The sequence below is a fragment of the Sphingomonas koreensis genome (genome assembly GCF_002797435.1).
Taxonomy (GTDB): Bacteria; Pseudomonadota; Alphaproteobacteria; order Sphingomonadales; family Sphingomonadaceae; genus Sphingomonas; species Sphingomonas koreensis.
This window is the reverse complement of the sequence record NZ_PGEN01000001.1, coordinates 2,910,301-3,140,986: the sequence shown is the minus strand read 5'-3', so window position 1 is coordinate 3,140,986 and position 230,686 is coordinate 2,910,301. Positions and strand designations below refer to the sequence as shown.

Sequence of the window (230,686 nt, the reverse complement as noted above, 5' to 3'; positions counted from 1 at the left end):
ACGGTCGTCGGGGTCGCTGCCTCGAAACCGGCGGTGCTGATGCGCGAGCCGGTGATGACGACTTCGGATGGTGCGGACTCAGCCTCTTCCGGCACATCCTGCGCGAACGCGGGGGCCGCGAAGGCGAGCGCGGCGCCGAGCGCTAAGGCGCTGCTGCGGAAGCGAATGTGACGATGGGGTCGGGGAGAAATCATGCGACGGTTCCCTCTATGCGTGGCGCCGCGAACGGACTCGCCATATGAGCCTTGCGCGCGGTGCGGCCTGACCTGGCCGACACCGGGCGTCGGGCCGAAACATCCGGCCCGATCAGGTTTCGAACGTGCCGGTGGCTTGCCGCCACCGGCGGGCAGTCACGGCTTCACCAGCCGGAAGAGCACGTGCGGCTGCGAGCCGAACGACAATTTGCGGTCGTCGGCAGGGCCGTAGAATTGCAGCCGTTCATAGGGCCCGCCCGCCCGCGCCCCCGTCACCTGTTCGTAGAGTTCGGGGCCGATCTGCTCCCAATAGGTCTTGCTGCCGCCGGCTTCGGTGACCAGGCCATGCTCCCCCTGTGCCGTGACCTTGATGTCGTAGGCCGGGTTGGGCGTCTCGCTATAGGTGCGCCGATTGGTGCGATAGGACCCGGCGGCGGGTGCGGCCTTGCCGGTCCAGCGCGGTGCGGGCGCGGCCGGGAAGACGCGACCGATGATCGCGTTCATCAGTTCGGTACGGCCGCCATAGCTGCCCTGGCCACCGGTAGTGGAGACGAAGAAGGCGAAGTTCGCTTCGGGCGCCAGGACCATATAGGAATGGAAGTCGGCGGTATTCCCGCCATGCCCGATCAGGCGAGGCCCTTGTTCGCGCAACACCATATAGCCATGCGCCATCGGCTGGAGCGAAGGCGCGTTGCGGGTCAGGCTGGTGCGCATCAGCCGCATCGTTTCAGGTTTCAGGATCCGGACATTGCCAAGCCGGCCGTCGCCCAGATGCGCGAGCATGAAACGGGCGAGGTCCGGGCCGCTCGCCGAGGCCGACCCCGCGGGCATGATGTTCGAGTAAAGTTCGAAGGGCTTGGCGACGAGTTTGCCATCGACCAGCTTGTAGCCGGTCGCCATGTTCGCGGCGCGCTCACCCGTCAACGGCTCGCGAAAGGTCGCGCTCGTCATGCCGAGCGGATCGAAGATGTGCCTGTCGATATAGTCTGCAAATGCCTCGCCCGAGACCCGCTGGACGATGTAGCCCGCGATCGCCGAGCCATAGTTTGAATAGGAGGTCTCGACGCCTGGCTCCCGCACGCGCGCGGGGATATTCTTCGGGTTCTTGAGGAAGGTGTCGAGCGGGATCAGGCCCGAAACCGACTCCGCGGTGATCCCGCCCAGGTCCTCGAAGCCGGGGGTGTGATCGAGCAGATGCCGGATCAGAATCGGACGGGTCCGGCCGTTCGCCGGGATGGTGAAATCGAGATATTTGTCGATCGGATCGTCGAGCTTCACCCTGCCCAGCTCGACCTGCTGCATCAGCGCCGTCCAGGTGAACAGCTTCGAGACCGACCCCGGACGGAACAGCGTCCGCTCGCCATCGACCGGGATGTTGCGCTCGATATCGGCATAGCCATAGCCGCGGGAGAATAGAATCTTGCCGTTCGCGACGACGGTGACGACCGCGCCGGCGATCTCGCGCGTCGCGATCTGCTGGGCCATCACGCCGTCGACGAATTCACCGAGACCGGCGAGCCTCGCCGGGTCGATCGAACTCCTCGCCGCCTGCGCCGGGTCAGTCTGCGCCATCGTTGAAACGGGCGCACCAAACAGGAGCGAAAGAACGATCGCCGTCCCCGCCAAGGATTTGGACCGCGCACTAAACCCGTAGTTCATCCGGCTCTCCCCATATCTCGCGCGGCTTTTACGCTCCGCATCGGGACTTTATTTTCCTATCAGATATTCTCAGATATGCAAATCTACTGCGGTCGCTTTGTAAAACATTGTATTTTCATAATTTATTAGAAAATCATTCATCCTTGCAATGTCGAGTTTCGCAGTGAATATTCCAATCGGAGAAAGAAGGTGAGGCCGGCTGGCGCGGTTCATACACTGACTAGCAACGCGCGCCAGAGTCTTAGGAGGGTTTTCCATGTCGAATCAGAAACTTCGTCTCGCGGTCTTCCCGTTGCTGCTCGCCGCTACCGGAGTCGCACACCCGCTGCAGGCACAGACCGGAGGCGAATCCGCCGCGCAGACCTATGACATCGTGATCGCCAATGGCCGGGTGATGGACCCCGAAAGCGGGCGCGATGAAGTCGCCAATGTCGGGATCAATGGCCGGAGCATCGCAACCATCAGCACCGCGAAGCTCAAGGGGCGCCGCACCATCGACGCGGCCAACCTGGTGGTCGCGCCCGGTTTCGTCGATCTCCACGCCCATGGGCAAAACCCGAAGGGCGAATATTATCAGGTCCTGGACGGCGTCACGACCGCGATCGATGCGGAGGGCGGCGCCATGCCGATCGCGCCCTTCCTGGCCGCGCTGTCGGGCAAGGCGCTCGTCAATTTCGGTGCGACCGCATCGCACCAGTGCGCGCGGCGGGAAGTGATCAGCAACGCGCCGTGTTCAGGCCATGGTGCGATCAATCCGGACGCCGGGTCGCGCGACCGCCGCGCCTATACCGCACCTGCGACACCCGAGCAGCAGCGCGCTATCGTTGCGGCGCTCGATCGCGAGGTCGCGGCCGGCGCACTGGGTTACGGCCTCGGCATCGAATATACGCCGGGTGCGGGCCGCAGCGAGATCTACGACATCTTCAAGGCCGCGGCGGCGACGCGCGCGCCGGTTTTCGTCCATGTCCGCAGCCGCCCGCTCGATCCTGCCCCCGGCGTGCCGATCGCGGTGGCACAGGAAGTGATCGCCAATGCCGCGGTGACAGGCGCTCCGCTCCAGATCGTCCACCTCCATTCGACCGGCCTGCGCGATACGCCGGTCCTGATCGACATGGTGAAGCGCGCGCGCCAGCGCGGGCTCGACATCACGTCCGAAGCCTATCCCTACACCGCGGGCAGCACATCGATCGGATCGGAATTCTTCCGGGATGGCTGGCAGGAGCGTTCGGGTATCAGCTTCGGCGATCTGCAATGGCCCGCGACCGGCGAGCGGCTGACCAAGGACAGTTTCGAACGCTATCGCCGAGAGCAGCCCAACGCCGCCGTCGTGGTCCATATGATCCCGGAAGACGTGGTCGATGCGATCATCGCCGAACCCGAAATCTCGATCGCATCGGACGGCATGCCGTGGGTCACCTCGGGCGAGCATCCGCGCGGCGCCGGCACCTATGGCCGGGTGCTCGGCCGCTATGTTCGCGAGCGCAAGACGCTGGGGCTGATGGCCGCGCTGCGCAAGATGGCGCTGATGCCGGCCCAGCGGCTAGAGGCCGTGTCGCCGCAAATGGCACGGAAAGGGCGCGTGAAGGTGGGCGCCGACGCGGACATCACCATCTTCGATCCCGCCACCGTCGCCGACGTGGCGACATTCGAGAAGCCGATGCAGGCGTCGGCCGGCATCCGCCATGTGCTCGTCAACGGCCAGCCCGTCGTGCGCGACGGCAAGCTGGTGGCAGGGATGTTCCCCGGCGAGGCGATCACCGGGGTCGCGAAGCGCTGAACCGCGCAGCGCGAACGCCATCTTGGGGGAAGGCGAGCCGCCTTCCCCCGCTTGGGATCAGATCCAGGTGTCGCCCAGCAGGCGCCGGAAGTTGCCGCCGAGAATGGCGGCGATGTTGGCGTCCGAATAGTTGCGGCGGATGAGCTCTTCGGTCAGGTCGTACATCTTCATCGGCTGGTCGAACCCGTCGGTGTCCAGCTTGTCGCGGAAGGCATAGCTTTCCTTGTAGCCGCCCTTCAGCATCTTGTACTGATCGGCGGGCATGTCGTCATAGCCGTTGAGATCGGCATCGGATCCGATGCCGACATGGTCGATCCCGATCAGCTTCACGACATGGTCGATGTGATTGACCATCTCGACGATCGTGGTTGGCTCCCTGGCGCTGACGAAATTGCGCACGCCGGTGATGCCCATCACACCCTGCTTCTTGCCCAGCGCCAGGATCGCCTCGTCGCGCTTCAGCCGGGGGTGATCGTTGAGCGCGCGGCAGTTGCTGTGCGTGATCGCGATCGGCTTGGTCGAGATGTCGATCGCGTCGAGCGTGGTCTTGTCGCCCGAGTGCGAGACGTCGACCAGCATGCCGACCTCGTTCATCGCCTTGATGATCGCCGCGCCATAGTCGCTGATGCCGCCATCCACCCGGTCGGTGCTGCCCGACCCCAGCCGGTTCTGGCTGTTATAGGTGAGCTGCGAACAGCGCTGGCCCAGCTGGTAGAAGGTCTTCACATCAGCGACGGTGTCGAAGTGATCCGAGTTCTGCAGACCCATGATCACCGCGCATTTGCCCTCCCGCTTGGCGCGATCGAGGTCGCTGGCAGGGCCGACCAGCGAGAAGACGTGCGAATTGCGGCCGACAAAGCCCTGCCAGCCGTTCATCCATTCGAGCACGCTGGCACGGGCGTCCTTTCCGCCGACACCGACGGCGTTGTGGAAGCCGGTGATGCCGCTGGCGCGGAATTCGGCGGCATCCTTCTCGCTCAGCGGCGCCGCGAAATAGTCGGGGCGGAAGTCGAGCTTGATCGGCGCCAGCATATCGATCACCAGCGACCGGCGCACCAGATCGATCGTCCGCTTCGAATAGGTCTTGGGTGAGGCCGCGTGGAGTCGATACTCCCCAAAGTTGATCATCGGGAAGCCCGCCGCCGTGGCAAGGGTCGCAGCACCGCAGCCAAGAACCCGGCGCCGGGAAATTCTCCTGTCCATTTGCATCTCCACTCCTCGATTCCTTTCCGCGCCGCACGGCATCTCGTCTGCCGGCGCCGCCGTTCGGGTGAGCAGGACAGGCCGGCCGTCCAGCGGAGCAAACCCCCATCCCTCCCCAGTGCGCTGCGAACTGCATCAGCGGATTGCGATCAGACGTCCGCCAAAGGCCTGAACGCCAAGGGCCCCGCACAGGCATTTGATGTCCTGTTTTGAAAATTGTCAAACTCAATTTGCTGATCAGAGAATGTCCGCATGAGTGCCATTCGCATCCTCCCTTTCGCGAAGCCCCCATGGTCCCTACGCCGTCTGTTGCCCCGCAAGCGCAGAAGCCAGCGCGGCCAACCGTCGCTTCGCCGGGGTTTCCCTCAAGTGGTCTGCAGGCCGACGCCACGGCTTTCGGAGCCATTCACGCCGCACATTGCTTCCGGGCCGGGCGTGCGCCCGCGCGGAAGAGGAGGAAGCTCAGCCCGGCCAGAATCCAGGCCCCTATACCTCCATAGGTCATGACGAGACCGAAGCCGGCGGACAGGGCCTGCTGGACCGCAGCACCGGGCACATCGGCCGCGAGCGCTTCGCCGTTGCCCGCGGCGATGGCCTCTGCAGCCGCCCGCAATTCGGAGAACGCGACCGGCCCGGAAGCAGCCCGTTGCAAGGCCGCGGCGATTCCATGGACGAGCAGGATGCCCATCACCGCGATGTTGACCGCCAATGTGACCAGCCGCGCGCTCATGTCGATGCCGGACGCCATCCCGGCCCGGCTCGGGGATACGGATGCGGTAGTGGTGTTGGTCACCGGCGTGTTGGTGATGCCGATCCCGATCCCGGCCAGCAACAGGCCCGGGAGCATCGTCAGCCAGCCCGGTTGCGCCGCCATGCTGCCGAGCTTCATCGCCATGAAGCCAAGTCCGATGGTGGCGAGACCCAACGGGATGACGACGCCGGCCCCATAACGGAGGGACATGCGCTCCCCCAAAGGCGGAAACACCAACGCTGGCAACGTATAAGCGAGCAGGCACAATCCGGCGCTGAACGGATCATATCCAAGACCGCTCTGAAGGTAGATCGGCAGATAGATCATGAACGGCCAGTAGCTGGTGTTCATCGCGATGCAGCCCAGGATCGCGCCGGAGAAACTGCGATTCCGGAACACGGAGAAGTCGAACATCGGATGCGCCTGCCGCCGTTCCGCAACCAGGAAGACGACGAAGCAGAATATTGTGGCGGCCGCGATCGCGACAGAGGCGGTCAGACCCAGTGCAGCACCCTGGGTGATGACATAGACGAGCCCGAACACCGCCAGCGACAGCGTCGCGATCCCGGCGACGTCAAGGCGCTTCGCCTCAGGATCGCGGGATTCGGTGATGGCGCTCGCGGCGATGGCCAGCGTCAGGACCGCGATCGGGGCATGGACGAGAAAGATCCATTCCCAGCCGGTCAGCGCAATGATCGCGCTCCCGACGAGCGGGCCGAAGCCAAGGCCGATGCCCGACACCACCCCCCAGGCCGCGAAGGCGCGGCTGCGGTCGCGCGCATCTTGGAACTGGTGCGAGAGGAGCGCGATCGAGCAGATCAGCATCGCCCCGCCCGCCAGCCCCTGAAGGAACCGCCCGGCGATCAGCAGCGCCATACTATCAGCAAGGCCGCAAAGCACGGAGGTGGCGCCAAAGGCCGCGACACTGATCATGAAGACACGCTTGCGGCCGAAGCGGTCCGCAAGCGTTCCGGTCGCCATCAGCACCGTGGTGCAGGCGAGCGTATAGGCGTTCATGACCCATTGAAGGCCCTGAAAGTCGCCATGAAGGGCCCGTTCCAGATTGGGCAGGATCACCGGCACGCTGGTGATCTCCAGCCCGAACATCAGCGCGCCGAGGCAGGTTGCAAGCAGGGCCAGCATGTTCTTGCTGGCTGGATGGCGGGACATGGGTGGCACCTTTCGCATGTGCGGGCGCGTCTGCCCGGGTGGTGCGCTATCTGGGAAAGGGACAACGATGACGGAAATGATTTTATTTTCTGGTATTCATTATCATCGATAATTAATCTGATGCCATGGACCTCGACCCCGTACTTCTGCGCGCCTTCGTGGCGGTCAGCGAAACAGGCGGGTTCACCCGTGCCGCGCGGCGGCTCAACCTCACCCAGCCGGCAGTCAGCCATCAAATCCGGCGGCTTGAGGAACAGGTCGGCAGGGCGCTGATCCGCCGCACGACGCGCCGCCTGATCCTGACCGACGATGGCGAGGACTTCCTGCTGCACGCCCGGCAGATCCTCGCCGGGCTCGACGCGCTTGCACAGCGCTTCCGCCCTTCCCCGGTGACGGGCGTCGTGCGGTTCGGGGCTCCCGAAGCGTTCATGGGCGAGCGGCTGCCCGCGCTGCTCTGCCGGTTCTCACGCGCCTTTCCGGCGGTACGGCTCGATGTGCATGTCAGCACCTATCTCGATCTCAGCACCATGATCGCGGCCGGAGATCTCGATCTTGCCGTCGTGCTCTCGACCGCCGGGGGCGAGAATGGCGGCGTTCCGTTGCGGCGCGCGGAGTTCGCCTGGGTCGCAGCGGACAATTTCCTGCTGCCCGCCGGCGCATCGCTCCCGCTCGCCTTCCACCCGCCAAATTGCATCAACCGGCTGGTGGGGGTGGCCGCGCTGGAGGCGACGCCGATCGACTGGCACATCGCCTTTACCTCGCCCAGCGAACAGGGTCTTCGCGCGGCGGTACGGTCGGGTCTCGCGGTCGCGGTGCTGATGCGCAGCGACGTCGAGCCCGGCCTGCGCCTGCTCGACGGCGACTATGGCCTTCCCGCGCTGCCCAGCGCGGACTTCGTGCTGATCCGCACCGGCGGCGCGACGTCCCCGGCGGCAAGCGCCTTCGGCCAGATGCTGGTGGAGATGGAAGCGCCCGAAGCGGACTCCGCCCTCTGATCCGGCGTCGCCCGGCTCACTCGGCCGTCGCGCCAGCCTCCACCCCAGGCTCGATCTTCACTGCAATACGCATCGGCAACAGCATCGCCTTGGGCGGTGAGCCAAGGTTGCGGCCGATCAGCGCGTCATGCAGGTCTGCATTGGCCTGAGCGTCAGCAAGCGGCGCAAAGCGCAAGCGCTCGACGCTGCCGTCGGGCTTCAGCCACAGGCTGATCTCGATTTCGGCCGGCGCGCCGTCCACCGCCCGCCGCTGGTTGAAATAGGCCCGTAGCCGCGCCGGTTTCTCGCCATCCTCCTGGAGCCAGCCGGAAACCGTGTGGGTCGAAGCCTCGGCATAGCGAACCCATTCAACCGGCGCTGCCGATGGGGCGATGCTCTGCGCATTCGCCCCACCCAGCATCGCGGCGAAACCCGCCGCGATGCTGGCGACACGCGCGGCCAGCACGCGGCGGGTTTCCTGTTTCATCGGCTCAGCGCGCGGCTGGAGCAGCGGGTGCGGCCGCCTGCGGCAGCCGCTCGCGCTCGAAGGTGATCGTCTGCACCTTGGCGTCGAGCGCCTTCACGACATCGGCTGTCAGATCGTTGCCGAAATTGCCGCCAAGCGCGACGTTGCGGTCGAACAGCAGCCCGCACTTCTTCTGGCCATAGACCTGAGCGATCACCGGCTGGGCATCGCTGGCGATCTGCGCGAGCACCTTGACGCGCGTCGCCTCGATCTCGCGGCTGTCATGCGCAGCCTTGCCCTGCAGCGCCTGCCAGCGCGCCGCAAGCGCTGTGCGGCGCTGCTTGTTCTGCGGGTTGTCGGGCTGGCCTTCCAGCGCCTTGGCTTCCGCCTCGAGCGGGGTGCGTTCGTCGTTGATTGCAGTCTGCGCCACGCGAGCGAGTTCCTGCAGACGCACCGTCGCGGCCTTGCCCACGGCGGCATTGGCATAGATCGCCTCGCGCGAGAGCAGACAGACGCCGGGAACCAGCGGCCCGCCGAGCGGCTGCTGCGGTGCCGGGGCCGCGGTCTGCGCGAGCGCAGGAGCGACCAGGGCAGCACTGAGAGGGAGAGCGATGAGAGAACGCAGGATCATGAATTCAACCTTCTTCCGAATGCGTGGTGTGGCCCTCACCCCGCGCTTGTGACGTTTCCACGACAGCCGGGCGTCCCGCACGCCGCGCCAGCAGCGCCGGAAACCGGTCGAGCGAGGCGAGGTGATAATGGACAAGCGCGAGCCACCCGTTGCGATGCCATTCGATAACCATTTCGTCCGGCAGCTGCGAGAGCTTCTCGATGTCGGCGATCCGGAAGCCGTCGAGCCCCAATGCGCGGCCATCGGGCAATTGCACGTCGGCACGCCGATCGACCAGCAGTTCGGCCGCAACCAGCGCATCGGCAAAGGCACGCGTCGCCGCCGCCTGAGCCTGGAACGCATCGCAAAAGGCGAGCGCCTGCCGGGTCAGCTCCGAAGGCTCGGCACCATCGAACAGCGCGACGCCCTCGCCGCCATCCTTGCGCACCCGCCCGGCGGCGACGTCGATCGCCAGCGCGAACCCTTCGGGGTTGATCGTGGGGATGAAGCCGAACGGATAGCGCCGGACATAGGCGGGAACATAGGCATCGGCCGCCCACGCGCCGCCGGTGACGAACAGATTCTCGCGCTCGACGCCCATCACGGCGATCGGGTGCGCGTCGCCGGCGGAGAAGACGATCGGATAGCTGTGCATCGCTTGCGCGATCTCGCCGGTGACGACCGGGACGAACGGGGTCTCTGCCGCAAAGGCGAAGTCCCCCTCGCCCAGCCGCCACGCCCCGTGCGCGACGGCGGAAAGCGGCTCGGGCGCCGTGTAGAACAAGGGCACCGGCCCCGCCGCTTCGGCGGGGGTCTGATCTTCGGACATGGTGTTCAATTCTCCAGTGGATTCGCGTCTCAGGGCTCGGCACCGAAGCCGAGCAGGCGGACGGTGACGATCACCGGCAGGTCGGCGCGTGCCGGCGGCCGGGCGCGCTCTGCGGCCTTGACCGCTTCGGCGACCACCGCGCTGCTGGCCGACGAAGCGGCGGTCAGCGCGCTGGTGTTGACCACCGGTGGCAACGGGATGCCGCGCGCCTCGCCCTCGACCTTGATGTTCGCGGCGTTGAGCACCTGAAGCGCGGCTAGGTTAACGTTGCCCGACACACGGATGCCCGCCTCGCCCGCATCGATCACGCCGACCGGCGCGATCAGATCGACGTCGCCCGCCGGAATCTCCGGGATCGGCGCCAGCGTGGCGATGCCCGCGCCGGTGTTCTGCGTCGGCGGCGAGAGCGTAACGATGCCGTAGCGGTCGTAGATGCGCCGCGGCGGCTGGAACACCGCGGTGCTCTTCGATCCGCGGCCGGCGTTGATGTCGCCCTCAGCCGACCAGATCAGCAGATCGCCGCCAAAGGTGGTGAATACACGGCTCTGGCCGAGCAGCACCGACCGGCGCGAATAGATGTCGATATCGCCCGAGCCCATGCTGAGCACGCCCGCCGTCGAGGGCGGCGCGATGCTGCCCACGCCGACCAGCGTCTGACCGCCCGCGACGAGCAATTCGACATTGCCGCCGAACAGCGTCCGCACGCCCGACCCGCCGAACATGGTGAGGTCGCCGGCATAGGAGATCGCCTTGCCGCTGGCATCCTTCTCCGGGAACAGCACCGCGATCGCATTGCGGCCGCGCAGATAGCTCGCGAAGCGCGGGCCCTCGGCATCGTTATACTCGCGCCCGCCCGCCTTCAGCTCGTCATAATAAACCTGGCGGACGAAGATGCCGCGTTCGACATCGGTCAGCTCGCTGTTGAAATAGTCGAGCGCACCCTTCGCGTCGGCCGCCTCATAGCCGAACCGGGCCTTGAGCCACTGGCGCAGTTCCGCGTCATAGGTCTTGGCGACCTTGCCCTCATTCTCCGGGTGCGCGAGTGGATATTCGGCGTTCGCGCGATTGGCCGGGTCTAGGTAGAGTTTGGCGAACGCGTCATAGTTCGGACCGCCCGCGCCCACCCCGGTCAGCACGGTGATCGCCGCGCCGCCATTTCGGGTTTCCGGGGTCAGGCCGAACAACGGCCCCATGCTGCTCAACCGGCCATTGTCGCCCTGATAGACGTGGCGCCCGGCCTCGACGATCAGGTTGCCGGGCCCGGCGACCGTCATGTTGGCGAAGACCACGTCGCGCCCGGCCGAAATCAGGGTGATGTCGCGCGGATCGTTATGGACCACCAGACCGGAGGTAAGGAACGGGCCGCCATAGATCTGCCCCACGCCGCGGCAGTCCACCGGACCCGAAATCCCGCACCCGAGCGCCAGCGGCGAACCCAGATTGACGATGTCGCGGCCGGCGCGGATCGTCGCCGATCCCGAGCTGATATAGATCGGGCTCAGCAGGCTCCAGTTGGTCATGCCGAACGAGAATTCGCGCACGTCGCCTTCGACCGCATAGAACAGCGCCGGCTTCTTGCGGCCTTCGATCAGGCGGCCGCTCGCGGTTTCGGACTGGAACGCGACGGCGCTGCCGACCGAGCCGTTGCCGGTGACCGTCGGAACCGGAGCGTCCGGGGTCCGCTGCGCCATGCCGCCCCAGACCGGGCGGAAGATGTTGGGCAGCAGGTCCCGGCTGTTCGACATGCCGGACATCGCGACCGGCATGCTCGTCACATAGTCGCCGACTCCTTCCTGCGAGAACTGCGCCATGCCGGTGATGGTGTGGCCCGCAAGGAACTCGACCTGCCCCTTGGGCGAGGGCGAGAGGACCAGCGCCGGGATGCCCGTGTTGCAGTCATTGCCGCAAAAGGCGCCGCTCCAGTCGATATTGCCGCCCGGTGCGGTGGCGGTGAGGATCGCCGGATACCAGTAGCGCAGGTCGCGCCGCGCCGCGTTCGACGTCGCCAGCGTCACCGGCGTGATTGTCCCACCGGCCGAATAGAGGTGGATCGCAGTATCGTCCTGCCACAGCGTGAAGCTGCTGCGCGCGAACAGCCCGTCGGTCCGCGACCAGACGCCGGCGGCATCGATCATGCCCAGGCTGGTACCCGCCTCGGTCATCTGGACGACCGAGCCGGGGTCGGCGACGCCCGACAAGATGAGCTTACCGCGCGTGGCGAGGGTAACCTTCGTGTCGCCCGGGGCAAGTGTGATCCAGCCGATCGAGCGCGCGGTGACGTCGATATCGCCGCGCAAATTGGTCAGCGTGCCGCCCAAGTCGGTGTCGGAGATCTGCCCCGGGGTCATCGGATTGAGCGCGCCGCCGATGCGGATCGTCATGTCGCCGCCGCCGGTCTGCACGACTTCGCCGCCGGTGACGAAACCCGCGACGCGGGTCACCTCCGTCACCCGGCCCGTCCCCGCGACCGCGAAGTCGAGCCCCGTGCTCGCCACCCGCGCCCGCAACGAGCCGCCGCTTGCGGTGTCGCCGAGCGGCGTGCTGAAATCGGTCAGCGTACCGGCATCGCCGCCCGCCGAAACGGTCAGATTGCCGCCGCCCAGGGTGCCGATCCCCGTGAAGCCGACCAGCAGCGGTGCGTTATGGCTGATGATCGAGTCGTTGTAGCTCGACGCATTGTTGGGGATGTAGCCGCCGAAATGGATCCACCATGCGGTGGGGGTATCCTGGCCGAGCTGAGCACCGCTACCTTCGGCGACGCCATAGCTGCCCTGGCGCCACAGCCAGTTGGCGATCGATCCGCTGCCCGGCCGCAGATAGGCGAAATCGCGCCCGGTCTGGTAGCCGATCAGCTCACCCTGCACCGCAAGGGTCAGGTCGCCGCCATGCTCGGGATACCAGGCCCGATAGTCGCGGATGCTGTCGGCATAGCCGTCGAACCCGGCGCCGATCCACGGGTTGGCGAGACCCTGCCCGCCCGACAGGATCGCGCGCGGCTGGTCGTAGACATTGTAGCCGTCCGGCGTTGTGCCGCCGATCATGTCCGACGGGGTGCCCGCGGTATAGACGCCGAACAGCGAATATTGCCGGTAGGAGCCGCCCGCGAGCAGATCGAGCGAACCGGTGCCGGTGCGCACGACGCTGAACGCCTGCACCGCGCGCATCCGGGTCAGCCAGTCGGGGGTGAAGCCGTCCGCCGTGGTCAGCCGCGGGTTGAGATAGTGGCGATCCGACAGGTTGAGGTCGCCCGTCTGGCCCGATGTGGCAAGGTCGGTGGCGGCACGCAGCGCGCGGCCGTCCGCAGACCCGATATCCGCGCCCGCGACGAAGCGCATCGACCAGGATTCCGAACCCTGTTTGAGCATCGGCGCGGTTGCCCAGATGCGGCCCTGCGTGCCGTCGGCCTGCACCGGCCGCATCTGCTCGCGCGGCGTTCCGGCGATCTGGACGTCGACCCCGGCGCCCAGCACCGTGCCTGCGGGCAAGGTGAGCGGCTGGGCGAGATAGACGTTCGCGACGTTGAACACGTTGAGCGGGGTGCCCGCGGGCACCTTGGTCGTCGTGACCCAATAGTTGGCCGGCATCGTCGAACCGGCGCCGAACCAGCTTCCCTGCGGCAGGCGCGCGGTCACGACCGCGCCAGTCTGGATGATCGGCGCAGCACCGGCTTCGAACTCGGCCTTGCTAGCCCAGATCGGCGCGGTGGCGGTCCATCCGGTCTGCGGAACCTGAGTGGTGGTCTCGAAGCCGAACGGGATCGCCACGCCCCGGCGGATCTGCGTGCCGTGCCGCACGACGATGCCGAAACCGAGGACGAAGCTCGAGTTCGGCCCGCCCGGGAATATGGTCGCGGTGCCCGTGGCGCTGCCGAGCAGCTCCATCGCGGACGGCAGCGTGACCGGCGCGGCGAGCAGCCCGGTGACCGCGGACGACAGCAAGGTCACGTCGCGCGGAATGACGTCGCCCGCGGCAAGCGTGATCATCGACGACAGGGTGACCGACGCGGGCAGCTTGACCCCCTTGGGCCAGGTCATTGCGCGCAGGCTGACCGCCCCGGGCATCGCGCTGCCCTCACCCAGAACCGTACCGGCGGGCAATTGGGTATCGGCGGCGATGATCGCGCCGCGCGCGATCACGCTGCCGTCGGGCAGCCTGATGTCCGCGCGTGCCACCCATTCACGGCCGAAGGTGAAGGCCGAAGCCAGGCGCGTCTCGGCGCCGAGCAACATGTTCGACTCCGCCGTGAAGCCGTTGACCGGCAGATCGTAGCCCAGCGCCACCGCGCCCGGGAACCGCGTTCCGTTACCCAGCGTCGCGACCGTCGGCAGGCGATAGTCCTGAACCCAGGCTTCGGTCGCGCCCTGGCTGCCCGGGTAGAGCACCCAGCCATTGTCGTCCGGGGTGCGCGCGGGCATGCCGAAGCCGTCGGTGATCGATCCGTTGATGTCGAGATCGCCCGCCGCGCGGATCAGCAGCGCACCGGCCTCGCCCGAGCCATAGCCGTCGCCGAACGGGTCGGCATAGTTGGCCGCCCGCTGGGTCTTGGCATTGAGGCTGGCGTAGCGGTGCCCGGCAAGGTTGAGGTCCCCGGATACGCGCAGATCGCCGCCGGGTGCGCTGACCAGCTCGACGCCGGGGCGCAGATGGAAGACATCGCCCAGCGCGCGCAGCCCCGCGATCCGGCCGAGCAGCGCACCATTGCCGATCGCGGCGTTGATGAACGCGTCGCTGTCCTGATGGATGCCGTCGAGCAGCGCCTGATCGATGATCCCGCCCGCGGGCTGATAGCTTCGGAAGGCGTTGACCGAAAGGCTGGCGGCGCCGCGGATGTTGAGCGCTCCTGCCGCGGCGATCGCGACGTCGTCGCCGCCGATGCGGCGCGCGTTGAGCTCGATCCGCCCGCGGCGGACACCGTCGGGCGAAGCGAGGTCGATGGTCGCCCCCTGCTGGAGCGCCAGCGTGCCCCCGGCGCTGGTCAGCTCGACCGTCGCGCGGTTCGATGCCTCGACCGGCGCGCCATAGGCATCGACCTGCAGCACCGTGCCGCGCGCGTCGAGCACCGCGCTGCCGGTCAGGGTGAGGTCGTTCTTCGCCGACAGGCGGATCGACCCCGGCTTGGCGCCGCTCGCATCGATACGGCCGGTGACGGTCAGGCTGCCGCCGTCGGCGGTGATGCTCACATTGCGCGCCTTCACCTCGTCGCCAATCACGAGGTCGCCGGTCCGGGTCAGGAAGCTGCGCGAATGGGTGACTCCGCCCTCGTTCAGCCGCGCATTTAGCGCCGCGAACCCGGCGATCTGGCCGGCACGGATGTCGACGCCGCCGGCACGCAGCTCGGGGTTCGGTCCCTGCCCGCCATTGCGCGCCTCGCCCTGGATCGTGCCGTCGAGCGCTGCCGTACCGTTGAGCGCGGTAACCTTGAGCAATCCGGCATGATTATAGTCGGCGCTGAGGTCGATCACCGCGCCCTTCGCCACCAGCACATCGCCGGTCGCACTTTCCAGCTCGACGTCGCCGCCCCAGCTGTAGCGGGTCTCGTCGAAGAATTTCGACGCCATCCCCGCCATGTCGATCCTGGCGCGATCACCCAGCGTCACGTCGCCGGCGCGCGCGGTCAGCTTGAGGCGGCCGCTCGGCAGCGCCACAAGCGTGTCGACCGCGACCGTGCTGCCGGTGAAGCCGATCTCCCCGCCCATCGGAACCTCGGGCCGCTTGGCCGGGGCCGTCCAGCCCTGCGGCGCGGCAAGCTTGATCGCCCCGCCCGCGACGAAGCCGACATTCGACCCGCCCTTGCCGGTCAACAACGGCGTGGTGATGTTGAGCGCGCCGCCGATACCGGGCTTGCCGGAGACTGCCTGCGATTCATAGACCGAGATCGTCCCGCGATCATTGGTCTCGATCCGTTGCGATGCGGTGAGATTGACCGTCGAGAAGCCGAGCGCGAGCCGGTTCATGTTGAGCGAAGAAATGCCCGAAAGCTTGTCCTGATAGCCGAGCACGATCCGGTCGGCGACGAGGTTGAGCGTGCCGTGGCCGGTGCCCGGCCCGCCCGCAATCGGCGCGCCCGGATTGGCTTCGACGACGACCGGCGACCAGCTTGGGCCGCTCGTCCCGTAGATGCCGTTCCACACCAGGGTCGCGGCGCTGACCGTCGCGGTGTCGTTCGCACTGCCATGGCCGTAGAGCGCCGGCGTGTTGAGCACGAGCTGAAGCGCCGAAGTCCCCGTGCTGCCGCGCGTATCGAGATTCACGGTGCCGTAGAAGTTGACCGAGTCATTCGCGGTGAGGATCAGCCGCTCCAGCGCGGGCGCGCCGGTGCTGCCGTCGCCGCGCATCAACCGTTCGAGTACGCTCTGGTTGAGCAGGATGCCGCTGGGCAGGATGCCGGCCTCGCCCGCCGCAGCGAGCGACTGGCTGGTGCCGATGTTCACGCTGCCGGTCGATAGCGAGAGATAGCGCGCACCATAGCGCACCTGCTCGCCCAGGCTGACCTGGCCGATGCTCGCGAACGCAAGCGTGCCTTCCGAATAGAGCGCTGCGCCGTCTTCGACGGTGATCACGCCGGTGGTGCCGGCGCCCGACGGCGCCTGAAGCTCCAGCAGGCCGTTGGAGACTGCGAGCATTGCCACCTGGTTGCTGACGATCTGGTAGCCGCTCGCCATGTCGAACGCGGGCTTGCCCTTGCCGATCGTGGAGAGCGTCGCACCCGCTTCGACGGTGATGTCCGAACGGCCGTCGGAGACCAGCATGATCTGCGCGCCCGACAGCGTCGCGCCTTCGCGCACCGTGATCCCGTTGAAACCGGTATGCGCGTAGAGGTCGCTGCCCGCGCGGATCCTCAGCTGGGCCGTGATCGTCGAGTTGCCATAGACCTGACGCTGGACCTCGCCGCCGATGATCATCAGGGTGGCGCCAACCGCGTTCAGATCGGATGCGTAGAGGCCCGCTGCGCCCTTGCTTGCGGTCATGCCGTCCGCCAGGATTTCGAGCGGCATCGCACCGGCCGAGCGGTAGTTGCCCGGGGTCACCGACAGCGACCCGCCGATCCCGCCTTCGGCCGCGGCGAACTTGCCGGTGCCCTTGAACGAGAAGAGCGGGCGGTCGCCGATATCCGCAACCGCGGGCAGCGCCAGCGTGAACTGCTTGCCGTCACGCGGCAGCACCGGCGGCGGGCGGTTGAACAGCGCACGATCGGGCAGGTCGGTCAGGAACTTCTCGAAGCTCGTCTCGACATATTGCGAATGGGTGCGCACCACATCCGCCGGGGTCAGGATGATGTCGACCGCCTGCGCCGAACGGGTGGCAAGGTTGGCGACGCCGGTATGGACACCCAGCGCAAGCGATCCGTCGGGGAGCTTGCTGAGCTGCCCGGCACCGGGCGCCGTCGCCCGCCCCATCTCGACGCGGTACGCGCCCTTCATCAGCGCGAACTCGGCGGGCAGCAGCATATAGGTGCCAGCCTTCAGCCCAGGCACGCCCTCCGGCACGATGATCTGCTGCCCGAATTCGGGCTGCGCATGGCCGTCGATCGCGCGCGGCGCAGCCGATCCCTGATAGTCGGGGACGATCGCATAGACCTTGTTGTCGGCGTGGCTGAACCCGGCATAGGCGGGGTTCACGTTGGCGAGTGCGGTCTTGAGGATGTCGACCGATCCACCGCGGCCCGGCGTGAAGCCGGCGCCGGTCGGTATGCCGCCACCCGACAGATCGAGCACCGCGCCCGCATCGGCCCGGAGCGAGCCGACCACGGTCACGCCCTGCCGGGCGGTCGTATCGCCGAGCTTGACCCCATTCAGCATCCAGCTGAGGCCGTCGGTCGTGCCGCCATAGGGGATAGTGAGCCCGGCGCCGCTGACCGAGGTGAGGCTGCCCGGAAGCAGGTTGACTTCGCTGGTCGTGACATACTGCCCCGACCAGCCGATCTGCCCCGGCATCGCCATCTCGGGGCCCGGCACATAGTCATCGCCGCCGACGCCCAGCGTGATCGAGCCTAGCGGCGCGACCAGCACGCCACCCTGGTTGATGATATCCGCACCGACGGTGAGCTGGCCATAGACCGACAGCGGGGCCGCGGGCTTGCTTCCGGCCAGCGTGTGGAAGCTGACCGTGCCGCCCTGCATCATCGTGTTGTAGATCGCGGTGTTGCCGGGCAGGCGGTAGGAATAGACGCCGGCATAGATTGCCGCGACGGCCCCCGTCGTCGGATAGATCTGCGCGGCGGTGAGCGAGATGTTGCTCATCGACCGCACCTCGCCGCCGGTCAGGCGGATGTCGCTGCGGCTGACGATGCTGATGTCCTTCGACGCCGCATAATCATAGTCGCGCTGCCCGCCGCCGATCAGCCCGATCGAGCCGTTCACGCCGAAACGGATGCCCGCCATGTCGATCAGGCCGCCGGTGATGGTGACGCTGCCATTGCCGGCCACGGGTCGGGTCTGCAGCGCGAGCTGGCCTTGATTCTGCGCGACGAGGGTATTCCCCCACATCGTCCCGCCGCCCGCGAAGTTCACATAGGCGGCCGACAGCTTGATATGGCCGTCGGGATCGAGGTTCGCGATCGATCCGAACAGCGTCAGGTTGCGGCCGAGGTTCAGCGAGACGTCGCCGTTGAACAGCACGACGTCGTCGCTCGCCAGCGACAGGCTGTCGAAGCCCCCCGCCTTGACGCGATCGGCGCCGATCCGCGCCTGGCCGACCAGATCGGCGACCCCCTCGTTCGCGGCGTTAGCCTGAGCGACGGTCTGCCCCGGCGTCCAGCACCCGGTGACGCAGCCGCCGAACTCGATCGCGTCGGACAGGACCGGCGAGTAGCTCGTATCGACGATCACCTTGCGCAGCTGGCGCATGAAATCGGGTACTTCGCGGCCGGTGCCAATGCCGCGGTCGGACACCAGCGGGGTCGTCAGCCGGATCGACAGCTCGCCACCCAGCGCGCCCGCGCCGCCCGCCCTGGCGCGCAGGTCTCCGTCGAGGAAGATGCCGAACTGCGAGTCGAACGCCAGCCTGCCGCCATCGGTCGCGAGCAGCAGGCCGTTGCGCTGCGCCGGCAGGCCCGAGCTCAGATAGTCGATCTCCGCACTCGCGCCCGAGGCGTCGAGCACCGCCCCCTCGCGCACCACGACATAGGCGGCGGTCATCTGGCGCGGGGTAGTCAGCGTCGAGCCGAAGGGCTGCTGGGGCTCGCCGCCGATATGGATCGATCCGCCCGCCGAGACGCTGGCATAGCGCAGCCCCCGTGCATCGACCGCGGTGAAGGCCCGGCCCGAAACGTCGATCATCGCGCCGGAATCGATCCACAGCGCGCGCGTCGGATCGTAGCGGATCGGCGTGTTGGACGGAACGTCGCGGCTCATATTCTCGAACAGAGTCGAGGTGAGCTCGACGCTGCCGCCGCGCGCCTCGGCCTTGCCCTGGAACAGGATCGATTCGGCCGCTGTCAGCTTGATCGACTGGCCGTCATCGACGCGCAGCACCGCGCCCTTGCCCACGCGGAGCTGGCCGAACAGCTGGCGATCGGTTAGCCGGTTGCCATAGCCGTCGCGCCCATCGCCATCGCCCAGGCCCGATGCTGCCAGAGTCAGGCTCGCGCCCTGGCGCTGGATGAAGCGGCCGTTCGCCGCATCCTCACGCATCATCGGCGCGGTCCACAGCTCCATCGCGTCGTCGAGCGCGGCGCCGCTCGCCACCTTGTGGCTGTCGCCGGTGATCCGGCGCACCGGCGCCATCACGTCGAGCTTGGTATTGTCGCCCACCCACAAATCGCCGCCGGCGCGAACGGTGTAGTTAGTGAAGCCCTTCTGGAAGAAATCCGCTTCGAGGTGCAGCGGTGTCGCGACCTTGAGATCGGCCTCGAAGGTCCAGCCACGCTTGAGCGTGGTCCCCGCCGCGAGCGTCAGGTCGTTGGCGAGCGGGGTACCCGCGGGGATGAAACGGGTGATCGGTGTCGGAAGCGGAACCTCGTTCCCGCCATAGATCGCGCTCAGATCAGGAATCGCCTGCCCCTTGGCGACCGACATATAGGCCAGCGCGAGATAGGTCCCCGCGGGCAGCGTCTGCCCGGGCCCGTACCAGTTGAAATCGGCGTCATAGGCCTCGCCGGTGTCGGGAACGACCCAGTCGGCGAGCAGCGTCCTATCGGTGAAATCGAGGAACAGGCTGTCGTCCGCGATGTCGCCGGTCAGCAGCTTGGTGACCTGATAGGAATATTCGAACGGCAGGCTCATCCCCGCCTTGAGCAGCAGATCCTCGCTGAGCTGCATGTCCATCGGCAACGGCTGTCCGGCGACCAGCAGGTTTCCGCCCGCGAATACCTGCGCGCCGATCGTCACCGGCCGCCCACCATTGTTGATGATCAGCGTGCCGCCCGCAAAATCGCCCGAGCCGTAGGAGCGGATCTCGCCGTCGAGGACCAGTTCGTTGGCGATCGGCCGCGGCGTGTTGCTCGCCGAGATCACGACGTCGCCACCGCGCGCGCCCAGGGTCTCGCCCTGCTCGAGGATGGCCCCGCCCGCGGACACGTCGATCAGGCTGTTCTTGCCCAGACGCGCCGATCCTTGGCTGCTGCTGATGAAGACGTCGCCGCCCTTGATGAACGCCAGGTCCCGGCGATCCCCGCCGGCCTTGAGGTTGACCCAAAGGCCGGTGGCATCGATCTTCACGCCCTGCGCCACATCGATCGGGGTCGGGATGATGTCGCAGACGGTGCTGCAATTGGCGATCACGCCCTCGATCGAGATGGTGCCGCTGCGCGCGGTAAGGTCGCCCGCGATCTTGGTATTCTCGGCGCGCAATGCGATGCTGCCGCCATGGGCGACGGCCAGGTCCGCATCGATCAGCAGGCTCTTGCCGCTGACCCGCAGCGCGCCGAGGCCCGCCTGATTGATCGATTCGGCCGAAAGCTGGACGTTGTTGACCAGATCGGGGGTCAGCGCGGTACCGGCATTCATCCCCGACGTGACATCGGTGCCGTTGCTGATCGTCACGTTCGAGCTGAACGGCTGGAAGCCGGAATTGGGCACGTGTGCCTCGAGCCGGTTGCCGACATAGAGACCGCCGGCCAGCGGGGTCACGTTCTGCGGCAGCTTGTACCCGTCGATCCGGTTCGCGTTGGTGCCGTTGAGCGTGCCCTGCGGATCGACGGCGATCGGCAGGTCGGGGCGGATCTGCGTCTGGCGGTCGCCCACGACCACATCGGCGCGGATCGTCCCCTCCATCAATACCGTCGGCATCGACAGCGAGATCGTACCGGCGTCGCGGCCGACGGTATAGCCATCCTCCCATCGCGCCGTCTGGGTGCGCGAGAACGGCGTCGTGAAGAGCTCGGTATAGCCTTCGCCCCAGCGTTCGTGACGGCGCATGAACGCAGCGCCGATCGACATCATCTTGACCCCGGCCGGGGCCTGGCCCGAGGCATAGAGCTTGCCGTCCGAGCCCATGAACAGGGTCGAGCGGACGGTGCCGGCCGCATAGTCGAGGCTGCCGCCCGAAATGTCGAGGATCGCGCCCTTCTGGATCACCAGCTGGCCGCTGTCGGGCGGGCGGACATTGGTCGCGCCGACGCCGCTCTGGAACGCGATGCTCCCGCCAACCGACGCCCATTCGCCGATCGAATGCGCGACGTTGCTCAGATGCCCGCCGACCTCGAGCAGGCCACCCGGCGTGTAATAGCGATCGCCATTGTGCCCGCCGGTGCCGCTCGGAAGCAGGATCAGGTCGCGGATATCGATCCACACGTCATTATGCTTGAGCCCCTCGACCTCGCGGTTGGCCGCGGAATCGCGCATCTCATAGGGCTGGACATTCACCTTGAGCGTGTTGGACTCCATGTCCATCGCCACGCCGCGCACGCCCGACACGTCGAGCACCGCGCCTTCGCCGACGAACGCCTTGGTCCGCGCCATCACCGCGATCTGCCCGCCTTGCGCGATCGTCTGCGACCCCGCCTCGAAGCTGGCGGTGCCGCCGGTCATGATCTCGACGCGCGAACGGTCGAGGCGGTCGGCCATCGTCAGGCCGAGATTGCCGTCGCCCTGATTGTTGAGGTTCCAGCTCAACGTCGTCTGCGGCGGGTTGGCGAGCGCGTCGCGCTGCGCGTTGGTGGCGGTATCCTTGCTGTCGAGTTCGGGCAGGATCAGCGTCAGGCTGTTCCCGGTCAGCGTGACGCTGGTGTCGCTCTTGTTGCTCGCGACGTTGGTCAACAGGTGGACCGTGCCGCGGGCATGGACGTTGGTCGTCGCCACTGCGACGCCGCCCTGCACGACATGCTCGCCCGCGATCGTGATATCGCCCTGCCGCGCTTCGATCACGCCGCTGTTGATCGCACGGCCGGCGGTGCTGTCGGCGCCGACCGTGACCTGCACCTCGTTGCCGCGCGTGGTCGATCGCTGGTTGGCGTCGGTGCCGTAGCCCGGCCGGATCAGGAAGCTGTCGCCCGCCGCGAGCAGGGTCTGGCCGCGATCGGTACGAATCGATCCGGCATTCTCGACCTTGCTGCCCAGCAGCATGACGAAGCCGCCCCCCTCGACCACGGATTTGGGTGCGGTCGTGACGATCCGCGCGCCTGCCTCGACCTTCACTTCACCCTTGGCCGCGGTGAAGCTCTCGACCACCGCGCTGGGCGGCGCGGAAGGCGAGTTCTGGGTGATGCGGGCATAGATGCCATAGTCGCGGAAATGCTGGTCGGTCATCGTCGCGGCCGCGGCGACGATGTTGCGCGCGTTGACCTGGCTCGCGCCGCCGAAGATCACCCCATTCTGGTTGAGGACATAGACCGAACCGTCGGCCTTGATCGTGCCCAGGATCTGCGACGGATCGGCGCTGTTGCCGACGACGCGGTTGAGCGTCACCCAGTTGCTGTTGCCGTGATGGTTGAACGTCAGGTCGGTCTCGCGCCCGACATTGAACGAATCCCAGTTTAGGATCGCCTTGTCCTGCGTCTGGTTGACGCTCACCGCGGTCCGCCCGTTGGAGCCCTGGCTTTGCACCGGGCCTTCGGCGCCGACCCACAGCTTGGGATCGAGCGCAATGCCGTTGGCGACCTTGAGCCCGCCATCGCCAAGGCCGTTGGGCACCGCGGACTGCGCCGCAAGGGCGGCCGCGCGCGCCGCCGCCTGTGCAGCATCCATCTGAGCGCGAACCCGTGTCGCATTCTCCAGCGTCGCGCGGGTGCGCTGCGCCGCCGCGCGCGCCGCGGCGTCGCGGCTCGCGGCGTTCTGCGCTGCCTGCGCGGCTGCGGTCGCCGGGTTTGCGGTCGTGCCGCGGCCGCCGAAATTCTGGGCGAGCGAGGTACCGGCCAGCACCAGGCTGCCGAGCGAGGCGCCAAGGAGCAGACGGTTGCGGAACGAGCGGTCGGTGCGGATCATCGTGCGGACTCCAGGGTGCGCGCCGGCCGGCAAGCGGTGGCGTCGAAAGCAGAAGGAACAGGACGCGGCAGGCGATCGGCACTGCGCATCGCGAAGGATGGAATCATGGCTGGCGGCCCATCGGAGTGACCGGAGCTGCGGCCGGACGCGCCGGCCGCGCCGAAACGCCGAGGTTGCTTCCCATGCGCAGCCGCGTGCCCGACAGGCTGGTCACGCCGACGCGTATGTCCGGCGAACCGGCGCGAACGGCTGAAAGGGTGCGGATCGCGTCGGCCTGCGCACGGGCGATCTTTGCCGCCCGCGCCGCTTGCCGCGCGGCGCATTCCAGATCGCCCGATCGCGTGCCGCCGACCTCGACGATGACACAGGGCGCTACCGGCGGCGACGGCGGCGACGCTTCCGGCTCCGGCACCTCGCGCTGCGTTGCCCCCGCCGGTAGCGGGAGCGCTGCAAGGCCCAGCATCATGAGCGCCGCTCCGGCCGTCCGGACCCGCCCCGAAGGGGCTCGAGGCGGGTCCGTCCGGCCGCGCGCACCGGCACAAAGGGCCGCCGGTACGGGCCGCGAGCCGGGGGAGCTGCCGTCCCCCTGCCCTGCGCTGGAATGAGCGAGCGGCGCCATGGCGATCAGAACCGCGTAGTCAGATCGATCATCAGGTGATCGACCGAGAGCGGCGGCCCGGCGATCTCGTCGGCCGAGAGCCAACGCACGCTCAACGCGGTGTTCTTCGCGAAGCCATAGGTGGCGCCCGCGAACCAGCCCTTCATGTTGGTGCCGCCAAGACCAAAATCGCTGTCCGCGATCGCGTCGAGCGTCGCATCGGATTCGACATGGCGGTAACCGGCTAGCAGGCTCCAGTCGCCGGCGCGGATGTCCTCGCTCAGGTTGCCGACGGCGAGCTGTGCCTGCCAGCCCTTGTCGCCGCCGTCATAGTTGCCGCCGGTCGTGCCGATCACCGGCGCGAAATTGTTGAGCGCGAGCGGCGCGATCTTCGCGCGGTCGAACCCCAGATTCTGGATGTAATCGCCGGTAACCCGCGCCGTGACACGATCGTTCAGCCCATATTCGATCTCGCCGCGCGCGCCGACGACGTGGAACTTGGAGGCAAGCCCGAAATACTGGACCTCGGGGCTGGCACCCGGTGCGACCGCGGGGTTGGGGATGACGTGTCGCAGCGGCTTGTTGGTGTTGCCGAACTGCTGGAACGCCGGCCGCATCGCGTCGGTGCTGCAGGCGTCCTGATCAAAGTTGCACGGCGCCGAGAGCTGTCCCTGCACGTTCTCGAACCGGTAGTAACCGCCGGCGATCCGCGCGCGGAAGCGGTCGCCCGATCGGAAGTCGAGGCCGATCTGCCCGGCCGCCAGATAGCGATCCTGGCTCGGATAGGCACCACCGAAGATGGTGCCCACGCCACTCGATCCGAAGTTGAATGCGGTGTTGAACAGCGGGAAGAAGCCGGCGGTGCCGAATACGCTCACGGTGTCGCCGAATTTCGCTTCGCCGGAGATCGCGACGCCGTCGAAATTCAGGTCCTCGTCGAACTGCATCGCGCTCGACCAGAAGGGGTTGCCGAACCTGCCGATGCTGACCTTGACGTCGTTTACCGGCGTCAGGGTCAGGTTCGCACGGTCAAGCCACAGCGCATATTTGCCGAACTCGCCATTCTGCCCGAGCGTCTGGTTGGTCGAAACGGGACCAGTGTCGTTACCAGTAGCAAGACGAACCTCCGCCCCCACCCAATCGTCGATCCGTACCTTGATACCGAGCCGCGCGCGCAGCCGCATCGCCCAGCGATTCTCGACCGTGTTCAGATAGGGCGGGCGGACAAAGCCGGGCGCGCCCTGATTGACCTGCAGCCCGGCGCCGGCGTTGATCGCGCGCCAGTTGACCAGATCCTGCGAATTGCCCTCGCCGAACAGCATCCCGTCGGCGCGTGCGCGGATATCCCCGAACAGGGTGATGCGCTTGGTCCATTCGGCGACCTCGCCCGGCTTCGCCCAACCTTCGGCCTCCGCCTTGGCGGTCATTTCGGTGCGGACCTGCTGCACGATCTGGTCGCGCACTACCTGCGGCACATAGGGGATGGTCTGGGTGCCGTCGGCGGAAACACCGCCCGCCGGAACCGGCGGCTGGGCGGGCTGAGCTGACGTGCTGGTCGTCGCCTCGGCGATCATCGCATCTGCCTCTTCGCGCGTGACCAGGCCCTTCTTGACCATGATCTCGAGCAGCTTGTTGGCATCCACCTGTTGCGCGAGCGTCGGCGAGGCGAGGAGCGAAGCGCCGGCCGCGCAGGCGAGCAGCGAAGACTTCAAGTGACGAAATTGAGCACGAAACATGGGATCATTCCCCTTGGAGCAATGGTGTTGGCGGGTTTGAGCGCAGGGCGCTCAGCTCCCACTCAGGGCGACGCGCAGGCTGGGCATTCCGGCCGGCGGTCGCTGTGACAGTTGGAATCCGGTCAGCAATTGGGCGATGCGTGCGTTGCGGCGCTCGTCGCCGCCGCGCAGCACCCGCACGCGGCTGATCCGTCCGTTGGCGTCGACCGCGATCTCGATCTCCTCGATGCGGTAGCGGCCGCGGTTCAGCTCGCGATCGGCCTGGGCGGCGCGGCGGATGTCACCGACCGCCATCTGGCCGTAAGCCGCGAAGGCGTTGCCCCCCCCGCTACCGCCCGGTCGGCCGCCGATCCGCATCCCGCCGCCATCCCCGGCCGCAAGGCCGTAGTTGGACGGGCCGGCCCCTTCCCGCGCGGTCAACGCGTTGTCGCCAGGCGCCGGGTCGGACTGGCTCGGCGCATCGGGAGTCGGCGGCGTCGGTGCCTCGACCGGCTGGTCGAGCGGCGGCGCGATCGTCGGTTCGGGCGGTACGATCTCCTTTTCCTGCGGCGGCGGAGGCGGCGGCGGTGGAGGCGGCGGCAAGATCACCTGCGTCGTCTTGTTCTCGTTGGGCCGCTCGGTGACGATCTGGGCGCTGAACAAGCTCCAGATCACGAACCCGGCGAGCGCGATCCCGCCGACAAGAGCGATGCGGCCCAGCGTGACCGGGGAGCGCTTGCGACGCCCCCCGCCCGGACCCCCGGGCAGAGCCAGGGCCGTCATCATTTGCCTCCGCCGGGCGGGCGGGTGGAGGCCATGCCGAGGCTCGGCACGCCGACCTTGGAACACAGGTCGAGCACCTGCATCACCTTGTCATACTGCACCGCCCGGTCGCCGCGCAGGATCACCGCCAGGTCCGGTGTCGAGGCGATCGAGGTTCGCAGTTCGCGCTCCAGTTCGGAAAGCGAGACCGGGATCGCGTCGATCGAGATGGTGCCGTCGTCGGCCACCGCGATCACGCGCGACTTCTGCGCCTCCAACGGCTTCGCGGACGAAGCGCTGGGAAGGTCGACCTTGATGCCCTGCACCGCCGCGGTGGTGAGCAGGATGAAGATGATGAGGAGCACGAGCATCACGTCGATCATCGGCGTGACGTTGATCTCGTTGTACGGCTTGTCCTCGTCGCCGATCTGGATCGCCATCGCTCAGACCCCCGCTCAGGCGGCCTGCGCGGCAGGAACGTCCTGCCACGTTTCGGCGATGCGCTTTTCCAGCTCGTCGGCGAAGATCTGGTTGCGCGCCGTGATCTTCTTCGACCGGACGAGCAGGCTGTTGTAGCCGAACATCGCCGGGATCGCGACGACGAGGCCCGCGACGGTCGCCAGCAGCGCGGCGGCGATACCCGGGGCGATCGCGTTGATGTTGACCTCACCGGCAGCGGCGACGCTGGCGAAGGTGATCATCACGCCCAGGACGGTCCCGGCAAGACCGATGAACGGACCGCCCGAGATCGAGTTGGTCAGCAGCCCCATCCGGTCGTGCAGCTTCTGGCCCTGGATCACCTGTTCCGCGTCGAGCGCGGAACGGATCGCGGCGATCGACTGCGCGCGGATTGCGAAGCGGCTGCCGGTGGAACGGCCCTCCTGGAGCCGCTCGGAAAGCTCGCGGCGGCCGACCTGATAGAGATCGCCCAGCGTCGAATGGACCGCGCCCACGCCGGGGTCGAACGAGGGCAGGCCGGTATGGTCGCCCGACCGCTTGGCCTGATTGCGATAGGCCTCGAGGAAGTCGTCGTTCGCGCGTTCGATCCGCGTGAACAGCATATGCTTGGACAGCATCACCCACAGGGCCAGCACCAGCATTACCGCGAGGATCGCGATCACCGCCCAGGCGTCCCAGGTCAGCGCCTTGAACAGGATACCGAAATAGCCGTGGCCGCCGCCGGTCTCGACCTGCTCGGCGGTGTCGAAGGTCAGCAGCCGCGCACCCTGCCCTTCGCTCGCCGAGGCAAGCTGGAACATCGACTGCGGCAGCGCCGCCTTGGCGACGCGGAACTCGTCGATCTCGCCGGCAAAGCCCCGACCGATCAGCGCATCGCCGGTCGCGGCGCCCAGTGCACCTTCCACTTCGCCAGCGGGCTGACCGTTAACGAACACATGCGTCTTCTTGCCGTCGTTGACCAGCGCGACATTCGCCCAGCTACCGCCGGCGAGCGCCGCGCCCGCCGAACGGGTACCGCCCTGGTCGATGAAGATCTGGCCGCCCTGCGCGATCAGGCTAACCGCGCCGGGCAGCGTGAACAGCGTGCCGTCCGAACCGGGCTTGACCCAGAAGCTTACCGACAGCGGACCGGCGCCGAATGCCGCGGCTGGGATGCTCAGCGGTGTCGTGCCGTCGAACACCAGGCTGTTGCCGATCAGGCCGCTTGCATTGCGGGTCGCCGCGCCGCCGCCCTGAACGCCGTTCGATGTCACGTCCTTCGCCGGGCCGCTGCCCTCGAAGTGATAGACCAGCGTGTAATCGGGGCCGAAGCTGCCGGCGGCGTCCTGCGCTGCGGCGGCCTGCTTGTTACCGTAATAGGCATAGATCGCGGCGGCCTGACCCGGCTGAAGGTTCTGGACGTCGACCCACACCAGCGCCTGCTGCGCCTGGGCGTTCCAGCTCTCGACATGGAATTTGAGCGGGGTGCGATCATCGCCTGCAACGAAGCGCAGGTCCGAACCGTCGGGTTTCGCGTCGGCGAAGTTGAAATTGCCCTGATGCAGCCGCACCAGCACCGGTGCTCGCGCTACCTCGCCGGTCACGCCCGCCGCGCTCGTGTTCAGGTTGATCCGCGTGCGATAGGCATGCTCGGCACCCCACCAGGCATGCGCGGGCGAGGCAAAGGCGGTCATTGCGGCAAGCGCGACCGCGCCCGCCACTGCGCCCCGACGGACGCGTTGGATCATCGACATTAGAATTCCCCCCAAATGCGGAAGCGTGCGAAGATGTCGCCGGTCTTGCTCTCCGGCCCGGAAATCAGCGGCGAGCCGACATCGAGCGCGCCGTTGAGGTATCGAAACAGCTTGATGCGGGCGCCCGCGCCCAGGCTCATCAACCGGAAGCGCTCGCTCTGGCCGCGCAGCGGCTCATGGATCCCGCCCCAGCCCATGTCCCAGAAGCTGTAGACCCTCAGTGAGTCGAGCGGCCCGCCGATCAGTTCGGCGGCATCAGGGGTGCGGAACTCGAGCTGATAGGCGAAGCCGTAATCGGCGAGCGTCTCGGACTCGTAATAGCCACGGACGCTCTGCATGCCGCCGATCGAGAAGCCCTCGTTCGAGATGAGTGGCGTCGCCGACCATTGCGCGTTGAACCGCGCATCGATCTGCGCGCCATCCAGCACATCCTGTGTGTGACCGGCATCAAGCTTGAAAGCGAAGAAGCTGTCGCGCGCCCGATAGCGTTTGTACTCGAACGCCGCCTTGTTATCGCCTAGCCCGCGAATCCCGAAGATGCCGGTGACGCTGAGGTCGCTCTTGCGCCCCTCCCCGGTCCAGTCACCGCGCCAGGACAGCGTCGCCGGGAAATACTCGATCGGTGCGCTGTCGGTGTCCGAACCGAGTTTCAGATCCTCGGCAAAGTCCTTCCAGTCGATGCCGACGGTCAAAGCGTGGTGGAAACCTTCCGATGCGCCGAGCGACTGGATCAGCCGGACGCCGAAGATGTTGCCCTTGCCGACCACGCTGGTACCGCCGATCACGGCGATGTCGCTGTCCGAATGGACGCCGTAGAGCATCAGCTGCGTGCCCTGGCCCAGCCGGGTCAGGTAGTTGCCCGAAAAGACGGTGCCATCATCGGTCCGGCGCGGCGCGGTCTGCGCGGTCAGCGACAGGCTGTCGCCGCGGCCCCACATATCGTCGTAGCGCAGCGTCGCCGAGGCGCGCAGATCGGTGGTCGCCGCCGAGCTGAAATTGTTGATCTCGACCGTGCCGTGCCAGGCCGAGCTTTCCTCGACCTTGAGCACCACATCGAGCGTGCCCGGCGCGACGCCGGCTTTCAACTCGGGCGTCACCCGCCGGGTCGGCTTCTGGTTCATCGCGATCACGTCGCGCTGGAACGCGGTGATGTTGGGCGTCTGCCCCGGCGTCAGCGACGGCGCCTGCGCGCGCACTGCGTCCGGGTTCTTCGTCCCCTCGACCACGACCGTACCGATCGCCTGCGGCTGCACTTCGAGCTGGAGAATGCCGCCGGTCACGCCCTGTTCGGGAATGAACACCGACACGGCGACATAGCCGGCATCCTCGAACGCCTTCTGAAGCGCGGCACGCGCAGCCTCGACATCGGCCTCGCTGCGGCCCGGCCCCATGAAGGGGTAGACCGCTCGCTCGACAGCGTCGGGTGGCAACAGCTTGTTGCCGCGTACCTGGAACGCCCGGATATCGAATGTCGCTGCGGACGGCGGAGCCACCGGCGCTACTGGCGCGGCATCCTGCGCCAAAGCCGGAGTCCCGTTCCCAATCGCGATCATCGTGGCGATCGCGAGGCCCGACGCCCTCCAACCATGGCCTACTACGGTCTTCAACCTAAAATCCCCCGCAACCTGACCCGAGCGCGGCACTGCTGCCGCTTCGGGTGAGCTCTGGCCTTTGGCGCGGGGCTGTGACGCATTTGCTGCAATGCGACATTCCCGCTGCCGGGGCGCCCTTAGGGAGATTCGGGAAAGCACCTCAAGCAAATTGAAGGCGAGATCGACGCAATCTTCTGATCAAGTTGCAATCTATGAAATAAATGTTTCAAGCGATGCAAACAACATCAAATGACTAGACCACAAACAGCCGCTGAATCCTCAGATTCAGCGGCAAATATTGCTGTAGAACTTATTACGGTATTTGCTATCTAATCCGATTCTATATGCACCCCATGTGGAAATCGAGCGTGATCCGCGCGAGTCTTGGTCGGCGTTTCGCCGAACACTCGCTGGTAAGCGCGCGCGAAGGCTGTGACGGATGCGAAACCCGCGGCATGCGCGATTGCGCTCACGGGTCGCGTCTCGCGCGCACTCGCCAGGCGCGTCCGCGCCTCGCTCAACCGAATCCGCTGCGCATAGCTGGCGACGGTCACCCCGACACAGTCGCGGAATCCCCGTTGCAGCGTAACCGGCGTGACTCCCACGCCGCGCGCAAGATCATCAAGATCCCATGCCCGCGACGGATCGGCGTCGAGCCGGCGCCGCGCCAGGCTGATCGATCGCGACGCCGGGCACGCCACATCGATCCCCTCGTGCGAGGCGAGCGCGGCAATCACGGCTTGAATGACAGCGCCAGCCTTCATGCTCTCGCAACCGCTGTTCCCGAGCGCAGCAAGACCTGCATCGGCCTGGAAGACGAAGACGGCACGTGCCAGCCGCCGAGCCCCGCCATGAACCTCGCTCGCCCAGGCCTGAGCTGCGTTGCGGGGCAGGGAAAGCCGAACCACGCGCCCCGCCGCCTGACACGTGCACATGACCGGGTCGAGGTGCGCATTCAGGATTGCCTGACCCGCGGACACGCGCACGCCCACGTCCACGCCGTCGATCGCGAAACAGGCCGCGCCCTCGATCATGACCGCCAATCCGATGCGCTTCGCGCTGGCTTGCAGCTCGATCCGCTCACCCGCAACAACACTAGCGCAGGTCACGGTCATTTCGACGTCGCAAAGCAAAGCCGGAACCCGCGACGAAACGATATCACCGGCGTCGTCGATAGGCCGCAACGCCGCCCGTTCCACATCAATTCTCGCCGCGCAGCTCGCTCGCATGAACCGTCCTCCATCTGCTGGACAGCCGATGCGAGCCGATCGCGAACGACTTTCTTGCGTGCGCGCAGATGTCATGAAGCAGCCTTAGGGACCTCGCTCATGAAGAGCAGGACCTCCCTCTCCTCCGCCCCGGGTGCAGCGATCGCATGAAACCGGACCCGGTCGAGCGCATCGTTTCACTGGCGCTGGCAACGCTTATCCCGGCGGCTGCCGGCGTGGCGTTGTTATGGACGCTACCGCCCGGCGACGGCGGCCGCGGCGGCAAACGCGAAGGCCGCAACGGCGTGCTGGTCGTCGAGATGCTCCCGCTCCAACCGGTCTCCGCGACACTCGCTGCGGGTGCCCCGCCACCGTCCGGGGCAAGCGAGGCACGCCCCTGGCCGCAGCGGCATCCGGCCGGCAGCACCATACTCGGCATGCCGCAACCGGCCGGCGGATCGAGCCCCCCGGCCCCGGTACGCGAGAAGATCGCGGGACATGTCCCCGGCGAAAGCGTTTCGAGCCTGAGCGGATCGAGTGCGGTCAGCTATCGTGAGACGCTGCTCGCGCACATCGCCCGCTATCGGCGCTACCCTGCCGACGCGCGGCGCGATCATGTCGAAGGGACGGTCGAGATCCGTTTCATACTCGATCGCGCCGGTGCCGTTCAAAGCGCCTGGATCGCGGCAAGCTCCGGCCGTACCAATCTCGACGCCGAAGCGCTGGCAGCGATCCACCGCGCCGCGCCGATGCCCGCGATTCCGTCGGAACTGCCCGATTCGCTCGACATCACCCTGCCCATCGAATTCGAGATCGGCTGACCGCGTGCCGCGTACCGGAACGATCGGGGCAGTCGAGCTTGCCATATGCGCCAGCATTGTCGCGATACCCTGCGGTGGCGCACGCGCGTTGCAGGCACAGCCGGCCGAGCGCGACTATGATATTCCAGCCCAGGACCTCGAGGCCGCCCTCCTCAAGCTGGGACGCGAGAGCGGGATCGACGTCCTGTACGAACGGGGTGTGCTGGCGGGACTTCGCTCCGCTCCGGTCAAAGGCGCGTTGACCCCGCAAGCCGCGGTCGCGCGCATGCTGGCTGGCGCGCCCGTCACGCACCGCTTCACCAGCGCGTCGGCCGTGCTCGTGCTCCCTGCGCCGAAAGCAGGCCGCGATAGCGGCGCCGACAGCCCCCCTGCCGGTGCAGCCACGGCGCCCCGGCTCGTGCTCGACCGGCTGCAGATCAAGGCAGAACGGATCATCGGTCAGCAGCCGGGCCCGGACTATCGCCCGTTCGGCCAGCTCGTCCGCTCGACCATCGCCCGGCGATTGCAAGACGACCCGCGCACGCGCGGGCGCAGCTTCAGCGTTCGCCTTGCCGTGGCAATGGACCCGCATGGCATCATCCGCGATCCGCTCGTCCGGCGCAGCAGCGGCACCGGCCAGCTCGATCGCGCAATCGCCTCGGTGGTGTCGGGCACCGCTCTTCCCGAGCCTCCCCCCGTCGGCATGCCCCAGCCGATCTGGCTGGAGATCGTTGCGCGATGATGGCCGACGCCCCCCGATCGCTGCTGCTGCGCTCGCTGCTCGCGCGCTACTCCTCGCTGCGCGGCCGCCTCGCGCGCCGGTTCGGGCCGCAGATCGCCGAGGACGCGCTGCAGGAGACCTGGATCCGGATCGAGACGCGCGCCGATCTCGCGCCGGTCAAGGATCCGGAGGCCTATGTCTATCGCGCGGCGCTCAACACCGCGCACAATCTGGTCAAGTCCGAGAACCGGCGGCTCAGCTTCGTCGATATCGAGGAGCTGCTGGGCGTCGCTGACGATGCGCCCGGCCCCGCGGCCATCGCCGCCGATCGCGCGGACGTTGCCGTCGTCGCCCGCGCGCTTTCGGAGCTGACCGAGCGGCAGCGCATCATTTTCCAGGAGGCGTTTCTCGGCGATGTCAGCCACCACGTTCTCGCCGAACGCTTCGACGTGAGCATCCGCACGGTTCAGAAGGATCTACGGCGCGGCATCGATTTGTGCGCACGCCGGCTGGGCAAAAGAAAGTCGTTCGTCACCGGCATGGCCAGACTGTCCGACAGAGAGGAAGAGCAGGAATGACGATCGCCCGGGGGCGCAACGGCCGATGACGATGCGCGACACAGAGACGAATGGCCTTTCGCCTCCGATGCACGAGGCATTGGGCTGGGTCGTCCGTCTCACATCGGGTTCGGCGACCCGGGCCGACGCGCATGCCTTCGAAGCATGGCGCGCGCAGGATCCGGCGCATGCCGAGGCGTTTCGCGAAGCGGCGGCGATGCGCAGGGCGCTGCGCGCGATGCCGCTCACGGATGCCACCGGCCTCTCCGACAACGTCGTCCCCTTCGGTGCGCGGCTGCGACACGCGGCGATGGGCCGGCGCGGCTTCCTCGTCACCGGCGGTGCCATCGCTGCGTCCGGCGCAATGCTGATGGTGAACCCGCCCTACGAACTCTGGCCCTCGCTCGCCGAGCTGCGCGCGGGCGAACGGACCGGCGTCGGGGAGCGTAGGCTGCTGCGCCCCATGGCCGGGGTCACGATCGAGATGAACGGCCGCACCGCGCTTTCGCTCGATACCGTGCGGCGGCAGGCAATCCTGATCTCGGGCGAAGCCTTTATCGCAGTCGCGGAGAACGCCGCCGCCCTCGCGATCCGCGTTGGCGACACCCGCTGGCTCGGCAAGGCGACGCAGTTCGACGTGCGAGCCAGCGAGCGGGAAACCTGCGTCACCTGCCTTACCGGGCATTTGTTCGGCGAGCAGGGTACCGCACGGCACCGCATCGTCGCGGGCCAGCGTTTCGCTGCTGCGCCCGGGGAAGCCGCCCGGATCACGCAGATCGATCCGGCGGTGAGCGGAAGCTGGCGTCGTGGCGTGCTGATCTTCCGCGATACACCGCTCGCCGCGGCGATCGAAGACATCAATCGCTACCGCCACGGACGCATCATCCTGTCGAACGAAGCGGTCGGCAGGCGGCTGGTAAGCGGCATGTTCCACACCGCACAGATCGAGAATGCCGTGTCGCAGATCCAGCAGCTGCTGGACCTCGACGTCACCGAGATCGCAGGCGGCGTGACGGTGATCGGCTGAACAGCCGGCTCAGCCGAAAGCCCTCCACGGGACGACCTTCAGCGCGCTGCGCACTGTGTTTGTGCGCGAACGGAGTCGGCGGGGGCGGAAAGGCGCGAAAGCTGGATAAGGCGATTTGGTATCAATTGACACCAAATTTGCCGAGGTCTAGGTTCAGCCACACCTTTCCGGAGCGCTGGACCATGACCGACCCCGCCAACCCCCTCGGCCTCAACGGCTTCGAGTTCGTCGAGTTCACCTCGCCCGATCCCGCGGCGATGGCCGCGCAGTTCGAGCAGCTCGGCTTCGTTGCAAGCCACCGCCACCCGACCAAGAACATAACCCGCTACAAGCAGGGCCGCATCAACCTGATGCTCAACCGCGACGATGCTGGGCGCGTGGCGAAGTTCCGCGGCGAGCACGGCCCCTCGGCCAGCGCGATGGCATTCCGCGTCGCGGACCCGGTCAAGGCGATGGAATGGGCGCTGGCGCATGGTGCCGAGCGGACCGAGGAGGACGACACCGTCATCCTCGGCATCGGCGGATCGTACCTCTACTTCATTCAGGACGGCCACGACCTGTACGAGAATTGGGCCGAAATCCCCGGCTGGCAGGAAGCCGAAGCCGCCAACAATGTCGGCCTCGACCTGCTCGACCACCTCACCCACAATGTCCGCCGCGGTCAGATGCGGGTGTGGTCGCAATTCTACAAGACGCTCTTCGGGTTCGAGGAGCAGAAGTATTTCGACATCAAGGGCCAGGCGACCGGCCTTTTCAGCCAGGCGATGATCGCCCCCGACAAGGCGATCCGCATCCCGCTCAACGAGAGCCAGGACGACAAGAGCCAGATCGAGGAGTTCATCCGCGAATACAAGGGCGAGGGGATCCAGCACCTCGCGCTCACCACGGACGACATCTACGACACGGTCGAGCGGCTGCGCGCGCGCGGCGTCAGGCTGCAGGATACGATCGAGACCTATTACGAGCTGGTCGACAAGCGCGTCCCCGGCCATGGCGAGGACCTTGAGCGGCTGCGCAAGAACCGCATCCTCATCGACGGCAATGTCGGTGAGGAGGGGATCCTGCTGCAGATCTTCACCGAGAACATGTTCGGCCCGATCTTCTTCGAGATCATCCAGCGCAAGGGCAATGAAGGGTTCGGCAACGGCAATTTCCAGGCGCTGTTCGAGAGTATCGAGCTCGACCAGATCCGCCGCGGCGTGATCAAGGTCGACGCCTGACCAATTGGAGAGGAGAGCCGGGACCACCCGGCCCCCAATTCCTTCCAAAGGGGGAAGGAACCGGATGCGGGGGTGGACCAAGCACCACTCCCGCATCCTACTTTTCCGGACACGATCATACGCATGAGCGAACGCCTTTCCTCGACCCCGCCGGGCGTCCGGCTCGGCCCGATCGCGCTGATCGCCGACGGCGGTGCGCGCAACTTCGTGCTCGAGATGAAAGCCGGCCGCTTCCATGGATTCGCGGTGCGCAGCGGTGACGCGGTGCACGGCTATGTCGATCGCTGCCCGCATATGGGCCTGCCCCTCGCCCAGCAGCTCGATGCCTATCTCACCTCCGATCGCACCCTGATCCAGTGCAGCTGGCACGGCGCGCTGTTCCGAATCGACGATGGCGCCTGTGTCGGCGGCCCGTGCGCCGGCGCCGCGCTCACCCCCTGGCCGCTCGAGGTGCGCGACGGCGAGATCTTCACCGCCTAGGCAGCGGCCCTCGTTTTCGGTTCCGGGTTGGAGAATTCCATGCCCTCGTCGATCCCGCCCCAGCGCAGCGCGACGAGGTCGAGCGCGTAATTCTGGTGCACGCGCCACGGCTTGCGATTCCCCTGCTTGGGGAATTTGTCCATGCCGCGCTGGACATAGCCCGAGGTGAAGTCGAGGAACGGCTCCGGCTCGACGTCGCCGGCGATGCGCGGGGTCGCCTGGCGCATCCCGCGCTTCTTCATCGTGTTGAGCAGACGCGCGACATAAGCGGCGGTAAGGTCCGACTTCAGCGTCCAGCTCGCATTGGTGTAGCCGAAGCTGGAGGCGAGGTTCGGGATGTCCGAATACATCATCGCCTTGTAGCCGAGCGACTTGGCCGGATCGACCCGCACCCCATCGACGGTGAAGGGAATGCCGCTCATCAGCTGCATGTCGAGGCCGGTCGCGGTGACGATCACCTCGGCCGGAAGCAGGTCGCCCGACTTGAGGCGGATGCCCTCTTCCTCGAACGTCTCGATCTGATCGGTGACGACCGATGCACGCCCCTCGCGGATCGACGCGAACAGGTCGGCGTCGGGGACGAGACAGATGCGCTGGTCCCAGGGATTGTAGCGCGGCGTGAAATGGGTCGCGACGTCATAGTCCTCACCCAGCTCGTCGCGGACCATCTGGATCAGCCGCTCCTTGGTCTTCTCGGGCTTTCTGCGCGCGAGCCGGTAGAAGAACTGGCCGAGCGAGATGTTCTTGAGCCGGGTCAGCCGATAGGCGAGCTTGCCGGGCAGCTTCGCGCGCAGCCAGTTGGCGATGCCGTCCTCCGACGGGCGCGCGACGATATAGGTGGGCGAGCGCTGGAGCATCGTCACATGCGCGGCGGTCTTCGCCATTTCCGGCACTAGCGTAACCGCGGTCGCCCCGGAGCCGATCACGACCACGCGCTTGCCGGCATAATCGAGGTCCTGCGGCCAGTGCTGGGGGTGGACGATGTCCCCCTTGAAGCGATCGCGCCCGGCGAACTCGGGGAGATAGCCCGCGGCGTAGTTGTAATAGCCCGAGCACATGAAGAGGAAATTGCAGGTGAACGCGACCGGTTCCTTGTCCGGCCCGCGCTCGACGCTGACCGTCCAGCGAGCGTCTTCGGTCGACCAGCTGGCGCCGGTCACGCGATGCTGGTGCCGGATATGCCGGTCGATGCCATGATCGCGCGCGGTTTCGTCCAGATAGCGCAGGATCGAGGGGCCATCGGCAATCGCCTTCGCCTGGGTCCAGGGGCGGAAGCTGTAGCCGAGCGTGTACATGTCGCTGTCGGAGCGGATGCCGGGATAGCGGAACAGGTCCCAGGTCCCGCCGATGCGCTCGCGCCCTTCCAGGATCACATAGCTGCGGTCGGGACAGTCGCGCTGGAGGAAATAGCCCGCCCCGATGCCCGAGATCCCCGCACCCACCACCACGACATCGAAATGCTCGGTCATCCGTCTCTCCCGCGCAGATACTTACATCTGTGTAAGTAAAGCGCAATGCCGTTGTGAGCGATCTGCCGGCGCATCGCCCAAATTGCTGAACGTTAGCGTTCATTTAATTCACGAAGGTAATACAGAACGCGTATATGGGAGTCCCGATTGACACAGGTCGTGCGCGGGCGGCAGACCGGGAGTGACCTGTGCAGGTGCATGGCGTCCGCATAGCGGAATGCGGCAATGTAGGAAAATTCCACAGCGTCGGTCCGGCCGGCATTAACGGGCACAGGCTGCCCAGCCCCGTCCGTGACCCCGGCCTCGTGCCGGGGTCCACCGGGAGGCAGGCGTCGGACAAGAGGTGCGACGGTTTCCGGCGCGGCACAGTGGACCCCGGCACGAGGCCGGGGGACGAAGGCTTGTATTGCAGGCGCCAATATGTGCGCGGGCTAGTAATCCTTCGAATATTTGAGGCCTGCCCGCGATCCGCCGAACGAGCCGGTCTGCGAGAGCAGGCTGAGCGACCGCGTCAGCGCGATCTCCAGCTGCACCGCGGTATAACCGCGCGCGTCGGTGATGATTTCGACATAGATGTCATCGGTAAGATACTGGCCGGCGGCGAGCGCCATGCCGCGGCCGGTGGTGTCGTCTTCGCCGAGGATGCGCAGCCGGTCGATCCCCGCGGCCGAGCGGAGCTGGCCGAGCGGGTTGAGCCCGCCCGAGGCGCGCAGCGAGTTCAGCGCAGCGGCGAGCTGGATCGCCTCGGTCGCCGACAAATTGGTGACCGAGCTGCCGAACAACAGGCGCGAGAGCACTTCGTCCTGCGGCAGTGCCGGAGTCGAGGTGAAGGCGATGCGCGGCTGCTGGCCGGTGCCGGTGATGTTGATGATCGCGGTCACTCCCTCGGCGCTCGTGTTGGCCGAGATGTTGATGCTGGGATCGGTCAGCGGCCCGCCTTCAAAGTTGATCTGGCCGCGTGTCAATTCGAACCGGCGGCTGGCGAAGCTGTAGGTGCCACGCACCACCTTGGCCTCACCCGTGACGATCGGGGCAGCGGACGTGCCCGTCACTTGCATTCGTGCGCTCCATTCGGATTCGAGGCCCATGCCGCTCACGAACAGCCGGTTGTCCGCCACCACCGCGACGTTGAGGCGGAAGATGCCGGCGGGCTTGGTCCGCACCGGGCGCTTGCCCTCCGCGTCGAGCTCGCTCTTGCGGTAGACGCCGGTCAGCTCGGGCACCTCGGCCGCGCCCTGTCGGATGATCTGGTAGCGCGCGTCGGGGATGATGATCCGCCCCTCGATCAGCCCGCCGTCGAGGCCGTTGGTGATGCGCAGTTGCCCGGTCGCGGTCGCGCCCAGCGCATCGCTGCGCGCCAGCCGCGCGTTGCGGAAGCGTGCGGTGATGTCGACCGGGAAGCCCTCGGCCGAGGACAGGCCCACCGTTCCCGTCGCGATCACGCGGCCATTGCCCGCCACCGCATTCATCTCGGTGATGTCGAGCGTATCGGAATCGAAGCGGCCTTCGATCTTCATCTGGGTCAGCCGCGTGCCCCAGGTCTCGTTCTCATAGGTCAGGTTGGCGGCGCGCATCTGCCCGGTGATCTGCGGCGCGCGCAGCTGGCCCGAGAAATCCGCCGCGATCGAGATCGGTCCCGCCACCGACTGGTTGGTGAAGCCCGCGAGCGAGAACAGCACCGCCGAGGGACCGTTGTAGCGGATGCCGCCCGACAGCGGCGCCGCCATCAGCCGCTCGCTCCAGCTCGCGCCGGAGCCGAGCGGCTGGAGCGTCGCGATCATCCGGCCGATCGTGGTCTGGCCGCGCTTGATCACCGCGCGCGCGTCGCCGCCCTCGGGCAGCAGCCGGCCGACAAAGGCAATGTCCACCGGGGTCGAGACCCCCGCCAGGCTCGACCGGTTGAAGCCGGCGATGTCGAGGCGCGTGACCGCCTGCGGGAAGCTGCCGTCCGCGGCCTGACGGAAATCGATCGATCCGGTGGCGCTGCCGCCGATTCCGAGGCCCGGGGAGAAGGCGTTGGCGATGGCAAGATCGAGCTTGTCGATCCGCGCCTGGACGCTCAGCCCGTCGCCCCAATTGCCCGCAACACGCGCGCTGCCGCGGTCGAAATCGATCTGGGTCGGCGCGAGGCGATAGCCGGCATCGCTCACCGCGATCTGCGCCGCCTTTGGCGTGCGGAAACCGATATTGTTCGCGCGGCCCGCGAGCGCGACATGCCAGAGATCGGGCGTGAAACGGGCATTGGCGGCAACGCGGAAGGGCACGCCCGACGACCCTTCGGCCAATGCCTGTGCCGTCCCGCGACCGCCGCGATAGTCGATCTTGCCGCGTGCCCGCGCCAGCACGAACTCACCGCGCCGCAGGTTCGCGACCTGCGCCTCGCCGGTGATCGCGGGGGCATCGTCGTAGAGCACCACCGTCGCGTTGACGACCGCGCGGCCGATGGTGAATTCGAGATCGCCGGGGATCTTCGCGTTGGCCGCGGTCGCGCGCACCACCGCCTGCTGATATTTGCCCTGCGCCGACAGATCGACGTTGCCGGTGATGCCGGAACCGACAAAGGCGAGCGCGCCCGCAAATGGTCCCGCGGCGGTCTGGGTCAGCTTGCCGGTGATGTCGGTTCCCGCAAAGCGCGCCGTGCGCACGTCCACCGTCATCGCCGCGCCGGTTCGGACCAGCACGTCGGCGGTGAATGGGCCGTAGCTGGTCCCGCCCTTGGCGGTGACGGCATAGGCATCGCCCTGCCCACGGATGCGCGCCTCGAGGTTGGCGAGGCCGACGCCGAGGCCCGGTTTCGGCGCGCGCAGGTCGATGACGGGCGCGTAGAGCGTGCCCGTCACGCGCGCGGACACGGGGCCATAGGCCTTGGACACGCCGTCGGCATTCAGCAGCAGCGGCCCGGCCGGGTCGTAGCGGCCCGAGCCGCGCTGAATCGCGAATTGCGGCGCCGCGAGCGTCAAATTGCTGAATTCGATGATCCCGCTGGGACCAAGGCCGACATTGACGCTGAGGATCGCGTTGCCGCCCAGGAAATCGCGCACGCCCGTATTGAACAGCTTCGTGCTGCGCCCGACGATCCGGCCCTTGATCCCCCAGCCGCCGCCCGGCGCAGCATAGAGATCGGCATCGGTGGTGAGGTTGACGATGCCGATACTGTCGATTTTGTAGTCGTTGACGCGTCCCTTGAGGGCGCCGGCATAGCGGCCGGTGGCGATGTTGGCGGCGATGATCGCCGTCGCGTCGATCCTGTCCGAACGGATGCGCAGATTTTCCGAGAGGACCTGCATCCCGGTCACCGCGAGATCGCCCGCCAGCGTCACATTGGTGAGCAGGCCCCCGGCCGCGGCATTGAGGCCCGCGACGCGCTTCGCCCGCGCCTTGACCGGAACGAGGATGCGGTCCGCATTCACCGTCGCCAGCCCCTCGGCATAGAGGCCCTCGACCACCGTCTCGCCAAAGCCGAGCGCGGCCGCCTGAAGCTTGTAGTTCACCGTCGGCGTCGCGAACGGGCCGTTGAGCGCGACCGCGCCCACCACCGACCGGCCGTTGAGATTGGGTGCGATCGCGCCGGGAGTCAGCAACGTGCCTTCGACACGGAACTGGTCGAACGCATTCCTGCCCAGATCGATCGTCCCGGTGGTGGTCAGCGCCATCGCCTTCGAGCGCAGCCGCAGCCGGGTGTCGGCGCGGCGCCGGTCGAGCGTCGCATCGAGCGCGACCTGGAGATCGGGGGCGGTCAGCCGCTCGACCGGTCCCTTGAAGATCAGCCCCGGCCGGGTGGTGCCGCGAACCTGGAACGTCCCCTTGCGCGCGGCGACATCGAGGTTGGCGAGCGGCGCGCCGCCGAGCGTGCCGGTGGCGCGCCCCTGCCAGCGTTCCCAGCTGCCGCGGCCATCGAGCCGGAGCGCCAGGGGCGCCTTCAGCCCCGTCAGCCCCGCGACCAAGCCGTTTGCGGGGGCATTGAGATCGGCGCGCATGTCGAGCTTGTTGGCGTCGGGAACCGCGTCGAGCACCAGCCCGACCAGGTCGCCGCCCTGCCGCCCGAGCGTGCGCCCGTTGACGATCACGCGCGCGCGCCGGTCGGCGATCGCCGCCTCACCGCTCAGCGTCGCGACATAGCGCCGCCCCGCGACGGGCGGATCGAGCACCAGCCGGTCGATCGACAGCCGCCCGATATCGATGTCGAGATCGGGCAGATAGGGCGCATCGGGATCGCCCGGTCTGAGCTCGGGCAGGCGCGCGACCCGCACCAGCGGACTGGTTGCCGAGCGGACATCGATATGGTTGTCGAGATAGGCAAAGGGACGCCAGTCGACCGCGATCGAGGGCGAGGTCGCGAACACGCCCCTTGGATCGCTGACCCGCACGTCGCGCAGCACCATCGCCCCATAGAGCGATCCCTCGATCCGGCCGACCTTGATGTTGAGCCCGCTCGCCGTGCTGTACCGGCCGATCTGGTCGGCGACGAAGCGCTTGCCGGGGCTGGTATTGAGCCCGAAAATCGCGAGCGCGACCAGCAGCGCGAGACCAATAACGCCGATCGCAAGCCACTTCGCGATGCGCAGCCATAGCGGCGACCGGGCGGTACCGCCGGTCTCGATCTCTGCCGGGGCGCCCGCTTCCGCCATCAGAAGGCCTGCCCGATCGAGATGTAGAGCGCGATCTTGCTCTCGCCCGGCTTGCGGTTGATCGGGGTGGCGACGTCGAGCCGCAGGGGGCCGAAATTGGTGTACATCCGCCCGCCGATGCCGAAGCCGAAGCGCATGTCAGTGAACTGCGGCGTGGTGCTTTCATAGACCTGCCCGGCATCGATGAAGGGCACGATCCCGAAATCGCCGAAGCGGTAGCGCGCCTCGATCGCGAATTCATTGTAGCTGCGGCCGCCGATCGGCTTGCCGTCCGGTGCGCGGGGCCCGAGCTCCTGATAGCCGAAGCCGCGCACCGATCCGCCGCCGCCCGCATAGAAGCGCCGCGACGGGGCGAGGTCGTTGCGCTCGATCCCCTGGATCGTGCCGAACCGCGCGCGGCCGGCGATCACGATGCTGTCGCCGATCGGATAATAGCCGGTCCCTTCGAGCATCGCGCGGGCATAGGGGCGCACCGCTCCGCGGACCGAGGTTTCGGGACTCAAGTTGAGCTTCACCCGGAAGCCGCGGGTCGGGTTGAGCAGATCGTCGGACTTGTCCCACCCGGCGAACAGCGGCAGCGTGGCGATGAAATAGGCGCCGCGGCGGCGCTCGCCGCGGTCGAAATCATAGCGGTCCTCGCTCGTCCCGATCAGTTCCACGCCATAGCTATAGGTCAGCGGCTTCTGCCAGATCGGCGTCGAATCGTACGAGACGCGCGCGCCCAGCGTACCGGTCAGGCTGGTGAACGCCTCGACATCCTTGCGCAATGCCGATGCGAAGAGCTGGAATGTCCGGTCGCGCCGGCCGGCATTCGAGCGGCGGAAGGTTGCCGACGCGCCCTGTTCCTGCGTACCCGCGACCCCGGCGAGGATCAGCGCGCCTTCGGGCGGGAACAGGTTGCGATGGGTCCAGCTGACCTCGGCGCGCAGCCCCTGCCCCGTCGAAAAGCCCAGCTCGCCCGCAAGCGTGCGCGGCGGCCCGGCGGTCTGGCGGACGAGCAGATCGACATATTCGGTGCCCTCGGGCGCCGCCTCGCCGGTCTTCACCGGCTCGACCGAGACCGTCGAGAACAGGCTGGTCGCGATCAGCGCATCGCGCAGGTCATCGACCTTGCGGCTGTCATAGAGATCGTCGCGATCGAAGCGGGTCAGCACCTCGATATGCTTCGCGTCGAACACCAGCTTGCCTTCGGTCGTGATGGCACGGAAGCGCGCGCGCGGGCCGATGGTCACGGGCAGCAGATAGTCGCCGGTCTGCGTTTCATCGTCGAGCAGGATGTCGCGCTGTCCGACCTCGGCAAAGGGATAGCCGTTCTGCGGCAGCGCCACGCTCACCGCCGCTTCGGCCGCCTGGACGCGAACCGCATCGATCGGCTCGCCGGTCTGCAGCTTGAAATTGTCGGCGATCAGGCTGGGCGGAACGGTCGGATCGGCGTCGATCCTGATCGCCCCCAATTTGTAGAGCGGCCCGGGGATCGCGGCGATCGTCGCGGTCACCGGGCGCGCGGCGCCGGGGGCCTGATCGACCGTCGCCACCGCGGACGCATCATAATAGCCGAGCGACTTCATCAGCCGCACCGCCAGCGCCTCGTCCTCGCGCGCACGAGCGCCGATGATCGCGGCGTTGGCCGCGGCCCCATCACCATCCTCCAGCGCCGAGAGCGCCTTGAACTCGTCGTCGAGCCCGATCTCGGCAAGGCCGGTCACCCGCGTGACATAGCGGATCTCCACCCGGGATTCCTCGACCGTCATGGCTTCGGCGATCGGTGTGCTGTCGAATTCGCTGAGCGGCGGGAGCGGCGCGGCCAGATCGGTCTGCTCACCGGCGGGGGGCAGATTCACGCCGAGCGGGTCCGCGGCATCGACCCCGGGCTCCGCCGGGGGCGCTGCCGGATCGGCGGGCGCCATCGGTTCGAGCGGCGCGTTCATGTCGTCGCTCAAGGGCGGGAGCGACTTGTCGAACTCCTCGTCCGAGACGATCGGCTTGTCGTTGGCTGCCGGCGCCGCAGCGCGGTCCTGCACCGAACGCCGCACTTGCGGAGGGGTATCCGCGGTAGCGCCCTGGCCGGGCTTGCCTGCATTGCTGCCGATCTGTGCGCCGGCCGGCGCCAGCGCGCTGCTCGCCAACAGCAGGATCCCCAGTCCGACGCCCGAAATGCCCTGTCCTCCCAATGGGATCGCGATCCTTGCCCACTCGCTAACCCAACGAGCGAGCCGGGGGAAGGTTCAAGCGCCGGAACGAGCCATTTTCAGCCCCGCGCCTTCGCCTCCGCCCGGAACCTGTGCAGCAAAGGCTCGGTATAGCCGTTGGGCTGGGCGACGCCGTCGAACACCAGCGCGCGCGCCGCCTGGAAGGCGAGACTGGCGGCTTCGTTCCCCGCCATCGGGCGGTAGAGCGGGTCGCCGGCGTTCTGCGCATCGACCTTTGCGGCCATCCGCACGAGCGCGGCATCGACATCCGCGGCAGTCGCGACGCCGTGAAGCAGCCAGTTGGCCATGTGCTGCGAGCTGATCCGCAGCGTCGCGCGATCCTCCATCAGGCCGATGTCGTTGATGTCGGGCACCTTGGAGCAGCCGACGCCCTGATCGATCCAGCGCACGACATAGCCGAGGATGCCCTGGGCGTTGTTGTCGAGCTCGCGCGCGACGTCTTCCGGGGTCCAGTTGCGGCCCGGTGCAGCGACGGGAATGGTCAGCAGCGGCGCGAGCCCGGGTACGGTTTCGCCGGCAATCTCGCGCTGGCGGGCGAAGACATCGACCGTGTGATAGTGCATCGCGTGCAGCGTCGCCGCGGTCGGCGAGGGCACCCAGGCGGTGTTGGCGCCGCTTTGCGGATGGCCGACCTTGACCTCGAGCATCTCGGCCATGCGATCGGGGGCGGCCCACATGCCCTTGCCGATCTGGGCCCTGCCGGACAGGCCGTGCGCCAGGCCGATGCGCACGTTGCGGTCCTCATAGGCCTTGATCCAGCTCGACGCCTTCATCTCCGCCTTGGGGATCATCGGGCCGGCGCGCATCGAGCTGTGGATCTCGTCGCCGGTGCGATCGAGGAAGCCGGTGTTGATGAAGGCGATGCGTCCCTTCACCGCATGGATGCACGCGGCGAGGTTGGCAGAGGTGCGCCGCTCCTCGTCCATCACCCCGACCTTGATCGTGTGGCGATCGAGACCCAGCAGATCCTCGACCGCGTCGAACAGGTCGTTGGTGAAGGCGGCCTCGTCCGGGCCGTGCATCTTCGGCTTGACGATATAGACGCTGCCGGTGCGGCTGTTGCGGTGCGTCCCCAGCCCCTTGAGGTCGTGGAGCGCGATGGTGGAGGTGACGATCGCGTCGAGGATGCCCTCGGGCGCCTCATCGCCATCGATCAGCACGGCCGGGTTGGTCATCAGATGCCCGACATTGCGGACGAAGAGCAGCGACCGGCCGGGCAGCACGAGGTCGCTGGCGAACGGGCGCTGATAGACGCGGTCTTCCGCCAGCCGCCGGGTCAGCGTCTTGCCGCCCTTGTCGAACGTCTCGACCAGATCGCCGCGCATCAGGCCGAGCCAGTTGGAATAGGCGGCGACCTTGTCGTCCGCATCCACCGCCGCGATCGAATCCTCGAGATCGACGATCGTAGTCAGTGCCGCTTCGAGCAGCACATCGGCGATCCCCGCCGGATCGGTGCGGCCGATCGTCGAGTCGCGGTCGATCACCACTTCGATGTGCAGACCGTTGTGGCGGAACAGCAGCGAATCGCCGCGCGTGCCGACGAGCTGCCCCGGATCGGCGAGCGGCAGATCGCCACCGGCAAAGTCCACCCATTTCATGCCCGCGAGCGGCACGGCTTCGTCGAGAAATGCCTTGGCCGCCGCGATCACCTGCGCGCCGCGCTCCGCATCGTAACCACCCGCTCTGGCCGCGCCGGGCAGAGCATCGGTGCCGTAAAAGGCGTCGTAGAGGCTGCCCCACCGGGCATTGGCCGCGTTGAGGACGAAGCGCGCGTTGAGCGCGGGCACGACGAGCTGCGGCCCAGCCATCGTCGCGATCTCCGCATCGACATCGGCGGTGGTGACGGTGAAGGCGCCGGGCTGGTCGACCAGATAGCCGATGCCGCGCAGGAAGGCCTCCTGCGCCGCGGGATCGGCAGCACGTGCGGGGTCTTCGGCGCACCAGGCATCGATCTGCGCCTGAAGCGAATCGCGCGTATCGAGCAGCGCGCGGTTGCGCGGCGCGAAGCGGGCGAAGATCGCCGCCGCTCCGCTCCAGAACACGTCCGCATCGATGCCCGGGCCGGGCAGCACGCGCTCCTCGACGAAGCGGGCAAGCGGCTCCGCCACCGACAATCCGGCGCGCGTCACATAAGCGGTCATGCGAAACTCCTCCTGGGTAATCTCAATCCGGCCCTGGGGAGGGAGTGCCCGATTAGACGAGTGACCCGGTGGCGATCAACCCCCGGTGCCGATCGCCGCGGCCACATTCTCCACCCGCTCGAGCATGTTGCGCAGCTGGCCCTGCTCGGCGTCGGACAGGCTTTCGAAGATGCGGCGTTCGAGCTCGAGCGCCTTGGGCGCGACCTGGCGGTAGAGCGCCCAGCCGTCGATGCTGAGCTCGAGCAGATGCGAACGCTGGTCGTCGGGATTGGGGGTGCGGGTGACGAGGCCGCGTTCGTAGAGCGAGATGGCGGCGCGGCTGACCGTCACCTTGTCCATCTGGGTGCGGCCGCACAGCGCCTGCTGGCTCATCGCCCCGAATTCGGCAAGCACGGTGATCAGGCGCCATTCGGGAATGCGCAGGCCGAACAGTGCCTGATAGGCGCCCGCAATGGCACCCGACACCCGGTTGGATGCCACCGAAAGGCGGTAGGGAAGGAACGCGTCGAGCTTGAGTGTTGCCGTCATAGGACAGTGATTGCCTCGTTCCAGCGGCGGGCGCAATGAGAGCATTGCTTCATTGCGCCCAAAGCGGGACTACGGACAGATAATATCAAGCGGTTTCGTCGACTTTCACCGGCTCGAGCCGGGGCGAGAGCAGGTGGACGACCAGCAGCGCGACGAAATAGGCGCTGCCCGCGACCCAGAAGAGCGGCCAGTAGACGCCGAGGCGATCGAGGATCTCGCCGGCATAGAAGGCCATCAGGATGCCGCCGACCGCACCGACCGTGCCGCCGATGCCGACCACCGAGCCGACCGCGCCGCGCGGGAACAGGTCGGACGGGAGCGCATAGAGGTTGGCCGAGAACGCCTGGTGCCCGGCGGTCGCGACGCCGATCACCAGCACCGCCACCCACACGCTGGTGATCGATTCGGCGAACACCACCGGCAGGACGAGGCAGGCGCAGACGAACATCGTCAGCTTGCGCGCATAATTGGCCGACTTGCCCGCCTTCATCAGCTTCGACGACATCCAGCCGCCGAACACGCTGCCGACGTCGGAAATCAGGTAGATCGCCGCGAGCGGGATGCCGAAGGTGAGGAGGTTCAAGTCATATTGCTTGAACAGATAGCCCGGCAGCCAGAAGAGGAAGAACCACCAGATCGGGTCGATGAAGAACTTGCCGAGCGAATAGGCCCAGGTCTCCTTGCGGGTCAGCACGGTGGCGTAGCCGATCGGCTTGACCGGATCGGCCGGGTCCTGCTCGATCCAGGCGAGCTCGCCCTCGCTGACCTTGGGGTGCTGGCGCGGGCTGCGGTACATCGCCCACCAGGCGATCAGCCAGACGAAGCTGATCACCCCGGTGACGACGAACGCCATGCGCCAGCCCCAGGCGATCACCATCAGCGGCACCACCAGCGGGGTGATCACCGCGCCGATATTGGCGCCGGCGTTGAACACGCCGATCGCGAAGGCGCGCTCCTTGGCCGGGAACCATTCGGTCACCGCCTTGATGCCCGCCGGGAAGTTGCCCGATTCGCCGATGCCGAGGCCGAAGCGGGCCATCGCGAACTGGGTCATCGAATAGGCGCCGCCATGCGCGATATGCGCGAGCTGCCAGATGACGAAGGCGACCGCATAGCCGACGCGCGCGCCGACCATGTCCACGAACTTGCCGAAGCCGATATAACCGATCGCATAGGCGATCTGGAACCAGATGATGACGCCCGCGAAATCGCGTTCAGACCAGTGGAGGTCCTGCATCAGCGTCGGCTTCAGCACGCCGATCATCTGCCGGTCGATATAGTTGATGACCGTCGCCGCGAACAGCAGCGCGACGATCATCCAGCGGTAGCGCCCCGCATTGGCGGCGGCACCCGTCCGGATACCCTCAGCCTGGCTCGCGTCCATTCAGTCTTCTCCTTTGACCGCCCCGGTGACCGGGGTCGGGTTATCGGGGTCTGGCCGCTTCGATCGAGCAGCTCACCTGCATGCCGTTGAAGGTCGCCGTCACTGTGGCACCGACGGGCACTTCATGTACACCGGTTACCGCACCCGACGAGATCCACTGTCCCGCTTCGAGCGCAACGCCGCGTGCGGCCATCGATTCGAACAGGAAGCGCGCCGCGCCGACCGGCCCGTCGAGCATTGCGCGCGCGGTCGCCGCGCCCGCCTGCTCGCCGTCGATCAGCAAGGTCACCGGCCAGTCGATGAAGTCGAGACTGCGCCAGTCCGGAATCGCATCGCCCACCACCAGCCCGTAATTATTGCCGAAGTCCGAAATGGTGACGAGCGGGCCGAACGCGTTGATCCCCGGAAAGGGCGAACTCGCGACCTCGATCCCGACATGCACCGCGTCGATCAGATCGGCGGCTTCGTCCATCGTGTAGCGGGTCTTGGCTGGATCGGGGGCGCGGGCGATGCGCAGCAGGAATTCGGCTTCGCCCGCGGCGAAACCTTCGGCGAAGACGGGCATCGCCGGGTTCTCGCCGCGTCCGTCGCGCACGCTGTCCGCAAAGATCGGACCGGCAAGTCGGTTGGTGCCGAGCTGGGTATCGAGCGGCGGATTGATCCTGCCGACCTTCCAGCCGGCGACCTGGCCGCCGTTCAGCGTCCGCGCGCGATCCTGGATCGCATAGGCATCGTCCAGCGATTCGGGCGGGGTACCGGGATAATCGGGCAAACCCGTTGCCGTGCGGCGCGCCGTGACGAAGGCCTGCGCGATCGCGTCCAAACTACTCATCCACCCCTCGCTCTGTTCTCGAAGCGACGGGGTAGTGGAAACCGGTGTCATTGACAAGAGCCGCAATCAACGCGCCAGCAGCGCCTCGACACGCCCTTCGGCAAGGGCCTCGACCCCGGCGGTCACTGCCGCACGATAGGCGGCGTGACCGGCGATTTCGGGCCGGAACACCGCCTCGAAGGCGAAGAGCCGATCGACGAGTTGCGCGGGCGAGGCGCCAGCCGCAGCATCGGCGAGCGGCGCGGCGAGCGGATCGGTGATCGCCTCCCCCGCCGCGGCCCGGCGCGCGACGAAGTGCATCCACGCCGCGACCGGCACCGCGAGGCGATCGACCGGCCGCCCCGCGCGGATCGCCGCAGCGGTGGTGTCGAGCAGGCGATAGGGCAGCTTCTGCGAACCATCCCAGGCGATCTGCGAGAGCAGATGCCGGATCGCGGGATTACGGAAACGCTCAAGCACAGCCTGAGTATATCCGGCGTGATCGAGGCCCGCGACCGGATCGAGCACCGGGACGATATCCTGCAGCGCCAGCCGCTCGGCAAAGGCTGCGAGCTGGGCCTGCCCCATCGCGTCCGCCACCGTCTCCAGCCCCATGGCGAGGCCGAGATAGGCAAGGCTGGAATGCAGGCCATTGAGGATGCGCAGCTTGGCGCGCTCATAGCCGCCGACATCGCTGGTCAGCGTCGCGCCCGCACCGGCAAGATCCGGGCCGTCCGCCAGCGTGTAGGGGCCGATCACCCATTGAGTGAAAGCCTCACGCTGCACCGTCGCGCGGTCTTCGACGCCGAGTTCCGCCGCGACCCTGGCATAGAGCGCATCGTCGCTGGCGGGCGTGATCGAATCGACCATCGTGTCGGGGAAGGCGGCGGTATCGGCGATCCACTTGGCCAGATCGGCGTCGCGTGCGGCCGCCAGCGCGATCGTCGCCGCGCGCAGCTTGCCGCCATTGCCCGAGAGATTGTCGCAGCACAGCACCATGAAGGGATCGGCACCGGCCGCGCGCCGCGCCGCGAGACCCTGGACCAGCCAGCCGACGAAGCTGCGGGGCTCGCCGCCCTGAAGGTCCGCGACGATATCCGGGTGGCTCATGTCGAGGGTGCCGTCGCCGGCGAGGCAATAGCCCTTCTCGGTCACGGTCGAGGTGACGATGCGAACCTCGGGCCTGGCCAGCAGCGCCGAAACCTGCGCGCCGCCGCCCGGCCCGATCCAGGTCCGGTGCGCGCCGATCACGCGCATCGACGGTTCGCGGTCGAGCACGGCCAGCGTGTAAAGCCCGTCCTGCGCAGCCAACGCCTCGACCGTGCCGCCCGACCGCAGCGAGACCGCGGCGATGCCCCAGCGCGGATCGTTCGCCAGCACGGTATCGAAATAGCTCGCCTGATGCGCGCGGTGGAAGGCGCCCGGCCCGAAATGGACCACGCCGGTCGAGACCGTGGCGGGGTCATAGGCAGGCTTCACGATCGCCGCGGGCACATCCCGCAGCGTTTCCAGCGTCAATCGGCTCACAGGGTCACGCCTCGCTTCCAGATTGCAATTTCACGCTCGCCATTGCGTTCGGCGGCGGCTTCCTCGCCCGATGCGATCGCGGCGATACGCGCGAGCAGGGCATCGGCGGCGACGTCCATGCCGTCGGTCAGCACCTGCCCGGCGTCGAAGTCGATCCAGCCCGGTTTCCGCGCGGCGAGATCGGAGTTGGACGCGATCTTGAGCGTCGGCGCGGGGAAGCCCAGGGGCGTGCCCCGACCGGTCGTGAACAGGATCACCGTCGCCCCCGCGGCCGACAGCGCGGTCGAGGAGACGGCGTCGTTGCCCGGCGCCTCGAGCAGGGTCAGCCCGGTACGCTTCACGCGATCGCCATAGTCGATCACGTCAGTGACGATTGCCTGACCACCCTTCTGCACCGCGCCGAGGCTCTTCTCCTCCAGCGTGGTGATGCCGCCCGCGATGTTGCCGGGCGACGGGTTCTCCGACACCGGCTCGCCATGGTCGATGAAGTAGCGTTTGAAGCGGTTCACCAGCGCGCCGATCGCATCGAACGTATCGGCATCGGCGGCGCGCGCCATCAGCAATTGCTCGGCGCCGAAGATCTCGGGAATCTCGGTCAGGATCGCCGATCCGCCGGCGTCGGTGATGCGATCGGCCATGATGCCGACCAGCGGGTTGGCGGTGAGGCCGGAGAGGCCATCCGACCCGCCGCATTTGACCCCCAGCACCAGCCGGTCGAGGCCCATCTCTTCGCGCTGCGCGGTCGCGGCGAGCTGCGCCAGCTCGAGCACCTTCCCGACCCCCTCGCCGATCTCGTCAGGCGAGGATTGCGCGCCGACGGTGCGGACGCGCATGCGCACATCCTCTGGCAGGGTTTCGAGCAGCGCCGAAAGCTGGTTCGATTCGCAGCCGAGCCCGACGAGGAGCACGCCGCCGGCATTGGGATGCTGCGCGAGCGCGGAGAGGATGTTGCGCGTGCCGTCGAGATCATCGCTCAATTGCGAGCAGCCGAACGGGTGAGCGAAGGCGTGGACGCCGTCGACGCCAGCGGGGAGCAGGGCTTCGGCCTTGACCGCGATTTTCTGTGCGGTGCGGCCGACGCAGCCGACGGTGGGCAGTATCCAGATCTCGTTGCGCGTGCCCGCCCGGCCATCGGCGCGCGGATAGCCGCGCCACTTGATGGCCGATGCCGCCGCCGGCGCGCGCTCGGCGCCGGCGCCGCCCCCATAGGCTGCCTCGCCCGCCAGCGCGGTCGCGACATTATGGACATGGACATGATCGCCCGGGGCGATCGCCGCGGTCGCCCGCCCGATCGGGAAGCCGAATTTGAGCACCGGATCGCCCGGCGCGTGCGCGACCAGCGCGAATTTGTGCGCGCGCGGGATCGCGTCGCTGAGGGTGACGCCAAGCACTACCTCCCCCGCCACCAGATTGCGCAGCGCGGTGGCGACGGTATCGGCGCCGTGGATTCGAAGAGCGGCAGGATTCATCATACGACTACCGGTGTCAGTACGCCAGCACGGCCCGATTGGCTAGGCCCCGGATGCACGCTATGCACGAGGGTCCAAACTCAACTAGGACGTGGGCATGACAGAGGCGCAAAAGCTCCCCGGCAAGGCGGCCGCGAAAGCAGGTAGCGGTGCCTACCTGACGAGCGGCCAACGCAGTCCGGGGCGCTTTTGCGCCCTGCCCCTCCGGGGTGGCGCTCTGCAGATCCGTGGCCGCGTCGCAGCCCCTCGACGGGCCAACCGGCCCGCCTTCGGCGCCACTCCTCGCCACGAACCCGCAGAGCGCCATCATGCTCCACGTCCTAGTTAAGTTTGGACCCTATCCATGAAGAAAAGCGCGCAGGCGACGATCAACGATGTAGCGCGACTGGCGGGGGTCTCCAAGAAAACCGTCAGCCGCGTGATCAACCGCTCCCCCCTTCTCAACGAGGAGACGCGCGAGCGGGTGGAGAAGGTGATCGCCGAGATCGGGTACGTTCCCAACCCGCAGGCGCGCGCGCTGGCGCTGCGCCGCAACTTCCTGATCGGGCTGATCCACGACAACCCCAACCCGCATATGGTGCTCAACGTCCAGCAGGGGCTGCTCGAAGTGCTGCGCGACACCGAGTTCGAGCTGATCGTCCACCCGGTCGACCGCGGATCGACGACGATGCTCGACGATATCCGCCGCTTCCTCGAGCGCCAGCGCCCGTACGGCGTGATGATCCTGCCGCCGATCAGCGAGAATGATTCGCTCGCCGCGCTCTGCCAGGAGATCGGCGCGCGCTATGTCCGCATGGGGTCGGCGAGCTTCGACGATCCCGAGCATATGGTCGCGTCGAACGACCGCGAAGTCGTGCGGGGCGCGGTCGCGCATCTGGTCGAGAACGGGCACAGGCGCATCGGCCTGGTCCTCGGCCCGCACGGCTTCCGCTCGGCGCTCGAGCGCAGCCAGGGCTATGAAGCCGCGCTCGACGATGCCGATATCCCGATCCAGCGCACGCTGATCGCGCAGGGCGACTATACGTTCGAATCCGGGATGCGCGCGGCCGAGCGCCTGCTCGACCTCTCGCCGCGGCCGACCGCGGTGTTCTGTTCGAACGACGCGATGGCGGCGGGCGTCCTCCACACCGCGCGTCAGCGCGGGCTGGACGTGCCGCGCGACCTGTCGATCGTCGGCTTCGACGACACCTCGATCGCTTCCTATCTGTGGCCGCCGCTCACCACGGTGCGCTGGCCGATCGCGACGATGGCGCGGGCGGCGGCACTGAAGCTGATCGGCGATGGCGAGGATGAGGAAAGCGGGGAATCGCTGTTCGTCTCGACGCTGATCCGCAGGGCTTCGGTCGCGCCGCCGGTTGAATAGCCGGTGCCTCGCGATAAGATCCCGGCCGCCGATTAGGGAACCATCAAGGAGTTGAGTGGATTTTTGCGGTATGACAGCGTCAATTCTGATTGTCGAAGACGAGATGTTGGTTGCCCTCGAGATGGAAAGCATTCTCGAGGACGAAGGCTATGACGTCATCGGGGTCGCCGCAGACCTTCCCGGTACGCTCGCCTATGCCGATCGCAAGATCGATCTCGCGCTGGTCGATCTCAACCTGCGCGACGGCCTGACCGGTCCCCAGATCGGCGAACGCCTGGCCAATGAGCAAAAGGCCGGGGTTCTTTTCATCACCGCCAACCCGCGCCTGTTGGGCGACGGGATCTCGGGCACGATCGGCGTTCTCACCAAGCCCACCGACAAGGCGAGCCTCATTTCGGCCGTCGCTTTTGCGCTGCGCCGCCTGAGAGGCGAAGCGGCGGAAGCACCGCCCACGCTTCGCTGCTTCGGATAGGCCGCAGGCTCAATCGCGGCTCAGCGCGCGGGCCGGCAAGAGGATTCGCACGCGCAGGCCATCGCGCGCCCAATCGCGCTCCAGCGTGCCGCCCAGCTGGCGCGTGATGCTGATCTCGGTCAATCGGGTTCCAAAGCCAGACAGATCGGGCGCCTGTGCTATTCCCGGTCCGCCCTCCTCGTCCCAGCGCAACTCCACCTGATCGCCCTCGACGCGCACCGAAAGCCGGACCCGGCCCTCGGGCGTCACCAGCGCGCCATATTTCGAGGCATTGGTCGCCAGTTCGTGAAAGACCAGGCCGAGCGGGGTCGCCGCGCGATCGTCCACAGCATGATCGTCGCCTTCGATGACCAGCCGGCCTTCGTCCAGCGCCGGATAAGGGCTGAGGAGCCGGGCGAAGAGCTCCTTGAGCGTCGGCGCGCCGGGGTGCGGCAAGCTTTCCTCGCTGTGCGGACGCACATACTCATGCGCCCGGCCCAGCGCCGCCACCCGCTCCTGCAGCTTTTGCGCGAAGCCCGTCATCCCGGGAAACTGGCGCGCCGACAGCCCGATCAGCCCGTTGACCACCGCGAAGATGTTCTTGATCCGGTGGCTGAGCTCGCGACTGAGGATCTGGTTCTGCTCGGCGATGCGCTTCTGATCGTCGATGTCGGTGCAGGTGCCGACCCAGCGGACGATCGTGCCATCCTCGCCGCGAATCGGAAGCGCGCGACCCAGCGTCCAGCGATAGACGCCGCTATGGTGCCGCAACCGGTATTCGATCTCATAGGGTTCGCCGGTTTCCAGGCAGTGCCGCCACCGCCCCCACGCCCGCTCCTGATCGTCCGCGTGGAACATGCCGTTCCACCCGTCTCCATCGGTCGACCCCTCGGGGACGCCGGTGAACGCGTACCATTGCGCATTATAGTAATCGTGCGAGCCGTCGGGCAGCGTCGACCAGACCATTTGCGGCATGGCGTCGGCAAGTTGCTGGAACGAGATATGGCTCGACGCCCGTTCGAGCGAGTCCGCTGTCGACAAACCCACACTTCACCTTCCACTATGCCGATAAGCGATATAGGTTGGACTTATAGTGACTTAAGCGCAAGTGCGCCGACGACGCGCCACGCGTGACCCATCCCCGAATCCGCACGTGCAGTCCGATAGCGGCGAGGACACGGCTTGCGATCGGCATGGTCCGGGGTCAGACTGACCGCGCAGCGGCCCGACGTGCGTGCGGGGCACAAGAACATGCATTCGAGACTTCGGTTGAAATCCGGTCTGACACCGGTTACCGGGTTGGACACATCATGTAAGAGGAATGTGAAAGTGCGTCCCCTGGCACTCGATCCGGACCGGCTGTTTCCGGCCGAACCCACTACCCGCGCCATTGCGTGCGACCTGTACAAGGAGATCGCCGGCCTCCCGATCGTGAGCCCGCACGGGCACACCGATCCTTCGTGGTTCGCGACCGACGATGCGTGGGAGAATGCGACCGAGCTGTTCCTCGCACCCGACCACTATGTCTTCCGCATGCTCTATTCGCAGGGCGTGGACCTCGACGCGCTGCGCGTGCCGCGGATCGACGGCGTGCCGGCGACCGATCCGCGCGCGGCGTGGCGGCTGTTTGCGAGCAACTACCACCTGTTCCGCGGCACGCCGTCGCGCATGTGGCTCGACCATGTCTTCGCCGAGGTGTTCGGGATCGAACGGCTGCTCGATAGCGGCACCGCCGATCATTATTACGACACGATCAACGAAGCGCTGGCGACGCCCGCCTATCGCCCGCGCGCGCTGTTCGAGCGGTTCAAGATCGACTTCCTCGCCACCACCGAAGGCGCCGACGATCCGCTCGAGCATCACGCCGCGATCCGGCGGTCGGGCTGGGGCGGCCGGGTCGTGACGACCTATCGCCCCGATTCGGTGATCGATGTCGAGCACGAGGCGTTCAAGGGCGCGCTCGAGGCGTTCGCCGGACTGACCGGCGAGGATGTGCACAGCTGGAAGGGCTATCTCGCCGCGCATCGCAAGCGCCGCGCCGACTTCCGCATCGCGGGCGCGACCGCGACCGACCATGGCTTTGCCACCGCGCAGACCGCCAACCTGTCGACCGCCGAGAGCGAGGCGCTGTTCGGGCGGATCATGTCGGGCAAGTGGGACGCGGCGGACGCCGAACTGTTCCGCGCGCAGATGCTGACCGAGATGGCGAAGATGAGCGTCGAGGATGGCATGACGATGCAGATCCATCCGGGCGCGTGCCGCAACCACAATGCCAAGCTGTTCCACAGCCATGGCCGCGACAAGGGCGCCGACATCCCGACGCGGACGGACTATGTCCATGCGCTCAAGCCGATGCTCGACGTGGTCGGCAACGAGCCCGGCCTGACGGTGATCCTCTTCACCCTCGACGAGAGCACCTATGCCCGCGAGCTGGCGCCGCTGGCGGGGCATTACCCCTGCCTGCGGCTCGGGCCGAGCTGGTGGTTCCATGATTCGCCGGAGGGCATGCGCCGCTTCCGCGAGATGACCACCGAGACCGCGGGCTTCTACAACACCGTCGGCTTCAACGACGACACCCGCGCCTTCTTTTCGATCCCCGCGCGGCACGATGTCGCGCGCCGCGTCGACTGCGCCTTCCTTGCCCGCCTCGTCGCCGAGGGGCGGATGCAGGACTGGGAGGCCGCGGAACTCGCCTATGAGCTGACCAACGGGCTCGTCCGCAAAGCCTACAAGCTCGACCAGCCCCTTACCGCCGTAAAGGCCGCCTGACCCCCGCTCCACCGAACCCCGCATAAGGAATCCGACATGAAGATCGCGCTGATCACCGAGAACAGCCAGGCCGCCAAGAACGGCATCATCAACGACGCGCTGACCGCCGTCGCCGAGCCGCTGGGCCATCAGGTGTTCAACTATGGCATGTATTCGGCCGAGGACAGCGCGTCGCTGACCTATGTGATGAACGGCCTGCTGGCGGGCATCCTGCTCAATTCCAAGGCGGCGGACTTCGTCGTCACCGGTTGCGGCACCGGCATGGGATCGATGCTGGCGTGCAACGCGATGCCCGGCGTGTTCTGCGGCCTGGTCATCGATCCGACCGACGCCTTCCTGTTCGGCCGGATCAACGACGGCAACGCCATCTCGATGCCCTATGCCAAGGGCTTTGGCTGGGCAGCCGAACTCAACCTGCAGGACGTCTACCGCAAGCTGTTCGACGGCGAGCGCGGCCTGGGCTATCCCAAGGAGCGCGCCGAGATCATGCGCAAGAACCGCGGCATCCTGGCCGATCTCAAGGCCGCGAGCTGCCACGACATGCTGACCGTGCTGAAGAGCGTCGATCAGGACCTGCTGCGCGCGGCGATCGCGGGCGAGAAGTTCGCCGACTATTTCTACGCCAATTCGCAGGACGCGGAGATCAGCGCGTATCTCAAGAGCGTGACCGCCGAACCGGCACTCGCCTGACCCCACGCGCCGCCGGCAGACTGAAAGGGAGCCGCCATGTTCGACCGGACCTATTACGCCACGCACCCCGACATGATGGCGTGCGTATCGAACGAGGAACTGCGCGACCGCTATTTGATCGGCGGCCTGTTCCGCGACGGGGAGTGCGTGCTCAACTACACCCATGCCGATCGCATGGTGATCGGCGGCGTCGCGGTGGCGTCGGGCAGCGTCAAGCTGCCCGACCAGACCGAGCCGCCGTCGGCGGCGGGGCATCCCTTCCTCGAGCGCCGCGAGCTTGCGGTGGTCAATGTCGGCGGCGCGCAGGGCGTCGTGACGGTCGATGGCGAGGCATTCACGCTGGGCAACAAGGATTGCCTGTACGTGACGATGGGCGCGGCGGACGTGCAATTCTCGGGCGATGGCGCGCGCTTCTACCTCGTCTCCTGCCCCGCGCATCAGGCGTTCACGACGCGCAAGCTGGGGATCGCCGACGCCAACCGGCTCGACCGCGGCAGCCTGGAGGAATCGAACGAGCGGTCCATCTACCAGCTCGTCATTCCCGGCGTGTGCGAGAGCGCGCAGCTGGTGATGGGCCTGACGGTGCTCAAGCCCGGCAGCGTGTGGAACACCATGCCCCCGCACATCCATGAGCGCCGCAGCGAGATCTATTTCTACTTCGAGCTGGACAATGCCGACACCGACCGCGTGATGCATTTCATGGGCGAGGGCGAGGCGACCCGCCACATCGTGATGCAGAATGAGGAAGCAGTCATCAGCCCGCCCTGGTCGATCCATATGGGCGCGGGGACCAAGGCCTATGCCTTCATCTGGGCGATGGCGGGCGAGAATCAGGACTATACCGACATGAACGTGCTGGACATCTGCCAGCTGGCGTAACGCCACTCCCGGAGCTTTCCATGACCAATCCCTTCGATCTTACCGGCCGCGTCGCGGTCGTCACCGGCGCGAACACCGGCATCGGCCAGGGCATCGCGCTCGCGCTGGCACAGGCGGGCGCGGACATCGCCGCGGTCGGCCGCTCCGCCGCGACCGAAACGGTGGAAAAGGTCCGCGCGCTCGGCCGCAAGGCGGAGATCGTCAGCGCCGACCTGTCCACGATCGAGCCTGTGCAAAGGGTTGTGGACGAGACTGTGGAGAAGCTCGGCGGCCTCGACATCCTCGTCAACAATGCCGGCATCATCCGCCGTGCGGATTCGGTCGAGTTCACCGAGGAAGACTGGGACGCGGTGATGGACACCAATTTGAAGTCGGTGTTCTTCCTGTGCCAGGCGGCGGCGCGCCACATGATTGCGAATGGCGGCGGCAAGATCATCAACATCGCATCGATGCTGACCTTTCAGGGCGGCATCCGCGTGCCGAGCTACACCGCGTCGAAGAGCGGCGTCGGCGGCCTGACCAAGCTGCTGGCCAATGAATGGGCGAGCAAGGGCATCACGGTGAACGCGATCGCGCCCGGCTATATCGCCACCAACAACACCGATGCACTGCAAAAGGACGAGACGCGCAACCGCCAGATCATGGAGCGCATCCCGGCGGGCCGCTGGGGCGACCCGGCAGATCTGGGCGGCGCGGCGGTTTTCCTCGCCTCGCGCGCATCGGACTATGTGCAGGGACACATCCTCGCGGTAGACGGCGGCTGGCTGGCGCGCTGAACGCCAGGACAAGCGAGGAGACATCATGGCCGGCCGTATCGTCTGTTTCGGGGAATTGCTGCTCCGCCTGACCGCTCCGGGGCGCGAGCTGCTGATGCAGACGCCGCGGCTGGACGTGGTCGTGGGCGGTGCCGAGGCCAATGTCGGCATCGGCCTTGCCAATCTGGGCCATTCGGTATCGATGGTCAGCGCGGTGCCCGACAATGCGCTGGGCCGCGCCGCGGTGCAGTTCGTGCGATCGCAGGGCGCAGACACCAGCGGTGTGCAATATCGCGACGGCCGCATGGGCCTCTACTTCCTGACGCAGGGCGCCGGGCTGCGCGCGTCGGACATCGTCTATGACCGCGCGGATTCGGCCTTCGCCAACGCCCCGGCCGACGCGTTCGACTGGAAGACGCTGCTGAGCGGCGCGAGCATGCTGCATCTCTCGGGCATCACCCCCGCGCTCGGCCCGGCGACGGCTGAGGCCGCGCTTCGGGCCGCGCGCGCCGCGAAGGAACTGGGCGTTGCGATCAGCTTCGACGGCAATTACCGCGCAAGGCTGTGGGAAGCGTGGGACAGCGATCCCCGCGCCGTGCTGACCGAACTGGTCAGCCTTGCCGACACGATGTTCGGCAACCATCGCGACGTCTCGCTGCTGCTCGGCAAGACCTTCTCCGGCGATGGCGCCGACCGCCGCCGCGAGGCCGCCGAAGCTGCCTTCGCCGCCTTCCCCAATTTGAAGCGCATCGCCTCGACCGCGCGCCATGTCGACGATGCCGACCGGCACCGCATCGCGGCGCGCGTCGACACGCCCGAGCGCGGCTACCAGACCGAAGAAGTCGTGGTCGCCGGGATCATCGACCGTATCGGCGGCGGCGACGCCTATGCCGCGGGCATCCTGCATGGCGTGCTGTCGGGTCAGGATCTGGAAGGCACCGTCGCCTCGGGCCTCGCGCTCACCTGCCTCAAACATTCGCTCCCGGGCGACGCCAGCCTGTTCCGCCAGGCGGACATCGACGCTTTCCTCGAAGGCGGGCTGGACGTGCGTCGATGAAGAGGCGGCGGTGATCGACCGGCGGACGCTGTTGGGGGCAAGCGCGGCACTGACCGTCCTGCCCCCTGCCGCGTTCGCGCAGGCCGACCCGGTCGCAACCGGCAAGACCGGGCGCTGGCGGGGCAAGCGCGAGGGCAGCGTTCAGGCCTTTCTCGGCATCCGCTATGGCAACGATACCAGCCGTGCCCGCTTCCGTCCCGCCACCGCGCCTGAAGCCAGCCGCGACACGCTGAGCGCCACCAGCTTCGCCGCAAGCTGCCCGCAGTCGAGCCGAATCGCCAACCAGCATGAGGACTGCCTGTTCCTCAACGTCTGGACGCCGGAAGCCAACGCCAAGGCCCGCCGCCCGGTGATGGTCTATTTCCACGGCGGGGCCTATTCGAACGGCACGGTGATCGAGCCGCAGGTGTTCGGGGCGACGCTGGCGGAGAAGGGCGATGTGGTCGTCGTCACCGTCAACCACCGGCTCAACGCGCTCGGCTATCTCTACCTCGCCCGGCTCGACCCGCGGTTTCCCGACAGCGGCAACAATGGCCAGCTCGACCTGATCCTGGCGCTGCAATGGGTGCGCGACAATATCGCCGGGTTCGGCGGCGATCCGCGCCGCGTCATGGTCTTCGGCCAGTCGGGCGGCGGCGCCAAGATCGCGACGCTGATGGGAATGCCAGCCGCCAAGGGCCTGTTTCACCGCGCGGCGACGATGTCCGGCCAGCAGGTGACGGTAAGCGGGCCGCTCAACGCCACGCGCCGCGCGCAGGCGCTGCTCGACCGGCTCAAGGCCAGGCCCGGCGATCTGGTCGACATGCCGGTCGAGAAGCTGATCGACGGCCTGCGCGCCGAGGATCCGATCCTGGGCGGCGGGGTCTATATGGGTCCGGTGCTCGACATGAAGTGGCTGACCCGCCACCCCTTCTGGCCCGACGCCAATCCGCTGGGCAACGGCATTCCGCTGATCCTCGGCAACACGCGCGATGAGACGCGGGCCTTCGACGATCCCAGGTCCGAACTGGTGCGCACGCTCGACTGGAGCAACCTCGCCGAGCGGATCGCGCCCCGTTTGCGGATCGACGCGCACCCCGAATGGGTGGTGGCCGAGTATCGCAAACAGTTCCCGGGCTGGTTGCCCTCCGAGGTCTTCTACGCCGCGACCACCGCGGGACGCAGCTGGCGCGGGCAGGTGATCGAGGCGGAGGAGCGCGCCAGGGCCGGCGTCCCCGCCTGGGTCTATCAGCTCGACTTCACCTCGCCGGTCGAACCGGAGCGCGGCGCCGCGCATACGCATGACATCCCGCTGGTGTTCGGCACGATCGGGGCGGAGGGCACCGTCTCCGGCACCGGCCCCGCTGCGCAGGCCGCGTCGGCCACCATGATGCGCGCGTTCGTCAATCTCGCCGCGAAGGGCGACCCCAACGGCGCGGGCGTGCCGGTGTGGCCGAGGCATACCCTGCCCCAGCGCCAGACGATGCTCTTCGACGCGCGGAGCCGCGTGGCGAACGATCCGCGCCAATGGCAGCGCGAGCTGTTCGCGCGGGTGCCGTATGTGCAGCCGGGGACGTAGCGTTCAGTAGCTGCCTTACTCTTTCACCTGCACCTCGAACCCCGCCAGCCGCGCGGGCGTGTTATATTCCTTGGCCACGCCGACCACATAGTCGCGGAACTCGGCGGCGGTCTTGAGCACCTCACCCTCGCTCCAGCCGGCGGCGAGCATGTATTCGTACTTGCCGTCGGCCCGCTGCGGGAAGCGGAACAGCTCATTGCCCTGCTGCTGCGCCACCGCGACATGCTTCGCGCCATAGCTGTCCTTCACCACTAGCCCGATCCCGGCATAACCGACGGTCAGCGCGTTTTGCGTCGAGTCCGTATCGTCGGGATTGCGGATCGCCTCGGGCGCAGTGGTCACCACCACGCCGCCCTGGCGTAGCCCGAGCGTCTCGCCCGCCTTCTTGCGGATGCCGGCGGCGAACTGCACGCCCTTCCCACCCGGCTGCCACTGATGGAACTGCACCTTCGCCGTCGCATAATTGTGATTGGCATAGGCGGTGTACACCTGTTCGAGCGCATAGCGGCCCTTGCCGGTGTTCCAGTTCATCGTCTTGATCCGCACCATCGCGCGCAGCGGGCCGTTGACGATCACCTCGAACGCGTAGCGCGTGTCCTTGAGCTGGCTGGTGTTCCAGCGCTCGGCCGCATCGGCATTGGGCGAGAAGCGCGGGCGCGAGACATGGTCGCTGCCCGGCGTCTCGAACAGCCCGATCCCGCCGCCGCCGAAGCTGTCGTCGACCGACATGATGTCCGAACCATAGGCCGGATCGACATAGGCCACGGCATAGCCGTCCCAGTTGTTGGTCAGGATCTGCGGCGCGACGAGGATGTTCCTGCGCTTGCCGTACACGTCGGCGCTGTCGGGGAACCACAGCTTCCAGCCGACATTGCCCGATTCCCAGAAGGGCACCATGTGCCGCGAATAACTGCCGATCGTGGCCGCCGCGCCGTGCGGGTTCCAGCCGCGCTGGTGGAAGCCGAGATAGAGATAATAGGTCCGCGTCTCGCGCGGCTTGAGATCGGCCTGGAAGAACAGCTCGTCCCACACGCCGTCCTTGTCGAGATCGTCCATCTGCAGGTCGAGCTGGCGGCCGTTCGCCTCCTGCCGGATTCCATGCGGCCCCATCACCGCGAGCTGTTCCTTGGTGGGGACCGGACGCGGCGTGCCCCTGGGATCGACCAGCGTCACAGTCAGCTCGTGCATCCCCGCTAGCTCGGGGATCTGCGCCGGAGTGATCACCACCGGCGTCGCGCGCACCGGCTGATCGAGGTCGTTGGCGATCCGGATCGCGATGCGCCGCACGGGCTTGAAGTCCTCGCGGACATACCATGGATCGCTGGACGTGGCGGCCTGAGCTGGAGTTGCGCCGGCCACAGCCAGCAACGCTACGCAAACGACCCGCCCGGGCATGCCACCTCCTATGTCATGAGGCGCTCCGCAGGGCGCCTATTAGTGTGATCATATGATCTATATAGGTACCTGTCGAGATGCCGATCGGGCCGTTCTCGACATCGAAGGGCGAAGTATCCGTGATGTCGCCCACATCGGTGGAGCGGAAATCGCCCGCGGCCACGGTCTTCGCCCCCGGGCCGGTATAGGGATGGCTCATTGCCTTGAGCTGGGTCGGCCACCAGCCCTCCGCATTGAGCGTTCCGACCAGCGCCCTGGCATCCTTGCCGCCGGCGACATTCTTGTCCGATCCAGGCTCGACCGCGGCGAGCCAGTATTTCGCCAGCGGCTGACGCCCCTTGAGCAGCGGCGACTCCTTCGACGCCACCCCGCCCGGCGTCGCGCGCAACGTCTCATAGTCGCGCCGCAGCCTGGCGGTGTCGATCGAGCGGCGGGCATTGTAATGGCCGATCGTGTGCTCCGGATTGTCGTCGGCATAATAGTCGCCGTTGACGACATTCGATCCGCGGCGATGCACCCAGAGCGGCTTGTTGGTTCCGATCTCGACAAAAGTGGGGAACTGTCGGCCGCCCTGCTGCAATTCGGCAGGAAGACGGACGCTTTCGAGCCAGTCGAGAGCAGCGGGGACGGGCGCCAGATATTTGGCATTCCCGGTCAGCTTGTAGAAGTTCAGCAGCTGTTCGATGTTCGACGCTGTCGCATGCGTGACCAGCGCCCTGGGCTCGTAGGTGCGGGCGCCCGCGGGCTTCAGGTCCATCGTATGCTGCAGGCCCCAGCCGGCCTGCGGTGCGGGCTGCTGGGTCTTGAGGTAGATATCCATCGCACGTTCGATCGCAGGCAAGATGCGCGGGTCGCCGATCGCCTGATGATAGGTCAGCAGCACATCGATATTGTCGTGGATGACGCCGTCGTTGAAGGTGATGAGGCCGGTATAGTCCGGGTGACCGTGCAGCCCGCCATCGGGCACGCGGGGCCAGCGCTGGGGCCAGCCGCCATTGGGAAGCTGGCTTGCGAGGATGAAGCCGATCGCCTTGTCGAGACCCGCCTTGAACCGCTTCTCGCGCTTCTCGGCATAGATGCGGATCAGCAGTCGGATCGCCTCGCCCGTGCCCTGATCGTCGAAGGTGGCGTTGCCCCAATGGTGCTGGAATTCCTCCATGCGCCAGGCGTTTCTGCCGATCGTGTCGTACCAGCGCTTCGTGGAAGCCGGTCCGCCAAAATCGATGAAATAGTTCCAGCCGCCCTTGGGGAGCTGGCCCGCAATCAGCGCCTCGGCCGCCTTGGCCGCGGCCTGATAATAATAGTCGTCGCCGGTGGCGCTATAGGCGTCGAGATAGAGATGCCCCATCGTCGCGGTGCCCGGCGGCTGCACCCAGACCATCGTCTTGTACGCTTCGAGTTCGCCCCACACGCGCGAGCGATCAGGCAGATAGGACCAGAGATAGCCGCCGCGATACGCCAGCTTCTCGACCATGAAGCGCGTCGCCCGCTTCATCGTCTCGGCGATCTCACCCTTCGACACGGTCCGCGACACGGCGGTGCCGGGGGTGAACGCAAGCGTCGCCGAGGCGGCAAGCAGGGTGCGGCGTGAGATCATTGCTGGGGAACCTTCTCGAGCGGATAGCTGATGATGAGAACGAGCGGCGCCTTGCCGGTCTGGCGGATACCGACCTGTGCGCCGGCGTAGAGATAGGCGGTCATGCCGGGCCTGAGCTTCGCGGTCTTGCCGTCGGAGACGACCTCGCCCTCGCCGGAGACGACGGCATAGACTTCGTCATGGTCGATCGGATGGACACCGATCGCCGCGCCGGGATGCAGCGCGCGCTTGCGATATTCCATCATCCGGCCGGGCACGCCGTCAGTGATGCGCCATGCGGTGCTCATCCCGATCCTGCCGTGCGGCGGCGGTTCGTCGCGCTGCTTGGCGGCCTCGTCGATCACCACCATCGGCCGTGCGCCGCGGCCGATCGTCCAGTCGAGCCCGCCCATGACATGGCCGACGATCCGCGGATCCGACCACGCCTCGGGCGTGTGGCCGAGCGCAGTGTAGAAGACGCGTCCGCCCTCGAAGCTGTGCGCCCAGGCGATCGGACGCGGGTTGGCGCCCTTCTCACCGATCGATGCGGGGTGGAGCAGCAGCAGCGGACGCAGCCGCGGATCGAGATCGTCGAACCAATACCATTCGTCGACCGCTTCGAACGATTCGGACAGGGCACGGATCGACGGGTGATCCAGCCCGGCGCGCGTCAGCTTGCCCCTGGGCGTCCCCGACGGGTGCCGTGCGAAGCGCGCGCCGATCATCCGGCCGTACCAGTCCCAGTTATAGTGCGAATCCGCAGCGCCATGGATGCCGACGATGCCACCGCCGCCCCGCACGAAGGCCTGGAGCGCATCGCGCCGCGCGCCGATCAGCCATTCGCCCGACGCATTCTCCTTCGGCCGCGTCGTCGTGTTCAGGAGCACGATCGCCTTGAAGCCCCGGAGCTTCGCGGCGTCGTCGAACAGCGCCGGATCCTCGCTCGTGGTGACGGCATAGCCCGCGGCTTTCGCCGCTGCACCGATCGCTATGGCCGCAGGCTCGATCGAGGCATGCCGGTACCCGGTGGTGTGGCTGAAGATCAGGATCGCGGGCGGCGGCGCAGTCGCAGCGGCGAGCAGCAGCGCCCCTAGAATCAGCAGAATCACACGCATCCGGCATCCCTCTCTCGCCGTCGATCGGGGGCGGAACCCCATACCCATCCTTCCAAGCACCTTCTTGACATGGGCGCCTTTCGCGAACAATGTGCCAATGACACCGGTTTCTCAAGCGGAAATTACCGGTGCGAGACCGCGATAACGCGGCGAAAACGGGAGGATCGCGCTGATTTCGCCGCGAATCGCGGCAAGGCACCCCTCCCGAAAGTCATTTTGCCCGCTGTCGGACGGCAGCAGGCATCGAATAGCTACCGGTGTCATCTGACGCCGATTGAGAGGGGAAGTTTCATGCGTGTCACTCTACGCCGCCGGGCGGCGCGGCTGCTCACCGCCGCATCCGTTCTTGTTATCGCTACCGCAGCTCAGGCACAGGATGCGCAGACCGCCGATCCCGCCGCCGAAGAGCCCGAGGAAGTCGTCGTCTCGGGCTTCCGCGCCTCGCTCGACGCCGCGCTCAATGTGAAACGCGAATCGGTCGCCGCGGTCGATGCCATCGTCGCCGAGGACATCGCCAAATTCCCCGACCAGAACCTCGCCGAGTCGCTCCAGCGCATTCCCGGCATCTCGATCCAGCGCGACGGCGGTGAAGGCCGCGGCATCACCGTGCGCGGCCTGGGCGCACAGTTCACGCGCGTACGCGTGAACGGGCTGGAGACGATCGCGACCAGCCATGACGGTGCGGCGTCGAACCGCGACCGCGCTTTCGACTTCAACGTCTTCGCTTCCGAGCTGTTCAACTCGATCGTCGTCCACAAGACCGCGTCGGCCGAACTGGACGAGGGATCGCTGGGCGCGGTGGTCGACCTCAACACAGGCAACGCGCTGGCGGGCAAGGAAGGCTTCACCTTCGTCGCCTCCGCCCAGGGCAGCTACAACGATCTGTCCGAGAACTGGGGTCCGCGCGTCGCCGGCCTGCTGGCATGGAAGTCGCCCGACGGCAGCTTCGGCGCATCGGTCTCGGCCGCCTATCAGAAGACCGATACGCTCGAACTGGGCAACAATACGGTGCGCTGGTCGCAGGCGCGGTTCGACTCGGTCAACGGCACGCCCTGTTTCCAGGCGAGCGCGACCAACACCGCGGCACAGCCCAATGCCGGCGGCGTCTATCGCCAGAGCGCGGCATGCGATCAGGCCGCCCTCGCCTTCCACCCGCGCATTCCGCGCTATGGCGAGGTTCGCCACGACCGCGAGCGGCTGGGCATCACCGCGGGCGTCCAATGGTCGCCGAGCGACGCGACCAAGGTTTCGATCGATGGCCTCTATTCGCGCTTCAGCGAGAACCGCGAAGAGAAATGGGGCGAGGTCTTGCTGCGTTCGAACGAGCGTTCGATCGATGTGGTCAACCCGGTCTATGACAGCAACAACAACATGATCGCGGCGACGCTCAACGACGCATGGGTCCGCACCGAACATTTCCTGAAGCAGTCTAAGACCGAATTCTACCAGATCGGCGGCAGCTGGAAGCAGCAGGTCGGCGAGCGTTTCCGCTTCACGCTGAGCGGCGGCATTTCGAAATCGAACGCCGACGTGCCGGTCGAGACGACCTTCGTCTTCGACGACCGCGATGCGCAGAACTACAGCTACGACTATCGCGACATGAAGTCGCCCAAGCTGACCTTCGGCACCAGCGTGACCGATCCCGCGAACTTCCAGCTCGCCGAGATTCGCGATCGTCCGTCCAACGTCACCAACAAGTTCCGCACGGCACAGCTCAACACCGAATGGGATGTCGTGCCGGACGCGCTCACGGTGAAGGCGGGCGGTGTCTATCGCCGCTTCAGCTTCGATTCGAAGGCGTTCACCCGCGATACCGTGGTGTGCGGCAATGGTGGCGTCGACCGCGTCCTGGGCACCCTCACCTGCTCGCCTTCCTCGGCCTTCGGCCCGACCGCGGTCTACGGCTTCCCGGTCGGCAATATGGGCGAGCTGTTCACGCTCGGGAACGCCGGCCAGCCGAGCGGGAACACCAACCAGTTCCTGATCCCGAACATCCCGGCAGCGGCGGCATTCACCAAGCTCTATTCGCGCACCCCGGCGGTCGATGCGGGCAACACCCGCAGCGTGATCGAGGAAGTGAAGGGCGGCTATCTGCAGTTCGACGCCAAGGGCGAGCTGCTCGGGCTGCGCTACGCGCTCAACGCCGGCATTCGCTATGTCCATACCGACCAGAGCTCGACCGGCCTGTCGAGCGGCACGCCCGTGACGGTCGAACGCAACTATGACGACTGGCTGCCGTCGGTGAACATCGCGCTGTTCCCGCATGACGACATCATCATCCGCGGCGCCGTCTCGCGCGTGATCACGCGTCCGTCGCTCGGCAACCTGACGCCGGGCGGAACGATCGACGGGTTCAACTACAATGTGAACTTCGGCAATCCGTTCCTGGAGCCGTTCCGCGCGACCGCGTTCGACATCGCTTTCGAATGGTATTTCGCGCCGCAGTCGATCTTCTCGGTCGCGCTGTTCAAGAAGGATGTCGAGAGCTTCCCGCTGGGCGTGACGCGCACCGGCACCTTCGCCTCGACCGGCCTGCCGACCTCGATCATCCCGCCCAGTTCGCCCGCCGCGGTCAACCCCGAGGGCCGGCTTTGGAACATCACCTCGATCACCAACGGCACGGGCGCCAACCTCAAGGGTATCGAACTGTCGCTGCAGGCGCCGTTCAAGTTCCTGCCGGGCTTCCTCAGCAACTTCGGCGGCATCGTGAACGTCACCCTGATCGATTCGAGCGCGATCTATCGCGTCAACGGGCCGATCGTGAACGCCTGCGTTCCCACGACGACGGCGGGCGTCTGCAACATGGGGCCGAACGTCCAGGCCAATCGCGAAAGCACGCTGTTCGGCCTGTCCAAGTCGGCGGTCAACGGCACCCTCTACTATGAAGACAAGCGCTTCTCGGCGCGCGTCAGCGCCTCGTATCGCGAGGGCTATGTCGATGCCAATTCAGCCACCGGCAACGTGTTCGAAGGCTATGGCGATACGCTGAACATCGACGCCTCGATCCGCTACAAGGTGACGGACTCGATCGAATTGTCGGTCGAGGGCGTCAACCTGACCGACGAGTATCGCTTCCGCTACACCGACCTCGATGCGCAGCGGAATTACGAGAACAACCATTTCGGCCGCACCATCCTGGTCGGCGCGCGCTTCAAGATGTGACCGAGAGGGGGAGTATGGCGGACCGGAACGAGAGGCTTTTTCGGGCCGGCCGCCGTGCTTTTCTAACGGCTGCGGGCGGCGGGGCGGTGTTCGCCTCCGCCGCCCTTGGCCAAACCGCGCCGCCGGCCACCGGAATGCCGGGGCCGGCGCGCTTGCCCGACCCTGCAGAGACGATCGACCTGTGGCCCAATGGCGCACCGGGCATGCCCGCGACCCCGCCGGTCGAAACCGTCGTCGAACGCGGCATGGGCCAGAGCTTCGCCGATCGTGCGGTGAGCGGCATCGCCCGGCCGCGCATGGCGGTGTTCCGTCCCGAAAAGCCCAATGGCGCCGCGGTGATGATCATGCCCGGCGGCGGCTACACCCGGATCGTGATCGACAAGGAAGGCTATGAGCTCGGTCGCTGGCTGTCGGCGCGCGGCTTTACCGCTTTCGTCCTCTTCTACCGCCTGCCCGGCGAAGGGTGGGCCGCGGGGCCCGATGTCTCGCTGTCCGACGCACAGCGCGCGATGCGGCTGATCCGCCACCGCGCCCGCACCTACGGCATCGACCCTGCGCGGGTCGCGGCGATGGGCTTTTCCGCCGGCGGGCATCTGTGCGCCGATCTGCTCACCCGCTTTGCCGTGCGCACCTACGACCCGGTCGATGGCGCCGACGCGCTGTCTGCGCGTCCCGCCGCCGCGGCGCCGGTCTATCCCGTGGTCAGCATGTCCGCCCCGGACGCACATCCGGGCTCACGCGAGAAGCTGGTCGGCAAGGATGCGAGCCCCGCGCTCGAGCGGGCGCATTCGCCGCACCTCAACGTCCCCGCAGACGCGCCGCCCGTCTTTCTCCTCCATGCCGAGGACGATGCGACGGTGCCGGTCGAGAACGCCGTCCTGTTGCGCGCTGCGCTGCGCGCAAAGGGAATTCCGGTCGAGACGCATCTGTTCGCCCGCGGCGGCCATGGCTTTGGCCTGCGCGGTACCGCGGACAAACCGGTCGCCGCCTGGCCCGGCCTGTTCGTCGAATGGGCCAAAGGCCTGCTCATCCAACCGCATTGAACCAGGGATCGCGGGATGCATCTGAACCGACGCCACATCATGGGCGCAGCCTTTGCTGGCAGCGCCACTCTTCTTGGCCCGGCGAGCGCCGCCCCACGCACCGGTGCGGCCAAGGCACCCGTGCCCGACTGGAAGCGCGGGTTCGACAACCAGCGGATCCCGGACCTTGGCGACGGCCGGTTCCTCAACCCGCTGATGGCGGGGGACCATCCCGATCCGACGATCCTCAAGGACGGGAAGGACTATTACATGACCTTCTCGACCTTCGATTCCTATCCGGGGCTGGTCATCTGGCACTCGCGCGACCTGATCAACTGGCGCCCGGTCGGCGCTGCGCTGACGCGAAACATCGGATCGGTCTGGGCCCCCGAGCTCTGCAAGCACAAGGGCCGCTATTATCTCTACATACCGACCAAGAACCCCAATACGAGCTGGGTGATCTGGGCCGACAAGATCGAAGGGCCGTGGAGCGATCCGGTCGATCTCAAGCTCCCTGCCCATATCGATCCTGGCCATGCGGTGGGCGAGGACGGGTCGCGCTGGCTGTTCCTGTCGGGCGGCGATCGCGTACGCCTGTCGGACGACGGTCTCAGCCGCATTGGCGAGCCCGAGCATGTCTATGATCCCTGGCGCTACCCCAGCGACTGGATCGTCGAGGGGTTCGCGCCCGAGGGGCCGAAGATCACGCGCCACAATGGCTGGTTCTACATGATCACCGCGGTCGGCGGCACCGCGGGGCCGCCGACCGGCCATATGGTGATCGCGGCGCGCTCCAGGTCGATCAACGGCCCGTGGGAGAATTGCCCGCGCAATCCGCTGGTGCGCACGACGTCGATCGACGAGAAATGGTGGTCGCGCGGCCATGCGACTTTGGTCGAAGGACCGGATGGCGGCTGGTGGGCAGTCTATCACGGCTTCGAGAACGGTTACTGGACGCTCGGGCGGCAGACGCTGCTCGATCCGGTCGAATGGACCGCAGACGGCTGGTTCAGTATGAAAGGCGGCGACCTGTCCCGGCCGATCGCCAAGCCCAAGGGCGGCGAGAAAGCGGGGCCGCACGGCATGGCGCTGTCGGACGATTTCAGCCGCCTCGCGATCGGCACCAAGTGGAACTTCTTCAAGCCCGCCGCGGACGAGCAGACCCGCGCCCGGGTCGAGAACGGGTCGCTGATCCTCAAGGGCCGCGGGACCGCGCCATCCTCATCATCGCCGCTGCTGCTGATCGCGGGCGACCCCGGCTATCGCTTGGAATGCGATATCGAGATCGCACCGGGCGGCACCGCCGGGCTGATCCTCTTCTATGACGAGAAGCTCTATTGTGGCCTGGGTTTTGACGAGACGCGCTTCGTCACGCACCAATATGGCATCGAGCGCGGCCGCCCGGCCAATCCGCATGGACGCAAGATGCGGATGCGGGTCACCAACAACCGCCATATCGTGACCTTCGACACGTCGAGCGACGGCGGGAAGACCTGGACGCGTTTCGACCGCGGCATGGAGGTTTCAGGCTACCACCACAATGTCCGCGGCGGCTTCCTGATGCTGCGCCCCGGCCTCTATTCGGCGGGCGAGGGCGAGACGAAGTTCACCAACTTCAGGTTCGAGGCGCTGGTCTGAAGCTTCAGGCCGGGTGTCGCGGCTTCGCAGGAACGAGCCCGCACGCCAGCTCGAAATGCGCGCCGCCATCGGATGGGAGCAGCCGCAGCGTGCCGCCATAGGATTGCATCAGCGACCGGGCGATCGACAGGCCGAGCCCGGTCCCGCCGGTCGCGCGCTTGGTCGTGAAGAAGGGGTCGAAGATCCGGTCGCGGTCGCCCGGCGCAATCCCCGGTCCGTTGTCGGTGAGGTCGAGCAGCGCAGCATCGTCTTCGACCCGCACCGCGATCGCCAGTTCCGACGCCCCGGCCTGACGCGCATTGTCGGCAAGCGTGGTCAGGATCGCCTCGAGCGTGCGGCCATCGATGGCGAGCAGCGGCAGCGCCTCGGGCAGCACGAAGCGGATCGCGAAGCCGTCGCCGCCCAAGCCATCGGCGACCGCGGCGAGGACCGGGGCCAGCGCCGCACGCGGCTCGGCATCATGCTGGTGCAGATCCGCCTGCGCCAGTTCCATAAGACGCCGCACCAGTCGCGACAGCCGCTCGGCATCGCCCGCCATGTTGTGCAGGAACCGCTCGCGCTCGGCCGCGGTCATCTCGCCGCCATGGTCCTGGAGCAGCTCGATCGCGCCGCCGATGCCGGCGAGCGGCGTCTTGAACTCATGACTGACCGAGGAGGCGAAGTCGCGCAGATAGCGCGAGCGCTTGTCGATGCTGTCCGCCATGATCTCGAAATCGTCGAACAGGGCGCGAATCTCGACCACCTGGAGCGATGGGCGCGGCGGCTCGACCCGCCGACCCGATGCCAGCGCGCGGGTGGTGCGGCTCAGATTCTCGATCGGCCGGACGATCGCGCGCGAAAGAACGCCAGAGAGGACGACAAGCGTCATCAGGATCAGGACGAATCCGAGCGCGATCTTGCCGCGATCCTCATAGATGCCGCGGAACAGCGCGCGCGGCGAGCGCGAGACCAGCAGCACGCCCACCACCTGCCCGCCCGCCGCGATCGGTCGGGCATGATGGAGGCGGAGATTGGAAGCGCGGCTCAGCCATTCGAAGGGATAGCGCGCGGCATAGCGTTCATTCTGCCGCAGCACGGTGGCCGGCGCGCGCGAGAGCGCCGAACGCACTTCGGGGAGCATTGCAAAGGAGCGCCCCTTGTCCGGCCCGGTCAGCACGATGCCGTTGCGGTCGAGCATGACGATCGACGACAAGGTCGCCTGCTTGGTCTCGAGAAAGGCGGGCACCATTCGGCCGGCGACCGCCAGTGCGGCTGCTTCTGGCGCGACGGTTGCGGGCGCCGCCGCGGGCCGGGGCGGGAGGATCGGCGATGCGCGCAGATCGACCTCGGTCGGCTGTTCGCGATAGCTGCGGCTGCGATCGTCCGGCGCGGTCTCCCCGCCGGGATCGCCTGCAGGTACGGAATGCGCGGGCGCCCAGAGCACTGCCGCGCTCGCCGCCAGCGCCGCGCTTTGCGCCACCAGTTCGGCCTCGGTGCGGCGGACCAGCGCGTTCTCGTACACGCGCAGGAAGATCGCGCCAAAGCCCGGAAGCGCGGCGACGAACAGCAAGGTGCCGAACAGGATCGTGCGCAGCCGCAGCACCGGCCAGTGCCGCGCGACCAAGGCCTTGAGCCGGGCGATCATGCCGCCGCGATCGTCCCCTTGCACGCCCCCAGGCGATAGCCGACCCCGGCGCGCGTCTCGATCAGGTCTCCGCAACCGGCATCGGCGAATTTGCGCCGCAGGTTGCGGACATGGCTGTCGACGGTGCGATCGGTAATCGCGAAGCCGGGCCCGTGCAGCCGGTCGATGATCATGTCGCGCGAGAAGATGCGCGAGGGCATCGAGGCGAGCGTCCGCAGGATCGTGAACTCGGTCACGGTCAGCGGCACCTCGACACCCTGCCAGCTTGCCGACCAGGCGTCGGCATCAATGCTGAGACCACCATAATCGAGCTTCGCCACGTTCTCGACCGGCGGCGGCGTGGCCGCAGTGCGGCGCAGGATCGCCATCGATCGCGCCACCACTTCGCGCGGCGAGAAGGGCTTCACGACATAGTCGTCACCGCCCAGCTCGATGCCCAGCACGCGATCGATCTCGTCGTCGCGCGAGGACAGGAACAGGATCGGCACGTCTCCCGCTGCGCGCAGCCGCCGGCACACTTCCAGCCCGTCCATGCGCGGCATGTTGATGTCGAGCACGATCAGGCTCGGCCGCTGACGCGCGACGGCCGCCAGCGCTTCCTCGCCATCGCCCGCCTCGACCGTCTCCAGCCCGGCCTTGCCGAAGGCGAAGACCAGAAGCTGGCGGATGTGCGGATCATCGTCGACGATCAGGATCGAGCGCGGCATGGGGCACTTGATCATTGCTCAGGCTCCGCTGTCAATGCGGCGGGCCGGGCCGCTTCGGACGCCGCCCGCGCCGTTGCTTCGGCGGCGGAGCCGGCAGGCACCGCGACCGGGGGCCCTTCGAGCATTGCGGGCGGTTCGGCCGGGGGGATGATCGCGCCATCGCATCCGCGTACCCCCGGCTTGAGCGGCACGGGCTTGGGCAAGGCCGCTGCATCGGCGGACGCGAGCCGTCGGGCGGCGCGCAACGACCAACCGCCTTCCGCAATGTCGTGCTGCAGCCGGTGGTGCACTTCGCTGCGCACGCTCTGCAGACGTTCGCGGAAGTCGGGCCGCAGATCCGGGCGCTGCTCCAACTCGATCAGCGCCGCGAGCGCCGGTCCGCCCAGATTGTTGAGATAGCAAAGGTCGAGTTCGGCGCCCCTGCCCCCGGCCTCGCGCGCATGGCGTACGTTCCATTTGGCCGCAATCGCCGCGGTGTCGGTCAGACTGAACGCGGTCAGCACCAGCCCGGCAGCGGCAAGGTTGACGTTGATCAGCCAGCTCGCACTCTTGCCGGTCAGCATGCGCCAGCAGGTGAAGACCAGCCCCAGCCCGACCAGCGCCATCCAGGCCAGCGCCGCCATGCGGAACTCGGTCAGCGAATAGGCCTCGACATAGTCGATCGTGCGCAGGATCGAGGAACCGACCAGCACCAGATTCTGCGCGATCCACAGGATCACCAGCCCACGGATCAAGGGGACCGCGGCGGTGGTCGATCCGGGACGCAATGTCACCAGCACGAACACCGCGGCGAGCAGCGCCGTGGCGATCAGCGGATAGGCGCCGCGATGCGCATATTCGGCGAGCGTGATCCCCTCGGGCATCGGCAGCAGCCCGCCAAGATAGGCGATATCCATGGCGTTCTGCAGCGCGAACAGGAGATTGAACGCGACGAGCGACAGCGTCACCGACGCGACCGATACGCCCGGCAGCGGCAAGTCACCCGAGCCGTCGAACGTGCCGAACAGCTTCTGACGCGGGCGCGGATGCAGGAGCGGCCAGGCGAGCAGCAGCAACCCGCACCACAGGATCGCGCGAGCAATGCTCAGGAGCGAAAGCTCGAATTCGGTCAGGCCGCTGAGAAACCGGTCGAGCACCGGGTTGGCCGAGGCGAACAGCATCAGGATCACCGCGCTGCCCGCGACAGGCAGAGCGAAAACGGCCAGCCCGCGAGGCAGGCCGGGCCCGCCGCGTTTGCGCCGGCGGCGCGTCCGCATCGCGCGCAGCAGATCGAGCAATGGCGCGAGCGGCGTGCGCAGCCCGTGGAGCAGCAACCGCTGGAACCAGCGCCAGCCATCGTCGAACCGGCCGGTCGCGGGAAGCAGCACCGCCATTGCGGAAGCGGTCATGAACAGCAGGAGCGCGAGCCAGCCCGGATCGAGCAGGATCGCAGCGGCGAACAGCATCGCCATCGCCGCCGCCGTCATCGCCCGGCCGTCGCGCCACATCGCCGGGCGCACCGCGACGGCCATCAGCATAAGGGCCATCAGGTAACCGCCGAACTGCCCGCCATGGAAGCCATATTGCCAGAACAGGACGTCGCCGAGCGCGACAAGCAAGGCGGCAGCGGCGGCGAGCCAGACGAACCGCCCGCGGCGGACAGATCCGAGAAGGTCCATTGAAATCCTCCCTTTCGCAGGGAGGTTTGCGGCAACGTTGCGCAGCCGTTGCGCAGCCCATCATGCGATTTCGGTCTTCTGGATGTGCAGAACCGGTGCAGTGGGACATCAGAACCAGGCGCGAACGCCCATAACCAAGTTGGTGGAGGCCCGGTCCTCGCCTGCGGCGCGCGCATAATCCGCCGTCCGGCCGAATTTGCGTTCGTGGACGACACCGACATAGGGGGCGAATTCGCGGGCGACCTCGTAGCGCAGGCGCAGGCCGAATTCGGCCCCGGTCAGCCCCGACCCGATCCCGAGTTCGGGCATGTCCTGCGCCGACAGGTCGAACTCCACCTTGGGCTGGAGGATCAGCCGCTGCGTGAGGCGCTGGTCATACTCCCCCGCAACGCTCGCCGTCACTTCCCCCTCGGTCGACAGATACAGATAGCCGCTGACCTCGAACCAGTAGGGGGCAAGGCCCTCGACCCCGACCACCGCATGCGTGCGGTCCGGACCGGCACCGACGTCCTGGCGGATACCGGCCTGAAGGTTGAAATAGGGATCGATCGCGCGGTTGTAGAGCCCGGTCAGCTCGGCGCCCTCCATCGCTTCGCCGAACTCGCCCTCGCCTTCCGCCTTGAAGACGACGCGGTTGATGTCGCCGCCGTACCAGACATTGGCTTCGAACCCGTAGCCTTCGCGGCCCTGGGCGATCTTCACTTCGGCGAGGTCGAGCATGACCTGGCTGAAGGTGCCGCCGCCATGCTCGCGGCGGAGCTGGGTGCGCGCGGGCTGCATCGCGTCGGCGCCCCAGACGCGGTCGGCATAGTTGGCCGCGACCGGGCGCGGCGCGGGTGCATCGCCCGCAGGCAAGGCGGTGCCGGCCGCATCTTCGGATGGCCGCGCCTTTGGGGTGCAATGGCCCATCGCGGCATGCTCGGCGGGGCAGTCAGGATCGTCTGCGGCTGGCGGCGTCCCGGACTTGGCCTCCGGCATCGTGCAATGTCCCATCGCTGCATGTTCGGGCGTGCAGCCGGATGCGGCGGGCTTGGGCGCAAGGGTCGGCGAAGCGCCCTGCTGTCCGTGTCCGCCATGCGCCTGCGCGAGTGCGGGCACCGCCGCGATCAGCGCACCGAACACCGCGCCGACGGAAAGGAGCCGGATCATGCCGCGTCCTCCCGCGGACGCACCGTCACGACCTGCATCATCCCGGCGTGCATGTGGTAGAGCATATGGCAATGGAACGCCCAGTCGCCCACCGCATCGGCGGTGAAGTCGAAGGTCGCGGTTCCGCCCGGCTGGACGTTCACCGTATGCTTGCGCGGGGCAAAGTCGCCATGCCCGGTCACCAGTTCGAAGAAATGGCCGTGCAGATGGATGGGGTGGCCCATCATCGTGTCGTTCACGAGCGTCACGCGCACGCGCTCGCCCTCGAGGAACGGGATCGGCGCCTTCACCTCCGACAGCTTCTCGCCGTCGAACGCCCACATATAGCGTTCCATGTTGCCGGTGAGGTGGATGCGCATCGCCCGCTCGGGTGCGCGGATATCGGGGTTGCGCTCGACCGCGACGAGATCGCGATAGGTGAGCACGCGGTGGCCGACATCGGCCAGGCCCTGGCCCGGATCGCCCATCCGGTCGACCGGCATCGGCGAGATCGACTGGACGGTCGGGGTCTTCTTGACCCCCGGCGCGACGGAGAAGTCACGCATCCCGTGGTCCATCGCAGGGGCCTTCTCCGCTCCCGCATGATCGGCGGCGCCGGCCTCGGGCATTGTGCAATGGCCCATCGCGGCATGTTCGGGCGTGCACCCGCCTCCGCTGCCATGGTCCATTCCGCCCATGCCCATGTCGGTCATCGTCGCGAGCGGACGCTTGCGCAGCGGCGGCACGGTGGCGGCCATTCCGGGACGTGGCGCAAGCGTCGCGACCGCCATGCCCGAGCGGTCGACGCTTTCGGCGACCAGCGTGTAGGCGCGATCATCGACAGGCTCGACGATCGCATCATAGGTTTCGGCGACCGCGATCTGGAACTCGTCCACCGCGACCGGGCGTACCGGAAGTCCGTCGGACTGGACGATGGTGATCCTGAGCCCCGGGATGCGCACGTTGAACGTCGTCATCGCCGACGCGTTGACGAAGCGCAGGCGCACCCGCTCGCCCGGCCGGAACAGCGCAGTCCAATTGTCGCGCGGTCCGTGTCCGTTGACGAGGTAGGTGTAGGTCGAGCCCGTCACGTCGCCGACATCGGTCGGGTCCATCCGCATCCGGCCCCATTCGAGCCGGTCCTTGATCGACATCGGCTCGCCATCGGTCGCGGTGAGCTTCTGCCGGTTGAAATAGCCGCCCATCTGCTTGAGCTTCTGGAAGATCTTGTGCGGGTGCATGAAGCTGTAGTCGGACAGCACGATCACATGCTCGCGATCCGACGCGATCGGGTCGGCGCCCTCCGGATCGATGACGATCGGGCCGTAATGCCCCATCTGCTCCTGAAGGCCGGAATGGCTGTGGTACCAATAGGTGCCCGACTGGACGATCGGGAATTCGTAGATGAAGGTCGAGCGCGGCTTGATCCCGGGGAAGCTGACACCGGGAACGCCATCCATGTGGAACGGCAGGATCAGCCCGTGCCAGTGGATCGAGCTGTCTTCGTCCAGCGCGTTGTCGACATGCAGGCGGACCGTCTGCCCTTCGCGCAGACGAACCAGCGGGCCGGGAACGGTGCCGTTGATGCCGATGGCATGCCCCTGCCTGCCGTCGATCGTCAGCATCTGGTGCGCGATCCTGAGCCGGATGTCCTCCCCCGACACGACGGGCAGATCGCGGGTCAGGCCGGGCGAGTTGGTCTGTGCCCAGGCCGGCATCCATGCGGAAAGCGCCAGCGCGCCGCCGCTCACAGCCGCGCCGCGCAGCAATTGCCGCCGGTCAATTGTCGAATTCATGAGGCTCTCGCAACTCCGTTGGGTACCCGGTTCTACGCCAGGGTGCCCAAGACCCCTCATATCGAGATGGCCGAATTTGCTGGAAATCAGCGTTCGGCAAGGTACCGCCGGGCGCGGTAGAGCCGCGTTTCCACCGACTTCTCGCTGATGCCGAGCATCTCGGCCACCTGCAGCTGCGGCAGACCTTCGATCGTCCGCAGCACCAGCACTTCCCGCAGTTTCGCGGGCATCTTCGCGATCTGCCTGCTGACCTCGGCGAGTTCGGCCCGATCCGAAACCTGCTGCTCCACCGACACCTGGTCCGCGGCGACATCGGGCGCGTCGCCAAGCGGCAGGACGCTGCGCAGCACGGCACGCACGCGTTCCTTCCGGCGCCAGTCGCGTGCCTTGTTGATCGCGATACGCGCCAGCCAGGTCCGCATCGGGCGTTCGGGATCGTAGCGCTTGAGCGCCCCGTGGGCGGAGACGAACGCCTCCTGCACCAGATCGAGCGCATCGTCGGGGCTGCCGACGAGGCGCACGGTCAAGCCGTAGAGGAACTGCTTGTGGCGGCTCACGATCTCGGCAAACGCGCGCTGATCGCCGGCAAGCGATCGCGCCGCCAGATCGCCATCGCTTCCCGCCGCAGCAAGGGTCACTGTTGTTCTTCGACCAGCGCCTTGGTCACCGCCTCGTCGAAGATCCGGGCCTGATCGGGCCGAAGCAACCCGCGCATCGCAAAGACATGCGCGAGCGTCGCCTTCTGGAGCTCGCCCATCGTCACATGGGTCGCGTCGATCGCAGCCTCGACGGCTGGACCGTTGCGATGCTCCGCCTGGATCGCCTCGGCAAGCCGCCGGTTATGCGCGCGCATCCTTGCCTCAAGCACGCGGCGGCGCACGGCGAATTCGCTTTCAAGTGCATCCAGCTTGCGCTCCTGATCGGCATCGAGATCCAGCCGCTCGTGCAGCACGGTGTGGATGTCGATCCGGTCTTGCTTGGCGGGCGCGAGTGCGCGGCCCGCGAACACGCCGAGCAACGCGGCGGCGAAGGCGATCAGCGCGATAATCAGGTTGCGCTTCATCATCGTTCGGCGGAGCCCAGCAGCAGCGACGAAGGGGCGAGCGGGCCAGGATCGGCGAAGGTCGCGGGAGTCGATGCGGCCGCCGGCTTATAGGGCAAGGTCGCCCCCGCCGCGCCGAGCAGCATCGCCCCGGCCGCCAGCATAAGGGTCATGCGCGATCCCACCGCATCCGCGCGCCGCACCTCGATCGACGCCAGCACGCGACCCTCGATCCCGTCGAGCTGCGGGTGATCGGGAACCCCGCCCAGCGCCTGCAATGTTTCGTCGATGTCGGTGGCCATCTATCGTCTCCGTCGATCGCATCTACGCAAGCCCGTGCCGGCGCCCTCGAAATTTCGCGGGGTTGGCGATTTTGCCGCGTATCCAGAACGAACATTCACGGAGTTATATATGCCTCCCTTCTCGAAAGTCGCACTATCGCTTGCGGCCACGATCGCCTTCGCATTCCCCGGTCTGGCCGCCGCGCATCCGAAGCTGGTTGCGGCGACGCCTGCGGCGAACAAGCCGGCCAAGGGCGTGTCGCGGATCGTGCTCAAGTTCAGCGAACGGCTGACCCCGAAGCTTTCCGGCGCGACGCTGACGATGACGGGGATGCCCGGCATGGCCAACCACCCCGACATGAAGATGACCGGGGTAAACGCCGCAGTCGGCAGCGACGGCACCACGATCGTGCTGACCTCCGCCCGACCGCTTCCGGCGGGCACCTATCGCGTCGACTGGCATGTGGTGGGCGCCGATACCCACCGGATCACCGGCACGCACAATTTCGCCGTGAACTGATGTGATCGCCTGGGCAGCAGGAGAGGGCGCAGCGATAGCGCTGCGCGCGCTGGTCTATCTCGACCTCCTGCTGCTTGCCGGCCTGTTGCTCTGCGCACGGCGGACCGCGCCCGGCGAAGCATCTGCGCCGGTGATCGCGGGGCTGGCAGGCGCGGGCGCGATCCTCGCTATCGCGCAACTGGCGGTGACGGCGCTCGCGATGACCGGGGGCGATACGGCGGTTCTGGATGGTCCCATGCTGGGTTTCATCGCGTTCGAGACCAGCGCCGGCCTGTCAGCGATCGCCCGCTTCCTGTGCCTCGCGGTGCTGGCCGCACTTGCGTGCCGTACCGCGCACAGCCGGGTGCCACACACCGCGCTGGCGTTGGCCGCGCTGGCGGCGCTGGCCTGGACCGGGCATGCGGGCGCCAGCGAGGGCGCCGCCGGCAGCCTCCACCGCACAGCCGATATTCTGCATCTGACCGCCGCGTCGGTCTGGCTCGGAACGCTGGTCCTGCTGTTCGCCGCGCTTGCACGATCGCGCATCGCCACCGGCGACCTGATCGCCGCGCTTCGCCGGTTCGCGGTCACGGGCACGGTGATCGTGGGTACGCTGATCGTCACCGGTGCCATCAACCTGTGGGCGATTGCGGGCACCGATACGCTGCCCGCGCTGGCGGCCAGCGACTATGGCCGCGTCCTTGGCCTCAAGCTGCTTCTGTTCGGTACAATGCTGACCTTTGCCGGATTCAATCGCTGGCACCTGACGCCGCGACTGGAAGCGGCGTCGCGATCGGCGATGGGCGGCTTGCGGGCGAGCGTGACGTTCGAAACCCTGCTCGCCATGGGGGTGATCCTGGCGGTCGCCCTGCTCGGAACCCTGCCGCCCTACGGTTGACGGCGATCAGCCGAACAGCCGCTCCGGCCGGATCTGGTCCGGCCTGACGCCTTGCGCCGCCAACGCTTCCGGCCAGGGCAGATCGAACATCAGCGCTTCGGTAGCCATCGCCATGGCAGGCGCGGTCTGGAGCCCATAGCCGCCCTGCCCGGCCAGCCAGAAAAACCCTTCCGCATCGGGCGAGAAACCCGCGGTCGGCACCTTGTCGGCGACGAAGCTGCGCAGGCCCGCCCAACGCGTGCTGACCCGGCCGACATTGAGCGTAGTCGCCTCCTCGACCCGCCATGCCGCGAGCGCGATCTCATACTCATCGGGCTGCACGTCGCACGGCTCGACCGGGGTGACGTCCATCGGCGAAGCCAGCAGCAGTCCCGCATCGGGCAGCATGTAGAAGCCCTCATCGGCGACGGTCTTGAGGAACGGCCAGCCGGAGACGTCGAGCCCGGGCGGCGGCGCAAAGCCGATGATCGTTCGGCGCAGCGGCTGAAGGCCCAGCGGCCGGACTCCCGCCATGCCCGCGACGACGTCGGCCCAGGCCCCGGCCGCGTTGACGATGGTCCGCGCGGCATAAGAGCCGGCCGGCGTCTCGACCTCCCAGTCGCCACCCGATCGCACGATCGATGTGACGGGCGCATCGAAAACGACTTCGCCCCCGGCGCGGCGGAACGCGCGGGCATTGGCCTGGAGCAGCGCATCCGCATCGAGCTTGCGCCCGCCGGTGTCGAGCAGGCCGGCGACGACGCCGTCCTCGCCCGTCTTCAGGACCGGGACGATCCCCAGCATCGCTTCCGGCCCTACGCGCGAGATGGTGGTGGTGAACCGGTCCATCTCGACATGCAGCGCCTCGAGCTCCGGCATCGAGTTGCGGTCGGCGATGAACAGAGCAGGCTTGGCGGTCCAGAGCGGTCCGTCGTGATAGTCGGCGGGCGGCGTTGCGAAGAAGTCGCTGCTCGCCGCGGTCATGCCGCGCACTGCATCGTTGCCGATCCCGAAATGATAGAAGGTCGCGCTACGCCCCGACGAATGATAGCCGAGTGCGGATTCGCGTTCGAGGACGATGGTTTCCGCATGCTGCGCGATCCGGGCCGCCGCAGATATCCCCGCGATGCCACCGCCGATCACAAGGACTTCGACACGTCTGCGCATTGGGGCTCATCTCTCCAGCACTGGCGCTCGCGGCGCCGGTTATCATTCGCGTTCTAAGACGCGGGCTTTGTCGTTAAGCGAACCCGGCGGACGATGAAACAAGGCGGAAGAGCAATGGACCTGAAGCATCTCGAGGATTTCGTCAGCCTGTGCGAGACGCGCAGCTTCTCGAGATCGGCGGCCGCGCGCAACGTCACGCAATCCGCGTTCAGCCGTCGCATCCAGGCGCTGGAACTGTGGCTCGGCGCGTCGCTGATCGATCGCAGCACCTTTCCCACCTCGCTGACCGACGAGGGGCGGTCGTTCCGCGAGACTGCGGACGAGGTGCTGAACATGCTGCGGGATGCGCGGGCGGATATGCAGACGCGGCGGCTCCTCTCGCTCAAGACGGTCAGCTTCGCCGCGCTGCATACGCTGGCGCTGAGCGTCTTCCCCGAATGGCTCAAGGACATCGAGCGTATCCTGGGACCGCTCAAGACCGACGTCCTCGCCGACAATTCGCACAATTGCATCCAGTCGCTGGTCGAGGGGAAGAGCGACTTCCTGCTCACCTTCCATCATGACGCAGTGCCGATGTCGCTCGATCCCGAGCGCTTTCCCTTCATCGTGCTGGGCGAGGACCGGCTGCTCGCCGCGTCGCGCTGCGAGAACGGCAAGCCGCTGTTCACGCTCGACGGCGAAGCGTCGCTGATGGCCTATGGCCCCAACTCGTTTCTCGGCCGGCTGAGCAATCATGCAGCGCGGGTCTTCGGCGTCCAGCTGCTGACCAGCCATGTCAACGACAATGCCGTGGCGGAAATCCTGAAGGCGATGGTACTGGCGGGGCATGGCATCGCATGGCTGCCCGAAAGCCTGATCCGCCGCGAACTGGCGAGTGGCTATCTCTACGATCTGGGCGCGGACGTGCGGATGCAGATCCGCATGTACCGGTCGGCCGATCGCACGCGGCAATCGGTCGACCAGGTGTGGAAGGCGGCAAGCGCCCTGCCCGCGATGGGCAGCGGAGCGCGGCCCGCCTAGTTCGGCTTGCCGCCCGCCGGCACGAGGCGGATCACGCCGACGCCATTCTCGATCCGGATCGTCGTGCCGAGCGGCGCCGACAAGGTACGCAGCCGCTCGAGGATCCGGTCGCCATGCGCGCGCGATGCCATGCGCGGCACGCCGCGATCCGCACCCTTGATCTCGACGCCCAGATCAATCGGATAGAGCCTGATCTCGGACACCTGCCCGCCGGAATAGCGCGATACGGCGATCACCGATTCATAGAGATTGGGGTCGGAGAAGGCACGCGTGTTGCGCGCCTGGAGCAGTTCGGGAACGGTCCCGCTTTCCGGATCGACGCCGAACTGATCGTACATGTCGGGCGCGACGACATCGAGCGAGTTGTTCATCATCGCGAAGTTGCCGAGCGAGTAGAAGATCGGCTTGCCCTTGTAGATCTCGATCCCGCGCAGCTGATGCGGGCCATGGCCCATATAGGCGTCCGCACCCGCATCGATCGCCTTGCGCGCGAGTTCGATCGCGAAGTCGGCCGGCTCCTGAAAATCATTGCCCGGCTCGTGATTATGGACCGAGTAGATCACGAAATTGCCGTTCTGCTTCGCCTGGCGGATCGCGCGCAGGTTTGCCGCCAGGTCAGCCGCGTTCATCGTGTAGCGATAGTCGAGATGCCTGCCGCCGGTCGCGCCCGGCGCGAAGCGGTTGCCGAACAGCGTCACGGCGTCGCCCTTGCGGCCGTCGGTTCGCAGCGGCGACTTGGCCGCGATCGCCGCGAGCGTCTCAAGCTGCTCGGCGCTGACCAGAGCGGTGCGGACGGTGCGCAGGGTGTTGGCGCCCGGACGCCCCGCCACCTCGCCATAGCCGTCGCTCGCGCGCGACATCGGGGTGAAGGTCGAGGTCGCCGAGACGATCGCGACGCGCCCCTTGGGCGCATCGAGATAGCGCGGCGCCCGCGCCGCGCTCATGCTCGGGCCGGTCCCCGACCAGACAAGCTTGGCGTCGGTGAGGCGGCGACCGGTTTCGGCCATCCCCTCCACGCCCCAGTCGGTCGAATGGTTGTTGGCGTGGCTGACGATGTCGAAACCGAGACCGGCGACGTCTTCTGGAACACCCGGATCGGCGAGGATCCAGGTCCCGCCCGATTCCGCCTGCGCCACCCCCTTGGTCGTTGCGAGATCGAGCACCGTCATCTCGAAATTGCCGAACGTCACGTCCGCCCCGCGCAGCAGCCGAACCATGTCCGGGCTGCGCGCCTCGAGCGTCGCCAGCATCGGGCGCAGATAGATGAGGTCGCCGACCGCGGCGAGCGTGAACTCCCCGGCGATCGGCGTGGTCGGAACCGGCGTGGTGACCAGCGGCTCCTGTGCCGGAACGGCGGTGAGCGGGAGCATGGCCGCAGCGGCCAGCAGCGCGACGCGGACCATGGCTGCGCTCACTTGGCGCCGGCCGCCGCCAGAAGGATGCCGAGGCCGACCGACATGCCCTGCACGCTCGCGCCCTTCTCGACATCGATCCACTCGTCGAGCGAATGGGCACGATCGCCCTTGCCACCCGAACCGATCGTGATCGCCGGGATTCCGAGGCTCATCGGCAGGTTGGAATCGGTCGAGGAGAAGGACGCGGCGGGTTTCATGCCCTTGGCGGTGATCACCGCGGTCGCGATCTGCACGATCTCGGCCGTTGCCGGGGTGCTGCCCGCCGGCCGGTCGCCGATCATCTTAAGATCGGCAGTGATCTTGCCTTCCCGGGTACTGCGCGCGGCATTCTCGGCATCGACGCTCGCCTGGACGATCGCCTTGAACCGGGCTTCCACCTTGGCGAGTTCGGCCGGGTTTTCCGAACGCATGTCGAACTCGACGAAGATCTCGTTGGGGATCGAGTTGACCGAGGTGCCGCCGCCGGTGACGCTGGCAGCATAAGTCGTCTTAGGCGTCTTCGGCACCGGGATGGTGTAGAAGTCGGTGACGGTGCGGCCGGCCGCGACCATCGGGTTCACCAGCCCGAACGCACCGTAGCTGTGGCCGCCCGGCCCTTTATAGGTCACGCGATAGCGTTTCGATCCGACCCCGCCGGTGACGATCCGCTCCGGGTTCGTCCCGTCCATCGACATGAACGCGCGCACGCGATCCTTGTACTTGCCCTTGGTGAAGAGATAACGGACCCCGCGCAGATCGCCCGGCCCCTCCTCCCCGACATTGCCGACGAACAGGATGTCGTACTTGGTCTTGATCGCATTGGCCTTCAGCGCGCGCGCATAGGCGAGCAGCACGGCGAGGCTGCGTGTGTCGTCGCCGATGCCGGGGGCATGAAGGCGTGTTCCCTCGCGACGCACCTTCACATTGGTCTCTTCCGGGAACACCGTGTCGAGATGCGCGGCCAGCACGATCACCGGACCGCCTGCCGGACCGGTGCCACGATGGAGGCCCATCGCATTGCCCTCGGCATCGATCTCGACATCGGTGAGCCCGGCTTCGGCAAGCATCTCGCGATAGGCTGCAGCACGCTTCGCCTCCTTGAACGGCGGCGCCGGAATCTCGGTCAGCTTGACGATCTCCTCCACGATCCGGTCATGCTCGCGATCGAGCTGCGCGGCGGCGGCGCGATAGGATGCGCTCGCCAGCGTCGCCTTGGCGACCTTGTCCCCCGGCGTGGCCGAAGCGGTCGCGCTTCCGGCCGCCAGAAGAAGGGCGAGGGTTGCGAGAGAAGTCATGGTAGAACCTTTCGTGAAGCCGGTCGTCGCAATGCTAGAGCATCGGGTGGAATATTTCCCGCGCGAGTTCGCAACTGCCGAGTACGTTCGTCTAATCGGAATCGACGCGGTGAAGGGCGCAGCATATGCAGAGAGGCACAGGCCAGGACGGAACTGCGTGATCGATCCCGAAACCTTCGAAGCGCTGGTCGCACGGATCACGGCGGACACGCCGCTGCCCGATACCGCGCTACCGGACCTGACGGACGATCCCGAAACCTATGCATGCGCTTGCGAGCTCGATGTCATCTGGCGCCTGACCGGCGAACTGAAACCGCCGCCATCGGATACCGGCTCGGCGTGATCGCCATACAGGAACGGGCGAAGCCGCTCCTGCAGATGTGCCATCGCGGTGACCATGTGCTTCTGCACCATCCGCGTCGTGATCGACAGGCGTGCGGCGACGTCCGGTGTCGCCATGTCGTGGCGGCGGCGGAGCAGGAACACCTCGGCGCAGCGCGGTGACAGCTCGGCGAGCGCGGCATGATAGGCACGCTCCAGATCGGCGAGACGGCGTCCCTGCTCCTGCGATGCTTCCATGGCGAGGCAGCTTTCGGCCACGCCATCGATATCAACGGAATTGGTCAGCGGCGTGCGCCGCCTTCCCTGATCGATGATCACGTTCAGCGCGACGCGGCACAGATAGCCCAGAGGATTGACGATCATCTGATCCCGGCAAGCCGAATGAAACTTCAGGAATGATTCCTGAACCACGTCATCGACATCGCCCCGGTTACTGACCCTTGCCGCAACGAACAGACGCAACCGCACTTCCAGTTCTTTGAAAGTTTGTTGCGCATACTCCATATCCGAATGCTGCCGCGTTGCGGCGGGAGCGTCCAATGCCGATGTCGAAAGGGGTATTCGGAATTTGCATAACGCCGATGCCCTTACGGAACCCGGGAAAATTTGACGTTGCGCGCGCGCTCGATGCTGACCGTGAGCGAGACCACCCGGCCGGCCGCATCGCGCTGAAACCGGAATGTGGCCCCGTCGCCCTGAAAGGCATCGCGATAGACGGGTTTCAGCACCTGCTGAAAATCCGGGCGGTCGCGGATGCGCCAGGCCAGGCCCCCGGCGCCGGGTTCGATCCGGTAGGCCGCGCCGACCTCGTCGCTGGCATAGCTTCCGGCATAGTCGGCCAACTTCACCGTGTTGGCGACGACCGGTTCGGTGCGGAGATACACTGCGAGGTTGCCGTCGCGACCGGTCAATTCGATCCGGTCGTCCGAAACGATCCGGCTCTCATTCGCGCGGAAACGCCCGGCGTCCAGCGGTGCGCCCGACGCCTGATCGACGAACAGCCCTTCGGGCATCGTGGCCACGCGTTCGGGATCGGGCGGACCCGGCAGGAACAGCGCCGCCACCTGGCGTCCCATTCCGGTATCGGCGTTGGCGGCATTGCAGAGCAGCGCCACCGACAATTTCTGCGCCGGATAGCGGCCCAGCCATGCGCGGTAGCCGGCGGTCGCCCCCGAATGGGCGATCTCCTCGGTGCCCTTGAAGGTATAGTTGAACAGGCCACGGCCATAGGTGATCTTGCGGCCGTCGCGCAGCGTGCCGCGTTCGGAGAGCTTGGTCGTCACGAACTTGCCGAGCTTGCCGCTGTCGAGCGCCTGGTTCCAGATCTGGAGATCGCCGACCGTCGTCAGCAGGCCGCCATTGCCATAGGCATCCTCGAACGGCATGTCCTGTTCGTAGCCGCCGCCCTTGCGGTCATAGGCTTGCGCACGGCCCGGCACGATGCGCCGGAAATTGTCGCGCCATTGGGTGTGGGCCATGCCGAGCGGCACGAAGAAGGTCTCTCGGCTATAGTCAGCGAGCGACTTGCCGCTGACCCGCTGCACGATCTCGGTCAGCAGGTTGTAGCCTGTGTTGGTGTAGCTCGATTCCGCGCCAGGCCGGTAGTTGAGCGCCTTCTGCCTGGCGGCGATGGCCAGGAAATCGTTCTGGGTGTTGATGCGCGTGCTGCGCGGCCAGCCGGCAAGACCGAGGATCGCGCCCCAGTCCCGCAACCCGCTGGTATGGTTGAGCAGTTGATCGACGGTGATGACCTGACCGTAATCGGGCAGCTCGGGAATGATCGTCCGCACATCGGTATCGAGCTTGAGCTTGCCCGCATCGACCAGCGCGAGCGCCGCCGCCGCCGTGAACTGTTTCGACACCGACCCCGCCTCGAACACCGTATCTGCCGAGTTGCGGATGCCGTGCTCGAGGTCCGCCATGCCATAGGCGCGGGTCAGCACCCGCTGCCCGGCCCGGTCCACCGCCACCGCACAACCCGGTGCGGTGTCCGAATTGAACGTCGCGAAGATCGGATCCACCTGCACGGCGGTGACCGGCGCCGCGGACTGGGCGGTGGCGGGCATGGCAGCCAGCACCGCGACGCCGGTCGCGAGGGCAACGCCCCCGCGGATCGATCCTTTGAGGGCCGGGCCAGATGAGCTCATGACAATTCCCCTGCGCGTCAGAACCGGATCTTCGCCGTGGTCGAGAAGTAGCGGCCGATCTGGTCATAGTGGATCTGGCCGGTCGTCGTCAGCGGCGGATCGACATCGAACAGGTTGTTGACGTTGAGCGACAGCGTCAGCTTGTCGACCGTCACCCGCGCGCCGAGGTCGACATAGGTCCGCGCCTTGATCGCGTTGTTCTCCAGATCCTTCAGCGCGCTATTCCACATGCCGCCAGCGACATAGCGCAGGCGCGCATCGACGCTCAGCGTCTGATCCTGATAGGTCAGGCTGCCGCTCGCGCGCCATTTCGGCGTGCCGAACGGAAGCGCTTCGCCGACCTCACCCGCATATTCGATCTTGCTGACGCCATCGTCGGTGGTGAGGCTGGGGACATAGGTCGCGAGGCCGCGGAACTTGAGCGTGCCCGGCCATGCGGCCGACAGCTTGCTGAGCGGCAGATTGTACGACGCCTCGAAATCGATGCCGTGGGTCTTGTATTCGGCGAGATTCACGAACGTCGCGAAGATGTGCGCGATCTTGTTGTCGCTGCCGCGGACGATCTGCCCGCACAATGCGGTATTGCCGTTGGCGCAGCGCGTGATGATGTCCTGGCCGCTCAGCGTCGAGATGGCGCCCTTGATGCGGATATCGAAATAGTCGACCGACAGGCTGAGGCCCGGAACGGAGGAGGGCGACCAGGTCACGCCGGCCGTGGTCGTCTCGCCGATCTCGGGGTCCAGTGCCTGGTTGCCGCCGCCATAGGTGATGATCTCGTAGCTGCCGTTCGCCCCGTCGGCGACGGTCGACCGGGTGGTCGAACGGTTGGTGAACAATTCGCTGAGACTGCCCGAACGAATGTCGCGCGAACGCGAAACGCGCAGCAGCAACTCGCTGTATACGCGGTTGGTCAAGCCCAGCTTCCACGAATTGACGCTGCCGGTGTTGCTATAGTGGCTGTACCGGCCCGCGGCGCTGAATTCGAGCTTGCTGAAATCCTGATCGAGCAGCGGCACCGCGACTTCGGCAAAGCCCTCCTTGACGTTGAAGCCGCCATTGAGCTCGGAGAAGTTGAAGGTCGTGAAGCCCCGCGCGGCGGAGATCGGATCGAGGCCGCTGGATTCGATCGATTCCCAGCGCGCCTCCGCACCGATCGCGACCGACACCGGCCCCGCCCAGAGCGAGAAGGGATCGCCGCGCAGGCTGATCGCCGCCGTATCGAGCTTGGTCGTGTTGCGGACATGCGCCGTATTCGAAAAGGCATAGGCGACCGCCGCCGGATCGGCATTGCCCTCACCGAAGACGTTGAGCGGACGGCATGCGGTGGCAGGGTCGGTCAGTGCCACGCGGCAGATCGGCGCGCCGGTCACCGGATGCGCGACGACATCGATCGCCCGCGTGAAGTTCGCATCGACCTTCTGGTTCAGATAGCCGCGATCGTCGATCAGCTGACCATGGCCGTAATAGGCGCTGTACCGCCACTTCCCGCCGCCGAACGATCCGTCGATGCCGATCGCGGCATCGATCGTCTCACGCGTGTAGCCGAAGGTGCGATAGCCATAATCCTCGAACACGCGGCCCATGCGGAAGCTGGTCTGGTTCGCCGCGATCAGCCGGTCGCGCACCGCCTTGGGCAGGAAGGGGTTGTCGCGCGAGACCGTGATGCTGCTGCCGCCGCGATTGCTCTCGGCATAGAAGGGATATTCGGCCCACATCCGCGAGTAGCTGCCATCGACCCACAGCTTCGCGTCACCCAGTTCGAAGCTGGCGCGGGCATAGCCGTTCAGCCGCTGATAGGGCGCCGACAGCGCGGTCTCGTCGCGCAAGCTGGTACCCTCGCCGCCGACCATCGAGGAGCCATCGTTCGGGCTGCCGAAGCGGAACGGACGCAGTGTGCCGTCGCGCTCGAAGGTCTGCCCGGCCAGCACGCCGGTGGTGATCAGGCCGCCGACACTGGCGTTGGAGTAGTTCACGTCCTGCGCGATCACCCGCCCGCCGCCCGGCTTGGAGAACAGCGTCGTGCTGCCGAGATTCGGGCGGGAATCGCGGTCGAGCACACCTTCGTCGTTCATATACTGAACGCCGATCATGAAGTGGCCCGCGCCATCGGCGAACTTCGTCCCGAAGCTCGCATCGAAGCCGTAGCGGAACGCGTCCTCGCGCGACGAGACGCCGCTCTGCGCGCCGATCGTCAGCCCCTCCAGCTTCTCGTTGAGCAGGATGTTGACCACGCCGCCCACGGCGCCTGAGCCCCAGGCCGCCGATGCGCCGCCGGTGACCACCTCGACCCGGCTGATCAACCCCTGGGGCACGGTGTTGAGATCGCCGGCGCCGGTGAAGCGGCGGCCGTTGAGCAGGGTCAGCGTGCGCGTCGTGCCGAGGCCGCGCAGATCGGCGGGCGAAGAGCCCGAGGCGGTGCCCGAGAAGTTTGTGACAGGCGAGGTAGAGGCCCGGAACTGGGGCAGATCGTTCAGCACCTGCGCAATGCTCGGGCGATCGCCCTGCAGCAGCGCGTCGCCGCTCAACACCGTGGTCGGCGTCGGCGCGTCGAAGCCGGCGCGATCGATGCGCGATCCGGTGATGACGAGTTCCGCGGGCGCCTCGTCCTCCGCAGCATCGGCCGCCTGCGCTGCCGCATCACCGCTGGACTGAGCCCGGGACGGCGCCGCGGCGATGGCGAGGCCGCAGGCCGTGGTCAGAAACAGCAGATCCCGAGTTTTCATGTCTTCCCCCTGATAGACCTTCGGTCAGAAGCTCTTTTCGTTGAGGGATAGACGCCGCCGCGGCGGCTTTACGAATGTCGGCGGGAAACTTTTTTGCAATCCAGCCGCGCTGCGTGGAACGGACCATCACGAGTCAGTCGAACTGGCGGCCACTTGTTGCGAGACTGGCGCAAAGGGCATGGCGCCCGCGCCACGGTCAGCCGGAAATTCCGACCGCCGGTACCGGGTCCGTATGCGCCCGCTCAGAGGCAGCGGGGATCCCTCACCGGGGGCTCGCTGCCGCGCGTCAGCCAGCGGCCGTCGGGCGCACGATACTTCTCGCCCGGCGCGGTGCGGGCGATGAGGTTGCAGCCGGTGACGAACGCCATCTGCTCGACCGTGGAGCTCGCCGCCGCCTGCTGGGTGTACTGGCGCTTCCGCTGGATGTTGATGTTGTTCACGATCGCCTGAAGCTCGGGCGTCGCGACGCCGACGATGCCGAGATAGCCGTCGGGCTGCTCGCCGACGAGCCCGGCCTGGCGCGCCGCCTGATAGGCGGGATCGCGCTGAGCGGAGGCGGGAACGACCAGCGTGGCGGTCAGCGCCGCCGCGAAGCCGAAGGTGGAAAGCAGGTTGCGCATCAGAAGATTCCCGGATTGTCCTGAATGATGGCCTTCGCCTTGTTGTCGAGACGATAGACCACTTCCTGGGTGATCGAAATGTTGAGGTTGATGACGATCGGCTTGTCGGGCGCCGTCACGTTGACACAGCCGCCCGCGACCACCGCGGGAGCCACCCCGAGATATCCAAGCCATCGCGGCAACGCCTGTGTCTTGCTTCGTAGCTGCATATACTTGCCTTTCATGGGACGGGGCCGCTTTCGCGAGGCTGAACGGCGGGTTTGGCGGCTTCCTCTGCACGTTTCTGTTCCTCGATCAACGAGGGCAGGTTGCGTTCGATCAGCCGGCTGGGATCGTACCAGGACTGAACCGAGTCCATCAGCTGGCGGAAGGGCGCGCTGATCCGGACGTTGAACACGAAGGGTAGTTTCGCGAGCCTGCGGATCAGGAAATTCGACTGGGTTCCCTCGCCCTGGCTCACGCCGGAAAAGCTGACGTCGGTGACCATCTCGCCGGCCAGTGGTCCATTCATCCGGAGGCTGAGATTCCGGTAGTTCAGCGATTTCAGCGCCTGGAACGCCATATTGCCCCAAAAACCGACATCCTGCCGCGATATCTCGCCAACATAGGCGATGCGCCCGCCTGACCGCGCGCGAAGCTCCCCGCTCTCGATCCGGCCGCCCTTCGCGTCGAAGATCATCGGGAGCGTGCCGTCGAACGTGCCCGTGGCATCGAGATTGTCGAACGCCATTTCCTTGAGGAACAGGGCCGCATCGACGCCCTTCACGTGGAAGGTCATCCGCCGTTCCTGCGTCTCGTCGAAATCGAGGATGGTGGGATCGAGGATCAGCTCGCCCCCGGCGAAGGGCCAGCGTCCCCCTTCCACCTCCACACGGCGGGCATCGAGCAGCCGATAGCGCAGCGCCCCGTCGCGAACCGGAACGCCCGGGTTGATCTCGGCCATCGTGGCCGACTGCCCGGGCGCAGTACGCATGTTGAGGAGATCGGCGAACTCAAGCCGGGTCGTCAGCCCCTGAACCTGGCCGAAGACCGCTGCCAGACTGATCTCGGTCGCGGTGAAGCGGCCCGTGCTTGTCACCGTCTCGCCCGACCAGTCGAACCGGCCACTGCCAGCAACCAGCCCGTCCACATCGGCGATCACGCCATAGGTGAGCGCGGTCAGCTCATTGGGTTGCAGCCCTTCGGTCTGGAAACGAATGCCGGGGATATCGAGCAGCGCATGCCCTGCCCCCAGCGTCAGATCATGCGCCAGCGTCACGCTTCCCACCGTCAACTGGCGCTTGGGGCTGACAAGCCCGGCCTGTGCGGTGATCTTGCCGTCGTTCAGCCGCAGGGTCGCGTCGGGAGCCTGCAACGGTTCGAAGCGGGGCTGGGGCTCGGTGTCGGAAAGCGTGAAGGCGCCGCGAAGCGAGAGATCGCCCTTCTCGATCCGCCAGTTCCCCTTGCCGTTCGATAGCGCCAGCGGCACGGCGCCGATGCGGCCGTTGAGCGCTTCGAAGTCGCCGCCCGGCCCCGCGCGGAAATCGCCGGCGAGCTGACCGATGTCCAGGCGCGTCGCCTGATCGGCGCCCAGGCGCACCGCAGCATTGGCGATCGCAAAGCGGCTGGCGGCGAGGTCGATCTGCGCCGCATCCGCCGCGAGGGTGAGAGGGCTGTCCCCGACCCTGCCCTTGAGCTCAGGCTTCAGGGTGCGAATACCGCCAGCGAGCCCCTGTGGACTCCACCGGATCATCGCCGCGCCGACAGGACAGAGTGAGAGGCTGTCCCCCGCCAGCGCCATGCCCGCAGCAGCGATGCGCGCAAAGCCGATCGCGGCGCATGCCGGGTTCACTTCGACCATCTGCGCGTTCCAGCGCAACAGCAGCGGCATCGATAGCCCGTCCACGCGCCCGTCGCCGAGCGGGCCCGACAGGGTCATCGTCGTCCGAACTTCACCCGCTTTGCCCCGCCACCTGAAATCAAGGTCGGAGAGTGCGAGCTGGGCGGGGCCCGCCCGATAGGGGCGGACGGTACCGGTGCCGCGAAGCTCATCGCTTCCCGGCCGCCGTATGAGCTTCAGCACCGCTTCCGGGAGACCGCCGCCGCCGAGCGAAAGCTGTCCGGCAAGATCGACCCCGCCGTCGCGCAGGTCCAGTCCCAACCCCGTACCCCGATCGAAACGCAGACGTGCGCCGGAATGCGCGGCAAGATCGAACCGCCGCACGCGAAGCGCGCTCCTGTCGCCGCGCATGGCCAGTTCGACGGTCGCGGTACCGCCGAAGCCGCGACCGGCATCCCGCAAGGCAAGCGCGAGCTGCCGGATCAGGGGTGCCGCCGGCGTGCCCTGGGCGGTGTCGGCATAGCCCGCGACCCGGCCGATCAGAGAAGCGGGCAACGCCGCGCGCTGAACAGCGGCCTCGCCCTCGAAAGCGGTGGTTTCGCCGATCGAATAGTGGCCGGATATCGCCGTCGAGCCGGCACTGATTTCCGGCGACGAGACTGTGCCGGAGCGAAGCGTGACCGCGCCGGCCGTACGGCTGCGGTCGCCATCGAAGCCGATATGGCCCCTCAGCCGGCTCAACCGGCCCCGGGGCGATGCCATCGCCGACACACCAAGGCCGGCACTGCCCCTCCAGCGCGCCAGCGAGGCATCGAGCGCAGCCTTGATGTCGAACCGTGCCTGTGCGGCACGTATATCTGCGCAGGCGATCCGAACCGCCCGGGCCGGCCCGTCAAAGCCCGGCGCGCCATCCTTGATGCGGACCCGCATCGTCGCGGCGACATCGTCCAGCGTGCAGCCAGCGATACCAAGTCGGGCCGAGCGGGCACGCAGCGTGCCGGCGAACCCGTCGGTCAGCATCCCCCTCCCGCTCAGGCCGAGCATGACCCGGCCATCGCCGGTATCAAGCCGGAACCGGGCGTCGGCGACATCGACGATCAGGCGCGGCAGTGCGAACGGCTTGCCGGACGGTGGCGGCAAGAGCCGGTCCAGCGACCCCAGCGAGAGCACACCTTTCACGATGCGCCCCTTCGCCTGCACCTGGCCCGCCTTCGCGACCAGCACCTCGGCGCGCCAGGGAGTGAGCGAGGTGCGAAGCTCGATCCAGTCCGCGACGAGATCCGGATCGCGAGGATCGCCGATCGATACATTGACCAGCCGTTGCCGCCAGGGCGAAAGCTGCTCGATCTCGTACCGGGCGGGAACGCCGCGTCTGGCCAGTTCGCTATCGACGAAGCTGCGCGCGATCGTGCGCCGCTGCAGCCAGGCGGCCCCGGCGACCACGGCCGTGAGCACCAGCAGGCCGACGATCGCACGACGCCAACGCCATGCTGCGCCCGAAGCAGGTGCACGCTCGTTTCCGACGCTCGCCTTTTCTTCGCTAGGCCCCACGCACGCTCCAACCCGCAGGCGCCCTCGTGATTGCGGCGCTGCGATCCTCTAGAGCATCTCTATCCCGCAAAGGTTCCTTCAGAGGCAAGCAATCGAGCGGGGCTGCCGCAATTCCCCGCTCCAGGCGATGTCCCGGTGCCGGGCCGGGCGGCCGCTTTCGCCGCGATTGACAGAGGCTCCGCTTTAATACTCCTTTGCGACCAGCACCGAATTGTCTGTCGCGTCTGTGATCGTCACCTTGCGGAATGCTGCCCGGATCGCGGACTGGTCGATGCCCTTCACGAAACTGGAGCCCGCCGGAGCGAAGGTCACCGCCACGATCACCTTACGCTCGCGGTTGCGCTGGGCAAAATCGGCGGCGCGCTCACGCGTCATCGCGATCGCCGGCAGCATCGCACGCGACTTGTAGTCCGGCAGCCCGCCCATGCCGCGATCGACGTCGCCGAAGACCACCCACCATTGCGACTGGCGCTGGAACTTGTAGACTTTCGTGCGGTCCGCGGAGGCGCATTGCGGCGCAACCAGCGAGGCCTGGAAATGGTTGATCGCCTGCCCGCTGCGGTCACTCCATAGTTCTACATTCGCGCCGTCGAAATAGGGATCGATGCTCTCGACATCGCCCGGCTTCAAGGTCGTCGCCTTGCTAAGCGATCCGAGCTGAAACGTGCCACGCTCGGCATTCCACTCCCCAAGCGTCGCGGAGAAATGGAGTGTCATGTCGCGGGGCTGAGTTGCGGCCCAGCGCTTGAGTTCGTCGCGCGCGCGCGTCAGGCCCATCTTGCCACGATCGCGATTGCCGAACTCGCCGGCCAGATCCTCGCTCAGTTCGATACCCCGCGCGCATGAGCGTATCGCCGCGTACCAAACCCAGATCGGCTCGAAGGCTTCGGTGACACGGCTATCGTTCGCGACAGCCCATAACGTGAAGGGAACCGTGTTGAGCATTCCCTGCCGTGCCCGACGGATGGCCTGGTCATCGAGCTGCTCGCCCGACCCGGCATAGACGTCGCGATCCCAGTCGGCCGGCATCCAGCTCGCCGGGACGATGAGGCCCGCCTGATCACCGGCCGACGGCTCCGGGTTGGTGGCGACAGCCGAGCCCGCCACATCGTTCCCGGACGCCACGCCGGCATTGTCGGCCGCCGGCGGCGCTTCACCGCCACCGCAACCGGCCATGAGTAGCGCAAAGCCCAATGTTCCTGCCCGTATCGGAGTCATCGTCCCCTCCCAGTCACGATTGCGTCGCGTCGCCCGCCGCTTGGGCGAGCGGATTGCGAAGAATGCCGAGGCCCGCCGCGATCAAGGCCGCGCCGACAAGCAGGAGCAACCAGGTGCCGAGGCCAATGCTGATGACGGACCCCATCTGCGCGCGCGCGAACGAGGGTATCGCCGACAGCACTGCCGATCTGAACAGGAAAACCAACATGCCCGCCAGGATCGCGCTAGCGCCAGCGACCAGCATCGGCAATCGTTCCTTCCTGCCTTGCCAGGCTGCCCAGATCAGCCACAGCGCAGCAAGCGGCGCGGCAAAGCGCAGCACGAGCAGCGCTTCCAGCGCCCCGAGTCCAGACCCGCCCCGCTCGCCCATCATCCGTGCCGCCATCGCCGACGGAACGCGGATCGTATCGGCAGCTTCCCCCAGCCCGAACAGCGAATAGCTTTGCGCCGGTGATGAGATGGCGGTCAGCAGGCAGGCCGCCAACAGCAAGAGCGCAAAGGGTAGTGCGAGCGACTGCGTGAACAATGCGCCGAAGCGCGCGCCGCCCGGCGATGCGGACAGGCTCGTCAGATCGACGCTGAGGTTGCCGAGCGCGGCCATGGCAGCACCGGAAACCGGATAGACCTCCGATGCGGCGGCGCCATTGCTCTCGAAATCGACTGCCAGGCCCGGCGTAGGCGGTCTCTCCCCCCGCCAATCCGCCGCGGTGAACTTGTAGCGCGAGCCGTCCTCGGCGGAGATGGCACCGCCATCGCGCTCGCTAAAGCCCAGTATCTTGCCCTTCATGTCGGGGTCTCCTCGTTTGGGACTAGAGATCGCCGCCGCATTCGGCACGGAGCTGCTCGCGTAGCGGCTTGTAGGCATCGCGAAATTCGGACTGGATCGACTGCACCGCCTGCCGGTCCACCGGATCGACGCCCGCCGCGCGCATCGCGTCGTTGAAGACGCGCTCCCGGTCCTGCGGGGCGGGTTTCAAGGGCCAGCGCAGCGCGCTGAATGCGGGTTTCAGCCGATCGGGAAGTCCCGCGTCGAGCTTGCCTACGATGCACCCGCAATCCGCTCCGGGATCGGCCTCTTCCGCGCAAATCGCCGTCATCTGCTTTGTAAAGTCCGACTGGCCGCACCCGGCGAGCGGGAACAGAAGGCAGGCGAACAGGCCAAGGCGGACCGGGGGGCGGGCGGGATCAAGTCGCATTGTTTGGGTTCCTTTCTGCTTCGATGGAATCTTGGACACGCGCTTCGAGGGCAGCGACGATGTCGGCGGCAAGCCGGTCATTGTGGCGCTTGCGCTTCCACATCCGCATGCCGAACGTCCCGAAAATGAGGGGGGCGAGGACGAAGCCGACGATCGGGATGAATGCCGCGATGGCGATCGACACCCCGAACAGCAGACAGCCTGTCTGAGGCCCCGGCCGCTTCAGCAGCCATTCGGCGCGCTGCGCGAATACCTTGCTTCTGCCGGTGCTGTGATTGACCAGCGCCATCGGATGGCCGGCCCTCGCCGCCTGGGTGCCGGCATAGACGATCGTCACGCGATGCCCGTCGCGAACTCCAAATCCGGGATCGCTGAACCTGGCTTCGAACTCGCGCTCGTCGTCGCTGCGCACGAACAGGCGAAGCTGCTCGCTGGTGCGCGAGCTGGTCGTGGTGTGGCTGCTGGGCGCCGTGACATATCCGCTGCCTTGATGGAGATAGCCCCCGCCGCCGCTGGTGACCGTTGTCGAGGAGAATGAGGTCTCCGACCAATTCTGGTTTCCGGCAACCGTGCCCGATCGCGTGAACGTGTAAAGCTGGCCGATATCCGTGATGATCTCGTCGTTCGCCATGACCGCCCTTCCCGATGAGCGGTGGTTAGTTTGGCGGCCGGCCCCAAGTCTTGATGCGCTTCTCAAGGATTTCTAAAGTCGTGACGGAGGGGGAATAGCGATGCACGCAGGCAGCTCGACGCGACGGCGCAGGCGTCTCTGGCGGTTCGCGGGCGCCGAGTTCGACGAAGCGAGCTGGGCGCTGCGGATCGGCGGCGCGGCCGTGGCGCTCGAAGGCAAGCCCCTCGAAGTGTTGCACGAGTTGCTGCTGCGCGCGGGCGAGGTCGTCACCAAGGAGGAGATACTCGACGCCGTCTGGCCTGGCGTGACGGTGGTCGAAGGCTCGCTGCCGACCGCGATCTCGAAGCTGCGCAAGGCGCTGGGCGCGCGGCAGGACAATGTCATCGAGACGGTGCCGCGGATCGGCTATCGCCTGACCTGCGAGGTCAGGATCGAGGGCATCGATTCACCTCTTGCCCCCCGGTTCACCTTCGCCCCAGGCGATACGGTGCCCGGGCGGAGCCAGTGGAAGCTCGAACGCGTCCTCGGCGACACCGGTTCGCTCGACGTCTGGTTGGCCCGTCATGCCAAGACCGGCGAGCAGCGCGTGTTCAAATTCGCTGATGCGCCGGACCGGCTGCGCGCGCTCAAGCGCGAGGCCGCCTTGGCGCGCATCCTGTTTGCCGGGCTCGGCAAAGCCGCGCCGCTACCGGCCCTGCTGGAATGGAATTTCGACGCTTCGCCCTATTTCCTCGAATATGCCTATGGCGGGCGCGACCTGCTCGCCTGGGCGAGCGAGGCAGGCGGACTCCCGGCGATCGCGCTTGAAGAACGGCTCCACGTCGCCGAGCGTATTTGCCGCGCCGTCGCCGACATTCACGGTCTGGGCGTCCTGCACAAGGATCTGAAACCCGCCAATATCCTGGTCAGCGAAGGTGAGCAGGGGCCGGTCATAAAGCTCGCAGATTTCGGCAGCGGACGCCTGCTCGACGACGCCGTGCTGACGAGCTTCCGGATCACCGATCCCGGCTCATTGGACGCCGACCTTGGCAAGGACGAGCCGCGATCGGGAACGCTCGCCTATCGCGCGCCCGAACTGGTGGGCGACGCCATCCCGACGGTGAAGAGCGACGTCTATGCTCTGGGCCTGATCCTCTACCAACTCACGATCGGTGATTTTTCGGGGTCGCTGGCACCGGGGTGGGAGGCTCAGGTCGAGGATCCGCTGCTGCGTGGAGACATCGGGCTTGCCGCCGAAGGAACACCCGAACGCAGGCTCGCGAGCGCGGCCGAGCTCGCCGAGCGGATCGAGAGGCTCGACGTGCGAAGGCAGGCGGCTGCCGAAGAAGCCGAGCGGGCTGCATTCGTTGCCGAACAGAAGCGGGAGGCGGAACGCCGGCGCGTCCGCCAGCCCTGGGTCCGCGCTGCCGCGGCCAGCCTGGTGGCCGGGTTTGCCGCTACCTCGGCGCTCGCAGTCTATGCCTGGTCGCAGCGCGATCGCGCCATCGCCGCACGGGAACTGGCCGATACCGGATACAGCTTCATCGCGGAGGATGTGCTGGCAAGCCCCGATCCGGCGAAATCGGGCGCCGACGAGACGGTGATCGACGCTGTCAAGCGCGCGAGCCGCAACATCGACCAGCGCTTCTCCGCGTCACCTGCGGTAGCCGCTCGTCTGCACCTTGCAGTGGCGCGCGCCTTTCATCAACGCGGCGATCCCGACACCGCACGTGCTGAATATGAGATTGCCGACCGGCTGTTCCGCGAGGCCGGGGAGGCCACGAGCGACGATGCCGTCATCGCGCGCCTGGGCAGGGTGCACATGGAGGCCACATCGGGCCAGCCTGCACGGCTCGAAGAAGCGGGCCGCCTGCTCGAACGCGAGCGCGCCAGCCTGGGAGCGCGCGGCAACACGGCACGGACCGGCTTCGCGCTGGCGCAGGCCGAGGGCGCCTATGGCTATATGGCGGACATCGCCCTGGCCGAGCGTGCTTTTCGCAGAGCGATTGCGATCGGCGAGGCAGAAGCGGAGATCCCCGCGACCCAGTTGCTCAAGGTCAAATCCTCGCTGGTCCTCACCCTCATGCGGCTCGGTCGCGCGAAGGAAGCCGAGCCGATCGCACGCACGCTGATCGATCAATCCGAGAAGCTGCGGGGGGCCGACCATCCCGACACGCTGGTGACCCGGCAGCATTGGCTGAACAGCCTGTCGATGGTGGGCGAACATGAGGCCGCCCTGCGCGGTAGCGCGCCGCTGCTCCTGGCAATGGAGAAGCGGTTCGGTCCCGCCCATCGGTTTACGCTTGGGCTGCGCTCCACGCGCTTCGAAAGCTATGCCGCCCTTGGTCGCTACGACGCAGCCGCCCGCGAAGCCGAACAGGTGTGGCGAGGCGCCTCCGCCCAGACCGGCCCCCAATCCCATCAGGCGCTTGTCGGACAGGCAGACTATGCGTCCGCACTGTGCCGGACCGCGCAACGCGCCCGCGCGGCGACCGTGGCGGCAGATGCGCTGGAACGCGTCCGTCAGGCCTTCGGCCCGGACTATCCGCTGACCCATGTGATCCGCTATTTCACGGCCGAGTGCCTGCTCGCCAATCTGCGTTACGCCGAGGCTGGCCGGCTGCTCGAGGATGTGAACCGGCAGAAGCTGGTCGAGCTGACCGGGCAGCCGGGATATGCTGCGGGAGTCGATCTGGGGCTGGCCGAGGTTGCGCTGGCGCGTGGCGACCGCGCCCGGGCAAGCAGCTTGCTCGCCACGGCGCAAGTGCAACTCGAGAAGACGGACGATCCGTTCACCAGGGATCGGATTGTCCGGCTGAGAGGCCAGCTCGATCAATGAATATGCGGCGATTGGCAGGCATCTTCCCAGACAGTGGTTTCGGGATTGCAGATGCACGAAGCAGCGATGCCGAGGCGATGTTCAAGCCCGTCCGAGCTCGCCGAACGTCTCAAGAATGCTGCTCGCTCACGATCTGAAGAGGCGGCTGACCAATCGGCACCAGGGTATGAAAATCGCTGGAGTGAAAGACCAACGGCTGGATTTCGTCGGCGACCGCTGCCCGGTGGAGGCGGAAGAGGACGATGTCGTGATCGCCGGCGGCGATTTCCTTCTCGAACGCGCATTCCAGCCAGGCCGCCGCGTTGGCAAGGAAAAGCGCGCCGGCAGCGCTCGCTTCATAGTCCAGGCCCAGGAAGCGGTCGCCGGTCTTCTGGGCCAGCTGACGCGCAGTCGCGGCATGGCCATTGCCCAGGAATGAGATTCCGACGCGCTCGCAGGTGCGCAATTGCCGCCAGGTTCCCGAGCCGTGCTTGATGCACACCGACACCAGCGGAGGGTTAAGCGAGATCGCCACGAAGGCACTCGCCGTCATCCCCAGGGGCCTGCCCTGATCCACGGCACATAAAGCGGTGACGCCGGTCGGGAACCGGCCGAAGAGGCGGCGCAGTTCGGTATCGTCGCTGATGGGGCTCAAAGTGTTCATTTGCTTGAATCCTCGACTACCGCGTTCAACCGGCCCGGCAATTCTCGGGTCGCGCCACCACCGCGACCGGCGGCGCGGCCTCTTCCGGCCGCTGGCCATACCGCCGGGCAAGCGCCGCGCAGACCATCAACTGCATCTGGTGGAACAGCATGAGCGGGAGGACGATCAGACCAACCGTGCTCGCCGGAAAGATGATGTTCGCCATCGGCAAACCGCTCGCCATGCTTTTCTTCGACCCGCAGAACACGATGGCGATCTCATCCTCGACAGGAAAGCGCAGGAGGCGGCTGGCAGCGGTCGTGAAGACCAGCACGATGCCCAGGATCACGAGATCCAGAACGATGACCAGCGTCAGGCTCTGCGGGGTCACCTTGCTCCAGATTCCCGCGACAACGCCGGCGCTGAACGCCGAATAGACGACCAGCAGGATCGATCCGCGGTCAAAGACCATCGTCAGCGTCTTCCGGCGGCTCAGCCAGTTCCCGATGAATGGCCTAGCAAACTGGCCGACGACGAAGGGAAGCAGGATCTGCAGCGCGATGTCCCGCACCGCGCCGAGCGACATGCCCCCGGAATGGGCGCTCAGGAGCATGGTTGCGAGCAAGGGCGTGATCACCACGCCGGCAAGGTTCGAGACCGAGGCACTGCAGATCGCGGCCGGGACATTGCCGCGCGCGATCGAGGTGAAGGCGATCGACGACTGCACCGTCGAGGGCAGGAGGCACAGGAACATCAGGCCGATCGCAAGGCCGCTGTCGAGATAGCCGCCTGCCAGCGCCACGATCCCGAGACCGACCAGCGGGAAGACAAGGAAGGTCGTGGCGAACACCAGGCCTTGCAGGCGCCAGTGCGTCATGCCGGCCCAGATCGCCTGAGGCGAAATCCTGGCACCGTAGAGGAAGAACAGGATGGCGATGGCGGCATGCACCACCTGATCGAGCACGTCCTTGCCCGCCCCCTTCGCGGGAACGATGGCGGCCACCGCCACCATGGCCATGATCGCTACGATATAGGGGTCCAGCCGCAGCCGGCGCAGAAGAGCATTCATCAATGGCTCCACAAGTTGGGCATGCGACCGGACCGGTCAGGCCGAAAGCTCTCGCCGAACGATTGCCGCACCCGCACCCAGGGCGTTCAACTTGCCCCTCGCCACGCTGCGCGACAGCGGCGCCATCCCGCAATTGGTCGAGGGGTAGAGCTTGTCGGCATCCACGAACGCAAGCGCCCTGCGCAGCGTATCGGCGACCTCCTCGGGCGTCTCGACGGTGTCGGAGGCCACGTCGATCGCGCCCACCATCACCTTCTTCCCCCGGATGAGCTCGATCAGGTCCATCGGCACATGGGAATGATGGCATTCCAGCGAGACGATATCGATCTTCGACTTCTGCAGATTGGGGAAGGTTTGCTCGTACTGCCGCCATTCCGATCCCAAGGTCTTCTTCCAGTCGGTATTGGCCTTGATGCCATAGCCGTAGCAGATGTGGACGGCGGTCTCGCACGTCAGCCCTTCGGCCGCCTTCTCCAGCGTGGCGATTCCCCAGTCGTTCGCCTCGTCGAAGAACACGTTGAACGCCGGCTCGTCGAACTGGATGATATCGACCCCCGCAGCTTCGAGCTCTCTGGCTTCCTGGTTGAGAATTCTGGCGAATTCCCACGCCAGCTTCTCGCGGCTCCGATAGTGCGCGTCGTACAGCGTATCGATCATCGTCATCGGACCCGGCAACGTCCATTTGATCGATTGATCGGTCTGCGCGCGCAGAAACTTCGCGTCGTCGACGAAGACCGGATTGGGACGGGAAACGGCGCCGACCACCGTCGGCACGCTCGCATCATAGCGATTACGGATCCTGACCGTCTCGCGCTTCTCGAAATCGACGCCGCTGAGATGCTCGATAAACGTCGTGACGAAATGCTGGCGCGTCTGCTCGCCGTCGCCGACGATCGAAATGCCTGCCTGCCGCTGGTCCTCCACGGCCAGACGCAAGGCATCCTGCTTGCCGGCGACCAGTTCTTCGCCTTCCAGTTTCCACGGCGACCAGAGCGTCTCGGGCTGCGCGAGCCAGGCGGGCTTGGGCAAGCTGCCGGCAGTCGATGTGGGCAACACTATATTCATGGATTGAATGACCTTAGTGATTTTGACGGATCAGGCGGCGAAGCTGGCCGACCATTGCTCGAGCACGGCCTGATAGGGCTTGATGAAGCGCTCCTCGGCGAACTTGCCCTGCTCGACGGCGAGCCGGCTGCGTTCTTCGCGGTCGTAGACGATCCGGGTCAGCGAATAGTCCTGGTACTTCAGGCTCGGCTGATAATGTTCCGCCGCCGCGGAATTGGCGTTGTAGATCTCCGGACGGTAGATCTTCTGGAAGGTTTCCATCACGCTGATGGTGCTGACGAGCTCAAGGCTGGTATAGTCGCCGAGCAGGTCGCCGATATGGTAGAAGGCATAAGGCGCAACGCTGTTCGGCGGCATGAAATAGCGCACCTTCATGCCCATCTTGGCGAAATACTCATCGGTCGCGGAGAATTCGTCATTGCGATATTCGACACCCAGAACAGGGTGCTCGTTCGTGGTCCGATGATAGGTCTTGCTGCTCGACACGCTCAGGCAGATAACAGGCGGCTTGCTGAAATTGTCCCGATAGGCACTCGAATTCAGAAAGTGCTTAAACAGGTTGCCGTGAAGGTTCCCGAAATCCCGCGGCGCCCCCGAATTCGGGTGATTCTTCATGTAATCCGGCAGGACAACGCTGAAATCATAGTCGCGGACGTAGGAGGAGAAATTGTTTCCGACCATCCCGTCGATACGCTCGCCGGTCTTCTTGTCGATGATGGTGGTCTGAAGGATTTCGATCAAAGGGAAGACGTCGCCATCTCCGTCCGAATCGATCCTCATCTCGGCGGTGATGATCTTCAGTTCGACCGAATAGCGATCGCCCCTGGGATTGTCCCAATGCGCGAGGGAATTGAAGCGGTTGTCGATCATCCGCAGCGTGTTGCGCAGATTCTCCTGGCGGCTTTCTCCCCGCGCCAGATTGGCGAAGTTGGTCGTTATCCGCGTGTTGTCCGCGGGACGATAATCCTCGTCGAAGGCGATGCTCTTTATCGAGAATGTGAATGCGCTCTTGCTCATGACCGACCACCTGATTTTGCCGGGCGGAGGGTCAAAGGAAGAGCGCGCAAGATAGACAGCCCGGACGGCGCTTAAGCCACGGACCTCGCGTCAAGCGCGATCCACCGGAGGAACCCCCGTCCGAGGAACGTTATGGCGCCGAAGGCAGGTCTCCTGGCTTACGGGTCATCGCAGCGGCTCCGGCCTTCCCGAGCCTCTTGCGGAAGCTCAGTGACACGAAATGGAACCACCACTCGCCGCTTACAGTTGCGGGGGCAGCGCCGGACTCTGCCCTGAAAGGACACCACCGGCTTCCCGTCTTAGCCCCGCCGTCACGCCTGAGGCGGGGAACCTCGACAAGCCCTTTTCAACACGATCGCGAGCTTCCTGTCAATATAGATATAAAGATATCTTTATATGGTAATGTGACGGGATGGCCATCTTGCCCGTCTCTCGGGGTGGAGAAGGCAGCCCCCTCGATATCCGACGTTCCACGAGCAGGGTCACCAGGCCCACGCTCAAGGCGTGAAGCTGATCGGCGTGACGGCGCACCATGCCTCAGCCGCACTCGATGAGGGGCCGATCATCCATCAGCCGGTCGAAAGCGCCACCGATAGGCGGCAATGAACGGGAGACAGACGATCGTGTTCAGGAACTGAGCGACTCGCATTGGCGATGCGGCGAAATCCTTGAACGCCGACTTGCCGAAGACCTCGACCACATGCTTCGGCTGCGGCGCTGCCAGGAGCAAATCCAGCACGCTCGATGCGATCGTTCGCCACAGATTATTAGCGATGGTTTGCGGAAAGGTTGGTGGAGCTGAGGACTATACGATACTTGTTCATTACTGTTCATCATTGTCCATTTCTATAATTTTTTATTGACGTTACGTATCGTGCGTGGTTGCCTGCGTTCGCAACCGAACGCGCAAATTCGCCTCATTTCGTGGGGTCGAACATTGGGCAGGATCGGGATCGGAATTTGACCAGCGCACGAGCCGACAATGGCACTGACTGCACTCCGCATCGCCAAGGCGAAGCCAGGAACTTATTGTGACGGCAAGGGCTTGCTGCTTCGCGTCACGCCGACTGGGGCGAAAAGCTGGATGCTCCGTATCCAGCACAATGGGCGCCGACGAGACTTCGGACTTGGGTCCACGGACTGGGTTACGCTTGCCGAAGCGCGAGCCGCTGCCGCCGCTCTTCGTGCCGATATCAAGAAAGGTATTGAGTCGATCGGGCGCGAGACGAAGCGCAATACAACTTCCAAAACACAGCCCATTCCAACATTCGATCAAGCAGCAAGAAAGTGCTATGAAACCCTGTCCGAAGGCTGGGATGATCGACGAAAGAAAAACTGGATTTCGAGTCTTGAGAACCACATATTTCCGCTCATCGGGAGGAAGCCGATCGACACGGTGGACAGCGCGATGGTCCGTGGAGCGCTGGAACCGATATGGCTGAAGATTCCGGAGACAGCTCGCCGAATTCTTCAGCGTATCTCCTCCGTCCTTGATTTCGCCCATATCGAGGGATGGTGTCAACGGCGGTCGGATTTCAGGCCAGCATGGCGGAGTAAAAGCAGGCCATTGAGGATGAACGCGGACTATATGCAAAGGGCCCCGATCGGGGCCCTTTGCATATTTGCCGTTTTGCGGCGGGTCAGTCGGCGGGGGTGGCCTGGTTTTGCTCCGCCCTGGCAGCGCGGCGACGGTGGGCGGATTGCTTCAGGCGGTAGCTGTCGCCGTTCATGGTCAGGATGCTGACGTGGTGAGTGAGCCTGTCGAGCAGCGCTCCGGTGAGCCGCTCGGACCCGAGGACCTGCGTCCAGTCCTCGAACGGCAGGTTGGAGGTGACGATGGTCGATCCGCGCTCGTAACGCTGTGAGAAGGTCTCGAACAACAGTTCCGCGCCCGTGGGGGAGAGCGGAACGTAGCCCAGTTCATCGACGATCAGCAGCTTCACGGCGGCAAGCTCGCGTTGCATCTTGAGCAGCCGCTTTTCGTCGCGGGCTTCCAGCAACTGGTTCACCAGCGCTGCGGCGGTGGTGAACGCGACCGTGAAGCCCTTCTGGCAGGCGGCCAGTCCCAGGGCGAGCGCGGCGTGCGTTTTGCCCGTGCCACTGTTGCCAAGCGCGATGATGTTTTCCCGGCGCAAGATGTACTCGCAGCGTGCCAGTTCCAGCACGAGCATCTTGTTGAGGCTGGGGATGGCCGTGAAGTCGAAGGTATCGAGGCTCTTCACCGCCGGGAACCGGGCAGCACGGATCCGGCGCTCGACCGTGCGGCGCTCCCGGTCGATCAGCTCCAGTTCGATGAGACGCAGCAGGTAGCGGGTGTGATCAACGCCATCGCGCGCACATTCCCGGGCCAGCTTCTCATACTCGCGCAGGACCGTGGGCAGCTTGAGCTGCTTGAGGTGATGCGCCAGCAGAACCTGCGGCGTGCCCGCCGTCGTACCGGGCGGCATCTTGTCGTCCGCCGCCCGGCTCATGCCGCCAGCTCCGGCAGGAGAGCGGCGTAGTCGGCGGCGCGCGTCGTCTTCACCTCCATCCTGGGCAGGTGCGGATAGGCGGTTAGATCGAGCCGGGCAGGCCGACGCTCGATGCGCGCAAGCGCGATCTGCTTGATCGCATCGAAGCCGATCGCACCGATATGGATCGCCTCGTTCACCGCGAAGGTGACCACCTCCATCGGGAGCGCTTCCAGAAGGCGCAGCACCTGGATGAACTCGCGCTTGCCCTTGTTGCCCATCCGCGCCTCCAGAAGATGGCGCAGATGCTGGAACACCTCGGGCAGATCCCAGCCCTGAAGTGCGGCGGCCTGGTCAAGGGCTCCAGGCTTGCTCTCGATCAGCGCCAGGTAATGCAGTGGGTTCGCCACGAACATGGCTTCGCCATAGCAGCGCGGATGGCGGGCGATCTCCTCGCCGCCGCACAAGATGACGACCTGATCGACGAAGCCCTTCACCACCACGTCCTGGAAGCCGTAGCGGGTCGGAACCGAGTAGTCGTTGGTCCGGTAGCGCACCAGCGCGGTCGAGGAGACGCGCGCAGCCCTGGTTTCACACGGCTCGAACGTCCCGACCGGCACAGGACACATTGCCGCGAGATCGGCCACGAGCCGTTCGCCGATCGTCTGGCTGTGCCGCCCAGCCCGCTCTTCCTGCCGGGCGCGGCAGCGGCGTTCCAGTTCGGCATTGAAGGCATCGTAGCTCGCCGCGTGCGGGATCGGCACCATGAAGTGCGTTCGGGCGTGCTTCACCAGCCCTTCGACTTTCCCCTTGTCGTTGCCCTTGCCGGGGCGACCGAAGCGATCCGTGAACAGGTAATGGCTGACCAGACCGGTAAACGCACGGGTGCGCTCGCGCTTACCGTCGCCGCAAATCTTCGCGACCGCGATCGTGGTATTATCGTACAGGATCGAGCGCGGCACAGCGCCGAAGAAAGCGAACGCCGACACGTGCCCGTCGAGAAACGCCTCGGTCGTCTCCGCCGGATAGGCCTTCACGAAGCAGGCGTCCGATTGTGGCAGGTCCATGCAGAAGAAATGCACCTTCTGCCGGACGCCGCCGATCACGCCCACCGCCTCGCCAAAATCCACCTGCGCGTGGCCCGGTGGATGCGCCAGCGGTACGAACGTCTCGCGGCCGCGCGCCCGGCATTGCCGGACATAATCCTTCACCACCGTGTAGCCGCCACCGTAGCCATGCTCGTCGCGCAGGCGCTCGAAAATCCGCTTGGCCGTGTGCCGCTGCTTCATCGGCGCCGTCCGGTCTTCCGCCAGGATCCGGTCGATCACCGGCAACAACGATCCCAGCTTCGGCTTCGCCACGGGCTTCGTGCGCGTGTAGCCCGGCGGCAGCGAAAACCGGCACATCTTCGAAATCGTTTCACGGCTCAGGCCGAACACTTTCGCCGCTTCCCGTTGGCTGTTCCCTTCCACGAACACAAAACGACGAACCGCTGCGTAGACCTCCACGGCAAACATCCCTGGCCGCTCCAAAAGGAGCAACCTTATCCAATGGCCGGCTTTTACACCGCCGCGCTCAGCAAATCACCGGCGCTCCAGTGGCCTGGTTTGTCACCGCCCTGCACACACTTCGGACAGTGATCAAAGGTCTGCCCAGACAGACGGATCGCGGCAAGCATTTCGAGGCGATGCCATATGCGGAGGCGCCCAGCCTGATCGATCGCCTGGTCAGTGAGCCCACGGTCAGCCGCGATGCGCTGCGTCTCCTGATCTATACGGCTGCCCGTTCAAACGAGATCCGTAACGCGACGTGGCCGGAGTTCGATCTCGATGCGGGCGTGTGGTCGATACCAGCGGAACGCATGAAGGCCCGTGTGGCACATACTGTTCCATTGTCCCCGCCCGCGGTCGCCCTCCTCAAGACATACTGGCGCGCGCGACGAGGCGATGACGCGCTGGTATTCTCGATCGGCGGTAAGAAGCCTCTTTCCGACATGACACTGTCCAAGCTTCTCAAGGCGCTGAACGTCGGCAGTTACACTGTGCATGGCTTCCGAAGCAGCTTCACCGATTGGGCGGCGGAGCGGACACGCTTTCCAAAAGAAGTGGCAGACAAAGCACTCGCACACCGGATTCCTGATCAAGTCGAGGCCGCCTATCGGCGTACTGACTTCTTCGAGAAGCGCGGAAAGCTGATGAGCGCGTGGGCGAATTATCTCCACGGCCAGAGCTCGGCCAAAGCTTCAGTTCGCGCTTCGAACAGCCGCGCGCGCAAGAAATGAGCTTAGGCTCTCTGTGGTCACACGGCTGCTCTTGCCAATCTTGATCATCTCGATCTCACCGGATGTAATCAGCTGATAGACTCGAGTCCGTCCGATCGAAAGCAGGCCCGCCGCCTCTTCGATGGTCACGCAAAGCGGCCGCAAGGCGCCAGCTACAGGTTCCAAAGTCACCGAGGGTTTGCGCTGGAGCTTCCTCACTTGCCTCGCTCCCTGGCGGCCTGACCGCGCATGAACGTCCTGTCGCCCTCCAGGAAGGCCTGGAGCATTGCTGGAACCAACTCGGCGACGGGTTCCGCCACCCCATAGGTATCCGCATAGAAGGCCGCATAATCGCTCAGTGCCGTCATCAGGGTAGGTGGAAGGCATATCGAGATCTTCACCGGTGTGCGATCGGGCAGCCTGGCAAGCTTGATCTCAGGCATCTATTTCCCTCCCCGCCAAGGTCGCAGCACAATGTCCTTGTGTACGACCACCCGAAGCGGCCAGCCGGGCCGCACACGCAGAGTCGGCTGGATGTTGAGATTGCGCGTGACGAGCTGATCTCCTGCCCTTGCGCCACTCTGCTGCGCTGATTCGCGAATGGCCCGGACCAGGTCGCTTTCGGTACTGCCGAAGCTGAGTTCGGTACCGAGCCCCAGCAGCGTCGACAGCACGACGCCTTTCAGCAGCTGCCAGGTGTGGCGGTCGATCCGGTCGGATAGCCCCGCATAGCCCTGGGTATCCGCCGCGGGCACATTGTCGATGCGGATCGAGGAGCCGTCCGGCAGGATGATCCGCTGCCAGACAAGCAAGGCGCGGCTCTGCCCGAATGCGACGACGCTATCGTAGCTGCCGATCAGCCGCGAGCCTTGCGGGATAAGCAGGATCTTGCCGGTCACGCTGTCATAGACGTTCTCGGTCACCTGCGCGGTCACGATCCCGGGAAGATCGGAATTCAGCCCGGTGATGAGGCTTGCCGCGATCAGGCTGCCGGCACTGAGGGTGTATGGCGAAGGCGCGGCGGTCAGCGCATGGGGATTGGTGTCGTCGTCACGGTTCGCGCGTCCGACCAGCTCATTCTTGCGCGCCTGGGCATTGGGATCGCGATCGGGATCGAGGAACGGCTTGGCCGCATCGGGCGCCGACGGTGTGTCGGCAGCAACGCTCGTTGCAGGTGCCGGCGTAGCGCGGCCACCAGCGAGCTGCAGCATGACGCCGGATTCACGCGCCGTGCGGCGCTCGGCAGCCACGCGCTGACGCTCGGCCTCGGCGTCTTGCGCCGCCTTGGAGGGCCCGTCCGCGTTGGGATCGGCCGGGAGCGGTCCGCCGAGCTGCCTCTGGCGCTCGAGAATCGGCCGCCCGAGATCGCCGGGAAGCGGCGGGCCGAGCTTCGGTACGTCACCATAACCCGCCGGCGCGCCAGCGAGCGCGTCAGGTGGCGCTTTCGTGCCTATCTGCTTGTCCTCACCCGGCGCGATCAGGCTCAGTGTCGCCGGCTTCAGGGCAAGCCATGCGACACCGGCAATGGCGGTCGAACCCGCCGCTGCGATGGCGACGATCGCGCCACGCCGAAAACGGGTCACCCGTCCGGGCGATGCCCGCAGGACCAGCGTTTCAGGATCGGCCTTCGGCATCCTGGTATCTGGTGGAGCGAGCGCATCGGTCACGACACCCTCCCCGCCTCACGACGCGCCCGGCGCTCGGACGTGCGCTCGATCCGGACGACCTTCTGCTTCTTGCCACCGAGGCGTAGCTCGGCCGCGCCAAACAGGCGATCAACGACATAATAGCGTCCGGCGACGCGATAGTTGACGAGCTGGGCTTCGCCATCGTCGCCGATGACGAACAGCGGCGGCGCCTCGCCAACCGCGATACCCGGGCTGAATTCGATATAGGTTTGCCGCCCATCATCGAACGCACGGATCGGCCGCCAGGCGGGGCTGTCTCCCCCGATCGAATAGCTGAAGTTGAGGCTTTCAACCGTCACGCCCGACGCAATGGGCGCCGCCGCCCTGGCCTCAGCCTCGCGCCGGCGGATCGCGATGAGTTCATCTTGCGGATAGCTCCAGGACAATGCTGCCATCGCGCTCGCGGCGGTGCTCTGAAGATGAAGGTGATAGGCTCGCCGGTCGGTGGTGATGACCAGATTCGTGCTCAATCCGGCCGCGAACGGCTTCACCAGGATATGGGCACGCTTGCCCTCGCCGCTTCCGCTGGTCGTGTCGCCGACTGTCCAGCGTACCGTATCGCCGGCCGCCACCGAGACGATCGTCTCGCCGGCCTGCAACATGATGTCTGTCACGCGCTCAGGCGCGGCATAGAGCCGGTAGAGCGCTCCTTCCGAATAGGGATAGACCTGAACGGCATTGATGTAGCCGTCGCGCGACGGCTCACGCAACGCAGCCCGGTTCGCAGCTGTCACACGACCGACCGACGATACGGTCTCACGCGCGTGCACGGCGGTGGGCGTGGCGAGCACGGTCATGCTCGCCGACAGGAGGATGGCACGGATCATCGGGCGTTCCTTTCAGGGGACGGCGCGGCTGCTGGCTGCGAGAGGTTCGGATCGAGAGGCGAGCCGAGAGGGAGGCCGGCGGGCGGTGCCGTAGCTGGGGTTTCCGCCGGCGATGGGATTGGCTGTGAGAAAGGCGCACGCTCGGCGGGCGCTTCCAGCTCGCGGCTCCAGTCGATCGCATCGACATAGAGGCCAAGCGGGTTCTTGCGCAGGACGTCGGCGGAGCGCGGCGACTGCACCTTCACGGTCAGCATCGCGGTCCAGCGGGACGTGCCAGCGAGGCTGCCGCGCTCATAGGCGCTCTCGGTCCATTTGACCTGAAAGCTGGTGTCCGACGCGCGCACTACGCTCGTGACCTGCACCGACACGGTCTTACGGCCGACCTCCGCGAATGGATTGGCGGTCCGGGCATATTCGCCGAGGAAAAGCGCCCCGCGCTCGGTCGCGAAATCATAGGCCGAAAGCCAATTCTCGCGCATCAGCACCGGATCGAGCGAGCGGGACCGGAGATTGGTGACGAACCGCCCAAGGTGCCAGGCGATCTGGGGATCTGTCGGCCGATAGTCGACCGCGGCGGGCGCGACACTGCGCGCTTCACCCAGGCGATCGACCTCGACCACATAGGGCACGACACGGCTCTGCATCGACTGCCAGACCAATGCGGCCGAGAGGCCAGTGGTGAGGAACAGCCCGCCGAACGCCATCAGGCGCCAGTTCCTGGCCTGCACGCGGGCAGAGCCGATCCGCTCGTCCCAAAGCTGCCCGGCACGCTGATAGGGTGTTTCCGGTTCGGGCGTTCGCCCATATCGCTCGACGGTACGCTTGAATCGCATGATCTAATCCCTTTCCCGGATGTCTGGAGTGATGCCCCCGCCGCCGCGATCGCCGCCCTGAATGGTGTGGACCGCCATCTGACGACGGTGACGGGAGGCTTGCGTGGACTGGAGCTTCTGCGCCCAAGCCGGCATGGATCCGGCAGTGTCGGCGCCGCCACCGCTGGCGGCAGCGCCGCTTCCGGCCGTCCAGGCAGCCTGCTGGCCACGTTCGGCGGCGGCACGGAGGCCAAAGGCGTTTCGAAGCCTGTCGCCGGCGGCTCCCTTGGCGGCGCTCGCCATGCCGCCAAGGCCAGCGCCGACACTCGACTGGCCGGATGTTTCCTGCCCGAGCTTGTAGGCGGTCGATGCGGCGCTCCCCATCGTCGTGCCGGCCCGGATCGCGCCAAGGCCCGCACCGGCAATGCCGCGCGCCGCGCCAACGGCGCCAGCGCCGCCCATTGCGATGCCGCCCGCAGCCAGCGCAGTCGTGGCGATCGCCGATCCCGCGCCCAATTGCGGCGCGCCAGCAACCAGGCCGGAGGCGATGCTGGGGCCGAAGATCGCCAACCCGAAGATCGCGAGGCTCGCGAGCATCAGCGAGACCGCCTGCTCGATCGACACCGTGTCACCCGTGATCGCGTTGGTGAAGTCAGCGAAATAGTTCGAGCCGATGCCGACGATGACGGCGAGCACCATGACCTTGATGCCGGAGCTCACGACATTGCCGAGCACGCGTTCGGCGAGGAAAGCGGTGCGGTTCCATAGTGCGAACGGGACCAGCACGAAGCCGGCGAGGCTCGTCAGCTTGAACTCGAGGATGGTGATGAAGAGCTGGATCGCGAGGATGAAGAAGGCCGCGATGACGACAATCCAGGCGATCACCAGCACCGCGATCTCGATGAAATTCTCGAAGAAGCCGACCGGCCCGACCAGTTCCTTGGCCTGTTCGAGCAGCGGCCAGGCCGCTTCGAACCCGGTTCCCGCAAGTCGGCCCGGCATCAGCAGGTCCTCGGCGCTGATCGCGCTTCCGCCAGCGGTCAGTCCAAGGCCGGCGAAGCTGCGGAAGATGATGTCGGAAAGCGTCGAGAAGCTGTTCAGTATGAGCGCGAAGACGCCGACATAGAGGATCTTCTTGAGGAACTTGGCAATCACGTCGTCTTCGCCGCCCAACGCCCAGAACAGGCCGGCAAGCGTAATGTCGATGCCGATCAGGATCGTGGTCAGGAAGCCGACATCGCCACCCAGCAGCCCGAAGCCGCTGTCGATGTAGCGAACGAACGCATCCATGAACTGATCGATGACGTTGAGGTCGTCCATATGCGTGGATTCCTGCGTGAAGCCTCGAAAGGTGTCGCGGGGACCAGAGACGAGGGGGCGAGCCACCTGGCCCCCGCGACGGAACGGCGCTGGCTGGGGGCGAAGACCAGCGCCGCCCAACTCATTGCCGCGGCGTGTAAGCCTTGCCGTCGCCAAGGAAGCGGTTGGTCCGCTCCCGCGCCTCGCGCTCGGCCTGACCACGCTTGGCGGCCTCGAGCGACTCGCTGCGGAACTGCGCGGCCATCAGCGTCTGGATCTGGAACTGCTGCTTGGCGGTCAGCGCGAGAAGCTGGTTGGTCGCCTGGCTGACCTGCAAGGATCCCTCGGCGCCCTGGCTCCTGTCGACGATCGCCTTCAGGGTCTGGGCGTCATCGCGAACATTTTCGACGATGCCGCTCTGAACGGTCATCGTCTGCCGGAACGCGGCCATTTCAGTGTCGAGTCGCTCCTTGGCGGAGGCGACGCGGCCCAAGACCTGATCGAAACTGTCGGGAAAGAGTTGGCGGAACCGCTCGTCGAGCTGGTCGACGCTGAAGTCGATCCCCTGCGCCTGCCCCATCAGCCGATCGATCTCGGCGAGCTTCTGGCGGAGCTGGTCGAGCTGCGGGAAGTCGATGCGGGTCAGGTTCTTGCCCTGGTTGATGAGCATCCGCGCTTCGTTCTGGAGGCTTTGGATCTGGTTATTGATCTGCTGGAGCGTTCGCGCGGCGGTGAGCAGGTTCTGCGAGTAGTTCGACGGGTCGAAGACACTGAGCTGCGCGGACGCCGGCATACTCGTCATGACGCCTGCGGTCAGCGAACCGACTGCTCCCGTTCCAAGCAGGGCGGCGATCACATATTTCTTCATTGGGCTTCTCCTTCGGGGACTGAGGGATCGGGAAAATCGGCGAGCAGCGATGCGGCCCAAGCGTGGCCGGCATTCGTGAGGAAGCGCGCGGCGAAATTCGCGGCGCCATGCTCGGCAAGCAGCGCATCGATGGTTTTCTGGGTTTCAGGATCGGACGCGCCGCACAGCGCCAGGGCGATCGGGCCGAGGCCCAGCTCGAACAGGCGATTGCCGCGGGTCGACTGGAGATAATAATGCCGCTTGGGCGTCGCCCGGCTGACCAGTTCGATCTGCCGCGCGTTCAGTCCGAACCGGACATAGGCGGCCTGGCTCTGCGGCTCGATCGCACGGTCGTTCGGGAGCAATATCCGCTGCGGGCAGCTCTCGATGATCGCGGGCGCGATCGTCGAATCGGCAATGTCGGCAAGGCTTTGCGTCGCGAACACCACGGCGACATTGCGTTTGCGCAGCACCTTCAGCCATTCGCGGATGCGTGCCGCGAACAACGGGTGATCAAGAAACACCCAGGCTTCATCGAGGATGAGCAGCGTCGGCCGCCCCGTGAAGCGCGCCTCGAGCCGATGGAACAGATAGGTCAGGACCGGCGCGACCACGCCCGCCTGCCCCATCAGCGCTTCGGTCTCGAAACACTGGACATCGGCGATGGCGAGGTCGTCTTCCGCCGCGTCGAGCAGGCGGCCGAACGGCCCTTCCAAGGTATAGGGCGCCAGCGCGGAGCGTAGTGGTGCCGACTGGAGCAGCAGCGACAGGCCGGTGAGTGTGCGTTCCTCGACCGGCGCGGTCGCGAGGTTCGTCAGGGCCGACCAGATTGTTTCCTTGATCTCGGGCGTGACGAGCACTTTTTCGTGGGCGAGCAACGCGCCGATCCATTCCGCCGCCCAGGCACGCTCGTCGGCCCTGTCGATATGCCGCAAGGGCTGAAAGGCGATGGCCCTGCCCCCTTCGCCATCCTCGCTGCCAAGGCCGAGCGCATGGTGTGCGCCGCCCATCGCGAGAACGGCGGCACGCGCCGAGAATCCCTTGTCGAAGATATAGACCTGACTGTCGGGATAGCGCCGGAACTGGAGCGCAAGCAGTGCGAGTAGCACCGACTTCCCCGCCCCTGTCGGGCCAACGATCAGCATATGGCCGACGTCGCCGACATGGGTCGAAAGCCGGAACGGTGTCGAACCACTGGTCTCGGCATAGAGCAGCGACGGACCGCCCAAATGCGTGTTTCGCGCCGGCCCGGCCCAGACCGACGACAGCGGCATGAGATGGGCAAGGTTCAGCGTATGGACGAGCGGCTGGCGGACATTGGCATAGGCATGGCCCGGCAGGCTCGACAGCCAGGCTTCGACCGCATTGATGCTCTCACGGATGCAGGCGAAGCCGAGCCCATTGACGATCCGCTCGACCGCACGAACCTTCTCCTCGACGCGAGCACGATCGTCGTCGGCGACGGTGATCGTCGTTGTCAGATATCCAAACGCGACATGGTCGGCGCCGAGTGCCTGCAGGGCGAGGTCGGCGTCGACCACCTTGTTGTCGGCATCACTGTCGAGGAGCTGGACGGGCTGGTTGTAGATGACCTCGCGCAGGAGCGCCGTGATCGACTTGCGCTTGTTGAACCATTGCCGACGCAGCTTCGTCAGCGTCCGGATCGCGTCGGTCTTGTCGAGCGCGATGAAGCGGGTGACCCAGCGATAGCTGAAGCCCTCATGGTTGAGCGCGTCGAGAATACCGGGACGGCTGAGGTTCGGGAAACCCAGGATGGTGAGGGTGCGCAGATGCTCGGCGCCAAGCATGGGCTCGAGACCGCCGGTCAGCGGCGTGTCCGTGAGCACGCCATCCAGATACATCGGGGTTTCGGGGACGGTGACCGGATGGCGCCGCGTCGAGATCGTGCCGTGCAGGAAGGTCAGCGTCTCGGCATCGTCGAGCGCGCGGACCTCGGGCATGAAGCCGCTGAACAGATCAAGAGCGCGATCGGTTTCCGCGATGAAGGCCGCCAAGGCCTGGCGCCAGTCGCGCCCTTTCACCTCGTCGCTGCGCTCGACCAGCGCGCGGCCCGCCATGTCCGCTTGATCGGGCGAAGGCAGGAAACTCAGTGTCAGATGATAGCAGCTCTCGAAATGCGCTCCCGCACTCTCGAACGCGGCGCGGCGTTCTTCCTCGACAAGCCAGGAAGCCGCTTCGGGGAAATGACTGGCCGGATAACCCAGCGCTTCGCGTCGCTCGGCTTCGAAATGCAGCACCCAGCCCGAGCCGAAGCGCTTGAGGGCATTGTTCGCGCGCGCGCACGCCCCGACCAGTTCGGCCTCGGTCGCGGATTCGAGGTCTGGCCCGCGGAAAGCGAGCACGCGCATGAAGCTGCCGTCCTTGTTGAGGACGACGCCGCGCGCCACCAGCGCTGCCCAGGGTAGATGATCGGCAAGCCGGTCGGCGCGGCTGCGATATTCGCGAAGGTTCAGCATGACAACCGCCCCTTCTGACGAAGGTGGCGGGCGAGTACCGGCGCGAAATCGGGATCGCGCTTCGCCGCGAACACAGCGAGCGTGTGCCCGAACGCCCAGATGATGAGGCCCGCGATCCATTGCTGGAGGCCGAGCCCGAGCGCCGCCGCGAGCGTACCATTGACGATCGCGATCGCGCGCGGCGCTCCGCCAAGCAGGATCGGCTCGGCCAGCGCCCGGTGCATCGGCGCCTCGAAGCCGTCGATATGCTGCCCGGTGCCGATCACGAGATCAGCACCCCGCCACCGAAGCTGAAGAAGCTCAGGAAGAAGCTCGACGCGGCAAAGGCGATCGAGAGACCGAAGACGATCTGGATCAACCGGCGGAACCCGCCCGCGGTCTCGCCGAACGCCAGGGTCAGACCGGTTACGATGATGATGATCACCGCGACGATCTTGGCGACCGGTCCCTGCACCGACTCCAGCACCTGCTGGAGCGGTTCTTCCCAGGGCATACCCGAGCCCGCCGCCTGCGCGGTTGTTGCGATAGCGAGACCGAGCGCGGCGACGGCCGCGACGGTGACGATGTTGCTGGTTTGAGAGATGCGGGACAGACGCATGGCTATTCTCCTTCGCAATGACTGGTGGGATCGGGGGTGAGGTCGAGGACCGCGTAGTTTCCGTCCGGGTCGAGGCCCGCGACACGCGCGACGGTGTCGACGCGGCGGGCGAGCCCTCGCCCTGAGATGAACACGACCATGTCGATCGCTTCGGCGATCAGCCGACGCGGCACAGTGATCACGCTTTCCTGCACCAGCTGCTCGAGCCGATAGAGCGCGGAGACGGCGCTGTTCGCGTGAACCGTGGCGATGCCGCCGGGGTGGCCGGTGTTCCAGGCCTTGAGCATGTCGAGGGCTTCCCTGCCCCGGACTTCGCCGACGACGATGCGATCGGGGCGGAGGCGCAGCGTCGAGCGCACGAGATCGGCCATGCTGACGCTGCCGGATCGGGTCCTCAGCGCAACGACATCGGGCGCGGCGCATTGCAGCTCGCGCGTGTCTTCAATGATCAGCACGCGCTCATCGAGATGCGCCATCTCGGCAAGCAAGGCATTGGCGAGCGTCGTCTTGCCCGAGCTTGTGCCGCCGGCGACCAGGATGTTCCGGCGTTCGACCACGGCCAGCGACAGCAACCGCGCGGTTTCAGCGGGCATGATGCCGTCAGTCACATAGTCGAGCAGCGTGTAGATGCGTGCCGCGGGCTTCCGGATCGAGAAACAGGGCGCGAGACTGACGGGGGGCAACACCCCCTCGAACCGCTCTCCTGCTCCGTCGCCATGCGGCGGCAATTCGGCCGATATGATCGGCGATACCGCATTAGCCTCGGTGCGGGCATGGCTCGCGACCAACCGGATGATCCGTTCGATCTGGGCGGGGTCATAGCGGATACCGGTATCGACGCGGCCCTCGCCGAGCCGGTCGAGCCGGAGCAGCCCGTCGGGATTGACCATGATCTCGATGACCGCGGGATCCGCGAGCGCGCCGGTGATCGCCGGTCCCATCGCGGTGCGGAGCATGGCACGGCGGCGCTCGGCCGAGAGCAGTTCGCTCATGACCGCGCCTCCGCCATGTCGCTGGTATCGAGTGTGCGCTTGCCACCGGCGATCTGGCGACCAAGCTGGGCAATGAAGCGCTCGAAACGCTGATTACCGACCGCCAGCGCAGCAGCATCGGCCTCGGGCAACGGCGCCGTGACGGTCAGCTGGTAGCGAACGAAAAGGGCCAGCGCTTCCAGCACCACCTCGATGTCGCGTCGGCTTGCACCGACCTCACGCGAGATGCGATCGAGCCGGACCTTCAGGAGATCATCGACCTCCTTGCTCGCGCCCCGCGCCAGCCAGGTCTTGAGAGCCTCGTTGACGATGCGCGACTTGTTGCCGCCGCGCCGGATCACCAGCGCGTCGAGCGCATTGCTGAGGTCAAGATCGATGTAGAGATTTTGGCGGACTTTCATCGCTCAGATCCCCGGCATCAGATCTGGAGTCTGGGACTGGTTCATCGCGTGGCCGCGCACGAGCGAGGCACGCACGCGATCCATCACCCGCTTGTCGGCGGCGGCATCGGGGTCGTCGCGATCAGCATCGAGGAGCTCGAGCTGCTTTGCGGGTTCGGCCTTGGCGGGCTTCTCCTCGATCCCGGGATGCCGTTGCTGTTCGAGGCCGCCTTCGCTCTCGACGGCATCGACCTGTTCCACATTGAGGCGCGTATCGACCGCGCTGACGCAATCGCTCCAATCGTCAGTGCGCGGACGCGGCCGGTCGCTATAGCCTTCCGCCTCCAGCGCTGGCGGGGTCGCGAGCCGGGTTCGGAAGTTGCGATCCTCATAGTAGCGAAGCTTCCTGGCGCGGATCGGCGCCATGCCGGAGATCAGCACCAGCTCGTCGGCGGGCGGCAGCTGCATCACCTCGCCCTGCGTTAGCAGCGGGCGTGCGGTCTCCTGCCGGCTGACCATGACGTGCGCGAGCCAGGGCGCGAGCCGGTGTCCGGCATAGTTGCGCATCGCGCGCTGCTCGGTGGCGACGCCGAGTGCATCGGAGATCCGACGCGCCGTGCGCTCGTCATTCGTGGCAAAGGCGACGCGCACATGGCAGTTGTCGAGGATGGAGTTGTGCTCGCCGTATGCCTTTTCGATCTGATTCAATGACTGGGCGATGAGGAATGCGCGCACGCCATAGCCCGCCATGAAGGCCAGGCTGGTCTCGAAGAAATCGAGCCGCCCGAGCGCCGGGAACTCGTCCAGCATCATCAGGAGCTTGTGCTTGCGGCCCTCTGCCCGATCGGCATCGAGCTTCTCGGTCAGGCGGCGGCCAATCTGGTTGAGCACGAGGCGAACGAGCGGCTTGGTCCGCGAGATGTCCGAAGGCGGAATGACGAGATAGAGCGAGACCGGATGTTCGGCCTCGACCAGGTCGGCAATGCGCCAGTCGCATCGCGAGGTCACCGCCGCCACGGTCGGATCGCGATAGAGACCGAGAAACGACATCGCGGTCGACAGCACGCCGCTGCGCTCGTTCTCGCTCTTGTTCAGAACTTCTCGCGCGGCGGAAGCCACGACGGGATGAACCTTCGGCGCATCGGTGGTACCGACATGGTTGGTCTCCATCATCCGCTTGAGCGTGGCAACGAACGGGCGCTGCGGGTCGGAGAGGAAGGTCGCGACGCGGGCGAGCGTCTTCTCTTCCTCGGCATAAAGAATGTGTAGAATCGCGCCGACCAGCAGCGAGTGGGAGGTTTTTTCCCAGTGGTTGCGCCGCTCGAGCGCCCCTTCGGGATCGACCAAAATATCTGCGATGTTCTGAACGTCGCGGACTTCGTCGGTTCCCCTGCGGACTTCCAGTAGCGGATTATACTTGGCCGATGCCGGATCGGTCGGGTTGAACAACAGCGCGTGGGAGAAGCGCGAGCGCCAGCCGGCGGTGAGCTGCCAGTTCTCGCCCTTGATGTCGTGGACGACCGTGCTGCCGGTCCAGCTCAGGAGCGTGGGGACAACGAGCCCGACGCCTTTGCCCGAACGTGTCGGCGCGAACGCCATGACATGCTCTGGTCCGTCGTGACGCAAATAGCGCCCGCGAAACCGCCCCAGAAAGACGCCCGCGTCATTGTGAAGGCCTGCCCGGACAAGCTCGCCGGACGTCGCCCAGCGCGCCGAACCATAGGTCGTTACATGCCGCGATTGCCGCGCACGCCAGAGCGATCCGGCGATCGCCGCGGCGCAGCCGAGGAAACCGCTGGCCCCGGCAAGCGTACCAGCCTTGTCGAAGACATGCGGCGCATAGGCGTCGTACGAATACCACCACCAGAAAATCGCCCAGGGGCGATAGATCGGGAGGTTGCCGATCTGGAACCAAGCCGTACCGAGCTCCGCTTGGTAGCCGAGCATGGCCGCGCACCATTGTGTCGCGGCCCAGACGCCCGCCACGACGATCGCGAACACGACGAGGATCTGGCCGATCAGCAATTTGGTGGGGGTCATGAGGCGCTCCGCCCGCAGGCGACAGTCCGCCCCGGTTCAGGCCTCGAAGAATTGAGGACTTGGCGATTCGAGAAAATTACGCCCTTGGCGCGCCACTAGGCGTCTCTACGCGCCATCGCCGATGAGAGCGGTCGTTCAGAGCGTGTGCTCGAGCGTATAGCTGCGGATTTCGGGCGTGACACTTCGAGCGCCGATATCGCAGGTCACGCTGATGCGACTTGCAGTGGCGGCAGCCATACCGCCAAAGAGGGATATGCCCCGACCCAAGCACCGACCGCTTACGCAAAGCGTCGCCCAAGAACTGCGCCGTATCTCGCTTTCGGAAGCGCCGGGTGTATTCCTGGGGTCAGAAAAGGATCTGATGGGCGCGCTTGGTGTTAGCCGCCCGACTTTTCGGCAAGCGGTCAACTTGATCGAGCACGAGCAGCTGCTTTCGGTGGTTCGCGGCGTCAAGGGCGGCATCTTCAGTCGTCGGCCAGACATTGGCGGAGTGATTTCCTCGGCATCGACTTTCCTGATCTCGCGCGGGACGACTTTGGGGGATCTGCTTCTGACAACTACGTCGCTGTTACGTGACGCCGCTGCGCTGGCGGCTGGATGCCAAGATGAAGCGCTCAGAGCGAGGGCTGGGGAGCTTCTGAAAACGTTGGCTGCGGCCGAGAATACACCGCAGGACCTCGCAAGATTTCAGCACGACGAAATTACGCTGATCACCTTACTTTGTGAGATGGGGAGCAACCCTGCTGTCGAGCTGTTGCTGCGAATGATGTATTCGCTGGGCGTTTCCGCCTTTCCCTCCATTTTCGAGGGGCGCGAAGATTTGATGCAATTTCGTCGGACAGCCAGAGTGCGGCTGCTCTCGGCGATCGTTGCTGGGGATGTCGAGCAAGCGCAACGTGCGAGCCGCCAGAATGCGCATTTCTCGCGGTCACGCATCGATCCTTCGCTGCTCGATCAGCGAATGATAACGCCGGGAACGGCTAGCTGACCTCAGGATCGGTGTAGTAAGGCTTTCGCTGTTCGGCATGCGCGTTTAGCGCTTCAATTTGATCGGGGCCAGCCAGAAGACCGACTTGGGCTTCGGATTCAGACAATAGGGCGACCTGCGGCGACACCGATTGAGTCTCGTTCAGGAGTTGCTTTGCCGCCCGAACGGCGCGGGGTCCCTGCTCCGCGATGGAACTCGCCAGTTCGAGTGCCGCGACGTGAGGATTCGCCGCCAGCTGGGTAACGATGCCCATCGACGCCGCCTCGATCCCCGTGAACACGCGCGCGGTATAGATCAGCTCGCGCAGCACATCCTCCCGAACGATCGAACGCAGCAGGACGGTGCCCGCCATGTCGGGAACGATTCCCCAGCGAACCTCCATCAGCGAGAATTTAGTGTCCGGCGCGCTAATGCGAATGTCGGCGCCGAGCGGGATCTGCAATCCGCCGCCAAAGGCGACGCCATGCAGCGCGGCAATTACCGGGACCGGAACTTCGCGCCATGCCAAGGCAGCTTGCTGGTAGCGATTAGCGAGTCCGTGGCTGCGCGACTGCATCGCCTGTTTGCCCTCGTCGCTCATCAAAGCCTGGAGGCTTTCCAAGTCTATTCCTGCGCAGAACGCCTTGCCTTCTCCAGAGAGAACTACTGCCCGGATCGTCGGATCGACTGCGACCGACTCCGCGGCCGCGATGAGAGCATCAAACATCGGCCCATCCAGAGCATTCATCTTGAACGGGCGGCGCAATCGAATATCCGCGACGGCGCCCGCTCTCCCGATCGAGACGCGATCGCCGATCATGCGCTCCTGAAGTTGGCGCATCAGGCGCGCTGATTGAAGCGGCGGCCGACCAACGCCGATGCGATATTGGTTTTCTGGACGTCGGTTGTGCCGCCCGCGATGCCCCAGGCGTAGCTGTCGCGCACGCGCTGCTCCATGCGATACTCCTTGGAGTAGCCATAGCCGCCCATGATCTGCAGCCCCTTGGACGCGACCTCGACCACCATTTCGTTCGAAAAGCATTTGGCGAGTGAGCTGTCGAGGATCGAGGGCAGACCCTGGCTGGCGTTCACCGCGGCGCGATAGATCAGCAGGCGTGACGCTTCGACCTTCATCGCCATTTCGGCGAGCTTCAGCTGGATCGCCTGGAAATCGACGATCGGCTTGCCGAACTGATGGCGTTCCTGCGAATATTCGGTCGCCTCCTCCAGCGCAGCGGCGGCGATGCCCAGGCCCATGGTGGCGTTGCCGCAGCGTTCGAGGCTGAACGCGGTCATCAGCTTGCCGAAGCCGCCCTTGGGCACGATCAGATTGTCCTTCGACACGCGTACTTCATCGAGATAGATGTCGGCGGAGGGGATGCCGCGAAAGCCCATCAGACTTTCCGGGCGTCCGAAGCTGATCCCTTCGCGCTCCTTCTCGACCAGCACCGCGCCGATGCCCTTGGCGCCCGGCTCATCATCGAAGCGGCAATAGACGATGTAATAGTCCGAATGGCCGCCGCCCGAGCACCAGCGCTTCTGGCCGGTGAGGACGATCTCGTCACCGTCATAGCGGGCAGCGGTCTTGAGATCGGTGAGCGCGGTGCCTGCTGCAGGTTCGGACATCGAGACCGCGACGATCTTCTCGCCCTTGATCACCTCGGGCAGGATACGCGCCTTGAGCTTGTCGCTCGCGAAATGCTCGACGGTGCGGACGGGACCCGTGGCGCTCTCGAACACCGGAAATGCCACCGCCACCGAGATCATTGCGAATTGTTCGAGCACCAGCAGTGCCTCGAGATGCCCGAGGCCCAGGCCGCCATATTGTTCGGGCAGGTTAACGCCGAGAAAGCCCATTTCGGCGTAGCGTTTGCGCATCGCGTCCGGGACCGGACTCGCTTTCTCCTCAAGCTCCCGCGCCAGGTCCGAGAGTTCCGCGCGGGCGAACTTGCGCGCGGCTTCCTGCAGTTCGCGCTGGGTGTCCGTGAGCCGAAATTCCATGTCTATCTTCCCGTCACGAGTAGGATCAGGCGGTGATGTGGCCGCCGCCGTTCACGCTGAGATGCTGACCCGTAATGAAGGCCGAGGCAGGCGAGAGCAGAAAGGCGATCGAGTAGGCGGCTTCGTCTGGACTGAGGAAGCGGCCGAGCGGGATGTTCGAAAGATATCGGTCCCGGAACTTCTCGCTGCGTGCGATCTCGGTCATCTCAGTTTCGACGACCCCGTAGGCGACGCTGTTCACGCGGATCCCGTGACGGCCCCATTCACGGGCTGCGCTCATCGTGATCCCGAGCACTCCGGATTTCGCGGCACCATAATTGATCTGGCCGATCGTTCCCTTGCGACCGGCATCGGAGGATATGTTGACGATAGCGCCCGGATTGGCCTCGCCCTCTTTGGCTCTGGCGATCATCGTTGTGCCGACTGCCTGCAGCATGTTGAAGACGCCGGTGAGATTGACATCGATCACGGCCTGCCAATCCTCGAGAGTCATCTTCTCGATCATCGCCGTACGGGTGATCCCTGCGTTGTTGACCAGACCATCGACCGCACCGAACCGGGCGATATGTGCGGCCATGGCGCGGCCCACGAACGACCGGTCGGTAATGCTGCCGCATTGCACGAGAATGCGCTGTGCATCGAATGCCGAGGCGGCTTCGCTAAGCCTTTCCTCATTGCGATCGAGCAGCGTTACATGCGCGCCGAGTTCGTACAACAGATGAGCGGTCGCCAGTCCTATTCCCTGCGCGGCGCCCGTAATGATCACGCTGCGGCCATCGAGTGACATCGGGTTGATCATGTTCGTCTCCATTCTGCTATCGCGCCTCGCCGCCGAGAGTCTCGCCCGAGGAATTACCCAGCGTCCAGCCACCGTCGCATTGGAAGATCGAGCCAGTGACATAGGCCGATGCGTCGCTTGCGAGGAACATCGCCATCTCGGAGACATCGCTTTTCTGTCCGAAATCACGCAGCGCTATGCGGGCCTTCCAGGACGCTTCTTCCTCTGCTGTGGGAGTGAGACGCGCCATGCCCTCGGTACCGCCGATCGGGCCTGGTGAAATCACATTCACGCGCACCCCCGCCGGCCCCCATTCCATCGCCAGGACCTTCACAAGCATGTTGATGCCAGCCTTCGCTGCGCAAACATGTGCCTGGAACATCATCGGGTTCGTCGCCTGACCCGCGCTGATCGCGATCAGCGATGCACCGGGTTTGCGAAGCAGCGCATAGGCGGCGCGGAATATGTTGAAGGTACCATTGAGATCAATGTCGATGACGGTGCGAAATCCGTTCGCCGACATGCCGAGCGCGGGCGCGAGAAAGTTTCCGGCAGCACCTGATATGACGATGTCGAATTCGCCGAACCTGTTCCGCGCGAGTTCAAGCCCCGCCTCCACCGAGGCATAGTCCCGCACATCGAGGCTGACACCGATGGCCTCGCCACCTCTCCCGCGCAGATGGTTCGCGGCGTTCTCGGCCTTTTCGGCGTCGCGGCCGGCTATGGCTACGCTTGCGCCCGCATCCGCATATGCCTCTGCGATACCAAGATTGATGCCGCTGGTGCCGCCGGCGATGAAGACCGACTTGCCTCGCAAGAGGTCAGGACGAAAGACTGATCGGGTCATGAGCTGTCCAGTAAATTATGAGCTGATCTGCTTTCAGCCCTTGATACGGACCGGCAGCCGGGTCGGGCTGCGCACGAGATTCGAGAAAGCGTAAGTGGGCGGTGTAAGCACCTCGATCTCGAGTCCGCGGGCCAGCACTTCCTCCCACAATACGCGCAACTGCATTTCCGCCAGGCGCGAGCCGATGCAGCGATGCGGCCCCATGCCAAATGATAGATGCTGGCGTGCGTTCGGTCGTTCGATCCGGAGACGATCGGGCTCATCGAACACGCTCTCGTCGCGATTGCCCGAAATATACCACATGGCGACCCGGTCGCCTTCCTTGATGATTTTACCGCCAAGCTCGATGTCGCGCGTCGCGGTTCGGCGCTCATAGATGACCGGTGTCTGAAAACGGATGATCTCGGACACGGCGTTGCCGAGCAGTTTCTGATTTGCCTTGAGCTTCGTCCACTCATCGGGGTTCTGCGCGAATCCCCATACCCCGCCCGACATAGAGTTGCGGGTGGTGTCGTTTCCGCCGACGAGGAAGAGACCGAAGACGCTGGTGATTTCCTGAAGCGACGCGTTGCGCATCTCCGGGTCGTGCGCGAGGATCGAAATGATGTCGAAGCCCGGCGGCTCGCTCTGGCGTCGCTGCCAGACCTCCACCATCGACATGTAGAACTCCTTGAGAACCTCCTGCCTTTCTTCCTCCGTGCTGATGGGACTCTCCGGATCCTCAAGATCAGCGGTAATGATGTCCGACCAGCGCACCAGCCGGCGGCGATCTTCCACCGGATGTCCGAACAGCGTGGCCAACATCATCGAGGTGAGCTCGACGGATACATTCTCGACCCAGTCGAACTCCTCGTTGCGGGGCAGCGCATCGAGCGTACGGCCAGCCCGCTCGCGGATAAGAATTTCCATCTGGCCCAGGCTCTTTGGGGCGACGATGCCCGTGACGCTCTTGCGCTTACGCGTGTGGTCGGGCGGATCCATCTGCATGAAGCTCTGGCTCGTCTTGCGATCATCCAGGGTCACACCTCCGCGCGAATAATGGGAAGAGAAGCCGTCTGGGTCGGTATCGACCCGGACGATGTCTTCGTAGCGTGTGATCGACCAATAGGGTCCGCTGCGGCTGTCGGCGCAGTAATGCACCGGATCGTCTGCCCTGAGCTTCGCGAACAGCGGTCGCCAGGAATCGTCGCGGAAGATGCTCGGACGGCTGACATCGATCGTCTCGATCGCACCGCGAATCTGAGTGTTCATTGCCCCGTCCTTTCTCATTGGCCTTCCGGCACAAGCACGACCAGCCCGTCGAGTTCAGGCGTGAGGATCACTTGGCACGCCAGCCGGGAGTTAGGCTGGACATCGGCCGGAGCGCCTTCGAGCATCGATTCTTCAGTCGAGCCGGGTTCGGCCGTGCCCACGCGTTCGATCCAGTCGCTGTCGATATAGACATGGCAGGTCGCGCACGCGCACTGCCCCCCGCAATCGCCATAGATCCCGGGCACGTCATGCTCGACGGCGGCGCGCATGAGACTTTCCCCTTCCGCAACCGTTGCAAAGATCTGTTCCTGGGAAGGGAGTCCGAAAACGATGCGCATCTCATTTCTCTTTCGTGCGGTGCCAGTCGAAGCATCAGAACCATGCGGGTTATATATCTACCTATTTTAGAGCGTGCCTGTTCTCCAGATGCAGCTAGAAGTCCGCACACTGGTGATGGGCAGGTCACCTGCGGGAGGAATCATGACTGACGAGCGATTGATGCATGCCGAGCGGCAGGGTCTGGAGATTGGCGCATGAGCGCTGACGTGAACGAAAGCAGCCGCGCCGTGCTTCGGGTCGAGCGCGATGGGCCACTCGTCATTCTGACCATCGACGATCCCGGCACCCGCAACGCACTTAGTCCATTGCTCACGCGCGAGCTGGTCGCCGCATGCGATGCCATCAATGCCGATATGAGCGTAGGATGCGTAATCCTGACGGCGGCAGGCGATGTTTTCTGTGCCGGTGGCAACCTCAAGGACATGTACGCCCGCGCCAATCACTTCGCCGGCAACGCCGCCGAGATCCGTCGGACCTATCTGGCCGGCGTGCAGACGATCGCGCGCGCGCTCCACGATCTGGAGGTGCCTTCCATCGCTGCGGTAAACGGCGCCGCAATGGGTGCCGGAATGGACTTTGCTACCATGTGCACGATGCGGATCGCGTCGGATCGAGCGAAGTTCGCGGAAAGTTTCATCAAGCTCGGCCTGACTTCGGCAGCGGGCGGCGCATGGTTTCTGACGCGCGCGATCGGCCAGTCGGCGGCCGCAGAGATGGCGCTTACCGGCGACACGCTCGATGCCGAACAAGCGCTTGCGATCGGACTCGTGTCTCGCGTGGTCCAACATGATGCGCTGCTCGACGAGGCGAGAACCTTGGCGGCGCGGATTACGCGACATCCGATGCACTCGATCCGGCTCAACACCCGGCTCCTGCGCGATTCCGCCAGACTCGACCTGCATACCGCGCTCGAGATCGCCGCGGGGATGCAGGCGATCGTGCAGCAGACCGACGACCAGCACGAGGCGGTGGCCGCAGTAATGGAGCGTCGTATCCCGGCATTCACCGGTCGCTAGTTCTCAGCCTTCATTTGCTCGGCCAATTTCTCCGCCAGCATCAAGACTGCTAGGTTGGTATTGGCGCTGGGGATCGCGGGAAAAGCAGAAGCGTCCGAGACGCGCAGGCCCTCGATGCCCTTGACCCGTCCATCGGGGGTCAGGACTGCCATTGGATCGTCGGCGGCCCCCATGCGGCACGAGCAACTCGCATGCCATACCCCGGCGACGGCGGAGCGTACAAATACCTCCAGCTTTGCGTCGTCGGATAGAAGGTCGGCTATCGACTCGCCCTCCATGACCAGATTCTCGATGAATGCTCTCCGGATCGGAGCTGGACCGTCGAGAAACAGGGCCGCGAGCCGAGTCAGAATGCGGTTCTTCAGATTGATGGTGCCAATCTGACGCACCTTCTCGCTGTAGCTGGCAGGGAAGGCGTCCAGGGCTGCATTGCCAAGCAGCGGCGACAAATGAAGCGCTGCCATCCGCCGGAAGCCGCGCATCAGCCGCTCGACGTCCCGCGAATCGGAAAGAAGGTTGAAATCGACTTGCGCGGCCTGGCGAGGATCAGCAGATGTCAGGTGAATACGACCGTCTTCGGATAGCGGCCGGTTGATCCAGAAAGCCAATGTGCCGAGCCGCTCACCAACTGCATGCCACGCAGCCTTCGTTGAAATGAGCCCCGACATATCGCCTGCCGGAAAGCGGTTAGTGTCGGTGGAAAAGCGAACGCCGAGCAGAATGTGCCGCCGCTGGCGGCGGAGTCGGGCCGCGCTCGGAAGGTAACTTGCAATCGCAATCGATGGATGATCGGTCAGACCGCGCCCGACACCCGGCGCGTTCAGGCGAACCTCGACTCCGACCCTTGCGAGATCGTCGGCAGGACCGATCCCGCTGCGCAGCAGGAGTTCCGGGGTCATGAGCGCGCCGGCCGAAAGGATGATGGTTTTGCCAAGCAGTACCTCTCCCCCCGCTCGAACCCCGATGGCTCGCAAGCCATCGAACAGCAGCGCCTCGACGGTGGTGTTGGTCCTGATCTGAAGATTGGAGCGGGAGCGGACTTGGAGTGTCAGCCAGGCCATCGCCGCGGTCACGCGGTGGTTGTCGATATTTGAGATCGGCAACGGATAGTGCCCGTCACCGAACTCACCGTTCTGATCGGCGAGGAACGGCAATCCCGCTTCCGTGAGCGCGGCAGAAAATGCCTTTGCCTGACCGGGCCAGAACGCCTCGGGAATCCGCCGGATGGGCAATGGCCCCGTATTCCCGTGGAGCGGACCATCGAAGTCCAGATCGTTCTCAAGCTTGCGAAAGAATGGCAGGACATCGTCCCATCCCCACCCCATCGCACCACGAGCAACCCAGTCTTCAAAATCCCAAGGCAACCCGCGGTTGGCGAGCTGCCCGTTGATGGCGGAGCCTCCGCCAAGCACCCGTGCCTGCTCATATTTGCGCGGCGGCAACATGGTCCCGGGCTGGAGGTTTCCGGTCGGAGCGACCGTCACCCGCCGATTGCTCCAAACGAAGCGCGCGTCGAGGTAGGCGCTACCTGGATAGCTATCGAGAATCGCGGCCGGTTCATCGCCAGGTGGGGTATCCGGGCCGGCCTCGATCAGCAGCACCTGGTTTGCGCCACGCTCGGAGAGCCGACTCGCAAGCACCGATCCCGCGGATCCACCGCCAATGATGATGTGGCTGTATCTCATCGGCCGGTCAGCTCACGACGGTGATGCATTTCAGCTCCTGATAGATGCGCAGACCCTCAATCCCCCGCTCGCGGCCCACGCCGCTCAACCGTTGCCCGCCGCCTGAGGCAAAGGCGCTCAGCGCGCTGCCGTTCACGTTGACCGATCCGGTCCGCAGCCGGCAGGCGACCTCGATCGCGCGGCTCAGATCCTTGCCGAACACATGGCCTGACAGGCCGTAGGGCGTATCATTCGCCATCTCGATGGCGTGGTCGATGTCGCGATAGCCGATGACACAGGCGATAGGCCCGAATATCTCTTCGCGAGCGGCTATATTGGCGCAATCCGGCAAATCCAGAATTGTCGGCTCGAAATAATGTCCGTGATCAAGTTTTGGTGGGCGACGGCCGCCGCAAATGAGCCGGGCACCGCTGGCCAGCGCATCTGCAACGAAAGCCTCGCATCGCCGGACGGCAGTTCCGTTGATCAGCGGCCCCATGGTAGTGGCCGGGTGGTCGGCAGGCCCGATCACGACGCCGGCCAGCGATTGTGCGATCGCGGCCATTATCGCTTCCTTCTCGTCCTGCGGCACGAAGATTCGCGTACCGGCGACACAGACCTGGCCTGAGTGGGGTACGCAAGCGCGATTGCCGGCCGTGGAAGCCAAGGCGGTAGCGTCGGGCAGGAATATCTGCGCGGACTTTCCACCCAGCTCAAGCTGCAGGCGCTTCATTGTCGCGGCGGCCTGCACCATCACCTGCTGGCCCACCTTGGTCGAGCCCGTAAAGCTCACCATGTCGACCCGGGGATCGGTCCCTAGCAGGACGGCGCCTTCCGCCCCGGATTCGACGATCACGTTGAATACGCCTGCCGGAAGGTTCGCGGTATGCGCGGCTTCTCCGAACACGAGGCTGGAAAGCGGGGCGAGCGGGCTTGGGCGTAGCACGACAGAGTTTCCGGCGATCAGTGCTGAAATCGTCTTCCACATGCTGATGACGAACGGGAAATTATAGGCCGAAATCGCAGCGACGACCCCTACGGACTCGTAACGCCGAAGACTTTGTATGGCGGACACTTCCTTGAATCGATCGCGAAGCGGAAGCGGATTGTCCTCGATCTCAGGTAGCGTCAGGAACAGCTCGATGAGGTCGGTTGCATGCTGGATCGCGGCGTCCAGCTGTCCTGCACGCACCAGCGATGCCCGCACTACGCCCGCCTCAGCCACCAGAAGATCTTCGATGACATCCTTGTTGTCTGCGAACCACGCTATCATTCGGGATAAATCTGCCGCCCGATCCGCAGCTGGTCTGCCGCTCCAGAGTCCGCTCTGCCGAGCCTGCCACGCAGCGTGGATCGCCGATTCCACCTGCGCGGCCGAGGCGCCCTGTACAGTGGCGAAAATCGTCCCGTCAGATGGGTTCTCGACGTCCACCGGTGCACCCAGCCCGCCAACGAATGCTCCATCGATATAGAGCGACGCTTCGGAACGACGCTGATTCCCGCTGGAGTTGGCCATATCTCTCCTGACGACTTCTCGTATTGGTAGATCAAATATCTACCTATATCGGCACATCGTTCACTCACAGGAGGCGCACTGCCTCAGCACATATGCGCTGAAACCTCCCGGCGCCTCGAAGCCGGTTGCCTCTCCGCATAGACAGGAGTGGTTGGAATGGGAGCTGGCAGGTGGCTGATAAGACAATTTTGGTCGTGGGTGCCGCGGGTGATGTCGGACAGGGCATCGTAGCCGCTGCCCGTACTTGCGGCTGGCGTGTTGTGGCGGTGGGCCGCTCTGCGGACAAGCTGACCCGGTTCGGCGACGATCCCGGTATCGCCGCCATCGTCGGCGATATTTCTACGGAGGCCGGCGCTGAAGCCATTTGGGCTGGCGCAACGTCATCATTCGGCACGATCGACGCCGCCATCATCGCTGTGAACGCCCCCAACGAAATTCGTCCGCTTACCGCGTGGCAGCCGAACGAACTGTCTGCGCTGTTCGCCTCCAACGTGGTCAGCCACTTCATTGCCGCCCAAATCTTCATTCCCCGACTGCCGGCAGATGGGGTTTTCCTCGGTATCGGTGGTGGCACCGCCGATTTCATCATTCCGAAGATGGCGCCGCTCTCGGTAATGCAGGCAGCCCAGCGAATGCTGTATCGCGGACTTGCTCGCGAGCAGCGCGAAGGCGTTGCGATCCGCGAACTCATTATCGTCTCAATGGTCAACGGCCAAAGCAAGCGCGATCGCGCCCAGCCCGATTGGGTGACCGACATCGAAGTCGGCCGGCATGTATGCGCGATCGTCGCGGACCCCGAGTGTTTCCCCGGCCCGGTACTCGATCTCAAAAGCCGCGAGCAGGTTGGCCGCTTAGATGTAGAGCCAGGGAAATGAGCGAGGCGGAGGGCACGCCATAATGTGCGTCAAGCCGAACAAATGCTGCCGTCTGATCGACTTCCTCGTCGAGAAGGTACTTATGGAATGCAAGGCACGAGGCCTTGGATTATGCACAAACTGACAAGCGGGCGACGTCCCATCCTTCGTTTTAACGTCAGAAAGCAGACTGGCCGTTAACGGCCAGACTAAGAAATACTCGGCCCGCTGCGCTGCCGTCCCAGTGTCCAGCTGACCCCGGTATCGCGCATGATACCTGACACGGCTTTACCGGCATGGCGATCCAGTACCGGGCGCCACGGCACGAGTGTGAAATCGCGCGACCTTTCGATCAACGCGTAGCGCCCGCTCAGAGCATCGACCGATTGCCGATAGATCCCATCAATCCGTTCGCCGACCTTCGGCTCCGCGAACGGCAATCCCAGCTCTTCCGACAAGCCCTGCGCGACACGCAGCAGCTCGCGCCGCTGAAGCGTCGCGAGCATCCCGCTCGAATAGGAAAATTGCCCTCCCCGCTCCTCCGCCAATCCTTCGGCCACCAGCCACTGCTGCCGCCGCATCTGGGCCTGGCGCGCATCATGCCCGAACCCGGCGTCACGCAGTGGCTCGGGAGAGGACACAACGAGTTCCCGATCGAGCCACGTCGCAGCCTCAGCGCCTACCAGCTTCTCGAGCGGCAGCGGCGACAGTGTTTCGACGGTCACGGGCTGATCTTTCGCACGCGCGATTTCATAGGCGGTGGCGCGGTCGAGATGATCGCTCGCAATGACCCAGCTTCCGTCGGGATCGCGTTCGATGTTGCGGGTCAGCCGACGCATGGCCTCCAGCCGCCGGGCATGAGCTTCGGCAAAGGCCTCGGTCGCCGCAGGATCGTGGCGCAGATGCGCATCGATCGAATAGCGACCGCCGTTCGCCGCGGCGACGTCGGCCACGGTCTGATCGGACCCGCGAATACCAACCTCGACGGGCGATATGCGCACGATCGCTCCAGGAGCATGGCTCTCGACATTCTCGCCCTTACCGATGTCGACATAGTGCGAGCGCCCGTCGGTCGCCTCGACGATGATGTAATGTCGATCGGCGATCTCGTCGGACAGCCCACGATGGACGATCCGACCGACCAGCGGACGCGCGCCGGGCGCAGCCGGATCGTAGATCACCTGGTCGGCAAGCGCTGGCGCAGTGCCCCACGCCGCATAGGCGCGCTGCATCGAGCGGATGATGTCGTCGCGCTCGCCCATGCGCCGCAGCGTATCCGCAAGGTCCGGCGCGAGACGCCAATGCGAACCAATCTGTTTCGCGAGCCCAAGCCGTTCGAGCGTCTTCAGCCGTCCCATGCGGATCGTCTGATCGAACGCACCGCGCCCCTTCGCACTGGCCAGGATATTCTCCTCCGCATCTCGGATCAGCACGCGGTCGATGCTGGTCAGCCGTTGCTGCTCGATCTCGGCACGGAGGCGCTGTTCGATCGCTTTGTCGCTGCGCGGGCCAAGATCGAGATCGACCAGTTCGCACGCCCGCTCGCGCAGGCCATGGCTGATATAGTCGCGCGCGATGATCAGATCCTGCCCGCGCTCGTCCTTCCCGCGCAGGATAATATGAGTGTGGGGGTGGCCGGTGTTATAGTGGTCGACCGCCACCCAATCGAGCTTTGTCCCGAGATCCTCCTCCATGCGCGCCATCAGCCGCCGCGTCAGCGGCTTGAGATCCTCATATTCACCGCCGTCCTCGGGGCTGACGATGAAGCGGAACTGATGGCGGTCATCCCTTCCCTGCTCGAGCCAGGCGCCACGATCGGCCTTGTCGCTTTCGGCGCCATAGAGTTCGCCGCGCCCGCCCTCACGCGTCGTACCATCGCGTTCAACGTATCGAAGGTGTCCCTTGGCGCCATCAAAGCCCTTGCCCTTGAGCAACACGAGCCGCGCCTTGACGATCACGCGCCGTTGCCGGAATGCCGCATAGCGATCACGCGCGGAAAGGACGCGTCCGACACCGGCGCCGCGGCCGATCCGGCTGCCGGTAAAACCGGTCCTGCGCGAACGCGCGGCACCGCCACCGCGAGCGAGGTTCGCAGCAGCAAGAACACGGGAGAGGAATTTGCGCGCGCGCGGCTGCCCGCCCCTGCTCCGCAAGCGGCCAAGTTCGGGTTCGAAATCATCATCGCTGGGCATGTGTGGAGCCAGGAAAGGGAAGCGGGAGCCCAACCATGCGTCCATGCCCTGCAGTTGGAAATCGGTGCCGCCGAACGCCGTAGAATCCCGCCATTTTTCGGATCACCGGCACTGGCCACGGCGAAGCGACACCGTTTCTGCGCCTGAAATATGGATGTGCAGACAATAGCTTACGGTAACCAACGGTGCCGTAGCTTCTCTATCTTGCCTTCCGCGCCTCCCCACTCCTTCCACGCCCCGAGCTCAAGCCAAGGGCAAAAAGAGGGACGGCGCCCACCCCGGCACCGTCCCCATGAAAACCAGCCGCTTCATGCATCCGTATATGCAGCCAGTGCCTCGCCTTCGGCCATGAACTCGCGCCGCCCGGTCATGCCGTGCGCAATGCCATCGCCGTCCACGATCATCGTCGCGACGAACCATTTGCCATCCAGAAATCCAACGATCCGCACCCGATCGAGCTCGATATCCAGCTCGTCTTCCCCATGTCCGTAATAGCCGAGCCAGCGTTCCGCGAGGCGGGATTCCCAACAGAAATCCACCTCCTCCGCCGTCAGAAATCGCTGCGCCAGCGCCTCCCCTGCGCCGCGTCCGAACTCGATTTCGAGCCCCGCAACCAGTGCCTCGATCACGCGATCCGATGCCGCTGAAACCTGCTCGAACATGCCCATGACAACCTCCTTGCGATCCCGTCCTCACCACGAGGACAGGTCGCCTGAGGGCGGGCGGCGCGGCGGCTGTCAGGGCCGCGCTGGCGCATGCCGGCGCGCCGCGGAGCGGCGGCGGAGGAACCGATTTGCGAAGCAAATTGGAGGGGCCGCCGGCCTTGCACAGCCGCCGCGGCGCCCGTCATCATGGGAAGAGCCGAGACAGCTTCTACCCGCCCGCAAGTTCGGACCGATGGCATCGCGTTCCTCGGCCGCACGCTAGACGACACATGAGCTCATGCGCTGACGATGGTCAGTTTTGAAGAATGGTCCCCCGGCCATCCCAAGACCCTTCTCAGAGGTGGGTGGGCGTTACCGCGTCACCAGACCGGGGTAAGGAATGAATACCATCGCGAAACCCGAAACGCCATCATCGCTTGAACCGCCCCGCATCGTCTCGGGGCTCCGCTTGATCCGCACGACTGGCCGCTTCCGCTGGCGTGCGGCGCACGAATATGGGGGTGTCATTGGCATGGCCCAGCGTGAAGAAGAGCGGACTGGAAGGCTGGCGCGCAGGTGGCGGCGCGGCGCTCGTTCCCGACACGCGCGCAAGATAGTCGCGCGTCTCGCGCGGCAGTCGCGCGCGTCCGGCAAGATAGGCAGCGTAGCGCGCCGGCCCCGCATTATAAGCAGCGAACAAGCCGGGATAGCCGAACCGATCGTGCATCCGTTTGAGGTAGCAGGCCCCGGCAACGATATTGTCATGGGGATCATGCGGATCGCTGCCGAGCGCATGGGCGGCACGCAACTCGGCCCAGGTTCCGGGCATCAGCTGCATGAGACCAATCGCACCTTTGGGCGAGACGATCGGGCTCCCGCGCAGCTGCGTCCGGCCACCGGATTCGGCACGCATCACCTGCGCGATCCACGACGCAGGCACGCCGCAGCGCCGTGCGGCCATCTCGATCAGCGGTGCCCAGCGGGTCACGCGATCCTCGGCGAGTGCCTGTGCGCCGAGCAGCGCCAGCGCGGTCATCGCGTGGCTTAGCGCACCCATAGGGGCACCGCCTTGCCGATCACCTGCGCGCGCTGCGCCGCCCCGAAATAGCGTCCGTCGAACGAGTCGGGGTGCGGCATCAACAACAGGACCTCGCCGTCCGTCAGCATGCGGCAGCCCTGCCAGGCGGGCAGCGGGCGGTCATGGGCGTCGACTGCGTGCCGCCGCGCAACGATGCGCTGACCGACCATGATCCGGACGCCGCGGGCGCAGATACGGTCGCCATCGAGCGCGGCGACACGCTTCACCAACGGCACGTTGCGCGGCAAATAGTGGCGGCGTGCGGCGAGTTCGCGCGCAGCGCGCGGCGGCCATGCCAGCGCGAAGTCGCCGCGCTTCAGGCGCACGCCGGGGAGAATGGCGTAGAGCCCGACCGGCGCGCTGGCGCTCGGATTCCATATCAGCAAGGGCGGCGGATCGAAGACCAGCGTCGTCCCCAGCCCCGCGACCAGTGCGCCAAGCGCGAGCAGGCTGCGCTTACGCATCGCCGGCTTCCGCGACCTGCCGCGACCAATGCTCGAGGTCGTCGATATGGTAGCGGATATGGCGCGAGTGGCGCCGGTAGCGCGGCCCGGTGCCCGCCGAGCGATATTCCTGGAGCGTACGCACCGAGAGGCCGAGGAAGTGCGCGGCCTGCTGGGGCGTGAGAAAGGGCGATCCGCGCGCCGCGCGCGCTGCCCGGTCATTCGCATCCTCGTCCTGCATCCTTGCCTCGCTGGCTGGCGCGGCGGGGCGCCGCGCGGTGCGGCAAGGGATGCGGATCGGCGCTGCTCTGCGGGAGGCTCGAAAACCCTCCCCCTCAAAAATCGAGCCCCGCCCGCGCCGGGCTTGCCGGCGCGGGCGGGAGCGAGGTCAGTCGGCCGGGTTCCAGATGATCGCGAACGCATCGGGATCGTCCTGCCCTGCGGCGCGGCCGAGATTGGCGTAGAGAGTGCGCGGCCCGAACTCGGGCGCGGCGAGGCTGAGCGAGACATAGTCCTTGCCCGAGCGCTCGCCGGTGCGAACCCAGCCGCCGCCGACCTCGGTGCCGCCGCAGAAGACGCGATAGTCGGGCTGCGCCTCGCTGGTGCGGCTGCGGTTGGCGACGATCTCGATCTCGGCGCGGACCGAGATGGTCTTGAGCTGGCCCTTGAAGCCGTCGCTGGTGCGGGTGACGTGTCCGATTGCAGGCATGGTTCATACTCCTTGCGTCTCGCCCGCGGACCATCCGGGGCGATGTGCGGCACAAGGCAGCGGATCGAGCGGCGGACCGAACCGGCACGGCCGGAGCGCGAGCGGAGGACCGGAGCTCTGGCGCTTATTTGCAGCGAAGCGGCCGCGAGGAGGCGGGCGCAGCCCGCCGGGGAAATAAGCGCGGGGGCGATGGTTTCGGGCAGGCGCGGCGCTGCCAGCCAAGCACGTCAGGCCCGGACTGGACCGCGGGCGGCGCGAGGTTCGAACCCTCGCACGGCGCGCGATCGCGGGCCTGGGGTCCCGGGTCCGCTTGCTCATAGCCGCCCATCGGCGCAGCCTTTCGTGCCTTCTGCGCGCGGCGATTTGGGGGGCGATGGTCAGTCAATGAGCGTGCGCAGGCCGCCCCAGATACCAGCCAGGAACGCGCCTGCGAGCAGCGCGGCGAGCAGCCAATATTCGAGCGCGAGCGCGAAGGCCCGCCAGCCGGAACGCCGTTTCACCGCCCGATTGGAGCAGATCGCGGCGATGTAGGAAAGTGCGGCGGCGCGGCGGGAGACCGCGCCGCCGCGCCGGTCAGGCAGCGATGGCGAGCGCCGGACCGGCTTCGGGGGCGCACGCGCCGGCGAGCGTTGCATGGGCGGTGACCGCACGGACACCGCCGCGCGCGGTATAGGCGGCGGGCGGGAACGCCATCCAGCGCGGCACCCAGCCTTCATACCGTTTGCGGCTGCCGGTGCCGTCGAGATGGTCGCGAGCGATGCGCTTCAGGGTCTTGAGCTTCTCGTCCATATTGGCGCTCGCGATCGCGGGTCCGGCAATCTCGCCGACGATTCCGTGCATGACCTCCTTGTCGCGGATCAGCTCGAACAGCGTGTCGTCGGCCTGCCACCAGTCGGCCATGGTGACACCGATCCTTGCCCCGGCTGCCTCGACGGCGGCGCTTCCGGCGTGCAGGCTCTCGCCCATCACCACCGCTGCGACATCGAGCAGCGCCGGGTCGGGGAGGTCGAGCAGGCGAGCGAACAGCGCGGCGAGCGCCGCATCGTCGCCATTGCCGTCGGTCAGGGTCGAGCGCTCGGGATCGAGATCGAGCAGCGCCAGCACCGCGCGGCGCTGCTCGCCGAACACGGCTTCACCGCGCGCGGCGGCGACGCTGGCGCAGACCGCCTCGTTCGCGCTGGCCTGCGGTTCGGGCCGCACGCGCCACAGCGGCGAGCCGATAATGGCGTGCGCCACGAGCAGGCGCAGCGCGACGCCGGGATGCGCGGACAACGCGGCGCGCACGGCGGCATGGCGATGGAGATCGACATAGTCGTTAAGCGTGCTGGTGACCTCGGGTCGTGCGGGCTTGGCGGCGGTCATAGCGGGTTCGCCGCGTTCGCGGGCGCGCGCTTCCTTGCGCGTCAGGTAACCGATATGGATCGCGACCTCGCCGCTCTCGCGCACCTCGACATAGACGCGCCCGCCCTTGGTCTTGGGCGTCTTCTCATGCTCCCAGCTATAGAAGCTGGTGTCGCGCGGCATCACCACCACCTCGTGCCAGCCATCATCGAGCGCGCTTTGCCGGACCCGTTCGATGGCCGCGTTCTGGAGCGTCCAGAAGGCGGCGCTATCCCCGAAATAGCTGTCCTCGCCGAACAGGTCGGCGATGATCGGCCCCTTATACTCGTCGAGCGCGAACAGCGCATGGCTGGTCCGGATCGAGTGCCCGCCGAGCAGCCATGACTTGAGCTGATGGCCGGTCGGGGCATAGGCGTGCGGATCATCGAGCAGCGCAAGCCATGCGCTTTGCTGCTTCTTGGAGGCCATGGTCAGGTGGCGGATCGTGGCACGGTCGATCTCTTCGGCGCGGTAGAGGTTGCGGATGCGCGGGAGCAGATTGCCAAGGGCAAGGATGCGCCGCACGCCCGCTTCGGGGATACCGAAGGTCACGCCGATCGCTTCGGGATCGCGGCCTTGCTTGACCAGCTTCACGAAGCTTTCCCATTGAGTGACCTCGTCGGGATCGCGGCGCGCGACATTCTCGATCAGCGAGGCCTCGATGGCGTCGGCGTCGTCGCCTTCTTCAAGGATCGCGCAGGGCAGCGGATCGGTATGGCCGGTCTGCTGCGCGGCAAGTTGCGCGGCGTGCAGCCGCCGCGCCCCGGCGACGACGCCGAACCAGCCTTCCCCGCCCTCGGGGCGGACGATCATCGGCTGGATGATGCCGCGCTTGAGTACGGTCGGGAGGATGTCCGATATGTCGGGCGGTTTCTTGCCGTGGCGCATGTTGAGCGGGCTGACTGCCAGCCTGTCGAGCGCAATGAAGTCGAGTTTCATCGGTCGTCTCCTTGGGTGCCGGTCCCGGGCTTGCCGGGGACCGGCTCATGTTCGGCGGCGGACGGCCGCCAGCGTCAGCCGCCCTTGCTGCGCTCCGGCGGAGCCGGATCGTTGGCATGGGGCGGAAGCGGGTCGGTGCCGGGCGGCACGCTCATTTCGACGCGGCGGAGCAGGGTCTCCGCCCAGAGGATCGATCCGGCGCGGCGCGACCAGTCGGCCCAGACCGAGAGGCCGAACCGGGTCGTAAAGCTGAGATCGCGCTCAATGGTAAGGCCATAGGGGAGCTTCACGCTGGCGATCTCGGCGAGGCTGAAGCTGCCGAGTTCGGGGCAGCCAAAGCCGAGATCGGCCAACCCGAACAGCGTGTCGCCGTCCGCATCGAGTTCACTTGCGAGCCATGTCGCCGCGCCCATGGGATTGAAGAACTTGACCAGCGGCATTGGGTCGAGATGGGGGTTGGCGGCGGTGGCGCGGGCATTGGCCAGCAGCGCGGCGCGCAGGTCGGGCGGGAGCGCGATCATGCCGCGATCCTGTCCGCTTGCGCCGCTTCGAGCGCTGCCGCCTTGGCCTCGCCGTGCAGTGCGAGCAGATAGTCGGCGGCGCGCGAGGCTGCGGCGGCGGCGCGGAAGATGGCGCGATTGTCGGCGCGCAGCACGGCGAGCCACGCACCGATATAGTCGGCATGGCGCACGCTCGGATGGATGCCGATATGGGCGCAGAGAAAGGCCGCGCCCATTTCGGCGACGAGTTCCTCGCGTGCATAGGCCGCCGATGCGAACGGCCCTGAAAGATCGCGCGCGAGGCGTGAGCCGTGCCCGGTCCAGTGGGTGAGTTCGTGGAGCGCGGTGCGATACCAGTTGATCGGATCGCCGAAGGCACTGTGCGGCGGCACCTGCACATAGTCCTCGCCCGGCGCATAGAAGGCGTGCGCGCCGCCGACCCGGAAATCGGCGCCCGACGCGTCGATCACGGCTTCTGCAACCGGGGCGATCCCGCAGCGCGGCAGCGGCGCAGGATCGTCGGCGAGACCGGGGCGCAGCCCGTCGCATTGCGCGACGTTGAAGACGGTAAAGCGCTTGAGGAACGGCACGGCCTTGGCGGCCTCGCCGTCGCGGGTGGCGCGTTCCAGCTCGGCTTCGGGAATGAAGCGGTCGGCGAAGACAACGCCCGTCCCGCGCTCGCCCTTGCGCACACAGCCTCCGGCCTGCTGGGCCTGACGGAAGGTCAGCCAGCTTTGCGAGGAAAAACCGCCCGCGACGCCCGACGCCCAGAGGGTGAGGATATTGACGCCCGAATAGCAGCGCGCGGTCAGCGCATTGCGCGGCAGCGAAGGCGCGGCGGCGGCGCTGTCCCATGGCTGAACCCATGGAAAGCAGCCCTGTTCGAGTTCGGCGACGATGCGCTGGGTGACCTCATCATAGAGGCTGGCGCGCGGCCCATCTCCTGCGGGGCGGTGGCGGGGCATCGTCTCCTCCTCGCCGCCCCAAAACCAGCATGGCCCCCGGCAGCGGGGGTGGGCGGCGAGCGAGCAAGGAGGCCGGTTCCCCAAGGGGCGCCGGCACCCGAGGGGGCGGAACGAAGTGGAGCAGCCGGGCAAGGCCCGGCTTGCCGGCGGCCCGAACCGGCCTTTGCTGCGAGCGGTCGCCCATCCCCGCTGCCGGCGGGCCGCCCACAACGCCGCCGCGCAAGCGGCGCCCGCTGGCCCGCAGGGCGTTGGCGCCAGCGGGCGTCACCGCATGGCCGAGACCCGCCGGGGCTCGGTGGCAAGGCGCAGCCGAGCCATAGCACGCGGCCGCCCGGTCACGGGCGGGGCGCAAGGCATTAGAGGGGCGCTGATGATGCGCCGGCCTGGGGGAGCTGCAAGCGAGCGGACTGGACCGGTCGAAATTCAGTCCAGTCGCTCGATCACCAGCGCGATGCCCTGCCCTCCGCCGATGCACATCGTAACCAGGCCGAGGCGGCCGCCCGATCGCTGGAGTTCATAGAGGAGCTTGACGGTATTGATCGCCCCGGTTGCGCCGACCGGGTGGCCAAGCGAGATGCCGGATCCGTTGACGTTCGTCTTTTCGGGATCGAACCCGAGCTGCGCCGATACCGCGCACGCCTGCGCCGCGAACGCTTCGTTGGATTCGATCACATCGATCCGGTCGAGCGTCACGCCCGCGCGCCGCAGTGCGATCGGCACCGCCTCGACCGGCCCAAGCCCCATCACCCGGGGCTCCACCCCGGCATGGCCCCAGCCCAGGATCCGTGCGAGCGGCTTGGCCCCAAGCCGCTGCGCTTCCTCGGGCGAGCCCAGCACCACCGCCGCAGCACCATCGTTGATTCCCGAAGCGTTGCCCGCGGTCACCGTTCCGTCGCGCTGGAAGGCAGGGCGCAGCCTCGCCATATCCTCCAGCGTCACCTCGGCCCGGACATGCTCGTCGGTATCGAACATCACGGTGCCGCCGCGGCTCTTGATCTCGACCGGTACGATCTGATCGCGGAAACGTCCCTCGGCGATCGCACGCGCGCCGCGGCGATGGCTCTCGACTGCGGCTTCGTCCTGCGCCGCCCGATCGATGCCGCATTGCGCCGCGACATTCTCCGCAGTCACCCCCATATGAACCTGGTCGAACGGATCGCTCAGCGTACGGGTGAGCGCGTCGAGCATCTGGATGTCGCCCATCTTCTGCCCGAACCGCGCGCTGGCCACATAATGCGGCGCCTGGCTCATATTCTCGGCGCCGCCCGCGACCGCCACGCCGCATTCACCAAGGGCAATGCCCTGTGCCGCGGAGATGATCGCCTGCAGCCCCGATCCGCACAGCCGGTTCACGGTCAGTGCGGGCACCGCCACCGGCACGCCCGCGCGCACCGCCGCGACGCGCGCCAGATAGGCGTCGCTGGGCGTAGAAGGGATCACATTGCCCATCACCACATGCCCGACCGCATCGGCTGCGATACCCGCACGCGCAATCGCCTCGCCGATCACCAGTGCGCCCAGATCCGCCGCGGGCACGTTCTTCAGGGCGCCGCCAAAGTCGCCGATCGCGGTACGGACGCCGGAGAGGATGAGAACGTCAGACATGATGGATTTCCTTGAGTAGCCGGGGATTGGGGGATCATTGCCCCGTGAAACTGGGTTTGCGCTTGTCGAGGAAAGCGGCGACCCCTTCGCGGAAATCGCTCGTGTCGGCGGCGCGTCCCTGATGGGCGGCTTCAACCTCGAGCAGATCGGAGAGCGTGCCGCTGAGCGCGACCGCCGCCTGTGTGCGGATCAGTCCCAGCGCGACCGTCGGCATCGCGGCGAGCTTGCGCGCGAGCGCCATCGCTGTCTCCAGCAATGCATCGTCGTCTGCCACCCGTGTCACCAACCCGGCATCGAGCGCCGCATCGGCGCTCAACCGTTCGCCGAGCAATGCCATTTCGAGGAGCTTGAGCCGTCCCGCCGACTTGCCGATCAGCCAGGTTGCGCCGGCATCGGGCACCAGTCCGATATTGGCGAAGGCGAGCAGCAGATAGGAAGAACGCGCTGCGACCACGATATCGCCCGAAAGCGCGATCGAAACGCCCGCCCCGGCCGCTGCGCCATTCACCGCGGTCACGACTGGCACCTGCAGCGCGGCAAAGGTCTGGGTCAACGGATTATAGTGAGCCCGCACCGCATCGCCCAAGTCGCGCTCGGTCAGCCCGTCCTCGCTCGACGCGAGATCGGCCCCCGAGCAGAAGGCACGGCCCTCGCCGGTCACCAGGATCGCGCGCGCGCCCGCGGCCACGACTTGGTCAAGCGTGTAGCGAAGGCGATCGAGCATCTCGAGCGTCAGGGCATTGAGCCGTTCGGGGCGGTTCAGCCGCACGATCGCCACGCCTTCGTCAATCTGCCAGATAACGGACGGCGATTCAGTCATGGAAACTCCTTTGGCGCGACTGCTGCTAGAAGGCCCGGGCTGCCCCCGGCAAGCTTCGCCCCCTCGCCATCACCCTCCTGATCAAACCGGCGTTCGCATTGACGGGGGAGCCGCCATTTCCGCATGGCGCGCGATGCAATCCAAGGCCTCGAGGCGGTCGGAGAAACGGAATGAAGATATTGGTGCCGGTCAAGCGTGTGCTTGACTATAATGTGAAGCCGCGGGTGAAGGCCGACGGAACGGGGGTCGACCTCGCCAACGTCAAGATGAGCATGAACCCGTTCGACGAGATCGCCGTCGAAGAGGCGATCCGCCTCAAGGAAAAGGGCGCGGCGACCGAGATCGTCGTGGTCTCGATCGGCGAGCAGAAGGCGCAGGAAACGCTGCGTACCGCGCTGGCGATGGGCGCCGACCGCGCCATCCTGATCGTCGCCGAAGACAAGGTCGAGCCGCTGGGCGTCGCCAAGCTGCTGGCGAAGGTCGCCGAGGCGGAAGCGCCCGGCCTGATCATCCTGGGCAAGCAGGCGATCGACGACGACAACAACCAGACCGGCCAGATGCTGGGCGCGCTGCTTGGCTGGGGCCAGGGCACGTTCGCGAACAAGGTCGAAATTGCCGGCGAGCAGGTCGACGTGACTCGCGAAGTCGATGGCGGCCTCGAGACGGTGAAGCTCAAGCTCCCGGCGATCGTCACGACCGATCTTCGCCTGAACGAGCCGCGCTACGCCTCGCTGCCCAACATCATGAAGGCCAAGAGCAAGCCGCTCGATCAGAAGACTCCCGCCGACTATGGCGTCGATGTGGCCCCGCGCCTCACCGTCGTCAGCGTCACCGAGCCGGCCAAGCGCCAGGCCGGCGTCAAGGTTGCGGATGTGGATGAGCTTGTCGGCAAGCTCAAGGCGCTGGGAGTTGCGAAATGAGCGTGCTGGTCTGGGTCGAACACGACAACAACAGCGTCAAGGACGCGACGCTCGCCGCCGTCACCGCCGGCACCAAGCTGGGCGATGTCGTCGCGCTGGTCGCGGGACAGGGCGCGCAGGGCGCGGCCGACGCTGCGGCGAAGATCGTCGGCGTGTCGAAGGTGCTGCTGGCCGATGACGCGGCCTATGGCCATGGGCTGGCCGAGAATGTCGCGCCGCTCGTCGCCGAGCTGATGGCCGGCTACGACGCCTTCGTTGCACCCGCCACCACCACCGGCAAGAACATCGCGCCGCGCGTCGCCGCGTTGCTCGACGTGATGCAGATCAGCGAAGTGCTGTCGGTCGAAAGCGCCGACACCTTCACGCGCCCGATCTATGCCGGCAACGCGATTGCCACGGTCAAGTCGGCGGACGCCAAGAAGGTCCTCACCGTGCGCGGCACCGCATTCGAGAAGGCGGCGACGGAAGGCGGAAGTGCCTCGGTCGAAGCCGTGTCGGGCAAGGGTGATTCGGGTCTTTCGAGCTTCGTCGGCGCCGAAATCGCCAAGTCGGAGCGTCCGGAGCTGACCAGCGCCAAGGTGATCGTCTCGGGCGGCCGTGCACTCGGCTCGTCGGAGCAGTTCCACGGGCTGATCGACCCGCTCGCCGACAAGCTCGGCGCCGCGGTCGGTGCGAGCCGCGCGGCGGTCGATGCGGGCTATGCCCCCAACGACTATCAGGTCGGCCAGACCGGCAAGATCGTCGCGCCGGAAGTCTATGTCGCGATCGGAATCTCGGGCGCGATCCAGCACCTTGCGGGCATGAAGGATTCGAAGACCATCATCGCCATCAACAAGGATGAGGATGCGCCGATCTTCCAGGTCGCGGATCTCGGCCTGGTCGGCGATCTGTTCAAGATCGTGCCGGAGCTGACCGAAAAGCTCTGAGCGGCGCGTCGGCGTACGGCGGGACTAGTTCCCCGCGGTACGCCAGCGCTCAACCGTTGCCCACCCGTCCCGCTCGGCCGATGGCGCCGCCGGGGTTCGCGACAGACGCGGCGCGGGCGAAGGCTGGGCGATCCCACCACGTTCGCAATACCGGTTACGATCCAGCGCCTGGGCATGCGCCATGGCTTCGTCGACAGACAGGACCGGCGTCGCACACGCATCGAGCTGCGACAATCGATTGTCCCAATCGTCACGCGTTCGCGTCGCAAAGATCGCCGTCAGTGCTCCCCGGATCACGTCTGCGGGAACGCGCTGGCGATCGCGCAATTGCTGCGGCAGCTCGATCGCTTCGGCCAGATTGTCCCAGAATTGCGGCTCCAGCGCGCCAATTGCGATGTGTCGCCCGTCGGCGCAGGCATAGCAGTCATACCAAGGCTGTGTCCCGCCAAGCGGCGAGTCCTGGCGCGTCAGCGGGATTTGCATGCCGTGGAACATTGCCATCAGCATGCTCGTGCCATCGAGGATCGCCGCGTCGATCACTTGCCCCAGCCCGGAGCGCTCTCGCTCGAACAATGCGGCGCAGATGCCAAAGGCAGCCACCGCCGCGCCGCCGCCCATATCGCCGATCAGGTTGAGCGGCGGTGTCGGCACTTCGCCCGGACGGCCGATCCCGTCCAACGCACCCGACAGCGCCAGATAATTGATATCATGGCCGGCACGCTGCGAAAGCGGCCCCGTTTGCCCCCAGCCCGTCAATCGCGCGTAGATGAGGCGAGCGCGGCTTTGCAGCAGATCATCCGGGCCAAGACCCAGCCGCTCCATGACGCCCGGCCGGAACGGATCGATCAGCACGTCGGCCAACTCGATCGCCTCGCGAACCTGCGTCATCCCCGCGGGATCCTTGAGGTCAACGGCAAGCAGCCCCTTGCCGCGCGAGGTGACCGGGTCAGCCCATTGCGCGTAATCCGGCCGTGAGATGCGAACGACCTCGGCCCCGAAATCGGCCAATATCATCCCGCAAGTAGGTCCGGGTCCCAGACCTTCGAATTCGACGACCCGGATGCCATCCAGCGGGCGAGTGGTCATTCGCGCCGCAGCTCAGCGAATGAATTGCTTGATATAGTCGTCGTCATAACCCTGCTCGCGATACCATTCGGCACAGAAACCTAGCAGGGTAAGACAATTGTCGAAGCCGATCGGCTTCTCATTCTCGTCGAGCAAGGTCAGGCCGCCATGCATGACATAGAGCGCCGTCATCGATTCCTTGACGGTCAGCGTGTGATGCTCGCCCGGCGGTTCCCAGACGAACGACCCCTTCTCCGCTACCCAGTCGTGCTCGGGATAATACCAGCTTCCCTCCATCGTGTAGGAGAAGACCGGACCGTCATGTACGTGCCGTCCGATCACGCCGGGATTGGGATAGTGAAGCACGTTGACGGTAATGCCGGCGGAGGTGTCGAACATGATCGGGCAATAATAATGCCCGGCCGGGCGCCGGACCCATTTGCTCAGATCCTCCGGAATCTTGACCACCAGGTCCTTGGGCAGAAAATTGGCGGCCATTCCTTCCGGCCGGAAATCCTTGGCGATCGACGCCATAGTGCAGCTCCGCTTCAAAATTGGAACACGCGAGGGCGGCCCCTGTCCACGCTTTCATCGGCCTGGGGTAGCGCAGGGTCAATGGCTGGGACGGCCGACGGCCAGTCATCACCCATGTGCTGGCCTTGCCCTGTCATGGCACCCCGTCTCTGACTATCCACCAGAGGAAAGGAGACGGCGAAATGGACTTCACGGGCAAACGCGCGGTGGTGACTGGCGGTATCGGCGGTATCGGGGGTGCGATCTCGCAGGCGCTGCACGCCGCGGGCGCGGAGGTCGTCGCCACCGGATATGATCAGGCCGAGGTCGATGCCCGGGCCGGCGAAGCGGGCTTTGCCGGAATCGCCATGAAGCCGCTGGACGTCAGCGATGACGCCGCGGTGCGCGCCTTTGCCGAAGACACCGGTGGAATCGACTTCCTCGTCAATTGCGCGGGCACGACCGCACGCGGCCACGCGGCGTTCGAGGAGGAGGCATTTCAGCATGTGCTGGACGTCAACCTCACCGGTACGATGCGCTGCTGCCGCGCGTTTCGCCCGGCCCTGGCCGTACGCGGCGGCGCGATCGTCAACATCGCATCGATGATGAGCCTCTTCGGCAGCGGTACTGCGCCAGGCTATGCGGCGAGCAAGGGCGGCGTTGCATTGCTGACCAAGAGCCTTGCGATCGCCTGGGCCGAACAGCGCATTCGCGTGAACGCCGTCGCACCGGGCTGGATCGTCACGCCGCTGACCGACCGTCAGATCGACCCTGCGCTGCGCGAGCGCGTCATCGGCCGCACGCCGATGCGCCGCTGGGGCGAGCCACGCCATATTGCCGATGCGGTGGCATTCCTCTGTTCGGACAAAGCGAGCTTCATCACCGGTGTCGTATTGCCGGTGGATGGGGGCTATTCCTCCGTCTGATCCCGGAAGATGTAGCGCGGCGGCGGCGGCAGGCGGGTGCCGCGCCGCAGGCGGGAAACGAGCAGATCCGCTCCCTCTCCGTTCCATGCCGTTCGCGTCCCACCATCCCAATATTCGGCCCAGGACGGCAAGGGGTCGTAGAAGCCGGTTTCCGCAACCGGCGCGCCCGGCCAACGCATCTTGGCCGGCCCCACCGGCGGATCGTCCTGCGCCGTCGCATAGAGCCGGGCCTGCACCCGCCCGCGAAACAACCATATGCCGTTCCGCCGCGCATAGCGGTCATGATAGAGCAGGCTTGCCGTCACCCAATCGGGGCCGACTTCATGCTCGATCCGGCAACTCACCAGCCCGATGGCGTCGTCGGGGCCGAGCAGTTCGATCAGGTGATTGGTCACATGGTGTGCGCTGGTCGTGAACTGGCGCAATGCCGCGTCGAAGGTTTCGCGCAGTGCCGGTCGTCCCTGCTTGCCCTCGCCCACCCGAACGTCATCGACATAGAGCGAGACCAGCGCATCGAGATCGCGCGCATCGACGCACAGTGCATAGCCGAACGCCAGTTGCCGAATCGCTTCGATCGCCTCGATCCGCCCGAGCCTTGCGGTGATGTCGTCGGTCATCCGGTCCCCATCGCGCGCGCATATTGTGGCGGCCATGACGGCGTTTCGCCCAAGGCTCGGGCCGCATGCAGCGCCCAATAGGGATCGCGAAGCATGGCGCGCGCGAGCAGGACGATATCGGCGGACCCATTCGCGACGAGCGCCTCGGCTTCCTCAGCCGTTACAATTCCGCCCACCGCTGCGGTCGGCATATCCGTCCGGGCCCGAATGACGCGCGCGAAATCCCGCTGGACCGCCGGCCCGTCCGGCGGGGCATCACCGGGTATCGCGGACCCGCTCGAACAATCGATCAGGTCGGCTCCGGCTTCACCGAGCAGCCGGCCAAGGCGAACCGATTCGTCGAGTGTCCAGCCGCCGGGAGTCCAGTCGACGCAGGACAGCCGCACCACGACCGGGACATCGTCAGGCACCGCGGCGCGGACGGCCCGGACGATCTCCAATGCCAGCTGCGCCCGTCCCTCGAAGCTGCCGCCATAGTCGTCGGTGCGGTCATTGACGAGCGGGGACAGGAAGGAATGGACCAGATAGCCGTGCGCGAAATGGCATTCGACCCAGCGGAATCCTGCAGCAACGGCCCGGCGCGCGGCTGCGCCAAAGCCATCGACGATCGCCGCAATAGCCGGGGTATCGAGCGCATAGGTTGGCGCTGACCTGGCCGAGAACGGCGCCGCGGTCGCACTCCCGGCCCTCCAGCCCCCTGCTTCGAGCGGCACCGCCTCGCGGCCAAGCCATGGCACCTGAGTGCTGCCCTTGCGTCCTGAATGGGCGAGCTGGATTCCAGGGATTGCGCCGGCGGCTGCAAGCGCGGCGGCAACGGGCCGCAACGCTTCCATGTGCCGATCGGACCATAGGCCAAGATCGGCCGGGCTGATCCGGCCTTCCGGGGTTACCGCGGCGGCTTCGGTGACCACCAGTCCTGCGCCACCGACCGCGCGGCTGGCCAGATGGGTGAGGTGCCAGGCGTTCGCCAGCCCGTCGGTTGCGGAATATTGGCACATGGGCGACACGCCAATGCGATTGCGCATCGAAACGCCGCGAAGGGTGAACGGCGTAAAGAGCGATGCCGTCACGATTCCCGGGTCGCCAGTTGCTCGACCCGCTTGATGGCGTCTGCGATCTGGCCGGGGCCAGCATTCACGATGATGCGGCCGCCCTTGGGCCCGATTGTCGTCAACCGCGCGATTTCGGCGATTTCATCCGGCGTCGGGGATCCCATGTCCAGCTCCGCCAACGAGGCAGGCAGACCGACGCTTCGGTTGAAGCCGATCACGTCGAGGATAAACCCGTCATCGCGCCCCTCGATGGCAAGCTGAACCAGCGTCGCATAGCCGACATGGTCGCCATGCGGTGCGCTGGCCGCGCCACGCGCCTTGACCAGCCCGCGTACGACAGCATGGGCGTAGGACAGGCCGCCGCTCTCCCAGGCGAGCCCCGCCATCAGAACATTCGCCTCGACCACCGCTTCGAACGCCTCATCGGGCTCATGCCGTTCGGCTGCCGCCATCGCCGCTACGCCATGTTCGCGCAGCGTCTGATAACAGGCATCGGCAATCGCCAATGCCGTGCGCAACTGGCGTGTTCCGAAGAAGTTGCTCGCGCCATCGGCCACCGCGCGCTCCGCCTCGAACTTCTTGGCAAGCGCGTCGCCCATGCCCGTCCGCAGGAAGCGTGCGGGCGCATTCGCGATCAATTGCGTGTCGGTGACGACCAGCAACGGACTGTCGGGGATCGTCTCGATCGCGACCAGCACATGCTCGTCATTATAGATCGCCATCGAGCGGCCCGTGGGCGAGTCGTTGGACGCGATCGACGGCACGGCAATGAATGGGAGGCCCAGCTTGAATGCGACCCCCTTGGCCGCATCGAGTCCCTTGCCCCCGCCGATCCCGATCACGCAATCCGCGTCGCCCGCCTGTTCGACCAGCAGGTCGATGGCGGCGTGAGTGACCTCGCCGCGAAAGGCGAGCGTGATACTGGGACGCCCGGCAAAGGCGGTCGAGAGTTGCGCCTCGACGAAGGGCAGCACATCGGCATCGACCACCAGCAAAGGCCGTTTTGTCAGCCGTTCCGTAAGCGTGCCGAGTTCGCCGATGGCGCCTGGGCCCTGCACATAGCGGGTCGGCCCGCCAAAGATCCTGATCATCCGCCGAAATTGCCCCAGCCCATGCCCGTGCGAAAGGTTCAAACGAAAGCATCCCATCCGCGATTGTTGGTTCGGGCGGATCGGCGCAAAACATCGGGCATGAACCCGATCGAACGCGACACCCGGATCGCCCTTGCCGCCTGCTATCGCCTGATCGCGCGCTACGGGATGACGGATCTGATCTTCAATCACATCACGGCGCGCATCCCGGATACCGAGGATCTGCTGATCAACCCGTTCGGGCTGCTGTATGAAGAGATTACCGCCAGTTCACTGGTGCGGATCGACATCGAGGGCAATGTCCTCGACGCGGGCGATACGGACTATGGGATAAACCGGGCGGGTTATGTCATCCACAGCGCAGTGCATTCGGCCCGGCCCGATGTGCAGGCGGTCATTCATACGCACACCCGTGCGGGCGTCGCGGTTTCGTGCATGCCGCAGGGGCTGATGCCGATCAGCCAGACCGCGCTGCGCTTTCTCGGCCGCACCGGCTATCATGATTTCGAAGGGCCGGCGATCGACGAGGGCGAGCGGGTCCGTTTGATCGCTGCGCTCGGCGCCAACGACGCGCTGATCCTGCGCAATCACGGACTGCTGACCGTCGGCCGATCGATCCCGGAAGCGTTCCTGCTGATGCAGCGGCTGGAGACGGCGTGCCAGATCCAGGTAGCAGCGCTGGCGGGCGGCGCCCCGGTCATGCCGAGCGCGGAAAGCCAGCAGCGCACCGCGCAGCTATTCGCCCCGAAAACGGGGAGTGCGGAGGTCTCGACCGATGGCGGTCGCGAATGGCCCGCGCTGCTGCGGCAGCTCGACCGGGCCGATCCACGGTACCGGGACTGATCAGACCTCGATGAGGACGGCGCCCGCCTGACCGCCGCCGGCACACATCGCCGCGACACCGAGCCCCCCGCCGCGACGCTTGAGATCATGGATCAGCGTGATCAGCATCCGCCCGCCCGACGCCGCGACCGGATGGCCAATGGAGCATCCGCTACCCGAGATATTGATCATCTCGTCATCAATGCCGAGCATCCGCGATGCCGCAAGCGGGACCGAGGCGAACGCCTCGTTGATCTCCCACAACGCCACGTCGGACTGATCCACCCCGGCTCGCGACAGCAGCTTGGGGATGACATCGAGAACGCCAAGTCCGGTCTTCGCCGGATCGACGCCCACCGAGGTCCAGGCACGAATCTTTGCCATCACCCCGAGACCTTGGGCCGCGGCAACCGCGTCGGTGGTCACCATCATCGCCGATGCCGCATCATTGACGCCGCTCGAATTGCCTGCGGTAATCGAGAAGCCCTCGATTTCGGGATGCAGCACTTTCAGCGTGGCGAGTTTCTCGATGGTCGAATCGCGGCGGGGATGCTCATCGACCTTGAACTCCACGGTCGAGCCATCCGGCATCAATGCCTGGACGGGTACGATCTGCTCGTTGAAATATCCCGCGTCGATCGCGGCAATCGCACGTTGGTGCGAGCGGACCGCCCAGGCATCCTGTTCCTCGCGCGTCAGCCCCGCCGCCCGGGCCGTGTTCCAGCCGACCGTGATCGACATGTCGAGATTGGGTGCCTCCGGGCTGTCCGGGTGAGTCGGCGGCATCCAGAAATCCTGGACGTCCTCCGTACCGGGCACTCTGCGCTGCATCTTCGGCGCGGTCGAGATCGACATCACCCCGCCCGCAACGATGAATGTTTCCATCCCCGACATGACCTGAGCTGCGGCAAGACCGACCGAAGTCAGGCTCCCCGCGCAATGCCGGTTGAGCGCCATCCCCCCGGCCTTTGTCATGCCGGCCTCCACAGCGGCATGCCGCGCGACCGCACCGCCGCCATAGAGCGATTCGGCAAGGATCACATCGTCTACCCTGTCCGGCGCGACGCCCGAACGCGCCACGACTTCCTTGAGCACGGCCAGCGCCAATGTCTCCGCGCTGGTATTGGCGAGCGTTCCCTTGCGGGCGGTGGCGACGGCGGTGCGCGCTGCGCTGACGATCACGGCTGATGGCATGGAATCCAATTCCTCTGGGCGTATCTCGACGTTGCTCACAGCCCTAAAGCCGACAAGGTGTAGGTTTCAAGTCGCGCGCCGATTGCGCAAGTATGTGCGCTCTATGCCATGCCGGCTGGCGATGCGGCATCGATGCGTTAAGTCCCGGGCGGGAGGTGGCGATGCAGGGCAGTAACGGCTTCTGGCGCATGCGTCGGCGCTGCGAAACGCTGGCGCTGGACGATTTCGCGTTCGGCGCGGATGAGGCACGTGCGCCGGACGAGAACGAGATTACCATCCGTACGCGATACATCGCCCTCGACCCCTATCTGGCGCGGGCGATGCGCAGCTGGGCGGGCGAAGTTCCGGAATGGGCGGACGGTACCATCCATGGCCGGATCGTAGGCGAAGTCATTTCATCGCGAGCGCCGGGCTATGCCGTGGGCGATACCGTGCTGGCCATCGGACGTTGGCAAGCGGTGCAAAGCCTTGCCGCCGCTCGTGCCGAAGTGATTTCCCCGGCGATCCACCCGCCCCGGCTGGCGCTGGGGGTGCTGGGCCGCTCGGGCATGACCGCGTGGGTCGGGCTTCACCTCGCTCAGCCTGCAGCGGGCGAAACCCTGCTCGTCTCGGCCGCCAGCGGCCCGGTGGGAAGCGTGGTCGGCCAGCTTGGAAAGGCGCGCGGACTGCGCGTTGTCGGCACCGCCGGGGGCGCCGACAAATGCGCCTATGTCGTCGACACACTGGGGTTTGACGCCTGCCTCGACCATCGCGACCCCGATCTGGCGGGCCGGATCGCCGCGGCGGCACCCAACGGCATCGATATCCTGTTCGAAAATGTCGGCGGTCCCAGTCTCGATGCGGCGTTGCTCGCCATGGTGCAGGGCGGCCGGATCATGCTGTGCGGACTGGCGGCGCACTATAATGACGAGGCGCCATTGGCGCTCAGGCACTTCAAGACATTGCTCTATCGCGCGCTCACATTGCGCGGGTTCATAACCGCCGAGCACCCAGAGCTGTTCGAACCTGCTCGCGCCGAACTGGCGGACGGCATTGCAAGCGGCACGATTGTGCATCGCGAAACGATCATCGATCATCTGGAACAGGCCCCCGCCGCCTATCTCAACATGCTGCAGGGTGCGGGGATCGGTAAGCGGCTGATCCGCCTTTAATCGTCCGCGGCATCGAGATGCGACCGGACATGACCGCTGATCTCGAAGAGAATACGCAGCAGCGCATCGATCTGGTCGGGCGGATATTCGGCGAACTTGTCCTGGAGGATCGCGACATAGCGGGCATGCGCTTTCGCCAGCAATGCCTGTCCCGTTTCGGTCAGGCTATAGTCGAGCCGCCGGCCGTCCGCTGCGCCCCGTTGCCGGACGACCAGTCCTTGCTCGACCAGCCGGTTGAGGTCCCCCGAGATGACGCTGGGCGGCAGGATCATCGCGCGGGCGATGGCGCCGGGATTGCCCTGACCTTCCGAAATCCAGCTCATGATCCAGATCCCGCGAGGCCCGAGGCCATGGTCCTGGGCGAAGCGGGCATGGATCGCGCCCAACGAGGTCGACAGATTGCCGATCGACGCCAGCAATCGCCCGATCGGACCCGATGGAAGCCGGGCCTGCAAATGCGCGACAGTCTTGGGCAGGTCCTCGCTCATCCGGTCACGCTGCCCGATCCCTCCGGCCGCCGCCATCGCATATATGGTGGATCGGCACGCAGAGGTGAAACCGCGCATCGCGCATGATATTTCGATTTTCGAATTAAATCGAGGCCGCGATGCTCAAGCTCAACATGAAGCCCACCGGTTGGTTCCAGATCGGATGGTCCGGTGAAATTGCTCCCGGTCAAGCCGTGCCCCTGCGTTATTTCTCGCATGACCTCGTCGCCTTTCGCAGCGCTGACGGCCGCCTGAGCGTGCTGGATGCGCATTGCAAACATCTGGGCGCTCATCTCGGGCATGGTGGCAAGGTTCGCGGGGATTGCATCATATGCCCCTATCATGGCTGGGCGTGGCGCGAGGACGGCAGCAATGCCAATATCCCCTATCAGGACAAGCCGACCGGAGCGAAGCTGCGCAAATGGTCGGCGATCGAACGTCACGGGCTGATTTTCCTTTGGCACGATCCGAGCGGCGAGGGGCCGCGCGACGGGTGGGAATTGCCCGACCTGTTCGCCGATTTTCCTGAGGGCGTCGCGAACGAGGCTGACTATTATCCCTGCTACCCGCAAGCGGTGGTCGATCGTCCGGGCGAGCATATCCATCCGCAACTGATGATGGAGAACACGGCGGACTCGGTGCACTTCGTGTTCACTCATGGTGCGCCGGAATATCCGCAGCTCACCGACTGCCGGATCGAGGGCAACCGCCTGCGCAGCACCATGGCGTTCAAGTCGCCGAAGACCGGCGAGTTCGCCCTGTTCAACCGGGGCATCAAACCCAATGTCGGCCTCTCATTCACTTTTTTCGACGGCGACAATGTCCATTATCGACTGATCCTCACCGCGACGCCGATCGACGACGAAACGGCCCATTTCCGGGTCAGCTACTTTCTGCCCCGCGATCCGGCATCGCCCGACACGATGCCGCTCAAGTTGCGCGACTTCGCCGCCCATACCGCAGAGTTGTTCGAAGAGGATGCCCGCATCTGGCGGCATCAGATTTTCGTCCAGCGCCCCGTCTACGCCCAGCAGGATATCAAGGGCTACACGATGCTGCGCAACTGGAGCGAACGCTTCTACGAAGGCGAGGCTGGCAATTCGCCGACCCCCTTTGTCGAGACCCTTTGACGACAGCAACACCGAAGGACGATCGATGCTGAAACTGAGCATGAAACCGACAGGCTGGTTCCAGATCGGCTGGAGCGCGCAGATCGCCCCGGGCGGCGTGGTTCCGATGCGCTATTTCGGCGCCGACATGGTGGCGTTTCGCGATCAGGCCGGCGACCTCGCTGTCATGGATGCGCACTGCAAGCATCTGGGTGCGCATCTCGGCTATGGCGGCAAGGTGAAGAATGGCTGCGTCGTCTGCCCCTATCATGGCTGGATGTGGGACAAAGACGGCCGGAATGCCGAAATCCCTTATCAAGACAAGCCGACCGGCGCGAGGTTGCGCACCCGCCACGTCATCGAGCGGCACGGGTTGATCTTCATGTGGCACGATCCGGCCGGCGGACCGCCGCGCGAGGGCTGGGAGCTACCCGACTTGTTCGCCGATTTCGATCTGCCGGGAAGCGAGGCGGACTATTATCCCTGCTATCCGCAAGCCGTGGTCGACAAGCCCTCCGAGCCGATCCACCCGCAGCTCATCCAGGAGAATGCGGCAGATTCGATGCACTTCCGCTTCACGCATGGCGCGCCGGAAGACCCTGAGCTCCTGTGGTTCGAGACGCCCGGCACGCGCTGGCGCTCGCGCATGGGATTCAAATCGGCAAAGACCAAGCAGGTGGCAATGACACTGCATACGCTGAACATGGGCCCAGGATTGTCCTTCGCCGCATTCGAGGGACGCAATCCCTATCGCCTGATCCTGACTGCGACGCCGGTAGACGATGCCTTGTCGGACCTTCGCGTCAGCTATTTCCTGCCCCGCGACCCCGCATCCCCCGACGTGATGCCCCAGGCGAAACGTGATTTCGCGCACCATACGATCGAGTTGTTCGAGGAGGATGCGCGCATCTGGCGGCATCAGGTCTTCGTTCAGCGCCCGGTGTTCGCGAAACAGGACATCGCCGGCTATATGGCGCTGCGCAAATGGGGCGAACAATTCTATGAAGCGCCCGAGGGCACGACACCGACCCGCGCGGTGGTCGAGCTATAGCCCGGCCACCGCGTCGCCCCGTCAGAACAACGACTTGTGCTTGCCGCCGTCCACGCCGATCCAGTTGCCGCTGATATAGCCGGCGAGGTCGGAGCATAGATAGGCGATGGTCGATGCGATCTCTTCCGGCCGGCCGACGCGGCCCGCCGGAATCAGATCATGCAGGAATTCGCCGACCTTGTCGGGCGTCACGCCCATCTTCTTCTCGAGATAATCGTACATATTGGCGGTGCCGATCCAGCCCGGCCCGACAGTGTTGCAGGTGATGCCGTACTTTGCCACTTCGTCCGACAGCGTCTTGACGAAACCGACGGCAGCGGGCCGCGTCGTATTCGCGAGCATATGGTGGATGTTGCCGACGGGTTCCTTGGCGGTACCCGATCCGACCGCGACGAACCGGCCCCAGCCCTTGGTCTTCATCGCCGGAATGACCTCGCGCGCCAGATAGACCACCGACATCGCATAGACGATGAAGAAGCGTTCGAAATCCTCGTCCTTCACATCGTCGAAGTCGCCGGCGATATTCTCCATGACGCAGCTGATCGCGATGTCCGGATCGCCGAATTGCGCACGCACCGCAGCTACGGCGTCGCGTACGCCGCTGCGTGTCGTCAGGTCAGCGGAATAACCCATCGCGGTACCGCCCCGGCTGCGGATCTGAGCGACCGTATCGTCGATCGGCCCTTGCGTGCGGGCGACGATCGCCACCTTCACTCCTTCGTCGGCAAGCATCAGCGCGGCCTCGCGCACCATGCCCTTGCTCCCCCCCGACACGAACGCAACCTTGTCCCGGATACCGAAATCCATCGCCTCTCTCCCTTGAACCATTGGCCCAAAGGATCGCCAGTCGCGGATATTTCGCAACGCGTTGAGGCTAACGATCACAGCCGCGATCCGCTGGACAGTTGGTCGGTGCTATCGAGGGTCCAAGGAGAGCTCGATGGCAGACAGGATGTTGGAGGGCCGCCGGATCATCGTGACGGGCGGAGCGAGCGGTATGGGCGCAGGGCTGGTCCGCGCCCTGCCTGCGATGGGCGCGCGCGTTGTGTCGCTCGACCTCAACGCCGATGCCGGCGCACGGGTCGCCGGAGAAGCGGGCGCGACTTTCCTTGCGGTCGACGTGACGGACAAGGCCTCGGTCGATGCCGCGACGAACCAAGCCGTCGCTGCGCTGGATGGGCTGGACGTGCTGATCCATGCCGCGGGAATAGCGCCCGGCGCGCCTGCCGAATCGATCCCGCCGGAGCAATGGCTTGAAGCCATCGCGGTCAACGCGACCGGCACTTTCCTGGTCAATCAGGCGGTGTTCCCGCACCTCAAGGATCACGGCGGCGCGATCATCAACTTCGCATCGTCGGCAGGGATCAAGGGCTATCCGGGCAAGGCAGCCTATGCCGCCGCCAAGGGGGCGGTCGTCGCCTGGGTGCGCTCAATCGCCAGCGAATGGGGCCGCTACAATATCCGCGTCAACGCCATCGCGCCCACCATCTGGACACCGATGTACGACAAGACCCGAAGCAGCATGAGCACCGACCAGCTTGCTGCCCATGATGCCGCCCTCAAGGTCGCGATCCCGATCGGTGGCAAGCTCGGCGATATCCGGCGCGATCTGGTGCCGGTGGTCGCGTTCCTGGCTTCAGACGGCGCGCATTTCATGACCGGACAGATCATACCCGTCGATGGCGGGGCCTTGATGATGCGATAACAGACAGGAGAGCGAAAATGCTGGGCGCACCGCGGATCAAACATATCGACGAGGTTTACGAGCAGGAGGTGGTTCGCATCGAGTTTGCGGACGGGCGAACGGCGTCGATCTATGAACGCTTCCTCGAATCGATGCCGCGTTACTTCGCATTCTACAATCGATGGGAGCCGGGGATGATCTCGCTCACCCATGGACACCAGGGCGATCACACCGTGTTCGTGCTCGAGGGCGAAGTGACGGTCGGCGACCGGCTATGCCCCAAGGGCACACACATCTTCCTGATGCATGGCGACCGCTTCGGCCCGTGGGTCGCCGGGCCGGACGGCTGCGAATTGCTCGGTGTGATCGCCGGCAGTGGCGAGGCATTCTGGTCGGAACAGGACATGGCCGACTATCTGGCGCTGCTGGAGAAAAATGGCGCGAAGCAGGGCATCGTGCCGGCGCTCAAGAACCGCGAACCGTGGAAAGCGAAGGGAAACCCGCTGCCCGGCCCAGTCAGCTAAGCGCGCTCTGCGGCCCCGCCGGTCCGGTGAAAGCCGGATTGGGGTAGGAGCGCCCGTCCGCCTCGATTCGTCCCCGGAAGAAGGGCACGAAGGTCCGGTGCGCGAACCGCCAGCCATCGGCTGTGCGCACCAACCGGTCCTGATAGCTGCCGAAGCAGCAGGATAGACGGTCTTCACCCTTGCGCTGAAGCAGTTCGGTGACGGTCCAGCTTGCGGTTGCGCTGTCGCCGTCGACCGAGATGATTCCTGCGCCGCAATTCTGATTGAGAAAGGCGAGCGGCTCGAGCGTCAGGATCAGTGCCTCCGCGATCGCGGCGCGCCCAACAATGCCGGGCTTGGAGAAGGCGGTGAGAACGCCATCCTCGGCATAGGTCGCTGCGGCCGCGGTTCCATCGAGCCGCATCACCGCATGGCTGTACGCCGCGGCCAGCCGCTGGATCTCGATCTCGTCGATCAGCCGGCGTTCAAGCGGCATCACGACAATATCGCCCGCCCCCGATCGAGCACGACCTTGTCGCCGACGCGCGCCCGGAACGCGACCGCGCCATCCTCATCCCATAGATCGACCGCAATCGTCTCGCCCGGCAGCACCGGCTTGGAGAAGCGCGCCTCGAACGAGGTGATCGCCCGTTCGGGAAATGTCTTCGCGACCGCGACCGCAGCGACGCCATAGGTGGCCAGCCCGTGCAGGATCGGGCGTGAGAAGCCCGCGTTGGCGGCGAAGGCCGGTTCGGCGTGGAGGGGATTGCGATCGTTGTTGAGGCGATAGATCAACGCCATGTTCGGATCGGTCGGCATCTCGACCGACCGGTCGGCGGCACGATCGGGCACCGGTTCAAAGACATGCGACTCGCCCTGAGGTCCGCCAAAGCCGCCATCAGCGCGGCAGAAGACGCTCGATTCGCTGCGAGCGATCAGCGCTCCGGTCGCCTTGTCGATGGTCTCGCGCACCAGATCCATGACCGCCCCCTTGTCGCCCTTGTCCCAGATGCGGGTCACGCGGTTGGTGGTGATCACAGTCGCGCCAATCGGCAGGTCGCGAAGCATCGTCAGCCGCTGCGCACCATGGACGACCATCGTTCGGGTAATCCCGGTTTCGGGATCGGTCATCCAGTTGCCGGGGTGGCCGATGACGATGGGCATGGTCGGAAAGACCTTCAGGTCCTTCTCGAACACATAGCGCAAGTCCCATGGATCCATCGGATCGCGGCCAAGGCCGATCGACAGCGCATAGAACATGACATCGCGGTCGGTAACCACGGATTCGACCGGCGCGAATTCGCGCGAAAGGATATAGTCGGCGTTGAGCGGCATCAGAGTGTCTCCGTTGTGCCGAAGATCGTGACCGACTGGCTGGAAAGTGTGCCGCCATTGCCGTGCGCCAGCGCGAGCTTCGCGTCCGCCACTTGCCGGTTGCCCGCCTGACCGCGCAATTGGGTCACCGCCTCGACCATTGTGAACAGACCGTACATGCCGGGGTGGACACAGCTCAGGCCGCCGCCATTGGTGTTGACCGGCAGCCGTCCTCCCGGCGCGATCCCGCCATCGGCGACGAACCGTCCGCCCTCCCCCTTCGGACAAAATCCCAGATCTTCGAGGAACAGGATCGTGTTGATCGTGAAGGCGTCATAGAGTTCGACGATGTCGATGTCCGAAGGCTTCACGCCGGCCTGTTCATAGGCCCGCGCGCCGGCTTCCGATGCTGCAGTCACGGTCAGGTCGGTTGCTTCGGAGATGTTCTTGAACCAGGTCGCCGATGCCGCGCCCAGCAGATAGACGGGAGGCTGGGGCAAGTCCCTTGCCCGGTCGGCGCGCGTCATCACGATCGCCGCGGCGCCATCGGTAACGAGGCAGCAATCGCGCACCGTCAGCGGATCGGACACCATCCGCGCGGCCAGCACGTCTTCGATCGTCAGCGAATCGCGGGCGAATGCGTCAGGGTTCAGTTGCGCCCATTTGCGTGCGGCCACCGCAACCTCGGCCAGATGCTCGCGCGTCGTGCCATATTCATGCATGTGCCGCGCGGCGGCGAGCGCGTAGCTGCTCGGCGGATTGCGCGGCTTGTAGGCCTGCTCGTAGGGAAAGGGAGCCGCGCCACTCGACACCAACCCGCCCGATGCCGACCGCTGGTTGCTGCCATAGGCAATCAGGACCGCGTCGCACAGGCCAGCCTCGAGCGCGAGCGCCGCCCACATCGCATGGATCTGGAACGCCGATCCGCCGGTGCGCGTCGATTCCACCACCTTGGGCCGGATGCCCAGATATTCAGGAACGGACATCGCGCAGAACGGGTCCTGCGGCAGCATCGCAAAGACGCCATCGATGTCCGAAGGCTTCAGCCCCGCATCGGCGATGGCCGCCAGCGATGCCTTGGCCAGCAGCTCCGCCGCCGTATAGCCCGGTGCCGATCCCATACCGAAGGTGGCGCTGCCCACCACCGCCGTCTTGCCGCGTGGAAAGCTCATGCGCCTGCCTCCGTGAACAGGATTGCGGGCTTGCCGTCGATCTCACCGACCTTCGCCTTCACCTTCAGTCCGATTTGCACGGCTGCCGGGTCGATATCGACGACGCGGCCCATCATCCGTACCCCCTCGGTCAGGTCGATCAGCGCGACATTATAGTCTTCGGCAGGCGGCTTGCTGCGAACCACCGTGGTCGAATAGACGGTTCCGTTCCCCGACGCTTCCACCCATTCGAGGTCTGTCTCGCCCGTCCCCGGCACGGCGACGCGCGGAAAGAAGACATAGGTCCCGCTCCCCTTCGCGCGCTGGAGCATGAAGCGCCCTTCGGCGAGAAACGCGAGATATTGTTCTTCGGGCTGCATCAATGGCCTCCGCCGACGGGCTGCCCGGCGACGGCGAGCGCGTCGACCGCGACAACGCCTTCACCCGCCGGGTAGACAAATACGGGATTGAGATCGAGCTGGTCGATATTGCCTTCGGCGCGCGCGAGGTCGGCGACGCGGGAGATGAGCGCCGCCAGCGCGTCGAGATCTCCCGCCGCCTCCCCGCGGACACCTTCCAGGATCGGGGCGGTCTTCAAACGCCCGATCAGCGTCTTTGCCGCCTCGGTCGAAATGGGCGGCGGCGCGAACACCACGTCCTTCAGGACCTCGAGATAGATGCCGCCGGATCCCAACATCACCAGCGGTCCGAAATCGGGATCGCGTGTGATGCCGATCACGATTTCATGCCCCTTGGGCATCATCTTCTGGACCAGAACGCCCTCGATTCGGGCTTCGGGGGAATAGGCCATCGCCGATGCCATGATCCGGTCGAACGCCGCCTCGACATCGCTTTCGCCGATGTTGAGCGCCACACCTCCGGCCTCGGTCTTATGGGCGATATCGGGCGACTGGATCTTCAGCACGACCGGGAAGCCCATCGCGCGCGCTTGTGTGAGCGCCGCCGCGCGATCGGAAACCAGCGCGTTGGCAGGCACCGGGATGTTATAGGCCGACAGCAGCGAGCTCGTCTGCAGCTCGTTCAATATGCCCGGCTCGATATCGTCGCAAACCGCTGCTGCTGCCGGCGCCAGGACAGGCGCGCGCACCTTCCAGTCAGCCAGGAAGGCAGCATGTTTGTTCAGCGCCGAAAGGGCAGATGCGCAGCCACGGAAGCTTGCAAAGCCTTGGCCTCCCAGTTCCGCCAGCGCCGCCATATTCTCGGGGTGCGGCAGAATATGCGAATGGAACAGGATCGGCTTGGTCGCGCCCGCATAGAGCGGCCCGAGCAAGTCGGCGAGCGCCTTGACCCGGCCCGGCTTGTGCAGGCCCATATTGACGACGATCGCGTCGATCTCATCGCTATGCTGCAGGCGTTCGAGTACCTTGACCAGCGGCCGCCCGCCCGCCTCGACCGCCTGCGCGGTGACGTCGACCGGATTGGCGGGCGACCCGAATTCGGGAATGAATTCCTGGAGGCTCGCCTGCAACTGCGAGGACAGAACGGGGACGTCGATGCTCGCCGCACCGAGCAGATCGGCCGCCCAGGCGCCTGCGCCGCCCGAAGTCGAGACCACCGCCGCACGGGCCACGCGGCCCTGCGGGAATCGCGCCAGCGCCGCTGCGGCCGCCAGCATCTCTTCCATATCGAACACCCGGATCACGCCATAGCGGTCGAACACCGCGTCATAGGCGGTGTCCGCGCCGGTCAGATGGGCGGTGTGGCTGACAGCGGCGCGCTGCCCCGCTTCCGAGCGGCCGACTTTCATGACGACGATGGGCACGCCCTTGTCGGCCGCCTTTGCAGCTACCGACGCAAAGCGCGCGGGGGTTTTCAGCCCTTCGATGAACATGACGATGACACCGCTCTCGCCCTGGTCGAGCAGGTGATCGACGAAATCGAGGGATTCGAGGTCGCCTTCATTGCCCGTCGTGATGACGGACCGGAAGTCGAGATTCTCCGACAGCCCCCGGCCGAACAGACAAAAGCCCAGGCCACCCGATTGCGACACGATCGAAACCTTGCGCCCCGGGCGCGGCGCGGCCCTGTTCTGCGACAGCGCCTCCTCGACCACTGCGGCGAAGGTGGAGGCAATGCCGGCAAGATCGAAATACCCTTCGGTATTTGGTCCCATATAGCGCAGCCCGCTATCGCCGATCGCGTCGGTCAGGTCCGCGATATCGACGCCCGAGGACAGGATCACCGCGGCCTTCGCGCCTGCCGCCACCGCCTCGCGCACCACGCCTGGCACCGTTGCGCCAGGAGTCGCGATCAGCACCAGTTCCGCGCCGCCGGGGATCTCGCTCAGGCTGGTATAAGCAGCCTGTCCCTGGATCGTACCGCCCTTGGGATGAACCGCATGCACCACGCCCGGATAGGCGCTGTCCTTTGCCAGCTTGAGCAGCTTGCCGCGAAGCTTGGACGGATCGTCGGCTGCACCGACCACGGCGATGCTGGCGGGCGTGAAAAAGCTCGAAAGCACGTCGATCGAAAGCCCTTTATGATTGTCCGTTCGCTCTTCGTCGATGCGAGGCACAAGGCAAGTGCGCGGAGCAATCAATCACATACGGGGTGAAGGCCGAACATCCGGTCCAGAAAAGCGAGCGTGGCATCGGCAAAGACATCGTTGCGATCACCGACGATCATGTGCCCAGCGCCTGCGATCGACTCGACTTCAAGCTGGGGAACGATCGCACGGAACGCGGCGAGCCCCTCGTCGCTCACGACCTGGCTCCGCTCACCCCGGGTCAGCAGGACCGGCATGGTCAGCCGCGCGGACATTTCCTCGAGAAAGTCGGTCGCGGCGGCAAGTCCGATTCCTTGTTCGCGGTCCATCCAGGCCGGATCCCAGTGCCAGTGCCAGCGCCCGGCCCCGTCGATGCGCATGTTTCTCTGCATGCGTTCGCCCGCGTCCGGCCTGGGCTCCTGTCCGCGGATGCGCGCCAGTTCCGCCGCGGCTTCGTCGGGCGAGCTGAACCCTTCGGGCGGCGCACGCAGCACTTGCGTCACTTCTGCTACTCCGGCCGGATTGGTCCGCGGGACGGTATCGACGATCACTAGCGCGCGAACCCTCTCCGCTCCGGCCTGTGCTCCGGCCACAAGCGAGATCTTGCCGCCGAGCGAGGCGCCGACGAGTACACATGGCCGGCCAAGTCCGTCGATCACCGCCAGCAAGTCGCCGACCGTGCGGGCATAGCCATAATGGCCATCGGGTGACCAATCGCTTTCGCCATGCCCGCGCAGGTCTAGCGTGATCGCGCGCCAGCCTCGCTCGCTCAGCCGTTCCGCCGCGCGCGACCAGCCATGGCGCGTCTGGCCCAATCCGCCCAGCATCAGCACGGGAGGCCCATCGACCGGGCCGAACATGCTCGCCGCCAGCCTTATGCCACCCAGCCCCCTGAGCCAGCTGGTCATGCGGCTTTCACGGCTTCGGCGGCGAACAGCGCGGCGCGTGCATCGGCATCGAAGCCGAGCTCCTCCAGAAGCTGCGCGCTATGCTCGCCGAGCAACGGCGGCGGCCGGCGGAGCGGCGTCGCGAGATCGCCGAAACTCCACGCCACGCCGACCTGATCATAACCGCCATAGGCTGGATGGTCGAACGAGGCGACGAGACGCGCTGCGCGATTGTCGGGATCGGCGAGAAAGGTAGCGCCGTTGTCCAGCGCGACGGCGGCGGCCGGATATCCCCGAGCGGTCAGCGCCGACACCGCCGCTGCTTTGGTCATCGCCGCAATTGCCGTCTCGCTCAGCTCGCCGGGCAGGGCATCGCGGCCGGGAGCATCGACGGCAACCCAGCCATCCACGCATTCGAACAGCCGCTGCGCGGGCCCGATCCCGATCTGGTCACGATCAAGTCGGGTCATGGGGGCGAGCGTGCCGTCGGGGAGGACAAAGGTCTCCATCGTCGCGAGACTGCCGCCGAGCAATGACGCCGCGACGAACTCGCCCTCTCCCGTCGCGTCACGCCTGAGCAATGCGAGCAATGTCGCCACGACCGATGCGAGCGCGCACAGGTGATCCATCATCCCGAAACGGCACCAGGTCGGGCGATTACCCTCGCCCGCATTCGCCGCTTCCCATCCGGAGGCAGCCTGGAACAACTGGTCGTAGCCGGGCCAGTCCTTGCGCGGCCCCTGCGGACCATAGGAATTGACGTGGCAATAGACGGCGCGCGGGTTGATGGTGCGAACCGCATCCCAGCCAAAGCCCAGCTTTTCCGCGGCAGGCATGCGCTGATTATGGTGGACCACATCGGCCCATCCGATCAGCTTCTCGAGCACCTTGCCCGCATCGGGATGCTTGAGCGCGACAGCGATGTCCCGCTTGTTGCGCTGGCATCCATTGAACGCCCAATCGGCATGGCGCAGCGGGTCGCCCGTCGTCGATTCGACCTTCACGACGTCCGCGCCCATATCGGCGAGCAGTTGCGGAGCCAGCGGCCCTGCCAGGAAGTTGCCGAAATCGGCGATCTTCAGACCCTGCAGCGGCGATGCCATCGCGCACCCTTCGACCATGGGTTCGCCTGTCGGCGTTCCGCTCGCGACCTGCATCGGCGGCCCGGGCTGGCGGGTCCGGCCAAACCGCGCATTTTCGACATCGACGACATAGGAATTCGCCGCCGCCTGCTCGTCCTCATAGAGTGCGCCCATGTCCTGCACCGGTTGGACCGGCACATCGGACGCCCAGAGCTCCTCGAGCCACTCGCTGCGCGGGCGCGTCTTGAAGATCGCCTCGATCGCACCGCGATCCTCGATATATTTGATCACGGCGTTCGCATATCTGGCGTTGTGTGCAGCGCGCGTGTCCGGGTCCATTGCCGCCAGCGCGCGCGAGAGGGACGGCGCCTTGATTGGCTGACCCATGGTATGCATCCACAGGCCGTCGCCACATTCGAACAGTGTCGCCCCCGCATCCTTCGGAAACCCGAATTTGAGCGCTGGCGAGGGCCTGTCGGCGCGGTGCCAGATCAGCGCGGTCGGAATCAGCGCGCCCTGCAACAGACTGGTCGCTACCGATCCGCCTTTGCCCGTGCGCCGTCGCGCATAGAGCCGCGCCAGCACGCCGATCGCCGCAAGATAGCCCGCATGCGCGCTGCCCAGCGGAAAGCGCAGCCAGACCGGGCCATCGCGTGCCACGGCCTTCTGCTCGTCCAGCAGGCCGGCTTCAGCCAAAACAAGCGCGTCGCTGACCGGGCGGTTCTCGTTCGGATGGCCGGCAGGCCAGCCGCCGACCGCGACATGGATCAGTGCCGGATAGCGCATGGAGAGTGTCGCGCTATCGAGGCCGAGCGCGCCCGCAGCGGCGGGCAGCACGTCGTGGATCACTGCATCGACTTCGCCGAGCAGCGCATCGAGCCGCGCTGTGCTGAATGGCTCACGCTGTTTGTAGCGGTTCCACAGCGCATCTTGCTCGGGACTGAGAGGCGTATCGTCGCGGTCGAGCTTGATCACCGTGGCGCCGCTCTGCGCCAACAGCAATCCTGCTGCAGACACCGCCTGTCCGGCACCAAGATCGAGCACCTTGAAACCGCGCAACACGTCAGTCATCCCGCTCTCCGCTCAGCATTTTTTCTGGATGGTTCGAGAAATCGCGAATCGTGTCGGGTTCGCGCAACGCCTGTCCGGCGCGCTCGGGCGCATAGGTGAAGCAGGATCCGATCATCTGGCTCATCGCGCTTGCGGCTGCCCCGACGGGAAAATCGAAAAAGCGGGTGCCGGACACCATCACCCCCCGGCGGAGCATCAGCCCGCCTTCGATGAGATTCTCCGGCTGCGCCCGGGTCCAGGCATCGAACGCCCGCCGGTCGCCGGTCGGTACGCCGACCGCGTTTTCGCGAACATCGTCGAACTGCCAGTGCAACAGCGTCTCGCCATCGCGATCGATCTCGGCAACGATCACGCCCTCGACCGGATCGGATACGCGAATGTCGTAGGTGAACGGCGCAGGATCGAGCGCATGTCGCGCGGCGACAACGAACAGGTCGTACAGATGCGTGCAGTGATCGCGCTGATTTTCAACCAGGGCCGCATCGGCGAGCGCGACCCCCGCCATCCGTTGGGCAAGGAAGCCTCCGGCGGCGGGGCAGGTCGACCAGGGATAGCGCGGCGCCCGCGTCTCCACCGCTTCGATCCGTGCGCCATCATGGATCAGCGACACGCCAAAGCAATGCGCGTCATCCTCCATGTCGACCTCGATGCGCCCGTCTCCCGGCACGACGCGAACACGCCGCCGGTAGCCGGTGAACGCGTCGGCCACCATCACTCCCCGCTGAAGTTCGGCTTGCGCTTTTCGCCGATGGCCTCGATCGCCTCGGCATGATCGCGGCTGATGTTGGACAGGCCTTCATAGGCCATGCCGGTATCCATCGCAGCATGTGCAAGCTGGCGCAGCGGCTGGTTGATCGTCATCTTCGTGCCGTAGATCGACATGCTCGCACCATTGGCCAGCTTTTCGACCCAGCGATCGGCGAGCGCGGTTGCCTCCTCAAGCGTCGAGACGGATTCGGCGATCAGACCAAGATCCGCAGCTTCCCTGCCCGTAATCGGTTCGCCCAGCATCAGGAACTTGCGCGCCTTGGCGTAGCCCATCATCTGCGGCCAGATCAGCGACCCGCCATCGCCCGCGACGAGCCCGATATTGACATGCGGGTCGGCAATCTTGGTATCGTCCGTCGCCACCACGAAATCGCAGAGCAACGGCAGCGTCGCGCCCAGACCCATCGCATGGCCGTGGATCCGGGCGATGGTCGGCTTGGGACAATCCAGCACGGTATAGACCAGCCGCCGCGAGTTCCAGATGCCCTTGAAGAACAGTCCGGGATCCTCGACCTTGCGCTTCATCTGGGCGAAATCGCCGCCCCCGCAGAACGACTTGCCCTCGCCGGACAACACCACGCACCGCACTCGCTCGTCGAACGTCGCGTCATGGAAGGCATCCGAGATCTGCTCGTTCACCGGATCGTCGATGATGTTGCGCTTTTCGGGCCGGTTCAGCGTCAAGCGCAGGACAGCATCGTCAAGCTGGACGCTGAGCTTGTCATAGCGGGAATAGTCGAATTTCATGCCGGTGCTCCTGCCGCTGCGAAGCGGCGCAGATGGAAAGCGGGATCGCCGAACATCTGGTTCAGCGTGTTGAGGCGGATATAGTGATGGCCGATATCCAGCTCCTCGGACACGCCCATGCCGCCGTGAAGCTGCACCGCCTGATAGCCGACGAACTTGCCCGACTTGCCGATCTGGACCTTGGCGGCGGAGACGATGCGTGCCCGCTCCACCGGGGTGTCGCCGAGCGACATCGACGCGACATAGGCCATCGAGCGCGCCGTTTCGGTCTGGATATACATGTCCGCCATACGGTGTTGCAGCACCTGAAACTTGGCGAGCGGCGCGCCATATTGTTCGCGGGTGCGGGTATATTCGGCAGTGGCGGGCACGAGATGGCCCATCGACCCGATCGCCTCGCCACATGCTGCAGCGATACCATGGTCAAGCGCCAGTTCGACCAGCGCAACGCCGCCGCCGATCTCGCTCAGCACCGCATCCTCGCCGACGCTCAGTGCGTCGATCACGACTTCCGCCGCGCCGTGCGCGTCGATCATGCGGAAGCTGCGGCGGGCAACCTGGTCTGCATCGACGAGGAACAAGGTAATGCCGTCGCGATCCCCCAATGCGCCCGAGGTCCGCGCCGCCACGATGAACGTGTCCGCGCTGTCCCCCCCGATCACCACTGGCATCCGTCCCCTGATCGTCCAGCCGGCGCCCGCTGCAGCTGCGGTAAAGCTGTGATGCTCCGCGCTGCGCAGCACGTGCGTCGAGCCCGCCGCCAGCGCCAACCGCGCATCGCCCGCGATCACCCGTTCGATCATATCGGTGCGCCCGCCCGCAATCAGCAGCCGGCCGCACACGATCGCGGTCATCAGATAGGGCAGCGTCACCAGATGCCGCCCGAAACGCTCCATCACCACCAACGCATCGACGGGCGATGCGCCATAGCCGCCGACCCCTTCGGGGAACGCGGCGCCGATCAGGCCCAGTTCCGCCATCTCACGCCATAGCTGTGCCTGTCCCTCGAGGTCGCCGAGCAGCTTGTGCCGCGTAACGAGGTTGTATTTGTCGGTCAGGAACCGGTCGACCGTGTCATGCAGCATCTGCTGGTTGTCGTCGTAATGAAAATCCATCGTTCCGCCCTCAGACGTTCAGCAGCCGGCGCGCAATGATGTTGCGCTGAATCTCGGAACTGCCGCCGTAGATGGTGAGCTTGCGCCGGTCGAAATGCTGTTGCGCCATATAGGCGCTTTCGATCGGCACCACGCCTTCTGACACGGTCAGGGGATGCGTCAGGCTGACGATCTCGCCGACCTCCATCAGCAATTCGGTCAGCGCCTGCTGGACCTCGCCGCCGCGGATCTTGAGCACCGAGACTTCCGGCCCCGGTGCCTTGCCCGACAATTCATCGGCCAGCACGCGATACGCGGTGTAGCGTAGCGCCAGCAGATCGGTCTCGACCTCCGCGACGCGCTGGGCGAGAACCGGATCATCGCCCAGCGGCGCTCCGCCCGGCCCGATACGGCCAAGCGCGCCGCGCAACTGCCGCGACAACGCCATGCTCGGGCCAATGCCGGCGCCGACCAGCCGCTCGTGCCCCAGCAGGAATTTGGTGATGGTCCAGGCATCGCCTTCCTGGCCCAGCAAATTGGCGACCGGCACGCGAACATCGGTGATCTGCACCTCGTTGACCGCGTGCATGCCACCCAGTGTCAGGATCGGGCTGATCGTCACGCCCGGCTGTTCCATGTCGATCAGCAGGAACGAAATCCCTGCCTGCTTGGGTCCGTCCGCGGAGGTGCGGACCAGGCAGAAGATCTTGTTCGCCATGTGCGCCCAGCTGGTCCACAGCTTGGTGCCGTTGACGATATAGTCGTCGCCGTCGCGCACCGCTCGCATCTGAAGCGCAGCGAGATCAGACCCGGCCTGCGGCTCCGAAAAGCCCTGACACCACCAGTCCTCGCCTGACAGGATCCGGGGCAGCAATTCCCGCTTCTGCGCCTCGGTGCCGAATTCGACGATCACCGGCCCCAGCAGGTCGAGCGAGGGGATATTCGCGCGCGGCGCGCCCGCCAGCGCCGATTCCTCGTCCCAGATGAAGCGCTCGAGCGGCCCCCAGCCGGTGCCGCCCCATTGCGTGGGCCAGCTCGGCGCCAGCCAGCCCTGCCTTTCCAGGATCCGCTGCCAGCGCTGATGATCGCCTTTACTCAGCTTCCTGCCATAGAGCGTCGCCTCCGCCAGTTCGGGAGGAAGCTGGTCGCGCAGGAAGCCCCGCATCGCCTGGCGCAACGCCTCGGCTTCAGGCGGAATCGTCAAATCCATCGTTCAGGCTCCCCGGAACATCGGCGCGCGCTTCTCCTTGAACGCAGTGCGGCCCTCGACATAGTCCTGGCTCAACGCCAGGACCGGCTGAGCGTCGCTTTCGGCATGAAGCACGTCTTCCAGCGAATTCGGTCCGCGCGCCATGACCCGCTTCATCGCGGCAATGGCAAGCGGAGCGATACCGGCAAAGCCCGCAGCAACTTCCAGGGCTGCATCCAGTGCGCTTCCTGCAGGCACCACGCGGTTCGCCAGACCCAGGGCACCAGCCTCAGCTGCTTCGACGACCCGCCCCGTCAGCATCATCTCGCGCGCGCGCCCCGGCCCGACGCGCTGCGGCAGCGACCAGAGCATCCCTGCGTCCGCCATCAACCCGATCTTGCCAAAGGATGCACAGAAACGTGCGCTTTCGCCCGCCACCAGCACGTCGCAGGCCGTGGCGAGCGACATGCCCGCGCCATAGGCATACCCCTCGACCGCCGCGATCGTCGGCTTGGGCCCGCCGCTCAGCAACCGCACAATGTCCTGCAGGATCGCGATGTTGCGCTTGGTCCGCTGCGCATCCGGCGCGGCCGCGCCGTTGGTCGGCTGCAACTGGCCGCCCGAACAGAAATTGCCTCCGGCCCCCGTCAGCACCACCGCCCGAATGTCGGGATTGTTGCCCGCTTCGCGCAAATGACCAAGCAACGCTTCACGCATTTCGAGCGAGATCGCGTTGCGCAATTGCGGCACGTTCAGCGTCAAGACGACGACGCCATCTTGTTCGCGCTGCAGAATGAATTCCGACATGAAGCCCCTGTGATCAAATACCGCTCGACAGACGCGATGATCCCGCTGTCCGGCGCTGAATTGGCATTGTTGATGTATCCAGTTGGTCGGCGGGCGTATACCGGTGCAGGCCTCATTGCAGGGGTTAGCATGGATGTGTTGGTTTCGGCGTAACGGTTGGAAGCGCCGCAGCTTCAGGTCAAAGGCAGCCCAATCATGGCCACTTTACTCAAACCTTCTTCGCCGGCAGCCGACAACCTGACCGCACTGTTTGCGCCCGGCTCCGTCGCCGTCATCGGCGCATCAAGCGACCAGCGACGCTTCGGCGGGCGTCCGATCCAGTATCTGCTCGAAGCGGGCTTCGAAGGGCCGGTCTATCCGGTCAACCCGGGCCGTCCGGAGATTCAGGGGCTGACCGCTTATCCGTCGATTCTGGATGTGCCCGGACCCGTCGATTGCGCGATCCTCGCCATCTCCGCCGACGCGACCCAGCAGACGATCGACGATTGCATCGCACGGGGTGTGAAGAGCGCCGTGCTGTATGGCGCCGGCTTCTCCGAAACGGGCGAGGAGGGTCGCGCGCGGCAGGACCGTATCGTGGCGACAGCGCGCGAGGCGGGCATGCGGCTGCTCGGCCCGAACTGCATGGGCCTGATGAACACCCATGCCCGCTTTTACGGCACCTTCGCCTCGGCGCTGGAAGAGGGGGTTCCTGCCCCCGGCCGGATCGCCGTCGCCAGCCAGAGCGGGGGCTATGGCGGCTATCTGATGAAGCATCTGTTCCGGCGCGGCCTCGGCATCAGCCAATGGGTAACGACCGGCAACGAAGCCGATGTCGATATCGGCGACGCATTGTGGTGGATGGCGGGCCAGGACGAAAGCGACGTGCTGCTGGCCTATATCGAGGGGCTGCGCGACGCGGACAAGCTGATCGCAGCGCTCGACCGCGCCCGCCGCGCCAACAAGCCGGTCGTGATGATGAAGGTCGGTCGCACGGCCGAGGGAAGCGCCGCGGCCGCAAGCCACACGGCATCGCTGACCGGCGAGGACAGCATCTATGACGCGGTCTTCGACCAATATGGCGTCCACCGGGCGCGCACGACCGACGAACTGCTCGACATCGCCTATGCGCTGTCCAAGGGGGTGCTACCCAAGGGGCCGCGCGTCGGCGTGATCAGCATCTCCGGCGGAGTCGGGGTGCAGATCGCCGATTTCGTCAGCGACGCGAACCTGAAGATGGGCACGGTTCCTTCGGAAACCCAGACCGCGCTGAAAGCGCTGGTGCCGCATTGCTCGCCCGCCAATCCGATCGACATGACCGGGCTGGTCACCACCAACCATGACATCATGGAAAAGACGCTGGATGCGGTGTTCGCTTCCAACGCATTCGACGCGACGCTGATCTTTCTCGGCATCGCCGGTGCCGCGCCTTCGATGGCTCGTCCGTTGCAACAGGCGATTGCCAATGCCCATGCCCGCGCGCCCGACCAGCTCGTCTTCGTCTCGGTCACGACAGACGCTGAAATGGTTCGCGAATATGATGCGAAGGGACTGCTCGCGTTCGAGGACCCCTCGCGCGCCATCGCTGCGCTCTCGGCTTTGTCGAAGTTCCGCGATACCTTCGCGCAACCTGCGCCCGAGCCCTTGGCGCTGCCCGCCGCGACACCGCTCGGCGTTCACGGCAAGCTGAACGAGGCGCAAGCGAAGGCGCTGCTGGAACAGGTCGGGGTGCTATCGCCCAAGGAAGCGCTGGCGAGCGATGCGCAGGAAGCGATGCGGCTTGCCGCGAGCATAGGCTTCCCCGTCGTCGTGAAGGTGGTTTCCGCCGATATCCTGCACAAGACCGAAGTGGGGGGCGTCGCACTGGGCCTCGCGTCGGCAGAGGCGGTACATGATGCGGTCACGCGGATGGCGGATAGCATCCCGCAGCAGCTGCCGGATGCAAGGATCGACGGCTATCTGATCTCCGAAATGGTGAGCGGCGGGGTCGAGACGATCGTCGGCATCCACCAGGATGAAGCGTTCGGCCCCGTCGTCACCTTCGGCCTTGGCGGGACACTGGTCGAACTGATCAAGGACACGGTGTGCGCCCTGGCCCCGGTCAGCGAGGCGCAAGCGCTGAAGATGATCGGGAGCCTGAAGACCGCGCCGCTCCTGACCGGATGGCGCGGATCACCGCGCCACGACATCGAGGCACTGGCAAAGGCCATTTCGGGCCTGTCGATCCTCGCCGTGCAGCATCGCGACACGCTGGCGACGATCGAAGTGAACCCGCTTGTGGCCCGGCCCGGTCAAGGCGGGGTCGTCGCGCTCGACGCGGTGATCGAGACAAAGGCAGAATGATGGATTTCCAGCTTAGCGACGACCAGAAAGAACTACAGGAAACCGCAAGGAAATTTGCGCGATCCGAGCTGATGGAGCTTTCGCGTGAGATGGAGGAGAAGGCGATGCCGCTCCCCGACGCGATGCGCAAACGCTACGCCGAAATGGGCTTTCTGGGCATCAACCTGCCCGAACAATATGGCGGCCTGGGCCTCGGGCATCTCGAAGCGCTGCTGGTGCTCGAACAGTTTGCAATGATTTCGCCGGCCGTCGCATGGCCCATCTTCGAGAGCGCCACGGGTCCCGTCCGCACCGTCGAGCATTTCGCGAGCGACAAGCTCAAGGCGCGTATCCTGCCCGAGGTGATCAAGGGCGAGAAGATCGTCGCGGTCTCGATGTCCGAACCTGCAGCAGGCACCGCGCTCACCGATCTCAAGACCGCTGCCCGCTATGACGGTGACGAGATCGTCCTCACCGGCCAGAAGCGCTGGTGCTCGGGCGGCGGCCATTCGGACTATTACATCGTCTATTGCCGCTTCGATGATGAGCCGGGCGCCAAGGGCATCGGCGCGGTGCTGGTCGAGAAGGAGCGCGAAGGGATCAGCTTCGGACGCCCGGAAAGTCTGATGGGCTTTCGCGGCATCCCCTCCGCCGACATCTATCTCGATGAAGTACGCGTGTCGAAGGACAATCTGATCGTGCCCAAGGGCGGCTTCGGCAAGCTGATGACCGCGTTCAGCCTCGAACGCTGCGGCAACGCCACCATGGGCCTGGGCATCGCCGCCGCTGCGCTGGAGGAGGCGACCGAATATTCGCAGGAACGCCATCAGTTCGGCAAGCCGATCGTCGATTTCCAGGCGATCCAGCTGAAGCTCGCCGAAATGGCGATGAAGGTCGAAGCGTCACGCCTGCTGATCTATCGCGCCGCGGTGAACGCCAGCCAGGGTCTGCCCTCGATCCTCGACAGCTCACTCGCCAAATGCTTTTCGAACGAAATGGTGGTCGAGGTCGCGTCCAAGGGGCTGCAGATCATGGGCGGCTATGGCTACTCCAAGGAGTATCGCATGGAGCAGCGCGTGCGCGACAGCTACGCCTGGGGCATCGCGGGCGGCACAACCGACGTCCAGAAAACCAATATCGCATCGGCGTTGGTCGGCCGCCGCTTCAATCAGCGCGCCTGACCCTTCTTCCCGGCCAGCCAGAGAGAATGAGGAGCGGCATGGAACTGAATCTCGAAGGCAAGCGGGCGCTGGTCACCGGCAGTTCCTCGGGGATCGGCGTCGCCATCGCCGAAATGCTCGCGGCAGAAGGGGTATCGGTTGTCGTCAACGGCCGCGATTCCGCGCGCGTCGATGCGGTCGCCAAGCGTCTCGCCGATCAGGGCTATCGGGCGGCGACCGCGAGCGGCGATCTGTCCACCGCGGAGGGATGCGCCGCCGTCGCCGAAGCCGCCAACGCTGCGTTCGGAGGCATCGACATCCTCGTCAACAATGCCGGTGGCAGCGCCGTGTCGGACAGCCCCAACTGGTTCGCCTATGATACGGGTCAATGGGTCGATACCTATCAGCGCAACACGCTGGCGGCGGTTCGGCTGATTCACGCCTTCGCGCCCGAGATGAAGGAGCGCGGCTGGGGCCGGATCATCAACATCAGTACCGCCGCCGCGATCACGCCGACTTCCGGGCAAGCCGATTATGGTCCAGCCAAGGCGGCGATGCTCAACATGTCGCTCGGCCTGTCCAAGGCGCTGAAACAGACCGGTGTCACCGTCAACAGCGTCTCCCCCGGCATGATCCGCACCGAAGGCTTGATCAAGATCCTCAGAAAGATGGCGGAAAAGCGCGGCTGGGGCGACGACCTCGCCAAGGCAGAGGATTATATCGCCAAAGGCGGCGGGCAGACGGTCAATCGGATCGGCGAGGTGCGCGACATCGGTTATGCCGTCGTCATGCTCGCAAGCCCGCGGTCGGATTTCATCAACGGTATCAATTTCCATGTCGACGGGGGTCTTTCCCCGTCGCTGTCCTGAACGAGGCCCGCACCCAATGACCGGTTCGACCGCCTATCCCAATCTGTTCACGCCGCTGCGTCTGCGCGGCGTCGAACTGCCGAACCGGCTGGTGATGGCGCCGATGTCGACCGAGCTGGGCGGGCTGGAAGGCGAGGTCACGCCGGCGATGATCGCTTTCTACCGCGAGCGTGCGCTGGGCGGCATGGGTCTGATCATCGTCGAATATACCTGTGTCGATCCCGATACCGGCCGCGCGCACGAATATCAGCTGACGCTGGACGACCGGAAGAATCTCGACGGCCATCGCCGTCTGGTCCGCACCATCCATGATGCGGGTGCGAAGATCTTCATGCAAATCCAGCATTGCGGCCAATATGCCAATCGCAAGGTGCTGCCCGGCGGTATGCCGGTGGGGCCAAGCGACATCTTCTCGAAGCGCGATCCCGAACAGATGACCTGCCGCGGACTGACGTCCGAAGAGATCGCAAAGCTCGTCATATCCTTTGGCAACACCGCCGCGCTGGCCGTCGAGGCCGGCTATGACGGCGTCGAGCTGCATGGCGCGCACGGCTATCTGCTGACGCAATTCATGTCGCCGCTGGGCAACAAACGGGACGACGAGTGGGGCGGCGACGCCGAACGGCGCCTTGCCTTCCCGCTGGCAGTGATCCGCTCGGTGCGTGAGAAACTGGGTGAGCTGCCGCTGGTCTATCGGCTCTCCGCCGATGAGTTCCGGCCCGGCGGACTGACGATCGATGACATGGAAGAAATCGCACCGAGGCTGGTCGAAGCGGGTGCGGATGCGCTGCATGTCTCGATGGGCTGGGGTGTCGGCCCAGCCTTCGAAAAAGTGGTAGAACCGATGTCGATGCCCGAGGGCTGGCGCATTCCCTATGCGGCGCGCATCCGGGCTGCGACGGGCGTCCCGGTGATCGCCGTCGGACAGATCCGCTGGCCCGAGACGGGAGAACAGGCGGTCGCGAGCGGCGATGCCGATCTGATCGCGCTGGGCAGGCCCATGCTGACCGATCCCGAATGGGCGAACAAGGCGAAGGCGGGCCGCCGCGACCTGATCCGTCCATGCACCTCCTGCAACTGGTGCATCAGCCCGCATCCGGGGCGCGTCCAGGTCGGCTGCGCTGAAAATCCGCGCACAGGCACCGAACTCGATCCGCCGATTCCGGTCGATATGGGCAAGGGCAAGCGCGCTGTCGTGATCGGCGCAGGTCCGGGCGGCGCGTCGGCGGCATTGCTGTTGCAGCAATCAGGGTTCGAGACACACATCTTCGAGACCCGCGCCTTCACCGGCGGCGGCATCATCGCGTCGGCCACCCCGCCGGGCAAGGACAAGCTGTTCTGGTATTCGGATTATCTGGGCAACCGACTGGCCGAAAGCGCCGTGATCCGTCATTTCGGCAAGCGTGCGGAACTGGAGGATATCCTCGCGCTGAACCCGGATGTCGCGATCCTTGCTGCGGGCACACGCCGCATCGACCTGCCCATCGAGGGCCTGGACGATCCGATCGTGATGGATGCCTATGACCTGTTGATGCGCGAGCGCGACCTCGGGCTGACCGAAGGACAGCATGCGATCGTCTATGGCGGCGGCGAGACCGGCTGCGAGACGGCGGAATTCTGCGCGCATCACGGCGTCCATGTGACGTTGGTCAGTCGCTCCCCCGCCGACAAGCTCGCCCGCTCGGCGGAGTGGGTCTATCGGATGGGCCTGCTGCGCCGCCTGCACGAAAATCCACTCATCACGATTGTCGACAATAGTCATGTCCGCAGCGTCGGGAATCGCAAGGTGACGATCGAAACCGGCGGCGTCGCACGCGAGATCGAGGCGGATCGCCTGTTGCTCGCCCAAGGGCGCCGCTCCGCCGACGAACTGGCCGCGGCGCTGGGCGATGCCGGGATCGCCGTCAGCGTGGTCGGCGACAGCCGTCAGGTCGGGCGCATCGGTGATGCCGTGCACATGTCCTACCGCGCGGTTCAGGCGCTGAGCGCGCAATATGCGAGAATGCCGAAACTGGCCTGCTGACCCGCGGATGGCGGGCAACGGCCGACAAGGACCCGCAATCATGGGCCGGCCTTCATGTCGCAGAGGATACCCGGAATGCGGCGCCCGCGAGTTGCAGGAGAATGGTCAGCGAGTCCGAGGCAGCAAGCCGTTATAAGCCGCGGTCGGTCCGGGCGGCTGATCCCCGCCCCACGCTCATGACTATCGTACCATCAAGACGCCACCATCGACCGAGAACATCTGTCCGGTCATGAACCCGGCGCCGTCGCCGGCCAGGAATACCGCCACGGGCGCGAAATCGCGTTCGGCATCGCCGAACCTCCCGCCCAGCGGTATCGACGTCGCCAGCGAGGCGTCATGCGCAGCAAGCTGCTCAGGGGTCATCGCCGCGCGCGTCGCCAGATACATGTCGGTGCTGATCACCGGGCAGATCATATTGACCGTGATGTCATGCTTCGCCCAGGCGGTGGCGATCGATCGGCTCCATGCCATCACCGCCCCCTTCGACGCGGCATAGTCGGCCTTGATCGCCGACCCCGTCGCACCGGTAGAGGACGCGAAGTTGATGATCCGTCCGCCGCCATTGGCCTTGAGATAGGGCAGCGCGGCCTGGTTGGTCAGCATTGTCCCGCCGACATTGACGCGAAGCACGTCCATCAACTGCTCGTGGCGGATATCTTCCGCGGGCGTGGTCGGGCAGATCGCGGCCGCGTGGATCAGGCCATCAAGCCCGCCAAGCCAGTCCACGGCCTGCGCAAATGCCGGCAACACCTGATCTTGTTCGGCAACGTCCACCTTCAGGAAGTGCACCGATCCAGCCTCGCCGGTGAGGCGCTCGGCCAATGCCTCATAGCCCCTGCTGCGATAGAAGCCGGTGACTTTCGCCCCTTCGCGAACGAACGCAGCGGTGGTCGCCGCGCCCATGCCCGTCGCCGCCCCCGTGACGATGAACCGTTTGCCTGCAAGCTTCATGGCGTCCTCTCCGGCCAATAGGCGAAACAACTCCGCAGCGCGGCGATCAGCGCCAGCGGCTGGTCCGCCATGATGTGATGTCCTGCATCCGGGATGCCGATGAAGGGCGTTCCTTCGGGATAGATGCCGCGCATATAGGTGGCGATTTCGTCGCGGATCAGTTCGGACCGTTCGCCGACCACCAGCGCCAGCGGGCACTTCGCCCTGCGCGGCAAGTCGGCGAGATTCTCCCCGCTGCGGCTTTCAAGATCGCGCCAGATTTCGGGATCGAAACGCCATGTCCATCCCCCCTCCGCTTCGTGCAGGCCGCGCCGCGCGATGTGATCCACCGCATAATGCTGGTCGCCGATGGTCGGCGGCATGAAGCGGAACCGCCCGAGCGCCTCCTGCTCGCTCGCATAGACTTTGTGCGGGCGAGGCTTCGGGCGCGGCACCTCCGCCATCAGATCCTGCGGGATGATGGCGCTGTCGAGCGAGACAATGCCGCGGATGCGGGGCTCGCGCGCGCTGGCGATGAGCGCTGGATAGCCGCCCAGCGAATGCGCGACGACCATGGTGCCGGTGCCATTGTCGAGCGCAGCGGCGTCGATCGCAGCGATCGCCTCCCTGGCCCATGCGTCGAATGTGTAGCCAGGACGGCGTCCCGAACTGCCCATCCCGGTCCAGGAGATCGCCGCGCATCGCCATTCGTCGGCAAAGAAGGGCGCGGTATAGGACCACCAGTCCGCATGGGCGCTGTCGCCATGGAGGAACAGCAGACCGGGTTTGCCGACCTCACCCCATGTCAGCAGCTCGACGGGAACGCCGTCGCATTCGAAGGTCGATCGCTCGGGTAGCTGGTCTATTGCCCATCGATACCATGCAGGCGCAGGCGGCGGCGCACCGGCATAGGGGGCAAGCACTCCGGCTGGCTTCATCTGGTCCATGCCCTACCTCTTCCCGCCTGCGCGCAACGCCGCAATGTCCGGCGCATTTGATCAAGGATGTGCGGGAATAGACGGCTCGTTTGCGCTAACCCGGATCGCCGGAGAGGAGCATGCCATGGCGAAGGAAATGAAGATCGAGGGTCGCGCCGCGCTGATCATTAACGAATGCCAGCTTGGTGTCGTCGATGCGGCCTATGCCGGCTTCAGGGGGCTGGCCGACCAGGTTGCCGAGCGCGGGATCCTCGATCGTATCGCGACGCTCGCCGATGCATTCCGCGCCAGGGCGCTGCCGGTATTTCATGCCCCCGTCGTCCATCGCGACGATCTCGCCGACATCAAGCCCAATTCGCTGATCAACGCGCTGACGCTGAAGGGCGGCAAGCTCAAAAAAGGGAGCGTCGAGGCGGAATTCGTGCCGCAGTTGAAGCCGCATCCTCAGGACTTCGTGCTTGACCGGCCCGCCGGCCTGATCGCGTTCAACGGGACCAATCTGGATGCGACGCTGCGGCGCATGGACATCCAGACGGTGGTGCTCACCGGCGTCTCGACCAATATCGCCATGCCCGGCAACACCATGACCGCCGTCGATCTGGGCTATTATGTCGTGATCCCGGAAGATTGCACCGCAGGCGCCGACCCCGAGACGCATCGCGTGATCGTCACCGAACAGTTGCGCATGCTCGCGCGCATCACGACGGCGGACGAGGTGATCGCGGCGCTCGACCGCCCCTCCTAGCCGCCGATCACCTTGTTCACCGCGGTTACCGTGAACTGAAGCTCGCCACCGGCAAAGGCCTGCGCATCGACGAACACCAGGCTTCGGGTCCGGCGCGAAGCTTTAGCCCGCACCTCCAGCAACTGACCGAGCTTGGGCGCGCGAAGGAATTGGATGGTGAGGGAGATCGTTACCACGGGCGGCCCAGCCGGATCCCAGGCAGCGCCGGCGGTTCCGACTTCCGCGAGGAAGGCGATCAGGCCCCCATGTGCCATGCCCCAGCTGTTGACATGATGGTCCTCGACATAGAGCGCGACCCACTTCTCCGGCTCGCCACCGGGCACTTCGACCGTCTTGTGGAAGATGCGCCCGACATGATTCGGGAATGCGCTTGGCGACTCGGCATAGCTATACCCGTCGGGAATCAAGTCGGTCATGCGTGAGTCTCCGTCAGCCAGACCTTGTCGGCCCATTTGATCACATCGGCGGAGAAGGCCTGCGGCGCCTCCATCGCGGCGAAATGCCCGCCCATGCCCGGCTCGGTCCAGTGGACGAGATTGAAGCAGAGCTCGACCCGGCTCCTGGGCGGTGGCGGCATGAGCGCATCACCGGGGAAGGCAGCAAAGCCGGTCGGCACTTCGCAACGCTGCCCGGCAGCCACATTGATCCCTCCCTCGCGGATCAGTCCGTGATAGAACCAAAGCGACGAGGCGAAACTGTCGGTCATCATGTAGAGCATGACGTTGGTGATCAGATGGTCGAGACCGAATAGGGTCTCGAGATCGCCCTGGGACAGATCGGCCCAGTCGTGAAACCGCTCGAGTATCCACGCTGCTTGTCCCAGCGGATTGCCTGCGCCGAGCCAGCCGAGCGAGAGGGGCTTTACCATCTGCAACGCCGAATAGCCGCCGAGCATCTGCTGCGCGGCGCCGGATTTCGCCATCCAGGCGATCTCCGCCTCATTCTGCGGTGGTTCGGTGCTGCGCAGGCCCAGCATGTTGAGATGGATGCCGCGCACGCCTTCGGGATGGTTGAGACCGATCTGCGACGTCACCGTCGCCCCCCAATCGCCTCCCTGCGCAAGATAGTGGGGATAGCCCAGGACCTCGCGCATCAACCGGTTCCACAGCGCTGCCGTTCGCTTCGGCCCGATCGGCTGATCGGGTTTGCCGCTGAATGCATAGCCAGGAAGGCTCGGGATCACGAGATCGAACCCCGCGGCCGATAATGGCTCGATCACCGACCAGAATTCGTAATGCGAACCGGGCCAGCCATGGGTGAGCAACAAGGGCCGCGCATCCGCGACCGCGCTTTCGATATGGACAAAATGGATCGTCTGGCCGTCGATCTCCGCGATGAACTGCGGATAACGGTTGAGATCGCGCATGGCAGCACGCCAGTCATAGCCGTTCAGCCACCGGTCGCGGAACCGCTCCAGAAAATCCCGATCGCAACCCAGCGCCCAGCCGGAACCTTGAGGCGCCGGCGGAAGCGGACAGGCCGCCAGCCGGGCCTTCAGCGCCTCGACCTCGCGCTCGCTCCACTCAACTGCAAATGCCTTGACCATCGGTCCCTCCTTGGCCGCGGACCATCACCGCTCGGGCCGGACGAGGCAATCCCGCACCCAGCACCTATGCGATGCTTTACGCTTCAACGCTGGCCGCGACCGCCGCCGCCGGTCAGGGTGAGGGCATGGAATGCAAGACGAACAGGGTCCGGCTGCCAACAAGCGAGCTCGTCGATCGCCATATCCACCTCGAGCGCGCCAGTAATGTGCGCGACTTGGGCGGCTATGCGACACGCTTCGGCCGCACGGTCCGGTGGGGCCGGCTCTATCGTGCGGGCGAACTGGCGAAGATCACCGACGTCGATATTGCCACGCTGGAGGCGCTGGATCTTCGCCTGATCTATGATCTGCGAACGAGCATCGAGCGCGAACGGCGTCCGGCACGCAGCTGGGGACTGCAGATCCGTCGTCTCGCGCGCGATTATCGCCACAGCGGTGCAGATCTTCCCGCCCTCGCAGCCGCCGCGACACCGACCGCCGCAGACATGCGCGATGGCATGCTGGCGCTTTACCGCGCCCTCCCCTTCGATCAGGCTGATGCGTTCAAGTCGATATTTCAGGCCGCGGCAGCAGGTGAGCTTCCCCTGCTGTTCAACTGTGCCGGAGGCAAGGACCGCACCGGCGCGCTGGCTGCGCTCATGCTGGATCTGCTGGGCGTCGCCCGCGCGGACATCATGGCGGACTATCTGCTGAGTAACGTCTATCTCGATGCGGGCCGCCACCGCTTCCACAACCATGTTGCGCGCCCCGACGTCGATCCTGCGGTGTGGGAGCCGATGCTGACCGTCGATGCCGCCTATCTCGACGCGATGTTTGCCGCGATCGAGGAGACCCATGGCGATCTCGCCGGCTATTTCGGGTGGCTTGGTCTTGGCGATGCCGAAATCAACGCGATCCGCACCCATTTGCTGGAGCCTGAATGATGGAAGAACCTGTCGTCCTCGTCGAACATCGCGGGCCGATCGCGATCGTCACGCTCAATCGGCCTGACGCGTTGAACGCGATGTCGCGCGCCCTGTCCGCGCAGCTTGCAGCCGCCTTTGCCGGTCTTCCCGACGCGACACGGGTCGCGATCCTGACCGGCAAGGGACGTGCCTTTTGCGCGGGAATGGACCTCAAGGAATTGTCGAGCGGCGAGTCGGGGCTGCAAGCACCGGACGACGACCAGGGTGCGGGCCATCGCCGCTTCGGCATGGCGGCATTCGGTGGCCCGGTGATCGGCGCGATCAATGGCTTTGCGATTACGGGCGGGCTTGAGCTGGCTATGTGCTGCGATATCCGCATCGCCGCGCGCGGCGCCAAATTCGCGGATACCCATACGCGCGTGGGCGTCATTCCGGGGGGGAGAATGAGCGCATTGCTCTCTCGCCTTGTGGGCATCGGACGCGCTAAGGAAATGTCGCTCGGCGGCAATGCCATCGATGCCGAAACGGCGGAGCGTTGGGGGCTGGTCAACCGCGTCGTCGAACCGGCGGAATTGATGCAAGCCGCGCTCAAGCTGGCCGACGATATCGCAGCAAACGACCCATCCGTCATCCGCCGCTACAACGCGCTGATCGACGAGAATTTCGGACTCACCTATGCCGATGCGATCGACAATGAGCATCGCAGATCGCGCGATGCCAACCAGTCGTTCCGCAAGGAATCGCTCGACCGCGAGGCGATCGCCACAAAGGCCCGCAACGCCTAGAGCGAGCGGCCTCCATCGATATCGATGACTTGCCCGCTCACATAGGCCCCGGCCGGCGAACACAGGAACAGCGCTAGCCCGCCCATATCCCGCACGGTGCCGAGGCGTCCGGCTGGTGTCCGCGAAATCCAGTCCTCCGCCGCCTGATCGCCGAGCGGTGCATTCATCCGGGACGGAAACCAGCCGGGCGCGATGGCGTTGACGGTGATCCGGTGCCTGCCGAGCTGACGTGCCATCACGCGTGTCATCTGTTCGACCGCGGCCTTGGACGGGCCGTAGGCAACCGACCCGCCATCCTCGCCGATCATCCGCGCGCCCACCGAGCTGATATTGATGACGCGCGAGAAATCCTTGGTGCTCGCGCCAGCCTCGAGCAGCGGCAACAGCGCCTGTGTCAGCAGGAACGGCGTGCGGACGTTGAGCGCGAACACCTTGTCGAACCCCTCCAGCGGAAATGCCGGGAAGGGCGCCCCCCAGGTCGTTCCCGCATTGTTGACGAGGATGTCGATGGCGGTCTCGCGCGCGGCGATCTCGCCTGCGAGCCGGGCGATCGCATCGGGGAGCGACAGATCGGCGACGATGAAATCGCAGCCGATCTCGCCCGCTACCGCCTCAAGCGCAGCCCGCTTGCGGCCAACGATACAGGTCCGCGCGCCATTGGCGGCGAGCGCGGACGCGATCATCCGTCCCACCCCGCTCGACCCGCCGGTCACGATCGCGGTCTTGCCCGCGACCGTGAACAGCGATCCGATCGAGAGATCCATCAGGCCGATACCGGCTTCAGATTATATTTCTCGACCGGCAGGTTCTTCTCGATGTCTGCGCGGCCATCGTCGAAGGTGAGGCCAAGCTCATCGAGGATCGGCTTGAGCTGCTTTTCCGCCCAGGCCTTTTTGAGGAACGTCGTCTCGCTCGGCAAGTTGCTGCCTTCGCGCGGCTTATAGTCGCGCAGCACTTGCTTGGCGACGGCGCCGAGATGGAGCTCGGTCACGCCGTCCGCCGCTCCCTCGTGCAGCGCCACCGCGAGATACTCGCCGAAATGCATGATGTTCGACAGGCCGTGCGAGCCATGCAGATGCACCGCTCGGATCGTCACGTCTTGCGCGATCTTCGCCATCGCAGCCTTGATCGCGCTGATCATCTTGCGGCCCTCGCGGCCATGTTCCTGCTGCTGGTCGAACATCCAGGCGGTGTAGAGGACAAGCAGACGGAACTGCATATATTCGATATAGCTTTCGGCGATCATCGCCTGCACGGCCTGCTTGTTGCCGATCGGTTCCCCGCCCGACATGCGGCTGACCGCGCGCTCGGCCATCATGTCGATCAAATGCTTGACCAGCCCGATCGTGCGCTGGGCGTGATGCAGCCGCCCCCCGCCCAGCCGCGATTGCGCGACCTTGAACCCTTCGCCCACCGGTCCAAGCCGGGCGCTGTCCGGCACGCGTACCCCGTTGAAGCGGATCCAGGGGTGGCCGCCCGAATTGGGGCTGTCCGTCCAGAAGCCGATGTTGCGGACGATCTCGAAGCCCGGCGCGTCGGTCGGTACGATGAACATCGTCGCACGGCTATGCGGCGGTGCCGTCGGATCGGTGGCGGCCATCACGATCATGAAGCTGGCATGGTTGGCATTGGATGCGAACCATTTGTCTCCGGTGATCACCCAGTCGTCGCCATCGCGGACCGCGACGCAGCGCAAATTGGTCGGGTCCGACCCGCCCTGGGGCTCGGTCATCGCAAAGGTCGAAAAAATGTCTCCGTCGAGCAGCGGCTGCAGATATTGCGCTTTCTGCTCCTCGGTACCGAACATTGCGAGGATCTCGCTGTTGCCGGTGTCCGGCCCCTGGCACCCGAACACCACCGGGCCGAAGGCGGAGGTGCCGAACATCTCGTTCATATAGGTGAGCTTGACCGCGCCGCAGCCGCTTCCGCCCAGATGTTCGGGCAGATGGGCAGCCCACATGCCATTGTCCTTCACCTCCTGCTGGAGGCGTTTGATGACCTTGCGAAGCGGCTTGTTCTCGATGTCGTAGGCGGCATCCTTGTCGTAATCATAGATGAATTCGAGCGGCCGGACCTTGTTCTCGACAAAGTCCTTCATCCAGTCGAGCTTCTTCTGGAACTCGGCGTCGACGGTGAAATCCATGGCTAGTCTCCTGGAGATAAGGTGTCAGCCCCTGGCGCGGGCGATGCTTTCGGCTTCGGACAGCAAGCCGCGGACAAGTCCGTCGAAACGCCGGCCCTTTTCGGGCGCCGCGAGGCCGATCGCTGCCTCGGCGACTTTGTATTCAATGATGCAGGCCATCCGGTATTTGGCGAGGATCTGGTAATAGTCGATGGCGGACACGTCGCGCCCGGTGCGCTCCGCGAAATAATCGACTGCGTCCTCGAACCAGGGAAACCGGACGGGATCGAGATAGGGACTGGCCGGCTGCGGTCCGTTGCCGCGGCGCAATTGTCCGCAATAGGCGGCAAGATCCATCATCGGATCGCCGATGGTCGAGGTTTCCCAGTCGATGATCGCCGCGAGCCGCGCAGGCGGGCGATTGGCGAACAGCACATTGTTCATCGCATAGTCGCCATGCATCAGGCCGGGCCGGCCGGTCGTCGGCACATTCGCGCTCAGCCAGTCGGCGACATAGTCGAGGCCCGGCAACTGGCGGCTTTCGAAGCCCGGATAACGGTCGGGATAGCTTGCGAGCTGGCTGCGCCACCGCTCCACCTGGCGTTCCAGGAACTTGTCGGGTTTGCCATAGCCCTGCAGTCCGGCCGCGACATAGTCGAGGTTGGCCATCTCGACGATGCCGTCAATCATGGCATGCGCGAGATAATGCAGATCGGGGCCGGTAAAGGCGGCATTGAAGCGCATCTGGTTATCGACCGGGCTGAGATCGGCGGCCCAACCATCAACCAGATCCATGATGTAGAATGGACCGCCTGCGATCGAGGCGTCCTCGCAATAGCCGTGAAAGCGGGGGTGCGGGACCCGCGACCCGCCCAGCGCCTTCAGCACGGTCGCTTCGCGCTGGATCGCCTTCGCGCTGGCGGGGGGCGCCTGCTGGGGCGCTTTGCGCAGCACGACAGCGATATCGCCGCGGCTCAGCCGGACAACGATATTGCTGGTGCCGCCGGTCACGAAACTCGCTGTCAGCACGCCATCGCCCAGCGCGGGAACATTGGCCGTCAACCACGCGTCGAGCGCTTCGAATTGCGCGGGCGTGAATAGATCGCTCATCCGATTCCTCTCCGTTCGCACCTCGCTAGACATCTGACTAGACAAGTGTCCAGCAAACCTCATGTTCCATCGCATCCGTGATGCGATGTGCTTGCGGGTTGCGCCGGACGGTTCCGAAGCCTTGGGTCGGGATCGCAGCGACAGGAGAGAATAGTGCAGCTCCAAGGGAAGGTCGCGGTCGTGACCGCAGGCGCGAACGGAATCGGAGAGGGCGCAGCGCTCGCTTTGGCGGGCATGGGCGCCGACATCGTGCTCGGCGATATCGATGCCCACAACGGCGCGCGCGTCGCGGCAGCGATCGAAGCGATCGGCCGCCGCGCAGCCTTCCGGCCTGCCGACATGATGCAGGCCGATCAGGCGCGCGCGCTGGTGGATTTCGCAGCGGCCGAGTTCGGGCGGATCGACATTCTGGTCAACAATGCAGGCGGTGTGCGCCCGCGCGCCTTTCTCGATCAGAATGAGGGCAATTGGCAGCGGGTCACCGATCTCAACTTCACCTCCATGCTGGCCGCGACCCAGTCAGCGGCGCGGGTGATGGCGAACGGGGGCGCGATCGTGAATGTCGCCAGCACCGAAGCGTTGCGGGCGGCGCCAGGGTTCAGCGTCTATGCTGCCTGCAAGGCGGCGATGGTCGAGTTCACCAAGACGATGGCGCTGGAGCTTGCCCCGCGGGCGATTCGGGTGAACTGCATCGCGCCGGACCTGATCGATACGCCCGGCCTGCGCCCGCACATGCCCACCGATCCAGCCAGGATCGCGGCGCGCGATCGTCATGTGCCGCTGGGCCGAATGGCGACGATCCATGAAGCAGGATCGGTCATCGCCTTCCTTGCTTCCCCGGCGGCGTCCTGGGTGACCGGGGCCACCATCCCGGTGGACGGTGGCATCACGGCGGCCGGCGGATGGCATCGCTCCGAGACCGGCAACTGGCAGCTTGCGTCATGAACGAGTCCGAGCAGGCACAGGCGCGCGCGAAGATCCGGCATCTTCAAAGCGTTTACAACAGCGCTGGCGATCGCGGGAAAATCGACGAGGTGGTGGCGGTGTTTGCCGAGGATGGAGTGTTGGAGATTCCCAATGCGATCCATCGCGGACAACAGGCGATCGCGGGATTTCTGTCCGGCGTCGCCGCGACCGGGTCGGACGGGATCGATCTGCGCGGATCGCGCCATCATCTGACGACGAGCCGGGTCGAGTTCACGGACGCGGGCAACGCGCAGGGCTGGACCTATTTCTTCGTGATGCGCGCCGGCCAGGTGATCCAGGAAGGAAGCTATGTCGATCGCTTTGTCCGGGAAGCGGCCGGCTGGCGGATCGCGCATCGCCGGGTCAAGCTGCTCTGGACATTGGGAGATTAGATATGGATCTCGGCTTGGGTGACGCCTGTGTCTGCGTTTCCGGCGGCAGCGCAGGGATGGGCCGGGCGGCGGCGGAAGCCTTCGCGCGCGAGGGCGCGAAAATTGCCGTGATCGGGCGCGACGCCGGCCGCCTCGGCGAAACCGCCAGCGCGCTGCGCAAGCTGGGCAGTGCCGACGTGCTGACCGCGGTTGCCGATATCGGCGACACCGCATCGGTCGATGCCGCATTTGCGACCATCGCGGCACATTGGCCGCATCTCAACGCGCTGGTTAACGCCGCCGGACCGCAGACCTGCGGCCAGCCATGGCACGAAATCGATGACGCCCGGTGGATCGACTCGTTCAGCATCGGCGCGCTCGGCGCGATGCGGTGCGTTCGCGCCGCCCTGCCCTTGCTGCGCGCGGCGCCCTGGGCGCGGGTGGTCAACCTGTCCGCGATGTCGACCCAGCATCATTCGCGCGGGCTGGCGGACTATACCGCCGCCAAGGCCGCGCTGGTTTCGATCAGCAAGAACATGGCACTCGAGCTGGCTGGCGAGGGGATTCTGGTCAACATCATCTCGCCCGGCCCGGTCATGTCGGCCAATCTGCGTGCCTATGTTAGTTCGGGGTCGGAGGGTCGTGTCGATCCCGACGACCTCGCCGCATCGGGCCAATGGCTCAAGTCGCGGTTCGGCAGCAGCACCGACCTCGGCCGCGTGGCACATCCCGACGAGATCGCGCCCGCCATCCTGCTCGCCGCCTCGCGCATCTCCACCTTCATGACCGGCGCCAACACCAATGTCGATGGCGGCTCCCATTTCCAGTGAGGGCCAGATGAACGAACTGCAGATCGACAGGCACGACGGCGGCATCGTCATCGCCACGATCAATCGCCCGGCGCGCATGAATGCGATCGACCGCAACCTGATCGCGTCGTTCGAGGCGCTGTTCGACCGGCTGGACGCGGATCGCGAGGCCCGGGTCCTGATCCTGACCGGTGCCGGCCGCGCCTTTTGCGCCGGCGCTGACCTCAAGAGCGATTTCGTGGAAAGCGCAGGACCCGAAGAGTCGCTGGCTTCGCAGCTTCGCCTCGCCAGGCTGATGGAGCGCATCGCCAATCTGCGCCAGCCGGTGATCGCCGCAGTCAACGGCGCGGCGGCGGGCGGCGGCTTCGCCTTCACGCTTGCCGCCGATATTCGCATCGCCGGGCGCTCGGCCCATTTTTCCATCGCCAATGCCCGCCTGGGCCTCTCGGCTGGCGAGTGCGGAATTTCCTGGCTGTTGCCGCGCCTGATCGGGCTGTCGCGCGCATTCGAGCTGATGCTGACCGGCCGAAAATTCGATGCCGAGGAAGCCGAGCGGATCGGCTATGTCGTGCGGACCGTGGCGGACGATGTGTTGCTCGATACCGCGCTCGAAACGGCCCGCCTGATCGCCGCGAACGCGCCCTTTGGCGTTGCGATGACCAAGGACGTCGTCCGCCGCAACCTGGAAACCGCTTCGATGCAGGCCGCCATTGCGCTGGAAGCGCGGACCCAATTGCTGTGCGGCGGTTCGGGCGATTTTCGCGAGGCAGTCAGCGCCTTTCTCGAGAAACGGCCGCCGGACTTCACGCGGAGCGGCTGATCGTCCTCAGGGGGCAAGCGTGGCGGGAAGCTCGCCCCGATCAGGCGTGTCCGCCTGCCAACGCACCGACCCGACCGGCCGCTCGAGGAGCCTGGTCATACGAAGCTGACCATTCTCGCCATAGCGTTCGGCGATAACGCTCAGGAGCCCGAGCTCCTCGGCGGTCAGGCGGGTGCGATGGCGAAGATAGTCATGCCAGGTCGGACAGTGGAATCGTTCGATCCAGCGGCGCGCGTCTGCAATATCGCGCGCAAGCGACCAGGCGCTGGCCCCGTTGCGGCGACGGATGCGACGGATTTCCAGCATGATGTCATAGAAGCCGCGCGCATCTTCTTCGGGCACGATATGCACGACCTGGATGGCGATCGGGCCGCTGCGCCCGGTTAGCGCGAGGTCGATCTCGGGGTCGGCCGGATCGTATCGGGCGGCGGCAGGATTAGGGATATCCGCAGGCGATTTCATCAAGCGCCCGGCAATCGAGAAGGCCATCAACGCGACACCCGATGCGATCATCGCCGCCGTCAGCGACGATTCCTCCACGACATAGCCCCACACCCAGCTGCCGAGCGCGAAACCTCCCGCCGCCGTCGCCTGAAAGCCTGCGAGCGCCCGTCCCGAGACCCAGCGCGGCGCGCCCGTCTGAACCGCGACATTCAGCGTGGTCAGTGCCTGCGTCCAGACGGCCCCCAGGAAGATCAGGATCGGCGCGGCTAGCCAAAGCGACCCGGCAAAGGCCAGGGCAATGATCGCCGCCGCCGTCAGGGCAACGCCATTCTCGGTCGGGCTGTGTCCGAGCATGCTGCGCAGCCGCTGCAGGAACACGCCACCGATCACTGCACCGCCGCCATAGCAGGCGAGCAGCAGGCCAAAGACGAGCGGGCCGCCCTGCAGATGGAGCTTCGAGACCAACGGGAGCAATCCCGCGACCGACGACGCCCCTGCGCAATAGAGAAAACTGCGCACGATCACCGCGCGCATCGCCCCCGAATGTCCAATATACTGGATCCCCGAGACGATCGCTCCGCCCACACGCTCCGGCGGCAGGCGCGGCGTGTCCGGCACGCGGCGCCAGCGCCAGAAGGCAGTGATCATCGGCACGTAGAGTAGCACCGATGCCGCGAATGCAGCTGCCGCGCCGATGGCGGCGACGATCGCGCCGCCCAGCGCCGGCCCGAAGCTGCGCGCGATGTTGAAGCTGATCGCGTTGAGGGCGACCGCGCGCGGCAGGTCCTCGGCCGGCACCTGTTCGGAGACTGCCGACTGCCAGGAGGGCGTGAACATGGTGTTGAAGATGCCGACCAGAAAACACAGCGCCAGCAACAGCCAGGGCGTGAGCAGGCCCGATAGGGCCACGCCAAGGAGCAGCAGGTTGGACAAGGCGGCGCCGCCCATCGCAAGGATGGCCACCCTGCGCCGGTCATAGCTGTCGGCGATCGCGCCCGCCGGCATTGCCAGGAACAGAAACGGCAGCATCAGCGCGGACTGGACCAGCGCCACCATCTGCGCGCTGTCCGTCAGCAGCGTCATCGCCCAGGCCGCACCGACGCCGGTGATCAGCAGCGCCAGGTTCGACATCAGGCTCGCGAGCCATATCTCGCGAAAATTACGATGGACGAGCGGCTGGAAGGCGCCGCTGTCCTTTCTGGCGCCATCAGCTTCTTCGTTCACCGCGTCGCCGCCATGCTGCGTCCGCATCCGCGGCAAGCGGCGCCGAGCGGCGCATCATCCAAGAACGGCCTCGCCGTCACCCAGCAGATCCAGTGTGTGCATGAATCGATGCCCCGCCATCGTCTGTGCGCAGGTCCAGCCCAGCTCGACAATCTCCGCGACCGAAAACGCCTCGGCCAATTCGACATAGGTCGCCGGCGTGATCGCATCGGGTTCGGTACACAGACGCACCAGGAACTGGAGCGCGAGACGTTCACGCCGCGAATAGCTGCCGGCGTCGGGATCGATCAGGCACGCGACGTCGCTTTCGGCAACGTCCGTCTCCTTGCGCGATTGCGAGCAGGGTCTGCATCCGTTGAGCTGGGCGCTGCGGATGCGAAGCAGCTCGCGTAGCCGGTCATCCAGCAGCGACCGGCGGAACATCGCCTTGTACCCCTCGTCCATCGCGCGCAACGCGGCGGGCGCACGCGCCATGACCTGAAGCGGTAGCGTCTGGCTGTACATGCCCGTCGCCCGACCGGCGGCGATCCGCGCGCGGCTCTCGGCATCGATCTCTTCCATCGGCAACGGGGCGATCACCGGCATCGTGTCACTCCGTCCATGCGAAGTTGGTGGTACGCAGCTGGCTGTGAAGGCCGGTATCCTGCACGACATAGCTCAGCATCATCTTGTCTCCCCGGTTGTGGTGCGAATGCACCGCGCCGGGCGGAGTGACGAACAGCGTATCGGGCGCCCAGTCGATGCGCTCGCCATCGACCATCGAATAGACGCCCTCGCCCTGGATGCTCAGCGTCAGGGCAACCGAGCTGTGACGATGCGGCCGCTGGTCGCCGCCGGGCTCCAGTGTGTTGAGCGCGGAGAGCAGGGTCGGCGTGGTGACACGGCGACTCGCCATCATCGCGGTGAGGAACACGACGGACTTGCCCGCCGCACGCTGTTCGCTGTTGCGGCCATGGACGTTGTGGAGATGCTGTGCGGCGATCTCGCCGGGAAACAGCGTCGGCTCGATCGCGGCGCCGCCCGGCGCGGCCCGCAGATAGGCGAGCTCGGGCTCGTTGGTCACCTGCAGCAGGATCGCATCCTGCATTGCCAGATGCTCGACCGGCTCACCGCCGGGCAGGCAGAATGCATCGCCGCGCTTCCACGCAAATGATTCGGCCCGGCACACCGTCTCTCCCGCGCCGCGCATGACGTAGAAGACCTCGCCGGTCGAGCAGTGCTGATGCTGCAGCGTCTCGCCCGCACGGATCACGACATAACGGGCGAGCATGGTCGGCGTGGTCGCGGGCCAGGGGCTGCCCAGCTGCTCGGACAGGTCGCACGGGATCGAAACGGTCGCTGCATCGGCGGCGAACGCGCGATCGCGCTCCGCGCGGAACGCCGCGGCCGGCACCTTGGGCACGGGGCGGTCGAAGGCGATTTCGGGCGCATAGAATTCAGCGCGCGCAGCGGCCCTGTCAGGCCGTGCCATAGACGACATATTCGCCATGTTCCTCCTCCTTCACCGGCAGCAGCGTCACCCCGCCGGAGATCAGTTGTTCGAGTGCATCCAGCCCGGCCTGAGCCAGCGGCCGCCAATAGGCGCGTTCGCCCGCCGGCATGGCCTCGATCGCCAGGTCGACATCCTTCACCAATACCCCTCGCACATGATGCGCGCGCTTTGGCACATGCAGCCGCGCGATCAGATCGATGGCAAAGCTGCGCCCGGTTCCCACCATCAGCGCCTGGCGCAGCGCCGCGGGCTCGACTCCCACCTTCCGGCCGAGCGCGAGCGCGTGGAATGCCTGGCCGATATTGACCACGGCCATCAGGTTGTTGACCAGCTTCGCATTCATCGCGGCACCGACATCCCCCATGCGGATGATCGTTCCGGCGTAGCTCTCGAGCACCGGCATCGTCCGTGCGATCGCGCCGGCATCGCCTCCCGTCATCACCAGCAATTTGCGCGCGAGTGCGGCATGGCCTGATCCCGACACCGGCATATCGAGCAAGGTGGCACCCCGGGCGGAAACCATTCGCGCCAGCTCGACGCAGGTTTTCGGGTTGATGGTCGAATGGATCGCGACCAGGCTTCGCTTGCGCAGAGCTGCGATCATGCCACGATCGATCAGCAGTTCACGCACATCGGCATCCCCGGTCACGCACAGGCAGACCAGTTCGCAGGCTGACGCCAGCGCCGCAGGATCTGCCGCAACCCCTGCCCCGCGCGCCACGAACCGCTCGATCGCGGACGCACGCCGTGCCCAAAGAGTGACGGGAAAGCCCGCATCCACGATCATGCGCGCCATCGGGCCGCCCTGATCGCCCAGGCCGATGAATCCGACCCGCATCGCCTACTCCCGCACCAGCAGCATGCAGCCCGCCAGGGGGCCACCGGCCGTGCAGTTCACGCTCACCCTGACATCGCCGGGCACTTGCCGCGCCCCCCCGCGCTCCCACAACTGGGTACAGGCCTCGTGCAACTGACCATAAGCATGCAGGCGCCCGGCCGAGAGCTGACCTCCCCCGGTGTTGATCGGCATCTCACCCTCGATCGCGATCCGCTTGCCGCCCTCGACGAAGGCGGCGGCGTCGGCGTGGTCGCAAATTCCCATCGACCCGAGCCAGGCCAGCGTATGGTAGGTGAAGCCGTCATAGAGCTGCGCCATGTCCAGATCGGCAGGCGTGAGATCGGTGCGCGACCACATCATCTTCGCCACCGACTGGGTCGCCTGCGTCGCGGGCGTCTCGATCTGCGACCAGCTGTAGCGGCGATGGAGCGCCGATCCGACCGCCTCGATGCGCAGCACCGGGTTGCGCAGATCGCGCGCAATCTCGCGGCGCGATACGATCAGCGCCACCGCGCCATCGCACGGCACGTCGCAATCATAGAGGTGCAGCGGCGTGCATATGAGCGGGGATGCCAGGTAGTCGCCGATCGTGATCGGGTCGCGATACACCGCCTTGGGATTGCGCGCCGCGTTGCGCCGGTTGTTGACCGCGATCCAGCCGACCTGATCGGGCCGCGCGCCATAATCGTGGATGAAGCGCTGAAAATAGAGCGATTGCTGTACCGCCGCCGAGAGTGCCCAATAGGGCGCCCATTCGGCAAGCTGGCCATGGGCGCGCTCACGCCCCTTGAACAAGGCGTTGGCAAAGGTCCCGCCCTTGCGCGCCGAGGCTTCATAGACGGTGCGGAATACGAGGACATGGTTGCAAAGCCCCGCCGAGATGGCGCCGATGGCGTTGAATACCGCGCCCAGCTGTCCCGGCGTTTCACCGCCGCCCGAATACCAGTTAGGCTCGATCCGAAGCGCATCCATCAATGCGGGCACGCCGACCGGCGAAAAGCCCGAAGCATTATTGTCGCCACCGGGATAGCTCGACACGCCATCGATGTCGGCGCGCGTCAGCCCCGCATCCTCGATCGCTTCCATGCAGGCGTCGATCGTCAGGCCGAGCGGTGTCTTGCTGGCGCCGCGCGATACTTCGGACATGCCGATCCCGGTGATCGCGCATTCCTTTTCGCCGTAACTGCTCATGCTGCAGGTCCGAACAGCGGCACATGGAGATCTTCGACCGCCTCGAACCGTACCGAGACCGCCATCCCGATCTCGACATCGTCCGGATCGCAACCGACGATATTCGCCGGCAACCGCAGACCCGTCTGCTCGTCAAGTTCGACCAGCGCCAGCACATAGGGCACCGGCAAGTCCGGTACCCAGGCCTTGTAGTTGACGGTGAAGCTATAGACCCGCCCGCGTCCCGACACGGCCTGCGGCGCGACGGCAAGGCTTTCGCAAGCCGGGCAGAAGCGCGTCGGTGGATGCACATGATAGCCGCAATCGGCGCAACGCGCGATCATCAGCAGCCCATCGCGACCGCCGGTCCAGAAAGGCCGGTTGTCGCCATCGACCGCGGGCAGTGGCCGGACAGGGCCGTTCATCGCTTTCTCTCTCCCGCGCGCTTCTCGGACGTCTCGTCTCGGCCGCAGCTAGGACCAAAAGCACTTCCCCCGCCACCGGCGGCCGCGATTCATCGCCTATCTGTTCGCATGGTGCCTCGGCTTGGCTTTGCCGGCATGCGCGCCCACTCTCCCGATCGGGAGAAGCGGATGCGTTATTCAAGGCTCGGCGACAGCGGGCTGCTGGTTTCAAAGCTCGCCTTCGGGACGATGACCCTCGGCGCCGCGTGGAAGGGGCCTTTGGCCGCGATCGACGAGCGCGCGTGCACAACGCTCGTCAATCGCGCACTCGACTCCGGACTCAATTTCTTCGACACCGCCGACGTCTATCATCGAGGCGAGTCAGAGACGCTGTTCGGGCGGGCGCTCGGCAAGCGGCGCGGCGAAGCGGTGATCGCGACCAAGGTCGGCATGAGGATGGATCAGGGCCTGCAGAATGCCGGCCTCTCCGCCCGGCATATCCATGGATCGATCGATGCCAGTCTGTCGCGCATCGGGACCGACTGGATCGACGTCTTTATCTGCCACCGCCCCGATCCGCTGACCCCGCTGCACGAGACGCTCACCGCGCTCGATGCCGTGGTTCGCGCGGGCAAGGCGCGCTATATCGGCTTCTCCAACTGGCCGGCCTGGCTCGCCGCCAAGGCGATCGCGATGCAGCAGGCGAACGGGCTGGCCCGGTTCGTGACCGGGCAGATGTATTATTCACTCGTCGCCCGCGACATCGAGCAGGAATATGTGCCGCTCGCGCTGGACGCGGGGATCGGGACGATGGTGTGGAGTCCGCTATCGAGCGGATTCCTCTCCGGCAAATACACGCGCGATGATCCCGGGGGACAGAATGGCCGGCTGGCTTCGATGGACCTGCTGCCCTTCGACCGGGAGCAGGGTCACCGCATCGTCGATGCGCTGAAGCAGATCGCCGATGCGCGTGGGGTTCCGGTTGCTGCGGTTGCGCTTGCCTGGGTGCTGGAGCGGCCCGCCGTCGCAACCGCCATCATCGGGTTCAGTTCTGAAGCACAGTTCGACGCCAACCTCGCCGCCGCCGATCTGGAGCTGACCGCCGCCGAGCGCACCGCGCTCGATACGGTCTCGGCACCGGCAATCCCCTACCCCCAAAACTTCATCGCGCGGTTCGAGTCCGATGCGCGCGCGCAGGCGATCCTATGACTGAAACGCCCAAACATTTGCCCCGCCATGTGATGCTCGCGCTTGCCGGACCCAGCATTCCGCTGGCAGCGCTCAGCCTTCCTTTGGTCGTCTATCTCCCTGCTTATTATTCCGGGACGCTCGGGCTGGACCTCGCGATGGTCGGCACGGTGTTCATGGTCGTCCGCCTGCTCGATATCGGGTTCGATCCGTTTATCGGCGGGGTGATGGACCGGGTGAAGACCCGGTTCGGGCGCTATCGCCCGTGGCTGGCCATCGCCGCGCCCATCATCATGCTCTCAATGGGCATGTTGTTCATGGCGCGACCGGGTGTGGGTCCGCTCTACCTCACCGGCTGGTTGCTGATGGCCTATGCCGGGTGGTCGATCATGACGCTGGCGCAGCTCGCCCTCGCCGCCAATGTCTCGCCAGACTATCATGAACGCTCCCGCATCTATGGCTGGTGGCAGATCGCCTTCTCGATCGGCATGATCGGTGCGATGCTCATGCCCAAGCTTGTCGGCATGGCCGGCATCACCGGGCAGGCGGCAAGCATGGCGGCGATGGCCTGGCTGGTGATCATTCTTGCGCCCGTCATGGTCACCATCACGCTGGCGCTGGTCCGCGAACGTCCCGTAGTGGCCGAACGCCAGGGTGGCGGAATGCGCGACTATTTCGAGATGATGCGCAACCGCACCGTTCAGCGCCTGCTTGCCTGCGAGGCATTGCTCGGCATTACCGGCGGCGCGACATCGACGCTGGCGCTGTTCTACTTCACGCGGACCAAGGGGCTGGACGCGGCCGATCTGGGCCTGTTGTTCATCGTTCATGCCATCGCCGGCATGGCCTTGACGCCGCTCTGGTCGCGGCTGGCCATTGCGATCGGCAAGCATAGTGCGCTGGCCGTCGCCGCGCTGGTCTATGCGGCCGGTCAGGCGGCGATCTGGGCGGTGCCGGCCGGACAGCTTGTCCTGCTGCTGCTGGCTCAGGGCGTCGTCGGCATCGCCTATGGCGGCTCGTCGTTGCTGCCCCGCGCGATGATCGCCGATGTCAGCGACGAGGAGCGGCTTCGTACGCGTCAGGAACGGACCGGGTTGCTCTACGCGCTGCTGATCGGGGTCTGGAAGATCGGCCAGGCCGTGTCCGTCGGCCTGATGTTCTGGGCGCTGTCGCTGTTCGCATTCGACCCCGCGCCCGGCGCCGCCAACGCCGCGTCGGCAATGACGGGCCTGCAGATCCTCTATATCGGCCTGCCGATCCTCTTGTGCTTCGCGGCTGCCTGGGTCGCCTTCCGTTATCCGCTAACCGCGGCCCGTCATGCCGAAATCCGGCTCGAACTGGAGCGTATCGATGCATCACCCGTCAGCGCCTGAACCCTCGCGCGGTCAAACGCTTGCTGAATGGCGAACCGGCTGGGCGCTGGTCGTCGCAGCCTGTTGCGGTGTCGCGCTGGGCAGTGTTCAGATCTATGCGACCGGCGTGTTCGTGGCCCCGCTCGAAGCGGAGTTCGGCTGGTCGCGCGCGGACATATCGGCGGCGCTGATGGCGCCCGCGCTGCTTGGCGTCGTGTTGTCGCCCCTGTTCGGGATCTTCATCGACCGATGGGGTGCGCGGCGGATGGCGATCCCCGGCACGATCATGGTCTGTGCCACCACCGCCTCGCTGTCGCTTGCGGGTCCCTCGATCTACAGCTGGTGGGCGCTGTGGGCCGTGTTCGGCGTCGCCACGCTCTTCCTGAAGCCGACGATATGGTCGACCGCAGTCTCGTCGCATTTCTCGGCCGGGCGCGGGCTGGCGCTGGCGGTCATGCTGTCGGGCACCGGTCTCGCGCAGGCGTGCCTGCCGACGATTACCCGGTTGCTGATCGACGGCATGGGCTGGCGCGGCGCATATCTTGCGCTAGGCACCGGGTTTGCCTTGGTCGTCGTCCCCGTGCTCTGGTTCTTCTTCCACGACGCGCGCTTCGAACGGGATGGCAGCGGCAAGAAGATTTCCGATGCCGTCACCGGGTACACGCTGCGCGAAGGCGTCCGCACGCGGCAATTCTGGCAGCTCCTGCTTACGGCGATCATCATTACCGGCGTGATCGTCGGCTTTGTCTTTCATCTCGTGCCGTTGCTGTCGGAAATGGGGCTGAGCCGCGCGAACGCGACCTATGCCGCCGGGATCGCCGGCATCTTCTCGATCATCGGACGGCTGGGGGTGGGGTTCATGCTGGACCGGCTGCCCGGGCCGCCGGTCGGCGCCATCAGCGTTGCGTTGCCGATCATCGCCGCAGCGCTGCTGCTCGCCTTTCCTGGCTCGGTTCCGATGGCGATCGTCGCGATCGCGTTCCTCGGCCTGTGTATCGGTGGCGAATATGATTCGGTGATCTATCTCGCCACGCGCTATTTCGGGATGCGCAGCTTCGGCAGCCTGTTCGGCTGGATCACGTCCGCGTTGCTCGCAGGCGTCGGGCTGGGACCGTGGATCGCGGGAACGATTCGCGACGCCACCGGCGCTTATGACTTGTTCCTGTGGATCGTCATTCCGCTAGCCGGTCTCTCCGCGGTGCTGCTTGGCACCTTGGGCCGATATCCGGAGCATGGCCCGGCAGCCTGAGTGATCAGCCGCGCGCGGCCTTGTCGCGCGCATCGATCCCGCGGGCAGCGGCCTTGGCGTCCGCCCATTGCGCGTCGCTCCATTCGGTCAATGCCGAGAAATTCTGTCCCGTGCCTTGCCAGGCGGCCCCGTCGATCGCGATGGTCTGCCCATTGATGAACTCGGCGCCCGGCGCGAGCAGGAATATGGCCAGATTGCCCAGTTCCTGCGGCGTGCCGTGGCGCCCCATCGGGTTCCAGCCGAAGCGGCTGTCGCCTGTGGGATTGAGGCGCGCGCTGGCTCCTTCGGTTTCGAACGGGCCGGGGCAGATCGCATTGAGCCGGATGCCGCGCCCGCCCCATTCCACCGCCAGGCTTTGCGTCATGACATGAACCCCGGCCTTCGACATGGCCGAGGGCACCGCGAAGGGCGATCCGTTCCACACCCAGGTCGCCAGGATCGACACGACCGATCCCTTGGTTCCGCCGGCCAGCCATCGCTTGCCGCACGCTTGCGTCATCTGGAACGTGCCCTTGAACACGATGTCGGCGATGGCATCGAACCCGCGCATCGACAGGTCCTCGGTCCGGGCAAGGAAATTTCCGGCGGCGTTGTTGACGAGTCCGGTAAGCGGACCGCTGGCCCAGATCGTATCGAGCATCGCCTCGATCGCCTCGGACGACTTGATGTCGCACACGATCGGGATCGCGCCCGTCCCCAGCTCCGCGGCGGCTTCCTCCAGCACCGAGGAACGGCGGCCGCACAGATAGACGGTTGCGCCGAGCGCGACGCAGGACCGCGCGATCTCCTTGCCCAGGCCGCTGCCCCCGCCGGTGACGAGGATGCGGGAATTCCGCAACAACCCCTCTGCAAACATCGCCCTTCTCCTTCCCCACGGGCTTGGCGCGCCGGACGTCCAAAGGTCAACGCGTTGCGCAGCACATATCGGATACTTGGCGCGAGGGCGCGCCAGCCCTTTACGCGCCGCCCCCCAATGGATCAGGGACAGATGCAAAGGAGTGGATGAACGACCATGCCCTATCTCTATTCCGACGAGCAGAACCAGATCCGCGAAGAAGTACGCCGCACGCTGTCCGGCAAGGCCGATCCGGCGACGTTGCGCGCGCTGCTCGAGACCAGCGGCCAATATGATGAAGGCTATTGGCAAACGGCGCGCGACATGGGCTGGACCGCCATGAATGTCGCCGAGGCCGATGGCGGTTTGGGGCTCTCGCTGGTCGAGACCATGATCGTGGCCGAAGAAACGGGGCGGGTGCTGGCAGGCGCGCCGTTTCTGGCGACCGGCTTCGCCGCCGCGCACGCGCTCAAGCTCGGCGACCAGCCCGAATTGCTCGGCGCGCTTGCCAGCGGCCAGAAGATCGTGGCCCTTGCCTTCAACGAAGGAAACGAGCCGCTCCCCCTGGCCCCTGACGTGACAATCGGGCCCGATGGCCGCGTTGCCGGTGAGAAGGCCGCGGTTCTGGGCGGCGCCGTCGCCGATGTCGCACTGATCCTGTGCCGCGACGCGGGCGGCGTCCCGGCAATTGCGCTGATCGACCTCAACAGCGTGGGCGTGACCCGCGCTGCGATCCCCAGCATCGACAACAGCCGCTGCCTCGCCACCTTGTCGTTCGACGGCGCGGCCGCAACGGTGCTGGGGTTGAACGATGCAGCGCTGGTCGCCCGGCAATGCCTCGCGCGGTTCGCGCTGCACCTGGCATCGGAGGCGGTCGGCGGCATCGAAGCGTGCCTGAAACTGGCGGCGGACTATGCCAATCAGCGTCAGGCATTCGGCCAGGCGATCGGCAAGTTCCAGGCGGTGAAGCACGCGATCTCGGAAATCTATGTCGCGAACGAACTGGCGCGCGCGTCGGTACTCGATGCGGCGGTGCGGCTCGAAAATGGCGATGATGATGCAGAAGCCTATGTTGCGGCAGCCCGGCTGAACGCGATCCATGGCTATGACTATGCCGCCGCAGCGACGACCCAGGTCCATGGCGGGATCGGCGTGACCTGGGAGGCCGAGCCCCATCTCCACTATCGCCGTGCGCGCAGCCTCGCGCTGGAGGCGGGCGGCGTAACCTATTGGGAAGACCGCATCGCCAGCTATCTGGAGGCCGCATAATGTCCGATCTGAACGCCTTTCGCAGTCAGGTTCGCACCTGGCTTGCCGGTCATGCCGCCGAGTTCGGCGTCGAAGCGCGCCGCGGCTTGAGCGAAGCCGACGACCTTGCCCTTGCCCGTCGCTGGCAGCGCACAAAATATGATGCAGGCTATGCCGGCATCTCCTGGCCGAAACCCTATGGGGGGGCTGGCCTGAGCGAACTTGAGCAGGCAATCTTCGCCGAGGAAGAGGCCAAGTTCAATTTCGGCACCAGCTATTTCGGCATCTCGCTCGGGCAGCCGATCCCGGTCATGCTGAAATATGCCGCCGAAGACCTGCGCCAGCGTTTCGCGCATCCCGCGCTGAAGGGCGAGGAAATCTGGTGCCAGCTCTTTTCCGAGCCCGCCGCGGGTTCGGATCTTGCAGGCATCCGGTTGCGCGCCGTTCGCGACGGCGACGACTGGGTTCTCAACGGACAGAAATTGTGGACGAGCTGGGCGCAATATTCCGATTATGGCGTGATCGTCACCCGCACCGATCCGACCGTCGCGAAGCATAAGGGCCTGACCTATTTCTGGCTCGACATGAAGACGCCGGGCATCGCCGTTCGCCCCGTTCGCCTCGCCAATGGCGAGGAGGATGTGAACGAGGTGTTCTTCGACGAGGTTCGCATTCCCGACAGCCAGCGGCTCGGACCGGTCGGCGGCGGCTTTGGCGTTGCGATCGATACACTGATGATCGAACGCTATTCGGCCGCGGACGAGGCCGGGTTCGGCCCTGCGCTCGATTCCTTCGTTTCGCTGGCCAAGGCAACGACGATCGACGGCAAGCCCGCGATCGAGGACGGACGCACCCGCCGGGAGATCGCCAACGCGTTCCGCCAGCAACGCGCGCTGGTCGCGATCCGCACCAAGACGTTCATGGCGCTACAGGAAGGAGCCGAGCCGGGGGCCGAAGGATCGATCCACAAACTGGTGTCGATGCGCTTGCGGCAGCGGCTGTCGGCAGCCGCGATGGACCTGAAGGGTGCGATGGGCGCAGAACTCGATCCGCATGCCTTTCCCAAGGACGACTGGGCGCATAGCTGGCTGACCGTTCCCACGCTGCGCATCGCGGGCGGCGCGGACGAAATGCTGCTCAACACCATCGCCGAAAGGCTGCTTGGTCTTCCCCAGGATTATCGCCCCGACAAGGCGGTACCGTTCGACCAGATCCAGCCCAGCCGATGACGGAGCATGCAATGACTGCAATCAATGAGGGCACCTCGCTCACCGTCGAGGACGGCGTCGCCATCGTCACGCTGGACTTTCCTCCCGTCAACGCAATGTCTCCCGCCCTGATGGACGGCCTTTACGACGCGCTGATGGCCGCGCTGAGCGATGATGCGGCGAAAGCGATCGTGCTGATCTGCGCGGGCCGTACCTTCATTGCCGGCGCTGACCTCAAATCGCTGGGCAAGGTTCAGCCCAAGGTCGATTTCTTTGCTCTGCAGGACAGTATCGAGAACAGCCCCAAGCCGACCGTGGCGGCGCTGCATGGCACGGCGCTTGGTGGCGGCATGGAAACTGCGCTGACCTTTCACTATCGCATCGCGGTCCCCTCGGCGCGGATGGGTCTGCCTGAAGTCAATCTGGGCCTGCTGCCTGGCGGCGGCGGTACACAGCGCCTCCCGCGCATCACCGGCGCGGAGGCCGCGCTGGACCTGCTGATCAGCGGACGGCAGGTCGGGGCGAAGGAAGCGTTGACCATCGGGCTGATCGACCGGCTGGCGGCCGAAGGCGCGTTGCGCGAAGACGCGATCGCCTTTGCGAAGGAATTGGTCGATGCGGGCGAGCCGCCCAAGCGGATCCGGGATTGCGAAGCCAAGGTGGCTGCAGATCGCAAGGATGCCAACCTGTTCGAGCGGTTCCGCACATCGCACGCAAAGCAACTAAACGGTCTCGACGCCCCGCAGGCGATCGTCCGCTGCGTCGAGGCGGCAGTCGCGGGTCCATGGGAGAAGGGTCTCGCGATCGAGCGTACCGAATTCCAGACACTGCTGGCCGGTCCGCAATCGGCCGCGCTCCGCCATGTCTTCATGGCCGAGCGGGCCGCGCAGAAGATACCCGGATTGCGCGCCGACCTGCCGCTGATCCCCGTCACCAAGGTCGGCATCGTCGGCGCCGGTACGATGGGGAGCGGCATCGCGATGGCGTTCCTCGCCGCTGGATTCGCGGTGACGGTCGTGGAGACGCAGCAGGCAGCGCTGGACCGGGGTGTGGCGCATATCACGGCGACGCTGCAATCGCGGGTCGAGCGCGGCAAGCTCGCGGCAGATAAGGCGGAGGCGCAGATCGCGGCGTTGACCCCGACGCTCGATCTGTCGGCGCTCGCGGACGCCGATCTGGTGGTCGAGGCGATCTTCGAGAATCTGGCGGCGAAGCAGGCCTTGTTCGGCACGCTGTCCGCCATCGTTCGGCCCGACACGATCCTCGCAACCAATACCTCGTTCCTCGATGTCGACGCCATCGCCGCCGGTGCGGCCGGGCCCGAGCGCGTGCTCGGGATGCATTTCTTCTCGCCGGCCAACGTCATGCGGCTGCTCGAGGTGGTCCGAGCCGCAAAGACCAGCGAAGCGGTGCTCGCGAGCGTGATGGCGCTGGCCAAGAAGCTGGGCAAGGCGGCGGTTGTCTCCGGCGTCTGTTTCGGATTTATCGGCAACCGGATGCTGGCGGCGCGCCAGGTCCATGCCGATGCGATGGTGCTGGCGGGGGTGCTGCCCTGGAACATCGACAGGATACTGACCGGGTTCGGCTTTCCGATGGGGCCGTTCGCGATGCTGGATCTTGCCGGACTGGATATCGGCTGGGAGGGCGACACGGACAGCGTCAAATCCCGCCTCGTCGCGGCTGGCCGCAAGGGACAGAAGAGCGGCGCTGGCTATTATGACTATGAGAACAAGACGCCCAGCCCTTCGCAGACGGCACTCGATGTGATCGCCGGTCTCGCAAGCGTGGCTCCCGGATCAGTCACCCTTTCCGACCGGGAAATCCTCGACCGGCTGTTGCTGCCGATGATCAACGAGGGGGCAAAGATCCTGGAGGAAGGGATCGCGCTACGTGGGTCCGACATCGATCTGGTCTGGATCACCGGCTATGGCTGGCCCGCGCAGACGGGCGGACCCATGTTCCATGCCGACGCGATCGGGCTGACCCGGGTGGTGGACGGGCTTCGCCACATGGGGGTCGAGCCGGCAGCGCTATTGCTCAAGCTCGCGTCGGAAGGCGGTTCGCTCGCCGCCTATGCGGGCTGATCGTCCAGCAGCGCGGCAAGCTCCTCCGAAACCAGATCCAGCCCGGCTTCCACATCGATCGCGGCTTCGTCTTCCGCTGCGGCACTGGCGAACTGGTCGATCCGGGCGAGCGTGAGCGCAAGCCGCACGCGATCGCGCGCGTCGAACGTCGCCAGGGCCGGAAACCGCTCGGCAAGCGCCGTCGACAGGAGGGCGCGGTGCTCGCGCAACAAGGCGCGCGCGTCCGCATCGCTCGCCAGGCCGAGGTGAAACAGCGGCATCGCATCCCGATGCCGCTTGAGCGCAGCGACATATTCGCTCAGCCAATGCCGGGCGGCGGCAACGTCGACAAGCGGTGCATCGCACAACTCGCGGAAGATCAGCCGTACGCCGCGCATATTGGCGGCGAGCAACTCACGCAGGATCGCGTCCTTGTTGGCGAAGTGAAGGTAGAGGGTCGCCCGCCCGACCCCCGCCGCCCGCGCAATCTGGTCGATCGAGGTCTCGGCGACACCATGCTCGTAGAAACACTGGCGCGCAGCGTCGGCGATGCGCCGGCGGGTGAGGCGCCGCTGATCCTGCCGGGTGACGGGCCGCACGAGGCTCACAGGCGGCCCCTCGCCCAATGCATATGTGATCGCTGGTCCATGACAATGGACAGGTGGCAGTTGGCTGGACGATTGTCCAGCCAAGGAGAGTTGGATGAACCACGCAATGCCTCGCAACCGCGGCACAAGACCATGACCGGCCGTCTCCAAGGCAAGGTTGCGCTTGTCACGGGCGGCAGTCGCGGAATGGGTCGCGAGATGGTCCTCGCCTTCGCCCGCGAAGGGGCGGACGTCGTCATCGCCAGCCGCAAGCTCGACTCATGCCAGGCAGTCGCGGCAGAGGTCCGCGCGCTCGGCCGGCGCGCGCTCCCCCTCGCCGTGCATGCCGGTGAATGGGGGCAGATGGAGACGCTCGCCGACACTGCCTGGAGCGAATGGGGACGGATCGATATTCTCGTCAACAATGCGGGCATGTCCCCGGTCGAACCGAGCAGCGTGGCCACCAGCGAAGCGCTGTTCGACAAGATCATCGCAGTGAACTTCAAGGGGCCGTTCCGCCTCGCCGCGCTGCTCGGCACGCGAATGCGCGAGGCCGGCGGCGGCTCGATCATCAACGTCTCGTCGCTGGGCGCGAAGAACCCGCAACCCGGCATCATCCCCTATGCCGGCGCCAAGGCCGCGCTCAATGCGATGACCCTGGGGCTCGCACGCGAGTTTGCCCCGATGGTGCGCGTCAACACGATCTCGCCGGGTATGTTCGCGACCGACATCTCGCGGCACTGGGTAAATACCGCGGCGATGCAGGCAGGCATCCCGATGAAGCGGTTCGGACAGCCCGATGAGATCGTCGGTGTCGCCTTGTACCTGGCATCCGACGCCGCTTCCTACACCACGGGCGCCGATATCGCGGTGGGCGGCGGTATTTGATGCGGACGCTGCTCAGTCACCGCCCCGGGGGACCGGAAACGCTCTTGCTCGAGGAACGGCCAGACATCGCCCCCGGCCCTGGCGAAGTGCTGATCGATGTGCATGCCGCCGCGCTCAACTATCCCGACGTCCTGCTCATCCAAGACCTCTACCAGATCCGCCCGCCACGCCCCTTCGCGCCGGGGTCGGAAGTCGCAGGCGTGGTGCGGGCGGTCGGCAGCGGCGTTACCCGCTTTCGTGTCGGGGATCGGGTCATCGGCACGGCAGCATGGGGCGGCCTTGCGACCCAGTTCATCGTTCCCGAAGCAAATTGCATCGCAATCCCGGCCGGCATGCCGTTCGATGAAGCCGCCGCCCTGATCGTCACCTTCGCGACCAGCCATTATGCGCTGCGCGACCGGGCAGCGCTTCGTCCTGGAGAAACGCTGCTCATACTGGGTGCGACCGGCGGCGTCGGCATCGCAGCGATCCAGCTTGGCAAGGCATTTGGCGCGCGCGTCGTCGCGGCTACGTCCTCGCCCGAAAAGGCGGCGCTCGCGCGCGACCAGGGTGCGGACGCAACGATTATCTATCCGGCGGACCTTTCGGGCCGCGACAGCCAGCGCGCGGTCACGGACGCGCTGAAAGCCGAGGGACCGATCGACGTGATCCTCGATCCCGTCGGCGGCCCGCTCAGCGAAGCCGCTGTGCGAAGCATCGGTTGGCAAGGACGACATCTGATCGTCGGTTTCACCGCGGGGATTCCCACGCCTCCCCTCAACCTGCTGCTGCTCAAGGGCGCATCGTTCGTCGGGGTTTTCTATGGCGATTTCACCCGCCGGAACCCCGACAGGCGGAACGAATATCTGGCGGAAATTGTCGCGCTGCACGCTGCCGGAGCGATCCGTCCGCATATTTCCCGGCGCCTGCCGCTCGAACGCGCCGCCGAGGGGCTCGCGGCGCTGGCCGAACGGTCGGCAACGGGGAAAATTATCATCGAAATGGGTGCCAAATGAGAATCAACCAGCTTCATCCCCAGTTTTTCGGCGAGGTGGTGGACCTCGACCTTTCGCAACCGTTGCACGGCGATCGGGTTGCGGTCCTGCAGCAGGCGATCGACGCGCATGCCGTGCTGGTCTTTCGCGATCAGCAGGCGATGGATGACGATGCGCAGATCGCGTTCAGTGGGCTGTTCGGCCCGCTCCAGCGTTCGATCACCGTTCATCGCAAGGACACCGAACGCCGCCTGAAACGGGACGAACTCAGCGACATCTCGAATGTCGACGAGACGGGGCAGAGGCTGGCGGCGGACGACCGGCGCAGGCTGCTCCAGAAGCCCGCCCGGCTGTGGCATACCGACAGTTCGTTCCGAAATCCTCCGGGACGCTACACATTCCTGGCGGCGCGCACGCTTCCCCCCGAAGGCGGCGATACCGAATTCGCGGATATGCGCGCTGCCTATGATGCGCTCGACCAATCCACCCGAGACCGGATCGCAACGCTTATCGTCCACCATTCGCTCGACCGGTCCCGTCGCCTGGCAGGCGCGCCGGCCTTGAGCGAGGAAGAAGCACGCAACCTGCCGGGCGCGGAGCATCCGCTGGTGCGGCGTCATCCCTCGGGCCGCGACGCCCTCTATCTGGCTTCGCATGCCGAACGGATCGTTGATTGGCCGGAAGGTGAGAGTCGCGCACTGCTCGATGCGCTTACCGCGCATGCGACCAGTGCGCCGTTCGTCCATCGCCATGTCTGGCGCGATGGCGATCTGGTGATGTGGGACAACCGCTGCACGATGCACCGCGCCACTGCGTTTCGGGAGGATCTTTACCGTCGCGACATGCGGCGAACCACCGTGGCCGACGAGTAGCGACAGCGATTCCTGACGGTTCATCAACAGGAATGTGCTGAAACCGTCCGCCGCATGGCCCAAGAACCGACATGCTGTATGTTACTCAAGAGCCGGACCAGATACGGCCATGATGGACCCGAGGGAGGGGATATGAAGCCTGTTTCCAAGCGCGCCTTGCTGACCGCGAGTGCAATCGCCGCATTGATTTCCACGCCTTCCTTCGCCGCGGACGAACCTGTGGCAGGCGAGCCTGTGACCAGCGCGGCGTCGCCGACTCAAACGGCCGGGCAGACGGCTGCGGACCCGGGCACACCGGCCGCACAGGACGACACCGGCGCACCCGCGGAAATCGTCGTTACGGCCCGCCGCCGCGAGGAAGCCCTGTCACGCGTTCCGGTCGCCGTCACGGCATTCGACAGCTCGATGCTGGCCGAGCGTTCGATCACCTCGATCGATCAGCTGACCCAGGCGACGCCTGGCCTCACCTATGGCCGCTCGGGCGGCAGCGCCAACCCGCAGATCGTGATCCGTGCGCAGAGCCGTTCGAATATCGGCGATGCCGCGCAGCCCGTCCTTACCTATTTCGCCGATGTGCCGCTTCCTTATGTGGCCAGCGTCATCCCGACCTACGATCTTTCCTCGGTCCAGGTTCTGAAGGGACCGCAGGGTACCCTGTTCGGCCGCAACTCGACCTCCGGCGCGGTGCTGGTCTATCCCACAGCGCCGTCGCACGAACTCGGCGGCTATCTGTCGGCCAGCTATGGCAATTACAACGCGATCGTTGTCGAAGGCGCGCTCAATGTGCCGATCGTCCAGGACAAGGTTGCGATCCGCGTCGCCGGCCAGCGCAACAAGCGCGACGGGCACACGATATCCCAGGTCACCGGGCAGGATCTGAATGACATCAACGACACCTCGTTCCGCGTGTCGCTGCTGATCGATCTCGGCGATTTTCAGAACACCACGGTCTATGACAATATCCGCTGGGAACGGCAGGGCGATGCTGCCGTCCTCACCCATCTGTATCCCGGAACGATCACGCCGCGCTTTCCCGGTTTCAACACCTTCTTCGACTGCGGTACCTCGGCCTCCTGCGACGTCGATCTCGCGCTGGCGCGGCAACAGGCCGCGGGCGTCCGCAAGAACTTCACCGCTCCGCGCGTCTTCCAGAATGTTCAGCTCCAGGGCTTGTCGAACACGACCACGCTCAATCTCGGCAACATCACGCTGAAGAACATTCTGGGCTACAGAACCGCCTATCACTACAGCGTGACCGATACCGACGGCACCGAGATGGGGCTGACAACGGCTGAGAATCTTCAGGATTTCAGCCAGTTCAGCGAGGAATTCCAGGTCCAGGGAAGCTTCCTCGAGGACCGGCTCGATACCATCTTCGGCGCATTCTATCTCAAATCGAAGCCCAGCGGCCGCACCGGTCTGATCGTCGCTCCCTTCACGCCCCGTCTGCCCGCTTCGCTTGTGTTGAGCTACCGTACGCAGGAAAGCAAAGCGCTGTTTGGACAAGCCAGTTTCAACCTGGGCGGCGGTTTCAAGATCGATGCCGGTGTCCGTCACACATGGGACAAGACCACATCGTGCGCGACTGGCTATAGCGCGAACAATCCGTATGTTCCCGGCACGCCGGTCGCATCGCTCGATCAGTGCCGCAACGGCGGAACGCTCACGGTGAACGGCGCTCCGGTGGCGATAAAGGGTACGCAATCCGTCGCGGATTCCGCCGCCTGGACATGGAATTTCGGCGTCAACTATCAGGCGACCGAGAGCATCTTCCTCTATGCCACGGTTCGCCGCGGCTATCGCGCGGGCGGCGTCAACACGCCGGTTCTTGGCGGGATCCTGACCCCGTTCCAGACCTATGAACCCGAAACGGTGGTGGATGCCGAAATCGGCATGAAGGCACGCTGGTCTGCAGGCGGGGTGCGCGGCACGTTCAACATCGATGTCTTCCGGGGCACGTATAACGGGTCGCAGCGCGGCGTTAACGGAACCAACAACAATTTCGATGGCGACGGTAATCCCAATAACGACCCGTCGGCGGGCACGATCATCATCAATGCCGGCAAGGCGCGGGTGCAGGGCTTCGACATCGACGCGACGATCACGCCGACACGCGGCCTCACATTCGGAGGCTTTATCAGCTACAATGATGCAAAATATCTGGATACGGGAACCCCGGCAGTCCTTGCATCGCGAAACGCCTTCCCGGCCAAGCCCGAGGACACAGCGTTCCCCTATGCGCCCGCGCTCACCCTGGGCGGCAATGTCAGCTACGAAACCTCGCTCGGCCCGGATATCGGAGGCCTGACGTTCAATGCCGATGTCTATCGGGCGAGCCGGACCTATTTCAGTCCGTTCAAGAGCGACAAGCAGTTGAGCCAAGGCGCCTATGCGGTGGTTGGCGCGCGGCTGGACTGGACCGATGTCGGCGGGACCCCGCTGACGCTGGGCGTCTTTGCCCGTAACCTGTTCAACGAAGTCTATGCGGTCGGTGGTGCCAATACCGCGACCTCAGCTGGATATGCGTCGTTGTTCTACAACGAACCGCGCACCTATGGTGTTCAGGCCAAGCTGAAATTCTGACACCCGGCTGACTATTGTCATGACGAGACGGCGGGCCCTTGCGGCCCGCCGTCTTCATTTGCGGGCCGATGACGCTCGAGGTCGGCCATTATCGCGAACAAGAGCGATCATCTTCGGTCGCGATGCCCCTGTTTCCTGCTCGACGCCTTCGTCAGAACAAGAACGGACATCTTGCTCGTTAATTCTGACAATCCATCAAGAATACGATTGCAAGCCATGCTGCATCGCGGCAAGTGCGAGTTGTTCGTGCTGTCCGCGGACAGGCTTGGAGACCGATCAAATCATGAAACCCTATCTGACATGCGTGTGCGCGGCACTCCTCTTCGCCGCGCCGATGCAGGCATTGGCCGCGCAGGCCGCGCCCGCGGCGGCGATCGCGGTAAAGAAGAACCAGACGATCATCGACGCCGACGGCCGCGTGCTGGGCAAGGTCTATGAAGTGAATGATGCGGGCGGCTTCGTTACCTTCACCGCGCAGATGAAGGTGTATCGCGTGCCGATCTCGACGCTGTCGGCCGACGGGTCGCGGCTCAAGACCAGCCTGACCCGCAAGGCGATCGGTCTCTAACGCGCAGGGGGCCGGCACGCCGGCCCCTTCCCTAGCCCTGCGGCGCAATCATGCGGGTCAGAATGCGCGCCTGTGCGGCGCGGATACGCTGCGCCGATATGGTCAGCCGGGGCTCCCGGTGTACCGCAGCGGCCAGCCGCTCAATCGATGCGAACAGCACGATGCTCTCGGCATAGGCGTCGGTTTCATCCAGCGGCGGTTCGAGATGCGGCGCCCGCTTCAACAACTCCCAGAAACGGTTGAGCACCGCCTCTGCCCATCGGCCGCGCAATCTGGCGAACCGCGGATCCCCGCGGTCGGCTTCCATCATGCGATAGTGAAGCACCGCATTGTGCCGCTCCCATTGCTCAGCAAGCATCTTCAGGAATACCTCGCTGTCTTCCGAAACCCGTGCGTTGTTGTGGAAGATGTCGAGCTTCGAAAATGCTGCCAGCATGTCTTCGGTCGCCGCCTCGCTGAGCGCGTAGAGAATATCCTGCACATCACGAAAATAGACGTAGAATGTAGCCGAAGCGGTTCCGGCCTCGGCGGCGATCGCCATCGCGGTGAGGTCCATCGGCGAGGTCGAAGCGAGCAACAACGCGGCCGCGTCGACCAGGCGCTGACGCGTCTCGCGCCCCTTGCGGCCCAATGCATGCGGCGACGAGGATCGATAGGAAGCATCAGCACGCGTCATGATGTGGAATCTAGGCGCCCGCTGTACCGAGTGAAAGCTTGATACCGGTCCCGGTGATCGCCGCGGCATCCTGCGAGAGCAGGAACGCCACCACAGCCGCCGCGCTTTCGAGACTTACCCAACCCGCCGGATCGGCGTCGGGCATGTCCTTGCGGTTGGCCGGCGTATCGAGGATGGTCGGCAGAATTGCGTTGACGCGGATGCCCCTGCCCCGAAGCTCTTCGGCAAGGCTCTCGGTCAGCGCCATGACGCCGGCCTTCGAGGCCGCATAGGGCGCCATGCCCATGCCCGGCGCGGCGGATGCCGCCGCACCCACATTCACGATCGCACCCGATTTCAGGTGAGGCAGCACCGCCCGCGAGCTGATTGCCGCGGTGCGCAGGTTGATGCGATACATGGCGTCCCAGCTTGCCATCGACCCGGTTTCCACCGGCTCCCAGGTGAAACCGCCGGCGACATTGACCAACGCGTCGATCTCGCCCAACGCACCCGCCGCTTCGGAGAATGCTGTCGCCACTGCCGTTTCATCGGCAAGATCAACACCCGCGATGACGCGGTCTGCGTCACTCTGGCCCGATGCGATATCGACTGCAACTACGCGATGCCCCCGGGACTTCAAGGTCGTCACGACCGCGCGCCCCAATCCGCCCAGTCCCCCGGTGACGATCACATGTCCCATCGCTGTCCTCCATACACTCGATTCTACGCGATCTAACCCGATCGCCCGCTGCCGCCAACGCAACCAGAAAGCATCGAATATGCGATGCTCTGCCCGGCACCTTGCGCTGCGCACTGCGGAGATAGGAAGGTGGCCCGTGATGAGGATCATGCGGACCGATGACCGCGATGTCGCGGTGCTCATGTTCAATCGCCCGGAGCGATTGAACGCGATCGACACGGCAATGCTGGCTGAGCTCAACACCCATCTCGACACGATCGAGAGCGATGCCAGCCGCGCTTTGGTGATCACAGGTTCGCCGCGCGCCTTTTGCGTCGGTTCCGACCTCAAGGAGAAGGGCGCGGATGGCGAGCTGCGCATCCGTCACATGCATGCGTTGATCCAGCGGCTCCGGGCATTTCCGAAAATCGGGGTCGCCGCACTTTCCGGCTACGCGCTGGGAGGCGGGCTGGAAATCGCATTGGGACTGCAGTTTCGGATCGCCGACCCTAACGCCGTGCTAGGCCTGCCCGAGGTGAAACTAGGCCTGATACCCGCTTATGGGGCGACGCAGATCTTGCCCCGCCTGATCGGCGAGACGCGGTCGCTCGACCTGATGCTGAGCGGCGACCCGATCGACCCGGTCACCGCGCTGGCCTGGGGGCTGATCGATCGGATCAACGAGAATGTGGTCGAGGCCGCAGTCGAATTCGCACTGCAACGCGCAGGCAATCGTCCCTCCGCCGAAGCCGCGATACGTCAAGCGGTACGCGCGAGCGGGATGCCGCTTGCCGAAGGCCTGGACGTGGAACGGGAACTGGCAATCGCGACGTCTGGAAGCAATGAGGCAAAGGCCGCGCTCGCAGCTTTCAAGGCGCGCTAACCGCCCCGATCGCGCCCGCATAATCGGCAGACAAGCGTTCGACCAGTTCGGCGACGGACGGCACGTCCGTGATCGCCCCGACGCCCTGCCCCGCCGACCAGATGTCCTTCCAGGGTCTGAGTCCGCGTTCCTCAAGCACGGGCAGCGGGCCGGTCGCGGACTGAAACAAAGCCGGGTCGAGCCCATTGGCGGTGAGCGATCTGGTCAGGAAATTCGCTGGCGTCCCGCTGATCCCGCGTGTCGCCAGCACATCCTTTGCGCGCGATGCGATGAGCATCGCGTGATAGTCGGGATGTACCGATGCCTCGCGCGTCGCGATGAAGCGGGTGCCCATATAGGCAAGATCTGCTCCCATCATCCGCGCTGCCGCGACGTCCCGCCCCGTTGACATGCCCCCGGCCAGCAGGATGGTGCCGTCGAATACGGCGCGCACCTCGTTCAGCACCGCAAAGGGGTTGAGCCAGCCGGTGTGCCCGCCGGCACCTGCGGTCAACACGATCAGGCCATCGACCCCCGCCTGCGCTGCGATCTCGGCGTGGCGCGCGCTGGCGACGTCGTGAAAGACGGTGCCACCATAGTCATGTACCGCCGCAACGACATCGTGATCCGCTCCGAAGGAGGTGATCACGAGCGGAACCTGGCGTCGCACCGTAATCGCCAGATCTTCAGCCAGCCGTCCATTCTGCTTGCCGACGATCAGGTTCACGCCATACGCCGCATCAGTCTCGTCCAACGCAGCGCCGATCTGCTCGAGCCAGCTCTCATAGTCCGCCGCACTGCGCGCGTTCAGCGACGGGAAGGTTCCGATGATCCCTGCCTTGCATGCCGCAATGGTCAGCGCCGGATTTGAGATGAGGAACATCGGCGCCACCATCACCGGTAGCTCAAGGTTGCACCGAAGCCGTTCAGCGATGGCCATGTTGATATCCTGTTGCCCCGCGCGAGCTTATCGGATGCGGGCGCCGTTTCGTATCCTTGGCACGACGCATCACAACCATGCGCTTGGCTGCCGCTCCATTGCGCAGAGACGGCGCGAGACATACCGCAATGTCCGACAGGCTGAAGGGGCCGATACGTTCACAATGCTTCCTGGAGCAGACGCTTATGAAACTCGATTCCTCGATTTCCGCGATCGTCACCGGCGGCGCCTCCGGCCTGGGGCACGCAACCGCGAAGGCGATCGCCGAAACGGGCGCGAAAGTCGCCATCTTCGATCTCAATGAGGAACTGGGCGAGAAGGTCGCCGCCGAAATCGGTGGCATTTTCTGCAAGGTCGATGTGCTGTCCGACGAGTCAGTCGATGCGGCGTTCGAGAAGGCGCGCTCGGCAAATGGCCAGGAGCGGGTCCTGGTCAATTGCGCTGGGACGGGCAACTCGATCAAGACGGCCGGCGTCGACAAGAAGACCGGTGAGATCAAGTATTTCCCCAGCGACAAGTTCGCTTGGGTGTTGATGGTCAACACGGTGGGCACATTTCGCTGCATCACCCGTTCAGCGGCGGGCATGCTGACGCTCGACCCGGTGGACGGGGAGCGCGGCGCGATCGTTTGCACCGCATCCGCTGCGGCCCAGGACGGGCAGATGGGTCAGGCGGCCTATTCAGCGTCGAAGGCGGCCGTGGTCGGCATGACGCTCCCGATCGCGCGTGATCTCTCCGGTTCGGCGATCCGCATCAACACGATCATGCCGGGCATTTTCGCGACGCCGCCGATGCTGGGCGTGCCGGACAATGTGCGCAGCGTACTGGAGGCATCGGTCCCCTTCCCGAAACGCTTCGGGGCGCCGGCTGAATATGCCAGCCTGGTGCTGGAAATGGTACGAAACGGCTATTTCAACGGCGAGACCGTGCGTCTCGATGGCGCCATCCGCATGCCGATGCGCTGAGGAGCAGCAAGATGAGCTTTATCCTGTACGAAGTTCGCGACCGCGTTGCGATCGTCACACTCAATCGGCCCGAGACGAACAACGCGCAGCACCCGCCTCTGCTTGCCGAGCTGGACGCTGCATTCGACAAGGCGGTCACCGACGACAATGTCCGGGTCATCGTGCTGAATGCCAGCGGCAAGCATTTCTCGGCCGGCCATGACATCTCGGCGGAGGTGGTGAAGCACGAACCCTGGCTGTCGATGTTCGACGATGTCAGCGCGAACGGCCTGCTTCGGATGTACCGCTGGGAAAGCAAGCATTTCCTGGGTTATTCGAACAAGTGGCGCAACCTGCCCAAGCCCACCATCGCCGCGGTTCAGGGCGCCTGTGTCGCAGCCGGGCTGATGCTGATCTGGCCGATGGATCTGATCGTCGCGGCCGACAATTCGCGCTTCTCCGATCCCGTGATCAACATGGCGATCGGCGGCGTCGAATATCACGGCCACACCTGGGAGTTCGGCCCCCGCAAGGCCAAGGAAATGCTGTTCACCGGCCGCTGGATGAATGCCGAAGAGGCCGAGAAGGTCGGCATGATCAATCGCGTGGTCCCGCTTGAGCAGCTGCATGAGGCGACGCTGGCATTGGCGAACGACATCGCGACCAAGCATCCGCACGGCCTGCTCATGGCCAAGCGCGCGGTCAATCAGACGATGGACATCATGGGACAATATGCCGCGATCCAGGCGTGCTTCGACACCCATTCTCTGGGCCATGCCAATGCCTGGGCCGCCGAAGGCCGGGTCACGCTCGCCAATCTCGAAGAAATGACTGCAGCCAACAAGAAGGCCTGAAGGATCCCGTCCAATGAAGCTTGCCCTCTCCGAAAGCCAGTCGATGCTGAAGGACACCGTCGCCCGCCTGTTCGCGGACGAGGCGACGCCCGAGCGGCTGCGCGCCGCCGAGGATACAGGGGTCGATCAGCCGCTGTGGGACAAGCTGGTTGAGCTGGGCATTGTCGGTATCCGGACGATCGAGCCGCAGGATGGCGGCATGACGCTGATGGATGCGGCCATCGTTGCCGAAGAGGCGGGCCGCCATGTCGCGCCCGTGCCGCTGATCGAAGCGATCGTGGCGATCGCGCTGCTCCACCGGACGGGTGCCCCCGCCGCGCTGTTGTCCGCGGTCGATAGCGGGGCGATCGCAACGCTTGCGCTCAACCCGGTCGTGCCGGGTGTGGCCCAACCGGTGCTCGGCGGGTCGCGCGCCCATGTCGTGCTCGCGCTTGACGGAAACGACCTTGTTGCCCTGACCGGGTTGAATGCCGCGAAAGCGCCCAATATCGCCGCCGCCGCGGTCGCCAATCTTGATCTGTCGTGCGGTGCGGGCGAGCGGTTCGTGCTGGCAACCGGCGACACTGCGGTATCGCAATTCGCCGCCGCGTGCGAGGAATGGAAGGTCCTCACCGCTGCCTATCTGGCCGGCCTTGGCCGCCGGGCGCTCGAGCTCGCCGCCGCCTATTCGGTCGAGCGCCATGCCTATGGCTCGCCGATCGGCGCCTATCAGGGCATTGCGCATCCGATGGCCGATGCGGCAACGCATATGGACGGGGCAAAATTGCTGGCATGGCGTGCCATTGCCTCGATTGCAGCGGGGGATGCCAAGGGAGGCGCGCGCGCCGCCATGGCCTATTGGTGGGCGGCGCATAGCGTAGACCAGGCGGTGCAACATTCGGTGCGTACCTTTGGTGGTTATGGCCTCAGCCTCGAATATGACGTCCAGCTCTATTTCCGCCGCGCCAAGCTGCTGTCGCTGATCGCGGGCGACCCCAATGCCGAGCTCGACCGCATCGCCGCGCGTCTTTGGGACGGCGAGACCGTAGCCCTGCCCCGTGCCGGGGAGGTCGAGATCAATTTCGAATGGGGCGCAGAGGCCGACGCCTATGCCGCCGAGTTGCGCAGCTTCGTCGAAGGCCAGATGACCCCCGATATCGAGGCGAAGAAGCACCACTCCACCGCGGGCCACCATCCCGGCTTCCACAAGAAGCTGGCCGAGGCCGGCCATGCCTATCCCGATCTCGGCGCCGACGGTCAGAAGGTCCGCAGCCGCTACGAAGTGATGGCCGCTGCGCCGATGTGGGAAGATATCGGCTGGACCCGCACGCCGCTCGCCGTCACCGAGTTCGTCGCCAAGATGGCGCAGCTCTGGTCGCAGCCGGAAACAAAGGAAGAGATCGTCGGCGCCATCGCCCGCGGCGAAGCATTGGGGGCGCTCGGCTTCTCCGAGCCGCAATCGGGCTCGGACGTGTTCGGCACCAAGTTCAGTGCCGTGCGCGAGGGTGACGAATGGGTGCTGAACGGGCAGAAAATGTTCACCACCAACGGCCACCAGGCCGACTATATCCTGATGCTGACCCGCACCGACAATAGCGGCAAGAAGCACCAGGGCCTGACAATGTTCATCATGCCGATGAAGCTGCCCGGTATCGAACTGCACCCGGTCTATACGCTGCAGGACGAGAAGACGAACATCACCTACTTCACGGATGTCCGCATTTCGGATCGCTACCGCATCGGCGAGGTCGGCGACGGCGCGCGCGTCATGGCATCGGCGCTCGGCTTCGAACATGGTGGATCCGGCTATCACGCGGCGCAGAGCGCGATGATGCGCCGGGCCCTTACCTGGGCGCGCAAGCCGAGCGGCAATGGCGCGGTGCCGATCGACAACCCGTTTATTCGTCGCGTGCTGGCTCGTGCCGCAATCAACGACGAAGTGGCGGACGTGCTCTGCCGGCGCCAGGTGTGGGCGGATGTCGAAGGCATCCACGACATCAGCTATGGCCCGATGGCAAAGATGTTCACGACCGAAACCATGTACCGGGACGCCAGCGCGATCGTCGAGGCCGGCGCGCCCGGTTCGCTGGTGCGCGGTGTCGATCCCGACATGGACTATGTCGAGACAACGATGCGGCGGGCCATCGCCATGACCGTCTATGGCGGCACCAGCGAAGTGCACCGCAGCCTGATCGCCGAGAAGTCGCTGGGCATGCCCAAATCGCGAAGCTGAATCCGCCCATGCTTGACAGGGAGCGCCTCGCGGCGTTCCACAGCGGGATGGACGAGACGAACAAGCATGGACAGTCGATCGGCCGCAAGGGCGCCGAGAGCCGGCGGCGGTTGCTCGATGCAGCCCGTCAGCTGATCGCGGTCGAGCCGGCGCACAAGCTGACGGCCAGTGCCATTGCCCGCGCAGCGACACTGGCCTCGCAAACATTCTATTTGTACTTCAAGGATATCGACGAAATCCTTCTGGCTCTCAGCCATGAGGCCGGGGCAGACATGGATGAGGTCCAGGAGGCGCTAGGTCGCGACTGGACATCGGCCACGCCTGCAGAACATGCGACGCGCTTCATCGACGCCTTCAGCGCCTATTGGGACCGGCATCGAGCGATCCTCACGGTCCGCAATTATTTGTCGGACAGCGCGCATCCCGCGTTCCTCGCCGTGCGCCAGGAAGCGGCAATGCCGCTGATCCATGCGATCGCCAAACGCATCCTCGCGGCGCACCCCGATGACGTCGATCCGAAATCGGCACTGGCGCGCAGCGTGATCATCTATTCGGCGATCGAGCGCATGGCAGCGCGCCCCGCAACGATGCGACAGAATCCTGCGATCGTCGCGCCGGATGACCTGAAACAGGCCGAGATCGACATCCTGACATTGCTGTTCACGCCGACCGTCAAGGGCTCGCCCGCAGATCGCGCACTCGCCTCGATCCGCCACCAGGCATAAAGAAGCCGCCCGGGCCAAGGGCCCGGGCGGCATAGCTTACCTATCGCGATGTTCAGCGCTTGCCGTCGAGCAGGCCCTTCAGGTTGCTGCTCATGAACATCTCCTGTTCTGCCGGCGTGAAATCCTTCACCTCGTTGAGGAAGTCGAGCGGCATCGCGAGCCCTTCGGCGTGCGGCCAGTCGCTGCCGAACACCAGGCGCTCGACCGGGACGAATTCGCGCAGCTCGTTCAGATCCTCCTCGTAATAAGGCTCGACGAACACGCTCTCGCGGAACGTATCGATCGGATGGCGCTTGAACGCCTGCGGCATCTGGCCATGGGCGCGCTTGAACATCTTCATCAGGTGCGGAACCCAGATCGAGCCGTTCTCGGCCGACATCCAGCGAATGTTCGGGAAGCGATCCATCACGCCATGCGCGATCAGCGCCGCGATGGTGTCGGCGATCGAGCGCCCCTGCGTATCCATGCAAGCCTTCAACGGATCCGAACGGTCGAACGCGACCATCTCGCTGGCGCCGCTACCCCACCAGCGATAGATCTGATCGTACCCGCTGTCGGACACATGCAGTACGACGAAGATGTTCGATTCGTTGACCTTGCCCCAGAAACGGTCGAACTCGCGAAGACCAGGAGAACGCGGGCCGAACAGGCCGGGCACCGGCGCCGGACGGATCAGGATATGGCGTGCGCCATTCTTCAGCGCCCAATCCAGTTCCTGTTCGGCCTTCTCGGCATCGGCCAGCGAGATATAGGCGCAGGGATAGAGCCGATCCTTGTAGTTGAAGCTCCATTCATCGAGCACCCAGGCGTTGAGCGAATGAACCAGCGCCGCCATCAGCTCGACATTGTTGCCCATATGCCCCTCGATGATCGAGGCCAGGGTCGGGAAGATGAGCTGGGCGTGCACGCCCTGCTCGTCGAGCAGTTTCAGCCGGGCTTCGGGATTGCCGAACTCGGGCTGATAGGCCAGCGGATCGCCGGTGAGCTCGCGCAGCGTCTTGCCCTCGGCATTCTCGCCACGATACCAGATTTCATGGCTGCCCGGCGCGGCGACGACCTCGAAGGTCGGGTTGGGTATATATTCGCTGATATGCCCGTTGATCGCCAGCTTGGTGCGGCCCTCGACCTGCACATACTGGAAATCCTTGTGAAACTGTTTGGGCAGATGGCGGCGGAACGTGTCCATCGTCTCATAGAGATGTCCATCGCCGTCATAGACCGCATAGGGCAAAATGCGGGTTTCGGGTTCGCGTTCAAGTACAGCCGTTACAGCCACAATCTCTCTCCTTGATCGCCGCAGCCGTATCAGGCCGCGTTGCGTATTGCTTCGGGTTCGAACATCGGAAGCCAGATATCCTCATCGTGATCGAACGTGACTCTGACACGCATCCCGATGTGGACCTGATCGGATGCGATTCCGCATATGTTGGTGGTGAGCTGAAGTCCGTCCTGCTCGTCCAGCCGCACGACGCCGATGACATAAGGCACCTCGAGGCCGGGCCCCCACGCCTTCTCGTTCACCGTATAGCTGAACACCGTGCCTCGTCCCGACAGCGGCTCGGGGGCGAGATGCTTGGTCAGGCATTTCGGACAGACCGGTTGGGGCGGATGCACCCAGAAGCTGCAATCCTGGCATCGCAGCATGCGCAGCACGCCGTCTTCGCCGCTTGTCCAGTAGAAGCGGTTCAGATCGTCGAGCCTGGGCAGCATCCGCTGATAACCGGCACCCATCTCACTCGGCCGCTTCGAGTTCGCCGTCCTGCTTGGCGACGTCCATGAACATTTTGGTGATGTCGCCCGAGGTCACCCGGCGCGCGACCTCGCCCTCGGCGAGCGGTGCGGGGCCACCATAGCTTCGCGGCGCGGTGTCGATATGCTCGGCTGCCTTGCGCAACCTGCCGACGGTGCAGTTTTCCCGGCCGCCCATCATTCCAAAAGCGTCGAAGTTGAACAGGCGCAGCGCGTTGCCATGGGTGATCTTCTCGATCGCGGTGTCGGAAATCCCGCTCAGCGTCGCCCTCAGGCGGTCGGCCGATTCCGGCCACACCGTATCGGAGTGCGGATAATCGCATTCATAGGCGACATTGTTCTCGCCGATCTTGTCGAGATTCTCGAGGCCGAAGGCATCGTCGATGAAGCAGGTCAGGAAATGCTCGCGGAACACATCGCTCGGCTTCTTCTTTCCGAAATCAGCATGGGTCCAGGCCTTGTGATGCTCATGGACGAAGTCGGCACGTTCGAGGAAATAGGGAATCCAGCCGATCCCGCCTTCGGACAGCGAGACCTGGAGCGGATAGCGCTGCAATGCCTTGAGGTGCAGCCAGTCCGCCGCCGAATTGACGATCGAGATCGGCATGGTCGTGATCCAGGCATCGATCGGCGATTCCATCGATGCATGCGGGGCCTGCGCACCCGATCCGATATGAATGTTGATCACGATGTCGTGGTCGGCGCACGCCTTCCAGAGCGGTTCCCAATGCTCGTTGTGGATGCTCGGCTGTCCCTTGAGCGAGGGATTGTCGCTGAAGGTGATCGCGTGGCAGCCCTTTGCGGACACGCGCTTGATCTCCTCGACGGTCGCATCGATGTCCCAATAGGGCACCAGCGCCAGCGGGATGTTCCGGCCCGGATGGCTGCCGCACCATTCGTCGATATGCCAGTCATTATAGGCCCGCAACAGTGTCAGCGCGTTCGCCTTGTTGTCGAACTCGTGGAACAGCGCGCCGTCGAAGCGGACCACGCTTGGGAAGTTGAGCGACGCCAGGATTCCGTTGGCGTTCATGTCCTCGATGCGTGAATCGATGTCCCACGCGCCCTTGCGCATCTGCTCGAACGAAACCGGCTCGCAGCCATATTCCTCTTTCATCCGGCCGACGACGGCATTCAGCCCGATCGAGCCGGTACGCTTGCCCTCGTAGAGCCAGAAATCCGCGCCGTTCGCATCCTTGCGCAGCTCCGGCTTGATCGCCTTGTGCTGCACCGAAAGATGCTGGTCATACATGGTGGGCGGCTCGACGATATGGTCGTCGACGCTGACGATAATGAGATCCTCAACCTTCATGGCATCGATCCTCTTCCTAAAACTGACATGTTGTTGGTTTTCTGACTACAACAATCCGCACCCTGCGTAAAGGCGGTTCAGCTCAGCGCTTGACCAGTTCGACCGATGAGGTGTCGCGGTCCCAGGTCGCCTCGGTGATCCCCTGATCGCGCAGCTCATATTTGAGCACACGTCCGACGGGATTCTTGGGCAACGCCGCGCGGAATTCGATAAAGCGCGGCACCGCGAAATAGGGCAGGTTCTCAACCGACCAGCGGCACAGTTCTTCCTCGGTCAGCGCCGCCCCCTCGACGAGGACGATCGTCGCCTTCACATCGTCCTCCAGGTCGGCCAGCACGGCATGGACGGCGACTTCCTGGATTGCGGGATGCAGGCTGAACACCCCCTCCACTTCCATCGACGAGATATTCTCGCCGCGGCGGCGCAGATAGTCCTTCTTCCGGTCGAGGAAGTAGAACCAACCGTCAGCGTCGAACTTGCCGATGTCGCCGGTATGGAACCAGAAGTTCTTGAGCACCTTCATCGTTTCGGCGGGCCGGCCCCAATAGCCCTCGAACATCACATGGGGCTTTTTCGGGCGGACCAGGATTTCGCCCGGCGTGTCGTCTGCGACCTCGGCGTCGTCATCATCGACGATCATCACTTCGAAATCGTCATTGTGGGTGCCCGAGCTTGCGGTGGGGCGCGGCACGGTCATGTCGACACTGGTGACGATCGCGCATTCGGTCAGGCCATAGCCAACCGGCGCATGGACATGCTTGGGCGCAAAGCGTTCGCGCCAGATCGTCTGCAGCTCTTCGGGAAACGGTGCGCCCCCTGCCACGCGCAGCTTGCCCTTGTAACGCAACGAGGCGGGGTTGTCGGGCGCCTCGGCCACGAACCGCACCATCGACGAGAGGATATGGGTGACGGTCGCGCCGACCCGCTCCAGCTCGTCCCAAAAGCGCGACACCGAGAAGCGCGGATAGATCGCGCATTTCCCGCCCACCATCATCGACGACAGGACGGTCGCGGAATATTGATTCATGTGGAAGCCGGGCAGTGGCGTCCACACGACATCATCCCCGTCATAATGAAGGCAGGTCGCAAGCTGTCGTGCCTGGTTGCACAGATAGTTCTGGCTGATCATGCAGCCCTTGGAGGGTCCGGTGGTGCCAGCGGTGTAGACCAGCATCGCAAGATCGCCGGGCTTGCTCTCATGGCCCGTGGGTTCCTCGGTGGGGACCAGCACATCGGCGAGCATGCGCATCTCGAGCTTGTGCGCCGCCATGCCTTCCGGCAGCTCGCCCTTGATCAGCAGTACCCGGGCGTCGGGCAGGCCGCCCTCGATCGCGATCAGCCGCTCGACATATTCCTTTTCGGCGACGAGCACGGCGGCCCGCGAGTCCGCGACCTGGTGGCGCAGATACTCGCCCTTATAAGCGGTATTGAGCGGGACATGGACCGCGCCGATCTTTGCGCAGGCAAACAACAGCAGCAGCTGTTCGACGCAGTTGTCGAGGATCGATATCACGCATTCGCCGGCACGCGCGCCCGATGCCCGCAAGGCATGGGCAAGGCTCGTGCTCTGCGCATCGAGGAAGCCAAGCGTGTACTTCTCGCCCGAATAATCCACGAACTCCCAGTTGGGGCCGCGCTTCGCCAGGGCGCTCCGCAGCACTTCGACCGTGGTCGTCTGCGTGCCGGGGGACCAGTTGGGGTTCGTCATGATCGTCCTCTCATCTTGTTCAGTCGCGCACCAGCAGCATCGCGCCCGCCATCGGACCGCCGCCATTGGTGACCGCTGCAACCTTGGGATCTCCGGCAACCTGCCGTGCTCCGCCCTGCCCGCGAAGCTGGACCACAGCTTCGTGAATGAAACCGAAGCCATGGGTGCGCCCACCGGACAATTGCCCGCCATGAGGATTGAGCGGCAGCGCGCCGTCACGCGCGATTCGGCTGCCGCCTTCGACAAAGGCGCCGCCCTCGCCGATCCCGCAAAACCCCATCGCCTCGAGCCAGGTCAATGCAAGGAAACTGAACCCATCATAGAGCAGCGCGACATCGACGTCCGCAGGCTTCAAATCGGTTCGCGACCACAGCATCCGCGCGGCATCATGTGCCGCCATGCGCGGCATGTCCGCCTGGTCCCAGGCGGCCCGGCCATGGATGCCGCCACCCACCGAGTCGATGCGCACGACCGGCTTGCTGCGGTCTGCCACCGCATCCGCGGCGGAGAGCAGGATCACGGTCGAGGCATCGGTCGGTGCGTCGCAATCGAGCAGGCCGAACGGCGTGCTGATCATCCGCGCCGACAGATAATCGTCCATCGTCATTAGATCGCGGAACAGCGCCTTGGGATTGTCCATCGCGCCGCGCCGCGCGTTGAGTGCGATCGCGCCAAGATGCTCGCGCCGGGTCCCGTACAGATGAAAATGGCGCTGCGCATATTGCGACAACCAGTTGGTCGCCGAGATCGCGTCATAGGGGAAAATATACTGAAATTCGCCGTCGAGCCGAACGCGTTGCGTGCGGACTTCGGCATTCTCCTTCCACGACGCCCCGCCCGACCCTTCCTTGACGGTACGGAAACACAGGACGTGCCGCGCCAACCCCGCCTTGATCGCAGCATAGGCATTGATGATGGAACCAAGCTGCGCCGACCCTTCCATCGCCCCGGCAAACCAGTTCAGTTTGAAATCGAGCGCTTCCTTGAGATCCATCGTGCCGACGGGAGAGAACGGGATCGCATCGGGCCGGCGGCCCGGAAAGGTCGACATGCCGTCGATGTCGGCAACGGTCAGCCCGGCATCGGCGATCGCCTCCAGGGCCGCGTCCACTGTCAGCTCGAGCCCCGACTGCGCCAGCTTTCGCCCGACCGCAGACTGCCCGATGCCAGTGATGACGACGTCGATTCCCGCCATGTTCATCCTTCTCCTGCCCGCGACATAGCTGACATTATGTCAGTTCTCCAAAGCTGCGTGTGCAACTGTCTGTTTCATCACATACGTGACCGCGTTCAGGCGATGACGCCCGTCTCGAAGAGCGCCTCGATCTCGTCCGCTCGATAGCCGAGCTCTGCCAGCACGGTCCGGCTGTGCTGGCCCAGCATCGGCGGGGCGACCGGCGAGACAACCGGCGTACGGCCAAGCTTGAGCGGGGAAGCAACGAGCTTCACCTCGCCTGCGCTGGGATGCGCGACCGTAGCGACCATATCGCGCGCAGTCGCTTCCGGCGCGGCGAGCGCTTCCCCAACCTGACGCACCGCGCCGGTCGGTACGCCGACCGATCGCAGGCCCGCCAGCCACCATTCGGTCGTGTGCCGGCGCATCAGCGGCATGATCTCCGCCAGCAGCGCATCGCGATTGGCAACGCGCGAACCATTCTTCGCGAACCGTTCATCCGTCGCGAGATCGGGCCGGTCGAGCAGGCGGGTTGCGAAGGCCGTAAACTGCGCATCATTGCCGACCGCGACCACCACCTGTCCGTCGAGGGTGTCGAACAATTGATAGGGCACGACCGTCGGATGGCCGTTCCCATAGCGGCGCGGCTCGGTGCCGGCGACAAGCGCGGCGCTGCCGACATTGGCCAGCATCGCAAGCTGGCAATCATAGAGCGCCATGTCGAGATGCTGCCCGGCCCCGTCGCGATCGGCGGCGATCAGCGCCGCCAGGATCGCCTGTGCCGCAGCCATGCCGGTGAAAAGATCGGCAACAGCCACCCCGACCTTCATCGGCTCGCCATCAACCGGGCCGGTGACCGACATCAGCCCCCCTTCGGCCTGGATCACATAATCATAGCCGGGCCGCTCCGCGATGGGCGAGCGCCGCCCATAGCCCGAGATCGAACAATAGACGATGCGCGGGTTGATCGCGGCGATCGACGAATAGTCGAGGCCGAACTTCTCCAGCCCGCCCAGCTTGTAATTCTCGACCAGCACATCGGCCTGCGCCGCCAGATCGCGCACGATGCGCTGTCCTTCGGGCTTCGAGATATCGAGCGCGACGCTGCGCTTGTTGCGATTGGCGCACAGATAATAGGCCGACTCGCCACCGGTATAGGGCGGGCCCCAATGGCGCGTGTCGTCACCGCCGCGCGGATGCTCGACCTTGGTGACCTCGGCGCCCAGGTCCGCGAGCACCATCGTGCACCAGGGGCCGGCCAGCACACGCGACAAGTCAAGGACACGGCGCCCGGCAAGGGGTGCCGCGCCCTTGTTCATGTTCGTCATTCGATCCCCCGATTGGTCAGATTGGCAGGTCGCGCATCACGCGGTTTGCAGGCTCGGCATGATAATGCGCGACGGCTCCCGGTTGGGCATCTGCACGACGTTGCGGCTGCCGCGGCCGAAGCGCGCGTCGATCTGTTCCATCAGTGCCTTGGACAATTCCTCCTCGCGCCCGCGCATCACCTCGCTGATGCCGCCGATGCCGACGATCATGCGCTGCTGGCCGCTGATCCGGGGCAACGGCGCGGCGATGATGCCGCCGCCGCGGGTCACCATGTCGCAGGTGAAGGCATAGCCCTTGCGCCGGATCACGGCGATCTCCTCGAGCAGGTCGCGGATCTTGACCAGGGCTTCCCCATCCTGCGCCTCGGCATTGATCCGCATCACCAGCCGGGTGATCTCCGAATCGGTCATGGTGCTGAGCAGCGCATAGCCCGCGCCCGATGCGGCGAGCGGCCGCACGGTCCCGAGCGTCATGTGCAGTCGCGCCGGACTGGTCGCCTGGATCACATGGATATACTGGATATGCAGACCGTTGCGCACGGCAAGGACGATGGTGTCGCCCGTCTGCTCGTTCAGCTCCTTCATCATGGAGATGATGGCGCCCTCTGCAAAGAACTGCGAGTTCACCCAGCTGCCAAGGAGCGCAACGCGGCTCGAGGTGATGTAGGTGCGCGCCATGGGATCATAGTTGAGGTAACCCAGGCTTACCAGGCTACGAAGGAGCGCGGAGGTGCTGGACTGGGGATAGCCAAGCGCATCGGCGATCTCCATCACCGTCGACTGGCGTTGCAGATCGTCAAAATATTCAAGGATTTCAAGCACTCGACCGGCAGATTTGACGGTCTTGTTCTCAATCGGCGCGCGAACCAGAATACGGTCTCGCGACGGGGCCGAACGGCGACGTGCCATCGGTTCTCTCCTAATTTCGGCGCTGCTGACGAGCGCTTGCGATCCATCGGCAACCGCAAGCTGCCTCAATCACATCCGTGCTGTCCATAGCAGACGGATCACATATGTGATATGCTGCACCCTCCTCCCCGAAAAGCCGACAATATGTTATTTTCTGGCCATGGCGGATCGTAGAACCGCCGCATCCGGAGAGGCATGATGCAGGTACGCTTTCCCAAATGGGATTTCTCGAAAGTCCGGGCGCATTGGGCGCCGCATCGCGAATTCGCGCAGATGCAGAACGCGGCATCGACCGTCCCGGCTTATATCGAACCCTATCTGGTCAAGGTGATGCTGCAAGCGCAGGCTGCGCTGCCCGCCCGATATGAGAAACTTCACAAGGATCTGGCGATCTTCATCAAGCAGGAGATGCAGCATTGCCGGCAGCATCTGCTGTTCAACAAGGCGCTGCGCGCTGACGGTTATGAAGGCATGCTGGGGATCGAGAAGGAATATGAAGCGGATTACGATCGCTTCCTGAAGACCAAGTCGCTGCGCTTCAACGTCGCCTATTCGGAGGGATTCGAGGCGGTCAGTTCCGTCGCGGTCGACAATTTCTTCGAGGATTTCGCGCCATTCCTCGAGGGCGCCGATACCGAGGCGGTCGAAATGTGGAAATGGCATCTGGCTGAGGAATATGAGCATCGCGAGGTGGCGCACGATGTCTATCACGCATTGTTCGGTCGCGGACCGATCGCCTATCTCTATCGTATCTGGGCGTTCTTCTACGCGGTGAAGCATATCCGCGGCCATGTGCGCAAAGTGCAGACCTATCTGCTCGATAAGGACCGCGAGGGCATGAACGCGGAGGAACGCGCCGCCTCGATCGCACGGCAGCAGCATGTCCAGCAGGTCACCGCTCGGCACGCCAAGGCGCATCTCAAGCGCATCCTGTCGCCTTTCTACAAGCCCGCCGACCGGTTGCCGCCGCGCGGCCTACAGGAAGTCCTCGATCGCTACGCCCGCAAGCCGGCTGCCGCGACAGCCTAGGCTATCCCGGGCCATCCCAGCACGGATGTGTTGATCGTCGGCGCCACGGTGTCAGCGCGCGGCACCGCGGCTAGGATCGTGCCCGGAAGGAACAGCAAAATGGCAGCCAAACGGCTTCTCGTCCTCGGCGCTTGCGGGGACATCGGACAGGGCATCGTCCGCGGCGCGCACGCACGGGGCTTCCGGCTTGTCGCCGGGGACCGAAACGCCGAGCGCCTTGTTCGCTATGACGACGGCTCGGGCATCGCCACCGTGGTCGGCGATCTCGGCTCGGTGGAAGCCGCGATCGCATTGTGGGAGGCAGCGCAGGTGCCGTTTGGGGACATCGATGCAGTCGCCATCGCGGTCAATGCACCCAATGCGGCAAAGCCCCTGCTCGAATGGTCGAGCGCCGAAATGGCGGAGGTCTATGCGACCAATTTGCTGACCCATTTCCATGCGATCAAGGCGATGCTCCCGCGGCTGCCGCGAGACGGGATGCTGGTCGGGATCGGCGGCGGCACAGCGGACTTCATCCTCCCCAAAATGGCGCAGCTTTCGATGCTCCAGGCGGCACAACGGATGATGTACCGCGGCTTCGCCAGGGAATATCGCGACGGCGCGCAGATACGCGAGCTGATGCTGATCAGCATGATCAACGGCGAGCGCAAGCGCGATATCGCCGAACCGCATTGGGTGATGGACACCGAGGTCGGCGAGCATGTCTGCGCGATCATCGAAGATCCCGAAACCTTCGCCGGACCGATCCTGAGGCTGGAATCACGCGACCAGATCGGCAAACCCGAAACGGCACGCGAAAGGGCTTCTGCATGAGCGGCCCCGTCCTCAAGGCCGAGCGTGAGGGGCCGATCCTGATCCTGACGATCGACGATCCCGCGACGCGCAATGCGCTGAGCCCCGAGCTGACGCGCGCGCTGGTTGCCGCCTGCGCCGAAGCCAATGCGGACATGAGCGTCAGCTGTGTGATCTTGACGGGTGCAGGCGACGTGTTCTGCGCGGGCGGCAACATCAAGGACATGTATGCCCGCGCCAATCACTTCGCAGGCAATGCGGCGGAAATTCGCCGGACCTATCAGGCCGGCGTGCAGACGATCGCCCGCGCGCTATATGACCTCGAAGTCCCCTCGATCGCAGCGGTCAATGGCGCGGCGATGGGCGCTGGGATGGACTTCGCCACGATGTGCACCATGCGCATCGCGTCGGAACGGGCAAAGTTCGCGGAGAGCTTCATCAAGCTCGGTCTGACTTCGGCGGCCGGCGGGGCATGGTTCCTCAATCGCGCGATCGGCGCATCGGCTGCGGCGGAACTGGCGCTTACCGGCGACACGATCGATGCCGCGCGTGCGCTCGAGATCGGGCTTGTCAGTGGCGTGGTGCCGCACGCCGCGCTGCTCGACGAAGCCAGGGCACTCGCGAAGCGGATCGCCCGGCATCCCGCCCATTCGATCCGGCTCAATACGCGATTGCTGCGCGAGTCGGCGCGGCTCGATCTGTCCGCCGCACTGGAGATCGCATCGGCGATGCAGGCCGTCGTCCAACAGACTGACGATCAGTATGAGGCGGTCGCCGCTGCGGTGGAAAAGCGCCCGCCCGCCTATAAGGGCAAGTGATGGATCCGCTTGCGGTATATCGGCTGGACGAGCGGCTCGCTGTCGTGACCGGGGCAGCATCCGGCATCGGGCTCGAAACGGCACGCTTCTATGCCGCGATGGGTGCAACGGTCGTGATGGCCGATATCGACGGAAGGATGCTGGCCGCACGCGCAGCCGAGATCGGCAATCGCGCGCATGCCTTTGCCGCCGATCTGTCCGCCCCCCAGGCACTCGAACGGCTGGCCCGGTTCGCCGCGTCCATCGCGCCGATCGATATCTGGGCGAATGTCGCCGGCACGGCGGGCCTGTTCGATCTGGTCGATGCCGAGCCGGATGCCTATGCGCGCATCGTGCGGATCAACATGGACGGCACCTATTGGGGGTGCGCCGCCGCAGCGCGCGCAATGGGGACGCGAGGGGGCACGATCATCAACGTGTCGTCCAATGCCGCGGACCAACCAATGGCGGGCCTGTCGGTCTATGCGATGACCAAGGCCGCGGTGAACATGCTGACGCGCAGCCTGGCGGTCGAGCTTGGGCCGAAGCAGATACGCGTCAATGCCGTCGCGCCGGGCTTCGTCCTGACGGGGATGACCGGTCAGGCGCGAATGACAGCGGACAAGCTCGAGGAAACGCTCCGCCGCAACGCTGCCCGTTCGCCGATCGGCGCAACCGGCGAACCTGCCGACATCGCCCATGCCATGCTCTATCTCGCCTCCGATGCCAGCCGCT

Annotated in this window: 202 protein-coding genes, 2 pseudogenes and 1 riboswitch (2 of these 205 running past the window's edge); of the genes and pseudogenes, 69 read left to right on the top strand and 135 right to left on the bottom strand. The window is 65.7% G+C overall.

The annotated features are described in order from the left end of the window. Together BDW16_RS14845 and BDW16_RS14840 are read right to left on the bottom strand one after the other, a co-directional pair. Positions 1-194: the beginning of a TonB-dependent receptor plug domain-containing protein gene (locus BDW16_RS14845; RefSeq protein ID WP_066573143.1), read on the bottom strand. It extends 2,545 nt beyond the left edge of the window; only the first 194 of its 2,739 coding nucleotides appear in the window; it begins with the start codon at positions 192-194; its stop codon lies off the left edge, out of view. Positions 195-350: 156 nt separating this feature from the next. After that, positions 351-1,766, bottom strand: coding sequence for a serine hydrolase domain-containing protein (locus BDW16_RS14840; RefSeq protein WP_157926353.1), 1,416 nt, complete (start codon positions 1,764-1,766; stop codon positions 351-353). Between the two features lie 343 nt (positions 1,767-2,109). Here BDW16_RS14840 and BDW16_RS14835 point away from each other — a divergent pair, with 343 nt between their 5' ends. Next, the gene (locus tag BDW16_RS14835; RefSeq protein WP_083954147.1) at positions 2,110-3,630 is read left to right on the top strand and encodes an amidohydrolase family protein; all 1,521 of its coding nucleotides are present in this window, start codon (positions 2,110-2,112) and stop codon (positions 3,628-3,630) included. Between the two features lie 57 nt (positions 3,631-3,687). On the opposite strand, the gene BDW16_RS14830 is transcribed toward BDW16_RS14835, so the two are convergent. Continuing rightward, entirely contained in the window at positions 3,688-4,758 is a 1,071-nt protein-coding gene (locus BDW16_RS14830; protein ID WP_241230477.1) for a dipeptidase, read from the bottom strand. 481 nt (positions 4,759-5,239) lie between these two features. Beyond that, entirely contained in the window at positions 5,240-6,754 is a 1,515-nt protein-coding gene (locus BDW16_RS14825) for an MFS transporter (RefSeq protein WP_066573137.1), read from the bottom strand. Between the two features lie 125 nt (positions 6,755-6,879). On the opposite strand from BDW16_RS14825, the gene BDW16_RS14820 reads away from it, so the two are divergent. Further along, positions 6,880-7,749, top strand: a complete 870-nt coding sequence (locus BDW16_RS14820) for a LysR family transcriptional regulator (protein ID WP_066573134.1) — start codon at positions 6,880-6,882, stop codon at positions 7,747-7,749. 16 nt (positions 7,750-7,765) lie between these two features. Here BDW16_RS14820 and BDW16_RS14815 read toward each other — a convergent pair whose 3' ends face one another. From BDW16_RS14815 to BDW16_RS14765, 11 genes are all read right to left on the bottom strand, one after another. Next, positions 7,766-8,215: a hypothetical protein gene (locus BDW16_RS14815; protein ID WP_100362779.1), complete on the bottom strand. Its 450-nt coding sequence runs from the start codon at positions 8,213-8,215 to the stop codon at positions 7,766-7,768. Positions 8,216-8,219: 4 nt separating this feature from the next. After that, positions 8,220-8,825, bottom strand: coding sequence for an OmpH/Skp family outer membrane protein (locus tag BDW16_RS14810; protein ID WP_066573129.1), 606 nt, complete (start codon positions 8,823-8,825; stop codon positions 8,220-8,222). A 4-nt stretch (positions 8,826-8,829) separates the two neighbouring features. Then, positions 8,830-9,633 carry a SapC family protein gene (locus BDW16_RS14805; protein ID WP_066573128.1) on the bottom strand — a complete coding sequence of 268 codons (804 nt, stop codon included), beginning with the start codon at positions 9,631-9,633 and terminating at the stop codon, positions 8,830-8,832. Between the two features lie 29 nt (positions 9,634-9,662). Continuing rightward, positions 9,663-22,994, bottom strand: coding sequence for a filamentous haemagglutinin family protein (locus BDW16_RS14800; RefSeq protein ID WP_066573120.1), 13,332 nt, complete (start codon positions 22,992-22,994; stop codon positions 9,663-9,665). Positions 22,995-23,097: 103 nt separating this feature from the next. Beyond that, the gene (locus BDW16_RS14795; protein WP_066573117.1) at positions 23,098-23,460 is read right to left on the bottom strand and encodes a hypothetical protein; all 363 of its coding nucleotides are present in this window, start codon (positions 23,458-23,460) and stop codon (positions 23,098-23,100) included. A 158-nt stretch (positions 23,461-23,618) separates the two neighbouring features. Next, entirely contained in the window at positions 23,619-25,304 is a 1,686-nt protein-coding gene (locus BDW16_RS14790; protein ID WP_241230476.1) for a putative porin, read from the bottom strand. A gap of 75 nt (positions 25,305-25,379) precedes the next feature. Continuing rightward, the gene (locus BDW16_RS14785; RefSeq protein WP_241230475.1) at positions 25,380-26,090 is read right to left on the bottom strand and encodes a TonB-dependent receptor; all 711 of its coding nucleotides are present in this window, start codon (positions 26,088-26,090) and stop codon (positions 25,380-25,382) included. Then, on the bottom strand, positions 26,090-26,509 hold the full coding sequence (locus BDW16_RS14780; RefSeq protein ID WP_075152919.1) for an ExbD/TolR family protein: 420 nt from the start codon (positions 26,507-26,509) through the stop codon (positions 26,090-26,092). The genes BDW16_RS14785 and BDW16_RS14780 overlap by 1 nt, the downstream gene beginning before the upstream one ends. Before the next feature lie 15 nt (positions 26,510-26,524). Further along, a complete protein-coding gene (locus BDW16_RS14775) occupies positions 26,525-28,255 on the bottom strand; it encodes a DUF2341 domain-containing protein (protein ID WP_241230474.1) in 1,731 nt (576 codons plus the stop codon). A gap of 5 nt (positions 28,256-28,260) precedes the next feature. Continuing rightward, positions 28,261-29,868 (bottom strand): ShlB/FhaC/HecB family hemolysin secretion/activation protein, encoded by a 1,608-nt coding sequence (locus BDW16_RS14770; RefSeq protein WP_241230473.1) that lies wholly within the window; start codon positions 29,866-29,868, stop codon positions 28,261-28,263. Positions 29,869-30,182: 314 nt separating this feature from the next. Beyond that, positions 30,183-31,082, bottom strand: coding sequence for a helix-turn-helix transcriptional regulator (locus BDW16_RS14765; RefSeq protein ID WP_157926352.1), 900 nt, complete (start codon positions 31,080-31,082; stop codon positions 30,183-30,185). 146 nt (positions 31,083-31,228) lie between these two features. Here BDW16_RS14765 and BDW16_RS14760 point away from each other — a divergent pair, with 146 nt between their 5' ends. The 6 genes from BDW16_RS14760 to BDW16_RS14735 all read left to right on the top strand — a co-directional run bounded on the left by BDW16_RS14760 (position 31,229) and on the right by BDW16_RS14735 (position 35,866). Further along, a complete protein-coding gene (locus tag BDW16_RS14760; protein WP_066573103.1) occupies positions 31,229-31,882 on the top strand; it encodes an energy transducer TonB family protein in 654 nt (217 codons plus the stop codon). Between the two features lie 4 nt (positions 31,883-31,886). Next, positions 31,887-32,603 (top strand): hypothetical protein, encoded by a 717-nt coding sequence (locus BDW16_RS14755; protein ID WP_125958804.1) that lies wholly within the window; start codon positions 31,887-31,889, stop codon positions 32,601-32,603. Further along, positions 32,603-33,160 carry an RNA polymerase sigma factor gene (locus BDW16_RS14750; RefSeq protein ID WP_157926351.1) on the top strand — a complete coding sequence of 186 codons (558 nt, stop codon included), beginning with the start codon at positions 32,603-32,605 and terminating at the stop codon, positions 33,158-33,160. The genes BDW16_RS14755 and BDW16_RS14750 overlap by 1 nt, the downstream gene beginning before the upstream one ends. A 31-nt stretch (positions 33,161-33,191) precedes the next feature. Continuing rightward, the gene (locus tag BDW16_RS14745) at positions 33,192-34,166 is read left to right on the top strand and encodes a FecR family protein (protein ID WP_164519402.1); all 975 of its coding nucleotides are present in this window, start codon (positions 33,192-33,194) and stop codon (positions 34,164-34,166) included. A gap of 182 nt (positions 34,167-34,348) precedes the next feature. Next, positions 34,349-35,386 (top strand): 4-hydroxyphenylpyruvate dioxygenase, encoded by a 1,038-nt coding sequence (gene hppD / locus BDW16_RS14740; RefSeq protein WP_066573092.1) that lies wholly within the window; start codon positions 34,349-34,351, stop codon positions 35,384-35,386. A 123-nt stretch (positions 35,387-35,509) separates the two neighbouring features. Further along, positions 35,510-35,866, top strand: coding sequence for a Rieske (2Fe-2S) protein (locus tag BDW16_RS14735; protein ID WP_066573090.1), 357 nt, complete (start codon positions 35,510-35,512; stop codon positions 35,864-35,866). Here BDW16_RS14735 and BDW16_RS14730 read toward each other — a convergent pair. The 9 genes from BDW16_RS14730 to BDW16_RS14690 all read right to left on the bottom strand — a co-directional run bounded on the left by BDW16_RS14730 (position 35,863) and on the right by BDW16_RS14690 (position 52,033). Continuing rightward, the gene (locus BDW16_RS14730; RefSeq protein WP_100362778.1) at positions 35,863-37,335 is read right to left on the bottom strand and encodes a flavin-containing monooxygenase; all 1,473 of its coding nucleotides are present in this window, start codon (positions 37,333-37,335) and stop codon (positions 35,863-35,865) included. The genes BDW16_RS14735 and BDW16_RS14730 overlap by 4 nt on opposite strands. Positions 37,336-37,766: 431 nt before the next feature. Further along, positions 37,767-41,963, bottom strand: a complete 4,197-nt coding sequence (locus BDW16_RS14725) for a translocation/assembly module TamB domain-containing protein (protein ID WP_066573087.1) — start codon at positions 41,961-41,963, stop codon at positions 37,767-37,769. Continuing rightward, positions 41,963-44,134 carry an autotransporter assembly complex protein TamA gene (locus BDW16_RS14720; RefSeq protein WP_241230472.1) on the bottom strand — a complete coding sequence of 724 codons (2,172 nt, stop codon included), beginning with the start codon at positions 44,132-44,134 and terminating at the stop codon, positions 41,963-41,965. The genes BDW16_RS14725 and BDW16_RS14720 overlap by 1 nt, the downstream gene beginning before the upstream one ends. A gap of 77 nt (positions 44,135-44,211) precedes the next feature. Continuing rightward, entirely contained in the window at positions 44,212-46,314 is a 2,103-nt protein-coding gene (locus BDW16_RS14715) for a malate synthase G (RefSeq protein ID WP_066573084.1), read from the bottom strand. A gap of 75 nt (positions 46,315-46,389) precedes the next feature. Beyond that, positions 46,390-46,842 (bottom strand): MarR family winged helix-turn-helix transcriptional regulator, encoded by a 453-nt coding sequence (locus BDW16_RS14710; protein ID WP_066573082.1) that lies wholly within the window; start codon positions 46,840-46,842, stop codon positions 46,390-46,392. An 85-nt stretch (positions 46,843-46,927) separates the two neighbouring features. Continuing rightward, positions 46,928-48,226 carry an MFS transporter gene (locus BDW16_RS14705; RefSeq protein ID WP_066573079.1) on the bottom strand — a complete coding sequence of 433 codons (1,299 nt, stop codon included), beginning with the start codon at positions 48,224-48,226 and terminating at the stop codon, positions 46,928-46,930. 40 nt (positions 48,227-48,266) lie between these two features. After that, positions 48,267-49,058 (bottom strand): 2-keto-4-pentenoate hydratase, encoded by a 792-nt coding sequence (locus BDW16_RS14700; protein ID WP_066573077.1) that lies wholly within the window; start codon positions 49,056-49,058, stop codon positions 48,267-48,269. A gap of 66 nt (positions 49,059-49,124) precedes the next feature. Further along, positions 49,125-50,564 carry a mannitol dehydrogenase family protein gene (locus BDW16_RS14695; protein WP_066573071.1) on the bottom strand — a complete coding sequence of 480 codons (1,440 nt, stop codon included), beginning with the start codon at positions 50,562-50,564 and terminating at the stop codon, positions 49,125-49,127. After that, a complete protein-coding gene (locus BDW16_RS14690) occupies positions 50,561-52,033 on the bottom strand; it encodes a UxaA family hydrolase (protein WP_066573888.1) in 1,473 nt (490 codons plus the stop codon). The genes BDW16_RS14695 and BDW16_RS14690 overlap by 4 nt, the downstream gene beginning before the upstream one ends. A 343-nt stretch (positions 52,034-52,376) precedes the next feature. Here BDW16_RS14690 and BDW16_RS14680 point away from each other — a divergent pair, with 343 nt between their 5' ends. Both BDW16_RS14680 and BDW16_RS14675 read left to right on the top strand, forming a co-directional pair. Further along, positions 52,377-53,396 carry a LacI family DNA-binding transcriptional regulator gene (locus BDW16_RS14680; protein ID WP_066573068.1) on the top strand — a complete coding sequence of 340 codons (1,020 nt, stop codon included), beginning with the start codon at positions 52,377-52,379 and terminating at the stop codon, positions 53,394-53,396. A gap of 70 nt (positions 53,397-53,466) precedes the next feature. Next, positions 53,467-53,868 (top strand): response regulator, encoded by a 402-nt coding sequence (locus BDW16_RS14675; RefSeq protein WP_066573065.1) that lies wholly within the window; start codon positions 53,467-53,469, stop codon positions 53,866-53,868. Between the two features lie 9 nt (positions 53,869-53,877). Here BDW16_RS14675 and BDW16_RS14670 read toward each other — a convergent pair whose 3' ends face one another. Beyond that, the gene (locus tag BDW16_RS14670; protein ID WP_241230471.1) at positions 53,878-54,894 is read right to left on the bottom strand and encodes a PAS domain-containing protein; all 1,017 of its coding nucleotides are present in this window, start codon (positions 54,892-54,894) and stop codon (positions 53,878-53,880) included. A gap of 282 nt (positions 54,895-55,176) precedes the next feature. On the opposite strand from BDW16_RS14670, the gene uxaC reads away from it, so the two are divergent. From uxaC to BDW16_RS14640, 6 genes are read left to right on the top strand one after another with little or no spacing between them, the layout of a single operon-like run. Further along, positions 55,177-56,616, top strand: coding sequence for a glucuronate isomerase (gene uxaC / locus BDW16_RS14665; RefSeq protein ID WP_066573060.1), 1,440 nt, complete (start codon positions 55,177-55,179; stop codon positions 56,614-56,616). A gap of 36 nt (positions 56,617-56,652) precedes the next feature. Beyond that, a complete protein-coding gene (locus tag BDW16_RS14660; RefSeq protein WP_066573053.1) occupies positions 56,653-57,306 on the top strand; it encodes an RpiB/LacA/LacB family sugar-phosphate isomerase in 654 nt (217 codons plus the stop codon). A 36-nt stretch (positions 57,307-57,342) separates the two neighbouring features. After that, a complete protein-coding gene (gene kduI, locus BDW16_RS14655) occupies positions 57,343-58,185 on the top strand; it encodes a 5-dehydro-4-deoxy-D-glucuronate isomerase (RefSeq protein WP_066573051.1) in 843 nt (280 codons plus the stop codon). A 20-nt stretch (positions 58,186-58,205) separates the two neighbouring features. After that, positions 58,206-58,961 (top strand): 2-dehydro-3-deoxy-D-gluconate 5-dehydrogenase KduD, encoded by a 756-nt coding sequence (gene kduD / locus BDW16_RS14650; RefSeq protein WP_066573049.1) that lies wholly within the window; start codon positions 58,206-58,208, stop codon positions 58,959-58,961. A 25-nt stretch (positions 58,962-58,986) separates the two neighbouring features. After that, on the top strand, positions 58,987-59,997 hold the full coding sequence (locus BDW16_RS14645; protein ID WP_066573047.1) for a sugar kinase: 1,011 nt from the start codon (positions 58,987-58,989) through the stop codon (positions 59,995-59,997). A gap of 10 nt (positions 59,998-60,007) precedes the next feature. After that, entirely contained in the window at positions 60,008-61,555 is a 1,548-nt protein-coding gene (locus BDW16_RS14640) for a carboxylesterase/lipase family protein (RefSeq protein WP_066573043.1), read from the top strand. Between the two features lie 15 nt (positions 61,556-61,570). Here BDW16_RS14640 and BDW16_RS14635 read toward each other — a convergent pair whose 3' ends face one another. From BDW16_RS14635 to BDW16_RS21690, 4 genes and pseudogenes are all read right to left on the bottom strand, one after another. Next, entirely contained in the window at positions 61,571-62,950 is a 1,380-nt protein-coding gene (locus tag BDW16_RS14635) for a DUF4861 family protein (protein ID WP_083954145.1), read from the bottom strand. A 13-nt stretch (positions 62,951-62,963) separates the two neighbouring features. Next, positions 62,964-64,547, bottom strand: a complete 1,584-nt coding sequence (locus BDW16_RS14630; protein WP_066573039.1) for a pectate lyase — start codon at positions 64,545-64,547, stop codon at positions 62,964-62,966. Next, positions 64,544-64,939 carry a cupin domain-containing protein gene (locus tag BDW16_RS21695; RefSeq protein WP_066573881.1) on the bottom strand — a complete coding sequence of 132 codons (396 nt, stop codon included), beginning with the start codon at positions 64,937-64,939 and terminating at the stop codon, positions 64,544-64,546. The genes BDW16_RS14630 and BDW16_RS21695 overlap by 4 nt, the downstream gene beginning before the upstream one ends. Beyond that, a pseudogene (locus tag BDW16_RS21690) lies at positions 64,931-65,641 on the bottom strand (ThuA domain-containing protein); the annotation flags it as partial. The pseudogene BDW16_RS21690 and the gene BDW16_RS21695, both read right to left, overlap by 9 nt. A 291-nt stretch (positions 65,642-65,932) precedes the next feature. On the opposite strand from BDW16_RS21690, the gene BDW16_RS14620 reads away from it, so the two are divergent. The 3 genes from BDW16_RS14620 to BDW16_RS14610 are packed head-to-tail and all read left to right on the top strand — an operon-like array spanning position 65,933 to position 71,463. Further along, positions 65,933-68,803 (top strand): TonB-dependent receptor, encoded by a 2,871-nt coding sequence (locus BDW16_RS14620; protein ID WP_066573037.1) that lies wholly within the window; start codon positions 65,933-65,935, stop codon positions 68,801-68,803. 14 nt (positions 68,804-68,817) lie between these two features. Next, complete coding sequence (locus BDW16_RS14615; protein WP_083954143.1) at positions 68,818-69,846, top strand: alpha/beta hydrolase; 1,029 nt, start codon at positions 68,818-68,820, stop codon at positions 69,844-69,846. Positions 69,847-69,861: 15 nt separating this feature from the next. Then, positions 69,862-71,463: a family 43 glycosylhydrolase gene (locus BDW16_RS14610; RefSeq protein ID WP_066573032.1), complete on the top strand. Its 1,602-nt coding sequence runs from the start codon at positions 69,862-69,864 to the stop codon at positions 71,461-71,463. A 4-nt stretch (positions 71,464-71,467) separates the two neighbouring features. On the opposite strand, the gene BDW16_RS14605 is transcribed toward BDW16_RS14610, so the two are convergent. The 8 genes from BDW16_RS14605 to BDW16_RS14570 form a co-directional block, all read right to left on the bottom strand. Then, on the bottom strand, positions 71,468-73,111 hold the full coding sequence (locus BDW16_RS14605) for a sensor histidine kinase (protein ID WP_241230470.1): 1,644 nt from the start codon (positions 73,109-73,111) through the stop codon (positions 71,468-71,470). Further along, complete coding sequence (locus tag BDW16_RS14600) at positions 73,084-73,809, bottom strand: response regulator transcription factor (RefSeq protein ID WP_075152945.1); 726 nt, start codon at positions 73,807-73,809, stop codon at positions 73,084-73,086. Before BDW16_RS14600 ends, BDW16_RS14605 begins: the two co-directional genes overlap by 28 nt. Continuing rightward, positions 73,806-75,452, bottom strand: coding sequence for a DUF4153 domain-containing protein (locus BDW16_RS14595; RefSeq protein ID WP_083954142.1), 1,647 nt, complete (start codon positions 75,450-75,452; stop codon positions 73,806-73,808). The genes BDW16_RS14600 and BDW16_RS14595 overlap by 4 nt, the downstream gene beginning before the upstream one ends. Before the next feature lie 108 nt (positions 75,453-75,560). Continuing rightward, positions 75,561-76,601, bottom strand: coding sequence for a copper resistance protein B (locus BDW16_RS14590; protein WP_083954141.1), 1,041 nt, complete (start codon positions 76,599-76,601; stop codon positions 75,561-75,563). Then, on the bottom strand, positions 76,598-78,376 hold the full coding sequence (locus BDW16_RS14585) for a copper resistance system multicopper oxidase (protein ID WP_066573029.1): 1,779 nt from the start codon (positions 78,374-78,376) through the stop codon (positions 76,598-76,600). The genes BDW16_RS14590 and BDW16_RS14585 overlap by 4 nt, the downstream gene beginning before the upstream one ends. An 86-nt stretch (positions 78,377-78,462) precedes the next feature. Further along, positions 78,463-79,014: an RNA polymerase sigma factor gene (locus BDW16_RS14580; RefSeq protein ID WP_066573027.1), complete on the bottom strand. Its 552-nt coding sequence runs from the start codon at positions 79,012-79,014 to the stop codon at positions 78,463-78,465. Next, the gene (locus BDW16_RS14575; protein ID WP_066573025.1) at positions 79,011-79,442 is read right to left on the bottom strand and encodes a periplasmic heavy metal sensor; all 432 of its coding nucleotides are present in this window, start codon (positions 79,440-79,442) and stop codon (positions 79,011-79,013) included. Before BDW16_RS14575 ends, BDW16_RS14580 begins: the two co-directional genes overlap by 4 nt. Continuing rightward, on the bottom strand, positions 79,439-79,720 hold the full coding sequence (locus tag BDW16_RS14570) for a hypothetical protein (protein WP_066573024.1): 282 nt from the start codon (positions 79,718-79,720) through the stop codon (positions 79,439-79,441). The genes BDW16_RS14575 and BDW16_RS14570 overlap by 4 nt, the downstream gene beginning before the upstream one ends. A gap of 109 nt (positions 79,721-79,829) precedes the next feature. Here BDW16_RS14570 and copC point away from each other — a divergent pair, with 109 nt between their 5' ends. After that, positions 79,830-80,219: a copper homeostasis periplasmic binding protein CopC gene (gene copC / locus BDW16_RS14565; RefSeq protein WP_066573018.1), complete on the top strand. Its 390-nt coding sequence runs from the start codon at positions 79,830-79,832 to the stop codon at positions 80,217-80,219. A gap of 1 nt (position 80,220) precedes the next feature. Next, on the top strand, positions 80,221-81,096 hold the full coding sequence (gene copD, locus BDW16_RS14560; protein ID WP_066573014.1) for a copper homeostasis membrane protein CopD: 876 nt from the start codon (positions 80,221-80,223) through the stop codon (positions 81,094-81,096). 6 nt (positions 81,097-81,102) lie between these two features. Here the strand turns inward: copD and BDW16_RS14555 are convergent, their stop codons facing one another. Next, complete coding sequence (locus tag BDW16_RS14555; protein ID WP_066573012.1) at positions 81,103-82,242, bottom strand: NAD(P)/FAD-dependent oxidoreductase; 1,140 nt, start codon at positions 82,240-82,242, stop codon at positions 81,103-81,105. A 114-nt stretch (positions 82,243-82,356) separates the two neighbouring features. On the opposite strand from BDW16_RS14555, the gene BDW16_RS14550 reads away from it, so the two are divergent. Next, positions 82,357-83,262: a LysR family transcriptional regulator gene (locus BDW16_RS14550; protein WP_066573010.1), complete on the top strand. Its 906-nt coding sequence runs from the start codon at positions 82,357-82,359 to the stop codon at positions 83,260-83,262. Here BDW16_RS14550 and BDW16_RS14545 read toward each other — a convergent pair. The 12 genes from BDW16_RS14545 to BDW16_RS14490 form a co-directional block, all read right to left on the bottom strand. Further along, positions 83,259-84,677 carry a CapA family protein gene (locus tag BDW16_RS14545; protein WP_277600053.1) on the bottom strand — a complete coding sequence of 473 codons (1,419 nt, stop codon included), beginning with the start codon at positions 84,675-84,677 and terminating at the stop codon, positions 83,259-83,261. The genes BDW16_RS14550 and BDW16_RS14545 overlap by 4 nt on opposite strands. Next, positions 84,674-85,951, bottom strand: a complete 1,278-nt coding sequence (locus BDW16_RS14540; RefSeq protein WP_066573003.1) for a M20/M25/M40 family metallo-hydrolase — start codon at positions 85,949-85,951, stop codon at positions 84,674-84,676. The genes BDW16_RS14545 and BDW16_RS14540 overlap by 4 nt, the downstream gene beginning before the upstream one ends. A 258-nt stretch (positions 85,952-86,209) precedes the next feature. Continuing rightward, positions 86,210-86,797, bottom strand: a complete 588-nt coding sequence (locus tag BDW16_RS14535; RefSeq protein ID WP_066573001.1) for an RNA polymerase sigma factor — start codon at positions 86,795-86,797, stop codon at positions 86,210-86,212. Between the two features lie 83 nt (positions 86,798-86,880). Beyond that, the gene (locus tag BDW16_RS14530; protein ID WP_066572999.1) at positions 86,881-88,440 is read right to left on the bottom strand and encodes a serine hydrolase domain-containing protein; all 1,560 of its coding nucleotides are present in this window, start codon (positions 88,438-88,440) and stop codon (positions 86,881-86,883) included. Positions 88,441-88,457: 17 nt separating this feature from the next. Continuing rightward, positions 88,458-91,163 carry a TonB-dependent receptor plug domain-containing protein gene (locus BDW16_RS14525; RefSeq protein WP_066572996.1) on the bottom strand — a complete coding sequence of 902 codons (2,706 nt, stop codon included), beginning with the start codon at positions 91,161-91,163 and terminating at the stop codon, positions 88,458-88,460. A 242-nt stretch (positions 91,164-91,405) separates the two neighbouring features. Next, complete coding sequence (locus tag BDW16_RS14520) at positions 91,406-91,783, bottom strand: YdbL family probable chaperone protein (protein WP_066572993.1); 378 nt, start codon at positions 91,781-91,783, stop codon at positions 91,406-91,408. Continuing rightward, the gene (locus tag BDW16_RS14515) at positions 91,783-91,992 is read right to left on the bottom strand and encodes a YnbE family lipoprotein (protein WP_066573873.1); all 210 of its coding nucleotides are present in this window, start codon (positions 91,990-91,992) and stop codon (positions 91,783-91,785) included. Before BDW16_RS14515 ends, BDW16_RS14520 begins: the two co-directional genes overlap by 1 nt. Positions 91,993-92,003: 11 nt before the next feature. Beyond that, a complete protein-coding gene (locus tag BDW16_RS14510; RefSeq protein ID WP_066572990.1) occupies positions 92,004-95,153 on the bottom strand; it encodes an intermembrane phospholipid transport YdbH family protein in 3,150 nt (1,049 codons plus the stop codon). 183 nt (positions 95,154-95,336) lie between these two features. Beyond that, positions 95,337-96,371, bottom strand: a complete 1,035-nt coding sequence (locus tag BDW16_RS14505; protein ID WP_125958802.1) for a hypothetical protein — start codon at positions 96,369-96,371, stop codon at positions 95,337-95,339. A gap of 13 nt (positions 96,372-96,384) precedes the next feature. Continuing rightward, positions 96,385-97,158 (bottom strand): hypothetical protein, encoded by a 774-nt coding sequence (locus BDW16_RS14500; RefSeq protein ID WP_066572986.1) that lies wholly within the window; start codon positions 97,156-97,158, stop codon positions 96,385-96,387. 22 nt (positions 97,159-97,180) lie between these two features. After that, a complete protein-coding gene (locus BDW16_RS14495; RefSeq protein ID WP_066572983.1) occupies positions 97,181-97,567 on the bottom strand; it encodes a hypothetical protein in 387 nt (128 codons plus the stop codon). Then, on the bottom strand, positions 97,557-98,198 hold the full coding sequence (locus tag BDW16_RS14490; protein WP_066572976.1) for a hypothetical protein: 642 nt from the start codon (positions 98,196-98,198) through the stop codon (positions 97,557-97,559). Before BDW16_RS14490 ends, BDW16_RS14495 begins: the two co-directional genes overlap by 11 nt. Before the next feature lie 100 nt (positions 98,199-98,298). On the opposite strand from BDW16_RS14490, the gene BDW16_RS14485 reads away from it, so the two are divergent. Further along, positions 98,299-101,016, top strand: a complete 2,718-nt coding sequence (locus BDW16_RS14485; protein WP_066572974.1) for a protein kinase domain-containing protein — start codon at positions 98,299-98,301, stop codon at positions 101,014-101,016. 109 nt (positions 101,017-101,125) lie between these two features. Here the strand turns inward: BDW16_RS14485 and BDW16_RS14480 are convergent, their stop codons facing one another. From BDW16_RS14480 to BDW16_RS14465, 4 genes are read right to left on the bottom strand one after another with little or no spacing between them, the layout of a single operon-like run. After that, positions 101,126-101,659 (bottom strand): flavin reductase family protein, encoded by a 534-nt coding sequence (locus tag BDW16_RS14480; protein WP_066572973.1) that lies wholly within the window; start codon positions 101,657-101,659, stop codon positions 101,126-101,128. 25 nt (positions 101,660-101,684) lie between these two features. After that, positions 101,685-102,707, bottom strand: a complete 1,023-nt coding sequence (locus tag BDW16_RS14475; RefSeq protein ID WP_066572972.1) for a bile acid:sodium symporter family protein — start codon at positions 102,705-102,707, stop codon at positions 101,685-101,687. Between the two features lie 36 nt (positions 102,708-102,743). Next, positions 102,744-103,763 (bottom strand): methionine synthase, encoded by a 1,020-nt coding sequence (locus BDW16_RS14470; protein ID WP_241230481.1) that lies wholly within the window; start codon positions 103,761-103,763, stop codon positions 102,744-102,746. Between the two features lie 39 nt (positions 103,764-103,802). Next, on the bottom strand, positions 103,803-104,789 hold the full coding sequence (locus BDW16_RS14465; RefSeq protein WP_066572967.1) for a DUF1852 domain-containing protein: 987 nt from the start codon (positions 104,787-104,789) through the stop codon (positions 103,803-103,805). A 126-nt stretch (positions 104,790-104,915) separates the two neighbouring features. After that, positions 104,916-105,139: riboswitch (cobalamin riboswitch) on the bottom strand. A 133-nt stretch (positions 105,140-105,272) separates the two neighbouring features. On the opposite strand from BDW16_RS14465, the pseudogene purU reads away from it, so the two are divergent. Continuing rightward, positions 105,273-105,380: pseudogene (gene purU, locus BDW16_RS21685) on the top strand (formyltetrahydrofolate deformylase); the annotation flags it as partial. Here purU and BDW16_RS21370 read toward each other — a convergent pair. After that, positions 105,352-105,528, bottom strand: coding sequence for a hypothetical protein (locus tag BDW16_RS21370; RefSeq protein ID WP_157081360.1), 177 nt, complete (start codon positions 105,526-105,528; stop codon positions 105,352-105,354). The pseudogene purU and the gene BDW16_RS21370 sit on opposite strands and share 29 nt — an antisense overlap. Before the next feature lie 243 nt (positions 105,529-105,771). Between BDW16_RS21370 and BDW16_RS21970 the strand changes: the two genes are divergently transcribed. Further along, complete coding sequence (locus tag BDW16_RS21970; protein ID WP_100362776.1) at positions 105,772-106,533, top strand: tyrosine-type recombinase/integrase; 762 nt, start codon at positions 105,772-105,774, stop codon at positions 106,531-106,533. Here the strand turns inward: BDW16_RS21970 and istB are convergent. Then, the gene (gene istB / locus BDW16_RS14450) at positions 106,430-107,260 is read right to left on the bottom strand and encodes an IS21-like element helper ATPase IstB (RefSeq protein WP_174532086.1); all 831 of its coding nucleotides are present in this window, start codon (positions 107,258-107,260) and stop codon (positions 106,430-106,432) included. The two genes, BDW16_RS21970 and istB, sit on opposite strands and share 104 nt — an antisense overlap. Continuing rightward, positions 107,257-108,756: an IS21 family transposase gene (gene istA, locus BDW16_RS14445; RefSeq protein ID WP_066582067.1), complete on the bottom strand. Its 1,500-nt coding sequence runs from the start codon at positions 108,754-108,756 to the stop codon at positions 107,257-107,259. The genes istB and istA overlap by 4 nt, the downstream gene beginning before the upstream one ends. 80 nt (positions 108,757-108,836) lie before the next feature. On the opposite strand from istA, the gene BDW16_RS14440 reads away from it, so the two are divergent. Further along, the gene (locus tag BDW16_RS14440; protein ID WP_241910310.1) at positions 108,837-109,520 is read left to right on the top strand and encodes a tyrosine-type recombinase/integrase; all 684 of its coding nucleotides are present in this window, start codon (positions 108,837-108,839) and stop codon (positions 109,518-109,520) included. Here the strand turns inward: BDW16_RS14440 and BDW16_RS21965 are convergent. The 13 genes from BDW16_RS21965 to BDW16_RS14375 all read right to left on the bottom strand — a co-directional run bounded on the left by BDW16_RS21965 (position 109,482) and on the right by BDW16_RS14375 (position 121,459). Next, on the bottom strand, positions 109,482-109,649 hold the full coding sequence (locus BDW16_RS21965) for a helix-turn-helix domain-containing protein (protein ID WP_371836745.1): 168 nt from the start codon (positions 109,647-109,649) through the stop codon (positions 109,482-109,484). The genes BDW16_RS14440 and BDW16_RS21965 overlap by 39 nt on opposite strands. A gap of 65 nt (positions 109,650-109,714) precedes the next feature. Then, complete coding sequence (locus BDW16_RS14430; RefSeq protein ID WP_066581951.1) at positions 109,715-109,942, bottom strand: DUF2274 domain-containing protein; 228 nt, start codon at positions 109,940-109,942, stop codon at positions 109,715-109,717. Further along, a complete protein-coding gene (locus BDW16_RS14425) occupies positions 109,943-111,166 on the bottom strand; it encodes a TraB/TrbI/VirB10 family type IV secretion system protein (RefSeq protein WP_066581949.1) in 1,224 nt (407 codons plus the stop codon). It abuts the gene before it with no gap. After that, complete coding sequence (gene trbG / locus BDW16_RS14420) at positions 111,163-112,014, bottom strand: P-type conjugative transfer protein TrbG (protein ID WP_066581945.1); 852 nt, start codon at positions 112,012-112,014, stop codon at positions 111,163-111,165. Before trbG ends, BDW16_RS14425 begins: the two co-directional genes overlap by 4 nt. Next, the gene (trbF, locus tag BDW16_RS14415; RefSeq protein WP_066581942.1) at positions 112,011-112,847 is read right to left on the bottom strand and encodes a conjugal transfer protein TrbF; all 837 of its coding nucleotides are present in this window, start codon (positions 112,845-112,847) and stop codon (positions 112,011-112,013) included. The genes trbG and trbF overlap by 4 nt, the downstream gene beginning before the upstream one ends. 3 nt (positions 112,848-112,850) lie before the next feature. Continuing rightward, the gene (gene trbL, locus BDW16_RS14410) at positions 112,851-114,146 is read right to left on the bottom strand and encodes a P-type conjugative transfer protein TrbL (protein WP_066581940.1); all 1,296 of its coding nucleotides are present in this window, start codon (positions 114,144-114,146) and stop codon (positions 112,851-112,853) included. Between the two features lie 121 nt (positions 114,147-114,267). Further along, positions 114,268-114,993, bottom strand: coding sequence for a P-type conjugative transfer protein TrbJ (gene trbJ / locus BDW16_RS14405; protein WP_066581938.1), 726 nt, complete (start codon positions 114,991-114,993; stop codon positions 114,268-114,270). Continuing rightward, positions 114,990-117,449, bottom strand: coding sequence for a conjugal transfer protein TrbE (trbE, locus tag BDW16_RS14400; RefSeq protein WP_066581936.1), 2,460 nt, complete (start codon positions 117,447-117,449; stop codon positions 114,990-114,992). Before trbE ends, trbJ begins: the two co-directional genes overlap by 4 nt. Then, positions 117,443-117,715 carry a VirB3 family type IV secretion system protein gene (locus BDW16_RS14395; protein ID WP_066581929.1) on the bottom strand — a complete coding sequence of 91 codons (273 nt, stop codon included), beginning with the start codon at positions 117,713-117,715 and terminating at the stop codon, positions 117,443-117,445. The genes trbE and BDW16_RS14395 overlap by 7 nt, the downstream gene beginning before the upstream one ends. Next, on the bottom strand, positions 117,712-118,047 hold the full coding sequence (locus BDW16_RS14390) for a TrbC/VirB2 family type IV secretion system protein (protein ID WP_066581927.1): 336 nt from the start codon (positions 118,045-118,047) through the stop codon (positions 117,712-117,714). The genes BDW16_RS14395 and BDW16_RS14390 overlap by 4 nt, the downstream gene beginning before the upstream one ends. A 2-nt stretch (positions 118,048-118,049) precedes the next feature. Continuing rightward, complete coding sequence (trbB, locus tag BDW16_RS14385) at positions 118,050-119,039, bottom strand: P-type conjugative transfer ATPase TrbB (protein WP_066581922.1); 990 nt, start codon at positions 119,037-119,039, stop codon at positions 118,050-118,052. Then, complete coding sequence (locus BDW16_RS14380) at positions 119,036-119,440, bottom strand: CopG family transcriptional regulator (protein ID WP_066581919.1); 405 nt, start codon at positions 119,438-119,440, stop codon at positions 119,036-119,038. The genes trbB and BDW16_RS14380 overlap by 4 nt, the downstream gene beginning before the upstream one ends. Positions 119,441-119,443: 3 nt before the next feature. Further along, positions 119,444-121,459 (bottom strand): conjugal transfer protein TraG, encoded by a 2,016-nt coding sequence (locus BDW16_RS14375; RefSeq protein ID WP_066581917.1) that lies wholly within the window; start codon positions 121,457-121,459, stop codon positions 119,444-119,446. A 253-nt stretch (positions 121,460-121,712) separates the two neighbouring features. Here BDW16_RS14375 and BDW16_RS14370 point away from each other — a divergent pair, with 253 nt between their 5' ends. Beyond that, positions 121,713-122,447, top strand: coding sequence for a FadR/GntR family transcriptional regulator (locus BDW16_RS14370; RefSeq protein ID WP_157926350.1), 735 nt, complete (start codon positions 121,713-121,715; stop codon positions 122,445-122,447). Here BDW16_RS14370 and BDW16_RS14365 read toward each other — a convergent pair. From BDW16_RS14365 to BDW16_RS14340, 6 genes are read right to left on the bottom strand one after another with little or no spacing between them, the layout of a single operon-like run. Beyond that, positions 122,440-123,267: a crotonase/enoyl-CoA hydratase family protein gene (locus tag BDW16_RS14365; RefSeq protein WP_241910309.1), complete on the bottom strand. Its 828-nt coding sequence runs from the start codon at positions 123,265-123,267 to the stop codon at positions 122,440-122,442. The two genes, BDW16_RS14370 and BDW16_RS14365, sit on opposite strands and share 8 nt — an antisense overlap. Next, positions 123,267-124,427 (bottom strand): acyl-CoA dehydrogenase family protein, encoded by a 1,161-nt coding sequence (locus BDW16_RS14360; protein WP_075150236.1) that lies wholly within the window; start codon positions 124,425-124,427, stop codon positions 123,267-123,269. Before BDW16_RS14360 ends, BDW16_RS14365 begins: the two co-directional genes overlap by 1 nt. A gap of 25 nt (positions 124,428-124,452) precedes the next feature. Continuing rightward, positions 124,453-125,226 (bottom strand): SDR family NAD(P)-dependent oxidoreductase, encoded by a 774-nt coding sequence (locus BDW16_RS14355; protein ID WP_198585797.1) that lies wholly within the window; start codon positions 125,224-125,226, stop codon positions 124,453-124,455. Between the two features lie 16 nt (positions 125,227-125,242). Beyond that, a complete protein-coding gene (locus BDW16_RS14350; protein WP_066581861.1) occupies positions 125,243-126,052 on the bottom strand; it encodes an SDR family oxidoreductase in 810 nt (269 codons plus the stop codon). A 33-nt stretch (positions 126,053-126,085) separates the two neighbouring features. Further along, positions 126,086-127,303 (bottom strand): cytochrome P450, encoded by a 1,218-nt coding sequence (locus tag BDW16_RS14345; RefSeq protein ID WP_083954482.1) that lies wholly within the window; start codon positions 127,301-127,303, stop codon positions 126,086-126,088. 14 nt (positions 127,304-127,317) lie between these two features. Further along, positions 127,318-127,641 (bottom strand): 2Fe-2S iron-sulfur cluster-binding protein, encoded by a 324-nt coding sequence (locus BDW16_RS14340; protein WP_066581868.1) that lies wholly within the window; start codon positions 127,639-127,641, stop codon positions 127,318-127,320. Positions 127,642-127,836: 195 nt separating this feature from the next. Between BDW16_RS14340 and BDW16_RS14335 the strand changes: the two genes are divergently transcribed. Next, positions 127,837-128,658: an enoyl-CoA hydratase-related protein gene (locus BDW16_RS14335; RefSeq protein ID WP_066581870.1), complete on the top strand. Its 822-nt coding sequence runs from the start codon at positions 127,837-127,839 to the stop codon at positions 128,656-128,658. On the opposite strand, the gene BDW16_RS14330 is transcribed toward BDW16_RS14335, so the two are convergent. Then, positions 128,655-130,343, bottom strand: coding sequence for a GMC family oxidoreductase (locus BDW16_RS14330; protein WP_066581876.1), 1,689 nt, complete (start codon positions 130,341-130,343; stop codon positions 128,655-128,657). The two genes, BDW16_RS14335 and BDW16_RS14330, sit on opposite strands and share 4 nt — an antisense overlap. Positions 130,344-130,350: 7 nt before the next feature. Next, positions 130,351-131,838, bottom strand: coding sequence for an aldehyde dehydrogenase family protein (locus BDW16_RS14325; protein WP_066581878.1), 1,488 nt, complete (start codon positions 131,836-131,838; stop codon positions 130,351-130,353). Between the two features lie 170 nt (positions 131,839-132,008). Between BDW16_RS14325 and BDW16_RS14320 the strand changes: the two genes are divergently transcribed. Continuing rightward, on the top strand, positions 132,009-132,713 hold the full coding sequence (locus tag BDW16_RS14320; RefSeq protein ID WP_157926349.1) for an SDR family NAD(P)-dependent oxidoreductase: 705 nt from the start codon (positions 132,009-132,011) through the stop codon (positions 132,711-132,713). A gap of 188 nt (positions 132,714-132,901) precedes the next feature. On the opposite strand, the gene rlxS is transcribed toward BDW16_RS14320, so the two are convergent. The 12 genes from rlxS to BDW16_RS14260 all read right to left on the bottom strand — a co-directional run bounded on the left by rlxS (position 132,902) and on the right by BDW16_RS14260 (position 143,967). Further along, complete coding sequence (gene rlxS / locus BDW16_RS14315; RefSeq protein ID WP_066581888.1) at positions 132,902-134,884, bottom strand: relaxase/mobilization nuclease RlxS; 1,983 nt, start codon at positions 134,882-134,884, stop codon at positions 132,902-132,904. 308 nt (positions 134,885-135,192) lie between these two features. Further along, on the bottom strand, positions 135,193-135,552 hold the full coding sequence (locus BDW16_RS14310; protein ID WP_066581889.1) for a hypothetical protein: 360 nt from the start codon (positions 135,550-135,552) through the stop codon (positions 135,193-135,195). A gap of 406 nt (positions 135,553-135,958) precedes the next feature. Beyond that, positions 135,959-136,585 carry a lytic transglycosylase domain-containing protein gene (locus tag BDW16_RS14305; RefSeq protein ID WP_066581891.1) on the bottom strand — a complete coding sequence of 209 codons (627 nt, stop codon included), beginning with the start codon at positions 136,583-136,585 and terminating at the stop codon, positions 135,959-135,961. Beyond that, complete coding sequence (locus tag BDW16_RS14300; RefSeq protein ID WP_083954484.1) at positions 136,573-137,070, bottom strand: S26 family signal peptidase; 498 nt, start codon at positions 137,068-137,070, stop codon at positions 136,573-136,575. The genes BDW16_RS14305 and BDW16_RS14300 overlap by 13 nt, the downstream gene beginning before the upstream one ends. After that, on the bottom strand, positions 137,063-137,290 hold the full coding sequence (locus tag BDW16_RS14295) for a helix-turn-helix domain-containing protein (protein WP_066581896.1): 228 nt from the start codon (positions 137,288-137,290) through the stop codon (positions 137,063-137,065). The genes BDW16_RS14300 and BDW16_RS14295 overlap by 8 nt, the downstream gene beginning before the upstream one ends. A 147-nt stretch (positions 137,291-137,437) precedes the next feature. Continuing rightward, positions 137,438-137,758, bottom strand: coding sequence for a DUF736 domain-containing protein (locus tag BDW16_RS14290; RefSeq protein ID WP_066581897.1), 321 nt, complete (start codon positions 137,756-137,758; stop codon positions 137,438-137,440). Between the two features lie 377 nt (positions 137,759-138,135). After that, positions 138,136-138,258 carry a hypothetical protein gene (locus tag BDW16_RS21810; RefSeq protein ID WP_255265786.1) on the bottom strand — a complete coding sequence of 41 codons (123 nt, stop codon included), beginning with the start codon at positions 138,256-138,258 and terminating at the stop codon, positions 138,136-138,138. Positions 138,259-138,331: 73 nt separating this feature from the next. After that, positions 138,332-140,077: a ParB/RepB/Spo0J family partition protein gene (locus BDW16_RS14280; RefSeq protein WP_066581902.1), complete on the bottom strand. Its 1,746-nt coding sequence runs from the start codon at positions 140,075-140,077 to the stop codon at positions 138,332-138,334. Between the two features lie 74 nt (positions 140,078-140,151). Next, a complete protein-coding gene (locus BDW16_RS14275; RefSeq protein WP_066581903.1) occupies positions 140,152-140,598 on the bottom strand; it encodes a DUF2958 domain-containing protein in 447 nt (148 codons plus the stop codon). Then, positions 140,595-141,542: an ArdC family protein gene (locus BDW16_RS14270; RefSeq protein WP_100362774.1), complete on the bottom strand. Its 948-nt coding sequence runs from the start codon at positions 141,540-141,542 to the stop codon at positions 140,595-140,597. The genes BDW16_RS14275 and BDW16_RS14270 overlap by 4 nt, the downstream gene beginning before the upstream one ends. A gap of 423 nt (positions 141,543-141,965) precedes the next feature. Beyond that, positions 141,966-143,147 (bottom strand): beta-ketothiolase BktB, encoded by a 1,182-nt coding sequence (gene bktB, locus BDW16_RS14265; protein WP_066582078.1) that lies wholly within the window; start codon positions 143,145-143,147, stop codon positions 141,966-141,968. A gap of 34 nt (positions 143,148-143,181) precedes the next feature. Continuing rightward, a complete protein-coding gene (locus BDW16_RS14260) occupies positions 143,182-143,967 on the bottom strand; it encodes an enoyl-CoA hydratase-related protein (protein WP_066582071.1) in 786 nt (261 codons plus the stop codon). Positions 143,968-144,137: 170 nt separating this feature from the next. Between BDW16_RS14260 and BDW16_RS14255 the strand changes: the two genes are divergently transcribed. Next, complete coding sequence (locus tag BDW16_RS14255; protein WP_100362773.1) at positions 144,138-144,887, top strand: electron transfer flavoprotein subunit beta/FixA family protein; 750 nt, start codon at positions 144,138-144,140, stop codon at positions 144,885-144,887. Next, positions 144,884-145,813, top strand: a complete 930-nt coding sequence (locus tag BDW16_RS14250; protein ID WP_066581588.1) for an electron transfer flavoprotein subunit alpha/FixB family protein — start codon at positions 144,884-144,886, stop codon at positions 145,811-145,813. The genes BDW16_RS14255 and BDW16_RS14250 overlap by 4 nt, the downstream gene beginning before the upstream one ends. A 24-nt stretch (positions 145,814-145,837) precedes the next feature. On the opposite strand, the gene BDW16_RS14245 is transcribed toward BDW16_RS14250, so the two are convergent. After that, positions 145,838-146,899: a CaiB/BaiF CoA transferase family protein gene (locus BDW16_RS14245; RefSeq protein WP_066581591.1), complete on the bottom strand. Its 1,062-nt coding sequence runs from the start codon at positions 146,897-146,899 to the stop codon at positions 145,838-145,840. Between the two features lie 12 nt (positions 146,900-146,911). Further along, positions 146,912-147,412: a 2,4'-dihydroxyacetophenone dioxygenase family protein gene (locus BDW16_RS14240; RefSeq protein ID WP_066581594.1), complete on the bottom strand. Its 501-nt coding sequence runs from the start codon at positions 147,410-147,412 to the stop codon at positions 146,912-146,914. A gap of 182 nt (positions 147,413-147,594) precedes the next feature. Here BDW16_RS14240 and BDW16_RS14235 point away from each other — a divergent pair, with 182 nt between their 5' ends. Then, entirely contained in the window at positions 147,595-148,317 is a 723-nt protein-coding gene (locus BDW16_RS14235; RefSeq protein ID WP_066581597.1) for an SDR family NAD(P)-dependent oxidoreductase, read from the top strand. On the opposite strand, the gene BDW16_RS14230 is transcribed toward BDW16_RS14235, so the two are convergent. From BDW16_RS14230 to BDW16_RS14220, 3 genes are read right to left on the bottom strand one after another with little or no spacing between them, the layout of a single operon-like run. Beyond that, entirely contained in the window at positions 148,302-148,934 is a 633-nt protein-coding gene (locus BDW16_RS14230; protein WP_066581605.1) for a nuclear transport factor 2 family protein, read from the bottom strand. The genes BDW16_RS14235 and BDW16_RS14230 overlap by 16 nt on opposite strands. After that, positions 148,931-150,004 carry an NADH:flavin oxidoreductase/NADH oxidase gene (locus BDW16_RS14225; RefSeq protein ID WP_083954466.1) on the bottom strand — a complete coding sequence of 358 codons (1,074 nt, stop codon included), beginning with the start codon at positions 150,002-150,004 and terminating at the stop codon, positions 148,931-148,933. The genes BDW16_RS14230 and BDW16_RS14225 overlap by 4 nt, the downstream gene beginning before the upstream one ends. After that, positions 150,001-151,077, bottom strand: coding sequence for a glycerol dehydrogenase (locus BDW16_RS14220; protein ID WP_066581607.1), 1,077 nt, complete (start codon positions 151,075-151,077; stop codon positions 150,001-150,003). Before BDW16_RS14220 ends, BDW16_RS14225 begins: the two co-directional genes overlap by 4 nt. Positions 151,078-151,098: 21 nt before the next feature. On the opposite strand from BDW16_RS14220, the gene BDW16_RS14215 reads away from it, so the two are divergent. Beyond that, positions 151,099-151,920, top strand: a complete 822-nt coding sequence (locus tag BDW16_RS14215) for a class II aldolase/adducin family protein (RefSeq protein ID WP_075150259.1) — start codon at positions 151,099-151,101, stop codon at positions 151,918-151,920. Here the strand turns inward: BDW16_RS14215 and BDW16_RS14210 are convergent, their stop codons facing one another. Then, positions 151,921-153,093, bottom strand: coding sequence for a thiolase family protein (locus tag BDW16_RS14210; protein ID WP_066581611.1), 1,173 nt, complete (start codon positions 153,091-153,093; stop codon positions 151,921-151,923). It lies immediately after the preceding gene. A 161-nt stretch (positions 153,094-153,254) separates the two neighbouring features. On the opposite strand from BDW16_RS14210, the gene BDW16_RS14205 reads away from it, so the two are divergent. After that, entirely contained in the window at positions 153,255-154,244 is a 990-nt protein-coding gene (locus BDW16_RS14205; protein ID WP_066581614.1) for an NADP-dependent oxidoreductase, read from the top strand. Here the strand turns inward: BDW16_RS14205 and BDW16_RS14200 are convergent. Further along, positions 154,241-154,768, bottom strand: coding sequence for a MarR family winged helix-turn-helix transcriptional regulator (locus tag BDW16_RS14200; RefSeq protein WP_066581617.1), 528 nt, complete (start codon positions 154,766-154,768; stop codon positions 154,241-154,243). The two genes, BDW16_RS14205 and BDW16_RS14200, sit on opposite strands and share 4 nt — an antisense overlap. 83 nt (positions 154,769-154,851) lie before the next feature. Here BDW16_RS14200 and BDW16_RS14195 point away from each other — a divergent pair, with 83 nt between their 5' ends. Both BDW16_RS14195 and BDW16_RS14190 read left to right on the top strand, forming a co-directional pair. Continuing rightward, entirely contained in the window at positions 154,852-155,862 is a 1,011-nt protein-coding gene (locus tag BDW16_RS14195; RefSeq protein WP_066581619.1) for an aromatic ring-hydroxylating oxygenase subunit alpha, read from the top strand. A 25-nt stretch (positions 155,863-155,887) separates the two neighbouring features. Further along, positions 155,888-156,892: an aromatic ring-hydroxylating oxygenase subunit alpha gene (locus BDW16_RS14190; protein ID WP_066581621.1), complete on the top strand. Its 1,005-nt coding sequence runs from the start codon at positions 155,888-155,890 to the stop codon at positions 156,890-156,892. Between the two features lie 21 nt (positions 156,893-156,913). Here the strand turns inward: BDW16_RS14190 and BDW16_RS14185 are convergent, their stop codons facing one another. Beyond that, positions 156,914-157,699 (bottom strand): SDR family oxidoreductase, encoded by a 786-nt coding sequence (locus BDW16_RS14185; protein ID WP_066581623.1) that lies wholly within the window; start codon positions 157,697-157,699, stop codon positions 156,914-156,916. Between the two features lie 133 nt (positions 157,700-157,832). On the opposite strand from BDW16_RS14185, the gene BDW16_RS14180 reads away from it, so the two are divergent. Beyond that, the gene (locus BDW16_RS14180; RefSeq protein ID WP_066581626.1) at positions 157,833-158,597 is read left to right on the top strand and encodes an SDR family NAD(P)-dependent oxidoreductase; all 765 of its coding nucleotides are present in this window, start codon (positions 157,833-157,835) and stop codon (positions 158,595-158,597) included. Between the two features lie 17 nt (positions 158,598-158,614). Further along, positions 158,615-159,100 (top strand): cupin domain-containing protein, encoded by a 486-nt coding sequence (locus tag BDW16_RS14175; RefSeq protein ID WP_066581629.1) that lies wholly within the window; start codon positions 158,615-158,617, stop codon positions 159,098-159,100. On the opposite strand, the gene BDW16_RS14170 is transcribed toward BDW16_RS14175, so the two are convergent. The 12 genes from BDW16_RS14170 to BDW16_RS14115 form a co-directional block, all read right to left on the bottom strand. Beyond that, on the bottom strand, positions 159,093-159,575 hold the full coding sequence (locus tag BDW16_RS14170; RefSeq protein WP_066581632.1) for a nuclear transport factor 2 family protein: 483 nt from the start codon (positions 159,573-159,575) through the stop codon (positions 159,093-159,095). The two genes, BDW16_RS14175 and BDW16_RS14170, sit on opposite strands and share 8 nt — an antisense overlap. Further along, complete coding sequence (locus BDW16_RS14165; protein WP_066581639.1) at positions 159,575-160,414, bottom strand: MaoC/PaaZ C-terminal domain-containing protein; 840 nt, start codon at positions 160,412-160,414, stop codon at positions 159,575-159,577. The genes BDW16_RS14170 and BDW16_RS14165 overlap by 1 nt, the downstream gene beginning before the upstream one ends. Beyond that, positions 160,414-161,565 carry a thiolase gene (locus BDW16_RS14160; RefSeq protein ID WP_066581643.1) on the bottom strand — a complete coding sequence of 384 codons (1,152 nt, stop codon included), beginning with the start codon at positions 161,563-161,565 and terminating at the stop codon, positions 160,414-160,416. The genes BDW16_RS14165 and BDW16_RS14160 overlap by 1 nt, the downstream gene beginning before the upstream one ends. After that, positions 161,562-161,924, bottom strand: coding sequence for a Zn-ribbon domain-containing OB-fold protein (locus BDW16_RS14155; protein WP_066581646.1), 363 nt, complete (start codon positions 161,922-161,924; stop codon positions 161,562-161,564). The genes BDW16_RS14160 and BDW16_RS14155 overlap by 4 nt, the downstream gene beginning before the upstream one ends. Continuing rightward, positions 161,924-164,026 (bottom strand): acetate--CoA ligase family protein, encoded by a 2,103-nt coding sequence (locus BDW16_RS14150; RefSeq protein ID WP_164519431.1) that lies wholly within the window; start codon positions 164,024-164,026, stop codon positions 161,924-161,926. The genes BDW16_RS14155 and BDW16_RS14150 overlap by 1 nt, the downstream gene beginning before the upstream one ends. 74 nt (positions 164,027-164,100) lie before the next feature. After that, on the bottom strand, positions 164,101-164,958 hold the full coding sequence (locus BDW16_RS14145; RefSeq protein ID WP_083954471.1) for an alpha/beta fold hydrolase: 858 nt from the start codon (positions 164,956-164,958) through the stop codon (positions 164,101-164,103). Next, positions 164,955-167,090, bottom strand: coding sequence for a CoA transferase (locus BDW16_RS14140; RefSeq protein WP_066581653.1), 2,136 nt, complete (start codon positions 167,088-167,090; stop codon positions 164,955-164,957). Before BDW16_RS14140 ends, BDW16_RS14145 begins: the two co-directional genes overlap by 4 nt. After that, on the bottom strand, positions 167,083-167,799 hold the full coding sequence (locus tag BDW16_RS14135; RefSeq protein ID WP_125958867.1) for a hypothetical protein: 717 nt from the start codon (positions 167,797-167,799) through the stop codon (positions 167,083-167,085). Before BDW16_RS14135 ends, BDW16_RS14140 begins: the two co-directional genes overlap by 8 nt. A 2-nt stretch (positions 167,800-167,801) precedes the next feature. Next, complete coding sequence (locus BDW16_RS14130) at positions 167,802-168,605, bottom strand: enoyl-CoA hydratase/isomerase family protein (RefSeq protein WP_066581657.1); 804 nt, start codon at positions 168,603-168,605, stop codon at positions 167,802-167,804. Next, positions 168,602-169,720 carry an acyl-CoA dehydrogenase family protein gene (locus BDW16_RS14125; protein ID WP_066581658.1) on the bottom strand — a complete coding sequence of 373 codons (1,119 nt, stop codon included), beginning with the start codon at positions 169,718-169,720 and terminating at the stop codon, positions 168,602-168,604. Before BDW16_RS14125 ends, BDW16_RS14130 begins: the two co-directional genes overlap by 4 nt. A 10-nt stretch (positions 169,721-169,730) precedes the next feature. Continuing rightward, positions 169,731-170,909 carry an acyl-CoA dehydrogenase family protein gene (locus BDW16_RS14120; protein ID WP_066581660.1) on the bottom strand — a complete coding sequence of 393 codons (1,179 nt, stop codon included), beginning with the start codon at positions 170,907-170,909 and terminating at the stop codon, positions 169,731-169,733. A 3-nt stretch (positions 170,910-170,912) separates the two neighbouring features. Then, positions 170,913-171,695, bottom strand: a complete 783-nt coding sequence (locus BDW16_RS14115; protein WP_066581663.1) for an enoyl-CoA hydratase/isomerase family protein — start codon at positions 171,693-171,695, stop codon at positions 170,913-170,915. A 195-nt stretch (positions 171,696-171,890) separates the two neighbouring features. Here BDW16_RS14115 and BDW16_RS14110 point away from each other — a divergent pair, with 195 nt between their 5' ends. From BDW16_RS14110 to BDW16_RS14095, 4 genes are read left to right on the top strand one after another with little or no spacing between them, the layout of a single operon-like run. Next, positions 171,891-174,017, top strand: coding sequence for an acetate--CoA ligase family protein (locus tag BDW16_RS14110; protein ID WP_125958866.1), 2,127 nt, complete (start codon positions 171,891-171,893; stop codon positions 174,015-174,017). After that, positions 174,014-175,177: an acyl-CoA dehydrogenase family protein gene (locus BDW16_RS14105; protein WP_338417956.1), complete on the top strand. Its 1,164-nt coding sequence runs from the start codon at positions 174,014-174,016 to the stop codon at positions 175,175-175,177. The genes BDW16_RS14110 and BDW16_RS14105 overlap by 4 nt, the downstream gene beginning before the upstream one ends. A 38-nt stretch (positions 175,178-175,215) precedes the next feature. Continuing rightward, entirely contained in the window at positions 175,216-176,025 is an 810-nt protein-coding gene (locus BDW16_RS14100) for an SDR family NAD(P)-dependent oxidoreductase (RefSeq protein WP_066580742.1), read from the top strand. Positions 176,026-176,041: 16 nt separating this feature from the next. Then, the gene (locus BDW16_RS14095; protein ID WP_066580741.1) at positions 176,042-178,048 is read left to right on the top strand and encodes an oxidoreductase; all 2,007 of its coding nucleotides are present in this window, start codon (positions 176,042-176,044) and stop codon (positions 178,046-178,048) included. 180 nt (positions 178,049-178,228) lie between these two features. Here the strand turns inward: BDW16_RS14095 and BDW16_RS14090 are convergent, their stop codons facing one another. Together BDW16_RS14090 and BDW16_RS14085 are read right to left on the bottom strand one after the other, a co-directional pair. Beyond that, on the bottom strand, positions 178,229-178,999 hold the full coding sequence (locus BDW16_RS14090) for an SDR family NAD(P)-dependent oxidoreductase (RefSeq protein ID WP_066580739.1): 771 nt from the start codon (positions 178,997-178,999) through the stop codon (positions 178,229-178,231). Next, complete coding sequence (locus BDW16_RS14085; RefSeq protein ID WP_066580737.1) at positions 178,996-179,925, bottom strand: alpha/beta fold hydrolase; 930 nt, start codon at positions 179,923-179,925, stop codon at positions 178,996-178,998. The genes BDW16_RS14090 and BDW16_RS14085 overlap by 4 nt, the downstream gene beginning before the upstream one ends. Before the next feature lie 115 nt (positions 179,926-180,040). Here BDW16_RS14085 and BDW16_RS14080 point away from each other — a divergent pair, with 115 nt between their 5' ends. Beyond that, entirely contained in the window at positions 180,041-180,661 is a 621-nt protein-coding gene (locus BDW16_RS14080; RefSeq protein WP_198585796.1) for a cysteine hydrolase family protein, read from the top strand. Here BDW16_RS14080 and BDW16_RS14075 read toward each other — a convergent pair. Continuing rightward, a complete protein-coding gene (locus tag BDW16_RS14075) occupies positions 180,658-181,077 on the bottom strand; it encodes a PaaI family thioesterase (RefSeq protein WP_066580735.1) in 420 nt (139 codons plus the stop codon). The genes BDW16_RS14080 and BDW16_RS14075 overlap by 4 nt on opposite strands. Further along, complete coding sequence (locus BDW16_RS14070; RefSeq protein WP_066580733.1) at positions 181,074-182,207, bottom strand: epoxide hydrolase family protein; 1,134 nt, start codon at positions 182,205-182,207, stop codon at positions 181,074-181,076. Before BDW16_RS14070 ends, BDW16_RS14075 begins: the two co-directional genes overlap by 4 nt. Positions 182,208-182,332: 125 nt before the next feature. Here BDW16_RS14070 and BDW16_RS14065 point away from each other — a divergent pair, with 125 nt between their 5' ends. Both BDW16_RS14065 and BDW16_RS14060 read left to right on the top strand, forming a co-directional pair. Beyond that, positions 182,333-183,130 carry a tyrosine-protein phosphatase gene (locus BDW16_RS14065; protein ID WP_157926348.1) on the top strand — a complete coding sequence of 266 codons (798 nt, stop codon included), beginning with the start codon at positions 182,333-182,335 and terminating at the stop codon, positions 183,128-183,130. Next, positions 183,127-183,897: an enoyl-CoA hydratase gene (locus BDW16_RS14060; protein WP_241230599.1), complete on the top strand. Its 771-nt coding sequence runs from the start codon at positions 183,127-183,129 to the stop codon at positions 183,895-183,897. Before BDW16_RS14065 ends, BDW16_RS14060 begins: the two co-directional genes overlap by 4 nt. Here the strand turns inward: BDW16_RS14060 and BDW16_RS14055 are convergent. From BDW16_RS14055 to BDW16_RS14045, 3 genes are read right to left on the bottom strand one after another with little or no spacing between them, the layout of a single operon-like run. Then, a complete protein-coding gene (locus BDW16_RS14055) occupies positions 183,894-184,661 on the bottom strand; it encodes an SDR family oxidoreductase (RefSeq protein WP_066580727.1) in 768 nt (255 codons plus the stop codon). The two genes, BDW16_RS14060 and BDW16_RS14055, sit on opposite strands and share 4 nt — an antisense overlap. Beyond that, positions 184,661-186,040: an acyl-CoA dehydrogenase family protein gene (locus BDW16_RS14050; protein WP_066580725.1), complete on the bottom strand. Its 1,380-nt coding sequence runs from the start codon at positions 186,038-186,040 to the stop codon at positions 184,661-184,663. The genes BDW16_RS14055 and BDW16_RS14050 overlap by 1 nt, the downstream gene beginning before the upstream one ends. Positions 186,041-186,064: 24 nt before the next feature. Then, entirely contained in the window at positions 186,065-187,129 is a 1,065-nt protein-coding gene (locus tag BDW16_RS14045; protein WP_066580723.1) for a phosphotransferase family protein, read from the bottom strand. Between the two features lie 153 nt (positions 187,130-187,282). On the opposite strand from BDW16_RS14045, the gene BDW16_RS14040 reads away from it, so the two are divergent. The 4 genes from BDW16_RS14040 to BDW16_RS14025 are packed head-to-tail and all read left to right on the top strand — an operon-like array spanning position 187,283 to position 190,095. Next, entirely contained in the window at positions 187,283-188,074 is a 792-nt protein-coding gene (locus tag BDW16_RS14040; RefSeq protein WP_241230600.1) for an SDR family NAD(P)-dependent oxidoreductase, read from the top strand. After that, entirely contained in the window at positions 188,071-188,487 is a 417-nt protein-coding gene (locus BDW16_RS14035) for a nuclear transport factor 2 family protein (protein ID WP_066580722.1), read from the top strand. Before BDW16_RS14040 ends, BDW16_RS14035 begins: the two co-directional genes overlap by 4 nt. Positions 188,488-188,489: 2 nt before the next feature. Continuing rightward, positions 188,490-189,296 (top strand): SDR family NAD(P)-dependent oxidoreductase, encoded by an 807-nt coding sequence (locus BDW16_RS14030; protein ID WP_066580719.1) that lies wholly within the window; start codon positions 188,490-188,492, stop codon positions 189,294-189,296. A 7-nt stretch (positions 189,297-189,303) separates the two neighbouring features. After that, positions 189,304-190,095 (top strand): enoyl-CoA hydratase/isomerase family protein, encoded by a 792-nt coding sequence (locus BDW16_RS14025; protein WP_066580718.1) that lies wholly within the window; start codon positions 189,304-189,306, stop codon positions 190,093-190,095. A gap of 6 nt (positions 190,096-190,101) precedes the next feature. On the opposite strand, the gene BDW16_RS14020 is transcribed toward BDW16_RS14025, so the two are convergent. Genes BDW16_RS14020 through BDW16_RS13995 form a run of 6 tightly spaced genes read right to left on the bottom strand, consistent with a single transcriptional unit; the run spans position 190,102 to position 195,688 of the window. Next, positions 190,102-191,763 carry an MFS transporter gene (locus tag BDW16_RS14020; RefSeq protein WP_066580753.1) on the bottom strand — a complete coding sequence of 554 codons (1,662 nt, stop codon included), beginning with the start codon at positions 191,761-191,763 and terminating at the stop codon, positions 190,102-190,104. Between the two features lie 54 nt (positions 191,764-191,817). Next, positions 191,818-192,348: a carboxymuconolactone decarboxylase family protein gene (locus tag BDW16_RS14015; RefSeq protein ID WP_066580716.1), complete on the bottom strand. Its 531-nt coding sequence runs from the start codon at positions 192,346-192,348 to the stop codon at positions 191,818-191,820. A gap of 4 nt (positions 192,349-192,352) precedes the next feature. Next, the gene (locus tag BDW16_RS14010; RefSeq protein WP_083954405.1) at positions 192,353-193,252 is read right to left on the bottom strand and encodes a cupin domain-containing protein; all 900 of its coding nucleotides are present in this window, start codon (positions 193,250-193,252) and stop codon (positions 192,353-192,355) included. Further along, positions 193,221-194,093, bottom strand: coding sequence for an NAD(P)-dependent oxidoreductase (locus tag BDW16_RS14005; RefSeq protein WP_066580713.1), 873 nt, complete (start codon positions 194,091-194,093; stop codon positions 193,221-193,223). The genes BDW16_RS14010 and BDW16_RS14005 overlap by 32 nt, the downstream gene beginning before the upstream one ends. A 3-nt stretch (positions 194,094-194,096) precedes the next feature. Continuing rightward, positions 194,097-195,284: a thiolase family protein gene (locus BDW16_RS14000; RefSeq protein WP_066580711.1), complete on the bottom strand. Its 1,188-nt coding sequence runs from the start codon at positions 195,282-195,284 to the stop codon at positions 194,097-194,099. Next, positions 195,281-195,688, bottom strand: a complete 408-nt coding sequence (locus BDW16_RS13995) for a Zn-ribbon domain-containing OB-fold protein (protein ID WP_066580709.1) — start codon at positions 195,686-195,688, stop codon at positions 195,281-195,283. The genes BDW16_RS14000 and BDW16_RS13995 overlap by 4 nt, the downstream gene beginning before the upstream one ends. A gap of 168 nt (positions 195,689-195,856) precedes the next feature. Between BDW16_RS13995 and BDW16_RS13990 the strand changes: the two genes are divergently transcribed. The 3 genes from BDW16_RS13990 to BDW16_RS13980 are packed head-to-tail and all read left to right on the top strand — an operon-like array spanning position 195,857 to position 199,456. Next, on the top strand, positions 195,857-196,876 hold the full coding sequence (locus tag BDW16_RS13990) for an aldo/keto reductase (protein ID WP_066580707.1): 1,020 nt from the start codon (positions 195,857-195,859) through the stop codon (positions 196,874-196,876). Continuing rightward, on the top strand, positions 196,873-198,228 hold the full coding sequence (locus BDW16_RS13985) for an MFS transporter (RefSeq protein ID WP_083954404.1): 1,356 nt from the start codon (positions 196,873-196,875) through the stop codon (positions 198,226-198,228). Before BDW16_RS13990 ends, BDW16_RS13985 begins: the two co-directional genes overlap by 4 nt. Then, positions 198,206-199,456 carry an MFS transporter gene (locus BDW16_RS13980; protein WP_066580706.1) on the top strand — a complete coding sequence of 417 codons (1,251 nt, stop codon included), beginning with the start codon at positions 198,206-198,208 and terminating at the stop codon, positions 199,454-199,456. Before BDW16_RS13985 ends, BDW16_RS13980 begins: the two co-directional genes overlap by 23 nt. Before the next feature lie 4 nt (positions 199,457-199,460). Here BDW16_RS13980 and BDW16_RS13975 read toward each other — a convergent pair whose 3' ends face one another. After that, positions 199,461-200,297 (bottom strand): SDR family oxidoreductase, encoded by an 837-nt coding sequence (locus BDW16_RS13975; RefSeq protein ID WP_237241184.1) that lies wholly within the window; start codon positions 200,295-200,297, stop codon positions 199,461-199,463. A gap of 171 nt (positions 200,298-200,468) precedes the next feature. Between BDW16_RS13975 and BDW16_RS13970 the strand changes: the two genes are divergently transcribed. From BDW16_RS13970 to BDW16_RS13960, 3 genes are read left to right on the top strand one after another with little or no spacing between them, the layout of a single operon-like run. Continuing rightward, positions 200,469-201,560 (top strand): acyl-CoA dehydrogenase family protein, encoded by a 1,092-nt coding sequence (locus BDW16_RS13970; RefSeq protein ID WP_066580702.1) that lies wholly within the window; start codon positions 200,469-200,471, stop codon positions 201,558-201,560. Continuing rightward, positions 201,560-202,768 carry an acyl-CoA dehydrogenase family protein gene (locus tag BDW16_RS13965; protein WP_066580700.1) on the top strand — a complete coding sequence of 403 codons (1,209 nt, stop codon included), beginning with the start codon at positions 201,560-201,562 and terminating at the stop codon, positions 202,766-202,768. The genes BDW16_RS13970 and BDW16_RS13965 overlap by 1 nt, the downstream gene beginning before the upstream one ends. Before the next feature lie 11 nt (positions 202,769-202,779). Continuing rightward, positions 202,780-204,831 (top strand): 3-hydroxyacyl-CoA dehydrogenase NAD-binding domain-containing protein, encoded by a 2,052-nt coding sequence (locus tag BDW16_RS13960; protein WP_066580751.1) that lies wholly within the window; start codon positions 202,780-202,782, stop codon positions 204,829-204,831. Here the strand turns inward: BDW16_RS13960 and BDW16_RS13955 are convergent. Continuing rightward, positions 204,819-205,418: a TetR/AcrR family transcriptional regulator gene (locus BDW16_RS13955; protein WP_066580699.1), complete on the bottom strand. Its 600-nt coding sequence runs from the start codon at positions 205,416-205,418 to the stop codon at positions 204,819-204,821. The two genes, BDW16_RS13960 and BDW16_RS13955, sit on opposite strands and share 13 nt — an antisense overlap. Positions 205,419-205,550: 132 nt before the next feature. Here BDW16_RS13955 and BDW16_RS13950 point away from each other — a divergent pair, with 132 nt between their 5' ends. From BDW16_RS13950 to BDW16_RS13930, 5 genes are all read left to right on the top strand, one after another. After that, positions 205,551-206,285, top strand: coding sequence for an SDR family NAD(P)-dependent oxidoreductase (locus BDW16_RS13950; protein WP_066580748.1), 735 nt, complete (start codon positions 205,551-205,553; stop codon positions 206,283-206,285). Further along, the gene (locus BDW16_RS13945) at positions 206,285-207,280 is read left to right on the top strand and encodes an NADPH:quinone oxidoreductase family protein (RefSeq protein WP_066580697.1); all 996 of its coding nucleotides are present in this window, start codon (positions 206,285-206,287) and stop codon (positions 207,278-207,280) included. Before BDW16_RS13950 ends, BDW16_RS13945 begins: the two co-directional genes overlap by 1 nt. Beyond that, positions 207,277-208,131 carry a TauD/TfdA dioxygenase family protein gene (locus tag BDW16_RS13940; protein ID WP_066580695.1) on the top strand — a complete coding sequence of 285 codons (855 nt, stop codon included), beginning with the start codon at positions 207,277-207,279 and terminating at the stop codon, positions 208,129-208,131. The genes BDW16_RS13945 and BDW16_RS13940 overlap by 4 nt, the downstream gene beginning before the upstream one ends. 132 nt (positions 208,132-208,263) lie before the next feature. Further along, complete coding sequence (locus tag BDW16_RS13935; protein WP_066580693.1) at positions 208,264-210,714, top strand: TonB-dependent receptor; 2,451 nt, start codon at positions 208,264-208,266, stop codon at positions 210,712-210,714. A 283-nt stretch (positions 210,715-210,997) separates the two neighbouring features. Then, positions 210,998-211,282: a hypothetical protein gene (locus BDW16_RS13930; protein WP_066580692.1), complete on the top strand. Its 285-nt coding sequence runs from the start codon at positions 210,998-211,000 to the stop codon at positions 211,280-211,282. A 31-nt stretch (positions 211,283-211,313) separates the two neighbouring features. On the opposite strand, the gene BDW16_RS13925 is transcribed toward BDW16_RS13930, so the two are convergent. Beyond that, positions 211,314-211,958, bottom strand: coding sequence for a TetR/AcrR family transcriptional regulator (locus BDW16_RS13925; protein ID WP_100362771.1), 645 nt, complete (start codon positions 211,956-211,958; stop codon positions 211,314-211,316). A gap of 10 nt (positions 211,959-211,968) precedes the next feature. Next, complete coding sequence (locus BDW16_RS13920; RefSeq protein WP_066580688.1) at positions 211,969-212,637, bottom strand: SDR family NAD(P)-dependent oxidoreductase; 669 nt, start codon at positions 212,635-212,637, stop codon at positions 211,969-211,971. A 139-nt stretch (positions 212,638-212,776) separates the two neighbouring features. Between BDW16_RS13920 and BDW16_RS13915 the strand changes: the two genes are divergently transcribed. Next, complete coding sequence (locus BDW16_RS13915; RefSeq protein WP_241230602.1) at positions 212,777-213,499, top strand: enoyl-CoA hydratase/isomerase family protein; 723 nt, start codon at positions 212,777-212,779, stop codon at positions 213,497-213,499. On the opposite strand, the gene BDW16_RS13910 is transcribed toward BDW16_RS13915, so the two are convergent. Next, entirely contained in the window at positions 213,486-214,418 is a 933-nt protein-coding gene (locus BDW16_RS13910) for an NAD(P)H-dependent flavin oxidoreductase (RefSeq protein WP_066580683.1), read from the bottom strand. The two genes, BDW16_RS13915 and BDW16_RS13910, sit on opposite strands and share 14 nt — an antisense overlap. Positions 214,419-214,603: 185 nt before the next feature. Here BDW16_RS13910 and BDW16_RS13905 point away from each other — a divergent pair, with 185 nt between their 5' ends. From BDW16_RS13905 to BDW16_RS13890, 4 genes are read left to right on the top strand one after another with little or no spacing between them, the layout of a single operon-like run. Continuing rightward, the gene (locus BDW16_RS13905; protein WP_066580682.1) at positions 214,604-215,383 is read left to right on the top strand and encodes an SDR family NAD(P)-dependent oxidoreductase; all 780 of its coding nucleotides are present in this window, start codon (positions 214,604-214,606) and stop codon (positions 215,381-215,383) included. Between the two features lie 11 nt (positions 215,384-215,394). After that, positions 215,395-216,216 carry an enoyl-CoA hydratase gene (locus BDW16_RS13900; RefSeq protein ID WP_066580681.1) on the top strand — a complete coding sequence of 274 codons (822 nt, stop codon included), beginning with the start codon at positions 215,395-215,397 and terminating at the stop codon, positions 216,214-216,216. A gap of 13 nt (positions 216,217-216,229) precedes the next feature. Next, the gene (locus BDW16_RS13895) at positions 216,230-218,428 is read left to right on the top strand and encodes an acyl-CoA dehydrogenase family protein (protein ID WP_066580679.1); all 2,199 of its coding nucleotides are present in this window, start codon (positions 216,230-216,232) and stop codon (positions 218,426-218,428) included. A gap of 47 nt (positions 218,429-218,475) precedes the next feature. Beyond that, a complete protein-coding gene (locus BDW16_RS13890) occupies positions 218,476-219,153 on the top strand; it encodes a TetR/AcrR family transcriptional regulator (protein ID WP_157926346.1) in 678 nt (225 codons plus the stop codon). 52 nt (positions 219,154-219,205) lie between these two features. Here the strand turns inward: BDW16_RS13890 and BDW16_RS13885 are convergent, their stop codons facing one another. From BDW16_RS13885 to BDW16_RS13855, 7 genes are all read right to left on the bottom strand, one after another. Next, positions 219,206-220,429: an amidohydrolase family protein gene (locus tag BDW16_RS13885; RefSeq protein WP_237241186.1), complete on the bottom strand. Its 1,224-nt coding sequence runs from the start codon at positions 220,427-220,429 to the stop codon at positions 219,206-219,208. A 29-nt stretch (positions 220,430-220,458) separates the two neighbouring features. Beyond that, a complete protein-coding gene (locus tag BDW16_RS13880; protein WP_066580676.1) occupies positions 220,459-220,884 on the bottom strand; it encodes a Zn-ribbon domain-containing OB-fold protein in 426 nt (141 codons plus the stop codon). 1 nt (position 220,885) lies between these two features. Further along, positions 220,886-222,214, bottom strand: coding sequence for an amidohydrolase family protein (locus BDW16_RS13875; protein WP_066580674.1), 1,329 nt, complete (start codon positions 222,212-222,214; stop codon positions 220,886-220,888). An 82-nt stretch (positions 222,215-222,296) separates the two neighbouring features. Beyond that, complete coding sequence (locus BDW16_RS13870) at positions 222,297-223,922, bottom strand: AMP-binding protein (protein ID WP_066580670.1); 1,626 nt, start codon at positions 223,920-223,922, stop codon at positions 222,297-222,299. Between the two features lie 19 nt (positions 223,923-223,941). Continuing rightward, positions 223,942-225,117 carry a thiolase family protein gene (locus BDW16_RS13865; RefSeq protein WP_100362875.1) on the bottom strand — a complete coding sequence of 392 codons (1,176 nt, stop codon included), beginning with the start codon at positions 225,115-225,117 and terminating at the stop codon, positions 223,942-223,944. A 95-nt stretch (positions 225,118-225,212) separates the two neighbouring features. Continuing rightward, positions 225,213-226,424, bottom strand: coding sequence for a CaiB/BaiF CoA transferase family protein (locus tag BDW16_RS13860; protein WP_198585795.1), 1,212 nt, complete (start codon positions 226,422-226,424; stop codon positions 225,213-225,215). 36 nt (positions 226,425-226,460) lie between these two features. After that, entirely contained in the window at positions 226,461-227,246 is a 786-nt protein-coding gene (locus BDW16_RS13855) for an IclR family transcriptional regulator (protein ID WP_066580666.1), read from the bottom strand. Positions 227,247-227,531: 285 nt separating this feature from the next. Between BDW16_RS13855 and BDW16_RS13850 the strand changes: the two genes are divergently transcribed. The 4 genes from BDW16_RS13850 to BDW16_RS13835 all read left to right on the top strand — a co-directional run. Then, positions 227,532-228,362 carry a metal-dependent hydrolase gene (locus tag BDW16_RS13850; protein WP_083954409.1) on the top strand — a complete coding sequence of 277 codons (831 nt, stop codon included), beginning with the start codon at positions 227,532-227,534 and terminating at the stop codon, positions 228,360-228,362. Between the two features lie 99 nt (positions 228,363-228,461). Beyond that, positions 228,462-229,175 (top strand): SDR family NAD(P)-dependent oxidoreductase, encoded by a 714-nt coding sequence (locus BDW16_RS13845; RefSeq protein WP_066580663.1) that lies wholly within the window; start codon positions 228,462-228,464, stop codon positions 229,173-229,175. Then, positions 229,172-229,972 carry an enoyl-CoA hydratase-related protein gene (locus BDW16_RS13840; RefSeq protein ID WP_066580661.1) on the top strand — a complete coding sequence of 267 codons (801 nt, stop codon included), beginning with the start codon at positions 229,172-229,174 and terminating at the stop codon, positions 229,970-229,972. The genes BDW16_RS13845 and BDW16_RS13840 overlap by 4 nt, the downstream gene beginning before the upstream one ends. Positions 229,973-230,016: 44 nt before the next feature. After that, positions 230,017-230,686, top strand: the 5' portion of a protein-coding gene (locus BDW16_RS13835) for an SDR family NAD(P)-dependent oxidoreductase (RefSeq protein ID WP_157926345.1). 53 nt of this gene lie beyond the right edge of the window; only the first 670 of its 723 coding nucleotides appear in the window; its start codon is at positions 230,017-230,019; the stop codon falls past the right edge of the window.

Coding starts and splice junctions, on each gene's coding strand:
- BDW16_RS14840 (WP_157926353.1), bottom strand. CDS start 1,766: ATGGCGCAGACTGACCCGGCGCAGGCGGCGAGGAGTTCGATCGACCCG.
- BDW16_RS14835 (WP_083954147.1), top strand. CDS start 2,110: ATGTCGAATCAGAAACTTCGTCTCGCGGTCTTCCCGTTGCTGCTCGCC.
- BDW16_RS14830 (WP_241230477.1), bottom strand. CDS start 4,758: ATGATCAACTTTGGGGAGTATCGACTCCACGCGGCCTCACCCAAGACC.
- BDW16_RS14825 (WP_066573137.1), bottom strand. CDS start 6,754: ATGTCCCGCCATCCAGCCAGCAAGAACATGCTGGCCCTGCTTGCAACC.
- BDW16_RS14820 (WP_066573134.1), top strand. CDS start 6,880: ATGGACCTCGACCCCGTACTTCTGCGCGCCTTCGTGGCGGTCAGCGAA.
- BDW16_RS14815 (WP_100362779.1), bottom strand. CDS start 8,215: ATGAAACAGGAAACCCGCCGCGTGCTGGCCGCGCGTGTCGCCAGCATC.
- BDW16_RS14810 (WP_066573129.1), bottom strand. CDS start 8,825: ATGATCCTGCGTTCTCTCATCGCTCTCCCTCTCAGTGCTGCCCTGGTC.
- BDW16_RS14805 (WP_066573128.1), bottom strand. CDS start 9,633: ATGTCCGAAGATCAGACCCCCGCCGAAGCGGCGGGGCCGGTGCCCTTG.
- BDW16_RS14800 (WP_066573120.1), bottom strand. CDS start 22,994: ATGATCCGCACCGACCGCTCGTTCCGCAACCGTCTGCTCCTTGGCGCC.
- BDW16_RS14795 (WP_066573117.1), bottom strand. CDS start 23,460: ATGATGCTGGGCCTTGCAGCGCTCCCGCTACCGGCGGGGGCAACGCAG.
- BDW16_RS14785 (WP_241230475.1), bottom strand. CDS start 26,090: ATGACGGCCCTGGCTCTGCCCGGGGGTCCGGGCGGGGGGCGTCGCAAG.
- BDW16_RS14780 (WP_075152919.1), bottom strand. CDS start 26,509: ATGGCGATCCAGATCGGCGACGAGGACAAGCCGTACAACGAGATCAAC.
- BDW16_RS14775 (WP_241230474.1), bottom strand. CDS start 28,255: ATGATCCAACGCGTCCGTCGGGGCGCAGTGGCGGGCGCGGTCGCGCTT.
- BDW16_RS14765 (WP_157926352.1), bottom strand. CDS start 31,082: ATGCGAGCGAGCTGCGCGGCGAGAATTGATGTGGAACGGGCGGCGTTG.
- BDW16_RS14760 (WP_066573103.1), top strand. CDS start 31,229: ATGAAACCGGACCCGGTCGAGCGCATCGTTTCACTGGCGCTGGCAACG.
- BDW16_RS14750 (WP_157926351.1), top strand. CDS start 32,603: ATGGCCGACGCCCCCCGATCGCTGCTGCTGCGCTCGCTGCTCGCGCGC.
- BDW16_RS14745 (WP_164519402.1), top strand. CDS start 33,192: ATGCGCGACACAGAGACGAATGGCCTTTCGCCTCCGATGCACGAGGCA.
- hppD (WP_066573092.1), top strand. CDS start 34,349: ATGACCGACCCCGCCAACCCCCTCGGCCTCAACGGCTTCGAGTTCGTC.
- BDW16_RS14735 (WP_066573090.1), top strand. CDS start 35,510: ATGAGCGAACGCCTTTCCTCGACCCCGCCGGGCGTCCGGCTCGGCCCG.
- BDW16_RS14730 (WP_100362778.1), bottom strand. CDS start 37,335: ATGACCGAGCATTTCGATGTCGTGGTGGTGGGTGCGGGGATCTCGGGC.
- BDW16_RS14725 (WP_066573087.1), bottom strand. CDS start 41,963: ATGGCGGAAGCGGGCGCCCCGGCAGAGATCGAGACCGGCGGTACCGCC.
- BDW16_RS14715 (WP_066573084.1), bottom strand. CDS start 46,314: ATGACCGCTTATGTGACGCGCGCCGGATTGTCGGTGGCGGAGCCGCTT.
- BDW16_RS14710 (WP_066573082.1), bottom strand. CDS start 46,842: ATGACGGCAACACTCAAGCTCGACGCGTTCCTTCCCTACCGCCTTTCG.
- BDW16_RS14705 (WP_066573079.1), bottom strand. CDS start 48,226: ATGGACGCGAGCCAGGCTGAGGGTATCCGGACGGGTGCCGCCGCCAAT.
- BDW16_RS14700 (WP_066573077.1), bottom strand. CDS start 49,058: ATGAGTAGTTTGGACGCGATCGCGCAGGCCTTCGTCACGGCGCGCCGC.
- BDW16_RS14690 (WP_066573888.1), bottom strand. CDS start 52,033: ATGAATCCTGCCGCTCTTCGAATCCACGGCGCCGATACCGTCGCCACC.
- BDW16_RS14680 (WP_066573068.1), top strand. CDS start 52,377: ATGAAGAAAAGCGCGCAGGCGACGATCAACGATGTAGCGCGACTGGCG.
- BDW16_RS14675 (WP_066573065.1), top strand. CDS start 53,467: ATGACAGCGTCAATTCTGATTGTCGAAGACGAGATGTTGGTTGCCCTC.
- BDW16_RS14660 (WP_066573053.1), top strand. CDS start 56,653: ATGAAGATCGCGCTGATCACCGAGAACAGCCAGGCCGCCAAGAACGGC.
- kduI (WP_066573051.1), top strand. CDS start 57,343: ATGTTCGACCGGACCTATTACGCCACGCACCCCGACATGATGGCGTGC.
- kduD (WP_066573049.1), top strand. CDS start 58,206: ATGACCAATCCCTTCGATCTTACCGGCCGCGTCGCGGTCGTCACCGGC.
- BDW16_RS14645 (WP_066573047.1), top strand. CDS start 58,987: ATGGCCGGCCGTATCGTCTGTTTCGGGGAATTGCTGCTCCGCCTGACC.
- BDW16_RS14635 (WP_083954145.1), bottom strand. CDS start 62,950: ATGCCCGGGCGGGTCGTTTGCGTAGCGTTGCTGGCTGTGGCCGGCGCA.
- BDW16_RS14630 (WP_066573039.1), bottom strand. CDS start 64,547: ATGATCTCACGCCGCACCCTGCTTGCCGCCTCGGCGACGCTTGCGTTC.
- BDW16_RS21695 (WP_066573881.1), bottom strand. CDS start 64,939: ATGGGCGGGCTCGACTGGACGATCGGCCGCGGCGCACGGCCGATGGTG.
- BDW16_RS14620 (WP_066573037.1), top strand. CDS start 65,933: ATGCGTGTCACTCTACGCCGCCGGGCGGCGCGGCTGCTCACCGCCGCA.
- BDW16_RS14615 (WP_083954143.1), top strand. CDS start 68,818: ATGGCGGACCGGAACGAGAGGCTTTTTCGGGCCGGCCGCCGTGCTTTT.
- BDW16_RS14610 (WP_066573032.1), top strand. CDS start 69,862: ATGCATCTGAACCGACGCCACATCATGGGCGCAGCCTTTGCTGGCAGC.
- BDW16_RS14600 (WP_075152945.1), bottom strand. CDS start 73,809: ATGATCAAGTGCCCCATGCCGCGCTCGATCCTGATCGTCGACGATGAT.
- BDW16_RS14595 (WP_083954142.1), bottom strand. CDS start 75,452: ATGGACCTTCTCGGATCTGTCCGCCGCGGGCGGTTCGTCTGGCTCGCC.
- BDW16_RS14590 (WP_083954141.1), bottom strand. CDS start 76,601: ATGATCCGGCTCCTTTCCGTCGGCGCGGTGTTCGGTGCGCTGATCGCG.
- BDW16_RS14585 (WP_066573029.1), bottom strand. CDS start 78,376: ATGAATTCGACAATTGACCGGCGGCAATTGCTGCGCGGCGCGGCTGTG.
- BDW16_RS14575 (WP_066573025.1), bottom strand. CDS start 79,442: ATGATGAAGCGCAACCTGATTATCGCGCTGATCGCCTTCGCCGCCGCG.
- BDW16_RS14570 (WP_066573024.1), bottom strand. CDS start 79,720: ATGGCCACCGACATCGACGAAACATTGCAGGCGCTGGGCGGGGTTCCC.
- copC (WP_066573018.1), top strand. CDS start 79,830: ATGCCTCCCTTCTCGAAAGTCGCACTATCGCTTGCGGCCACGATCGCC.
- BDW16_RS14555 (WP_066573012.1), bottom strand. CDS start 82,242: ATGCGCAGACGTGTCGAAGTCCTTGTGATCGGCGGTGGCATCGCGGGG.
- BDW16_RS14550 (WP_066573010.1), top strand. CDS start 82,357: ATGGACCTGAAGCATCTCGAGGATTTCGTCAGCCTGTGCGAGACGCGC.
- BDW16_RS14540 (WP_066573003.1), bottom strand. CDS start 85,951: ATGACTTCTCTCGCAACCCTCGCCCTTCTTCTGGCGGCCGGAAGCGCG.
- BDW16_RS14535 (WP_066573001.1), bottom strand. CDS start 86,797: ATGGAGTATGCGCAACAAACTTTCAAAGAACTGGAAGTGCGGTTGCGT.
- BDW16_RS14530 (WP_066572999.1), bottom strand. CDS start 88,440: ATGAGCTCATCTGGCCCGGCCCTCAAAGGATCGATCCGCGGGGGCGTT.
- BDW16_RS14525 (WP_066572996.1), bottom strand. CDS start 91,163: ATGAAAACTCGGGATCTGCTGTTTCTGACCACGGCCTGCGGCCTCGCC.
- BDW16_RS14520 (WP_066572993.1), bottom strand. CDS start 91,783: ATGCGCAACCTGCTTTCCACCTTCGGCTTCGCGGCGGCGCTGACCGCC.
- BDW16_RS14515 (WP_066573873.1), bottom strand. CDS start 91,992: ATGCAGCTACGAAGCAAGACACAGGCGTTGCCGCGATGGCTTGGATAT.
- BDW16_RS14505 (WP_125958802.1), bottom strand. CDS start 96,371: ATGACTCCGATACGGGCAGGAACATTGGGCTTTGCGCTACTCATGGCC.
- BDW16_RS14500 (WP_066572986.1), bottom strand. CDS start 97,158: ATGAAGGGCAAGATACTGGGCTTTAGCGAGCGCGATGGCGGTGCCATC.
- BDW16_RS14495 (WP_066572983.1), bottom strand. CDS start 97,567: ATGCGACTTGATCCCGCCCGCCCCCCGGTCCGCCTTGGCCTGTTCGCC.
- BDW16_RS14490 (WP_066572976.1), bottom strand. CDS start 98,198: ATGGCGAACGACGAGATCATCACGGATATCGGCCAGCTTTACACGTTC.
- BDW16_RS14485 (WP_066572974.1), top strand. CDS start 98,299: ATGCACGCAGGCAGCTCGACGCGACGGCGCAGGCGTCTCTGGCGGTTC.
- BDW16_RS14480 (WP_066572973.1), bottom strand. CDS start 101,659: ATGAACACTTTGAGCCCCATCAGCGACGATACCGAACTGCGCCGCCTC.
- BDW16_RS14475 (WP_066572972.1), bottom strand. CDS start 102,707: ATGAATGCTCTTCTGCGCCGGCTGCGGCTGGACCCCTATATCGTAGCG.
- BDW16_RS14465 (WP_066572967.1), bottom strand. CDS start 104,789: ATGAGCAAGAGCGCATTCACATTCTCGATAAAGAGCATCGCCTTCGAC.
- BDW16_RS21970 (WP_100362776.1), top strand. CDS start 105,772: ATGGCACTGACTGCACTCCGCATCGCCAAGGCGAAGCCAGGAACTTAT.
- istB (WP_174532086.1), bottom strand. CDS start 107,260: ATGAGCCGGGCGGCGGACGACAAGATGCCGCCCGGTACGACGGCGGGC.
- istA (WP_066582067.1), bottom strand. CDS start 108,756: ATGTTTGCCGTGGAGGTCTACGCAGCGGTTCGTCGTTTTGTGTTCGTG.
- BDW16_RS14430 (WP_066581951.1), bottom strand. CDS start 109,942: ATGCCTGAGATCAAGCTTGCCAGGCTGCCCGATCGCACACCGGTGAAG.
- trbG (WP_066581945.1), bottom strand. CDS start 112,014: ATGATCCGTGCCATCCTCCTGTCGGCGAGCATGACCGTGCTCGCCACG.
- trbF (WP_066581942.1), bottom strand. CDS start 112,847: ATGCGATTCAAGCGTACCGTCGAGCGATATGGGCGAACGCCCGAACCG.
- trbL (WP_066581940.1), bottom strand. CDS start 114,146: ATGGACGACCTCAACGTCATCGATCAGTTCATGGATGCGTTCGTTCGC.
- trbJ (WP_066581938.1), bottom strand. CDS start 114,993: ATGAAGAAATATGTGATCGCCGCCCTGCTTGGAACGGGAGCAGTCGGT.
- trbE (WP_066581936.1), bottom strand. CDS start 117,449: ATGCTGAACCTTCGCGAATATCGCAGCCGCGCCGACCGGCTTGCCGAT.
- BDW16_RS14390 (WP_066581927.1), bottom strand. CDS start 118,047: ATGCGTCTGTCCCGCATCTCTCAAACCAGCAACATCGTCACCGTCGCG.
- trbB (WP_066581922.1), bottom strand. CDS start 119,039: ATGAGCGAACTGCTCTCGGCCGAGCGCCGCCGTGCCATGCTCCGCACC.
- BDW16_RS14380 (WP_066581919.1), bottom strand. CDS start 119,440: ATGAAAGTCCGCCAAAATCTCTACATCGATCTTGACCTCAGCAATGCG.
- BDW16_RS14375 (WP_066581917.1), bottom strand. CDS start 121,459: ATGACCCCCACCAAATTGCTGATCGGCCAGATCCTCGTCGTGTTCGCG.
- BDW16_RS14370 (WP_157926350.1), top strand. CDS start 121,713: ATGCCCCGACCCAAGCACCGACCGCTTACGCAAAGCGTCGCCCAAGAA.
- BDW16_RS14365 (WP_241910309.1), bottom strand. CDS start 123,267: ATGCGCCAACTTCAGGAGCGCATGATCGGCGATCGCGTCTCGATCGGG.
- BDW16_RS14360 (WP_075150236.1), bottom strand. CDS start 124,427: ATGGAATTTCGGCTCACGGACACCCAGCGCGAACTGCAGGAAGCCGCG.
- BDW16_RS14355 (WP_198585797.1), bottom strand. CDS start 125,226: ATGATCAACCCGATGTCACTCGATGGCCGCAGCGTGATCATTACGGGC.
- BDW16_RS14350 (WP_066581861.1), bottom strand. CDS start 126,052: ATGACCCGATCAGTCTTTCGTCCTGACCTCTTGCGAGGCAAGTCGGTC.
- BDW16_RS14345 (WP_083954482.1), bottom strand. CDS start 127,303: ATGAACACTCAGATTCGCGGTGCGATCGAGACGATCGATGTCAGCCGT.
- BDW16_RS14340 (WP_066581868.1), bottom strand. CDS start 127,641: ATGCGCATCGTTTTCGGACTCCCTTCCCAGGAACAGATCTTTGCAACG.
- BDW16_RS14335 (WP_066581870.1), top strand. CDS start 127,837: ATGAGCGCTGACGTGAACGAAAGCAGCCGCGCCGTGCTTCGGGTCGAG.
- BDW16_RS14330 (WP_066581876.1), bottom strand. CDS start 130,343: ATGAGATACAGCCACATCATCATTGGCGGTGGATCCGCGGGATCGGTG.
- BDW16_RS14325 (WP_066581878.1), bottom strand. CDS start 131,838: ATGGCCAACTCCAGCGGGAATCAGCGTCGTTCCGAAGCGTCGCTCTAT.
- rlxS (WP_066581888.1), bottom strand. CDS start 134,884: ATGCCCAGCGATGATGATTTCGAACCCGAACTTGGCCGCTTGCGGAGC.
- BDW16_RS14310 (WP_066581889.1), bottom strand. CDS start 135,552: ATGGGCATGTTCGAGCAGGTTTCAGCGGCATCGGATCGCGTGATCGAG.
- BDW16_RS14305 (WP_066581891.1), bottom strand. CDS start 136,585: ATGGGTGCGCTAAGCCACGCGATGACCGCGCTGGCGCTGCTCGGCGCA.
- BDW16_RS14300 (WP_083954484.1), bottom strand. CDS start 137,070: ATGCGTAAGCGCAGCCTGCTCGCGCTTGGCGCACTGGTCGCGGGGCTG.
- BDW16_RS14295 (WP_066581896.1), bottom strand. CDS start 137,290: ATGCAGGACGAGGATGCGAATGACCGGGCAGCGCGCGCGGCGCGCGGA.
- BDW16_RS14290 (WP_066581897.1), bottom strand. CDS start 137,758: ATGCCTGCAATCGGACACGTCACCCGCACCAGCGACGGCTTCAAGGGC.
- BDW16_RS14280 (WP_066581902.1), bottom strand. CDS start 140,077: ATGAAACTCGACTTCATTGCGCTCGACAGGCTGGCAGTCAGCCCGCTC.
- BDW16_RS14275 (WP_066581903.1), bottom strand. CDS start 140,598: ATGATCGCGCTCCCGCCCGACCTGCGCGCCGCGCTGCTGGCCAATGCC.
- BDW16_RS14270 (WP_100362774.1), bottom strand. CDS start 141,542: ATGCCCCGCCACCGCCCCGCAGGAGATGGGCCGCGCGCCAGCCTCTAT.
- bktB (WP_066582078.1), bottom strand. CDS start 143,147: ATGTCTGACGTTCTCATCCTCTCCGGCGTCCGTACCGCGATCGGCGAC.
- BDW16_RS14260 (WP_066582071.1), bottom strand. CDS start 143,967: ATGACTGAATCGCCGTCCGTTATCTGGCAGATTGACGAAGGCGTGGCG.
- BDW16_RS14255 (WP_100362773.1), top strand. CDS start 144,138: ATGAAGATATTGGTGCCGGTCAAGCGTGTGCTTGACTATAATGTGAAG.
- BDW16_RS14250 (WP_066581588.1), top strand. CDS start 144,884: ATGAGCGTGCTGGTCTGGGTCGAACACGACAACAACAGCGTCAAGGAC.
- BDW16_RS14245 (WP_066581591.1), bottom strand. CDS start 146,899: ATGACCACTCGCCCGCTGGATGGCATCCGGGTCGTCGAATTCGAAGGT.
- BDW16_RS14240 (WP_066581594.1), bottom strand. CDS start 147,412: ATGGCGTCGATCGCCAAGGATTTCCGGCCGGAAGGAATGGCCGCCAAT.
- BDW16_RS14235 (WP_066581597.1), top strand. CDS start 147,595: ATGGACTTCACGGGCAAACGCGCGGTGGTGACTGGCGGTATCGGCGGT.
- BDW16_RS14230 (WP_066581605.1), bottom strand. CDS start 148,934: ATGACCGACGACATCACCGCAAGGCTCGGGCGGATCGAGGCGATCGAA.
- BDW16_RS14220 (WP_066581607.1), bottom strand. CDS start 151,077: ATGATCAGGATCTTTGGCGGGCCGACCCGCTATGTGCAGGGCCCAGGC.
- BDW16_RS14215 (WP_075150259.1), top strand. CDS start 151,099: ATGCCCGTGCGAAAGGTTCAAACGAAAGCATCCCATCCGCGATTGTTG.
- BDW16_RS14210 (WP_066581611.1), bottom strand. CDS start 153,093: ATGCCATCAGCCGTGATCGTCAGCGCAGCGCGCACCGCCGTCGCCACC.
- BDW16_RS14205 (WP_066581614.1), top strand. CDS start 153,255: ATGCAGGGCAGTAACGGCTTCTGGCGCATGCGTCGGCGCTGCGAAACG.
- BDW16_RS14200 (WP_066581617.1), bottom strand. CDS start 154,768: ATGGCGGCGGCCGGAGGGATCGGGCAGCGTGACCGGATGAGCGAGGAC.
- BDW16_RS14195 (WP_066581619.1), top strand. CDS start 154,852: ATGCTCAAGCTCAACATGAAGCCCACCGGTTGGTTCCAGATCGGATGG.
- BDW16_RS14190 (WP_066581621.1), top strand. CDS start 155,888: ATGCTGAAACTGAGCATGAAACCGACAGGCTGGTTCCAGATCGGCTGG.
- BDW16_RS14185 (WP_066581623.1), bottom strand. CDS start 157,699: ATGGATTTCGGTATCCGGGACAAGGTTGCGTTCGTGTCGGGGGGGAGC.
- BDW16_RS14180 (WP_066581626.1), top strand. CDS start 157,833: ATGGCAGACAGGATGTTGGAGGGCCGCCGGATCATCGTGACGGGCGGA.
- BDW16_RS14175 (WP_066581629.1), top strand. CDS start 158,615: ATGCTGGGCGCACCGCGGATCAAACATATCGACGAGGTTTACGAGCAG.
- BDW16_RS14170 (WP_066581632.1), bottom strand. CDS start 159,575: ATGCCGCTTGAACGCCGGCTGATCGACGAGATCGAGATCCAGCGGCTG.
- BDW16_RS14165 (WP_066581639.1), bottom strand. CDS start 160,414: ATGCCGCTCAACGCCGACTATATCCTTTCGCGCGAATTCGCGCCGGTC.
- BDW16_RS14160 (WP_066581643.1), bottom strand. CDS start 161,565: ATGAGCTTTCCACGCGGCAAGACGGCGGTGGTGGGCAGCGCCACCTTC.
- BDW16_RS14155 (WP_066581646.1), bottom strand. CDS start 161,924: ATGCAGCCCGAAGAACAATATCTCGCGTTTCTCGCCGAAGGGCGCTTC.
- BDW16_RS14145 (WP_083954471.1), bottom strand. CDS start 164,958: ATGACCAGCTGGCTCAGGGGGCTGGGTGGCATAAGGCTGGCGGCGAGC.
- BDW16_RS14140 (WP_066581653.1), bottom strand. CDS start 167,090: ATGACTGACGTGTTGCGCGGTTTCAAGGTGCTCGATCTTGGTGCCGGA.
- BDW16_RS14130 (WP_066581657.1), bottom strand. CDS start 168,605: ATGAAATTCGACTATTCCCGCTATGACAAGCTCAGCGTCCAGCTTGAC.
- BDW16_RS14125 (WP_066581658.1), bottom strand. CDS start 169,720: ATGGATTTTCATTACGACGACAACCAGCAGATGCTGCATGACACGGTC.
- BDW16_RS14120 (WP_066581660.1), bottom strand. CDS start 170,909: ATGGATTTGACGATTCCGCCTGAAGCCGAGGCGTTGCGCCAGGCGATG.
- BDW16_RS14115 (WP_066581663.1), bottom strand. CDS start 171,695: ATGTCGGAATTCATTCTGCAGCGCGAACAAGATGGCGTCGTCGTCTTG.
- BDW16_RS14110 (WP_125958866.1), top strand. CDS start 171,891: ATGGCCACTTTACTCAAACCTTCTTCGCCGGCAGCCGACAACCTGACC.
- BDW16_RS14105 (WP_338417956.1), top strand. CDS start 174,014: ATGATGGATTTCCAGCTTAGCGACGACCAGAAAGAACTACAGGAAACC.
- BDW16_RS14100 (WP_066580742.1), top strand. CDS start 175,216: ATGGAACTGAATCTCGAAGGCAAGCGGGCGCTGGTCACCGGCAGTTCC.
- BDW16_RS14095 (WP_066580741.1), top strand. CDS start 176,042: ATGACCGGTTCGACCGCCTATCCCAATCTGTTCACGCCGCTGCGTCTG.
- BDW16_RS14090 (WP_066580739.1), bottom strand. CDS start 178,999: ATGAAGCTTGCAGGCAAACGGTTCATCGTCACGGGGGCGGCGACGGGC.
- BDW16_RS14085 (WP_066580737.1), bottom strand. CDS start 179,925: ATGGACCAGATGAAGCCAGCCGGAGTGCTTGCCCCCTATGCCGGTGCG.
- BDW16_RS14080 (WP_198585796.1), top strand. CDS start 180,041: ATGGCGAAGGAAATGAAGATCGAGGGTCGCGCCGCGCTGATCATTAAC.
- BDW16_RS14075 (WP_066580735.1), bottom strand. CDS start 181,077: ATGACCGACTTGATTCCCGACGGGTATAGCTATGCCGAGTCGCCAAGC.
- BDW16_RS14070 (WP_066580733.1), bottom strand. CDS start 182,207: ATGGTCAAGGCATTTGCAGTTGAGTGGAGCGAGCGCGAGGTCGAGGCG.
- BDW16_RS14065 (WP_157926348.1), top strand. CDS start 182,333: ATGGAATGCAAGACGAACAGGGTCCGGCTGCCAACAAGCGAGCTCGTC.
- BDW16_RS14060 (WP_241230599.1), top strand. CDS start 183,127: ATGATGGAAGAACCTGTCGTCCTCGTCGAACATCGCGGGCCGATCGCG.
- BDW16_RS14055 (WP_066580727.1), bottom strand. CDS start 184,661: ATGGATCTCTCGATCGGATCGCTGTTCACGGTCGCGGGCAAGACCGCG.
- BDW16_RS14050 (WP_066580725.1), bottom strand. CDS start 186,040: ATGGATTTCACCGTCGACGCCGAGTTCCAGAAGAAGCTCGACTGGATG.
- BDW16_RS14045 (WP_066580723.1), bottom strand. CDS start 187,129: ATGAGCGATCTATTCACGCCCGCGCAATTCGAAGCGCTCGACGCGTGG.
- BDW16_RS14035 (WP_066580722.1), top strand. CDS start 188,071: ATGAACGAGTCCGAGCAGGCACAGGCGCGCGCGAAGATCCGGCATCTT.
- BDW16_RS14030 (WP_066580719.1), top strand. CDS start 188,490: ATGGATCTCGGCTTGGGTGACGCCTGTGTCTGCGTTTCCGGCGGCAGC.
- BDW16_RS14025 (WP_066580718.1), top strand. CDS start 189,304: ATGAACGAACTGCAGATCGACAGGCACGACGGCGGCATCGTCATCGCC.
- BDW16_RS14015 (WP_066580716.1), bottom strand. CDS start 192,348: ATGCCGGTGATCGCCCCGTTGCCGATGGAAGAGATCGATGCCGAGAGC.
- BDW16_RS14010 (WP_083954405.1), bottom strand. CDS start 193,252: ATGGCGAATATGTCGTCTATGGCACGGCCTGACAGGGCCGCTGCGCGC.
- BDW16_RS14005 (WP_066580713.1), bottom strand. CDS start 194,093: ATGCGGGTCGGATTCATCGGCCTGGGCGATCAGGGCGGCCCGATGGCG.
- BDW16_RS14000 (WP_066580711.1), bottom strand. CDS start 195,284: ATGAGCAGTTACGGCGAAAAGGAATGCGCGATCACCGGGATCGGCATG.
- BDW16_RS13995 (WP_066580709.1), bottom strand. CDS start 195,688: ATGAACGGCCCTGTCCGGCCACTGCCCGCGGTCGATGGCGACAACCGG.
- BDW16_RS13990 (WP_066580707.1), top strand. CDS start 195,857: ATGCGTTATTCAAGGCTCGGCGACAGCGGGCTGCTGGTTTCAAAGCTC.
- BDW16_RS13985 (WP_083954404.1), top strand. CDS start 196,873: ATGACTGAAACGCCCAAACATTTGCCCCGCCATGTGATGCTCGCGCTT.
- BDW16_RS13980 (WP_066580706.1), top strand. CDS start 198,206: ATGCATCACCCGTCAGCGCCTGAACCCTCGCGCGGTCAAACGCTTGCT.
- BDW16_RS13970 (WP_066580702.1), top strand. CDS start 200,469: ATGCCCTATCTCTATTCCGACGAGCAGAACCAGATCCGCGAAGAAGTA.
- BDW16_RS13965 (WP_066580700.1), top strand. CDS start 201,560: ATGTCCGATCTGAACGCCTTTCGCAGTCAGGTTCGCACCTGGCTTGCC.
- BDW16_RS13960 (WP_066580751.1), top strand. CDS start 202,780: ATGACTGCAATCAATGAGGGCACCTCGCTCACCGTCGAGGACGGCGTC.
- BDW16_RS13950 (WP_066580748.1), top strand. CDS start 205,551: ATGACCGGCCGTCTCCAAGGCAAGGTTGCGCTTGTCACGGGCGGCAGT.
- BDW16_RS13945 (WP_066580697.1), top strand. CDS start 206,285: ATGCGGACGCTGCTCAGTCACCGCCCCGGGGGACCGGAAACGCTCTTG.
- BDW16_RS13940 (WP_066580695.1), top strand. CDS start 207,277: ATGAGAATCAACCAGCTTCATCCCCAGTTTTTCGGCGAGGTGGTGGAC.
- BDW16_RS13935 (WP_066580693.1), top strand. CDS start 208,264: ATGAAGCCTGTTTCCAAGCGCGCCTTGCTGACCGCGAGTGCAATCGCC.
- BDW16_RS13930 (WP_066580692.1), top strand. CDS start 210,998: ATGAAACCCTATCTGACATGCGTGTGCGCGGCACTCCTCTTCGCCGCG.
- BDW16_RS13925 (WP_100362771.1), bottom strand. CDS start 211,958: ATGACGCGTGCTGATGCTTCCTATCGATCCTCGTCGCCGCATGCATTG.
- BDW16_RS13920 (WP_066580688.1), bottom strand. CDS start 212,637: ATGGGACATGTGATCGTCACCGGGGGACTGGGCGGATTGGGGCGCGCG.
- BDW16_RS13915 (WP_241230602.1), top strand. CDS start 212,777: ATGAGGATCATGCGGACCGATGACCGCGATGTCGCGGTGCTCATGTTC.
- BDW16_RS13910 (WP_066580683.1), bottom strand. CDS start 214,418: ATGGCCATCGCTGAACGGCTTCGGTGCAACCTTGAGCTACCGGTGATG.
- BDW16_RS13905 (WP_066580682.1), top strand. CDS start 214,604: ATGAAACTCGATTCCTCGATTTCCGCGATCGTCACCGGCGGCGCCTCC.
- BDW16_RS13900 (WP_066580681.1), top strand. CDS start 215,395: ATGAGCTTTATCCTGTACGAAGTTCGCGACCGCGTTGCGATCGTCACA.
- BDW16_RS13895 (WP_066580679.1), top strand. CDS start 216,230: ATGAAGCTTGCCCTCTCCGAAAGCCAGTCGATGCTGAAGGACACCGTC.
- BDW16_RS13890 (WP_157926346.1), top strand. CDS start 218,476: ATGGACGAGACGAACAAGCATGGACAGTCGATCGGCCGCAAGGGCGCC.
- BDW16_RS13880 (WP_066580676.1), bottom strand. CDS start 220,884: ATGGGTGCCGGTTATCAGCGGATGCTGCCCAGGCTCGACGATCTGAAC.
- BDW16_RS13875 (WP_066580674.1), bottom strand. CDS start 222,214: ATGAAGGTTGAGGATCTCATTATCGTCAGCGTCGACGACCATATCGTC.
- BDW16_RS13870 (WP_066580670.1), bottom strand. CDS start 223,922: ATGACGAACCCCAACTGGTCCCCCGGCACGCAGACGACCACGGTCGAA.
- BDW16_RS13865 (WP_100362875.1), bottom strand. CDS start 225,117: ATGGCGGGAATCGACGTCGTCATCACTGGCATCGGGCAGTCTGCGGTC.
- BDW16_RS13860 (WP_198585795.1), bottom strand. CDS start 226,424: ATGACGAACATGAACAAGGGCGCGGCACCCCTTGCCGGGCGCCGTGTC.
- BDW16_RS13850 (WP_083954409.1), top strand. CDS start 227,532: ATGCAGGTACGCTTTCCCAAATGGGATTTCTCGAAAGTCCGGGCGCAT.
- BDW16_RS13845 (WP_066580663.1), top strand. CDS start 228,462: ATGGCAGCCAAACGGCTTCTCGTCCTCGGCGCTTGCGGGGACATCGGA.
- BDW16_RS13840 (WP_066580661.1), top strand. CDS start 229,172: ATGAGCGGCCCCGTCCTCAAGGCCGAGCGTGAGGGGCCGATCCTGATC.